207 protein-coding genes and 3 pseudogenes (2 of these 210 only partly in view) are annotated in these 229306 nt (G+C 65.4%); 100 read left to right on the top strand and 110 right to left on the bottom strand.

Annotated elements, in window-relative coordinates; translation table 11 throughout:
- The 12 genes and pseudogenes from KVG96_RS19265 to KVG96_RS19320 form a co-directional block, all read right to left on the bottom strand.
- Window positions 1–832, bottom strand: the 5' portion of a protein-coding gene (locus KVG96_RS19265) for a flavohemoglobin expression-modulating QEGLA motif protein (RefSeq protein ID WP_217893489.1). The gene continues 446 nt to the left of window position 1, outside the view; only the first 832 of its 1278 coding nucleotides appear in the window; the start codon lies at window positions 830–832; the stop codon falls past the left edge of the window.
- 123 nt (window positions 833–955) lie between these two features.
- On the bottom strand, window positions 956–1660 hold the full coding sequence (locus KVG96_RS19270) for a TetR/AcrR family transcriptional regulator (RefSeq protein ID WP_085581304.1): 705 nt from the start codon (window positions 1658–1660) through the stop codon (window positions 956–958).
- Between the two features lie 118 nt (window positions 1661–1778).
- A complete protein-coding gene (lysS, locus tag KVG96_RS19275; protein ID WP_085581302.1) occupies window positions 1779–3281 on the bottom strand; it encodes a lysine--tRNA ligase in 1503 nt (500 codons plus the stop codon).
- Window positions 3282–3398: 117 nt separating this feature from the next.
- A protein-coding gene (gene prfB, locus KVG96_RS19280) for a peptide chain release factor 2 (protein WP_139831342.1) occupies window positions 3399–4494 on the bottom strand; the annotation gives its coding sequence in 2 pieces (ribosomal slippage) (window positions 3399–4421 and window positions 4423–4494; 1095 coding nt in all).
- Entirely contained in the window at window positions 4420–4641 is a 222-nt protein-coding gene (locus tag KVG96_RS19285; RefSeq protein WP_217894277.1) for a hypothetical protein, read from the bottom strand. Before KVG96_RS19285 ends, prfB begins: the two co-directional genes overlap by 75 nt.
- Window positions 4642–4731: 90 nt before the next feature.
- Window positions 4732–5761 (bottom strand): annotated as a pseudogene (locus tag KVG96_RS19290) (diguanylate cyclase domain-containing protein); the annotation flags it as partial.
- Window positions 5762–5809: 48 nt separating this feature from the next.
- Window positions 5810–6820, bottom strand: coding sequence for a chemotaxis response regulator protein-glutamate methylesterase (locus tag KVG96_RS19295; RefSeq protein WP_217893491.1), 1011 nt, complete (start codon window positions 6818–6820; stop codon window positions 5810–5812).
- Window positions 6817–9123 (bottom strand): hybrid sensor histidine kinase/response regulator, encoded by a 2307-nt coding sequence (locus KVG96_RS19300; protein ID WP_217893492.1) that lies wholly within the window; start codon window positions 9121–9123, stop codon window positions 6817–6819. Before KVG96_RS19300 ends, KVG96_RS19295 begins: the two co-directional genes overlap by 4 nt.
- Window positions 9120–9803, bottom strand: coding sequence for a chemotaxis protein CheW (locus KVG96_RS19305; protein ID WP_217893493.1), 684 nt, complete (start codon window positions 9801–9803; stop codon window positions 9120–9122). Before KVG96_RS19305 ends, KVG96_RS19300 begins: the two co-directional genes overlap by 4 nt.
- Window positions 9800–11083, bottom strand: a complete 1284-nt coding sequence (locus tag KVG96_RS19310) for a CheR family methyltransferase (protein WP_217893494.1) — start codon at window positions 11081–11083, stop codon at window positions 9800–9802. The genes KVG96_RS19305 and KVG96_RS19310 overlap by 4 nt, the downstream gene beginning before the upstream one ends.
- A complete protein-coding gene (locus tag KVG96_RS19315) occupies window positions 11080–11616 on the bottom strand; it encodes a chemotaxis protein CheW (RefSeq protein ID WP_217893495.1) in 537 nt (178 codons plus the stop codon). The genes KVG96_RS19310 and KVG96_RS19315 overlap by 4 nt, the downstream gene beginning before the upstream one ends.
- Window positions 11616–13238, bottom strand: coding sequence for a methyl-accepting chemotaxis protein (locus tag KVG96_RS19320; protein WP_217893496.1), 1623 nt, complete (start codon window positions 13236–13238; stop codon window positions 11616–11618). The genes KVG96_RS19315 and KVG96_RS19320 overlap by 1 nt, the downstream gene beginning before the upstream one ends.
- A 525-nt stretch (window positions 13239–13763) precedes the next feature.
- On the opposite strand from KVG96_RS19320, the gene KVG96_RS19325 reads away from it, so the two are divergent.
- The 6 genes from KVG96_RS19325 (at window position 13764) to KVG96_RS19350 (ending at window position 20682) form a co-directional block, all read left to right on the top strand.
- Window positions 13764–14279, top strand: coding sequence for an Hcp family type VI secretion system effector (locus KVG96_RS19325; protein WP_217893497.1), 516 nt, complete (start codon window positions 13764–13766; stop codon window positions 14277–14279).
- A 143-nt stretch (window positions 14280–14422) separates the two neighbouring features.
- Window positions 14423–16918, top strand: coding sequence for a type VI secretion system Vgr family protein (locus KVG96_RS19330; protein WP_217893498.1), 2496 nt, complete (start codon window positions 14423–14425; stop codon window positions 16916–16918).
- A gap of 79 nt (window positions 16919–16997) precedes the next feature.
- Window positions 16998–18704 carry an esterase/lipase family protein gene (locus tag KVG96_RS19335; protein WP_217893499.1) on the top strand — a complete coding sequence of 569 codons (1707 nt, stop codon included), beginning with the start codon at window positions 16998–17000 and terminating at the stop codon, window positions 18702–18704.
- Between the two features lie 107 nt (window positions 18705–18811).
- Window positions 18812–19975 (top strand): T6SS immunity protein Tli4 family protein, encoded by a 1164-nt coding sequence (locus KVG96_RS19340; protein ID WP_217893500.1) that lies wholly within the window; start codon window positions 18812–18814, stop codon window positions 19973–19975.
- 58 nt (window positions 19976–20033) lie between these two features.
- Window positions 20034–20357, top strand: coding sequence for a hypothetical protein (locus KVG96_RS19345; RefSeq protein ID WP_217893501.1), 324 nt, complete (start codon window positions 20034–20036; stop codon window positions 20355–20357).
- 64 nt (window positions 20358–20421) lie between these two features.
- Window positions 20422–20682: a PAAR domain-containing protein gene (locus KVG96_RS19350; protein ID WP_217893502.1), complete on the top strand. Its 261-nt coding sequence runs from the start codon at window positions 20422–20424 to the stop codon at window positions 20680–20682.
- Window positions 20683–20740: 58 nt separating this feature from the next.
- On the opposite strand, the gene KVG96_RS19355 is transcribed toward KVG96_RS19350, so the two are convergent.
- Window positions 20741–21418 (bottom strand): tellurite resistance TerB family protein, encoded by a 678-nt coding sequence (locus KVG96_RS19355; RefSeq protein ID WP_217893503.1) that lies wholly within the window; start codon window positions 21416–21418, stop codon window positions 20741–20743.
- A gap of 176 nt (window positions 21419–21594) precedes the next feature.
- Here KVG96_RS19355 and KVG96_RS19360 point away from each other — a divergent pair, with 176 nt between their 5' ends.
- The 8 genes from KVG96_RS19360 to KVG96_RS19395 all read left to right on the top strand — a co-directional run bounded on the left by KVG96_RS19360 (window position 21595) and on the right by KVG96_RS19395 (window position 31651).
- Window positions 21595–22509, top strand: a complete 915-nt coding sequence (locus KVG96_RS19360) for a LysR family transcriptional regulator (protein WP_217893504.1) — start codon at window positions 21595–21597, stop codon at window positions 22507–22509.
- A 100-nt stretch (window positions 22510–22609) separates the two neighbouring features.
- Window positions 22610–24097, top strand: a complete 1488-nt coding sequence (locus KVG96_RS19365) for a gamma-aminobutyraldehyde dehydrogenase (RefSeq protein WP_217893505.1) — start codon at window positions 22610–22612, stop codon at window positions 24095–24097.
- A 196-nt stretch (window positions 24098–24293) separates the two neighbouring features.
- Window positions 24294–25445 carry a putative ABC transporter substrate-binding protein YdcS gene (ydcS, locus tag KVG96_RS19370; RefSeq protein WP_217893506.1) on the top strand — a complete coding sequence of 384 codons (1152 nt, stop codon included), beginning with the start codon at window positions 24294–24296 and terminating at the stop codon, window positions 25443–25445.
- 214 nt (window positions 25446–25659) lie between these two features.
- A complete protein-coding gene (locus KVG96_RS19375; RefSeq protein WP_217893507.1) occupies window positions 25660–26697 on the top strand; it encodes an ABC transporter ATP-binding protein in 1038 nt (345 codons plus the stop codon).
- 1 nt (window position 26698) lies between these two features.
- Window positions 26699–27634 carry an ABC transporter permease gene (locus KVG96_RS19380; RefSeq protein ID WP_217893508.1) on the top strand — a complete coding sequence of 312 codons (936 nt, stop codon included), beginning with the start codon at window positions 26699–26701 and terminating at the stop codon, window positions 27632–27634.
- Window positions 27624–28433: an ABC transporter permease gene (locus KVG96_RS19385; protein WP_085581276.1), complete on the top strand. Its 810-nt coding sequence runs from the start codon at window positions 27624–27626 to the stop codon at window positions 28431–28433. Before KVG96_RS19380 ends, KVG96_RS19385 begins: the two co-directional genes overlap by 11 nt.
- 80 nt (window positions 28434–28513) lie before the next feature.
- The gene (locus KVG96_RS19390; RefSeq protein WP_217893509.1) at window positions 28514–29938 is read left to right on the top strand and encodes a gamma-aminobutyraldehyde dehydrogenase; all 1425 of its coding nucleotides are present in this window, start codon (window positions 28514–28516) and stop codon (window positions 29936–29938) included.
- Between the two features lie 228 nt (window positions 29939–30166).
- Window positions 30167–31651 (top strand): APC family permease, encoded by a 1485-nt coding sequence (locus tag KVG96_RS19395; protein ID WP_217893510.1) that lies wholly within the window; start codon window positions 30167–30169, stop codon window positions 31649–31651.
- Between the two features lie 313 nt (window positions 31652–31964).
- Here the strand turns inward: KVG96_RS19395 and KVG96_RS19400 are convergent, their stop codons facing one another.
- Entirely contained in the window at window positions 31965–32147 is a 183-nt protein-coding gene (locus KVG96_RS19400) for a hypothetical protein (protein WP_085581272.1), read from the bottom strand.
- Between the two features lie 407 nt (window positions 32148–32554).
- Here KVG96_RS19400 and KVG96_RS19405 point away from each other — a divergent pair, with 407 nt between their 5' ends.
- Window positions 32555–34186: a glucan biosynthesis protein D gene (locus KVG96_RS19405; protein ID WP_217893511.1), complete on the top strand. Its 1632-nt coding sequence runs from the start codon at window positions 32555–32557 to the stop codon at window positions 34184–34186.
- Between the two features lie 152 nt (window positions 34187–34338).
- Here the strand turns inward: KVG96_RS19405 and KVG96_RS19410 are convergent, their stop codons facing one another.
- From KVG96_RS19410 to KVG96_RS19425, 4 genes are all read right to left on the bottom strand, one after another.
- On the bottom strand, window positions 34339–34872 hold the full coding sequence (locus KVG96_RS19410) for a GNAT family N-acetyltransferase (RefSeq protein WP_217893512.1): 534 nt from the start codon (window positions 34870–34872) through the stop codon (window positions 34339–34341).
- A gap of 93 nt (window positions 34873–34965) precedes the next feature.
- Window positions 34966–36072: an NADH:flavin oxidoreductase/NADH oxidase gene (locus KVG96_RS19415; protein ID WP_217893513.1), complete on the bottom strand. Its 1107-nt coding sequence runs from the start codon at window positions 36070–36072 to the stop codon at window positions 34966–34968.
- Window positions 36073–36379: 307 nt separating this feature from the next.
- Window positions 36380–38089 (bottom strand): single-stranded-DNA-specific exonuclease RecJ, encoded by a 1710-nt coding sequence (gene recJ / locus KVG96_RS19420; protein ID WP_217893514.1) that lies wholly within the window; start codon window positions 38087–38089, stop codon window positions 36380–36382.
- 52 nt (window positions 38090–38141) lie between these two features.
- A complete protein-coding gene (locus tag KVG96_RS19425; protein ID WP_085581262.1) occupies window positions 38142–38684 on the bottom strand; it encodes a YaeQ family protein in 543 nt (180 codons plus the stop codon).
- 146 nt (window positions 38685–38830) lie between these two features.
- Between KVG96_RS19425 and KVG96_RS19430 the strand changes: the two genes are divergently transcribed.
- Together KVG96_RS19430 and KVG96_RS19435 are read left to right on the top strand one after the other, a co-directional pair.
- Entirely contained in the window at window positions 38831–40030 is a 1200-nt protein-coding gene (locus KVG96_RS19430; RefSeq protein WP_217893515.1) for a CaiB/BaiF CoA transferase family protein, read from the top strand.
- A 13-nt stretch (window positions 40031–40043) separates the two neighbouring features.
- The gene (locus KVG96_RS19435; RefSeq protein ID WP_217893516.1) at window positions 40044–40937 is read left to right on the top strand and encodes a TIGR02285 family protein; all 894 of its coding nucleotides are present in this window, start codon (window positions 40044–40046) and stop codon (window positions 40935–40937) included.
- A 173-nt stretch (window positions 40938–41110) separates the two neighbouring features.
- Here KVG96_RS19435 and KVG96_RS19440 read toward each other — a convergent pair whose 3' ends face one another.
- The 7 genes from KVG96_RS19440 to xerD form a co-directional block, all read right to left on the bottom strand.
- Window positions 41111–41392 (bottom strand): DUF3509 domain-containing protein, encoded by a 282-nt coding sequence (locus KVG96_RS19440; RefSeq protein ID WP_217893517.1) that lies wholly within the window; start codon window positions 41390–41392, stop codon window positions 41111–41113.
- A gap of 163 nt (window positions 41393–41555) precedes the next feature.
- Window positions 41556–41963 (bottom strand): response regulator, encoded by a 408-nt coding sequence (locus KVG96_RS19445; RefSeq protein ID WP_217893518.1) that lies wholly within the window; start codon window positions 41961–41963, stop codon window positions 41556–41558.
- 112 nt (window positions 41964–42075) lie between these two features.
- On the bottom strand, window positions 42076–43452 hold the full coding sequence (locus KVG96_RS19450) for a transporter substrate-binding domain-containing protein (RefSeq protein ID WP_217893519.1): 1377 nt from the start codon (window positions 43450–43452) through the stop codon (window positions 42076–42078).
- Between the two features lie 122 nt (window positions 43453–43574).
- Window positions 43575–44984 carry a threonine synthase gene (thrC, locus tag KVG96_RS19455; protein ID WP_217893520.1) on the bottom strand — a complete coding sequence of 470 codons (1410 nt, stop codon included), beginning with the start codon at window positions 44982–44984 and terminating at the stop codon, window positions 43575–43577.
- Between the two features lie 105 nt (window positions 44985–45089).
- The gene (locus KVG96_RS19460; protein ID WP_085581247.1) at window positions 45090–46394 is read right to left on the bottom strand and encodes a homoserine dehydrogenase; all 1305 of its coding nucleotides are present in this window, start codon (window positions 46392–46394) and stop codon (window positions 45090–45092) included.
- A gap of 132 nt (window positions 46395–46526) precedes the next feature.
- Window positions 46527–47258, bottom strand: coding sequence for a bifunctional protein-disulfide isomerase/oxidoreductase DsbC (dsbC, locus tag KVG96_RS19465; RefSeq protein WP_085581245.1), 732 nt, complete (start codon window positions 47256–47258; stop codon window positions 46527–46529).
- A 289-nt stretch (window positions 47259–47547) separates the two neighbouring features.
- Window positions 47548–48444, bottom strand: coding sequence for a site-specific tyrosine recombinase XerD (xerD, locus tag KVG96_RS19470; protein WP_217893521.1), 897 nt, complete (start codon window positions 48442–48444; stop codon window positions 47548–47550).
- Window positions 48445–48524: 80 nt separating this feature from the next.
- Here xerD and KVG96_RS19475 point away from each other — a divergent pair, with 80 nt between their 5' ends.
- Window positions 48525–50333, top strand: coding sequence for a cation:proton antiporter (locus tag KVG96_RS19475; protein WP_217893522.1), 1809 nt, complete (start codon window positions 48525–48527; stop codon window positions 50331–50333).
- A gap of 126 nt (window positions 50334–50459) precedes the next feature.
- On the opposite strand, the gene rplS is transcribed toward KVG96_RS19475, so the two are convergent.
- The 5 genes from rplS to ffh form a co-directional block, all read right to left on the bottom strand.
- Window positions 50460–50810, bottom strand: coding sequence for a 50S ribosomal protein L19 (gene rplS, locus KVG96_RS19480; RefSeq protein WP_063322826.1), 351 nt, complete (start codon window positions 50808–50810; stop codon window positions 50460–50462).
- 45 nt (window positions 50811–50855) lie between these two features.
- Window positions 50856–51608, bottom strand: a complete 753-nt coding sequence (trmD, locus tag KVG96_RS19485; protein ID WP_217893523.1) for a tRNA (guanosine(37)-N1)-methyltransferase TrmD — start codon at window positions 51606–51608, stop codon at window positions 50856–50858.
- Between the two features lie 3 nt (window positions 51609–51611).
- Entirely contained in the window at window positions 51612–52148 is a 537-nt protein-coding gene (gene rimM / locus KVG96_RS19490; protein WP_085581237.1) for a ribosome maturation factor RimM, read from the bottom strand.
- A 5-nt stretch (window positions 52149–52153) separates the two neighbouring features.
- Window positions 52154–52405, bottom strand: coding sequence for a 30S ribosomal protein S16 (gene rpsP, locus KVG96_RS19495; protein WP_085581235.1), 252 nt, complete (start codon window positions 52403–52405; stop codon window positions 52154–52156).
- Between the two features lie 250 nt (window positions 52406–52655).
- The gene (ffh, locus tag KVG96_RS19500) at window positions 52656–54032 is read right to left on the bottom strand and encodes a signal recognition particle protein (protein ID WP_217893524.1); all 1377 of its coding nucleotides are present in this window, start codon (window positions 54030–54032) and stop codon (window positions 52656–52658) included.
- A 211-nt stretch (window positions 54033–54243) separates the two neighbouring features.
- On the opposite strand from ffh, the gene KVG96_RS19505 reads away from it, so the two are divergent.
- From KVG96_RS19505 to KVG96_RS19515, 3 genes are all read left to right on the top strand, one after another.
- Window positions 54244–55056: a cytochrome C assembly family protein gene (locus KVG96_RS19505; protein WP_217893525.1), complete on the top strand. Its 813-nt coding sequence runs from the start codon at window positions 54244–54246 to the stop codon at window positions 55054–55056.
- 12 nt (window positions 55057–55068) lie between these two features.
- Complete coding sequence (locus KVG96_RS19510; protein ID WP_217893526.1) at window positions 55069–56301, top strand: transporter associated domain-containing protein; 1233 nt, start codon at window positions 55069–55071, stop codon at window positions 56299–56301.
- Between the two features lie 247 nt (window positions 56302–56548).
- The gene (locus KVG96_RS19515) at window positions 56549–57865 is read left to right on the top strand and encodes an MFS transporter (protein ID WP_217893527.1); all 1317 of its coding nucleotides are present in this window, start codon (window positions 56549–56551) and stop codon (window positions 57863–57865) included.
- A gap of 118 nt (window positions 57866–57983) precedes the next feature.
- Here the strand turns inward: KVG96_RS19515 and purT are convergent, their stop codons facing one another.
- The 5 genes from purT to KVG96_RS19540 all read right to left on the bottom strand — a co-directional run bounded on the left by purT (window position 57984) and on the right by KVG96_RS19540 (window position 61229).
- Window positions 57984–59165, bottom strand: coding sequence for a formate-dependent phosphoribosylglycinamide formyltransferase (purT, locus tag KVG96_RS19520; protein WP_217893528.1), 1182 nt, complete (start codon window positions 59163–59165; stop codon window positions 57984–57986).
- Between the two features lie 100 nt (window positions 59166–59265).
- Window positions 59266–59733 (bottom strand): VUT family protein, encoded by a 468-nt coding sequence (locus tag KVG96_RS19525; RefSeq protein WP_217893529.1) that lies wholly within the window; start codon window positions 59731–59733, stop codon window positions 59266–59268.
- Between the two features lie 119 nt (window positions 59734–59852).
- Window positions 59853–60062 carry a DUF1289 domain-containing protein gene (locus KVG96_RS19530; RefSeq protein WP_217893530.1) on the bottom strand — a complete coding sequence of 70 codons (210 nt, stop codon included), beginning with the start codon at window positions 60060–60062 and terminating at the stop codon, window positions 59853–59855.
- Window positions 60059–60583, bottom strand: coding sequence for a gamma carbonic anhydrase family protein (locus KVG96_RS19535; RefSeq protein ID WP_217893531.1), 525 nt, complete (start codon window positions 60581–60583; stop codon window positions 60059–60061). Before KVG96_RS19535 ends, KVG96_RS19530 begins: the two co-directional genes overlap by 4 nt.
- Before the next feature lie 46 nt (window positions 60584–60629).
- Window positions 60630–61229: a CoA pyrophosphatase gene (locus tag KVG96_RS19540; protein WP_085581219.1), complete on the bottom strand. Its 600-nt coding sequence runs from the start codon at window positions 61227–61229 to the stop codon at window positions 60630–60632.
- 147 nt (window positions 61230–61376) lie between these two features.
- On the opposite strand from KVG96_RS19540, the gene KVG96_RS19545 reads away from it, so the two are divergent.
- The 9 genes from KVG96_RS19545 (at window position 61377) to nagE (ending at window position 74626) form a co-directional block, all read left to right on the top strand.
- Entirely contained in the window at window positions 61377–61928 is a 552-nt protein-coding gene (locus KVG96_RS19545) for an NUDIX hydrolase (RefSeq protein ID WP_217893532.1), read from the top strand.
- 103 nt (window positions 61929–62031) lie between these two features.
- Window positions 62032–62547: a L,D-transpeptidase family protein gene (locus KVG96_RS19550; RefSeq protein ID WP_217893533.1), complete on the top strand. Its 516-nt coding sequence runs from the start codon at window positions 62032–62034 to the stop codon at window positions 62545–62547.
- Between the two features lie 209 nt (window positions 62548–62756).
- The gene (locus KVG96_RS19555) at window positions 62757–66236 is read left to right on the top strand and encodes an Ig-like domain-containing protein (RefSeq protein WP_217893534.1); all 3480 of its coding nucleotides are present in this window, start codon (window positions 62757–62759) and stop codon (window positions 66234–66236) included.
- Window positions 66237–66670: 434 nt separating this feature from the next.
- Entirely contained in the window at window positions 66671–67042 is a 372-nt protein-coding gene (locus tag KVG96_RS19560) for a DUF6124 family protein (protein ID WP_217893535.1), read from the top strand.
- A gap of 396 nt (window positions 67043–67438) precedes the next feature.
- Entirely contained in the window at window positions 67439–68170 is a 732-nt protein-coding gene (locus tag KVG96_RS19565) for a GntR family transcriptional regulator (protein WP_217893536.1), read from the top strand.
- Window positions 68171–68225: 55 nt separating this feature from the next.
- Window positions 68226–69332, top strand: coding sequence for an N-acetylglucosamine-6-phosphate deacetylase (gene nagA, locus KVG96_RS19570; RefSeq protein WP_217893537.1), 1107 nt, complete (start codon window positions 68226–68228; stop codon window positions 69330–69332).
- Window positions 69313–70335 (top strand): SIS domain-containing protein, encoded by a 1023-nt coding sequence (locus KVG96_RS19575; RefSeq protein WP_217893538.1) that lies wholly within the window; start codon window positions 69313–69315, stop codon window positions 70333–70335. The genes nagA and KVG96_RS19575 overlap by 20 nt, the downstream gene beginning before the upstream one ends.
- Before the next feature lie 35 nt (window positions 70336–70370).
- On the top strand, window positions 70371–72887 hold the full coding sequence (gene ptsP / locus KVG96_RS19580) for a phosphoenolpyruvate--protein phosphotransferase (protein ID WP_217893539.1): 2517 nt from the start codon (window positions 70371–70373) through the stop codon (window positions 72885–72887).
- A gap of 23 nt (window positions 72888–72910) precedes the next feature.
- A complete protein-coding gene (nagE, locus tag KVG96_RS19585) occupies window positions 72911–74626 on the top strand; it encodes an N-acetylglucosamine-specific PTS transporter subunit IIBC (protein ID WP_217893540.1) in 1716 nt (571 codons plus the stop codon).
- A 119-nt stretch (window positions 74627–74745) separates the two neighbouring features.
- Here nagE and KVG96_RS19590 read toward each other — a convergent pair whose 3' ends face one another.
- Window positions 74746–75057: a YqfO family protein gene (locus tag KVG96_RS19590; RefSeq protein ID WP_217893541.1), complete on the bottom strand. Its 312-nt coding sequence runs from the start codon at window positions 75055–75057 to the stop codon at window positions 74746–74748.
- Window positions 75058–75061: 4 nt separating this feature from the next.
- The gene (purL, locus tag KVG96_RS19595) at window positions 75062–78958 is read right to left on the bottom strand and encodes a phosphoribosylformylglycinamidine synthase (RefSeq protein ID WP_217893542.1); all 3897 of its coding nucleotides are present in this window, start codon (window positions 78956–78958) and stop codon (window positions 75062–75064) included.
- A gap of 286 nt (window positions 78959–79244) precedes the next feature.
- On the opposite strand from purL, the gene mltF reads away from it, so the two are divergent.
- The gene (mltF, locus tag KVG96_RS19600; protein WP_085578858.1) at window positions 79245–80705 is read left to right on the top strand and encodes a membrane-bound lytic murein transglycosylase MltF; all 1461 of its coding nucleotides are present in this window, start codon (window positions 79245–79247) and stop codon (window positions 80703–80705) included.
- 83 nt (window positions 80706–80788) lie between these two features.
- Here the strand turns inward: mltF and pdxJ are convergent, their stop codons facing one another.
- From pdxJ to lptF, 8 genes are all read right to left on the bottom strand, one after another.
- Complete coding sequence (gene pdxJ, locus KVG96_RS19605; RefSeq protein ID WP_217893543.1) at window positions 80789–81532, bottom strand: pyridoxine 5'-phosphate synthase; 744 nt, start codon at window positions 81530–81532, stop codon at window positions 80789–80791.
- Between the two features lie 47 nt (window positions 81533–81579).
- On the bottom strand, window positions 81580–82269 hold the full coding sequence (recO, locus tag KVG96_RS19610) for a DNA repair protein RecO (protein WP_217893544.1): 690 nt from the start codon (window positions 82267–82269) through the stop codon (window positions 81580–81582).
- Window positions 82270–82436: 167 nt separating this feature from the next.
- Window positions 82437–83339: a GTPase Era gene (gene era / locus KVG96_RS19615; RefSeq protein ID WP_085578852.1), complete on the bottom strand. Its 903-nt coding sequence runs from the start codon at window positions 83337–83339 to the stop codon at window positions 82437–82439.
- Window positions 83332–84021 carry a ribonuclease III gene (gene rnc / locus KVG96_RS19620; RefSeq protein ID WP_085578849.1) on the bottom strand — a complete coding sequence of 230 codons (690 nt, stop codon included), beginning with the start codon at window positions 84019–84021 and terminating at the stop codon, window positions 83332–83334. Before rnc ends, era begins: the two co-directional genes overlap by 8 nt.
- Window positions 84022–84203: 182 nt before the next feature.
- On the bottom strand, window positions 84204–85058 hold the full coding sequence (gene lepB, locus KVG96_RS19625) for a signal peptidase I (protein ID WP_085578847.1): 855 nt from the start codon (window positions 85056–85058) through the stop codon (window positions 84204–84206).
- A 9-nt stretch (window positions 85059–85067) separates the two neighbouring features.
- Window positions 85068–86864: a translation elongation factor 4 gene (gene lepA, locus KVG96_RS19630; protein WP_085578845.1), complete on the bottom strand. Its 1797-nt coding sequence runs from the start codon at window positions 86862–86864 to the stop codon at window positions 85068–85070.
- 172 nt (window positions 86865–87036) lie between these two features.
- Window positions 87037–88098: an LPS export ABC transporter permease LptG gene (gene lptG / locus KVG96_RS19635; RefSeq protein WP_217893545.1), complete on the bottom strand. Its 1062-nt coding sequence runs from the start codon at window positions 88096–88098 to the stop codon at window positions 87037–87039.
- Window positions 88091–89212, bottom strand: a complete 1122-nt coding sequence (gene lptF / locus KVG96_RS19640) for an LPS export ABC transporter permease LptF (RefSeq protein WP_217893546.1) — start codon at window positions 89210–89212, stop codon at window positions 88091–88093. Before lptF ends, lptG begins: the two co-directional genes overlap by 8 nt.
- A gap of 310 nt (window positions 89213–89522) precedes the next feature.
- Between lptF and KVG96_RS19645 the strand changes: the two genes are divergently transcribed.
- The 5 genes from KVG96_RS19645 to rlmF all read left to right on the top strand — a co-directional run bounded on the left by KVG96_RS19645 (window position 89523) and on the right by rlmF (window position 96187).
- The gene (locus KVG96_RS19645) at window positions 89523–91013 is read left to right on the top strand and encodes a leucyl aminopeptidase (RefSeq protein WP_217893547.1); all 1491 of its coding nucleotides are present in this window, start codon (window positions 89523–89525) and stop codon (window positions 91011–91013) included.
- A 61-nt stretch (window positions 91014–91074) separates the two neighbouring features.
- Window positions 91075–91503: a DNA polymerase III subunit chi gene (locus KVG96_RS19650; RefSeq protein ID WP_217893548.1), complete on the top strand. Its 429-nt coding sequence runs from the start codon at window positions 91075–91077 to the stop codon at window positions 91501–91503.
- An 8-nt stretch (window positions 91504–91511) separates the two neighbouring features.
- On the top strand, window positions 91512–91925 hold the full coding sequence (locus KVG96_RS19655) for a DNA polymerase III subunit chi (protein WP_217893549.1): 414 nt from the start codon (window positions 91512–91514) through the stop codon (window positions 91923–91925).
- 151 nt (window positions 91926–92076) lie between these two features.
- Window positions 92077–94923 (top strand): valine--tRNA ligase, encoded by a 2847-nt coding sequence (locus KVG96_RS19660; protein WP_217893550.1) that lies wholly within the window; start codon window positions 92077–92079, stop codon window positions 94921–94923.
- A 244-nt stretch (window positions 94924–95167) separates the two neighbouring features.
- Window positions 95168–96187, top strand: coding sequence for a 23S rRNA (adenine(1618)-N(6))-methyltransferase RlmF (gene rlmF / locus KVG96_RS19665; RefSeq protein ID WP_217893551.1), 1020 nt, complete (start codon window positions 95168–95170; stop codon window positions 96185–96187).
- 70 nt (window positions 96188–96257) lie between these two features.
- On the opposite strand, the gene KVG96_RS19670 is transcribed toward rlmF, so the two are convergent.
- Window positions 96258–96539: an HU family DNA-binding protein gene (locus KVG96_RS19670; protein WP_003221909.1), complete on the bottom strand. Its 282-nt coding sequence runs from the start codon at window positions 96537–96539 to the stop codon at window positions 96258–96260.
- Between the two features lie 396 nt (window positions 96540–96935).
- On the opposite strand from KVG96_RS19670, the gene yejK reads away from it, so the two are divergent.
- Both yejK and KVG96_RS19680 read left to right on the top strand, forming a co-directional pair.
- On the top strand, window positions 96936–97940 hold the full coding sequence (gene yejK, locus KVG96_RS19675; RefSeq protein ID WP_085578829.1) for a nucleoid-associated protein YejK: 1005 nt from the start codon (window positions 96936–96938) through the stop codon (window positions 97938–97940).
- Window positions 97940–98290: a glutaredoxin family protein gene (locus KVG96_RS19680; protein ID WP_217893552.1), complete on the top strand. Its 351-nt coding sequence runs from the start codon at window positions 97940–97942 to the stop codon at window positions 98288–98290. Before yejK ends, KVG96_RS19680 begins: the two co-directional genes overlap by 1 nt.
- A 59-nt stretch (window positions 98291–98349) precedes the next feature.
- Here KVG96_RS19680 and KVG96_RS19685 read toward each other — a convergent pair whose 3' ends face one another.
- The 9 genes from KVG96_RS19685 to KVG96_RS19725 form a co-directional block, all read right to left on the bottom strand.
- On the bottom strand, window positions 98350–99285 hold the full coding sequence (locus KVG96_RS19685) for a glutathione S-transferase family protein (RefSeq protein ID WP_217893553.1): 936 nt from the start codon (window positions 99283–99285) through the stop codon (window positions 98350–98352).
- Between the two features lie 84 nt (window positions 99286–99369).
- Entirely contained in the window at window positions 99370–99672 is a 303-nt protein-coding gene (locus tag KVG96_RS19690; RefSeq protein WP_085631621.1) for a GIY-YIG nuclease family protein, read from the bottom strand.
- Window positions 99673–99713: 41 nt separating this feature from the next.
- Complete coding sequence (locus tag KVG96_RS19695; protein ID WP_085578820.1) at window positions 99714–100184, bottom strand: nuclear transport factor 2 family protein; 471 nt, start codon at window positions 100182–100184, stop codon at window positions 99714–99716.
- A 154-nt stretch (window positions 100185–100338) separates the two neighbouring features.
- Window positions 100339–101643, bottom strand: a complete 1305-nt coding sequence (locus tag KVG96_RS19700) for a CynX/NimT family MFS transporter (protein WP_217893554.1) — start codon at window positions 101641–101643, stop codon at window positions 100339–100341.
- The gene (locus KVG96_RS19705; protein ID WP_085631623.1) at window positions 101633–102292 is read right to left on the bottom strand and encodes a FadR/GntR family transcriptional regulator; all 660 of its coding nucleotides are present in this window, start codon (window positions 102290–102292) and stop codon (window positions 101633–101635) included. The genes KVG96_RS19700 and KVG96_RS19705 overlap by 11 nt, the downstream gene beginning before the upstream one ends.
- Before the next feature lie 349 nt (window positions 102293–102641).
- Window positions 102642–103406, bottom strand: coding sequence for an amino acid ABC transporter ATP-binding protein (locus KVG96_RS19710; protein ID WP_085578814.1), 765 nt, complete (start codon window positions 103404–103406; stop codon window positions 102642–102644).
- 13 nt (window positions 103407–103419) lie between these two features.
- Complete coding sequence (locus KVG96_RS19715; protein ID WP_217893555.1) at window positions 103420–104517, bottom strand: amino acid ABC transporter permease; 1098 nt, start codon at window positions 104515–104517, stop codon at window positions 103420–103422.
- A 10-nt stretch (window positions 104518–104527) separates the two neighbouring features.
- Window positions 104528–105709 carry an amino acid ABC transporter permease gene (locus tag KVG96_RS19720; RefSeq protein ID WP_217893556.1) on the bottom strand — a complete coding sequence of 394 codons (1182 nt, stop codon included), beginning with the start codon at window positions 105707–105709 and terminating at the stop codon, window positions 104528–104530.
- Window positions 105710–105775: 66 nt separating this feature from the next.
- On the bottom strand, window positions 105776–106807 hold the full coding sequence (locus tag KVG96_RS19725) for an amino acid ABC transporter substrate-binding protein (protein WP_217893557.1): 1032 nt from the start codon (window positions 106805–106807) through the stop codon (window positions 105776–105778).
- Between the two features lie 468 nt (window positions 106808–107275).
- Between KVG96_RS19725 and KVG96_RS19730 the strand changes: the two genes are divergently transcribed.
- From KVG96_RS19730 to KVG96_RS19750, 5 genes are all read left to right on the top strand, one after another.
- Complete coding sequence (locus tag KVG96_RS19730; RefSeq protein WP_217893558.1) at window positions 107276–107932, top strand: alpha/beta hydrolase; 657 nt, start codon at window positions 107276–107278, stop codon at window positions 107930–107932.
- A 136-nt stretch (window positions 107933–108068) separates the two neighbouring features.
- Window positions 108069–109520: an ATP-dependent RNA helicase RhlB gene (gene rhlB, locus KVG96_RS19735; protein WP_217894253.1), complete on the top strand. Its 1452-nt coding sequence runs from the start codon at window positions 108069–108071 to the stop codon at window positions 109518–109520.
- Between the two features lie 125 nt (window positions 109521–109645).
- The gene (locus KVG96_RS19740) at window positions 109646–110590 is read left to right on the top strand and encodes an ornithine cyclodeaminase family protein (protein ID WP_217893559.1); all 945 of its coding nucleotides are present in this window, start codon (window positions 109646–109648) and stop codon (window positions 110588–110590) included.
- Window positions 110591–110709: 119 nt separating this feature from the next.
- Window positions 110710–111837, top strand: coding sequence for an NAD(P)/FAD-dependent oxidoreductase (locus KVG96_RS19745; RefSeq protein WP_217893560.1), 1128 nt, complete (start codon window positions 110710–110712; stop codon window positions 111835–111837).
- Between the two features lie 93 nt (window positions 111838–111930).
- A complete protein-coding gene (locus tag KVG96_RS19750; RefSeq protein WP_217893561.1) occupies window positions 111931–112572 on the top strand; it encodes a helix-turn-helix transcriptional regulator in 642 nt (213 codons plus the stop codon).
- Between the two features lie 427 nt (window positions 112573–112999).
- Here the strand turns inward: KVG96_RS19750 and KVG96_RS19755 are convergent, their stop codons facing one another.
- From KVG96_RS19755 to KVG96_RS19780, 6 genes are all read right to left on the bottom strand, one after another.
- Entirely contained in the window at window positions 113000–113776 is a 777-nt protein-coding gene (locus KVG96_RS19755) for an ABC transporter substrate-binding protein (RefSeq protein ID WP_217893562.1), read from the bottom strand.
- A gap of 403 nt (window positions 113777–114179) precedes the next feature.
- Window positions 114180–114632: a molybdopterin synthase catalytic subunit MoaE gene (gene moaE / locus KVG96_RS19760; RefSeq protein ID WP_217893563.1), complete on the bottom strand. Its 453-nt coding sequence runs from the start codon at window positions 114630–114632 to the stop codon at window positions 114180–114182.
- Window positions 114633–114635: 3 nt separating this feature from the next.
- A complete protein-coding gene (locus tag KVG96_RS19765; RefSeq protein ID WP_217893564.1) occupies window positions 114636–114878 on the bottom strand; it encodes a MoaD/ThiS family protein in 243 nt (80 codons plus the stop codon).
- The gene (gene moaC / locus KVG96_RS19770) at window positions 114875–115348 is read right to left on the bottom strand and encodes a cyclic pyranopterin monophosphate synthase MoaC (RefSeq protein ID WP_217893565.1); all 474 of its coding nucleotides are present in this window, start codon (window positions 115346–115348) and stop codon (window positions 114875–114877) included. The genes KVG96_RS19765 and moaC overlap by 4 nt, the downstream gene beginning before the upstream one ends.
- A 172-nt stretch (window positions 115349–115520) precedes the next feature.
- Window positions 115521–116915: a PhoH family protein gene (locus KVG96_RS19775; RefSeq protein ID WP_217893566.1), complete on the bottom strand. Its 1395-nt coding sequence runs from the start codon at window positions 116913–116915 to the stop codon at window positions 115521–115523.
- Between the two features lie 348 nt (window positions 116916–117263).
- Window positions 117264–118388: a polysaccharide deacetylase family protein gene (locus KVG96_RS19780; RefSeq protein ID WP_217893567.1), complete on the bottom strand. Its 1125-nt coding sequence runs from the start codon at window positions 118386–118388 to the stop codon at window positions 117264–117266.
- Between the two features lie 165 nt (window positions 118389–118553).
- Here KVG96_RS19780 and yaaA point away from each other — a divergent pair, with 165 nt between their 5' ends.
- The 15 genes from yaaA (at window position 118554) to KVG96_RS19855 (ending at window position 138150) form a co-directional block, all read left to right on the top strand.
- Window positions 118554–119333 (top strand): peroxide stress protein YaaA, encoded by a 780-nt coding sequence (gene yaaA, locus KVG96_RS19785; protein WP_217893568.1) that lies wholly within the window; start codon window positions 118554–118556, stop codon window positions 119331–119333.
- Between the two features lie 808 nt (window positions 119334–120141).
- A complete protein-coding gene (locus KVG96_RS19790) occupies window positions 120142–121458 on the top strand; it encodes a nucleotide sugar dehydrogenase (RefSeq protein ID WP_217893569.1) in 1317 nt (438 codons plus the stop codon).
- Window positions 121459–121552: 94 nt separating this feature from the next.
- Window positions 121553–123034 (top strand): mannuronan synthase, encoded by a 1482-nt coding sequence (gene alg8, locus KVG96_RS19795; RefSeq protein WP_217893570.1) that lies wholly within the window; start codon window positions 121553–121555, stop codon window positions 123032–123034.
- A gap of 35 nt (window positions 123035–123069) precedes the next feature.
- Complete coding sequence (locus KVG96_RS19800) at window positions 123070–124239, top strand: alginate biosynthesis protein Alg44 (RefSeq protein ID WP_217893571.1); 1170 nt, start codon at window positions 123070–123072, stop codon at window positions 124237–124239.
- Between the two features lie 15 nt (window positions 124240–124254).
- Complete coding sequence (gene algK / locus KVG96_RS19805; RefSeq protein WP_217893572.1) at window positions 124255–125760, top strand: alginate biosynthesis TPR repeat lipoprotein AlgK; 1506 nt, start codon at window positions 124255–124257, stop codon at window positions 125758–125760.
- A complete protein-coding gene (locus tag KVG96_RS19810; RefSeq protein ID WP_217893573.1) occupies window positions 125757–127238 on the top strand; it encodes an alginate export family protein in 1482 nt (493 codons plus the stop codon). Before algK ends, KVG96_RS19810 begins: the two co-directional genes overlap by 4 nt.
- Before the next feature lie 26 nt (window positions 127239–127264).
- Window positions 127265–128836 (top strand): mannuronan 5-epimerase AlgG, encoded by a 1572-nt coding sequence (algG, locus tag KVG96_RS19815; protein ID WP_217893574.1) that lies wholly within the window; start codon window positions 127265–127267, stop codon window positions 128834–128836.
- A gap of 9 nt (window positions 128837–128845) precedes the next feature.
- A complete protein-coding gene (locus tag KVG96_RS19820) occupies window positions 128846–130294 on the top strand; it encodes an alginate O-acetyltransferase (protein WP_217893575.1) in 1449 nt (482 codons plus the stop codon).
- A gap of 8 nt (window positions 130295–130302) precedes the next feature.
- Window positions 130303–131427, top strand: coding sequence for a mannuronate-specific alginate lyase (locus KVG96_RS19825; RefSeq protein ID WP_217893576.1), 1125 nt, complete (start codon window positions 130303–130305; stop codon window positions 131425–131427).
- A gap of 230 nt (window positions 131428–131657) precedes the next feature.
- Complete coding sequence (locus tag KVG96_RS19830) at window positions 131658–133223, top strand: MBOAT family O-acyltransferase (protein WP_217893577.1); 1566 nt, start codon at window positions 131658–131660, stop codon at window positions 133221–133223.
- A gap of 10 nt (window positions 133224–133233) precedes the next feature.
- Entirely contained in the window at window positions 133234–134409 is a 1176-nt protein-coding gene (locus KVG96_RS19835) for an alginate O-acetyltransferase (RefSeq protein ID WP_217893578.1), read from the top strand.
- 14 nt (window positions 134410–134423) lie between these two features.
- On the top strand, window positions 134424–135080 hold the full coding sequence (locus tag KVG96_RS19840; protein ID WP_217893579.1) for an alginate O-acetyltransferase AlgF: 657 nt from the start codon (window positions 134424–134426) through the stop codon (window positions 135078–135080).
- 115 nt (window positions 135081–135195) lie between these two features.
- Window positions 135196–136647, top strand: a complete 1452-nt coding sequence (locus KVG96_RS19845; protein ID WP_217893580.1) for a mannose-1-phosphate guanylyltransferase/mannose-6-phosphate isomerase — start codon at window positions 135196–135198, stop codon at window positions 136645–136647.
- A 183-nt stretch (window positions 136648–136830) separates the two neighbouring features.
- Complete coding sequence (locus KVG96_RS19850; RefSeq protein ID WP_217893581.1) at window positions 136831–137295, top strand: multidrug transporter; 465 nt, start codon at window positions 136831–136833, stop codon at window positions 137293–137295.
- A gap of 30 nt (window positions 137296–137325) precedes the next feature.
- Complete coding sequence (locus KVG96_RS19855) at window positions 137326–138150, top strand: SDR family oxidoreductase (RefSeq protein ID WP_217893582.1); 825 nt, start codon at window positions 137326–137328, stop codon at window positions 138148–138150.
- Between the two features lie 104 nt (window positions 138151–138254).
- Here the strand turns inward: KVG96_RS19855 and KVG96_RS19860 are convergent, their stop codons facing one another.
- The 4 genes from KVG96_RS19860 to KVG96_RS19875 form a co-directional block, all read right to left on the bottom strand.
- A complete protein-coding gene (locus tag KVG96_RS19860) occupies window positions 138255–139118 on the bottom strand; it encodes an efflux RND transporter periplasmic adaptor subunit (protein ID WP_217893583.1) in 864 nt (287 codons plus the stop codon).
- A gap of 25 nt (window positions 139119–139143) precedes the next feature.
- Window positions 139144–139344, bottom strand: coding sequence for a DUF1656 domain-containing protein (locus tag KVG96_RS19865; RefSeq protein ID WP_003221811.1), 201 nt, complete (start codon window positions 139342–139344; stop codon window positions 139144–139146).
- A complete protein-coding gene (locus KVG96_RS19870) occupies window positions 139334–141526 on the bottom strand; it encodes an FUSC family protein (protein WP_217893584.1) in 2193 nt (730 codons plus the stop codon). The genes KVG96_RS19865 and KVG96_RS19870 overlap by 11 nt, the downstream gene beginning before the upstream one ends.
- A 138-nt stretch (window positions 141527–141664) precedes the next feature.
- Entirely contained in the window at window positions 141665–143164 is a 1500-nt protein-coding gene (locus KVG96_RS19875) for an efflux transporter outer membrane subunit (protein ID WP_217893585.1), read from the bottom strand.
- Between the two features lie 284 nt (window positions 143165–143448).
- Here KVG96_RS19875 and KVG96_RS19880 point away from each other — a divergent pair, with 284 nt between their 5' ends.
- The 3 genes from KVG96_RS19880 (at window position 143449) to KVG96_RS19890 (ending at window position 146916) form a co-directional block, all read left to right on the top strand.
- Window positions 143449–144417 (top strand): LysR family transcriptional regulator, encoded by a 969-nt coding sequence (locus KVG96_RS19880; protein ID WP_085578749.1) that lies wholly within the window; start codon window positions 143449–143451, stop codon window positions 144415–144417.
- A gap of 297 nt (window positions 144418–144714) precedes the next feature.
- The gene (locus KVG96_RS19885) at window positions 144715–145077 is read left to right on the top strand and encodes a DUF6124 family protein (RefSeq protein WP_217893586.1); all 363 of its coding nucleotides are present in this window, start codon (window positions 144715–144717) and stop codon (window positions 145075–145077) included.
- 864 nt (window positions 145078–145941) lie between these two features.
- Entirely contained in the window at window positions 145942–146916 is a 975-nt protein-coding gene (locus KVG96_RS19890; RefSeq protein ID WP_217893587.1) for a 2-hydroxyacid dehydrogenase, read from the top strand.
- A gap of 68 nt (window positions 146917–146984) precedes the next feature.
- Here KVG96_RS19890 and KVG96_RS19895 read toward each other — a convergent pair whose 3' ends face one another.
- Entirely contained in the window at window positions 146985–147887 is a 903-nt protein-coding gene (locus tag KVG96_RS19895) for a DMT family transporter (protein WP_217893588.1), read from the bottom strand.
- Between the two features lie 175 nt (window positions 147888–148062).
- Between KVG96_RS19895 and KVG96_RS19900 the strand changes: the two genes are divergently transcribed.
- Window positions 148063–148938 (top strand): AraC family transcriptional regulator, encoded by an 876-nt coding sequence (locus tag KVG96_RS19900; protein WP_217893589.1) that lies wholly within the window; start codon window positions 148063–148065, stop codon window positions 148936–148938.
- Between the two features lie 172 nt (window positions 148939–149110).
- On the opposite strand, the gene KVG96_RS19905 is transcribed toward KVG96_RS19900, so the two are convergent.
- From KVG96_RS19905 to KVG96_RS19930, 6 genes are all read right to left on the bottom strand, one after another.
- Window positions 149111–151540 carry a TonB-dependent siderophore receptor gene (locus KVG96_RS19905; RefSeq protein ID WP_217893590.1) on the bottom strand — a complete coding sequence of 810 codons (2430 nt, stop codon included), beginning with the start codon at window positions 151538–151540 and terminating at the stop codon, window positions 149111–149113.
- Window positions 151541–151909: 369 nt separating this feature from the next.
- Window positions 151910–152899, bottom strand: coding sequence for a FecR family protein (locus KVG96_RS19910; RefSeq protein ID WP_217893591.1), 990 nt, complete (start codon window positions 152897–152899; stop codon window positions 151910–151912).
- Complete coding sequence (locus tag KVG96_RS19915; protein WP_217893592.1) at window positions 152896–153456, bottom strand: RNA polymerase sigma factor; 561 nt, start codon at window positions 153454–153456, stop codon at window positions 152896–152898. Before KVG96_RS19915 ends, KVG96_RS19910 begins: the two co-directional genes overlap by 4 nt.
- A gap of 1 nt (window position 153457) precedes the next feature.
- Complete coding sequence (locus KVG96_RS19920; RefSeq protein WP_217893593.1) at window positions 153458–153784, bottom strand: DUF3325 domain-containing protein; 327 nt, start codon at window positions 153782–153784, stop codon at window positions 153458–153460.
- Window positions 153785–155374 (bottom strand): PepSY-associated TM helix domain-containing protein, encoded by a 1590-nt coding sequence (locus KVG96_RS19925; protein WP_217893594.1) that lies wholly within the window; start codon window positions 155372–155374, stop codon window positions 153785–153787.
- A complete protein-coding gene (locus KVG96_RS19930) occupies window positions 155371–155676 on the bottom strand; it encodes a DUF3649 domain-containing protein (protein ID WP_217893595.1) in 306 nt (101 codons plus the stop codon). The genes KVG96_RS19925 and KVG96_RS19930 overlap by 4 nt, the downstream gene beginning before the upstream one ends.
- Before the next feature lie 169 nt (window positions 155677–155845).
- On the opposite strand from KVG96_RS19930, the gene KVG96_RS19935 reads away from it, so the two are divergent.
- From KVG96_RS19935 to fecA, 3 genes and pseudogenes are all read left to right on the top strand, one after another.
- Window positions 155846–156340, top strand: coding sequence for a sigma-70 family RNA polymerase sigma factor (locus KVG96_RS19935; RefSeq protein ID WP_437180508.1), 495 nt, complete (start codon window positions 155846–155848; stop codon window positions 156338–156340).
- Window positions 156337–157275, top strand: a complete 939-nt coding sequence (locus tag KVG96_RS19940; protein ID WP_217893596.1) for a FecR domain-containing protein — start codon at window positions 156337–156339, stop codon at window positions 157273–157275. The genes KVG96_RS19935 and KVG96_RS19940 overlap by 4 nt, the downstream gene beginning before the upstream one ends.
- A 112-nt stretch (window positions 157276–157387) precedes the next feature.
- Window positions 157388–159720, top strand: a pseudogene (gene fecA, locus KVG96_RS19945) (TonB-dependent Fe(3+) dicitrate receptor FecA).
- 76 nt (window positions 159721–159796) lie between these two features.
- Here the strand turns inward: fecA and KVG96_RS19950 are convergent.
- Together KVG96_RS19950 and KVG96_RS19955 are read right to left on the bottom strand one after the other, a co-directional pair.
- A complete protein-coding gene (locus tag KVG96_RS19950) occupies window positions 159797–160204 on the bottom strand; it encodes an HPF/RaiA family ribosome-associated protein (RefSeq protein ID WP_085578725.1) in 408 nt (135 codons plus the stop codon).
- Between the two features lie 201 nt (window positions 160205–160405).
- Complete coding sequence (locus KVG96_RS19955; RefSeq protein WP_217893597.1) at window positions 160406–161353, bottom strand: LysR substrate-binding domain-containing protein; 948 nt, start codon at window positions 161351–161353, stop codon at window positions 160406–160408.
- 135 nt (window positions 161354–161488) lie between these two features.
- Between KVG96_RS19955 and KVG96_RS19960 the strand changes: the two genes are divergently transcribed.
- The 3 genes from KVG96_RS19960 to KVG96_RS19970 all read left to right on the top strand — a co-directional run bounded on the left by KVG96_RS19960 (window position 161489) and on the right by KVG96_RS19970 (window position 164784).
- Complete coding sequence (locus KVG96_RS19960; RefSeq protein WP_217893598.1) at window positions 161489–162865, top strand: L-serine ammonia-lyase; 1377 nt, start codon at window positions 161489–161491, stop codon at window positions 162863–162865.
- Window positions 162866–162951: 86 nt separating this feature from the next.
- The gene (locus KVG96_RS19965) at window positions 162952–164253 is read left to right on the top strand and encodes a serine/threonine transporter (protein WP_217893599.1); all 1302 of its coding nucleotides are present in this window, start codon (window positions 162952–162954) and stop codon (window positions 164251–164253) included.
- A gap of 216 nt (window positions 164254–164469) precedes the next feature.
- A complete protein-coding gene (locus KVG96_RS19970; RefSeq protein ID WP_217893600.1) occupies window positions 164470–164784 on the top strand; it encodes a DUF3509 domain-containing protein in 315 nt (104 codons plus the stop codon).
- Here the strand turns inward: KVG96_RS19970 and KVG96_RS19975 are convergent.
- Both KVG96_RS19975 and KVG96_RS19980 read right to left on the bottom strand, forming a co-directional pair.
- Window positions 164781–165281 carry a phosphate-starvation-inducible protein PsiE gene (locus KVG96_RS19975; protein ID WP_085578714.1) on the bottom strand — a complete coding sequence of 167 codons (501 nt, stop codon included), beginning with the start codon at window positions 165279–165281 and terminating at the stop codon, window positions 164781–164783. The genes KVG96_RS19970 and KVG96_RS19975 overlap by 4 nt on opposite strands.
- A 476-nt stretch (window positions 165282–165757) precedes the next feature.
- On the bottom strand, window positions 165758–166441 hold the full coding sequence (locus KVG96_RS19980) for an autoinducer binding domain-containing protein (RefSeq protein ID WP_225927432.1): 684 nt from the start codon (window positions 166439–166441) through the stop codon (window positions 165758–165760).
- A 190-nt stretch (window positions 166442–166631) separates the two neighbouring features.
- On the opposite strand from KVG96_RS19980, the gene KVG96_RS19985 reads away from it, so the two are divergent.
- The 5 genes and pseudogenes from KVG96_RS19985 to KVG96_RS20005 all read left to right on the top strand — a co-directional run.
- Window positions 166632–167186, top strand: a complete 555-nt coding sequence (locus tag KVG96_RS19985; RefSeq protein WP_217893602.1) for an acyl-homoserine-lactone synthase — start codon at window positions 166632–166634, stop codon at window positions 167184–167186.
- Between the two features lie 126 nt (window positions 167187–167312).
- The gene (locus tag KVG96_RS19990) at window positions 167313–168551 is read left to right on the top strand and encodes an AfsA-related hotdog domain-containing protein (RefSeq protein WP_217893603.1); all 1239 of its coding nucleotides are present in this window, start codon (window positions 167313–167315) and stop codon (window positions 168549–168551) included.
- Window positions 168548–169696 carry an oxidoreductase gene (locus KVG96_RS19995; RefSeq protein WP_217893604.1) on the top strand — a complete coding sequence of 383 codons (1149 nt, stop codon included), beginning with the start codon at window positions 168548–168550 and terminating at the stop codon, window positions 169694–169696. The genes KVG96_RS19990 and KVG96_RS19995 overlap by 4 nt, the downstream gene beginning before the upstream one ends.
- Before the next feature lie 10 nt (window positions 169697–169706).
- Entirely contained in the window at window positions 169707–170477 is a 771-nt protein-coding gene (locus tag KVG96_RS20000) for an SDR family NAD(P)-dependent oxidoreductase (protein WP_085578706.1), read from the top strand.
- Window positions 170478–170652: 175 nt separating this feature from the next.
- Window positions 170653–170910, top strand: a pseudogene (locus tag KVG96_RS20005) (YebG family protein); the annotation flags it as partial.
- Between the two features lie 168 nt (window positions 170911–171078).
- On the opposite strand, the gene KVG96_RS20010 reads toward KVG96_RS20005, so the two are convergent.
- Complete coding sequence (locus KVG96_RS20010; RefSeq protein WP_217893606.1) at window positions 171079–172098, bottom strand: Glu/Leu/Phe/Val dehydrogenase family protein; 1020 nt, start codon at window positions 172096–172098, stop codon at window positions 171079–171081.
- 184 nt (window positions 172099–172282) lie between these two features.
- Between KVG96_RS20010 and KVG96_RS20015 the strand changes: the two genes are divergently transcribed.
- Window positions 172283–173086, top strand: coding sequence for a SirB1 family protein (locus tag KVG96_RS20015; protein WP_217893607.1), 804 nt, complete (start codon window positions 172283–172285; stop codon window positions 173084–173086).
- Between the two features lie 198 nt (window positions 173087–173284).
- Here KVG96_RS20015 and KVG96_RS20020 read toward each other — a convergent pair whose 3' ends face one another.
- The 4 genes from KVG96_RS20020 to hmgA all read right to left on the bottom strand — a co-directional run bounded on the left by KVG96_RS20020 (window position 173285) and on the right by hmgA (window position 178070).
- Window positions 173285–174655, bottom strand: a complete 1371-nt coding sequence (locus tag KVG96_RS20020; protein ID WP_217893608.1) for an MFS transporter — start codon at window positions 174653–174655, stop codon at window positions 173285–173287.
- A 163-nt stretch (window positions 174656–174818) separates the two neighbouring features.
- Window positions 174819–175454 carry a maleylacetoacetate isomerase gene (gene maiA / locus KVG96_RS20025; RefSeq protein ID WP_217893609.1) on the bottom strand — a complete coding sequence of 212 codons (636 nt, stop codon included), beginning with the start codon at window positions 175452–175454 and terminating at the stop codon, window positions 174819–174821.
- Window positions 175455–175466: 12 nt separating this feature from the next.
- Window positions 175467–176771: a fumarylacetoacetase gene (gene fahA / locus KVG96_RS20030; RefSeq protein WP_217893610.1), complete on the bottom strand. Its 1305-nt coding sequence runs from the start codon at window positions 176769–176771 to the stop codon at window positions 175467–175469.
- 3 nt (window positions 176772–176774) lie between these two features.
- Window positions 176775–178070 carry a homogentisate 1,2-dioxygenase gene (gene hmgA, locus KVG96_RS20035; protein ID WP_217893611.1) on the bottom strand — a complete coding sequence of 432 codons (1296 nt, stop codon included), beginning with the start codon at window positions 178068–178070 and terminating at the stop codon, window positions 176775–176777.
- A gap of 163 nt (window positions 178071–178233) precedes the next feature.
- Here hmgA and KVG96_RS20040 point away from each other — a divergent pair, with 163 nt between their 5' ends.
- Window positions 178234–179028, top strand: a complete 795-nt coding sequence (locus tag KVG96_RS20040) for an IclR family transcriptional regulator (RefSeq protein WP_217893612.1) — start codon at window positions 178234–178236, stop codon at window positions 179026–179028.
- Window positions 179029–179051: 23 nt separating this feature from the next.
- Here KVG96_RS20040 and KVG96_RS20045 read toward each other — a convergent pair whose 3' ends face one another.
- The 9 genes from KVG96_RS20045 to KVG96_RS20085 all read right to left on the bottom strand — a co-directional run bounded on the left by KVG96_RS20045 (window position 179052) and on the right by KVG96_RS20085 (window position 192250).
- The gene (locus KVG96_RS20045) at window positions 179052–181508 is read right to left on the bottom strand and encodes a dermonecrotic toxin domain-containing protein (RefSeq protein ID WP_217893613.1); all 2457 of its coding nucleotides are present in this window, start codon (window positions 181506–181508) and stop codon (window positions 179052–179054) included.
- A 180-nt stretch (window positions 181509–181688) separates the two neighbouring features.
- Window positions 181689–184244 (bottom strand): helix-turn-helix transcriptional regulator, encoded by a 2556-nt coding sequence (locus KVG96_RS20050; RefSeq protein ID WP_217893614.1) that lies wholly within the window; start codon window positions 184242–184244, stop codon window positions 181689–181691.
- 139 nt (window positions 184245–184383) lie between these two features.
- A complete protein-coding gene (locus KVG96_RS20055; RefSeq protein ID WP_217893615.1) occupies window positions 184384–185751 on the bottom strand; it encodes a DUF1329 domain-containing protein in 1368 nt (455 codons plus the stop codon).
- Between the two features lie 24 nt (window positions 185752–185775).
- Complete coding sequence (locus KVG96_RS20060; protein ID WP_217893616.1) at window positions 185776–187569, bottom strand: DUF1302 domain-containing protein; 1794 nt, start codon at window positions 187567–187569, stop codon at window positions 185776–185778.
- A gap of 741 nt (window positions 187570–188310) precedes the next feature.
- Complete coding sequence (locus KVG96_RS20065) at window positions 188311–189222, bottom strand: SDR family oxidoreductase (RefSeq protein ID WP_217893617.1); 912 nt, start codon at window positions 189220–189222, stop codon at window positions 188311–188313.
- Window positions 189223–189383: 161 nt separating this feature from the next.
- Window positions 189384–190286 carry an alpha/beta fold hydrolase gene (locus tag KVG96_RS20070; RefSeq protein ID WP_217893618.1) on the bottom strand — a complete coding sequence of 301 codons (903 nt, stop codon included), beginning with the start codon at window positions 190284–190286 and terminating at the stop codon, window positions 189384–189386.
- A complete protein-coding gene (locus KVG96_RS20075) occupies window positions 190286–191068 on the bottom strand; it encodes a class II aldolase/adducin family protein (protein WP_217893619.1) in 783 nt (260 codons plus the stop codon). The genes KVG96_RS20070 and KVG96_RS20075 overlap by 1 nt, the downstream gene beginning before the upstream one ends.
- A 131-nt stretch (window positions 191069–191199) precedes the next feature.
- Window positions 191200–191886 carry an LrgB family protein gene (locus KVG96_RS20080; RefSeq protein WP_217893620.1) on the bottom strand — a complete coding sequence of 229 codons (687 nt, stop codon included), beginning with the start codon at window positions 191884–191886 and terminating at the stop codon, window positions 191200–191202.
- Window positions 191876–192250, bottom strand: a complete 375-nt coding sequence (locus KVG96_RS20085; RefSeq protein WP_217893621.1) for a CidA/LrgA family protein — start codon at window positions 192248–192250, stop codon at window positions 191876–191878. The genes KVG96_RS20080 and KVG96_RS20085 overlap by 11 nt, the downstream gene beginning before the upstream one ends.
- A gap of 95 nt (window positions 192251–192345) precedes the next feature.
- Between KVG96_RS20085 and KVG96_RS20090 the strand changes: the two genes are divergently transcribed.
- Window positions 192346–193233 (top strand): LysR family transcriptional regulator, encoded by an 888-nt coding sequence (locus tag KVG96_RS20090; RefSeq protein WP_217893622.1) that lies wholly within the window; start codon window positions 192346–192348, stop codon window positions 193231–193233.
- On the opposite strand, the gene KVG96_RS20095 is transcribed toward KVG96_RS20090, so the two are convergent.
- Window positions 193223–193678, bottom strand: a complete 456-nt coding sequence (locus KVG96_RS20095; RefSeq protein WP_217893623.1) for a flavodoxin — start codon at window positions 193676–193678, stop codon at window positions 193223–193225. The genes KVG96_RS20090 and KVG96_RS20095 overlap by 11 nt on opposite strands.
- Before the next feature lie 152 nt (window positions 193679–193830).
- On the opposite strand from KVG96_RS20095, the gene KVG96_RS20100 reads away from it, so the two are divergent.
- Both KVG96_RS20100 and KVG96_RS20105 read left to right on the top strand, forming a co-directional pair.
- Window positions 193831–194307 carry a PAS domain-containing protein gene (locus KVG96_RS20100; protein ID WP_217893624.1) on the top strand — a complete coding sequence of 159 codons (477 nt, stop codon included), beginning with the start codon at window positions 193831–193833 and terminating at the stop codon, window positions 194305–194307.
- 54 nt (window positions 194308–194361) lie between these two features.
- The gene (locus KVG96_RS20105) at window positions 194362–194967 is read left to right on the top strand and encodes a hypothetical protein (RefSeq protein WP_085578666.1); all 606 of its coding nucleotides are present in this window, start codon (window positions 194362–194364) and stop codon (window positions 194965–194967) included.
- Between the two features lie 3 nt (window positions 194968–194970).
- Here the strand turns inward: KVG96_RS20105 and KVG96_RS20110 are convergent, their stop codons facing one another.
- Window positions 194971–195930 carry a MerR family transcriptional regulator gene (locus tag KVG96_RS20110; RefSeq protein ID WP_217894255.1) on the bottom strand — a complete coding sequence of 320 codons (960 nt, stop codon included), beginning with the start codon at window positions 195928–195930 and terminating at the stop codon, window positions 194971–194973.
- A 223-nt stretch (window positions 195931–196153) separates the two neighbouring features.
- Here KVG96_RS20110 and KVG96_RS20115 point away from each other — a divergent pair, with 223 nt between their 5' ends.
- The 6 genes from KVG96_RS20115 to KVG96_RS20140 all read left to right on the top strand — a co-directional run bounded on the left by KVG96_RS20115 (window position 196154) and on the right by KVG96_RS20140 (window position 199217).
- A complete protein-coding gene (locus tag KVG96_RS20115; protein ID WP_217893625.1) occupies window positions 196154–196723 on the top strand; it encodes an antibiotic biosynthesis monooxygenase in 570 nt (189 codons plus the stop codon).
- Between the two features lie 103 nt (window positions 196724–196826).
- Window positions 196827–197537, top strand: a complete 711-nt coding sequence (folM, locus tag KVG96_RS20120) for a dihydromonapterin reductase (protein WP_217893626.1) — start codon at window positions 196827–196829, stop codon at window positions 197535–197537.
- 18 nt (window positions 197538–197555) lie between these two features.
- Window positions 197556–198116 carry a GTP cyclohydrolase I FolE gene (gene folE, locus KVG96_RS20125; RefSeq protein ID WP_217893627.1) on the top strand — a complete coding sequence of 187 codons (561 nt, stop codon included), beginning with the start codon at window positions 197556–197558 and terminating at the stop codon, window positions 198114–198116.
- Window positions 198117–198488, top strand: a complete 372-nt coding sequence (gene folX, locus KVG96_RS20130) for a dihydroneopterin triphosphate 2'-epimerase (RefSeq protein ID WP_085578656.1) — start codon at window positions 198117–198119, stop codon at window positions 198486–198488.
- A 101-nt stretch (window positions 198489–198589) separates the two neighbouring features.
- The gene (locus KVG96_RS20135; protein WP_085578654.1) at window positions 198590–198886 is read left to right on the top strand and encodes a DUF1244 domain-containing protein; all 297 of its coding nucleotides are present in this window, start codon (window positions 198590–198592) and stop codon (window positions 198884–198886) included.
- Complete coding sequence (locus tag KVG96_RS20140; RefSeq protein ID WP_217893628.1) at window positions 198879–199217, top strand: HopJ type III effector protein; 339 nt, start codon at window positions 198879–198881, stop codon at window positions 199215–199217. Before KVG96_RS20135 ends, KVG96_RS20140 begins: the two co-directional genes overlap by 8 nt.
- A 97-nt stretch (window positions 199218–199314) precedes the next feature.
- Here KVG96_RS20140 and trxB read toward each other — a convergent pair whose 3' ends face one another.
- Window positions 199315–200277, bottom strand: coding sequence for a thioredoxin-disulfide reductase (gene trxB, locus KVG96_RS20145; RefSeq protein ID WP_217893629.1), 963 nt, complete (start codon window positions 200275–200277; stop codon window positions 199315–199317).
- A 311-nt stretch (window positions 200278–200588) separates the two neighbouring features.
- On the opposite strand from trxB, the gene cysZ reads away from it, so the two are divergent.
- On the top strand, window positions 200589–201341 hold the full coding sequence (gene cysZ / locus KVG96_RS20150; protein WP_217893630.1) for a sulfate transporter CysZ: 753 nt from the start codon (window positions 200589–200591) through the stop codon (window positions 201339–201341).
- A 50-nt stretch (window positions 201342–201391) separates the two neighbouring features.
- Window positions 201392–202591 (top strand): glycosyltransferase family 4 protein, encoded by a 1200-nt coding sequence (locus KVG96_RS20155; RefSeq protein WP_217893631.1) that lies wholly within the window; start codon window positions 201392–201394, stop codon window positions 202589–202591.
- 124 nt (window positions 202592–202715) lie between these two features.
- On the opposite strand, the gene KVG96_RS20160 is transcribed toward KVG96_RS20155, so the two are convergent.
- The 3 genes from KVG96_RS20160 to KVG96_RS20170 form a co-directional block, all read right to left on the bottom strand.
- Window positions 202716–203819, bottom strand: a complete 1104-nt coding sequence (locus tag KVG96_RS20160; RefSeq protein WP_217893632.1) for an NADH:flavin oxidoreductase — start codon at window positions 203817–203819, stop codon at window positions 202716–202718.
- 157 nt (window positions 203820–203976) lie between these two features.
- Window positions 203977–204459 (bottom strand): glutathione peroxidase, encoded by a 483-nt coding sequence (locus KVG96_RS20165; protein WP_217893633.1) that lies wholly within the window; start codon window positions 204457–204459, stop codon window positions 203977–203979.
- Between the two features lie 122 nt (window positions 204460–204581).
- Window positions 204582–205067, bottom strand: coding sequence for an FKBP-type peptidyl-prolyl cis-trans isomerase (locus tag KVG96_RS20170; RefSeq protein WP_217893634.1), 486 nt, complete (start codon window positions 205065–205067; stop codon window positions 204582–204584).
- Between KVG96_RS20170 and KVG96_RS20175 the strand changes: the two genes are divergently transcribed.
- The 3 genes from KVG96_RS20175 to yihG are packed head-to-tail and all read left to right on the top strand — an operon-like array spanning window position 205066 to window position 208444.
- Complete coding sequence (locus KVG96_RS20175; protein WP_085631680.1) at window positions 205066–205374, top strand: DUF3565 domain-containing protein; 309 nt, start codon at window positions 205066–205068, stop codon at window positions 205372–205374. The two genes, KVG96_RS20170 and KVG96_RS20175, sit on opposite strands and share 2 nt — an antisense overlap.
- 60 nt (window positions 205375–205434) lie before the next feature.
- Window positions 205435–207534: a phosphate acetyltransferase gene (gene pta / locus KVG96_RS20180; protein WP_217893635.1), complete on the top strand. Its 2100-nt coding sequence runs from the start codon at window positions 205435–205437 to the stop codon at window positions 207532–207534.
- Window positions 207535–207538: 4 nt separating this feature from the next.
- Window positions 207539–208444, top strand: a complete 906-nt coding sequence (yihG, locus tag KVG96_RS20185) for a 1-acylglycerol-3-phosphate O-acyltransferase, YihG family (RefSeq protein WP_217893636.1) — start codon at window positions 207539–207541, stop codon at window positions 208442–208444.
- A gap of 235 nt (window positions 208445–208679) precedes the next feature.
- Here the strand turns inward: yihG and cysN are convergent, their stop codons facing one another.
- From cysN to KVG96_RS20200, 3 genes are all read right to left on the bottom strand, one after another.
- Window positions 208680–210578 (bottom strand): sulfate adenylyltransferase subunit CysN, encoded by a 1899-nt coding sequence (gene cysN / locus KVG96_RS20190; RefSeq protein WP_217893637.1) that lies wholly within the window; start codon window positions 210576–210578, stop codon window positions 208680–208682.
- Window positions 210579–210591: 13 nt separating this feature from the next.
- On the bottom strand, window positions 210592–211509 hold the full coding sequence (gene cysD / locus KVG96_RS20195; protein WP_085578633.1) for a sulfate adenylyltransferase subunit CysD: 918 nt from the start codon (window positions 211507–211509) through the stop codon (window positions 210592–210594).
- A gap of 180 nt (window positions 211510–211689) precedes the next feature.
- On the bottom strand, window positions 211690–212448 hold the full coding sequence (locus tag KVG96_RS20200; RefSeq protein ID WP_217893638.1) for a Nif3-like dinuclear metal center hexameric protein: 759 nt from the start codon (window positions 212446–212448) through the stop codon (window positions 211690–211692).
- A 103-nt stretch (window positions 212449–212551) separates the two neighbouring features.
- Between KVG96_RS20200 and algW the strand changes: the two genes are divergently transcribed.
- Complete coding sequence (gene algW, locus KVG96_RS20205) at window positions 212552–213712, top strand: Do family serine endopeptidase AlgW (protein WP_217893639.1); 1161 nt, start codon at window positions 212552–212554, stop codon at window positions 213710–213712.
- Between the two features lie 100 nt (window positions 213713–213812).
- On the opposite strand, the gene hisC is transcribed toward algW, so the two are convergent.
- From hisC to KVG96_RS20255, 10 genes are all read right to left on the bottom strand, one after another.
- On the bottom strand, window positions 213813–214865 hold the full coding sequence (gene hisC / locus KVG96_RS20210) for a histidinol-phosphate transaminase (protein ID WP_217893640.1): 1053 nt from the start codon (window positions 214863–214865) through the stop codon (window positions 213813–213815).
- Window positions 214866–214868: 3 nt separating this feature from the next.
- The gene (hisD, locus tag KVG96_RS20215) at window positions 214869–216194 is read right to left on the bottom strand and encodes a histidinol dehydrogenase (protein ID WP_217893641.1); all 1326 of its coding nucleotides are present in this window, start codon (window positions 216192–216194) and stop codon (window positions 214869–214871) included.
- 124 nt (window positions 216195–216318) lie between these two features.
- The gene (gene hisG / locus KVG96_RS20220; protein ID WP_085578623.1) at window positions 216319–216954 is read right to left on the bottom strand and encodes an ATP phosphoribosyltransferase; all 636 of its coding nucleotides are present in this window, start codon (window positions 216952–216954) and stop codon (window positions 216319–216321) included.
- A 141-nt stretch (window positions 216955–217095) separates the two neighbouring features.
- Window positions 217096–218361 carry a UDP-N-acetylglucosamine 1-carboxyvinyltransferase gene (gene murA, locus KVG96_RS20225; RefSeq protein ID WP_085578621.1) on the bottom strand — a complete coding sequence of 422 codons (1266 nt, stop codon included), beginning with the start codon at window positions 218359–218361 and terminating at the stop codon, window positions 217096–217098.
- 22 nt (window positions 218362–218383) lie between these two features.
- On the bottom strand, window positions 218384–218623 hold the full coding sequence (locus tag KVG96_RS20230; protein ID WP_007953556.1) for a BolA family protein: 240 nt from the start codon (window positions 218621–218623) through the stop codon (window positions 218384–218386).
- A 115-nt stretch (window positions 218624–218738) separates the two neighbouring features.
- Complete coding sequence (locus tag KVG96_RS20235; protein ID WP_217893642.1) at window positions 218739–219044, bottom strand: STAS domain-containing protein; 306 nt, start codon at window positions 219042–219044, stop codon at window positions 218739–218741.
- Window positions 219041–219691, bottom strand: a complete 651-nt coding sequence (locus KVG96_RS20240) for an MlaC/ttg2D family ABC transporter substrate-binding protein (RefSeq protein WP_217893643.1) — start codon at window positions 219689–219691, stop codon at window positions 219041–219043. The genes KVG96_RS20235 and KVG96_RS20240 overlap by 4 nt, the downstream gene beginning before the upstream one ends.
- A gap of 11 nt (window positions 219692–219702) precedes the next feature.
- Window positions 219703–220170, bottom strand: coding sequence for an outer membrane lipid asymmetry maintenance protein MlaD (mlaD, locus tag KVG96_RS20245; RefSeq protein WP_085578615.1), 468 nt, complete (start codon window positions 220168–220170; stop codon window positions 219703–219705).
- Window positions 220170–220967 (bottom strand): lipid asymmetry maintenance ABC transporter permease subunit MlaE, encoded by a 798-nt coding sequence (mlaE, locus tag KVG96_RS20250; protein ID WP_085578613.1) that lies wholly within the window; start codon window positions 220965–220967, stop codon window positions 220170–220172. The genes mlaD and mlaE overlap by 1 nt, the downstream gene beginning before the upstream one ends.
- Window positions 220967–221779: an ATP-binding cassette domain-containing protein gene (locus KVG96_RS20255; RefSeq protein WP_064593401.1), complete on the bottom strand. Its 813-nt coding sequence runs from the start codon at window positions 221777–221779 to the stop codon at window positions 220967–220969. Before KVG96_RS20255 ends, mlaE begins: the two co-directional genes overlap by 1 nt.
- Before the next feature lie 277 nt (window positions 221780–222056).
- On the opposite strand from KVG96_RS20255, the gene KVG96_RS20260 reads away from it, so the two are divergent.
- The 10 genes from KVG96_RS20260 (at window position 222057) to KVG96_RS20305 (ending at window position 229088) form a co-directional block, all read left to right on the top strand.
- Complete coding sequence (locus tag KVG96_RS20260) at window positions 222057–223031, top strand: KpsF/GutQ family sugar-phosphate isomerase (RefSeq protein ID WP_217893644.1); 975 nt, start codon at window positions 222057–222059, stop codon at window positions 223029–223031.
- Window positions 223032–223556 carry a KdsC family phosphatase gene (locus KVG96_RS20265; RefSeq protein ID WP_217893645.1) on the top strand — a complete coding sequence of 175 codons (525 nt, stop codon included), beginning with the start codon at window positions 223032–223034 and terminating at the stop codon, window positions 223554–223556.
- An 8-nt stretch (window positions 223557–223564) separates the two neighbouring features.
- Window positions 223565–224137 (top strand): LPS export ABC transporter periplasmic protein LptC, encoded by a 573-nt coding sequence (gene lptC, locus KVG96_RS20270; RefSeq protein ID WP_085578605.1) that lies wholly within the window; start codon window positions 223565–223567, stop codon window positions 224135–224137.
- Window positions 224124–224672: a lipopolysaccharide transport periplasmic protein LptA gene (gene lptA, locus KVG96_RS20275; RefSeq protein ID WP_217893646.1), complete on the top strand. Its 549-nt coding sequence runs from the start codon at window positions 224124–224126 to the stop codon at window positions 224670–224672. The genes lptC and lptA overlap by 14 nt, the downstream gene beginning before the upstream one ends.
- The gene (lptB, locus tag KVG96_RS20280) at window positions 224672–225397 is read left to right on the top strand and encodes an LPS export ABC transporter ATP-binding protein (protein ID WP_085578601.1); all 726 of its coding nucleotides are present in this window, start codon (window positions 224672–224674) and stop codon (window positions 225395–225397) included. Before lptA ends, lptB begins: the two co-directional genes overlap by 1 nt.
- 188 nt (window positions 225398–225585) lie before the next feature.
- Window positions 225586–227079 (top strand): RNA polymerase factor sigma-54, encoded by a 1494-nt coding sequence (locus KVG96_RS20285; RefSeq protein ID WP_217893647.1) that lies wholly within the window; start codon window positions 225586–225588, stop codon window positions 227077–227079.
- Window positions 227080–227152: 73 nt separating this feature from the next.
- Window positions 227153–227461, top strand: a complete 309-nt coding sequence (hpf, locus tag KVG96_RS20290) for a ribosome hibernation-promoting factor, HPF/YfiA family (protein WP_085578597.1) — start codon at window positions 227153–227155, stop codon at window positions 227459–227461.
- Between the two features lie 11 nt (window positions 227462–227472).
- Window positions 227473–227937, top strand: a complete 465-nt coding sequence (ptsN, locus tag KVG96_RS20295; protein WP_217893648.1) for a PTS IIA-like nitrogen regulatory protein PtsN — start codon at window positions 227473–227475, stop codon at window positions 227935–227937.
- A gap of 2 nt (window positions 227938–227939) precedes the next feature.
- A complete protein-coding gene (rapZ, locus tag KVG96_RS20300) occupies window positions 227940–228797 on the top strand; it encodes an RNase adapter RapZ (RefSeq protein ID WP_085578593.1) in 858 nt (285 codons plus the stop codon).
- 15 nt (window positions 228798–228812) lie between these two features.
- A complete protein-coding gene (locus tag KVG96_RS20305; RefSeq protein WP_217893649.1) occupies window positions 228813–229088 on the top strand; it encodes an HPr family phosphocarrier protein in 276 nt (91 codons plus the stop codon).
- Window positions 229089–229130: 42 nt separating this feature from the next.
- Here KVG96_RS20305 and KVG96_RS20310 read toward each other — a convergent pair whose 3' ends face one another.
- Window positions 229131–229306, bottom strand: partial view of a ZIP family metal transporter gene (locus KVG96_RS20310; RefSeq protein ID WP_217893650.1) — the 3' portion only. It continues 718 nt past the right edge of the window; the window shows 176 of its 894 coding nt (coding positions 719–894); its start codon lies off the right edge, out of view; the stop codon is at window positions 229131–229133.

The raw sequence follows: 229306 nt of genomic DNA on the forward strand, positions 1-229306 counted from the left end.
GCTTGCGCAGGCGGCTGGGGTAGGAGGCGAAGGTGATGATCTCCATCAGGATCGCCAGGCCTTCCTGGGTCACCGTCGAGGAGGGCGGCCCCTTGGCCAGGAAGGTGCAGATCGGCTGGTTCAGGCCGTTGAGCGTGGTGCCCACGTGCACCAGGCCTTCATGCACTTCCAGGGCCCGGACGTCGCGGCCGTTGAACATCGCGTCGGTGCGGATCTTGATGTAGTCGGCCCCCGCCGCCGCGTCGGCGACGATGCCGTCGGACTCGAACACCCGGATGGTCTCCTCGGCCTCGCCGAACACCTTGTTCAGGCGCGTCTGCAGCAGGTGCACGGCGTCCTTGGCGGTGAGGGTCTTGGGTTCGTCCTTCAGGTCGCCGCGGCCGTCGATATTGTTCAGGTAGTCGGACATCATCAGGCCGAGGTCGGCCAGGGTCGGGTCGCCGGCGTGGAACGCATCGGAGGCGGCGCCGTACAGTTCCTGGGAAATCAGGCCGAAGTCCTCGGTGCCGCGCGCTTCGAGCATGCGCACCACCATGCGGTACTCCTTGCACATGCGGCGCATGATCTGCCCCACCGGGCTGAACTGGCCGAGCTGGCGGGTGATGTCGCGCTCGATGTTCTGGAACTCGAGCTTGACCTTGCTCGAATCGAAGGTCAGCGGCCGGTTGAGGTAGTAGTCCCGGTCCACCGCCGGCATTTCCTTGCCCTTGGCCTTGAGGAAGCCCTTGCGCACGTTCTCGTCCCACTTGACCGCGTCGAGGACGCGGATCGGTGTCTGCGCCAGCACAATGCGATCGGACAGCGTGCGTATCGTCTGCTGGTAATCGTCCACCCGAAACTCCTGTAGAAAACGTCTGCGGGAGCGGGCTTGCCCGCGAATGCGCCGTTACATTCAACATCACTGCTGCCTGTACACCGTCATCGCGAGCAGGCTCGCTCCTGCAAAGGGATTGCGTTACACCGACGCCAGCACCAGATGCATGTACCGCGTCAGGATGCCGAGCATGTCCTCTTCGGCCAAAGGCTCGACACCGTTGAGCAGGCCCTGATATTCCATCCGTCCGATAATCGCCGTCAACACTTTGGCATCCTGCTGCGGCTCCCGGGAGCCCAGCACCTGGAACAGCTGGCAGGTGCCCTGCAGCAGGATCTGCTGGTGGGAGCGCACCAATTCCGCCAGGCGCGGGTTGAGCAGCGCCTCCTGGCGGAACGCCTGCTCGGCCATCAGGTGTTCGCGGCGGTTGACCAGTTGGCGGTGCACGTAGTCGGCCATCAGCCGGGCGATGTCGTCGGCCAGTTGCGAGCGCGACTCGGGGCTGCCGTCGCCGCTGACCACCATCTCGCGCAGCAGGCCTTCGTTGTTGATCCACAGCTTGGCCATGTAGGCGGCGCTGCGCTCGACGTATTGGGCGAAGGTATCGGTGAGCAGGTCATCGATGTCCTTGAAGTAATACGTGGTGGCCGACAGCGGCACGCCGGCCTCGGCCGCCACCGCCCGGTGGCGCACGGCGCGCACGCCGTCACGCACGACGATGCGCATCGCCGCGTCGAGAATGTCCTGCCGCCGCTGCTCGCTGCCCTGTCGGCTGGCCTTGCGACCCTGGTACTGAACACTTTCAGCGACCGCAACGGCGATTCCCGCTGCACCCTCTTGAGCCATTGCACCGATCACGGCAGGTATTCCTCTGTTGTTCTTTTCAAAAGTAACCATTTGATACGTTTGTACCAGACAGGCAATAAAAAACCGCCTGTTCGAGGCGGTTTTTTAAGTGAAACGTTTACGCTTGCGGCCGCATGTGCGGGAACAGGATCACGTCGCGGATCGACGGCGAGTTGGTCAGCAGCATCACCAGGCGGTCGATGCCGATGCCTTCACCGGCCGTCGGCGGCATGCCGTACTCCAGCGCGCGGACGAAGTCGGCGTCGTAGTGCATGGCTTCGTCGTCGCCGGCGTCCTTGTCGGCCACCTGGGCCATGAAGCGCTCGGCCTGGTCTTCCGCGTCGTTGAGCTCGGAGTAGGCGTTGGCGATCTCACGGCCGCCGATGAACAGCTCGAAGCGGTCGGTGACGTTCGGGTTCTCGTCGTTGCGGCGCGCCAGCGGCGACACTTCGAACGGGTACTGGGTGATGAAGTGCGGCTGCTCCAGCTTGTGCTCGACCAGCTCTTCGAAAATCATCACCTGCAGCTTGCCCAGGCCTTCGAAGCCCAGCACCTTGGCGCCGGCCTTCTTGGCGATGTCGCGGGCCTTGTCGATGTCGTTCAGGTCATCGGCGGTCAGCTCAGGGTTGTACTTGAGGATCGAGTCGAACACCGACAGGCGGGCGAACGGCTCGCCGAAGTGGAACACCTTGTCGCCGTACGGCACGTCGGTGCTGCCCAGGACCAGTTGCGCCAGTTCGCGGAACAGTTCTTCGGTCAGGTCCATGTTGTCTTCGTAGTCGGCGTAGGCCTGGTAGAACTCCAACATGGTGAATTCCGGGTTGTGACGGGTCGAGACGCCTTCGTTGCGGAAGTTGCGGTTGATCTCGAACACCTTCTCGAAACCGCCGACCACCAGGCGCTTGAGGTACAGCTCAGGCGCGATGCGCAGGAACATTTCCATGTCCAGCGCGTTGTGGTGGGTTTCGAACGGCTTGGCCGCGGCGCCGCCCGGGATGGTCTGCAGCATCGGCGTCTCGACTTCGAGGAAGTCGCGCTTCATCAGGAAGCTGCGGATGTGGGCGATGACCTGCGAGCGCACGCGGAAGGTCTGGCGCACGTCTTCGTTGACGATCAGGTCGACGTAGCGCTGACGGTAGCGCTGCTCGGTGTCGGTCAGGCCGTGGTGCTTGTCCGGCAGCGGGCGCAGGGACTTGGTCAGCAGGCGCACATCGGTCATCTCGACGTACAGGTCGCCCTTGCCGGAACGGGCCAGGGTGCCTTCGGCGGCGATGATGTCGCCCATGTCCCAGGTCTTGACCGCGGCCAGGGTGTCTTCCGACAGGGTCTTGCGGTTGACGTAGACCTGGATGCGGCCGGTCATGTCCTGGATCACCATGAACGAGCCACGGTTGAGCATGATGCGACCGGCGACCTTGACCGGGATTGCAGCCTCTGCCAGCTCTTCCTTGGTCTTGTCCGCGTACTGTTTCTGCAAGGCATCGCAGTAGTTCTCGCGGCGGAAGTCGTTCGGGAAGGCGTTGCCCTTGGCGCGCTCGGCGGCAAGCTTTTCCTTGCGCAGGGCGATCAGGGAGTTCTCTTCCTGTTGCAGGGCTTGCGAATCGGGTTGTTGGTCGCTCATGTCTTCAAATTTTCCATCACAGGTTCGTTGCCCCCGGGCCTTGCGGCCCGGGGATCGCCAGCAGGGCTGGCTCCCACAGGGATCGGGCCGGATCAGCCGCCCCCTGTGTTACGTCTCTTACAGCCCGGACTTCAGGCTCGCTTCCAGGTATTCGTCGATGTCGCCGTCGAGCACCTTGTCGCAGTCGCTGCGTTCGATGTTGGTGCGCAGATCCTTGATCCGCGAGGCATCGAGCACGTACGAACGGATCTGGTGACCCCAGCCGATGTCGGACTTGCTGTCTTCCAGGGCCTGGGAAGCGGCGTTGCGCTTCTGCATTTCCTGCTCGTACAGCTTGGCCCGCAGCATTTTCATGGCGGTGTCCTTGTTGGCGTGCTGGGAACGTTCGTTCTGGCAGCTGACCACGGTGTTGGTCGGCACGTGGGTGATCCGCACCGCCGAGTCGGTGGTGTTCACGTGCTGGCCGCCGGCGCCGGAGGAACGGTAGGTGTCGATCCGCAGGTCGGCCGGGTTGATCTCGATCTCGACCTTGTCGTCGATCTCGGGCGAGACGAACACGGCCGAGAACGAGGTGTGGCGACGGTTGCCGGAGTCGAACGGGCTCTTGCGCACCAGACGGTGCACGCCGATCTCGGTGCGCAGCCAGCCGAAGGCGTATTCGCCCTTGATGTGCACGGTGGCGCCCTTGATCCCGGCGACTTCGCCGGCGGACAGTTCCATGATGGTCGCGTCGAAGCCGCGCTTGTCGGCCCAGCGCAGGTACATGCGCAGCAGGATGTTGGCCCAGTCCTGGGCCTCGGTGCCGCCGGAACCGGCCTGGATGTCCAGGTAGGCGTTGTTCATGTCCATTTCGCCGCTGAACATGCGGCGGAATTCCAGCTTGGCCAGGGAGTCTTCGAGGCGGGCCAGTTCGGTGACCACGTCACCTACGGCGCCTTCGTCGTTCTCTTCGACGGCCATGTCCAGCAGGTCGCGGCAATCGGCCAGGCCGCCGGACAGGCCGTCCAGGGTCTCGACGATCTGCGCCAGGGCGGCGCGCTCGCGGCCCAGCTCCTGGGCGTATTCGGGTTTGTTCCAGACGCTCGGATCTTCAAGCTCGCGGTTGACCTCGGTCAGACGCTCATGCTTTTGATCGTAGTCAAAGATACCCCCGAATGGTTTCGGAGCGCTCGGACAGGTCCTTGATAGTGTTCAGGATCGGGTTGATTTCCATGACAGGCAGCACTCGTTGGCGAACTTTTGAAAGCCGGCGAGTATAACGTAATCGGGCTGGCGCGGCAGCCCGCCTGGCTGAAAAGACCGCCCGGGCCACCGTCGGCGGCGTTTCGGCTTGCCCGCCAAAGCAGTGTGCCAGGTTCATGCCGATCCGACGCTTTCACGGGCAAGCCCGCTCCCACAGGGTCTGCGACAGGCACACATGTCCCGCCCGACAATGTTCCGGCGGGCGCCGGCCGGCTGGCGATGCGGGCTGGCGCGGGTTATTCGATGCCCACCTGGTTGCGCCCGTTGTTCTTGGCCTGGTAAAGCCCCCGGTCCGCCGCCGAGATCAGCAGCCGGCAGTCGCTGCCCGCCTCCGGCACCATCGTCGCCAGGCCGATGCTGATGGTCAGGCTCGAGCCTTCGGTCGGTGCGATGTGCGGGATCTTCAGGGCCGCGACGGTCTGGCGCAGCTTTTCCGCCACCAGCCGCGCACCGCCCGGCGAGGTGTTGGGCAGCACCAGGGCGAATTCCTCGCCGCCGTAGCGCGCCGGCAGGTACGACGGCCGCGCGCTGGCCTCGCGGATCGCCGTGGCGACCTTGCGCAGGGCTTCGTCGCCTTCGACGTGACCGAAGGTATCGTTGTAGGACTTGAAGTAATCGACGTCGATCATCAACAGCGACAGCTGGCTCTGGTCACGCAGGCAGCGGCGCCATTCCAGCTCCAGGTATTCGTCGAAGTGCCGGCGGTTGGACAGCCCGGTCAGGCCGTCGGAGTTCATCAGCCGCTGCAGCACCAGGTTGGTGTCGAGCAGCTGCTGCTGGCTGACCCGCAGGGCGCGGTAGGCCGCGTCCCGCTGCAGCAGGGTCATGTAGGAGCGCGAATGGTAGCGGATGCGCGCCACCAGCTCGATGTTGTCCGGCAGCTTCACCAGATAGTCGTTGGCCCCGGCCGAGAACGCCGCGCTCTTGATCAGCGGGTCTTCCTTGGTCGACAGGACGATGATCGGGATGTCCTTGGTCGCCGGGTGGTTGCGGTACTCGCGCACCAGGGTCAGGCCGTCGAGGCCGGGCATCACCAGGTCCTGGAGGATCACCGTCGGCTTGATCCGCACCGCATGGGCCACCGCCAGGTGCGGGTCGGAGCAGAAGTGGAAGTCGATGTTCTCTTCGTTCGACAGCCCGCGGCGCACGGCTTCGCCGATCATCGCCTGATCGTCCACCAACAACACCATGGCGGCGTTCTCGTCGGTCTTGATGTCATCGATCTGTAAGTCATTCATGGGCGGTCACCTGAATACTGCGGGAGCCGGGATTGCTGAAACATGGATTCATTTGGGGAAAACCTCCAGCAACCGTGGCGCTATCTTTTCCAGCGGACGGATTTCCACGGCCGCGTCGATCGCCGCCGCGGCCTTGGGCATCCCGTACACCGCACTGCTTTGCTGATCCTGGGCGATGGTCAAATAACCCTGCTGACGCATGAGCTTAAGCCCTTGGGCCCCGTCGCGTCCCATTCCGGTCAATAAAACCCCGACGGCGTCACCGTTCCAGAAGTTGGCCACGCTCTCGAAGAACACGTCGATCGAGGGCCGGTAGATCTCGTTGACCGGCTCTGCGGTGTAGGCCAGGGTGCCGTTCTTCAGCAGGCGGATATGGTGATTGGTGCCCGCCAGCAGCACCGCGCCGGCCTGCGGCGGCTCGCCCTCGCGGGCCAGGCGCACGTCCAGGCCGCTGGCGCTGGCCAGCCATTCGGCCATGCCGGCGGCGAACACCTGGTCGACATGCTGCACCAGCACGATGGCGGCGGAAAAGGTGCGCGGCAGGCCCTTGAGCAAGACTTCCAGCGCCGCCGGCCCGCCCGCGGACGAGCCGATGGCCACCAGCCGGTTGCGCGACGCCGAACTGCGCTGGGGCGTCTGCGCCGGGCGCGAGCGGGCCGTGCGCTCACCGATCAGCCAGCCGATGTTGAGGATCTTGCGCAGCAGCGGCGCCGCCGCTTCCTGGGCGTTGCCGGCGCCCAGGGCCGGGGTGTCGACCACATCCAGCGCGCCGTGGCCCATGGCCTCGAACACCCGGTGCACGTTCTGCTGGCGGTCGACCGTGACGATGACGATGGCGCACGGGGTTTCGGCCATGATCCGCCGGGTGGCCTCGACGCCGTCCATCACCGGCATGATCAGGTCCATCAGGATCAGGTCCGGGGTGTTCTCCGCGCACAGCCGCACCGCCTCGGCGCCGTTGCCGGCGACCCACAGCACCTGGTGCGCCGGCTCGAACGCCAGCGCCCGGCGCAGGGCCTCCACCGCCAGGGGCATGTCATTGACGATTGCGATCCTCATGCCCGTGCCCCTCCGATGAGTTCGACCACTGCATCGAGCAGGGCGTCGTCATGAAAACTGGCCTTGGCCAGATAATAGTCGGCCCCGGCGTCCAGCCCGCGGCGACGGTCCTCTTCGCGATCCTTGTAGGACACCACCATCACCGGCAGCGATTGCAGACGGTTGTCGCGCCGCAGCAGGGTGACCAGTTCGATGCCGTCCATGCGCGGCATGTCGATGTCGGTGATCAGCAGATCGAAGTCTTCGGAGCGCAGGGCGTTCCAGCCGTCCATGCCGTCGACCGCCACCGCCACGTCGTAGCCGCGGTTGAGCAGCAGCTTGCGCTGCAGTTCGCGCACCGTCAGCGAGTCGTCGACCACCAGGATGCGCTTGCGCGCCGCTTCCGCCGCCTGGCCGCCGTGGCGGGCGATGCGCTCCAGGCGCCCGGTGTTGAGCAGCTTGTCCACCGACCGCAGCATGTCCTCGACATCGACGATCAGCACCACCGAACCGTCGTCGAGCAAGGCCCCGGACGAGATGTCCTGCACCTTGCCCAGACGTTCGTCCAGCGGCAGCACCACCAGCGTGCGCTCGCCGATGAAGCGTTCCACCGCCACGCCGTAGATGGTGTCGCGCTCGCGGATCACCACGACCTTGAGGGTGTCGCCGCTGTTCTGGCTGGCCGGACGCTGCAGCAGCTGGCTGGCGGCGACCAGGCCGACATGGCGGCCTTCGTGCCAGAAGTGCTGGCGCCCTTCGACCTGCACGATGTCTTCCGGCGCCAGATCGCACATGCGCTCGATGTGCGCCAGCGGAAAGGCATAGGCCTCGTCGCCGACTTCCACCACCAGGCTGCGCACCACCGACAGGGTCAGCGGCACCTCCAGATGGAAGCGGCTGCCCTCGCCCGCCACCTGCTCCAGCACCACGGCGCCGCGCAACTGGCGCACCATGTGCTGCACCGCGTCGAGGCCGACGCCGCGGCCGGAGACCTCGGTGACCTTGTCCCGCAGGCTGAACCCCGGCAGGAACAGGAACGTCAGCAGCTCCTCTTCGCTCAACTGGGCGGCGGTCTCGGCCGGCGACAGCTGGCGTTCGACGATGCTGCGGCGCACCTTGTCCAGGTCCACGCCGTTGCCGTCGTCGCTCAGTTCCAGCACCAGCAGCCCGGCCTGGTGCGAGGCGCGCAGACGGATCAGGCCTTCTTCCGGCTTGCCCGCCAACAGGCGCTGCGCCGGGGTTTCGATGCCGTGGTCGACGGCGTTGCGCAGCAGGTGGGTCAGCGGCGCTTCGAGCTTTTCCAGCACGTCGCGGTCGACCTGGGTCTTCTCGCCCTCGACCTCCAGCCGCACCTGCTTGCCGAGGCTGCGGCCCAGGTCACGCACCATCCGCACCTGACCGGACAGCACATCGGCGAACGGCCGCATGCGGCAGGCCAGTGCCGTGTCGTACAAGACCTGGGCGCGCTGGCTGGCCTGCCAGGCGAACTCGTCAAGCTCGGCGTTTTTCTCCGCCAGCAACTGCTGGGACTCGGCCAGCAGGCGCCGCGCATCTTCCAGCGCTTCCTGGGCCTCCAGGCTCAGCGCATGTTCCTTGAGGTGCGCGTTGAGGCTTTCCAACGCCCGCAAACCGTTGTTCTGCATGCGTTTGAGGCGCTGCATGGTGGCCAGGTGCGGTTTCAGGCGCTGGGTCTCCACCAGGGACTTGCTCGACAGGTCCAGCAGGCTGTTCAGGCGTTCGGCGGTGACCCGCAGCACTCGCTCGCCGCCCTCGGCCGTGCGCTTGCCCTTGCGCGGGGCCGGGATCGGGGCCGACTCGGGCTCCACCGGTTCGGGCTGGGGCTGCGGAACCGGTGCAGATATCGCCGGCGCCACGGGCGGCGGCTCAAGCAGCCGTTCGGCCATGGGCGGCGGGGCTGAAACCACCGGCGCGCCGGCGGGGTCGATCAGGCGCCCCATCAAGGCCACATAGGCGTCGATGTCGGCGGGTTGCGGGGCGTTGGCCGGGTGGGCGATGCGCATCAGCAGGTCGGTGCCCTGCAGCAGCGCATCGATGTGTTCCGGGCGCAGGAACAGCCGCCCTTCCTGGGCGCTGACCAGGCAATCCTCCATCACATGGGCGACGCTGACGCCGCTGTCGATGCCGACGATCCGCGCCGCGCCCTTGAGCGAGTGGGCCGCGCGCATGCACGACTCCAACTGGTCGGCCTGGGTCGGATTGCGCTCCAGCGCCAGCAGCCCGGCGCTGAGCACCTGGGTCTGGGCCTCGGCTTCGAGGCTGAACAGCTCCAGCAGGGAGGCGTCGCGCATTTGCTCGGGGGTCATGTGAGGCTCCGGGTCACGGCGGACAGCAACTGTTCTTCATCCAGCCAACGCAGGCTGCGGCCCTTGAAGGGCAACACGCCCCGGGTGTACTTGGCGCCGGCCTGGGCGCCGGAGCGGGACGCGGCCTCGAGCAGGCGTTCGTCGATGGCATGGATCCCGTCCACTTCGTCCACCGGCACCACCACAGGTCCCCCCTGGGCGGCGATGATCAGCATGCGCGGCATGACCCGTGCGCCGGTGGCCGGGGCGGTGCCGGCCTCGAGGTCGAGCAGCTCCACCAGCGACAGGCATGCCACCAGCGCCCCGCGCACGTTGGCCACCCCGAGCAAGGCCCGGGAGCGCTGGTGCGGCAGGGAGTGGATCGCCTGCAGCGGCGCCACCTCCACCAGGCTGCGGGTGGCCAGGCCCAGCCATTCTTCGCCGAGGCGGAACATCAGCAGCGAACGGGTCTTGAGTTCGGATTCGACGGCGGTCGCCACCGGGTCGCGCTCGTCCTGCTGCAACGCGTAGCGGTCGAGCAGGCGCGTGGCGGCGTCGGAATACACCGTGCAGTTGCGGCAATGGATGTGTTCGTCCAGCAGCGGGCAGGACTTGTCGCCATGGATGCCGATGCGGTTCCAGCAATCGTCGATGGCCCGGGCGTCTTCATGGGTGACGTTCAAGGTGTCGGACGGGATCATCGTTTACGCTCACTGTCGGCGGAGCCGGCGCTGCGGGCCGCGCGCTCCTGCAATCGTCTGGCGCCTGCGCCGTCGCCCTGGGCCTGCAACAGGGCGGCCAGGTGCATCAGGGCTTCGGGGTGCTGCGGTTCGAGGTACAGCGCCTTGCGGTAATGGCCCTGGGCTTCGAGGGCGTTGCCGGCGACATCGCTGAGCAGGCCGAGCCAGTAGAACACCTGGGCCACGGGCTCATGGGTGCGCAAGTAGCGCTCGCACGCGGCGCGGGCCTCGGCGCTCTTGCCTTCGTTGGCCAGGCCGGCGATGTCCGCCAGCAAGGCCGATGCATCGGACGTGGTGTGTTTGCCGGCCACCGGCAACGGCGTCACCGGGGCGAACGGCCGCGGGCGCGCCGGCGCGGCAGGCGCGCTGCGGGCCGGCTGGCGCACCGGCGTCGGCGCCGGCAACGGGTGGATCCAGGTGGCCGGCAACGGTTCGGGCTGCGGGTCGTCCTGACGGCTGAAGGCGAACGACTGCGGGATGCCGATCGAGCGCATGCCCAACCGCCCCAGCAGGCTGCCCTCGGCCGGGCCGATGAACAGCACGCCGTCGACATGGGTCAGGCGCTTGAGCACTTCGAACACCAGCCGCTGGGTCGGTTGATCGAAGTAGATCAGCAGGTTGCGGCAGAACACGAAATCGAACGGCGGCTCGCCGGCCAGCAACGCCGGGTCGAGCACGTTGCCCGTCTGCCAGCGCACCTGTTCGCGCACCAGGTCATTGACCCGGTAACCCTCATGCTCCGGGCTGAAATGGCGGTCGCGGAACGCCAGGTCCTGGCCACGGAAGGAATTCTTGCCGTACAGCGCCCGCCGGGCCTTGTCCACCGACATCGGGCTGACGTCCATGCCGTCGACCTTGAACTGATGGGGCTTGAGCCCCGCGTCGAGCAAGGCCATGGCGATCGAATAGGGTTCCTCCCCCGTCGAACAGGGCAGGCTGAGGATGCGCAGCGCACGCATGCCGTTGAGGTCGGCCAGGCGCTTGCGCGCCAGCTTGCCCAGGGTGGCGAAGGATTCCGGGTAACGGAAGAACCACGTCTCGGGCACGATCACCGCTTCGATCAGCGCCTGCTGCTCGTCCCGCGAGCCTTGCAGGGTCTGCCAGTACTCCTCGGCGGTCGCCGACTGCGACAGGGTGATGCGCTGGCGCACGGCCCGCTCGATGATGGCCGGGCCCACCGACGCCACGTCCAGGCCGATGCGTTCCTTGAGGAAACCGAAGAACCGTTGATCGCCGCTCATGGGGCCTCCTCTAACCGCGCCGGATCCAGCGGCGGCGTCGGAAACAGCAACGCACGGACGCTGTCGTCCAGCAGGTCGGCCACCCGCACCCATTGCACCAGGCCCCGGGCATCCTCACGCACCGGGCCCAGGTAGGGCGCCTGGCGGTTGTCGAGGCCGTACGGCTGGAACTCGTCCGCGTTGCAGCGCAGGGTGTCGGTGGCCTGTTCCAGGATCAGCCCGAGCTTGCGCGCCGGCTGGGCCTCGTCCGGGCGGTAATGCACCAGCACCAGCCGCGTGCTGGTGCGGGCCTCGGCGGTGCGGCCGAACGTGAGGGCGCTGAGGTCGATCACCGGCACCACAACGCCGCGGTAGGCGAAAACCCCGGCCACCCAGTGCGGCGCACGGGCAATCGGCTTCAGCGGCAGGCGCGGCAGCACCTCCGCCACTTCGGTGGCGCGCAGGGCATAGCGCTCCTCGCCGATGCGGAACAGCAGGAACAGCGCCTGCCTCGTCACCGGCGCGACGCTGCGTTTGGCGGTGACTTCGCTCATCAGACTTTGAATCGCGACACGCCGCCGCGCAGGCCCACGGCCACCTGGCTCAGTTCGTCGATGGCGAAACTGGCCTGACGCAACGACTCGACGGTCTGGCTGCTGGCGTCGCCCAACTGCACCAGCGCGTGGTTGATCTGTTCGGCGCCGGTGGCCTGGGCCTGCATGCCTTCGTTGACCATCAGCACCCGAGGCGCCAGCGCCTGCACCTGATGGATGATCTGCGACAGCTGCTCGCCGACCTGCTGCACCTCGGCCATGCCCCGGCGCACTTCCTCAGAGAACTTGTCCATGCCCATCACCCCGGCGGACACCGCCGACTGGATCTCGCGCACCATCTGTTCGATGTCGTAGGTGGCGACGGCGGTCTGGTCGGCCAGGCGCCGCACTTCGGTGGCGACCACCGAGAAGCCGCGGCCGTATTCGCCGGCCTTCTCGGCCTCGATGGCCGCGTTGAGGGACAGCAGATTGGTCTGGTCGGCGACCTTGACGATGGTCACCACCACCTGGTTGATGTTGCCGGCCTTCTCGTTGAGGATCGCCAGCTTGGCGTTGACCAGGTCCGCGGCGCCCATCACCGAGTGCATGGTGTCTTCCATGCGCGCCAGGCCCTGCTGGCCGGAGCCGGCCAGCACCGAGGCCTGGTCGGCGGCGGTGGAGACCTCGGTCATGGTGCGCACCAGGTCACGCGAGGTGGCGGCGATCTCCCGCGAGGTCGCGCCGATCTCGGTGGTGGTGGCGGCGGTTTCGGTGGCGGTGGCCTGCTGCTGCTTGGAGGTGGCCGCGATCTCGGTCACCGAGGTGGTGACCTGCACCGACGAACGCTGGGCCTGGGACACCAGCGCGGTGAGCTCGGTCATCATGTCGTTGAAGCCGGTCTCCACCGCGCCGAACTCGTCCTTGCGGTCCAGGTTCAGACGGGTGCTGAGGTCACCGGTGCGCATGATCTCGAGGATGTCCACGATGCGGTTCATCGGCGCCATGATCGCGCGCATCAGCAACAGGCCGCAAAGGCCGGCGGCCAGCACCGCCACCAGCAGCGAGACGAACATGCTGACCTTGGCCGCCGCCACCGCGTCGTCGATGTTGTTCATGGCCTGGTCGGCGACTTTCTTGTTCTCGCTGATGATGTCGTTGAGCTTCATGCGCCCGCCGACCCACGCCGGGGTCAGCTTCTCGTTGAACAGCTTGATCGCCTCGGCCTCGAGGTTGCGCTTGTGCAGGTCCAGCACGGCATCCTGGATCTTCATGTAGTTGTCGTGATCCTTCTCGAAGGCGGTGAACTCGATCCGGTCTTCGTCGGTGGTCACGGTATTGCGGTAGTTGGCCATCTGCTCCTGCAGGCGGGCCTCGAACGACTTGTAGTCCGCCGCGTCTTCGGCGCTGACGCCCTCGCCCTCTTTCAGGCCCAGCAGTTCCTGGGTCTGCAGGTAACTGTCGACCCAGGCGCCGCGAATCATCGAGCTGTAGTAGACGCCGGGAATCGCGTCGTCGCGCACGCTGTTTTCGCTGGCCTCGATCTTCAGCAGACGTGAGTACGAGACGACCACCATGAGCAGCATGATGGCGATAATCACCGCAAAGCTCGCCAAAATGCGTTGGCGCAACGTCCAGTTCTTCACAGTGATTCCTCGTGCCTAGGTCGAAATGCGGGGGAGTATAGCTGAGGGCGGTGTCTCATTTATAAGACGCTTTGCCGCGCTCAGGCCTGCCGGTGCTGAATCGGTACAGGCATCGGGAGGGACTTTCCGGCAAGCGGGGGAAGACGCACCAGTGGCGGAGTGGCAAAAAGGGGCGATGGATCGGCCATTTCCGTCATGCATGGCTCACCCGATGATGGCTAACGGCCTTGCTGCGCAACTTTTTGCGCAGTCAAACCGGGAAATTGCCTGCCGACGTCGCCGCAGCCCCCGCCCACCGCACGCTACGGCCAAGTGCGCAACTTCTTGCGCACCACTGCGCAACTATTTGCGCACTTTGCGCAAGAACCGGCAGGCGCAACGACGCAAGGATCCTGCTTGTATTACATAAGGTTTTGATTACCGGCGGTTTTATATCGGCTGGCATGGAAGTTGATGCCTGCACCGACGCGCCGTCCGGCAATCACGCCGTCCGGTTTTGCCTTTTCAAGCAAGGAGAGCTACCCCATGGCAACCCCCGCGTACATGTCCATCACCGGCGAAAAGCAAGGCCTGATCACCGCTGGCGCATTCACCTCCGACTCCGTGGGCAACACCTTCCAGGAAGGCCACGAAGACGAAGTGATGGTGCAGGCGTTCCACCACGACGTGATCATCCCGCGCGACCCGCAGTCCGGCCAGCCGACCGGCCAGCGCGTTCACAAGCCGGTGAAAATCACCAAGGTGTTCGACAAGGCCTCGCCCCTGCTGCAAGCGGCCCTGACGTCCGGCGAGCGCCTGAGCAAAGTCGAAATCAAATGGTTCCGCACCTCGGCCCAAGGCACTCAGGAGCACTACTACACCACCGTTCTGGAAGACGCGATCCTCGTGTCCGCCAAGGACTACATGCACAACTGCCAGGATCCGGCCACCGCGTGCTTCACCCACCTGGAAGACATCGAGATGACCTACCGCAAGATCACCTGGACCCACGAAGTGTCCGGCACTTCCGGCTCCGATGACTGGCGCGCTCCGGTCGTCTGAGGACGGCTGACCGTCAATGCGCCCCTGCCTTGGGGCCGGGGCGTGCCAGACTGAAGGGATTTCGCAGGGATCGGCCCGACCGGCGCATGGATCTGCATCGTCGAACGCGGGCGCCGCCACGTTTTCAATCAGGGAGCAGTCGAATGCGTCAAAGGGATTTGCGGTTCACCTTCTCGGTGCTGTCCGGCCAACTGGAGTTCGAGGTTGTCGAGTTCACGCTGGAGGAGGCCCTCTGCGAACCCTTCTGTCTGACGGTGGAACTCGCCAGCTACAACAGCGCCATCGACTTCGGCCAGGTGCTCGATCACCCGGCGTTGCTCACGATCTGGCAAGGCGCCACGCCGGTGCGTTACGTACATGGCCTGGTCTCGAGCTTCACCCAGGGCAAGACCGGTTTTCGCCGCACCCGCTACCGGGCGGTCATCGAACCGCAACTGGCCCGCCTGGCGCTGAACTCCGACTGGCGGATCTACCAGCAAAAGACCGTGCCAGAGATCCTCAAGTCCGTGCTGACCGAGCACGGGATCATGAACCATGAGCAAAACATCAACGTAGAGCACTTGCCCCGCGAATACTGCGTTCAGGCCGGCGACACGGATCTCTACTTCTTCGACCGGCTCTCGGCCGAGGAAGGCCTCTTCTACTACTTCAAGTTCGACGAAAGCACACACACCCTCACCCACGCCGACAAGCTGTATGTCCAGGAGCGCATCCCGGGCGGGCCGGTGCGCTACTCGCCGCAGCCGGTCGCGGACGCCGAACACCCGGGCATCTACACCTTCACCTATACCGAAAGCGTCCGCACGACCGAACAGACCCAACGGGACTACACCTTCAAACGTCCGGTGTACGACCAGGAGCACAATCTCGTCGGCGACGGGCTGCAGCGCACGGATCAAGGCTATGAGCGCTACGACTATCCGGGGCGCTACAAGGTCAGCTCCGTCGGCAAGGCCTTTACCGAAACCCGCCTTCGCGGCCATCGCCGCGACGCCCACCTCGCCGTCGTGGAAGGCGACGACCCGCGTCTGCTGCCAGGCTTTTCCTTCGAACTCGCCGAACATCCCGGCGCACAGTTCAACCGCTGGTGGCGGACGGTCAGGGTCACCCACAAAGGCGTGCAGCACGCCAGCCAGCAGGAAGAGTCGGCCGATGCGCCAATGGGCGTCAGCTATGACTACACCGCCGAGATCGTCCGGGAAGAAACGGAGTGGCGACCCGAGCCGATGCCCAAACCCCGGATCGACGGCCCGCAGGTCGCGAACGTGGTCGGCCCTGAGGGAGAGGAAATCCATTGCGACGAATGGGGACGGGTGAAAGTCCAGTTCCCCTGGGACCGGGAAGGCGAGAACGATGAGTTCAGCACCTGCTGGATCAGGGTCTCGCAGAACTGGGCCGGCGCCGATTGGGGCCACATGGCGATTCCGCGCATCGGACAGGAAGTGATCGTCGACTACCTCGACGGTGACTGCGATCAACCGATCGTGACCGGGCGAACCTACCGTGCGACCAACGCGCCGCCCTACCGGCTGCCCGACCACAAGATCCTCAGCACCATCAAGAGCAAGGAATACAAGGGCAACCGCGCGAACGAACTGCGGATCGACGACACCACCAAGCAGATCAGCGCCGCCTTGATGAGCGATCACGGCAGCACCGCGTTGCACCTGGGCTACCTGACCCATCCGCGTCCGAACGGCGGAGAGCCCCGCGGGGAAGGCTTCGAACTGCGCACCGACGAGCACGGTGCCCTGCGCGCCGCCAAGGGCTTGCTGCTGAGCACCGAAGAGCAGCTGAACGCCAACGGCGGGCACCTGCACCGGGCGACGGCCGTCCAGGTGCTGGAGGCGGCGCTGCAACTGGCGAAGGAACTGGGCGACTACGCCCAGGAGCATCAAGGGGTGAACCATGACACCGGGCAGCAGAAGACCCTCAGCGAAGCGGTGCGCGACCTGGGGCACGGCGCCAACGACGAGTCGGGCAAGGCCAACGGCGGCAACCCGGCGCTCGCCCTGAGCGGTCAGGCGGGCATCGCGGCCGCCTCCCCCGCCAACCTGACCCTGGCCGCCGGCGGGCACATCGATGCGGTCGCGCAACAGAACCAGCAGTTCACCTCAGGGCAGAAGTTCGTGATCAACGCCGGGGCGGACCTGGGGCTGTTCGCGCAAAGCGGCGAAATGCGCCACATCACCCATCAAGGGCCGATGCTGCTGCAGGCCCAGCAGGACACCATCCGCGTGGAGGCCGACCAGAGCGTCGAGATCAGCGCCAGCAACCAGCATGTGGTCGTCAGCGCCAAAGAGCACATCACGCTGACCTGCGCCGGCGCCTACCTCACGCTCAAGGGCGGCAACATCGAGCTGGGCATGCCCGGCAACTTCACCGTCAAGGCCGCCAAGCACAGCCTGGTCGGCCCGGCCCATGCCTCCACCACCTTCAACACCTGGGAGCAGACGCCGTTCAATGAACGGGTGCGCGTCGTGCGCAACGGCAACCCGTTGCCCAACTACCGCTACGCGATGACGCGGGCGGACGGCGCCAGGATCGAAGGGGTGACGGACGGCGACGGCTGGGCCGCCCTGCAGCAGGGGCTGACGACCGAGGGCTATGAGTTCCATCTGCTCGGGCCTGCCGAATGATCAGGCGCGAGCGTTCCCTTCACCCGGTGACGGTGCCCCTTACCGCAAACGAACAGATGCCTAGGCAGGGAGAGCCTGAATGAGCGAACCGACAAGGCCGGTGCCCACCCAGATCGGGCCCGACGGCAACGTGACCGCCCGCGTGACCATGAGCCCCAGCGCCAACACCGTGCGCGCGGAACTCAACGCACCGCCCGACCATGCGATTCCCGTCATCTTCGTGCCCGGGATCATGGGCAGCCCGCTGATGTCGACGGGCCCCGCCGCCACGCTTCTGGGCGAAGACAACCGTTGGGCCTGGTTTCCCGACGATCCGAAGGGCTGGATCGCCGGACTCACCCGATGGAAGAGCTACAACAGCCTGACGCCGCTCGAGCGCAAACAGTTGCTCGATCCCCAGCAGACCCGGGCGTTTTCGGCCCCGGAGGACGCCGACCGGGAAACGCTGGCCAAATTCGTCAATACCCTGCCCGTCCAGGAAGCCAGGAACCGCGGGTGGGGTTCAGTGTCCCTCGACTCCTACGGGCCGATCCTGAACTTCCTGGAAGCCCAGCTGCGCTTCATCCAGACGCCGGAAGGCAAGCCCTACCCCGGCGTGATGGCCGCCGTACCGCACTCCGCATCGATCTGGGGCGACCTCAAAGGCTACAGTCCCCTGAAACCCGAAGCCCTGAAGGCAGCGGCGGAATTCCGCTATCCCGTGTACGCGGTGGGCTACAACTGGCTCAACTCCAACGCTCAGGCGGCGGATTACCTGGCCGGCAAGATCCGGGCGACCCTTGAGCGCTGCCGCAAGGAACTGAACGTCAAATGCGAGCACGGCGTGATCCTGGTCACCCATTCGATGGGCGGACTCGTCGCACGCATGTGCGCCAAGCGCAATCCCGAGCTGATCCAGGGGGTGGTGCACGGCGTCCAGCCCGCCATCGGTGCGGCGACCGCCTACCGGCGCGTGCGCGCCGGATGGGAGGACTTCAAAGGCGCCGTCGGACTCGGCGGAACGGGCAAGAAAATCATGCCCATTTTCGCCAACGCCGCCGGGCCGTTGGAACTGCTGCCGAACCAGCGCTACGGAGAAGGCTGGCTGAGGGCGACGTGCGACGGCAAAGAGCTGTTCCGGATGCCCAACGGCACGGATCCGTACACCCAGATCTACCTGAAGCAGAATGCCTGGTGGCGGCTGATGAACGCCGCCTGGATCAACCCCACCGGCAACACGACCCAGGCCACCCTCGTCAGCGCCTGGAGCAACTACGAACGGATGCTGGGACACGCCAAGGCCTTTCACGCCTCGCTGGGCGATTACTACCATCCGAACAGTTTTGTCCACTACGGCTCCGACCCCGGCCACCAGGCGTTCCACCGTGTCACCTGGGCGGTGACGCCCGGCTTCATCCCGTCCGGACGCCCAGGCGTACCGCCCACCCTGCTGCCGGCCCCTTCCCGCGAACAGGCAATCGCCCTGCGCCTGACCGGAGACACCCATGAGGGCCGCGCATGGATGGTCAACGACGTCGGGGAAAAGTCCTGGATCAACCGGCAAGGCAGCGCAGTCATCCATGACAGCCGGGGCGACGGCTACCGTGCCGACATCCAGGATCAGGACCAGGCCGGCGACGGCACCGTCCCTGCGCACGCGGCTGAAGACGCCGCGGAAAAAGCCGTGTTCGCGGCGCGCATGACCGGCTACGACCACCAGGGTTCCTACAAGAACCGCAACGTGCAGAACCTCACGCTGTACTCGGTTCTGCGCATAGGCGCCACCGCCAGGAAGCTGCCGGCATGACCGCCCGCCGCCACCTGGCGAACACCATCCTTTTCGTTTCAATACTGGGGGGCGCTTCCTTTGGCTGGAGCCATTGGCGCCCGTCCCAGACAGACCGGAGCCCTGTGATGACCGAGTTGACCCGGAACGTGCAGACCCACTGCGTCGGCCGCCTGCTGATCGACCTGCCGGAGGGAACGACCTGGAACGCCACCGCCAGCAGCGCCCGGCTGGGCGACCTGACGCTTGTCGTGGAAACGGACGTCAGCCAGGCCCGCTACGACGAACTGATCGAGCAGCGCTGGCAAGCGGTGCAGGCCGTCAAGGCCGACGACAACGGCAGGCCCTGGCAGCAGGCACCCGAACGGCTTTCGACAGCCGAGGGAGGCACCCTCTTCGTCTACGGGTTCGAGCGCGTGGAGGGCTTGGCCGAGGACGACGAGACCGTCGTGCAGAAACTCTTCCACCAGGCGGAAGGCTACCTGTGGCGCGACGGCACGCTGTTCAAGGTCGCACCGGCGCTCAATGCAAAGAACGCCATCGCCCGGCTGTTTCCGAGGCTGCATGCCCGGGCCGGGGACGACGTGCCGACCCGTCCCGGCCTCTGCTTGAGCAATGCCTTTGTGGACGGCTATTTCGATCCGGCCAGAGGGGAGCAGGAAGAGGTGAGCTGGGGCTTTGCCCTGCCCCGCAACCTGGGGCTGGTGGTGAGGCACGCCACCGTGTGGGAACCGGGGCCGTCCATGCTCCAACGGCGCCGCGAGGCGGACAAGGAAAGCGCAGGCCTGATCGCCCGGATCCTGGCCGAGCCCGGCGTCGTCGCCGGGCGCAAGGAATACCGGGCCGAAGAGCGCAGGGTCGGTGAGCTGACAGGCGAGGAATACGTCATGGGCGGCACAGAAGGAGTCGAACCCCAGGTCTTCAAAACCAACATCGGCGGCGAATGGGACTTCGGCGGGCACGCAGCGCCGTCGCCGCTGCCCGGCATCAATCTGGGCATGGGCACAAGCTTTCGGACAACACGGCAGCCACCGGCACTGGGGGATTTTCCCGAACGGGCCGACGCCCCGGACGGCCCGACCGAAACCGAGTTCTTCGAAGTCTGGGACGCCATCGTCGAGAGCGTGCGCCTACGCCCGTCGGCCCTTACCCCACCGCCGCCGGGCGGAGCGCCTGTCGCTCCGGATCCGGTCGTCTCCACGGTTGTCAGCAAGCCAGGCGGCGGCGATTATGTGCTCGAGGAGTTTCTTACCGGCGTGCCGCCGACCCAGGACTGGATGGACAAGCTTTAGGGGCTGTCGGGAATCCGGGCCGGCCGCACACTCAGACACGGACATGGACGGACATCCGATGCCACAACACGCTGCACTCCCTGAACAGAACGGGCGATCCGGCCTCCTGGTCACCTCGTTTCTCATCGTTTTCTTCGGCCTGCTGCTCATGCTGCTGCGCATCGCCCAGCAGGAGTACGTCATGGCCATCGGCGCCGTCTGGGTGGCCAACGCGCTGACGATGGCGGTGCATGCGCTGTACTGGAAACGCCACGGACTGCGCGGGGCCTTGAAGATCGGCGTCGCGGCCCAATTCGCCGTCACCGTCGCACCGCTGCTGTTCGGCAAGACAGGGCTGGCATTGGTCTTGCTGATGCTGGGCGCAGAGATCCACTACTGGTAGGGCGCCCGCTCAGAGAAGCCGCCAATCCGCGCATCCATTCACGCAAACCAACCAGGCAACCGATATGGACATCATTCGACTCGGCGACTCCACAAGCCATGGCGGCACAGTGATCGAAGCCTTCGGCCATACCGACCTGAACGGCAAACCCATGGCCGGCGTGGGGCACAAAGTCGATTGCCCCAAGTGCAAAGGCAAGTTCCCGATCACCGAGGGAAGCGCCACGCTGGATGTCGACGGCGTGCCTGTGGCCCTGCACGGCATGAAGACCGAATGCGGCGCCAGCCTGATCGCCAGCGGCCCCAACGGGGACGCAGACAAATAGCCGCCTCGCGCATCGGGCGACCGCGCCCATTCGCCTGTCGCCCGTCGCCTTCGGCCCCTTACGCCGCCCCGACCTGCCTCTCAAGCTCCAGCTTCAACCCCGGCTCAAGCCCCAACTGCCGTGCGAGCTCGTCCAGGTACGCCTTCTCCATGAAGTTCTCCTCATCCACCATCATCACGCTGGCGATGTACATCTGCGCCGCCATCTCCGGCGTGCCGGCGGCGCGGGCGACGTCGGCGGGGTCGAGGGGTTTGTTGAGTTCGGCGTGCAGCCAGTGGCGCAGGGTCTGGTCGTTGTCGAGCCTGGCGAATTCGCCCTCGATCAGTTGACGTTCGCGCTCATCGACATGGCCGTCGGCCTTGGCGGCGGCGACCAGCGCCTTGAGGATGGCCTGGCTGTGCTGTTCGGCCTGGGCCGGCGGCAGGCGGTCGAGGGTCTGCGGTTCGGTTTCCGGCGCCCGGCCCTGCTGGGCGTTCCAGTTGCCGTAGGCCTTGTAGGCGATCACGCCGAGCGCGGCGAGGCCACCGTAGAGCGCGACCTTGCCGCCGACCTTGCGCGCCTTTTTGCTCCCCAGCAAAAGGCCCATCGCCCCGGCGGCCAGCGCGCCGCCGCCCGCGCCGGACAGCAAGCCGCCGAGTCCGCCGGCCGCCGCTTTGCCCTGCCCTGCGCCGGCTTTGTCCTGCAGCAGCGCCTGGCCGGACTTGAGCAGTTGATCGAGCAATCCACGGGTGTTCATGTTCCGCCTCCAAAACAGGGACTTTCCAGATCGGTAAGGCCTTGAGCCTAGTTCGAAAGTGCCCGGCGCCGGCCCCCGAGAGTGCTTCCGGATGTTGCGCGCCGGGCAGCCTCCCTTCGCGAAAACCGATATACACTCGGGGCAATCGATAAAAACAGCCCACCGGGTAGGCCTTCATGATGACCCTGCGTCAGATCCGCCATTTCATCGCCGTGGCCGAGACCGGCTCGATCTCCGCCGCCGCGCAGACCGCATTCATTTCCCAGTCGACCCTGACCCTGGCCATCCAGCAACTGGAGGAAGAAATCGGCGTCAGCCTGTTCAACCGCCACGCCAAGGGCATGACGCTCACTCACCAGGGCCACCAGTTCCTGCGCCAGGCGCACCTGATCCTGGCGACGGTGGACAACGCCAAGCGCAGCCTGCAGCAGAGCACCGACCAGGTGGCCGGGCAACTGACCGTCGGCGTGACCAGCCTGGTGGCCGGCTACTACCTGGCGGACCTGCTCACCCGCTTCCAGCGCGCCTGCCCCAATGTCGAGATCCGGGTGATGGAGGACGAGCGGCCGTACATCGAGCACTTGCTGGTCAGCGGCGAAATCGATGTGGGCGTGCTGATCCTGTCCAACCTGGAAGACCGCCACGCCTTGCAGACCGAAGTGCTGACCCACTCGCCCCACCGCCTCTGGCTGCCGGCCCAGCACCCTTTGCTGGAGCACGACAGCATCAACCTGGCCGACGTGGCCCGCGAGCCGCTGATCCAGCTGAACGTCGACGAGATGGACCGCAACGCCCAGCGCCTGTGGCGGGGCGCCGGGCTGCAACCCAAAGTCACCCTCAGGACCGCCTCGACCGAGGCGGTGCGCAGCCTGGTGGCGGCAGGGCTCGGCGTGTCGATCCAGCCGGACATGACCTACCGCCCGTGGTCGCTGGAGGGCGACATCATCGAAGCGCGGCCCGTCGCCGACCTCAGCCAGACCCTCGACGTCGGCCTGGCCTGGCGGCGCGGCACCGCCCGCCCGGCGTTGGTCGATCCGTTCCTGACCGTGGCCCGCGAGCAACCCCACGGCGGCCGCAAGCCATCTATTTAATCGAATGCCACCTTCAGTATTTAGAATTTGTCGACCCCGGAGCCGCGCACTAGTCTTGCCGCATCCATAAGACGTTCGGCTCCCGGTCACAGGGAGTGCCATGAACCCACAAAAAAAGAGATCACGGAAAATGGCTGGCGCGCAGACCCCGATGTGTACCGCGTTGCTGATCGACGGCGAACTGGTCGCAGGCCAGGGTTTCGTCGAACCGATCCTCAACCCGGCCACCGGTGAAGTCCTGACCCGGATCGCCGAGGCCAGCACCGAGCAGGTCGAAGCCGCCATCCTCGCCGCCCACCGCGCCTTCGGCGAATGGTCGCGCACCACCCCGCAGCAACGTTCCGGCCTGCTGCTGGCCATCGCCGACGCCGTCGAAAGGCACGCCGACCACCTCGCCCGCCTCGAAGCCCTGAACTGCGGCAAGCCGCTGCACCTGGCCCGCCAGGACGACTTGAGCGCCACCGTCGATGTGTTCCGCTTCTTCGCCGGCGCGGTGCGCTGCCAGACCGGCCAGCTCAGCGGCGAGTACATGCCCGGCTACACCAGCATGGTGCGCCGCGACCCGCTCGGCGTGGTGGCATCGATTGCGCCGTGGAACTACCCGATCATGATGGCCGCGTGGAAGATCGCCCCGGCCCTGGCCGCCGGCAACACGCTGGTGTTCAAGCCGTCCGAGCACACGCCGCTGTCGATCCTGGCCCTGGCGCCGGCGTTGGCCGAGATCCTGCCGCGCGGGGTGATCAACATCATCTGCGGCGGCGGCGAAGGGGTCGGCAGCCATCTGGTCGGCCACCCGAAGGTGCGCATGGTGTCGCTGACCGGCGACATCGTCACCGGGCAGAAAATCCTTCAGGCCGCCGCCAAGACCCTCAAGCGCACGCATCTTGAATTGGGCGGCAAGGCCCCGGTGATCGTCTGCGACGACGCCGACCTCAAGGCCGTGGTCGAAGGCGTGCGCACCTACGGCTACTACAACGCCGGCCAGGACTGCACCGCCGCCTGCCGGATCTACGCCCAGGCCGGCATCCACGACAGGCTGGTGGCCGAACTCGGCGCCGCCGTCGGCAGCCTGCGCTTCGCCGGCAAGCGCGACGCCGACAACGAGATCGGCCCGCTGATCAGCACCCGCCAGCGCGACCGGGTGGCCAGCTTCGTCGAACGCGCCCTCGGCCAGCCGCACATCGAGCGGGTGACCGGCGCGGCGGTGCATTCCGGGCCCGGCTTCTTCTATCAGCCGACCTTGCTGGCCGGCTGCCGGCAGAGCGACGAGATCGTCCAGCGCGAAGTGTTCGGCCCGGTGGTGACCGTCACCCGCTTCGACGAACTGGCGCAGGCGGTGGACTGGGCCAACGACTCCGAATACGGCCTGGCCTCGTCGGTGTGGACGCAGAACCTGGACAAGGCCATGCAGGTCGCTGCACGGCTGCAATACGGCTGCACCTGGATCAACAGCCATTTCATGCTGGTCAGCGAAATGCCCCACGGCGGCCTCAAGCGCTCCGGTTACGGCAAAGACCTGTCCAGCGACTCGCTGCAGGACTACAGCGTGGTGCGGCACATTATGGCCCGGCATGGCCGGGAGCTTTAAGCGGTGAGCGATAAGCGACAAGCCGCAAGCGATAAGCGATAAGCGATAAGCGGCAAGCGGCAAGCGGCAAGCGGCAAGCGACAAGCGGTGAGCCACAAGCCGCAAGCCCGAAGCGGATCGCTGTCACTTGCCGCTTGCAGCTCCAGGCTTGCAGCTACTCTCAACCCATACCAACAAACATAAAGAGAGGTTTTCCATGTTCGTGCACAAGACCGCACTGCTCAGTGCAATCACCACGGCCCTGCTGGCCAGCGCCGGTGTGCAGGCCGCCGAACCGCTGAAGGCCGTCGGCGCCGGCGAAGGCCAGCTCGACATCGTCGCCTGGCCGGGCTACATCGAGCGCGGCGAAAGCGACAAGGCCTACGACTGGGTGACCGGCTTCGAGAAGGAAACCGGCTGCAAGGTCAACGTGAAGACCGCCGCCACCTCCGACGAGATGGTCAGCCTGATGGCCAAGGGCGGCTACGACCTGGTGACCGCGTCCGGCGACGCCTCCCTGCGGCTGATCGTCGGCAAGCGTGTGCAGCCGATCAACACCGCGCTGATCCCGAACTGGAAGAACCTCGACCCGCGCCTCAAGGACGCCCCTTGGTACGTGGTCAACAAACAGACCTTCGGCACCCCGTACCAGTGGGGCCCGAACGTGCTGATGTACAACACCAACGTGTTCAAGACCGCGCCGACCAGCTGGAACGTGGTGTTCGCCGAACAGGACCTGCCCGACGGCAAGCCGAACAAGGGCCGCGTGCAGGCCTACGACGGCCCGATCTACATCGCCGACGCGGCGCTGTACCTCAAGACCGCCAAGCCCGAACTGGGCATCAAGGATCCGTACCAGCTCACCGAAGACCAGTACAAGGCCGTGCTTGAGTTGCTGCGCGCCCAGCAGAAGCTGATCCACCGCTACTGGCACGACGCGACCGTGCAGATGAGCGACTTCAAGAACGAAGGCGTGGCGGCGTCCAGTTCCTGGCCGTACCAGGTCAACGGGCTGACGACCGACAAGCAGCCGATCGCCTCGACCATTCCGAAGGAAGGCGCCACCGGCTGGGCCGACACCACCATGCTGCACAGCGAGGCCAAGCACCCCAACTGCGCCTATAAGTGGATGGACTGGTCGCTGCAACCGAAGGTCCAGGGCGACGTGGCCGCCTGGTTCGGCTCGTTGCCGGCGGTGCCGGCGGCGTGCAAGGAAAGCGAACTGCTCGGCGCCGAAGGCTGCAAGACCAACGGCTTCGACCAGTTCGACAAGATCGCCTTCTGGAAGACCCCGCAGGCCGAGGGCGGCAAGTTCGTGCCGTACAGCCGCTGGACCCAGGACTACATCGCGATCATGGGCGGCCGCTGAGCCCCGTCTCCCTGGCGGGCGCCCGGCCCGCCAGGGAACCTCGTGGCGAGGGGGCCCGCTCCCGTCCGGCGGCGCGGCCGTCGTGAATCCCGTTTCCCCGGCGGGAGCAAGCGCCCTCGCCGCCGATGCCGTTGCCTGATCGCAAACCGTGCAGATTTTCAGAAGTCCAGGCCGGGCCGCTGTGACGGCCCTCGCCTTCCCGGAGTACCGCACCATGACGCTTGCAGTCCAGTTCACCAACGTTTCCCGCACCTTCGGCGACGTGAAGGCCGTTGACCGGGTCTCCATCGATATCCAGGACGGCGAGTTCTTTTCCATGCTCGGCCCTTCCGGCTCAGGCAAGACCACCTGCCTGCGCCTGATCGCCGGGTTCGAGCAGCCGAGCGCCGGTTCGATCCGCATCCACGGCGCCGAAGCCGCCGGGCTGCCGCCGTACCAGCGCGACGTCAACACCGTGTTCCAGGATTACGCGCTGTTTCCGCACATGAACGTGCGGGACAACGTCGCCTACGGCCTGAAGGTCAAGGGCGTGGGCAAGACCGAACGCCACCAGCGCGCCGAAGAGGCCCTGGAGATGGTCGCCCTCGGCGGCTACGGCGAGCGCAAGCCGGTGCAGCTGTCCGGCGGCCAGCGCCAGCGCGTCGCCCTCGCCCGCGCCCTGGTCAACCGTCCCCGGGTGCTGCTGCTCGACGAGCCCTTGGGCGCCCTCGACCTCAAGCTGCGCGAGCAGATGCAGAGCGAGCTGAAAAAGCTGCAGCGCCAGCTCGGCATCACCTTCATCTTCGTCACCCACGACCAGACCGAAGCGCTGTCGATGTCCGACCGCGTGGCCGTGTTCAACAAGGGCCGGATCGAACAGGTCGACACCCCGCGCAACCTGTACATGAAACCGACCACCACCTTCGTCGCCGAATTCGTCGGCACCTCCAACGTGATCCGCGGCGACCTGGCCCGCCAGCTCAGCGGCCATCCGCAGCCGTTCTCGATCCGCCCGGAGCACGTACGCTTCGCCGAAGGACCGCTGGCCGGCCACGAGATCGAAGTCAGCGGCCTGCTCCACGACATCCAGTACCAGGGCAGCGCCACCCGCTATGAACTGAAACTGGACAACGGCCAGACCCTGAGCGTCAGCCAGGCCAACAGCCAGTGGACCGACCTGGGCACGCAGCACCGCACCGGCCAGCGCATCAGCGCACGCTGGGCGCGGGAGGCGATGATCCCGCTGCACGACACCGTCGCGGGCGGGGTGTGAGATGAACACCATGGTTCTGCCCCGGACGGCGCCGCTGCGCAGGGTGTCCGACCTGCTGTACCGCAAGCCCAACCTGTACCTGTCGCTGCTGCTGGTGCCGCCGCTGCTGTGGTTCGGCGCGATCTACCTGGGCTCGCTGCTGATGCTGCTGTGGCAGGGTTTCTACACCTTCGACGACTTCACCATGGCGGTCACCCCCGACCTGACCCTGGCCAACTTCGCGGCGCTGTTCCAGCCGTCGAACTTCGACATCATCCTGCGCACCCTGAGCATGGCGATCGCCGTGTCGGTGGCCAGCGCGGTCGTGGCGTTCCCGATCGCCTACTACATGGCGCGCTACACCACCGGCAAGACCAAGGCGTTCTTCTACATCGCGGTGATGATGCCGATGTGGGCCAGCTACATCGTCAAGGCCTACGCCTGGACGCTGCTGCTGGCCAAGGGCGGCGTGGCGCAGTGGTTCGTCCAGCACCTGGGCCTGGAACCGCTGCTGCAGGTGATCCTCGGGATTCCCGGCGTGGGCGGCAGCACGTTGTCCACCTCGCACCTGGGCCGGTTCATGGTGTTCGTCTACATCTGGCTGCCGTTCATGATCCTGCCGATCCAGGCCTCGCTGGAGCGCCTGCCGCCGTCGCTGCTGCAGGCCTCCGCCGACCTCGGCGCCAAGCCGCGCCAGACCTTCATGCAGGTGATCCTGCCGCTGTCGGTGCCGGGCATCGCCGCCGGCTCGATCTTCACGTTTTCCCTGACCCTGGGCGACTTCATCGTGCCGCAGCTGGTGGGCCCGCCGGGCTATTTCGTCGGCAGCATGGTCTACGCCCAGCAAGGCGCCATCGGCAACATGCCCATGGCCGCGGCGTTCACCCTGGTGCCGATCGTGCTGATCGCGGTCTACCTGTCCATCGTCAAACGCCTGGGGGCCTTCGATGCACTCTGAAAAAGCGTCCCTGGGTTTGCGCGCAGCCGCCTGGGGCGGGTTGGCGTTCCTGCACTTCCCGATCCTGATCATCTTCCTCTACGCCTTCAACACCGAAGACGCAGCGTTCAGCTTTCCGCCCAAGGGCTTCACCCTGCACTGGTTCAGCGTGGCCTTCGGGCGGCCCGACGTGCTGGAGGCGATCAAGCTGTCGCTGCAGATCGCGGCCATTGCCACGCTGATCGCGCTGGTGCTCGGCACCCTGGCGTCGGCGGCGCTGTACCGCCGGGACTTCTTCGGCAAGCAGGGCATTTCGCTGATGCTGATCCTGCCGATCGCACTGCCGGGGATCATCACCGGGATCGCGCTGCTGGCGACCTTCAAGACGCTGGGGATCGAGCCGGGGATGTTCACCATCGTCACCGGCCACGCGACCTTCTGCGTGGTGATCGTCTACAACAACGTCATCGCCCGCCTGCGCCGCACGTCCCACAGCCTGATCGAGGCGTCGATGGACCTGGGCGCCGACGGCTGGCAGACCTTCCGCTACATCATCCTGCCCAACCTGGGCTCGGCGCTGCTCGCCGGCGGCATGCTGGCGTTCGCCCTGTCGTTCGACGAAATCATCGTCACCACCTTCACCGCAGGCCACGAACGCACCCTGCCCCTGTGGCTGCTCAACCAGCTCAGCCGCCCGCGGGACGTGCCGGTGACCAACGTCGTGGCGATGCTGGTGATGCTGGTGACCATGCTGCCGATCCTGGGCGCCTACTACCTGACCCGGGGCGGCGAGAGCGTGGCGGGCAGCGGCGGCAAATGAACACCCGACAGACGCGCCCCAATCCACAAGGGATCACTGGGATTGAGCAGAACAACAAAAGTGCTAGAGAGGACATGACCATGCAAACGCAACTCCTGATCAACGGCCAGCTCGTCACCGGCGAAGGCCCGGCGCAACCGGTGCTCAACCCCGCCGTAGGCGACGTGCTGGCGCAGATCAACGAAGCCACCGAGGCCCAGGTCGATGCCGCCGTGCGCGCCGCCGATGCCGCCTTCGCCGCGTGGTCGCAGACCACCCCGAAAGACCGTTCGCTGCTGCTGCTCAAACTCGCCGACGCCATCGAAGCCCACGGCGAGGAACTGGCGAAGCTGGAATCGGACAACTGCGGCAAGCCCTACAGCGCCGCCCTGAACGACGAGATCCCGGCGATCGCCGACGTGTTCCGCTTCTTCGCCGGCGCCAGCCGTTGCCTGAGCGGCTCGGCCGGCGGCGAATACCTGCCCGGCCACACCTCGATGATCCGCCGCGACCCGGTGGGCGTGATCGCCTCCATCGCGCCATGGAACTACCCGCTGATGATGGTCGCCTGGAAGATCGCCCCGGCCCTCGCCGCCGGCAACACCGTGGTGCTCAAGCCGTCGGAGCAGACCCCGCTGACCGCGCTGCGCCTGGCCCAGCTGGCGTCGGACATCTTCCCGGCCGGCGTGCTCAACCTGGTGTTCGGCCGCGGGCCGAGCGTCGGCCAGCCGCTGGTCACTCACCCGAAAGTGCGCATGGTGTCGCTGACCGGCTCCATCGCCACCGGCGCCCACATCATCAGCGACACCGCCGAGAGCGTTAAACGCATGCACATGGAGCTGGGCGGCAAGGCCCCGGTGATCATCTTCGACGACGCCGACATCGACGCCGCCGTCGAAGGCATCCGCACCTTCGGCTTCTACAACGCCGGCCAGGACTGCACCGCCGCGTGCCGCATCTACGCGCAGCAAGGCATCTACGACAAGTTCGTCGAGAAGCTCGGCGCCGCGGTCAGCACCATCAAGCATGGCTTGCAGAGCGATCCTTCCACCGAACTGGGCCCGCTGATCACCGCCCAGCACCGCGACCGCGTGGCCGGGTTCGTCGAGCGTGCGGTGGCGCAGCCGCACATCCGGCTGGTCACCGGCGGCAAGAAGGTCGAGGGCAACGGCTTCTTCTTCGAGCCGACGGTGCTGGCCGACGTGCAGCAGGACGACGAAATCGTGCGCCGCGAGGTGTTCGGCCCGGTGGTGTCGGTGACCAGGTTCACCGACGAGGCCCAGGCGCTGGAATGGGCCAACGATTCGGACTACGGCCTGGCGTCCTCTGTATGGACGGCGGATGTAGGACGCGCCCATCGCCTGTCCGCCCGTTTGCAGTACGGCTGCACCTGGGTGAATACCCACTTCATGCTCGTCAGCGAAATGCCCCACGGCGGTCAGAAACTGTCCGGCTACGGCAAGGACATGTCCATGTACGGGCTGGAGGACTACACCACGGTTCGGCATGTGATGTTCAAGCACTAAAAGCATCGCTGGCAAGCCAGCTCCCACAAGGTTCAGTGCAGCTCTTGTGGGAGCTGCGGTGCGACGATTCGACTTGCCAGCGATGGAGTCACCTCGGTTTCAGGAAGGAAACCGGCATTACGCACCACCAGGCATTCAAAACAATAACTACCGATCCGGGCGGCGCTCACCAAGCCCCGCCACGGTTTCGGCCATCCGGAATCTGCCGGTTTCACGGAGCAAACACACATGAGCGCGTCACCCGATCTCTCAGCCGCCGTCGCCGACAGCGATGCCGAACAGCTGCGTCAGTTGGGCTACACCTCCAACTTCAAACGCAGCATGAGCCTGTGGGAAAACTTCGCCCTGGGCTTCACCTACCTGTCGCCGGTCGTCGGCGTGTACACCCTGTTCGGCCTGTGCCTGGCGGCCGGCGGGCCGCCGATGTTCTGGGCCTACCTGCTGGTGGGCTGCGGCCAGTTGCTGGTGTGTCTGATCTTCGGCGAAGTGGTCTCGCAGTTCCCGATCTCCGGCGGCGTCTACCCGTGGGCCCGGCGCCTGGTGGGCAAGAAATGGGCATGGATGGTCGGCTGGATCTACTCCATCGCCCTGTGCGTGACCATCGCGGCGGTGGCGGTGGGCGCCGGCCCTTACCTGGCGGCCATGATGGGCTTCGAGCCGAGCAACAACACCAACATCGTCATCGCCCTGGCGCTCACGCTGTTCGCCACGCTGGTCAACCTCAGCGGCACCAAGACCCTGGCGCGCATCGCCATGTTCGGCTTCCTCTGCGAACTGGTCGGCGCGGTGATCGTCGGCGTGTACCTGCTGATCTTCGAACGCCACCAGTCGCTCGGCGTGCTGTTCGACACGTTCGACATCCGCGTCGACGGCTCCTACCTGCCGGCCTTCCTCACCGCCTCGCTGGCGGGGATGTTCCTCTACTACGGCTTCGAGGCCTGCGGCGACGTCGCCGAAGAGACCCCGAACCCGAGCAAGCGGATCCCGGTGGCCATGCGCATGACCATCTACATCGGCGGCATCGCGGCGATGTTCGCCTGCCTTGCGCTGATCCTCGCCGTGCCGGACATGCAGGCGGTGATCAACGGCACCGACAAAGACCCTGTCACCACCATCCTCAACAACGCCTTCGGCCCGGTGGGCTCGAAAGTGGTGATGGGCGTGGTGATGATTTCCTTCATCTCCTGCGTCATCAGCCTGCAAGCGGCGGCGAGCCGTCTGCTGTACTCCTACGCCCGTGACGAGATGGTGATCGGCAGCCGACTGCTGAAACGGATTTCTCCCACGACCCAGGTTCCGGTGGCGGCGCTGTTCGTGTCCGGCGTCCTGCCCGGCCTGATCATCGCCTTGGGCTTCTTCCTGCAAGACGCCGTGGCCACCATCGTCAGCTTCGCCGCCATCGGCATCTACCTGGCGTTCCAGATGATCGTGCTGGCGGCGCTGTACGCACGGAGCAAAGGCTGGAGGCCTGGCGGCAAGTTCACCCTCGGCGCCTGGGGCTGGCCGGTGAACATCGGCGCGCTGGTCTACGGCGTCGGGGCCATCGTCAACATGGCCTGGCCGCGCACGCCGGACGCGGCGTGGTACATCAACTACGCGATGGTGCTCAGCACCGCGGTCGTGGTGGGGCTGGGGCTGCTGTACATGTGGATCGGCAAGCCGTACGACCACGGCAAGGCGCCGGCCGGGGATGCGTGGAAGGTGGGACGCTGAAGTCAATCGCCCCGCAGCGGTGGAGGCTGCGGGGCGGTCTTTCGGGACGACTCATTTTTCGCAACACAATCAGGCGCGCTGAGACGGCAACGGCCGCTACAGTTTCGTCAGCCGTCGCACGCTCCCCGGTTGACGCTGGCACCACTCCGTCATGCCTGATATCCGCGAACGGGTGGTGAGCCGGTATCCCTTCGTAGCGCCTTACCGGTTGGTGCAAGGCCAGGTACAGGTGCTGCGCATTCTGCACCAACGCACAGAACGCCCACAGGATTGGTGAACCCGCCGCGCCGGGCGCGGCGGGTTGCCTTGCAGCTCAGAATCGCGAAACGCTGCGCATCGCGTCCACCAGGTAACGCATCGCGATCCGGTCGCTTTCCGACAGCTCGCGGTAGCGCTCCACCAGTTTCAGTTCCTCGGAGCTGAGCCTGCGTCTTCGCCGGCTGCCCAGGCAGGGAAAGATGCCCAACATTTCGGTGATGCCTTGTGCTTTTGCCATGGACGATGTCCTTCTCCAATACGTCAAAGAATTTCCTGAAAACCGCATCGCCCTGCTCCCTTCAGGAGCGATCTGAGCCCCCGCCGGCCCGACGGACCGTGGCCGGCCATGCCCCTAGGATAGAAATTTAATCGGCGCTGGAAAGCGGTTTTTAGAGTAATTAATCGAAAAAAGCAGAAATGCCCTCTAAATCAGAAAACCCTGTCGGACAAATTAACCGTAACGTCTTGTTTCATTGAGACGCTAGCGCCGTGCTATCAACGAATTTTGCAATTCAAGCGAACGGTTTAAGCTAGCGCGCATCTGTTTATAGTCCGCAGCGTTTGGCCGAAGGCTTGTCCGAACCCTCATCTCTGATCCAGCACGTGCCAGGAAAGGCGCGGGATTGCCCACGACAGGTTGTACTTATGCACCGCAGGAATTTGCTCAAAGCGTCCATGGCCATTGCGGCCTACACCGGCCTTTCCGCCAGCGGCCTGCTGGCTGCCCGCGCCTGGGCCGCCAACGGCAGCGGCGCCGCCGACGGCGAAGCCCAGGCCTTCGATTTCGAGACGCTCAAGCGTCAGGCCAAGCAACTGGCCAGCAGCGGCTACCAGGACACCAAGCAAGTGCTGCCGCCGACCCTGGCGACCATGACCCCGCAGAACTTCAACGCCATCCGCTACGACGGCGAGCATTCGTTGTGGAAGGACAACAAGGGCCAGCTCGACGTGCAGTTCTTCCACGTCGGCATGGGCTTTCGCCAGCCGGTGCGCATGTACAGCGTCGATGCCAAGACCCGCATGGCCCGCGAGGTGCACTTCCGGCCGTCGCTGTTCAACTACGAAAACACCTCGGTCGACACCCAGCAGCTCAAGGGCGACCTGGGCTTCGCCGGCTTCAAGCTGTTCAAGGCGCCGGAGCTGGATCGCCACGACGTGGTGTCGTTCCTCGGCGCCAGCTACTTCCGCGCGGTGGACGCCACCGGCCAATACGGCCTGTCGGCCCGGGGCCTGGCCATCGACACCTACGCCAAGAAGCGCGAAGAATTCCCTGACTTCACCAAGTTCTGGTTCGAGACCCCTGAGCAGAACGCCACCCGCTTCGTGGTCTACGCCCTGCTCGACTCGCCGAGCGCCACCGGCGCCTACCGCTTCGACATCGATTGCCAGGCCGAGCGCGTGGTGATGGAGGTCGACGCCCACGTCAACGCCCGCACCGCCATCGACCAGCTGGGCATCGCGCCGATGACCAGCATGTTCAGCTGCGGCACCCACGAACGGCGCATGTGCGACACCATCCACCCGCAGATCCACGACTCGGACCGCCTGGCCATGTGGCGCGGCAACGGCGAGTGGATCTGCCGTCCGCTGAACAACCCGGCGACCCTGCAGTTCAACGCGTTTTCCGACAAGGATCCGAAAGGCTTCGGCCTGGTGCAGACCGACCACGAGTTCGCCAACTACCAGGACACCGTGGACTGGTACAGCCGTCGCCCGAGCCTGTGGGTCGAGCCGACGACCCCTTGGGGCGAAGGTTCGGTCGACCTGCTGGAGATCCCGACCACCGGCGAGACCATGGACAACATCGTGGCCTTCTGGACGCCGAAGAAACCGGTGGCCGCCGGCGACTCGCTGAACTACGGCTACAAGCTCTACTGGAGCGCCCTGCCGCCGGTCGGCACGCCGCTGGCACGGGTGCATGCAACCCGCTCCGGCATGGGCGGCTTCACCGAGGGCTGGGCGCCGGGCGAGCACTACCCTGAGGTCTGGGCCCGCCGCTTTGCCGTGGACTTCACCGGCGGCGGCCTGGAGCGCCTGCCCCAGGGCACCGGAATCGAACCGGTGGTGACCTGCTCCAACGGCAAGGTGCAGGACTTCAGCGTGCTGGCGCTGGACGACATCAAGGGCTACCGGATCCTGTTCGACTGGTACCCGACCAACGACAGCGTGGATCCGGTGGAACTGCGCCTGTTCATCCGCACCAACGACCGCACGCTGAGCGAGACCTGGCTGTACCAGTACTTCCCGCCGGCGCCGGACAAGCGCAAGTACACCTGAGGCTTTGCGGCGCCCTGACCGGCGCCATCGCCAGCAGGCTGGCGCCCACAGGGTTTGCGGTGACCGCAGACTCCGCATTCACCCCGGTTCCTTGTGGGAGCCAGCCTGCCGGCGAAGGGGCCCTGCGTCCGACATCGTCGCCGGCAGCCGGCTCAGTCCAGCGGGCAATACAGGTGAATGTCCAGCGGCTCAAGCTCGAACAGTTCGGGATCAGGCCGCTCCACCAACCGGCACCCCTGGCGCAGATAGAACTCCACGGTATTGCGCGACTCGGTGGCCGACACGTACAGCGCCTGCGCCCCCGTTTCCCGTCCCTGCCCGCAGGCCAGGGCAAACAGCCGCGAGCCCAGCCCGCGCCCCCGCCAGCCATGGCTGATGTGCAAGAACTTCAACTGGCGCATGCGCAGGTTCCCGTTGCGCAGGACCCGGTTATCCACAACCGCCGCCGCCACCAGCGCCTCCCCGTCGAACACCCCGTGGAACCAGCCGCCGCGCCGCAAGCACTCCGCCAGCGTCAGCGCATCGCGCCGGGCCTCGCCTTCCGGCCATCCGCGCATGTCGTAGTGCACCGGGTACAGCACCAGTTCACCGTTCTCCAGGCGATAGCACTGTTCGATCAGTTCGGTGCGGTCGATCAGCGCCAACAGCGGCAGATCACCTTCGGTCAGGGCGCGTTCGGTCAGCATGCGGGGCTCATTCCTTTGCGTTCACGTTTCGGCGGGCCAGAAAAAACCCGCCGTACCTGCGGCGGGTCTTTATAGGCCGCAGCGGGCCTGCGATCAATCCCGCAGGTCAGACTCGTGGATCGGCTGGTCGCGGTGGGTTGCGCGCTGGTACTGCGCCGGCCAGGTCGCCTTGCGCCCGCCCAGGTCGTCGTCGGCGTGCAGCGGCCAGTAAGGGTCGCGCAGCAGTTCGCGGGCAAGGAAGATGATGTCGGCCTGACAGGTGCGCAGGATGTGCTCGGCCTGGGCCGGCTCGGTGATCATGCCCACGGTGCCGGTGGAAATCCCCGACTCCTTGCGCACCCGCTCGGCGAACCGGGTCTGGTAGCCGGGCCCCACGGGGATCTCGGCGTTCGCGGCGGTGCCGCCCGACGACACATCGACCAGATCGGCGCCCAGGGCCTTCAGGCGCCGCGCCAGCTCCACGGTTTCGTCCGGGTTCCAGCCGTCCTCCACCCAGTCGGTGGCCGACACCCGGACGAACACCGGCAACTCCTGCGGCCACACCGCCCGCACCGCCTCGGTGACTTGCAGCACCAGGCGGATGCGGTTCTCGAACGAGCCGCCGTACTGGTCCCGGCGCTGGTTGCTCAACGGCGACAGGAACTGATGCAGCAGATAGCCATGGGCGGCATGCACCTCGGCCACCTTGAACCCCGCCGCCAGCGCTCGCCTGGCTGCCGCGACGAAGGCCTGGACGACCTCGGCGATCTGCCCTTCATCAAGCTGCCGGGGCTGGGTGTGCTGCGGGTCGAAGGCGATCGGCGACGGCCCCACCGGCGTCCAGCCGCCGTCCGCCGGCTTGACGCTGCCGTGCTTGCCCAGCCACGGGCGGAAGGTGCTGGCCTTGCGCCCGGCATGGGCCAGCTGAATGCCGGCCACGGCGCCCTGGGCGGTGATGAACCGGGTGATGCGTTGCAGGGGTTCGATCTGCTCGTCGTTCCACAGGCCGAGGTCCTGCGCGGTGATCCGGCCGTCAGCGGTGACGGCCGTGGCTTCGGTGAACACCAGGCCGGCGCCGCCCACCGCGCGGCTGCCGAGGTGCACCAGATGCCAGTCGTTGGCCAGGCCGTCGACGCTGGAGTACTGGCACATCGGTGACACGGCGATGCGGTTGGGCAGGGTCAGTTGGCGAAGGGTAAAGGGCTCAAGCAGCAGACTCATGGGGCACCTCTCAATTCAGTGGGCAGGCTCCAGGGTTCTGTTTGAAAAGTCGACGAGTGACAGGAAAGGATGCAGCGCCCGCCCCCGCGGGCAAAAAACTCGACAAGACGTCACAAGGCCAATCAAGCAGTGTTTAGAGCCTAGACGACATCCGGGGAGGATGGCGGCGTCCCGCAAGCTTTCGCTGCCCTGTGGAGAGGGAGCGTGTTCCCGCCGGGCGGCGAAGCCGCCCCAATCCGCGGGCAACAGTTGACGACGGCGGCGCCGCCGGGCGGGAGCAAGCGCCCTCGCCACAAAGCCCTTGGCGCTAGCGCGGCTCGATGTGGGCGATCATCAGTTGCACGGTCTCATTGCCCCGGAACTCGTTGAGGTCGAGCTTGTAGGCCAGTTCCACCCACTTGATGGTCGGGTTCGGCCAGATGTCGCGGTCGATGCCGAACGCGATGCCGTCCAGCTTCACCGAACCGCATTCGCTCTTGAGCACCACTTTGAGGTGCCGCTCGCCGACCACCCGCTGCTCGACCAACTGGAACACGCCATGGAACAGCGGCTCCGGGAAATGCTGCCCCCAGGGACCGGCATGGCGCAAGGCACGGGCCAGTTCCAGGTGGAACTCCTCGACCGCCAGCGTACCGTCCGACAGCAGGCGCCCGGTGAGGTCCTCCTCACGGAGCTGACGACGCACTTCCGCGTCGAACGCCTCGGCGAACAGCGGAAAATGCTCCTGCGCCAAGGTCAGGCCCGCCGCCATCGCGTGGCCGCCGTACTTGGTGATCAGGTGCGGATGCTGTGCCGCCACCACGCTCAGGGCATCACGGATGTGGAAGCCCTGCACCGAACGGCCCGAGCCCTTGAGCAAGCCGTCGCCGGCATCGGCGAAGGCGATGGTCGGGCGGTGATAGCGCTCCTTCATCCGCGAGGCGAGGATGCCGATCACCCCTTGGTGCCATTCCGGGTCGAACAGGCACAGGCCGAACGGCATCGACTCCACCGGCAGGTCCTTGAGCTGGGCCATGGCCTCACGCTGCATGCCTTGCTCGATGGACTTGCGGTCCTGGTTCATGCCATCCAGCTGCGCGGCCATTTCCCGGGCCAGTGCGGCATCCTGGGTCAACAGACACTCGATGCCCAGGCTCATGTCGTCCAGCCGGCCGGCCGCGTTGAGGCGCGGGCCGACGATGAAGCCAAGATCGGTGGAGGTGATGCGCGACGCGTCGCGCTTGGCCACCTCCAGGATCGCCTTGATCCCCGGGCGAGCGCGCCCGGCGCGGATCCGCTCCAGCCCCTGATGCACCAGGATCCGGTTGTTGGCGTCCAGCGGCACCACGTCGGCGACGCTGCCCAGGGCCACCAGGTCCAGCAGTTCGCCGATGTTCGGCTGCGGCTGGCTGTCGTAGCGGCCGAGGCTGCGCAGGCGCGCGCGCAAGGCCATCAGCACATAGAAAATCACCCCGACCCCGGCCAGCGCCTTGCTCGGGAATTCGCAGCCGGGCTGGTTCGGGTTGACCAGCGCGTCGGCCTGCGGCAGCTCGTCGCCGGGCAAGTGGTGATCGGTGATCAGCACCTTGAACCCGGCCTGCTTCGCCGCCGCCACGCCGTCGACGCTGGAGATGCCGTTGTCCACCGTGATCAGCAGGTGCGGCTCGCGGGTCTTGGCCACCTCGACGATTTCCGGGGTCAGGCCGTAGCCGTAGTCGAAACGGTTCGGCACCAGGTAATCCACATGGGCCGCCCCCAACAGACGCAGGCCCAGCACGCCCACGGTGCTGGCGGTCGCGCCGTCGGCGTCGAAGTCGCCGACGATCAGGATCCGCTGCCGAAGGTCCAGCGCCGTCACCAGCAGATCCACCGCCGCTTCGATGCCCTTGAGCTGCTGGAACGGAATCAGCCGCGCCAGGCTCTTGTCCAGTTCCGCCTCGGACTGCACGCCCCGCGCCGCGTACAGGCGGGTCAGCAGCGGCGGCAAATCGCCGAGGAAAGGCAGGGTTTCAGGCAACGGGCGAGGTTCGATACGCATGGGACGACAGGCAATTCTCTTGAATGAGTGGGAATCCGTGAGCGGTACGGCCTCAGCCGCGGTCGCCCAGCAGCCAGGTCAGCTGGACTTCATGCTGACCGCGGTCGTCGGTCACGAACACCGTGCCCTCGCTGATCATCACGTCCCACTTGATCGCGCGCGGCATGTCGGTGGCCAGCGCTTCCAGCGCCTCCTGCGGCACGGCGGCGATGTTGACGTTCTTCAGCGTCTTGACCGCCGGCACCACCTTGCCTTCCCACACGCGCAGGCTGCCGTAGGCCAGCAGGCTGGTGCGTTCGGTGCGGCGCGAGCACCAGGTCAGGCGCTCGGCGTCCGGCTGGCCGACTTCGATCCAGTGCAGGATGCGGTCGTCCAGGCTCTTTTCCCACAGCGCGGCTTCATCCACGTCCGACAGACCACGGCCGAACGACAGGTTCTCGTTGTACCAGAGGGCGTAGGCCAGCAGCCGAACGGCCATGCGTTCCTCGGTTTCCGAAGGGTGACGGGCGATGGTCTGCTTCACGCTCTCGTAGACGTTGCGGTCGAGGTCGGTGAGGTTCAGTTCGAATTTGTAGGTGGTGGACGGCTGGGCCATGGACGGGCTTCTTGAGACGTGGAAAGTCGGCCAGTCTAACCGATGCCGCAGGCAATCCACGAATTGATGGCGATCAACCTTGCGCGTCTGACGGCCGGCTATGTTAAAACGCTGTATCCGCCACGCCTTGTCCTACAGGATTCAGCATGCCGTTCTCCAGCAAACCGCTCAGCGGTCTGAAAGTCATCGAGTTGGGTACATTGATTGCCGGCCCCTTTGCCTCGCGCATCTGCGGCGAGTTCGGCGCCGACGTGATCAAGGTCGAATCGCCGGACGGCGGCGATCCGCTGCGCAAGTGGCGCAAGCTGTATGAAGGCACGTCGCTGTGGTGGTTCGTCCAGGCCCGCAACAAGAAGTCCCTGACCCTGAACCTCAAGCACCCGGACGGCCTGGCGATCCTCAAGCAGCTGCTGGGCGAGGCCGACATCCTGATCGAGAACTTCCGCCCGGGCGTCCTGGAGAAACTCGGCCTGGGCTGGGACACCCTGCACGCGCTCAACCCCAAACTGGTGATGGTGCGCCTGTCCGGCTTCGGCCAGACCGGTCCCATGAAGGACCAGCCGGGGTTCGGCGCGGTGGGCGAGTCCATGGGCGGCCTGCGCTACATCACAGGCTTCGAGGACCGGCCGCCGGTGCGCACCGGCATCTCCATCGGTGACTCGATCGCGGCGTTGTGGGGGGTGATCGGCGCCCTGATGGCCCTGCGTCACCGCGAGGTCAACGGCGGCCTCGGCCAGGTGGTCGATGTGGCGCTGTACGAGGCGATCTTCGCCATGATGGAAAGCATGGTGCCGGAGTTCGACGTGTTCGGTTTCATCCGCGAGCGCACCGGCAACATCATGCCCGGCATCACCCCGTCGTCGATCCACACCAGCGCCGACGGCAAGCACGTGCAGATCGGCGCCAACGGCGATGCGATCTTCAAGCGTTTCATGCAAACCATCGGCCGCGACGACCTGGCCGACGACCCGACGCTGGCCGGCAACGACGGGCGCGACGGCCGCCGTGACGAGCTGTACGGAGTCATCGACCGCTGGGTCAATTCACTGCCGCTGGCCCAGGTGCTGGAGAAGCTGAACGAGGCCGACGTCCCCGCCAGCCGCATCTTCAGCGCCGAAGACATGTTCAGCGATCCGCAGTACCTGGCCCGGGAAATGTTCCTGCAGGCCCGCCTGCCGGACGGCAAGCCTTTCAAGATGCCGGGCATCGTGCCGAAACTCTCTGAAACGCCCGGCACCGCCGAATGGGTCGGGCCGCAGTTGGGTGAACACAACGCACAGGTGCTCAAGGGTCTTGGCTACGACGACGAACGGATCGCCCGGCTGCGCGAAGACGGAGCCATTTAAGCTGAAGCCCCGGATGAACCGAACGCACAACCGCGCCCGTCACTGGTGGACGTGGCGGTTGTTCGGCCTGCTTTTCCTGCTGGCGCTCCCGGCCTGGGCCCAGGCCAAGCCCACGCTGATCTGGCTGTTGCGCGACCTGCCGCCGCTGACCATCTTCGAAGGCCCGAAAAAGGGCCAGGGCGTGATCGATCAACTCATGCCGATGCTGATCGCCGGCATGCCGCAGTACGAACACACGCTGATGCGGGTCAACCGCGCCCGCGGCCTGCAAATGCTCCATGAGCACCCCTTCGCTTGCGACCCCTCGATGCTCTGGAACAAGGAGCGGGCACAGTGGATCGCCTTTTCCATACCGGCCGTCCGGGCGGTCAGCAACGGCCTGGTGGTTCGGCGCCGGGACCGCGAAGTGCTGACGCCGTTCCTGGCCGACGGCGCCGTCGACCTGACGGCGCTGCTGGCCAGCGGCGAGAGAAAGGTCGGCGTGGTGGCCGAACGCAGCTACGGCGATTACCTCGACACCCTGCTGCGCCAGGCTCCGGCCAATGCCCTGACCCCGCACTACGGCAACGATGCCGTGAGCAGCCTGCTGTCCATGCAGCGCCTGGGTCGGTTGCAGGTGGTGCTGGGCTACTGGCCGGAGATCCGCTACCAGGCCCGCCAGGCCGACATCGACGAAGAGGAACTGCTGTTCTTTCCGATCCTCGGCGCGGACAAGTACCTGTCGAGCCACGTCGGCTGCACCGACACCACCCAGGGCCGGCAGGCGATCACCGAGATCGACCAATTGCTGCGCACCCTCCCCCATGAGCACCTGAACCGGCTGTACGCCGACTGGCTGGATCCCGACATGCGCGAAGACTACCTCGAGCAGGCACGGCTGTTCTTCCGGCAGCAGTCGGCGCCCTGAACGGCGGGCAAAAAGAAACCCCGAGAAGTGGGGAGCCATCTCGGGGTCAAACGTGGCCTTCAACAAAGCCTCGTGACAGCAGGCGACAAACACCGGAGCACAATGCTTGATCCTGCTGACATGGGTCTGACTGACAGGAACGCAGGAAGGTTCCCACAAAATTGCCTTCGCGCTCAGAGCGCCGGAGGACGAACCCCGCCGGCGTTGCGCAAGGCTGCGATGACGCAGGGCTCCAGCCGCCCTTCGGCGATCAGCAGGTCGCGGTGCAGGCCGTCGACGACATCCGTGAGCTGGCGCCTGTCGCCCAACTGGGCCCGGTTGAATCCGCGCTTCAGCACGACGATGCCCTCGGGGTTCTTCAGCGTCACCTGACAATCGCCGTTATGACCGCTCGGCGTCACCGTTACCTGATAGGGGCTCAGCGCCTCGCCCAGCAAAAGACTGATACTTTCCATCTGGATCTCCACTCGTTCGTCCGGCAGCGAAGTGCCTTGGGCGTGTATACCGTGAATGACCTGCGATCCGGGAAGAAAGTTCTGCCGGCAGAACCTCCGGACCTGCGCATCGCCAATGCATCAGAGCATGCGCGGCGAAGATGACAGGAACATAACCGCCCGCTCAGGCGCTCGCCGATTGCCTGGCGGTCTGGAGGTAACGATCCAGCAGCCCCCGCATCAGCACCGCCGACACCGGCGACTGCAACCGCCCCAACAGGACGAGTTCATGGGCCTGGCACAGCGCGTCGAGATCCGCCGACAGGCTCGGCGCGACATTGCCCAGCTGAATCAGCCCCCGCGCCCGCTTCTCGAGCGCCAAGTGGCGGATCAGCGCCAGGCCGTCGCCGCCCTTGAGCTGGGGATCGCAGATGGCGATGTCGACCGTGCCCCGGCACTTGAGCGAACGGAGCGCCGAAGCGAGCGACGGCGCCGTCAGCACATCGTAGATGCCGACGGCGTTGAGCATCTGGTGCAGCGCCATCAGCCGGAAAGGGTTGTGTTCAAGTATCAGGATCTTGAGCGCGCGCATGGACGGCCTCCGGGACGACAATCGCGGACTCTCACCGCATGTGCCGTCCACTCTAGGGCAGCCCCCCTTCAGACGCCCATCAGAAAAGTGGTCGCGCTTTATAGGACGTTTCCTAGTTTTTTCGCGGGCATTCCGCCCCGCCCTCTGCCTTGCGCTGGTTGATGTCTGTCCAGCCGCCCACCAGGCCACGCAACTGGCCATCGACGCCGTAGAAGGGCACGGTCCACTGATAGATATCCTTCAGCCCGCCCTTGAACAGCAGCCGGCGTTTGCTGAAGCGGGTCTTGCGCGATCCCATCTGCGCCATGAACTCGTCGTGCAGCATCCGCGCGGTCGATTCCGGCAGGGTGTCCACGTCGATCAACCGACGCCCCTGCACCCGGTCGAACCGGGTCGACAGGCTCTCCTCGTAGCTTTTGTTGCACATGACCAGGCGCCCTTCCGGATCCCGCACGAACACCGGATCGGGCATGGCATCGATCAAGGCCCGCTGAAAGGCGAGTTGGTCGCCCAGATGCCGTTCGACGTCCAGGCGCTGCCGGATCACGGCGCTCAGCCGGCGGTTCCAGAGCATCGAAAGCACGCCGAACACGCCCACGAAGAACATGAGCCAGCATCCCCACCAACTGAGCGGGTAGCAGAAGCCGGACTTGGGCGGCGGCGCGATGCCGCCCAGCCACCTCAGGCGGATGGCCCGCAGCTCCTCGGCGGGAAAGGCCTCCAGGGCCTTGTTGAGAATCCCCAGCAGCTCGGGCTGGCCTTTGCGCAATGCCAGGTGATCCGCCTCCCAGCGGCCCTCGACGACGCCGCCCACCTTGAGCAGCCCCGACGGGTACAGTTGGGCGCCGATCTCGTTCTCGATGGTGGCGTGCGCCTCCCCGCTCTCCACCAGCGCCCGGGCTTCGGCATAGGTCTTGACCGAGCGCACCCGGATGGCCGGGTACTCGCGGCGGATCGCTTCCTCCAGGGCATGCCGGGCGGGCAACACCAGCACCCGGCCGGCCAACTGCTCCAGCGACGTGAGCAGCGGCGCGCCGGCCCTTCCGACGAACACCCAGCCCGCCCCGCCGAATGCGTGGCTGAAATCCAGGAACGCCTTGCGCTCGTCGTTCATCGCCAGTGTCGTGCTGATGTCCGCCGCGCCGCTTTCCAGCCGCTCAAGCATCTGCTCGGTGGAGAACGATTCGCGATGGACAAACGCCAGTCCGGTCATCGCGCCGATGCGCTGGAGCACGTCGTTGTTCAACCCGCTCCAGTGACCGTGCTCGTCCTGGAACAGGTACAGCGGGTACTGCACCGATGCGACCGCCACCTCGGGATGGTCGCGGATCCACTGGCGCTCGGCGGCGTCCAGCTCAAGGGCGGCGGGCGGCGGTGCGCCCCCTTCGTGCGTGGCCAGCTGCGCCGCCTTCCCTTCCGGGGCCCCCGCCAGCAACGCCGCCAGGCACAGGCCGCCGAGCGCCGACTTCATTTTTCTGTAGAACAGCATTGCCACTTCCTTCGTGATCGACTCACCCGTCCTTTGCTGGGGCGAAAACCCGGGCAGTGTGGCACGCAGGAATGAAAAAGCCCGTCATCGGACGGGCTTCAAAATGTGACAGCTTTTCGGGCTTACAGCGGCTTGCCGCGGTTGCCATGCTGGCTGACAAAGGCCTGCACGGATTTCAGCTCGTTCGGCAGGACGGTGCAGCGTTCTTCTCTTTCAAACAAATCAGAAAGATGTGCAGGCAGTTCGAGAGTTTTTCCTACACCGGCTTTTTCCACCGCATCCGGGAACTTGACCGGGTGCGCCGTGCCCAGGATCACCATCGGAATGTCCAGGCTGCGGCGGCATTCCCGCGCGGCCTTGACGCCGATGGCGGTGTGCGGATCCAGCACTTCGCCGGTCTGCTCGAACACTTGCGCGATGGTCTCGCAGGTCTGCGCATCGTCCACCGCCAGCGAATCGAACAGTTTGCGCGCCTCGGTCCAGCGCTCCTGCTCGACGCTGAAGCCGCCGCCCTGCTTGAACGTGTCCATCAGGCCGGCGATCGCGGCGCCGTTGCGCCCGTGCAGGTCGAACAGCAGGCGTTCGAAGTTCGACGACACCATGATGTCCATCGACGGCGACAGCGTGGCGTGCAGGGTTTCCTTGACGTACTGGTTGCCGCTCATGAAGCGGTGCAGGATGTCGTTGCGGTTGGTGGCGACGATCAGCTGGTTGATCGGCAGGCCCATGTTGCGCGCCAGGTAGCCGGCGAAGATGTCGCCGAAGTTGCCGGTCGGCACCGAGAACGACACCGAACGCGCTGGCCCGCCCAACTGCAGGGCCGCGTGGAAGTAGTAGACGATCTGGGCCATGATCCGCGCCCAGTTGATCGAGTTCACCGCCACCAGGCGCGTGCCCTTGAGGAAGCCCTGGTCGGCGAAGCTGGCCTTGACCATTTCCTGGCAGTCGTCGAAGTTGCCTTCGATGGCGATGTTGTGGATGTTGTCGCCCAGGATCGTGGTCATCTGCCGGCGCTGCACCTCGGACACGCGGTTGTGCGGGTGCAGGATGAAGATGTCGACGTTCTCGCAGCGCTTGCAGCCTTCGATGGCGGCCGAGCCGGTGTCGCCGGAGGTGGCGCCGACGATCACCACGCGCTCGCCGCGCTTTTGCAGCACGTGATCGAGCAGGCGGCCGAGCAGTTGCAGGGCGAAGTCCTTGAAGGCCAGGGTCGGGCCGTGGAACAGCTCCATCACCCATTCGTTGCCGTTCAGCTGACGCAGCGGCGCGACGGCGCTGTGGGCGAAGGCACCGTAGGTTTCCTCGAGGATCTTCTTGAAATCAGCGTCGGCGATGCTGCCGGTGACGAACGGGCGCATCACGCGCAAAGCCAGTTCGTGGTACGGCAGGCCGGCCCAGGAAGCGATTTCCTCCTGGGTGAAGCGTGGCAGGTTTTCCGGGACGTACAGGCCGCCGTCGGTGGCGAGGCCGGCCAGCAGGACGTCTTCGAAATTCAGGGCCGGTGCCTGGCCGCGGGTACTTATATAACGCATGTTTTCAAACCTTCGGTTTGCGCCGCAAGTTTCAAGCTGCAGGCAGCAAGGAAAAGCCGGACTGCTTTTGTCTTGCCGCTTGCCGCTTGCCGCTTGCCGCTGCTGTTAATTCAGGGATTCGACGCGGATCCGCACGACCGGGCCGACCACGCCCGCCAGGGCTTCGAGGGCGGCGATCGCGTCGTTGATGCGCTGCTCCAGCACGCGGTGGGTCAGCAGGATCATCGGCACCAGGCCGTCGTGTTCCTCGGCTTCCTTCTGCATGATCGATTCGATGTTGATGCCGCGCTCCGACAGGATGCTCGCCACCTGGGCCAGCACGCCCGGATGGTCCTTGGCCTGGATGCGCAGGTAGTACGCGCTTTCGCAGGCTTCGATCGGCAGGATCGGATGGGCCGACAGCGAGTCCGGCTGGAAGGCCAGGTGCGGCACGCGGTTTTCCGGGTCGGAGGTCATGGCGCGAACCACGTCCACGAGGTCGGCGATCACCGACGAGGCGGTCGGCTCCATGCCGGCGCCGGCGCCGTAGAACAGGGTCGAGCCGGCGGCGTCGCCGTTGACCATCACCGCGTTCATCACGCCGTTGACGTTGGCGATCAGGCGGTCGGCCGGAATCAGCGTCGGGTGGACGCGCAATTCGATGCCGGCCGCGGTGCTGCGCGCCACGCCCAGGTGCTTGATGCGGTAGCCCAGCGCTTCGGCGTAGTTCACGTCGGCGGTGGTCAGCTTGGTGATGCCTTCGGTGTAGGCCTTGTCGAACTGCAGCGGAACACCGAACGCGATGGACGCCAGGATCGTCAGCTTGTGCGCTGCGTCGATGCCTTCGACATCGAACGTCGGATCGGCTTCGGCATAACCCAGCGCCTGCGCCTCGGCCAGCACGTCTTCGAAGGTGCGACCCTTCTCACGCATTTCGGTGAGGATGAAGTTGCCGGTGCCGTTGATGATCCCGGCGACCCAGTTGATGCGGTTGGCGGACAGGCCTTCACGGATCGCCTTGATCACCGGAATGCCACCGGCCACCGCCGCTTCGAATGCCACGATCACGCCTTTCTCGCGGGCCTTGGCGAAAATTTCATTACCGTGAACGGCAATCAGAGCCTTGTTCGCGGTGACCACATGCTTGCCATTCTCGATGGCCTTGAGTACCAGCTCGCGGGCAACGGTATAGCCGCCCATCAGCTCTATGACGATGTCGATCTCAGGGTTCGTGGCCACTTCGAAGACATCGTTGGTAATCGCAATACCGGTCGTCTGGAACTGAGGCTTTGGCGTGCGCATGGCAATTTGTGCCACTTCGATCCCACGCCCGGCACGACGAGCGATTTCCTCGGCGTTGCGCTGAAGTACGTTGAAGGTTCCGCCACCGACGGTCCCTAACCCACAGATGCCTACTTTGACCGGTTTCACTGTGAACTCCCCATGAAACGGCCGACGCGAGGCCGGCCGTGAAAACAACCGCGCAATCGCGGCTCTCTGTTGACGGCCCGGCCATGTCGCCGCCGGGCCACGCTCGTCACGGCGGACCGTGACGATGCGGACTTATTTCGCGCCCAGCGCCAGTTTGGCGACTTGCGGCGCAGGCTGGTAGCCCGGAATGACCTGTCCGTCGGCCAATACGATGGCCGGTGTGCCGTTCACGCCGATCGACTGGCCGAGGGCGAACTGCTTGGAGACCGGGTTATCGCACTTGGCGGCCTTGATCTCCTTGCCGTCGACCATCTTGTCCATGGCCGACTTCTTGTCCTTGGAGCACCACACCGCCTGCAGTTGCTCATCGCCCGGCGAGCCCAGGCCCTGGCGCGGGAACGCCACGTAGCGCACTTCGATGCCGCGCTTGTTCAGCTCAGGCACTTCGGCGTGCAGCTTGTGGCAATACGGGCAGGTGGTGTCGGTGAACACGGTGATGTGCGACTTGGTCTCGCCCACGGCCGGGTAGACCACGGTTTCGGCCACCGGGATCGCGTTGATCAGCTTGGAGATGCCCAGGCGCTCGGTCTTCTCGGTCAGGTTGACCGGCTTGCCGTCCTTGAGCTGGAACATGTAGCCCTGGACGATGTACTGGCCGTCGGCGCTGGCGTACAGCACACGGCTGCCCTTGAGCTTGACCTCGTAAAGGCCTGGCAGCGGGCTGGCGCTGATGGTGTCGACCGGCACGTCGAGCTGGAGGTTTTCCAGGCTTTGGCGAATGGCTTTCTCCGCCGCATCGTCGGCGACGGCAAAGGTGCTGGCCAACGCGAGGGCGGCGGCCGCGAAAATCTGGGTCAGACGCATGGGAACTCCTGAAGGCGGACAGATGGAACGGCCAGAACGCCCGTGCCGCGGCACCGGGTCATAACCGTTCATCGTACAAACCGCCAAAGCCTAACACATAAGGCCCCCGTGGCCGAATGCGCCTGTCGCAAGACGTGGCCCGCCCCGAAACCGGTGGCAGCGGTGGCTCGGACAGCGACGGTGGCGAATGCACCGACGCCTTCGCGGGCAAGCCCGCTCCCACAGTGTCTTGCGGTGTGCACACCATGGGAGCCAGCCTGCTGGCGATGGCGGCCGCAGAAGGGTGCGGTCAGCCCCGCGGGTGGTGCCTGGCGTGCAGGTCCTGCAGCCGCGCGCGCGCGACGTGGGTGTAGATCTGGGTGGTCGAGAGGTCGCTGTGGCCGAGCAGCATCTGCACCACCCGCAGGTCCGCGCCGTGGTTGAGCAGATGGGTGGCGAAGGCATGGCGCAGGGTGTGCGGCGACAGCGACTTGCCGATCCCGGCGACCTGGGCCTGGTGCTTGATCCGGTGCCAGAAGGTCTGGCGCGTCATCTGTTCGCCGCGCAGGCTGGGGAACAGCACGTCGCTGGGGCGCCCGCCGAGCAGTTCGTTGCGGCCGTCGCGCAGGTAACGCTCGACCCAGACGATGGCCTCCTCGCCCATCGGCACCAGGCGCTCCTTGCTGCCCTTGCCCATTACCCGCAGCACGCCCTGGCGCAGGTTGACCTGCTCCAGCGTCAGGCTGACCAGTTCGGTCACCCGCAAGCCGCAGGCGTACAGCACCTCCAGCATGGCGCGGTCGCGCTGGCCGATGGGCTCGCTCAGGTCCGGGGCGGCCAGCAGCGCCTCCACGTCAGCCTCCGACAGCGATTTGGGCAACGGCCTGCCCAATTGCGGCATGTCGACCCGCAGGGTCGGATCCACCGCGATCAGTTTCTCTCGCAGCAGGTAGCGGTAGAACCCCCGCACGCCGGAGAGAAAACGGGCGGTGGAGCGAGGCTTGTAGTTCTGCTCCAGACGCCAGGCCAGGTGATCGAGGATCAGTTCGCGACCGGCGTTGATCAGCTCCAGGTGCTGCTCCTGCAACCAACCGTTGAACAGCGCCAGATCGCTGCGGTACGCATCGCGGGTGTTGTCGGACAGGCCTTTTTCCAGCCACAGGGCGTCGAGGAATTGGTCAATCAGCGGATGGTCGATGGCTGGCATGGTGCGCGCAAATAAAGAGTGAACGTTGAAAATGGCCGCTAGTCTTTCATAGCCCGCCCTTTCAAGGAACCGTCGCACTCATGAACGAGCAGCAGATTCTGTTGACCTTCGGCGGCATCGGCGCCGCCGCCCTGGGCTGCCAATGGCTGGCGTGGCGCCTCAAGCTGCCGGCGATCCTCTTCTTGCTGTTGACCGGAATCCTGGCGGGTCCGCTGCTGGGCTGGCTCGATCCGCAGGAGATGTTCGGCCCGCTGCTGATGCCGCTGGTGTCGCTGGCGGTGGCCCTGATCCTGTTCGAGGGCAGCCTGACCCTGCACCTGTCGGAGTGGCGCGAGATCGGCAGCGTCGTCCGCCGCCTGGTGACCCTCGGCGCCCTCGCGACCTGGATCGTCATCACCCTGGCGACCCATTGGCTGCTGGGGTTCGACTGGTTGCTCGCGACCCTGTTCGGCAGCCTGACCCTGGTCACCGGACCGACCGTGATCGTGCCGATGCTGCGGGTGGTGCGCCCCAAGGCCTCGATCGCCAACATCCTGCGTTGGGAAGGCATCGTCATCGACCCCATCGGCGCGCTGCTTGCGGTGGTGGTCTACAGCTTCATCATCGCCAGCGCCGAAGGCCAGGGCCTGCGGCAAAGCCTGCTGACCTTCGGCGGCGTGATCCTGTGCGGCAGCGCGTTCGGCATCGCCGGCGGCTGGCTGCTGGGCACGGTCATCCGGCGTCAATGGCTGCCGGAGTACCTGCACAACCTCGCGTCGCTGGCGGCGGTGCTGGGGATCTTCATCGCGGCGAACCAGGTGACGCACGAATCGGGCCTGCTGGCGGTGACGCTGATGGGCATGTGGCTGGCCAACATGAAAGGCGTGGATGTGCGGCACATCCTGCACTTCAAGGAAAACCTCAGCGTGCTGCTGATTTCCGGGCTGTTCATCCTGCTGGCGGCGCGGCTGGACCTCGACGCCCTGATCGGGCTCGGGCCGTTGGTGCTGATCTTGCTGCTGGTGATCCAACTGATCGCCCGACCGCTGAACGTGCTGCTGAGCACGGCCGGCTCCAGCCTGAGCTGGCGCGAACGGACACTGCTGTGCTGGATCGCTCCCAGGGGGATCGTCGCTGCCGCCGTGTCGGCGATCTTCGCCATCCGCCTGGACGAGGCCGGGCACGAAGGCGCCTTGTTGCTGGTGCCGCTGACCTTTGCCGTGATCATCGGCACCGTGGTTCTGCAGAGCGCGACGGCCCGACCGCTGGCACGGTTGCTGAAGGTCGCGGAGCCCGCGCCCAGCGGTTTCCTGATCGTCGGCGCCAACGGCCCGGCACGCCTGCTGGGCAAGGCGCTGCAGCAGTTGGGCAGCCGCGTGCTGTTGACCGACTCGAGCTGGGAGAACATCCGCGCCGCCCGCATGGAAAGCCTGCCGACCTACTTCGGCAACCCCGCCTCGCAGCACGCCGATGCCCATCTGGATCTGGTGGGGCTGGGGCACTTGCTGGCGCTGTCGCCCTCGGGCGAGCTCAATACGCTGGCGGCCATGCGCTTTCGGCATGACTTCGGCCATCAGCGCCTGTTCGGTCTGGCCAGCGGCCAGGAAAGCCGTCGCAGCGCCAAGCACCGGGCCAGCCTTGAACACCGGGGAAATCAGCTGGGCAGCGAGCCGCTGACCTACGCCAAGCTGGCCAGCCTGCTCAGCCAAGGGGCCGAGCTCTACAGCACGACGCTGACCGACGGCTTCGGCTGGGAAGATTACCGGGCGCTGCACGGCAACCGGGCGACCCTGCTGTTCATGCGTGACGACAGCGGCTGGGTTTATGCAGTGACGCCCGAGGCCGCGCTGAAGCCGGGGCCGGGGTGGACGTTGTTGGCGTTGATCCAGCCGGAAACCGGTGGAGCCTGATCTGACGCCTTCGCGCCCCCCCTGTGGGAACCAGCCTGCCGGCGATGGCGACAAAGCCGTTGTGGATAAACGACGGGCAACAAAAAAGCAGCCCGTAGGCTGCTTTTTTCTGCATCGGAGACTGGATTAAGCCAGTTTTTCCTTGATGCGGGCTGCTTTACCCGACAGGTCGCGCAGGTAGTACAGCTTGGCTTTACGTACGTCACCGCGACGCTTGACAGCCATGCTGTCGATCTGCGGGGAGTAGGTCTGGAAAGTACGCTCTACGCCAACACCGTTGGAGATTTTGCGAACGGTGAACGCACTGTTCACGCCGCGGTTACGCTTGGCGATGACAACGCCTTCGAACGCCTGCAGACGGGAACGGTCGCCTTCCTTCACTTTAACCTGAACGACAACGGTGTCGCCCGGTGCAAAGGTAGGGATCTCTTTGGTCATCTGCTCTGCTTCGAGTGCAAGGATGATTTTGTTGGTCATGCTGTGCTCCTAAGGTAAATCGTCGGATCTACCATCGATACGTTGTTAACTATCGTCCCGCTCGCGGATGTATTCCTCGAGCAGCTTCTTCTCTTCTCCAGAAAGCGAGCGGCTTTCCAGAAGATCGGCGCGTCGTTCATAGGTCCGACCAAGGGACTGCTGCAAACGCCAACGCCGGATGTGCGCGTGATTGCCACTCAGCAACACGTCGGGAACACGCTGATCCGCATACACCTCCGGTCGGGTGTAGTGCGGGCAATCCAGCAGACCATCCGCAAAGGAATCCTCCTCGGCGGAATCCGCATGCCCTAAAGCTCCGGGCAGCAGTCGTGTAACCGCGTCGATCAGCACCATGGCCGGCAGCTCGCCGCCAGACAGTACATAGTCACCGATCGACCACTCTTCATCGACATGAGCTTCAATGAAACGCTCGTCGATGCCTTCGTAACGGCCGGCAATCAGGATCAATGCATCCTCTTTCGCCAGCTCGCGAACCGCCGGCTGAGTCAGCTGACGGCCTTGCGGGGACAGGTAAATCACCTTCGCCGCGTCCCCTGCCGCTGCCTTGGCCTGAACCAGGGCGTCTTCCAGGGGCTTGATCTTCATCACCATGCCCGGACCACCGCCAAACGGGCGATCGTCCACAGTGTGATGCCGATCCGTCGTGTAATCCCGCGGATTCCAGCAGGTCAGCTGCAACAGCTCCTGCTTGACCGCACGACTGGTGATGCCGTACTCACTGATGGCCGAGAACATCTCGGGGAACAACGTGATGACTTCTACGCGCAGGCTCGCCATTGCTTAGAAATCCGCGTCCCATTCCACCCTCATCACGCCTGCCTCAAGGTCGATGGCCAGCACGCATTGCTCCGTGTAGGGCAACAACCGCTCGCGATCATCCAGGCTGCCTGCGCAGGGCTTGACCACCATTACATCGTTCGCGCCGGTCTCCAACAGGTGATCAACCTTGCCGAACAGCTGTTCGTCCTGGTTGATGACCTTCAGACCCACCAACTGGTACCAGTAGTACTCGTCGGCAGTCAGGTCGGGCAAAAGGCTTCGCGGGATGCAAATCTCGTAACCGCTCAGAAGACGGGCTTCATCACGATCGTCGAGGCCTTTGAGCTTGGCGACCAGATCCTTTTGAGTGGAACGGCCACTGACCAGCTCGACCTGTTTGACCACGCCTTCGCGCCGAAGCGTCCAGTTGCGGTAACCCAACAGGTTTTCAATCGGATCGGTAAAGGAAAAGACCTTCACCTCGCCGCGAACGCCGTGAACCGAAAAAATCTTGCCGACGACGATCAGGTCGTCCGCTTTTTCTGGCGTCGCGTTCATATCGCTCAGGCTGCAGCCTTGGCTTTTTCCTTCAGCAACTGAGCAACGCGCTCAGATGGCTGTGCGCCAACGCTCAGCCAGTAGTTCAGGCGTTCTTCGTTTACGGACAGACGAACTTCCTGACCACGGGCAACAGGGTTGAAGAAACCAACCTGCTCTTTGTGGGAACCGTCGCGCGGGTTGCGGCTGTCGGTTACGGTCAGGTGGTAAAACGGGCGCTTTTTGGAGCCGCCAAGGGCAAGACGGATTGTTAGCATGTGAACATCGTTCCTGTAGTCGGTGCTGCAAATCTAAATGCACAGCGGGCATGGGTGCCCGAAAGGCCGCATATTCTAAGGAATATCCGGACTTTTGCAAATGACTTTTTCCGGCGCCTGTGGCATGCCGTGCAGATTTGCGGTAGAGCCGTCGTTGAAAACGGCCGGTCAGCTCCCGCCGTGTGCGGGTTTGCCGTGGATCCCGCATCCTTGCGGGCTCTGCGCCGGTGCGACGACCGGCGCGGATTCTTCAGAGCTTGGGCATGCCGCCGCCGGGCATCATGCCGCCCAGGCCGCGCATCATCTTCGCCATTCCGCCCTTGGCGGAGAACTTCTTCATCATCTTCTGCATCTGCTTGTGCTGCTTGATCAAGCGGCCGATGTCCTGCACCTGGGTGCCGGAACCCAAGGCGATCCGGCGCTTGCGCGAGCCGCTGATCAGCTCGGGGTCGCGGCGTTCGGCCGGGGTCATGGAGTTGATGATGGCCTCCATCTGCTTGAACTGCTTCTCCGCCGCGTTCTGGGCGTTGCCCATCTGCGACAGGTTCACGCCGCCGATGTTCGGCAGCTTGTCCATGAGCCCGCCGAGGCCGCCCATGTTCTTCATCTGTTGCAACTGATCGCGGAAGTCTTCGAGGTCGAAGCCCTTGCCCTTCTTCAGCTTCTTGGCCAGCTTGTCGGCCTTTTCCTTGTCGAGGGTCTGCTCGGCCTGCTCGATCAGGCTGAGCACGTCGCCCATGCCGAGGATCCGCGAGGCGATCCGCTCAGGATGGAACGGCTCGAGCGCTTCGCTCTTCTCGCCCATGCCGATGAACTTGATCGGCTTGCCGGTGATCGAGCGCACGGACAGCGCGGCGCCGCCACGGGCATCGCCGTCGACCTTGGTCAGGATCACGCCGGTCAGCGGCAGCGCATCGCCGAAGGCCTTGGCCGTGTTGGCGGCGTCCTGGCCGGTCATGGCATCGACCACGAACAGGGTTTCCACCGGATTGACCGAGGCGTGCAGCGCCTTGATCTCGACCATCATCTCTTCGTCGATGTGCAGGCGGCCGGCGGTGTCGACGATGACCACGTCGATGTACTTGAGCTTCGCTTCCTTAATAGCCGCCTGGGCGATGTCGACCGGCTTCTGGCTCAGGTCGGACGGGAAGAAGGTCACGCCGATGTCGTTGGCCAGGGTTTCCAGCTGCTTGATCGCCGCCGGACGGTAGACGTCCGCCGACACGACCATCACCGACTTCTTCTTGCGTTCCTTGAGGAAGCGCGCCAGTTTGCCGGCGGTGGTGGTCTTGCCGGCGCCCTGCAGGCCGGCCATCAGCACCACGGCCGGCGGCACGGCACTCAGGTTCAGGTCTTCGTTGGCCGCACCCATCAGGCTTTCGAGCTCGGCCTGGACGATCTTCACGAACGCCTGGCCCGGCGTCAGGCTGCGCGACACCTCGGTGCCGACGGCGCGCTCCTTGACCGAATTGACGAAGTCCTTGACCACCGGCAAGGCGACGTCGGCTTCGAGCAACGCCATGCGCACTTCGCGCAGGGTGTCTTTGATGTTGTCCTCGGTCAGCTTCGCCTTGCCGGTGACATGGCGCAGCGTCTGCGAGAGACGGTCGGTTAGGTTTTCAAACATTGCGCGATCCTTTCAGGCCCTGTGTAGACCGGGATAATGGCGGCCCGAACCGGAATCAAACAGGTGGCCGGCGAGCCTGCGGCGTGGGCAGGCGGCGGATTATAGCGAAGACTGCGGCCGGCGGACACCTCGCCGTCGGGTCATGCGGTCTTTCGTGCCGTGGCCGTTCTATGCCACACTCAGCGCCTTTCGGGCTTGCCTAACAGGACTTATGCTCCCCTTGTCACCCAGTTTGCTGACCACCCTCGCCGCCGCCCTTCTGTACGCCGCTGCGACCCTTTATCAGGGCACCCGCCTGGCCACCGGCGCCAAGGCCGACAAGCGCCGGCTGGTCACGCTCGGCGTGCTGGCGGTGCTGGCCCACGGCGCCAGCCTGCTCGCCCATCTGCTGACCCCGGTCGGCCTGGCCCTGGACTTCTTCAGCGCCTCGAGCCTGATCGCCGCCGCCGTCATCGCCCTGACCTTGCTGGCCTGCTCGCGGATCCCCGTGGAGAACCTGCTGGTGCTGCTGTTCCCCCTCGGCGCCGTCACGGTGCTGCTGGCCCAGTTCGCCCCCACCGGCACGGTGCAGGTGATCGACGAAGAGCCGGGCATCCTGGCCCACATCCTGCTGTCGATCCTCGCCTATGGCATGTTCACTATCGCGGTGTTCCAGGCCTTGCTGCTGCTGGTGCAGGACCACCAGCTCAAGCACAAGCACCCCTCCGGGCTGATCCGCAACTTCCCGCCGCTGCAGACCATGGAAAGCCTGCTGTTCGGCTTCCTGTGGGCCGGCTGGACGCTGCTGTCGCTGTCGCTGATCTCCGGCTGGCTGTTCGTCGAAAACCTGTTCGCCCAGCACCTGGTGCACAAGACCCTGCTCGCCTGCCTGGCCTGGGTCGTGTTCAGCGTGCTGCTGTGGGGCCGCAACCGCCTGGGCTGGCGCGGCCACAAGGCGATCCGCTGGACCCTCGCCGGTTTCTGCCTGCTGATGCTTGCGTACTTCGGCAGCAAACTGGTCCGCGAATACATCCTGCACATCTGACGGGCGACATAAATGGACGGTTTGCCCATAGGGCCGATGATCGCGGCGTTCATCCTGCTGATTCTGTGGTCGGGCTTGTTCACCGCCGTCGAAACCGCACAGCAGCACCTGCTGGCGCAGCGCACCGCGTCCCGGGCCAGCGACAAGCCGCTGGCCAGACTCGCCTTTGCGCTCGACAGCCTGATCTTCTGCAACACCCTGTGCCGAACCCTGGCCGTGGTGCTGGCGACGCTGCTGGCGATCTTTCTCTGCGCAGAGCACGGCCCCTGGGCCGCGAGCCTCGGCGCCGTCGCGGCGCTGCTGATCTTCGCCGACCACTTCCCGCGCACCCTCGCCCGCCGCTACCCCGACGCCGTGCTGTCGTTCGGCAACGCGCTGCTGCCGGTGCCAATGAAGATCGTCTTCCCGGTCGCCTGGCTGTTCGCCGCCGCCAGCCGATTGCTGATGCGCCCGCTCGAACGCAAGGCCCAGGTCGTGCAGCAGAGCGAGGACGACACTCCGGCGGACCGCGAGGCCGCAGACCACCCCGCCGGCCGGCCCCACCCGGTCGCGGGCATCCACGCGCTGGACAACATCACCGTCAATGACATCCTGGTGCCTCGCAGCGACGTCGACGGCATCAACCTCGACGACTCGATCGAAGAGATCACCGAACAACTGCGCCGCAACAAGCGCACCCGCCTGCCGGTGTTCCACAGCGACATCAACCAGGTGGAAGCGGTGCTCAACACCCGGCAGATCCGCCACTTGCTGGACAACGGCCAACTGACCCGCGAAGCCCTGCTGGCCGCCAGCTACGAGCCGTACTTCGTGCCCGAAAGCACCCCGCTGCAGTTGCAGCTGCTGAATTTCCACAAGCAGCAGCGGCGCCTGGGCATGGTGGTGGACGAGTACGGCGAGGTGCTCGGCATCGTCACCCTGGAAGACATCCTGGAAGAGATCGTCGGCGAATTCGAAAGCGAGCACAGCCTCGACAACCCGCACATCCACCCCCAGGCCGACGGCCGCATGGTGATCGACGGCGCCGCCTCGATCCGCGAACTGAACAAGTGCCTGGGCTGGCACCTGCCGAGCGACGGGCCGCGCACCCTCAACGGCCTGGTGACCGAAGCCCTGGAAAGCATCCCGGAAAGCGCGGTGTGCCTGAAGATCGGCCGCTACCGGCTGGAGATCCTCGAAACCGAGGAAAACCGCGTGAGCAAGGTGCTGATCTGGCACACCAGCCCGATGCCTGCCAAGGCCTGACCTGCGCGGGGCCTTCTCCTCTTGTTTGATCGTTAGCCGGCTTCCTATAATCGGGGCGCTTACCCAGCCCTGCCGAACCGCGCGCCTACCCGGCAAGCGACAGGTTCCGGCCTGACCACCGGCAATGTCCGCACCACACCGACGACTGTTCCTACCTGAAACAGCGCTCGCGCCTCATCCCACATCCCTGGGTGTTCGACCATAATAATTCGCTCCAATGGAGCTCATGACTGTCAGGGATCACCGCATGACGACCCATACCGCTTACCGCGAAACCGACGCCGCCCAGCCGACCAACTCCACCGCCCGCGTGGCCACGGCGAGCTTCATCGGCACCGCCATCGAGTTCTACGACTTCTACGTCTACGCCACCGCCGCCGCGCTGGTGATCGGGCCGGTGTTCTTTCCGCAGACCTCCGGCACGGCGCAGATGCTCTCGGCCTTCCTCACCTTCGGCATCGCGTTCCTCGCCCGCCCCTTGGGCTCGGCGCTGTTCGGCCATTTCGGCGACCGCATCGGGCGCAAGTCGACGCTGGTGGCTTCGCTGCTGCTGATGGGCGTCTGCACCACCCTGATCGGCGTGCTGCCGGGCTACGACAGCATCGGGGCCTGGGCGCCGGTCCTGCTCTGCGTGCTGCGCTTCGGCCAGGGGTTGGGGCTGGGCGGCGAATGGGGCGGCGCGGCGCTGCTGGCCACCGAAAACGCGCCGAAGGGCAAACGGGCGTGGTTCGGCATGTTTCCGCAGCTTGGCCCTTCCATCGGCTTTCTGGTGGCCAACGGCCTGTTCCTGGCATTGGCCATGGGCCTGAGCGACGAACAGTTCCGCAGCTGGGGCTGGCGGATCCCGTTCCTGCTCAGCGCGGCGCTGGTGATGGTCGGCCTCTACGTGCGCCTCAAGCTCCATGAAACCCCGGTGTTCGCCAACGCCATCGCCCGCCAGGAGCGGGTCAAGGTGCCGCTGGTCGAGCTGTTCAGCCAATACTGGGCCCCGACCCTGCTGGGGGCGGCGGCCATGGTGGTGTGCTACGCGCTGTTCTACATCTCGACGGTGTTTTCCCTGAGCTACGGGGTGTCCACCCTCGGCTACAGCCGCGAAACCTTCCTCGGGCTGCTGTGCTTCGCGGTGCTGTTCATGGCGGCGGCGACGCCGTTGTCGGCCTGGGCCAGCGACCGCTACGGGCGCAAGCCGGTGCTGATCGGCGGCGGGGTGCTGGCGATCCTGTCCGGCTTCCTGATGGAGCCGCTGCTGACCCAGGGCTCGACGGCGGGCGTGGCGCTGTTCCTGTGCATCGAGCTGTTTCTGATGGGCGTGACGTTCGCCCCGATGGGCGCTTTGCTGCCGGAGCTGTTTCCGACCCATGTGCGCTACACCGGCGCATCAGCGGCCTACAACCTGGGCGGCATCGTCGGAGCCTCGGCGGCGCCGTTCTTTGCCCAGAAGCTGGTGGCGATGGGGGGATTGGGTTACGTCGGCGGGTATGTGTCGGGGGCGGCGGTGCTGAGCTTGATCGCGGTGCTCTGCCTGAAGGAAACGCGCCACAACGATCTGAATCAGGTTGCCTGACAGAAGACCAAAAGCATCGCGGGCAAGCCCGCTCCCACAGTGCCGGTGTCGCACACAGAACCTGTGAACACCGCTTAACGTGTGGGAGCGGGCTTGCCCGCGATAGGCGCGCCTCGGTTTACAGCTCGACCACGACAGCCTTGGACGCGCGGGTCGCCTTGGCACGGGCCGCTTCGATCGATTCGTCACGGGCCAATGCCACGCCCATGCGGCGCTGGCCGTTGACTTCCGGCTTGCCGAACAGGCGCAGCGCGGTGTCCGGCTCGCTCAGGGCGGCGCCGAGGTTGGCGAAGGCGGTCTGGGTCGACTGGCCTTCCACCAGGATCACCGCCGACGCCGACGGGCCGAACTGCCGGATCAACGGCACCGGCAGGCCGAGGATCGCCCGGGCGTGCAGGGCGAACTGGGACAGGTCCTGGGAAATCAGCGTCACCAAACCGGTGTCGTGCGGGCGAGGCGACACTTCGCTGAACCACACCTGGTCACCCTTGATGAACAGCTCGACGCCGAACAGGCCGCGGCCGCCCAGGGCCTCGGTCACCGCCTTGGCAACGCGCTCGGACTCCGCCAGCGCCACCGGGCTCATGGCCTGCGGCTGCCACGACTCCTGGTAGTCGCCCTTCTCCTGACGGTGGCCGACCGGCGCGCAGAACGTGGTGCCGCCGATGTGACGCACGGTCAGCAGGGTGATTTCGTAGTCGAAGTCGATGAAACCTTCGATGATCACGCGGCCCTTGCCGGCACGGCCGCCCTCCTGGGCGTAATCCCAGGCCTTCTGCACGTCATCGGCGCTGCGCAGCAGGCTCTGGCCCTTGCCGGAAGAGCTCATCACCGGTTTGACGACGCACGGGAAGCCCAGGTCCCGGACCGCCTTGCTGTAGTCCTCGAAGGTATCGGCGAAGTGGTACGGCGAGGTCGGCAGGTCCAGCTCTTCGGCGGCCAGACGACGGATGCCTTCGCGGTTCATGGTCAGCTGCGCGGCGCGGGCGGTCGGGATCACGGTGAAGCCTTCGGCTTCCAGCTCCACCAGGGTGGCGGTGGCGATGGCTTCGATTTCCGGCACGATGAAATGCGGCTTCTCGGCTTCGATCACGGCGCGCAGGGCGGCGCCGTCGAGCATGTTGATCACGTGGCTGCGATGGGCGACCTGCATGGCCGGCGCATTGGCGTAGCGGTCAACGGCAATCACCTCGACACCCAGGCGTTGCAGCTCGATCACCACCTCCTTGCCCAACTCACCACAGCCACACAGCAATACGCGGGTCGCGGTCGGCGACAATGGCGTTCCGATACGGGTCATCTCAGGTCCTCAAAGCAGCGGATCGTCGAGGGTCGCGGCCAAAGGCGCACTTCCCATGGGGAGAAAGCGCGGCATTTTACATGAACCGCAGGCTTTGGCTTCAGCCGGCGACAGCCTGTTTGCGTTCGCGCCAGGCCATGATCAGCCAGACCGCCGTGACGCCGGCGAACTTGGAGGCCAGCGCGGTGATGATCACAGGCGGGGTCAGCGCGTCGATCATGCCGAAGAAGATGAACGTATCGAGGGGAATGCTCAGGGCCGAACTGAGCCACAGGCGGTCGCGCAGCGGACGCTTGGTGACACTGAACACCAGCCAGTCGATGCACTCCGACACCGCGAACGCCGTGGCGCTGGCCAGCGCGATGGACGGATCGGACGTGACATAGGACAGCACCAGCGCCGCCAGCATCGCCACGATCGCGCCGTGGCCGTAGCGGGTCTGCACCATGTCCCGCAGCACGAACACCAGCCCGCCCCAGGCCGACCAGATGATGTCCAGGTGCGGCGCGCAGGAGAACGCGAAGTTGATGAGCACGACGCTGCTGATGTAGGCGATGAGAAAAAGCATGGGGGCGACCTGTCGGATTGGCGCACAGGGTACTTCAGGCGAGGATTCCGGCCAAGTCGGCCGACGAATTGTATACACCCCTGTGGCGAGGGAGCTTGCTCCCTCGCCACAGGGATCGGTCAGCGTTTGACGGGCATCATGAAGATCAGTCCGCTGGCCTTCGCCCGCTCATGGCACAACCCGAGCACAACCCGCCGCTCGTCGTTGCTCATGCGGCTCCAGCGGGTGATTTCCTCCACCGTGCGCTGGCAGCCGGTGCAGATGTCGTCATCGTCCAGCGCGCAGATGCTCACGCAGGGCGACGCCACCGGGCGTTCGGGGGTGGTCATTCTTCCTGCTCGGCCAGATCGCGCGCGTAACGCTGCGAGTTGTGCACATAGTGCGCGGCGCTGGCTTCGAGCATCCGCTTCTGCGGCTCGGTCAACTCCCGCACGACCTTGCCCGGCGAGCCCATCACCAGCGAGCCGTCCGGGATCTCCTTGCCTTCGCCGATCAGCGAATTGGCGCCGATGATGCAGTGCTTGCCGATCTTCGCGCCGTTGAGGATCACCGCGTTGATGCCGATCAGGCTGTAGTCGCCGACGGTGCAGCCGTGGAGCATGGCGTTGTGGCCGATGGTCACGCCGGTGCCGACGGTCAGCGGGTAGCCCATGTCGGTGTGCATCACCGTGCCGTCCTGGACGTTGCTGTTCTTGCCGATCAGGATCAGTTCGTTGTCGCCGCGCAGCACGGCGTTGAACCAGACGTTGGCGCCCTCTTCCAGCTTGACCTTACCCACCAGCACGGCATTGGGGGCGACCCAGCTCTGCGGATGGGTGTCGACGCGGGCGTCGCCCAGGCGGTATTTCATCGTGTTTTCCTCGGGACTCACGGTGTCGGCCATTCGAACGATGGCTTCAGGTGTTGATGAAGCTTTTGGGCGGTCGGTGCAGGCTGATCTTGGCGTCATACAGCAGATTGATCAACTCGACGATCATGATCGCCGTCAGCCCCCAGATCTTGAACCCGCCGTAGCGGTAGCTCGGCACGTACCAGCTGCGGCCCTGGTAATCGATGCGGTGGGTGTGCTCACGCGGGTCTTCGCGAAAGAACGCCAGCGGCACGCTGAACACTGCGGCGATCTCGGCGTCGTTGGCCTGGTACTCGACGAAGTCGGGAATCACCCCGACGTACGGCGTGACCTTGATGCCGTGCAGGGAGATCAACGGGCTGAGCGGTCCGATCACTTCGACCAGCCCGGGCGCCAGGCCGATTTCCTCTTCGGCTTCGCGCAGCGCCGTGAACACCAGGTCCGGATCCTCCGGGTCACGCCGGCCGCCGGGGAAGGCGACCTCGCCGCCATGGGTCGAAAGCCCGCTGGCGCGCAGGGTGAGGACAAGTTCCGGTTCGTCGTTGCGCGTGATCGGCACCAGGACGGCGGCCTCGGGGAAACGCTTGTCGGTCTCCAGCGTGCGCGGCGTGTGATTGCTGACCCGGTGCAGCAGCTCATCCAGCATAAGTGTTCTCGATCTGTGCCTTACGCTGCATCATGCACCAATCGCCGCAGCCGCCCAACCCCCGAACCGGCGCCATGTCGCGAAACGGCAACTTGCCGTCTGCCACCGCCGCACGCCAAGATAGGCGCAGCCTTCAGGAACCCCAGCATGAAATTTTGCAGCCAGTGCGGCAACCCGGTGACCCAACGCATTCCCGAAGGCGATTCGCGCCTGCGGTTCGTCTGCGACAACTGTCAGACCATTCACTACCAGAACCCCAACATCGTCGCCGGCTGCGTGCCGACCTGGGGCACCAAAGTGCTGCTGTGCCGCCGCGCCATCGAGCCGCGCCTGGGCTACTGGACGCTGCCGGCCGGCTTCATGGAAAACGGCGAGACCCTCGAGCAGGCCGCCATGCGCGAAACCGCCGAGGAAGCCTGCGCCCGGGTGCGCAACCTGAGCATCTACACCTTGATCGACGTACCGCACATCAGCCAGGTGCACGTATTCTTCCGCGCCGAACTGGCGGATCTGGACTTCGCCGCCGGCCCCGAGAGCCTGGAGGTGCAACTGTTCGACGAAGCGGACATTCCATGGGACGAGCTGGCTTTCCGCACCGTGGGCCGTACCTTAGAATGCTTCTTCGCCGACCGGCGCACCGAGGTCTACCCGGTACGCTCCGAGTCGATCCCGCCGCTCGTTCAGCCGGCCATCACTTGATTTGCGCGCCAGCCGGCCGATAACCCGTGTGCGCAGCCCGCGACGGCGGCTGCACGGCATCTATAAATTAAAGTATCTGCTTCATTTTTGGGGAATCGTTTCAATGCGTTGGTTGCTTGCCCTGCTCTGCCTGTCGTTCGTCACCGTCTCCCAGGCGTCATTCGTGACCACCGTGACACCGTCCAACACGCCTCTGATCGAAAAGGTGCTGGTGCTCAAATCGGCCCACCAGCTGCAGCTGATCGCCGACGGCAAGCCGCTCAAGACCTACCGCATCTCCTTGGGCAAAGGCGCGAAAAAGGGCCCGAAGCTGATTGAAGGCGACAAACGCACGCCAGAAGGCTTCTATTGGATCGACTGGCGCAAGACCAGCGACAAATTCAACCTGTCGATGCACATCTCCTACCCCAACATCAGCGATTCGGCCCGGGCCCGCCGCGAAGGCGTCGAGCCCGGCGGGATGATCATGATCCACGGCACGCCGGACTCCGCCGAGAACCCGGAAAACCTGTTCCACACCCTCGACTGGACCGACGGCTGCATCGCCATGCGCAACGTCGACATGCGTGAAGTGTGGAACCTGGTGCCGGACGGCACGATGATCGAAATCCGCCCCTGACCTGTGGTGAGCCCTGTGATGAGCTCCCTCATCACAGAGGTTTCCTACACCCCGCAAAGTTCCCTACAGCCCAAAGAGGCGCCCACAGCCTGAGAGACTGCGCCGCCATTCGTCGCAAACCCGCCCGCCCCTGTCAGATCTGACAGTAGCCAGCCTGCCCCTTCCGGTTTCCAATGACCCCGTCGCCCACCCGCACCGGAGTCACCGCCATGCTCATCCAGCCCCTGCGTACCGTCGCCCCCCTGGCCCTGCGCGAGCCCGAGATCCCCGGCCGCACCGAACCGCCATTGCCTGACGGCTCATGGGGCATCAACCGCGCCGCCGCGCTGGACAACTTCCCCGGCAAGGGCCTGAAGGTGCACATCCCGGAGTGGGCCAACATGAGCCGCGGCGACAAGGTCGATCTGCTGTTCGACAACGGCAAGGTCGACCAGCACACCCTCACCCAGGACAGCGAGGTCAACGAGCGCGTGACCCTGTGGGTGGCGCCGGGGCGCATCACCAGCGGCGCGCACACCCTGAGCTACACCGTCACCCGCCTGAGCCAGGCGCCCGAGCCCTTCGCCCCGCCGGTCCAGCTCTACGTCAAGCTGGAGCTGCCCGGCGGCCAGGACCTGGATCCGGAGGACGGCGCCCATTCCGAACTCTTCCAGTACATCGACCCGGCGCTGGTCGCCGACGGCATCGACAAGGACACCGCCGCCCTGGGCGTCGACATCGTGATCAAGGCCAAGCCCGGCCGCCCGGCCAAGCCCGTCTACCCCAACATCGCCGTGGGCGACGTGGCGACCCTGAGCTGGGGCGGCGTGCTGGTGAGGTCGGCGCCGGTGACCCAGGCGCAGATCGACGCCCCGGACGCCAACCCCCTCACCGTCCACGTCAGCCAGGCGGCGATCCTCGAGGCCGGCGACTCGGGCCCCGAAGGCCTGGCCGTGACCTTCACCCTGCACGACCGGGTCAACAACGCCGCCGAGGACTGGTGCCGGGAGACCCGGATCGTGGTGGACACCGGCAATTCGCGGCTGGGGGCGCCGATCGTCAAGGAGGCGGTCAACAACACGCTGGATCTGGACACCCTGGGCGACGCCGACGCGACCGTGCAGATCGTCGCCCTGGCTCCCGACTTCAAGTTGGGCGACGTGATCATCGCCGTGCTCAAGGGCACCACGCTGGAGGGCGAAGCGGTGGCCGTCGAGGTGCGCGGCCAGCCGCTGACCAACCTGCCGAGCATCGTCGAGCTGAAGATGCCCAACCTCAAGGTGCGCGACCTGGCCAAGACCCAAGCGATCTTCAGCTACCGCGTGGAGCGCGGCGGCTCGCCCGACCTGATCTCCAAGGGCCGCTTCGTCAACATCGTCGGCGAACCCAAGCGCCTGGCCGCGCCCGTCGCCGAGGACGCCCAGGACGGCGCCCTCGACCCGGACCTGCCGGCCGTGCGCGTGCGCATCCCCTACGACCCGCTCATCCAGGAAGGCATGGCCATCGAACTCAAGTGGCTGGGCACCCGGCCCGACACCACCACCTACGACCCGGTGCTGGAGTGGTACTTCCCCAGCAAGGCCGAGGCCGACGACCCGGCCGGCTTCGTGGTGACGGTCGAGGGCCGGCACCTCAAGACGCTGGAGGGCGGCACGCTGGACCTGTCCTACAACCTGCTTCAGGACGACGGCAGCGGCAACATCGTCAGCCGCAGTTCCCTGCACGCCGCGCTGCTCAACGTCGGCGAGCCGCAACTGGAGCTGGTCAAGCCCACCGTCCTCGGCGAGAAGGACGGCGCCCTCGAACCCAAGGACCTGGCCGGCGGCACCAGCAAGGTCACCTGCCCCAACCCGGTCGCCAACCCGACGAAACCCCAGGACGTGATCACCTGGCAGCTGCGCGACGCCGCCGGCAGCGTGATCTACGAGGACAGCAAGACCCTCAACGCCCTCAGCGCCGGCAAGAACGTCGACTTCGCCCTCAGCGCCGCGTTCGTGCAGCAGCACTTCGAGGCCCGGCGCGGGGAGACGCTGACGGCGAGCTACAACATCAAGCGGGCGGAGACGGGCAAGGTGAGCTATTCCAATCCGCTTGAGTTCGTGATCGGCGTGGCGCTGCAGTTGCAGCCGCCGCGCATCCAGCAGGCCGAGGCAGACGGCCAGACCCTGCAGCCGGTGAAGGCCAAGGACACGCTGACCGCCGTCATCCCCGCCGAAGGCCTGCAGCCCGCCGACCTGCTCAGCGTCACCTGGCAGGGCGCGCCGGGCAGCCACGCCGAGGGCACCCACACCACCGAGGCCAAACCGATCAGCCAGAGCGGCTACAGCATCGCCCTGCCGCCCACGGTGCTGGCCTTCAACCTGGGCAAGACGGTCAGCGTGACCTACACCATCAAGCGCGGCGACAAGGTGTTCGTCTCGCCGCCGCTGAGCCTGAAGGTCGGCACCCTGCCGGCGACGGCGCTGAACTCGCCAATCATCACCGACGCCGACGCGAGCAACGTGCTGGATCTGGCGGCACTGGGCAGCAAGGATGTGATGATCCGCGCACAGGACTGGGCGCTGATCGCCGAAGGGCAGCAGGTGTGGATGAGCCTGCACGGACGCAAGTCCGACGGCACGGCGCATGACCGGGTGGTGTGGAGCGGCGGCGCCTCCTATGTCAATGCCACGTGGTTCCAGCAGAAGTACTGGAACCGCAGCTTGGCCAACAGCTACTTCAAGGACCTGGCCGACGGCAGTCAACTGACGCTGAAGTTCAAGGCGGCGCTGGACAAGAGCAACGTGGCGGCCAATGCGGTGGTGTTTGCGGAACGGGTGTATACGGTGAAGGCGGTGCCGTTGGTGGTGCCGGAGATCACATCGGTGAAGGATCCGAAGGACATCGAGATCCCCGACGGCGGCGTCACGTTCGAAAGCAGTGTGACACTCACAGGTACGGCCGCGAAGGGGCAGAAGGTCGAGGTGTTCGACGGCAACATCTCCAAGGGCCAGGCCACAGCGGATCCGACCTCGGGCGTTTGGACGCTGACGGTGTCAGACCTGAGCCTGGCGACGCACCGTTTTACCGCCAAGGCATTGTATGGAGTCGGGAATCAATCGAACGAATGGTTCATTCTGGTGAAGTCGGAGCTGTCGATCGACATCAGCGATATGTACTTGAATGGCAAAAACTATATTCCCACCGGATTGAACTGGGTTCGGAAAGCCGACTTTCCGAACACGACCGCCCAACGCGTTGCATCCAACGGCACTCCGCCTTACCGGTATTCTTCCTCTGCGCCTCAAATAGCAAGCGTAGACAGCACGAGCGGAAAGGTCTCGAGCCAATCCAATGGCACTGCCACCATCACCGTTTCTGACTCGTCATCACAGTCCAAGTCATACTTAGTTCATGTTTCGAATGTCTATCTTGTTCTGGTCAACCGTGCCGCTCTTACAGCCGAGGAGGCAAATACGTGGCGAATATCCGTGGGAGGTTTGTTTCTGGAGGATAACGACCATAACTTTTTGAGCACAGCCTTCGTGCCATCACCCACTTCTCCCGAATACATCAAGTACCACACGGGTCGTAGAAACAATGACTACCCCCAATTTCCGAATCATCCCCTCATATTTATCGAGCAAATTAGCTTCGGAAACTTTAATCAAGGCGTCGAACCTTTTGTTCAAAACCCAAGACTCCCTGCAGTCTGCAGAAAGCTGACATGACTCCTAAGGCAAAAAATGGGGACGGACTTATTTATCCGTCCCGTTTTCATTAGCTGCTCTCACAATTGTTTTCTATTCAGAAAATACCGTTTAAACACGTTTAGAAAAATCTCCACACACCCACCCCACCTTGCGCCATTGCCTACAGCTACGCCAGAATCCGCCGGCTTGTGCGCCTTGGGGGCGGGTTCTATCGTTTGGCGGTCGCTGACGAATCAGTGATCGGGTTTAGCGATCCGACTCCCCACAGACGCAACAATGCCCTGTCTCATTTGCAGTCAACTACCTGCATTTGCGTAATGGTGGCTGTGCGCGGGAGACCTTCGGGTCTACCCGGGGTTTCTGTGACCCGGATCGCTAACCTGCGTACAGCCGCCACCTTTACTTGTTTAGCGATGGGTTGTGGCGGCTCAATCAATCACGGAGCACTTGCCATGTTCAAACCCACCCCCAACCCACCCGAATCCGACCCCACCTCCCCCTACGAATCACCCGACTCGCGCAAGCTCAACGAAGCCGCCGAGCGCGCCCTCGACCATTACCTCAACCCGACTTTCGTCCCGGAGCCTGCGCTCAAAATCAGCAAGCTCTACGCCATTGCCCCCGCCGCCGACAACGAAGAACTGCTGGCCGACGCCTGCGAGACCCTGACCTCGGCCAAGGTCATGGCCAACAACTTTGCGGGATTGCTGGACGGCCAACACCGACACACGGCGCAAGGCATCGCGCAGCTGATCATGCTCGGCGAGCTGGCGGTGAACCGGGTGCTGGACAGCCTGGAGCTGAAGGCCGACGCCACCCTTTAACCCAACGCAAAATCCTGTAGGAGCCAGCCTGCTGGCGATAGCGGTGGGTCAGTCACATGTGATGCCGGCTGACACGCCGCCATCGCCAGCAGGCTGGCTCCTACAGAGAACCGGTCTTGCCACCGCTGGTCGTCTTCAAAAAAAATTTTGACCGATCGCCTTTCACGACATTGCCTGCCGGGCTGATACCACTCGCCACCCCAAGCACGGCCGCAGACGGCGATTTTTTACGCGGGCAAGCCCACCGCTAATACCACTTGAAACCACCCCGCCTAAACACCCCGAATCCACTGGCTTCATGGCCGAGCCGGTGCGTTGACATGGTATTCAAGTGGTATTAGTTTTCGCCCCACAAGCGCACCACAACAACCCTAACCCGCGCCGGAAACCACCGCCATGAACGACCTCCACGCCCTGCGCCCCGACGAGGCCCAGCCGACGCCGCTGTACCTGCAACTGGCGCGCAACCTGGAAGCGGCGATCCATGCCGGCCAGTGGAAAGCCGAGCAGGCGATGCCGTCGGAGCGCAACCTCAGCGAGTCCTTGGGGATTTCCCGGGTGACCGCGCGCAAGGCCCTGGAAGTCCTGCTCGACCAAGGGCTGATCCGCCGGCTGCAAGGCTCCGGCACCTTCATCACCCCACGCCTCGAACAACCCCTGTCGCGCCTGTCGGGCTTCAGCGAGATGCTGCGGCTCAAGGGTTTCGTGCCCAGCTCGCACTGGCTGGAACGGGACATCACCCTGCCGACCCACGAGGAGCTGATCCGCCTGGGCCTGTCGCCCAACGACAAGGTGGCGCGGCTCAAGCGCCTGCGCAAAGCCGACGACACGGTGATGGCCATCGAGATGAGCACCCTGCCCGCCTCGATCATGCCCAAGCCCCAGGCCGTGGGCGATTCGCTCTACGAATACCTCGACGGCATCGGCAAGCCGATTGTCCGCGCGTTGCAGCACATCCAGGCGATCAACGCCTCGGACGAATTCGCCGCGCTGGTGGGCATCGCCCCCGGCACCGCCATGCTGCTGATGACCCGGGTCGGCTACCTCGAAGACAACACGCCCATCGAAGTCACCGACACCTATTGCCGCAACGACTACTACGACTTTGTTGCAGAGCTTCGTAGATAGAGCGCTCAGACGATAAAAAGCTGCGCCGTCAGGCAGCCGAACGAGAGACCCGAACATGTCCGAAGACAACATCCTCACCGCCCACGGCTGGATCCGCGGCCGGCTGATCCACGCACACGGCAAGGTCGTGTCCATCGAGGGCGTGCCCTGCGATCCGGCCGACAACGACCTGCCCTACCTGCTGCCGGGCTTCATCGACCTGCATGTCCACGGCGGCGGCGGCAAGGACATCATGGAAGGCGCCGTGGCCTTCGAGACCATCACCAAGACCCACGTGCGCTTCGGCACCACGTCGCTGCTGGCCACCACGATGACCGCACCGAGCGCCGAGATCGCCAGCGTCCTCAAGGCACTCGGCACGTTCTGCGAGCAGCGTCCCCAAGGCGCCGCCCGGGTGCTCGGCGTGCACCTGGAAGGCCCGTACATCAATCCCGGCAAACTCGGCGCCCAGCCGAACTTCGCGCACACCGCGCTGATGGCCGAGGTCGAGCAATACCTGGCGCTGGCGCCGATCCGGGTGATCACCATCGCCCCGGAAATCGCCGGGCACGATGCGCTGATCCGCGCCTTGAGCGCCCGGGGCGTGCGCCTGCAGATCGGCCATACCCTGGGCAGCTACGAGGAAGGCGTGGCGGCGCTGGAGGCCGGCGCCACCAGTTTCACCCACCTGTACAACGCCATGAGCCCGCTGCATCACCGCGAACCGGGCATCGTCGGCGCGGCGCTGGCCCATGCGAAGTTCGCCGAACTGATCCCGGATCTGCTGCACGTGCACCCCGGCGCGATCCGCGTGGCCTTGCGTTCGATCCCGTGCCTGTACTGCGTCACCGATTCCACCGCCGCCGCCGGCATGCCCGACGGCGAGTACAAGCTGGGCAGCCACACCGTGACCAAATGCCTGGGCGGCGTGCGCCTGCCGGACGGCACTCTGGCCGGCAGCACCTTGACCATGGATCAGGCCCTGCGCAACCTGGTGAAGATCGGCCTGCCGATCGCCGAGGCCTCGCAGCGCCTGTCGCAATTTCCCGCCGACTACCTCGGCATCACCGAACGCGGGCGCCTGCAACCGGGGGCCTGGGCCGACTGCGTGCGGCTGGACCGCTCGCTCACACTGACCGCCGTCATGGTCGAAGGAGAAGACATTGACTTCAAAAATGCTTGAAGAGGCGCTGTCCTCGCATGAAGCCGTGCAGGCGCAACTCGATCAACTCGACGCAGCGATGTCCGAGATCGCCGGGCGCCTGCGCCGTCAGCCGCCGCAGGTGGCGATGACCGTGGCCCGCGGCAGTTCCGACCATGCGGCCAGCTACTTCGCCTACCTGACCATGCAGCAGTTGGGCATTCCGGTGGCCTCGCTGCCGATGTCGGTGGTGACCATGCAGCAGGCGCCGCTCAAGGTCAGCGGCCAGGTGGCGTTCGCCTTCTCGCAGTCGGGCCAGAGCCCGGACCTGGTCAACAGCCTGCGCCTGCTGCGCAAGCGCGGCGCCCTGAGCATCGCCATGGTCAACGCCGAAGCCTCGCCCCTGGAGGCTGCGTGCGAATTCAGCCTGCCATTGCTGGCGGGCACCGAAAGCAGCGTCGCCGCCACCAAGAGCTTCATCGCCACCCTCAGCGCCAGCGCCCGGCTGATCGGCCACTGGAAAGAGGATCCGGAACTGCTGGACGCCCACAACGCGCTGCCCGACGGCCTGCGCGAGGCGGCGAAACAAGATTGGAGCGTGGCGGTCGACGCCCTGCGCGACTGCGAGCGCCTGATGGTGATCGGCCGTGGCGCCGGCTTCGCCATCGCCCAGGAAGCTGCGCTGAAGTTCAAGGAAACCTCGGCGATCCAGGCCGAAGCCTTCAGCAGCGCCGAAGTGCGCCACGGCCCGATGGCCCTGATCGACGAGAACTACCCGCTGCTGGTGTTCGCCCCGCGCGGCGCCGAGCAGGCCGGCCTGCTGAGCCTGGCCGCCGACATGCGCCAGCGCGGCGCCCGCGTGCTGCTGGCCGCACCGGACGACGTGCTCGAACGCGACCTGACCCTGACCCGCGCCGAACACCCGGCCCTGGACCCGATCCTGGCCATCCAGAGCTTCTACGTGATGGCCGCCGGCCTGGCCGTGGCCCGGGGCATGGATCCGGACCAGCCGCGTCACCTGAGCAAAGTCACGCGCACTCACTGAGCCCGAACCGAACGTTTTCCTGATGAGACCGAGCCATGCACAACAACAATAAAGAGCTGACCTTAAGCGCCCCGCTCAGCGGCCCGGTGCTCACGCTCGCCAGAGTCCCGGACGCGGTGTTCGCCGGCGGCGCGATGGGCGACGGCATCGCCATCGACCCGTTGAACGACACCTTGCATTCACCCTGCGCAGGCGTGGTGATCCATGTTGCCCGCACCGGTCACGCGCTCACCGTGCGCGCCGACAACGGCGCCGAACTGCTGCTGCACCTGGGCCTGGACACGGTCGAGCTGCAAGGCGACGGTTTTTCGGTATTGGTCAAGGAAGGCGCCCGGGTCAGCAACGGCCAGCCGCTGCTGCGCTATGACGTGGACAAGGTCGGGCGCCGCTGCAAGAGCCTGGTGAGCCTGTTGATCCTGACCAACGGCGAGGATTTCCAGGCCCGGCCGATCACCCTGAAGAACGTCAAGGTGGGCGAACCGCTGCTGCACATCATCGCCCGCACGCCTCAGGCGGCGAACACCGAGGAGCGGGCAGGCCCCGAGGTGCGTGCGCAGGTGCGGGTCGCCCATCGCGGCGGCCTGCATGCGCGCCCGGCGGCGCTGGTGCGCCAGACCGCGCAAGGGTTCCAGAGCCGCTCGCAGCTGCACTTCGCCGGCAAGTCAGCGCCGTGCAACAGCCTCATCGGCCTGATGGGCCTGGCCGTCGGCGAACAGGATGACGTGCAGGTGAGCTGTCAGGGACCGGACGCCGACGCGGCGCTGCAAGCCTTGATCGCCGCGCTGGCCACCGCCTTGCCGCAAGACCGACACGCCGCCGTGGCGCCGGCGAGCCACCCCGTGCCCAAGCGCCCGGCCGAAGCCGGCGTGCTGCAAGGCGTGTGCGCCGCACCGGGGCTGGTCGACGGGCCGCTGTTCAAACTCAATGCCATCAGCCTGCCGCCCGACGCCGGCGGCCATGATCCCGCCGGCCAACGGCAAGCCTTCGATGCAGCGCTGAACGAGGTGCGCCGGGAAATCGACGGCACCCTCGCCCAGGCGAAAAGGCTCGGGAACACCGACGAGGAAGCGATCTTCGCCGCCCACCTGGCGCTGCTGGAGGATCCGGCCCTGCTCGACGCCGCCGCGCAGGCCATCGACGGGGGCAACGCCGCGACCCACGCGTGGAGCCAGTCCATCGACGCCCAATGCCAGGTGCTGCAACAGACCGGCAGCGCGCTGCTGGCCGAACGCGCCAACGACCTGCGCGACCTCCGGCAACGGGTGCTGCGCGCCCTGCTCGGCGAAACGTGGCACTACGATGTGCCCGCCGGCGCCATCGTCGCCGCCCATGAACTGACCCCCTCCGATCTGCTGCAACTGAGCGGCCAAGGCGTGGCCGGGCTGTGCATGGCCGAAGGCGGCGCCACTTCCCACGTGGCGATCCTTGCCCGGGGCAAAGGCCTGCCCTGCCTCGTCGCCCTGGGCGCTGCGCTGCTGGATCAGGAGCAAGGCCAAGCGGTGGTGCTGGATGCCGACGGCGGCCGTCTGGAACTGATGCCGGGCGCCGAGCGTCTGGCGCAAGTCGGGCAGATCCGCCAGGAGCGCCAAGAGCGCCGTGCCGCCCAACAGCTGCGCGCCCACCAACCCGCCGCGACCCTCGACGGCGTGTCCATCGACGTGGCGGCCAATGTCGCCTCCAGCGCCGAAGCGGCGGACGCCCTGGCCAACGGCGCCGACGGCGTCGGCCTGCTGCGCACCGAGTTCCTGTTCGTCGACCGCCACACCGCGCCGACCGAAGAAGAACAGCGCGCCGCCTGTCAAGCCGTGCTCGACGCCATGGGCGACAAGCCGGTGATCATCCGCACCATCGACGTCGGCGGCGACAAGCAACTCGATTACCTGCCGCTGCCGCCTGAAGCCAACCCGGTGCTCGGCCTGCGCGGCATCCGCCTGTCCCAGGCACGGCCGGAAATCCTCGACCAGCAATTGCGCGCCCTGCTGCAGACCCGCCCGCTGGAGCGCTGCCGGATCCTGTTGCCGATGGTCACCGAGGTCGACGAGTTGCTGCACATCCGCCGGCGCGTCGATGCCCTGTGCGGCGAACTGGGCATCGAACGGCGCCCGGAGATCGGCGTGATGATCGAAGTCCCCGCCGCCGCGCTGCAAGCGGAACAACTGGCCGAGCACGCGGATTTCCTCTCCATCGGCACCAACGACCTGTCGCAGTACACCCTGGCCATGGACCGCGACCACGCGGGCCTGGCCGCACGGGTCGATGCGCTGCACCCGGCGCTGCTGCGGCTGATCGCCATGACCTGCGCAGGCGCGGCGGTGCACGAGCGCTGGGTCGGGGTCTGCGGCGCGCTGGCGTCGGATCCGCTGGCGACGCCGGTGCTGGTCGGGCTGGGCGTGCGCGAGCTGTCGGTGAGCCCGGTGCAGATCGGCGAGATCAAGGACCGCGTGCGCCAGGTGCACGAAACCGAATGCCGACGCCTCGCGCATGGCCTGCTCAAGCTGAGCAGCGCCGCCGCGGTGCGCCATGCCTGTCATCAACATTGGCCGCTGCGCTGACAACAACAAAAAGGACAAACGCCATGTACCAACTCTTCATCGAAGGCCTGCAACGCCTGGGCCGCGCCCTGATGCTGCCGATCGCGATCCTGCCGATCGCCGGCCTGCTGCTGCGCCTGGGCGACACTGACCTGCTGAACATCGCGATCATCCACGACGCCGGCCAGGTGATCTTCGCCAACCTGGCGATGATCTTCGCCATCGGCATCGCCGTCGGCTTCGCCCGCGACAACAACGGCACGGCGGGGCTGGCCGGGGTCATCGGCTACCTGGTGATGGTCTCGACCCTCAAGGTGCTCGACCCGAGCATCAACATGGGCATGCTCGCCGGGATCGTCAGCGGTCTGATGGCCGGCGCGCTGTACAACCGCTTCAAGGACATCAAGCTGCCGGAGTACCTGGCGTTCTTCGGCGGGCGGCGCTTCGTGCCGATCGTCACCGGGTTCGCGGCGGTGGGCCTGGGCGTGCTGTTCGGCTACATCTGGCCGCCGATCCAGCACGGCATCAACGCCTTCGGCAGCCTGATGATGGAAAGCGGCAGCTTCGGCGCGTTCGTGTTCGGCGTGTTCAACCGCCTGCTGATCGTCACCGGCCTGCACCACATCCTCAACAACATGGCGTGGTTCGTGTTCGGCAACTTCACCGACCCGGCCACTGGGGCGCTGGTCACGGGCGACCTGTCGCGCTACTTCGCCGGCGACCCGAAGGGCGGCCAGTTCATGACCGGCATGTTCCCGATGATGATCTTCGGCCTGCCCGCCGCGTGCCTGGCGATGTACCGCAACGCCCTGCCGGAGCGGCGCAAGGTGATGGGCGGGATTTTCCTGTCGATGGCCCTGACCTCGTTCCTGACCGGCGTCACCGAACCCATCGAATTCGCCTTCATGTTCCTCGCCCCGCTGCTGTACCTGCTGCATGCGCTGCTGACCGGGCTGTCGATGGCGATCACCAACGCGCTGAACATCCACCTGGGCTTCACCTTCTCCGGCGGCTTCATCGACATGGTGCTGGGCTGGGGCAAGTCCACCAACGGCTGGCTCGTGGTGCCGGTGGGGCTGGCCTATGCCGTGGTGTACTACGCCGTGTTCGACTTCTGCATCCGCCGCTTCAACCTGAAGACGCCGGGGCGCGAGGACACCGCCGCTGCGGAAAAGGCAGCGGTGGGCGAACACGAACGGGCCGGGGCCTACATCAAGGCGCTCGGCGGCGCCGGCAACCTGCTGACCGTCGGCGCCTGCACCACCCGCCTGCGCCTGGAAATGGTCGATCGCGACAAGGCCTCGGACGCCGACCTGAAGGCACTGGGCGCCATGGCCGTGGTGCGTCCGGGCAAGGGCGGCAGCCTGCAAGTGGTGGTCGGGCCGATGGCCGACAGCATCGCCGATGAGATCCGCCTGGCGATGCCGGCGCTGGGACGGGCCCCGTCGGCCTCCCCGGCGGCCGTCGCCGACGCGGCGCCGATGCCGACCGTGGCGGCGGCCGAAGCCCAGCAATGGCTGAGCGCCGTGGGCGGCGGTGAGAATGTGCTGCAACTGGACTGCATCGCCTTGACCCGGATCCGCCTGCGCCTGGCCGACGGCAAGGCCTTGTCCGAAGCCCGGCTCAAAGCGCTGGGGTGCCAGGGCGTCAGTGCGCTGGAGGACGGCGTCTGGCATCTGCTGGTGGGGGAAAAGGCGCCGGGCTTGAGCGGCGCGCTGCAGACGCTGGTCAACCGCAGCGAGGTCAGCGCGAGGGTTTGACGCTCTGGCGGATGCCTTCGCGGGCAGACCCTCGCCCTGGAAAACCCGCCCGGCATCCCGGCAACAAAAAACCCGCTGAACGAACGTTCAGCGGGTTTTTCGTTTCGACCGCCAGAGGATCAGAAGTCCTCCAGCCGCCACACTTCATAAGCCGGTGTCTCGTAGGGATGGCTGCCCTTGAGCGCCGCGACGGCCGCGTGGATCAGTTCATCCGCCACCACCAGCTCGACCTTCCATTCCTCGACCGTTTCGACCTGGCCCACCTGCCCGATGAACGGCTGACTGCCGTCCAACGCACGGAACTGGCCCTGGCCCAGCACTTGCCAGGCGCAGCTGTCGTACTGGCCGATGCGCCCGCCGCCGGCTGCGAAAACGGCGGACTTCACCGTTTCCACATGGCTGTCGGGCACAAAGAAGGCGAGCTTGTGCACGGCCTCAGTTCACCCAGACGCGGGCGTTGCGGAACATGCGCATCCATGGCGCGTCTTCGTTCCAGTCGTCCGAACGCCACGAGTTCTGCACGGCACGGAACACACGCTCCGGGTGCGGCATCATGATCGTCACGCGGCCGTCGCGGCTGGTCAGGCCGGTGATCCCGCGCGGCGAGCCGTTCGGGTTGGCCGGGTAGGCTTCGGTGACCTTGCCGTGGTTGTCGACGAAACGCATCGCCACGCAACCGGACAGGTCGGCTTCGAGCAACGCCTCTTCGCTTTCGAATTCGGCATGGCCTTCGCCGTGGGCGATGGCGATCGGCATGCGCGAACCGGCCATGCCCTGCAGGAAGATCGAGTTCGACTCCTGGACCTGGACCATGGCCACCCGCGCCTCGAACTGCTCGGAGCGGTTGCGCACGAAGTGCGGCCAGAACTCGCTGCCCGGAATCAGCTCGTGCAGGTTGGACATCATCTGGCAACCGTTGCACACGCCGAGGGTGAAGCTGTCGTTGCGCTCGAAGAAGCCCTGGAACGCGTCGCGGGCGCGGCTGTTGAACAGCGCCGACTTGGCCCAGCCTTCGCCGGCGCCCAGCACGTCACCGTAGGAGAAGCCGCCGCAGGCCACCAGGCCCTTGAACTCGTTCAGGTCGACGCGGCCGGCCAGGATGTCGCTCATGTGCACGTCGATCGCGCTGAAGCCGGCGCGGTCGAACGCCGCCGCCATCTCCACCTGACCGTTGACGCCCTGCTCGCGCAGCACGGCGACTTGCGGGCGGATGCCTTTCTTGATGTAAGGCGCGGCGATGTCCTGGTTGACGTCGAAGCTCAGCTTGACGCTCAGGCCCGGGTTGTCCTCTTCCAGCAGCGCGTCGAATTCCTGGTCGGCGCAGTCGGCGTTGTCGCGCAGGCGCTGGATCCGGTGGCTGGTCTCGGCCCACTGGCGTTGCAGCAGACGGCGCTGGCCTTCGAACACGGTCTGGCCGTTGAACACGATGTTGACCTGGCCGTTGTTGATCGGCTGGCCGATCACCGACACGCAGTCACCCAGGCCGGCGGCGCTGAACTGGGCGAGGATGTCGGCGGTGGCGTCCTGGCGCACCTGGATCACGGCGCCCAGCTCTTCGTTGAACAGGATCGCCGGGATTTCCGCCGCGGATTCGGCGACGCTGTCCAGGTTCAGGTTGAGGCCGCAGTGGCCGGCGAAGGCCATTTCCATCACGGTGGTCAGCAGGCCGCCGTCGGAACGGTCGTGGTAGGCCAGCAGGTGACCGTCGGCGTTGAGGCCCTGGATCACCGCGAAGAAGGCCTTGAGGTCTTCGGCGTCGTCGACGTCCGGCGCCTGCTTGCCGAGCTTGGCGTGCACCTGGGCGAGGATCGAGGCGCCCATGCGGTTCTGGCCGCGGCCCAGGTCGATCAGGATCAGGTCAGTGGTGCCCTTGTCCATGCGCAGCACCGGGGTCAGGGTCTGGCGGACGTCGAGCACCGGGGCGAAACCGGTCACGATCAGCGACATCGGCGAGGTGACGGTCTTGTCTTCGCCGTTGTCCTTCCAGCGGGTGGCCATGGACATCGAGTCCTTGCCCACCGGGATGGTGATGCCCAGCTCAGGGCACAGCTCCATGCCGACCGCTTTCACGGTGTCGTACAGGCGGGCGTCTTCGCCCGGATGGCCGGCGGCGGACATCCAGTTCGCCGACAGCTTGATGTCGGACAGCTTGCCGATGCGCGAGGCGGCGAGGTTGGTCAGGGTTTCGCCGATGGCCATGCGGCCCGACGCCGGAGCGTCCAGCAGGGCCAGCGGGGTGCGCTCGCCCATCGCCATGGCTTCGCCGGTGTAGACGTCGAAGCTGGTGGCGGTGACGGCCACGTCGGCCACCGGCACCTGCCATGGGCCGACCATCTGGTCGCGGGCCACGAGGCCGGTGATGGTGCGGTCGCCGATGGTGATCAGGAAGCTCTTGCTGGCCACGGCCGGGTGATGCAGGACACGCTCGATGGACTCGGCCACGTCGAGGGTCGACGGATCGAAGTCATCGCCCAGTTCGGCTTCGCGGGCCACCGAACGGTGCATGCGCGGCGGCTTGCCCAGCAGCACTTCCAGCGGCATGTCCACCGGGCTGTTGCCGAAGTGGCTGTCGGTGACGGTCAGTTGCGGCTCGGCGGTGGCTTCGCCGACCACGGCGAACGGGCAGCGCTCGCGCTCGCAGATCGCCTGGAAGCGCTCGAAGTCGGCAGGGCCGACGGCCAGCACGTAACGTTCCTGGGACTCGTTGCTCCAGATTTCGTGCGGGGCCATGCCCGGCTCGTCGTTCGGGATGTTGCGCAGTTCGAAGCGGCCGCCGCGGCCGCCGTCGTTGACCAGCTCCGGGAAGGCGTTGGACAGGCCGCCCGCGCCGACGTCGTGGATGAAGCTGATCGGGTTCTTGTCGCCCAGCTGCCAGCAGCGGTCGATGACCTCTTGGCAACGGCGTTCCATTTCCGGGTTTTCCCGCTGCACGGAAGCGAAGTCCAGGTCCGCCGAGCTGGTGCCGGTGGCCATCGAGGACGCCGCGCCGCCGCCCAGGCCGATCAGCATCGCCGGGCCGCCGAGCACGATCAGCTTGGAGCCGACCACGATCTCGCCCTTCTGCACGTGCTGCTCGCGGATGTTGCCCATGCCGCCGGCCAGCATGATCGGCTTGTGGTAGCCGCGCACTTCGTCGCCGTGGGGGGTGGCGATCGACTGTTCGAAGGTACGGAAGTAGCCGGTCAGGGCCGGACGGCCGAACTCGTTGTTGAACGCGGCACCGCCCAGCGGGCCTTCGATCATGATGTCCAGGGCGTTGACGATGCGCTCAGGCTTGCCGTACGGCACTTCCCACGGCTGTTCGAAGCCCGGGATCTGCAGGTTGGACACGGTGAAGCCAGTCAGGCCCGCCTTCGGCTTGGCGCCGCGGCCGGTGGCGCCTTCGTCGCGGATCTCGCCGCCGGAGCCGGTGGACGCGCCCGGGAACGGAGCGATCGCGGTCGGGTGGTTGTGGGTCTCGACCTTCATCAGGATGTGCACCGGCTCCTGCACCGCGCCGTAGCGGCGGGTCTCAGGATCGGGGAAGAAGCGGCCGGCCACGCTGCCGACGATCACCGAAGCGTTGTCCTTGTAGGCCGACAGGACGCCTTCGCTGTGCATCTGGTAGGTGTTCTTGATCATGCCGAACAGGCTTTTTTCCTGGCTCTGGCCGTCGATGTCCCAACTGGCGTTGAAGATCTTGTGACGGCAGTGCTCGGAGTTGGCCTGGGCGAACATCATCAGTTCGATGTCGTGCGGGTTGCGCTTGAGGCCGACGAAGGCGTTGACCAGGTAGTCGATCTCGTCTTCGGCCAGGGCCAGGCCCAGCTCGGTGTTGGCCTTCTCCAGCGCGGCGCGGCCGCCGCCGAGGATGTCGACGGCGCTCAGCGGCTTGGGCTCGGCGTGGCTGAACAGGCCGGCGGCCTGCTCCAGGTTGCCCAGGACGATCTGGGTCATGCGGTCGTGCAGGGCGTCCGAGATCAGCTGCGCCTCGGCGTCGTTGAACTGGCCGGCCACGTAGAACGCGATGCCGCGCTCCAGGCGCTGGACCTTGCCCAGGCCGCAGTTGCGGGCGATGTCGCTGGCCTTGCTCGACCAGGGCGAGATGGTGCCGAAACGCGGCAGCACCAGGAACAGGCGGCCGGTCGGCTCTTGTACCGGAACGCTTGGGCCGTACTTCAGAAGGCGCGCAAGCACCTGCTGTTCGTCGCCGGTCAGGACGCCGGTGACTTCGGCGAAGTGAGCGAATTCAGCATACAGGCCACTGACAGCCGGAACCTTCTGGCTCAGTTGCTCAAGGAGTTTGCTGTGGCGAAAGGCAGAAAGGGCAGGAGCGCCGCGCAGGATCAACATCTTCGGGACAGCCTCGGGAAGGGGTGTGCTTTGAGGCCGTGCATTCTAGCCTAAAACCGCCTCCGACATCACCCGAAACGCTACGCACGGTAGCACCCGCGAAAAGCCCGCCGTTCCTGCCTTCGAGGTCAAATTCCGGCAGGGCGGCACAGGCCCCCGCCCATGCTGTAACAAATTGCCGCAAGAGCCCGTTCCCGTGGGGCCGCGGGCGGTTTTCGGGGCTCTATCAGACAACCCTTCGACTGTCGAGATATGGCGCTCACGGTCCTTTGCGTATACTGCGCACATGTTTTTCCCAACGGCTTTGCGTCCGCGATACGCCAAATGGCTGATCGCAACCGGACTCTTCCTGATGCTCAGTGGCTGTGTTGACAAACCCAACACCCTGGAGCGCGTAAAGGAGGACGGCGTGCTGCGGGTCATCACCCGTAACAGCCCCGCCACCTACTTTCAGGATCGCAGCGGTGAAACCGGCTTCGAATACGAGCTGGTGAAGCGATTCGCCGACGATTTGGGGGTCGAGCTGAAGATCGAGACCGCCGACAACCTCGACGACCTGTTCGACCAGGTCGGCAAGCCCAACGGCCCGGTGCTGGCCGCCGCCGGCCTGGTCAGCAGCGAACAGCGCACCAAACAGGTGCGGTTCTCCCACCCCTACCTCGAAGTCACCCCGCAGGTCATCTACCGCAACGGCCAGTCGCGCCCCACCGAACCGGGCGACCTGGTCGGCAGGAAGATCATGGTGCTCAAGGGCAGCACCCACGCCGAGCAGTTGGCCGAGCTGAAGCGCAAGTACCCCGGCATCGAATACGAAGAGTCGGACGCCGTCGAGGTGGTCGACCTGCTGCGCATGGTCGACGAAGGCCAGATCGACCTGACCCTGGTCGACTCCAATGAAGTGGCGATGAACCAGGTGTACTTCACCAACGTGCGCGTGGCCTTCGACCTGGGCGACGCCCGCAGCCAGAGCTGGGCGGTGGCGGCCGGCGAAGACAACAGCCTGCTCAACGAGATCAACGCCTACCTCGACAAGGCCCAGAAGAACGGCACCCTGCAACGCCTCAAGGACCGCTACTACGGCCACGTCGACGTCCTCGGCTACATGGGCGCCACCACCTTCGCCCAGCACCTGCAGCAGCGCCTGCCCAAGTACGAACAGCACTTCAAGACCTACGCCAAGAAAGAGAAGGTCGACTGGCGCCTGCTGGCCGCCATCGGCTACCAGGAATCGCTGTGGCAACCGGCGGTCACTTCCAAGACCGGCGTGCGCGGCCTGATGATGCTGACCCAGAACACGGCCCAGGCCATGGGCGTGTCCAACCGCCTGGATCCCAAGCAGAGCATCATGGGCGGCGCCAAGTACCTGGCCTACATGAAGGACCAGCTCGACGAGTCGATCCAGGAGCCTGACCGCACCTGGTTCGCCCTGGCGGCCTACAACGTCGGCATCGGCCACCTCGACGACGCGCGCAAGCTGGCCTCCCGCGAGGGCCTGAGCCCGGACAAGTGGCTGGACGTGAAGAAGATGCTGCCGCGCCTGTCGCAGAAGCAGTGGTACAGCAAGACCCGCTACGGCTACGCCCGGGGCGGCGAGCCGGTGCACTTCGTGGCGAACATCCGCCGCTACTACGACATCCTCACCTGGGTGACCCAGCCGCAGCTTGAAGGCACGCAAGTGGCCGAGGGCAACCTGCATGTGCCGGGCATCGACAAGTCCAAGCCGGCGCAGGAGCCTGCGCCGCTCTGACCGCGATCCGGGGCGCCGGCGGCGCCTCGACTGACGCTATCGCCAGCAGGTTGGCTCCCACAAGGATACCGGCGCGGCGGCCATCAGGCCTTGGCGGCAGCCAGGATCAGCGCCTTCATTTCGGATACCGCCGACTTGAAGCCGACGAACAGCGCATGGGCCACCAGCGCATGGCCGATGTTCAACTCATTGATGCCCTTGATCGCCGCGACCGCCTCGACGTTGTGGTAGTGCAGGCCATGGCCGGCGTTGACGATCAGCCCCTGGGCCAGACCGAACGCCACACCGTCGGCCACGCGCTTGAGTTCCTCGGCCACCTCCGCCGGGGTTTCGGCGTCGGCATAGCGCCCGGTGTGCAGTTCGATGGCCGGTGCGCCCACGCGCTTGGAGGCGGCGATCTGCCGCTCGTCGGCGTCGATGAACAGCGACACCTCACTGCCGATCTTCGACAGGCGCTCCACCGCCGCCTTGATCCGCGCCTCTTGTCCGGCCACATCGAGGCCGCCTTCGGTGGTCAGTTCCTGGCGGGTTTCCGGCACCAGGCAGATGTGCGCCGGACGGATGCGCTCGGCGAACGCCATCATTTCTTCGGTGACGCCCATTTCGAAGTTCATGCGGGTCTGCAGCACGTCCTTGAGCAGCAGCACGTCGCGCTCCTGGATGTGCCGGCGGTCTTCGCGCAGGTGCACGGTGATCCCGTCGGCGCCCGCCTCTTCCGCGTCCAGCGCCGCCTTGACCGGATCCGGGTAACGCGTGCCGCGGGCCTGGCGCAGGGTGGCGACGTGGTCGATGTTCACGCCGAGGAGAATGCGATTGCTGGTGGTCACGGATGCGCTCCTGAATTGAGGGATTCGGCGCACAGCATACGGGCTGATCAGGACTTGCGAAACAGCTCGCGGCTGACCAGGGGGCGACCGCCCAGGTGAACGGCCAGGGCCTGGCGCATCAGGCGCTTGGCGGCCGACAGCGCACCGGGAGCCGACCAGTCGGCGTCGGCCATCGCCAGCAGTTCGGTGCCGTTGAACAGCCCCGGCTGCAGCAGGTGCACCCGTTCGAGTCCGGCGTCCACCTGCAGGCGGTAGAGCCCGTCCGGGGCGATGGGCTCGCCGTGGATGTCAGTGTTCAGCGCGAAGCCGTAGCCCAGGTCATCGAGCAGGCGCCACTCGAAGGAGCGCAACAGCGGCTCCAGCGGCCGGCCTTCGGCCAGGGCCAGCAGCGTGGCGGCGTAGTGGTCGAACACCGACGGGTGCGGGTCTTCGGCGGGCAGCAGGCGGATCAGCAGTTCGTTGAGGTAGAGGCCGCTGAACAGCGCCTCGCCGTTGAGCCAGACGGCGGTGCCGGCGCTCTCCATGCGTCCGACGTTCTTCAGCTCACCGCGTCCGCGCAACTCGACCTCCAGCGGCACGAACGGCCGCGCCAGCGTGCCGGCCTTGCCCCGCGCCCCGCGCAGCACCGCCCGCAGCCGGCCTTGCGGCGTGAGGAAGTCCACCAGCGCGCTGGTTTCGCGGTAGGCGCGCGAATGCAGGACGTAGGCGGGCTGGGCGGGAGGCGGAGTGTGCGACATGGGGACCTTATGCGAAAACGCGGTTGTTCACACGGCCAAAATCACTGTGGGAGCGAACTTGCCCGCAAATGCAGCGTATCAGTCGACCGACGCTCTGACTGATCCGTCGCATTCGCGGGCAAGCCCGCTCCCACAGAAGAGGTTCCGGCGCAGCGCAAGCCCAGGGCTTACAGGTCGCCGTAGCCCAGCGAACGCAGTGCGCGCTCGTCGTCGGACCAGCCGCCCTTCACCTTGACCCACAGGTTGAGCATGACCTTGGAGTCGAACAGCAGCTCCATGTCCTTGCGCGCCTCGGTGCCGATGCGTTTGATGCGCTCGCCCTTGTCGCCGATGATGATTTTCTTCTGGCCGTCGCGCTCGACGAGGATCAGGCCGTGGATGTGCAGGGTCTTGCCCTGCTGCTTGAACTCTTCGATCTCCACGGTGATCTGGTACGGCAGCTCGGCGCCCAGCTGACGCATGATCTTCTCGCGGATCAGCTCGGCGGCGAGGAAACGGCTGCTGCGGTCGGTGATCTGGTCTTCCGGGAAGAAGTGATCGTTTTCCGGCAGATGGTCTGCGATGACCTTTTCCAGCGCGTCGAGGTTGTGCCCGTGCTGCGCCGAGATCGGGATGATCTGCGCATTCGGCAGCTGTTCCTGCAGCCAGGACAGGTGCGGCATCAGCTCGGCCTTGTCCTCGATGCGGTCGGTCTTGTTCAGCGCGACGATCAGGGGGCCGGTCACGAACTGCACGCGCTCGAGTACCATCTGGTCCTCTTCGGTCCACTTGGTGCGGTCGACCACGAAGATCACCACGTCGACGTCTTTGAGCGCCGCCGAAGCGGTCTTGTTCATGTAGCGGTTCAGGGCCTTTTCGCCGCCCTTGTGCATGCCGGGGGTGTCGACGTAGATCGCCTGCACGTCACCCTCGGTCTTGATGCCGAGCATGTTGTGGCGGGTGGTCTGCGGCTTGCGCGAGGTGATCGCCAGCTTCTGGCCGAGGATGTGGTTGAGCAGCGTGGACTTGCCCACGTTGGGGCGGCCGACGATGGCGACATAGCCACAGCGTGTTGCGGTTGATTCAGTCATTGCCATTCTCCACGCCCAGGGCGATCAGTGCGGCGGCGGCGGCCACCTGTTCGGCGATCCGGCGGCTGACGCCTTGCCCGCGGCTCTTTTCGTTCAACAGGACAACTTCGCACTCGACGAAGAAGGTTCGGCAGTGCGGCTCGCCCTGGATGTCCACCACCTCGTAGCGCGGCAGTTCGCAGCTGCGCGACTGCAGGAACTCCTGCAGACGGGTCTTGGGATCCTTGTTGGTGTCCACCAGCGTCAGGCCTTCGAACTCGCCGGCCAGCCAGGCCAGCACCCGCTCGCGGGCCGTTTCCATGCCGGCGTCGAGGTAGATCGCGCCGATCAGGGCTTCGAGGGCGTCGGCCAGGATCGATTCGCGGCGGAACCCGCCGCTCTTCAGCTCGCCGGAGCCCAGGCGCAGGTAGTCGCCCAGGTCGAAGCCGCGGGCCAGCACGGCCAGGGTCTCGCCCTTCACCAGCCGGGCGCGCAGACGCGACAGTTGCCCTTCACGGGCCAGCGGGAAGCGTTCGAACAGCGCCTCGCCGGCGACGAAGTTGAGGATCGCATCGCCGAGGAACTCCAGACGCTCGTTGTTGCGTCCGGCAAAGCTGCGGTGCGTGAGGGCCAGGACCATCAGTTCCTGGTCCTTGAAGGTGTATCCGAGCTTGCGCTCCAGACGGCTCAAAGAAACGCTCACGGTTTACCCACGCTGAGTTCGTGGCTGGACTCCACCGCCATCGCCGGATTGCGGCGCAGGCCTGGAACAATTAACGCTGTGTTCAAATATAACGTCCTGACTATCGTTGGCTTCATGCCCCGGGCCGATTGTGCCGGCGCCAGAAATGCATTCGGCGCTGTGGTCAACAGCGCCGTGTGTGATTACTTGATCAGGCCGACCCGCGAGAAGTTCGGCAGGTGGCTGAGTTTCGGTTCCGGCCAGCTCATCCAGACCGCGAAAGCCTTGCCGACGATGTTGCGGTCGGGGACCATGCCCAGGAGATCCTTCGGAATGCTCGGATCGTCCCAGTAGCGGCTGTCGTTGGAGTTGTCGCGGTTGTCGCCCATCATGAAGTAGTGCCCGGCCGGCACGGTCCAGGAACGGTCCGGCGTGGCGCGGTAACGGCTCATTTCCTTGCGGATCAGGTGCTCGGCGGCACCGAGCTTTTCCTTGTACAGCTCGGCGCTGCCCAGGGTGCCCGGCTCGGAACCGACCAGTTGCTCGGCCACCGACTCGCCGTTGACGAACAAGCGCTTGTCGGCGGTGTAGCGCACCGTGTCGCCCGGCAGGCCGACCACACGCTTGATGTAGTTGACGTTCGGGTCGCTCGGGTAGCGGAACACCATCACATCGCCGCGCTGCGGGTCACCGACCTCGATGACCTTCTTGTCGATCACCGGCAGGCGGATGCCGTAGGAGAACTTGTTCACCAGGATGAAATCGCCGACGTCCAGGGTCGGTTTCATCGAGCCGGACGGGATCTGGAACGGTTCCACCAGGAACGAACGCAGCACCAGCACGATGAACAGCACCGGGAAGAACGACTTGCCGTACTCGACCAGCAGCGGCTCCTTGTTCAGCTTCTCCAGCACCACACCGTCAGGCTGGCTGACGCTGCCCTGGTAGGAAGCGATGGCAGCACGCCGACGCGGTGCCAGGATCAACAGATCGAGCAACGCCAACAGGCCGCAGACGAACACGGCGATGACCAGCAACAGCGGGAAATTTAGTGACATAGGACCTGATTATTCCAACCTGAGCACGGCGAGGAAGGCATCCTGCGGAATCTCCACGTTGCCGACCTGTTTCATGCGTTTCTTACCGGCCTTCTGCTTCTCCAGCAGCTTCTTCTTACGGCTCACGTCACCGCCGTAGCATTTGGCCAATACGTTCTTCCTGAGTGCCTTGACGGTTGTCCGGGCAACGATCTGACCGCCGATGGCGGCCTGGATGGCCACGTCGAACATCTGCCGAGGAATCAGCTCTTTCATCTTCTCGGTCAACTGGCGACCTTTGAAGTGGGAATTGTCACGGTGCACGATCAGCGCCAGGGCGTCGACCTTGTCGCCGTTGATCAGCACGTCCAGCTTCACCAGATTAGCCGATTGGTAACGATCGAAATGGTAGTCCAGCGAAGCATAGCCGCGGCTGGTGGATTTCAGGCGGTCGAAGAAGTCGAGCACCACTTCGTTCATCGGCAGGTCGTAGGTGACCTGCACCTGGTTGCCGAGGAACAGCATGTCGACCTGCACGCCGCGTTTTTCGATGCACAGGGTGATGACGTTGCCCAGGTGCTCCTGCGGCACCAGGATGTTGGCCCGCACGATCGGCTCGCGCATGTCTTCGATGGCCGAGACGTCCGGCAGCTTCGACGGGTTGTCGACGTAGATCGTTTCGCCGGTCTTGAGCACCAGCTCGAAGATCACCGTCGGCGCCGTGGTGATCAGGTCCAGGTCGTATTCGCGCTCCAGGCGCTCCTGGATGATCTCCATGTGCAGCATGCCGAGGAAACCGCAACGGAAGCCGAAGCCCAAGGCGTCGGAGCTTTCCGGGGTGTACTGCAGCGACGAGTCGTTGAGGGTCAGCTTCTGCAGCGCTTCGCGAAAGTCCTCGAAGTCGTCGGAACTGACCGGAAACAGGCCGGCGTAGACCTGCGGCTGGATGCGCTTGAAGCCCGGCAGCACTTCGACGTCCGGGGTCGAGCTGAGGGTCAGGGTGTCGCCGACCGGCGCACCGTGGATGTCCTTGATGCTGGCGATGATGAAGCCCACTTCGCCGGCCTTGAGGTCCGCGGTGGCGGTGTGTTTCGGGTTGAACACGCCGACGCTGTCGACCAGGTGCACCTTGCCGGTGGATTTCACCAGGATCTTGTCGCCCTTCTTCACGCGGCCGTGACGCACGCGCACCAGGGAGACGACGCCCAGGTAGTTGTCGAACCAGGAGTCGATGATCAGCGCCTGCAGCGGCGCGTCGATCTCGCCGGTCGGCGCAGGGATGGTGTTCACCAGGCGCTCGAGCACGTCGTCGACGCCCAGGCCGGTCTTGGCGCTGCAGGTGACGGCATCGGTGGCGTCGATGCCGATGATCTTCTCGATCTCGTCCTTGACGCGCTCAGGCTCGGCCTGCGGCAGGTCGATCTTGTTCAGGACCGGCATGACTTCCAGGCCCTGCTCGATGGCGGTGTAGCAGTTGGCCACGGACTGGGCCTCGACGCCCTGGCCGGCGTCGACCACCAGCAGCGCGCCTTCGCAGGCCGCCAGGGAACGGCTGACTTCGTAGGTGAAGTCGACGTGGCCCGGGGTGTCGATGAAGTTCAGCTGATAGGTGACGCCGTCTTTGGCCTTGTAGTACAGGGTGACGCTGTGGGCCTTGATGGTGATCCCGCGCTCACGCTCCAGGTCCATGGAATCCAGCACCTGGGCTTCCATTTCGCGGTCGGCCAGGCCGCCGCACATCTGGATGAAGCGATCGGCCAGCGTCGACTTGCCATGGTCAATGTGGGCGATGATGGAGAAATTGCGGATATGACTCAAATCACTCACGGATCAACACTCAAAAAGGCTGCAGGCTTGGCCCGCCGAAAAATAGCCGGGAATTGTACCTGATACACGGCGCAAGCGTCACGTTCGCCTGTCACCCCGATTGCATGCAAAAACGCCCCGGTCTGTCGACCGGGGCGTCCTCTTGGCTAAAGCGCGGATGAAACCTTGTTCATCAACCGGCCCGACGCAGCAGCCAGACGCCCGCCAGGGCGCAGACGCCCGCCGGCACCAGCACCGCGAACAGCGGCGAGAAGCCGAACACCAGGCTCGACGGGCCCAGCAGGTCCTGGACGATGCGGAAGGTGAAGCCCACCAGCACGCCGGTGAACACCCGCTGACCGAGGGTCACCGAACGCAGCGGGCCGAAAATGAACGAGATCGCCATCAGCACCAGCGCGGCGGTGACCAGCGGCTGCAGGACCTTGACCCAGAACGCCAGCCAGTAACGGCCGTTGCTCAGCCCCTGCTCGGCCAGGTAGTGGATATAGCCCCACAGGCCGGAGATCGACAGCGCTTCCGGCGCCATGACCACGGTGCTCAGCAATTGCGGGCTCAGGGACACGTCCCAGCGCTCGGTCGGCGTGTTGACGACTTCGGTGCTGCGCTCGTGGAACAGCGTGGTGGTCACGTCGGTGAGCTGCCAGTGGTCGCCGTCGAAATCCGCCCGCTTGGCGAAGCTGGAGCTGAGCAGGTGGCGCTCCTTGTCGAAGTGGTAGCGCGTCACGCCGTACAGCAGGCCGTTCGGCTGGACGGCGTTGATGTGGATGAACTCATCCCCCTGGCGGTGCCACATGCCGTGCTTGGCGCTCTGCGCGTCGCCGCTGCCCTGGGCCAGGGAACGGTTGGCCTGGGCCATGCTTTCGGTGGCCGGCGCGACGTACTCGCCGATCAGCACGCCGGCCAGCATCAGCACCAGCATCGGCTTCATGACCGCCCAGACGATGCGCCCGATGGACACGCCCGCCGCACGCATCACGGTCAGCTCGCTGCTGCTGGCCAGGCTGCCCAGGCCGATCAGGCAGCCGATCAGCGCCGCCATCGGCAGCATGTCGTAGAGCCGGCGCGGCGCGGTCAGCAGCACGAAGCCGAGCACGTCGACCAGGGTGTAGGTGTCGGTGACGTCGCTCATTTCATCGATGAACGCGAACAGGGTGGCCAGGCCGAGGATGATCGCCAGCACCGCGATGATCGCGATGAACACGCTGCTGCCGATGTAGCGGTCGAGCTTAACCACGGGCCACCTCCAGCGCAGCGGCGCGGCGGCTGGCCAGCTTCAGGCGCAGCGGCTCCCAGTACAGCAGGCCGAGGCCGATGATCAGGAAGATGGCATGCACCCACCACAGGCCGAGGGCCGGCGGGATCTTGCCTTTTTCGAGGGCGCCGCGGGCGGCGATCAGGATGGTCAGGTAAGCCATATAAAGAAGGATCGCCGGCAGCAGCTTGAGGAAACGCCCTTGACGCGGGTTGACCCGCGACAGCGGCACCGCCATCAGGGTGACGATGAACACCAGCAGCGGCAGCGACAGGCGCCATTGCAGTTCGGTGCGCGAACGAATGTCGTCGCTGCCCAGCAGGCTCGAGGTCGGCATCGCGTCGCGGTCGGTGACCTCTTCGCTGACGTCGGGCTTGGGCAGCAGCACGCCGTAGGTTTCGTAGTGGATGGCGCGGTAGTCGGCCTGGCCCGGGCTGCCGTCGTAGCGGTAGCCGTTGTCGAGGATCAGGTAGCGGTTGCCGTCCGGGCGGATTTCCTGGCGGCCCTTTTCGGCCACCAGTACGGAAATCCCGCGCTCCTTCTGGTTGGCGCCGAGGTTCTTCTGCGAGATGAACACGCTGCCGAGGTTGACCCGGTCGTCGCTCAAGGTTTCGGTGTAGGTCACCCGGGTGCCGTCGCGCAGCGCCTGGAAGCGGCCCGGCTCAAGGGTGTCGAACTCGGTCAGGGCGTCCTGCTTGTTCAGCAGCAGCTGGAACTGGTTGGCGCCCTGGGGGGCCAGGCTCAGGCTCAGCCACGCCACCACCAGCGCCACCAGCGCCGCCGGGAACAGGGTCATGCGCAGCAGGCGCTGCTGGCTCATGCCGGTGGCCGACAGCACGGTCATTTCGCTTTCCAGGTACAGCCGGCCGTAGGCCAGCAGGATCCCGAGGAACAGGCCCAGCGGCAGGATCAGCTGCAAGAAGCCCGGCAGGCGGAAGCCCATGATCAGGAACAGCGATCCCGGATCGAGCTGGCCGGCGGCGGCCTGGGCAAGGTATTTGATGAAGCGCCCGCTCATGATGATGACCAGCAGCACGGCACTCACCGCACTCAGGGTCAACAGGACTTCGCGGGACAGATAACGGAAGACGATCAAACCAGACACTCCAGGGTTGTCAGGCTAAGGCGGCCGAACAAGCGAACGTATCGGGCGGCCCGCCAGGCAGAGCCGCCGAAAAAAGATGCGGCATTATCCTGTGATTGGGCGCGCCTGTCACTGCGCGCACTCACGCAAGCGCGCAATCGGTTGAAGATTGCGTCCGCCGAGGGTTGTCAGGCGAAGGGAGCGAGGTTCAAACTGCCGCCTTCGCCGCAGGCACAGGCCTGCGCCCTTTCTATCCGAAAGGCAGGCGGCTGCGGACATTGCCGGACGCCTGCATGTTGACCATTCATTCAGGGATCCAGACATGGAACTGGTTGTAAAAAGCGTTAGCCCGGAAACGTTGAAAACCGCCACCCTGGTGGTTGCCGTCGGCGAAGGCCGCAAACTCGGCGTCGCGGCCAGACAGGTCGACGAACTGAGCGGCGGCGCCATCAGCGCCGTCCTCAAGCGCGGCGACCTGGCCGGCAAGGTCGGCCAGAGCCTGCTGCTGCACAGCCTGCCGAACCTGAAGGCCGAGCGCGTGCTGCTGGTGGGCGTGGGCAAGGACGAAGAACTGGGCGACCGGCCGTTCCGCAAGACCGTCGCCGGCATCCTCAACACCCTCAAGGGCCTGGGCGGCGGCGACGCCGCGCTGGCGCTGGACGAAATCATCGTCAAGGGCCGCGACAGCTACGGCAAGACCCGCCTGCTGGCCGAGACCCTGATCGACGGCGGCTACACCTTCGACCAGTTCAAGAGCCAGAAGGCCGAGCCGCGCGCCCTGAAGAAGATCACCCTGCTGACCATCAAGGCCGCCCAGGCCGAAGTGCAGCGCGCCGTGACCCACGCCACCGCCATCGCCAACGGCATGGCGTTCACCCGCACCCTGGGCAACCTGCCGCCGAACGTCTGCCACCCGGTGTACATGGGCGAGCAGGCCAAGAGCCTGGGCAAGGAGTTCAAGGACCTGAAGGTCGAAGTCCTCGACGAGAAGAAGATCAAGGCGCTGGGCATGGGCTCGTTCTACGCCGTCGGCCAGGGCAGCGCCCAGCCGCCGCGCCTGATCGTCATGCAGTACAACGGCGGCAAGAAATCCGAGAAGCCGTATGCGCTGGTGGGCAAGGGCATCACCTTCGACACCGGCGGCATCAGCCTGAAGCCGGGCGCCGGCATGGACGAGATGAAATTCGACATGGGCGGCGCCGCCAGCGTGTTCGGCACCCTGCGCGCCGTGCTTGAGCTCAAGCTGCCGATCAACCTGGTGTGCATCCTGGCCTGCGCCGAAAACATGCCGAGCGGCACCGCCTCGCGTCCGGGCGACATCGTCACCACCATGAGCGGCCAGACCGTGGAGATCCTCAACACCGACGCCGAAGGCCGCCTGGTGCTGTGCGACGCCCTCACCTACGCCGAGCGCTTCAAGCCGCAGGCGGTGATCGACATCGCCACCCTGACCGGCGCCTGCGTGGTCGCCCTCGGCGCCCACACCTCGGGCCTCCTGGGCAACAACGACGAGCTGATCGGGCAACTGCTGAGCGCCGGTCAGGCCGCCGACGACCGCGCCTGGCAACTGCCGCTGTTCGACGAGTACCAGGAGCAGCTGGACAGCCCGTTCGCCGACATCGCCAACATCGGCGGGCCGAAGGCCGGCACCATCACCGCCGCGTGCTTCCTGTCGCGCTTCACCAAGAACCTGAACTGGGCGCACCTGGACATCGCCGGCACCGCCTGGACCAGCGGCGGCAAGGACAAAGGCGCCACCGGCCGTCCGGTGCCACTGCTGACCCAGTACCTGCTGGACCGCGCCAAGGCCTGAAACCGATGACGCAAGGCGGCGCCCCTGCTCCGGGGGCGCCGCCTTGCGCTCAGGAACCGCAATGACCAAAGTCGACTTCTACATCCTGCCCAGCGCCGATCCCTCGGCCCGCCTGGACTTCGCCTGCAAGCTCAGCGAAAAGGCCTGGCGCATGGGTCACCGCATTTACCTGCATTGCAGCGATGCCGCCCAGCGCGATGACCTCGACGCGCGCCTGTGGGCGTTCAAGGGCGAAGCCTTCGTGCCCCACGGCCCCGCCGACAGCGAGCCGGACGGTGCGATCGTGCTGGGGCTGGGCGACGACTGCGGCCAGCACCAGGACTTGCTCGTCAACCTCGACCTGAAAGTCCCGCCCTTCGCCGGCCGGTTCGCCCGGGTGGCGGAAGTGGTGGTGGAGGATCCGGCGATCCGTCAGGCCGCGCGGGAGAGTTTCCGCTTCTACCGCGAACAGGGCTATCCTCTGCAAGACCACCGTTTACAGCGACTCTGAGTACGCCGATGGACACTCCAAAACCGCTGCAAAAGCCTGCGCACCTGCTGGACGACCTGGAGTCGATCCGTCAATTGCTCGGCGACGACAACCTGCAGCCGCCGCTGCTGACCGAGACGGTCACCGAAGGCGCACAGGAACAGATTCCGATGCTGTTCGAGGCCGTGGGCCCTGGCCCTGAAGCCATCGAGCCGCACGCCGCCCCAACGCCGGCTCCAGCCCCGGCGCCTGCCGCACCCGCACCGGCCGCCAAGGGCCCGGACGCCCTGCTGCACCTGGACAGCGAACTGCGCGCCGCCGCGCAGCTGATCATGCAAGACGTGATCGACGACTTCGCCCCGCACATCGAAACCGAGATCAAGCGCCGCCTCGAGGCGCGGATGGAACGGCTGGTCGCCGCAGCGTCGAGCGGCAAGCTCTAAGCAGCGAGCCAAAGCCGGATACCTTCTGAACCCACAGTTGCGCGAAGTCCACAGACATTAGCTTGCGGCTCGCAGCTTGTAGCTTGCCGCTGCCCCCCCCGCTATACTTCCCGGCTTTTCCTGAATAAATGCCAATAGGGTCCCGCCGCGCATGGATAAGACCTACCAGCCGCACGCCATTGAAACTTCCTGGTACAACACCTGGGAGTCCGAGAACTACTTCGCCCCGCAAGGCGCGGGCGACTCCTACACCATCATGATCCCGCCGCCGAACGTCACCGGCAGCCTGCACATGGGCCATGGCTTCAACAACGCGATCATGGACGCCCTGATCCGTTTCCGCCGCATGCAGGGCCGCAACACCCTGTGGCAGCCGGGCACCGACCACGCCGGCATCGCCACCCAGATGCTGGTGGAGCGCCAGCTCGAGGCCACCGGCCAGAACCGCCACGACCTGGGCCGCGAGAAATTCCTGGAGAAGGTCTGGGAATGGAAGGAACAGTCCGGCGGCAACATCAGCCGGCAGATCCGCCGCCTGGGCTCGTCCGTGGACTGGAGCCGCGAGCGCTTCACCATGGACGACGGTCTCTCCGAAGCGGTCAAGGAAGCGTTCGTGCGCCTGCACGAAGACGGCCTGATCTACCGCGGCAAGCGCCTGGTCAACTGGGACACCAAGCTGCACACGGCGATCTCCGACCTCGAAGTGGAGAACCACGACGAGAAAGGCTTCCTGTGGAACCTGAAGTACCCGCTGGCCGACGGCGCGAAGACCGCTGAAGGCAACGGTTTCCTGATCGTCGCCACCACCCGTCCGGAAACCATGCTCGGCGACTCCGCCGTGGCCGTGAACCCGAACGACGAGCGCTACAAGGCCCTGATCGGCAAGTTCGTCGAGCTGCCGCTGGTCGGCCGCCGCATCCCGATCATCGCCGACGACTACTGCGACCCCGAGTTCGGCACCGGCTGCGTGAAGATCACCCCGGCCCACGACTTCAACGACTACGAAGTCGGCAAGCGCCACAACCTGCCGCTGCTCAACATCTTCGACAAGAACGCCCACGTGCTGCCGGCAGCCCAGGCGTTCAACCTCGACGGCACCCTGAACGAGACCATCGACGGCAAGATCCCGGCCGAATACGCGGGCCTGGAGCGCTTCGAGGCGCGCAAGCAGATCGTCGCCGCGTTCGACGCCGCCGGCCTGCTGGTCAGCGTCGACGACCACAACCTGAAAGTGCCGAAGGGCGACCGCTCCGGCACCGTCATCGAGCCGTGGCTGACCGACCAGTGGTACGTCTCCACCAAGCCTCTGGCCGAGCCTGCGATCGCCGCCGTGGAAGACGGCCGCATCCAGTTCGTGCCCAAGCAGTACGAAAACATGTACTTCTCGTGGATGCGCGACATCCAGGACTGGTGCATCAGCCGTCAGCTGTGGTGGGGCCACCGGATCCCGGCCTGGTACGACGAGTCGGGCAAGGTCTACGTGGGCCGCGACGAAGCCGAGATCCGCGCCAAGCACAACCTGGGCGCCGACGTCGCGCTGCAGCAGGACAACGACGTGCTGGACACCTGGTTCAGCTCGGGCCTGTGGACGTTCTCCACCCTGGGCTGGCCGGAGAAGACCGAGTTCCTGAAGAAATTCCACTCCACCGACGTGCTGGTCACCGGCTTCGACATCATTTTTTTCTGGGTCGCCCGGATGATCATGCTGACGATGCACCTGATCAAGAACGAGGACGGCACGCCGCAGGTTCCGTTCAAGACCGTGTACGTGCACGGCCTGGTGCGTGACGGCCAGGGCCAGAAGATGTCCAAGTCCAAGGGCAACGTCCTGGATCCTTTGGACATCATCGACGGCATCGAGCTCGAAGCCCTGGTGCAGAAGCGCACCTCCGGCATGATGCAGCCCAAGCTGGCCAAGAAGATCGAGAAGCAGACCCGCGACGAGTTCGCCGACGGCATCGCCAGCTACGGCACCGACGCCCTGCGCTTCACCTTCTGCTCGCTGGCCTCCACCGGCCGCGACATCAAGTTCGACATGGGCCGCGTCGAAGGCTACCGCAACTTCTGCAACAAGATCTGGAACGCGGCGCGCTACGTCCTGGACAAGGGCGAAGACTGCGGCCAGAACGGCGAAGCCTACGAGCTGTCGCTGGCCGACCGCTGGATCATCTCGCAGCTGCAGCGCACCGAAGCCGAAGTGACCCGCCAGCTGGACCAGTTCCGTTTCGACCTCGCGGCGCAAGCGCTGTACGAGTTCATCTGGAACCAGTACTGCGACTGGTACCTGGAGCTGTCCAAGCCTGTACTGTGGGACGAGAACGCGCCGGTCGAGCGCCAGCGCGGCACCCGCCGCACATTGGTGCGCGTGCTGGAAGTGGCCCTGCGCCTGGCCCACCCGTTCATGCCGTTCATCACCGAAGAGATCTGGCAGCGCATCGCGCCGCTGGCGGGCATCCAGGGCAAGACCATCATGCTGCAGGCCTGGCCGGTGGCCAACGAAGCGCGCATCGATGCGGCGGCCGAAGACGACATCGAATGGCTCAAGGGCCTGATGCTCGGCACCCGCAATATCCGCGGCGAAATGAACATCGGCCCGGGCAAGCCGCTGCCGATCTACCTGAAGAACGTCAGCGCCGAAGACCAGCGCCGCCTGATCGAGAACGAAGCGCTGCTCAAGAAGCTGGCGCGCCTGGAATCGATCACCGTGCTGGCCGAAGGCGAAGAGGCGCCGCTGTCCGCCACCGCCCTGGTCGGCGAGATGGAAGTGCTGGTGCCGATGGCCGGCCTGATCGACAAGGACGCTGAACTGGCGCGCCTGGACAAGGAAATCCTGCGCCTGCAAGGCGAAGTCCAGCGCGTGGGCGGCAAGCTGTCCAACGCCGGTTTCGTCGACAAGGCCCCGGCCGAAGTCATCGAGAAGGAACGCGCCAAACTGGCCGAGGCCGAACAGGCCCTGGGCAAGCTGGCCGAGCAGCACGCGCGGATCGCCAGCCTGTAACGGCGCACCGCACCGAACGAGGGAGGCCCGCAACGGCCTCCCTTTTTCATGCCTGCGCATTTTGCGGGTGCCCCCGCCCTGCGCCGCCCGCATTGACGCCATCGCCAGCAGGCTGGCTTGCGCATGGGTTCTGCGGTGCATCCCAAACGGCGGGAGCCGGCCTGCCGGCGATGGCGTCAGTCAAAGCAACGCAGATATGGGACAATGCCTGCCACTTTCAGCCCTGCCCGAATCGATCACGCTCATGACCGCCCCACGAACGCCCAAGCCTGCGCGCAAGAAACCCCAGCCCACCCCCGCCGCGCCCAAGGAAAAGGCCAGCCTGCACCCGCGCAACCGCCATCAGGGCCGATACGACTTCCCGGCGCTGATCAAAAGCACGCCGGAGCTGGCGAAGTTCGTGATCATCAACCCGTACGGCAAGGAAAGCATCGACTTCGCCAGCCCCGACGCGGTGCGGGTGTTCAACCGGGCGTTGCTCAAGGCGTTCTACGGCATCGCCCATTGGGACATTCCCGCCGACTTCCTCTGCCCGCCGGTGCCGGGGCGCGCCGACTACGTGCATTTCCTCGCCGACCTGCTGGCCGAGGGCAATGACGGCACGATCCCCCGCGGCGCATCGGTCAAGGTGCTGGACGTGGGCGTGGGCGCCAACTGCATCTATCCGCTGATCGGCCACAGCGACTATCGCTGGCACTTCACCGGCTCGGACATCAACGCCACCGCCCTCGGCGCCGCCAGGGCGATCATCCAGGCCAACGGCCTGACCAAGGCGATCCAGGTCCGCCCGCAGGCCAACCCAAAGCACATCCTGACGGGCCTGCTGGCGGCCGACGAGCGCTTCGAGCTGACGATGTGCAACCCGCCCTTCCACGCGTCCATCGAGGAGGCCACCCGCGGCAGCTCGCGCAAATGGCGGGCGCTGGGCAAGGCCGATCCGAAGCGCAAACTGCCGGTGCTGAACTTCGGCGGCCAGGCGGCGGAACTGTGGTGCGAGGGCGGCGAGGCACGCTTCGTCACCCAACTGGTCAGCGAGAGCGCCCAGGTGGCGCAGCAGGTCTTGTGGTTCAGCACGCTGGTGTCGAAGGCGTCGAACCTGCCGGCGGTCCAGGCGGCGCTGAACAAGGCCGGCGCCCTGCAAAGCCGGGTGGTGGAGATGGGCCAGGGCCAGAAGCAGAGCCGCTTCGTCGCCTGGACGTTCCTGACCCAGGAGCAGCACCAGGCCTGGCGCCGGGCGCGCTGGAGCCAGGCCCCGGCGCACTAGCGCTTTTGGGCCGCCCACAAAAAAACCGTGCCCGGATCGCTCCGGCGCACGGTTTTTTTATCGCTGCGTCTTACTTGTTCACAGCGTCGGTCAGGCCTTTGGCCACAACCAGCTTGATCACTTTCTTGGCAGGGATTTCGATGGCTGCGCCAGTCGACGGGTTACGGCCGGTACGGGCAGGACGCTCGGTCACTTTCAGCTTGCCGATGCCTGGCAAGGTGATTTCGCCGCCGTTTTCCAGCTGATCGGCAACGATTTGGCCCAGTTGGTCCAGAGCGTTACGCGCGGTGGTTTTCGGCGCGTCGATAGCTTCGGCGATGTCGGCGATCAGTTGGTCTTTAGTAAGAGCCATTTGGTGTTCCTTCCCTATCAAATTCATATGGATTGCAGAGTGCAGTGTCAGCCATCGAGCCCGATCTTCTGGATCCGGCACCCTCGGCGATAACCACGACGAGTCGGGGTTATAGATGCCGAAATCAAGGTTTGGTTCGACCTGACAAAAGCTGAATGCATGCTTGTCGCGGTGACTTCGCGAAAGACCGGGCAAAACTAGCACAGAGACAAGGAAATATCCGCCTCTAGCTAGCCAAATGGTCAGGTTTATTGCGCTAAATCGGTAAAAAAATGCATAAGGGCCGTCCGATGGCCCGGTTTTGCCCTGCACCCCGCGCCAAAAGCGGCGGTTGGGGTACACTGGGCGCTTTTTCGGGGGTGCCCGCCCGCCTCCCCTCCAACAGCCGAGAAGCCCATGCCGATCCGTCACTGCATCGTCCACCTGATCGACAAAAAACCCGACGGCACCCCCGCGGTCCTGCATGCCCGCGACTCCGAACTGGCGGAGTCGGCGGCCATCGAGAACATGCTCGCCGACCTCAACGAAAGCTACAACGCCAAGCAAGGCAAGGCCTGGGGTCTGTTCCATCCGGAGTCCGGCGCATTTCCGTTCAGCGGCTGGCTGAAGGAGTACCTCGACGGCGGCCAGGACTTCACCGCGTTCAGCCGGGTGGCGGTGGAGCACCTGCAGAAGCTGATGGAAGAGTCCAACCTGTCGGTGGGCGGCCACGTGCTGTTCGCCCACTACCAGCAAGGCATGACCGACTACCTGGCCATCGCCCTGCTGCACCACAGCGAAGGCGTGGCGGTGACCGACGAGCTGGACGTGACCCCGTCGCGCCACCTCGACCTGGGCCAGTTGCACCTGGCGGCGCGGATCAACGTCTCCGAGTGGCAGAACAACAAGCAGTCCAAGCAGTACATCTCGTTCATCAAGGGCAAGAACGGCAAGAAGGTGTCGGAGTACTTCCGCGACTTCATCGGCTGCCAGGAAGGCGTCGACGGCCCGGGCGAGACCCGCACCCTGCTCAAGGCTTTCAGCGACTTCGTCGAAAGCGAGGACCTGCCCGAAGACTCCGCCCGCGAGAAGACCAAGGCCCTGGTGGACTACGCCAGCAGCCAGGCCAAGCTCGGCGAGCCGGTGGGCCTTGAAGAGCTGTCGGAGCTGATCGACGAAGACCGCCCGAAAGCGTTCTACGACCACATCCGCAACAAGGACTACGGCCTGTCGCCGGAGATTCCGGCGGACAAGCGCACCCTCAACCAGTTCCGTCGCTTCACCGGCCGCGCCGAAGGCCTGTCGATCAGCTTCGAGGCGCACCTGCTGGGCTCCAAGATCGAGTACGACGAAGAAGCGGGCACCCTGGTGATCAAGGGCCTGCCGACCTCGCTCACCGATCAGCTGAAGCGGCGCAACTGATGCTCGGCAACGTGCTGAAGAAGGTTCTGCTGGTGCTGCTGGTGGTCGTGGCCTACCAGCACTGGGGCAAGATCGAGCGGGTGTTCAACCCGTCGCAGATGCTCCCGGAGCAGGTTCGCGCCAACGCCCGGGTCGTGCTCTATTCCACCGACTGGTGCGGCTACTGCAAGCAGACCAAGCGCTTTCTCGACGGCAAGGGCATTGCGTTCACGGAATTCGACATCGAGAAGGACGCCGAAGCGCGCCAGGCCTATGAAGCCCTGGGCGGGCGCGGGATTCCGCTGATCGACGTCAACGGCACGCTGATCCGCGGCTTCGACCCGGACGAAATCCTCGCCGCCCTGAAATAGCGCTGCCCTTGCGGCTTTGCCCTTGTGGCGAGGGTGCTTGGTCCCTCGCCACACGTTGATCAGCGGGCCTCGATGCGGAACCCCAGCCGTGGGAAGTGCACATGCACCACCCCGGCCCGTGCGTCTTCGCGGCGCAGGATCAGCTCCTCAAGGCCGGCGAACACCAGCTCCCCTTCCACCGGATCCACACCGTAGTCCGTCGCCGCCACCACCACCCGCTGCCCTGCGCCGAACCCGTTCGGATCGGCAAACCCCTCGTCCGGCAACGCGGCCGGCGTCGCATGGCGCGCGACCTCCAGGGCCTCGTCGGCGCTCATCTCGCTCGCCGCGCCATGGCCGAAGCCCAGCACCCGCCCCAGCCAAGCGGCCACCGCCGGATAAGCATCCACCAGCGGCGCCGTCACATGCGTAGCCTTGAGGAACCACAGCGGATGCGCCAGGGCGAAGTCCGCCACCGACGGCTCGCCGAACAGGAAGTCACCCTGCTCGCGCTGCAATTGCTGCTCCAGGCGCGCCATGAGGGTCGGCCACTGATGCTTGGCCTGTTCGGCAGGCAGCCTCGTCGCGCTGCCGCCGCTGAACAGCCCGGCCCGGTCGGCCATAAACGCCTTGATCGCCTCCGGCGGCAACTTGCCGAAGCGCGCCGCCACCGACTCCGGCTGGAACACCAGGCTGACCGCGTGCGCAAACACCACCGAGTCGGCCCACGCGGCGAACCCGGCGACGACCATTTCCTGCCCCTCGGGAAAAAACGCCGGCAAGGCCTTTTCCTGCTCCAGGCGCCGGGCGATCAGGGCGGTGTCGCAATAGACGTCCGCACCGACCTGCAGCACCGGCGTCTTGCGGTAGCCGCCGGTGAGGGCGGTCAGGTCCGGTTTGGGCATCACTGGCGAGATGTGCACCGAACGCCAGGACAATCCCTTGAAACCCAAGAGCAGCCGGGCCTTTTCGGCGAATGGAGAAGCGGGGTAATGGTGAAGGATCAGCTCGGACATGCTCGGCTCCGCCGCACAGTAGGTGAATCCGCAGCTTAGCCTGCATTCGGATGGCAGCCTACGGATGCGGGCGACGGGAACCGATCAGTCAGATTGATAAGACGCCACCAGACACTCCTTGGCGCTTTTCCTGAGTTTCTTGATCAGCCGCTCCTGGCGCAGCGCATCGCCCTTGTCCCGGCAGCGCTCGGTGTAGACCAGCGCCATCGCCGGGCTGGACAGGAAGAACCGCGCGCCCTTGCCGCTCTGGTGCTTGGCGAAGCGGCGCACGGGATCGTCGCTGATCCCGCAGTACAGCGAACCGTTGGCCGCGCGGACGAGGTAGACGAACCAGGCCTTGGCCGCAGGCGCATCGGTGTCGACAGGGTTTTCGCTCAAGGTGGTCACGGGGGTGGTCGCAGGCCTGTGGGAAACAGGCCGCGATCTTATCAGCGGCCGGCCTGGAATGCCTTCAGCCCTTTGAGCGCCTGCGCGCGCACGGCGTTGGCCACTAGCGGCGTCCAGCCCAGCAGCAGGCCTTTGAAGCCCAGCGCCTGGCGCGACCAACGCCACAGGTCGAAACGGTCGTGATGCTCGCAGATCTTGCCGTCGCGGAACACGAACCGCGCCTGGATGTCATTGACCACCGTGTTGCCGGTCTGGCTGAACAGGTAGGTCGCCACCCAGTGGGCGCCGCCGCTGCGCTCGTCGGCGCGGACGTTGTCGAAGGTCAGGGAGAAGTCCTTGGCGCGGGTGGTGAGCATGCGCCACATGTCGCCGGCGTCGCGCCCGCGCAACTCACCGAAGGCCGGATCGCTGAACACCACGTCGTCGGTGTAGCAGGCGGCCATGGCCTCGGCGTCGAGGCGCTGGAAGGCCTGGTAGAAACGGGTGATCACGGCGCTGTTGGCTTCACTCACGGGCAAACTCCATGCTTAGGGACACAATGCCAGCACGATAATCTGCAAACGGGCGAAACACTATCGGCATTCGCACGCCGAATGCCTGAAACAAAACCTGTGGGAGCGGGCCTGCTGGCGGTGGCGTCCGTAACGACGCCACCAGGCCAACGGCTCAAAGCCTCTCGCTCTGCACCTGCACATACAGCGCCCGGCCGGCGCCGAGGCCGGCGAGGATCGCGCCCGCGCCGACGATGCCGAAGATCCAGCCCACCGCGTTCCAGCCACCGGTCCAGTCGTGCACCACGCCGACCGCGAACGGCCCCATCGACGCCAGGGTGTAGCCGAAGCCCTGGGACATGCTCGACAGGTTGGCCGCCACGTGGGAATCCCGCGAGCGCAGCACGATCAGCGTCAGCGCCAGGCTGAACGTGCCGCCCTGCCCCAGGCCCAGCAGGATCGCCCAGCCCCACAGGCCTTCGATCGGCGCATAGAGGCAGCCGAACAGGCCGCCGAGGGTCAGCGCCATCACCACCACGATCGCCAGGCGCTGATCCTTGCCGCGGGTGGCCAGCCACGGCGCGGCCAGGGAGCTGGCGAGCTGGATGATCACCGAACCGGACAGCACCAGGCCGGCCTGGGTCGGTGTCAGGCCGCGGCCGATCAGGATCGACGGCAGCCAGCCGAACACGATGTAGGCCAGCGACGATTGCAGGCCCATGTACAGGGTCACTTGCCAGGCCAGCGGATCGCGCAGCAGGCCGCGCACCCGGTAGGCGACGTGGTGCGCCCCCTGCTTCTGCCCCACCTGCGGCAGCCAGAACAGCGCCGCCGCCAGCGCCGGCACCACCCAGACGCCCAGCCCCAGGGCCCAGCTGTCGCCGAAGTGCTGGCTCAGCGGCACGGTCGAGCCCGCCGCCATCGCCGCCCCCAGGCACAACGCCATGGTGTACACGCCGGTCATGGTGCCGGCGTGGCGGGCGAAGTCGCGCTTGACGATGCCCGGCAGCAGCACGCCGATGATGCCGATGCTGGCGCCGCCCAGCACGCTGCCGGTGAACAGGCCGATCGAACCGAAGTTGCTCCGCAGGATGATGCCGCAGGCCAGGGTCAGCAGGATCCCCAGCACCACCCGCTCGGCGCCGAACCGTCGGGCCAGCACCGGCGCCAACGGGGCGAACAGCCCCAGGCAAAGCACCGGCAAGGTGGTCAGCAGCCCGGCCTGGGCCGCCGACAGGCCGAGGCTTTTCGACACCTCACCCAGCAGTGGCGCCATGCTCGACAGCGCCGGGCGCAGGTTCAGCGCCACCAGGATCAGCCCCAGCAGCAACAGCCACGGACGGCGCACCGCCGGGTGGCTCTGCTGCACCTGCGCGTCGTCGGCTTCGGCGTCGATCAACAGCTCTTCGAGCTCGGCCGTGCGTTTGGAGGGTGTGGACAACTCGCTGCGCGACATGGACTTCTCGGTTTCAAGGTTCATTGATCAACTGCCTCGACAAGGCTTTGGCCCGTTCCGGGTCGCGCTGTTCGACGGCATCGAGCAAGGCGATGTGCAGGTCGAACACTTCCTGGCGGCGCGGGACGATGTTCAGGGTCTGGCGCAGCTGCGCGCCGACGATGCTGGAGAAATAGCGGTACAGCTCGCTGAGGGTGGGGTTGTGCGCGGCGTCCACCAGGCGGCGGTGGAACACCAGGTCGCAGGCGATGTAGGTGTCCAGGTCGCCGTGGTAGTGGCAGCCGCTGACGCCGAGCGCCTCGCGCAATGCCGCCAGGTCTTCGTCGGTGCGGCGCAGCGCCGCCAGGCCGATGGCCTCGACTTCCAGGATGTGCCGGGTTTCCCGGGCCTGGTCCAGGGAGCAGCGCGACAGCGCCTTGAGCGCGTCCAGCGGATCGACCGCCGCCCGCAGGTAGCTGCCGTCGCCCTGACGGATCTCGATCAGCCCGGAGAACGCCAGCACGCGCATGGCTTCGCGCACCGTGTTGCGGCTGATGCCCAGCTCGGCGCACAGCTCGGGTTCGGTCGGCAGGCGCTGGCCTACCGTCCACACGCCGTCGTTGATGCGCTGGCGCAGCTGATCCACGGCCTGGTCGACCAGGGAGCGTTTGATCAAAGGAGAGGTGTCTGACATGGAATTCGCCCTGTCATCCAATCATGGGATGAATTTTCCGGACATGGTAATCAGCTGTTTCCCGGAGGACAACCCTCAATCGACGGGATGCCGAAACCGGTGTTCCGCTCCCCCTGCGGCGCCTCGGGTGACGCCATCGCCGGCGAGCCGGCTCCCACAGGACTCAAGGTGCATGAAGCTCCCGGGCACACCAAACAAACCTGTGGGAGCGGGCTTGCCCGCGATGAGGCCGGCCTATCCGACACCCCGGCGCCTGCCCCACCGCCATCGCCAGCAGGCTGGCTCCCACAAACACCGGGCAAAAATAAACCCGGAACACGTCCGGGTTCATTTCACCGCCAGCCGTCGATCAGTGCAGGATCTGGCTGAGGAACAGCTTGGTGCGGTCGTTCTGCGGGTTGTCGAAGAAGTCGTTCGGCGCGGCCTGTTCGACGATTTCGCCCTTGTCCATGAAGATCACGCGGTTGGCCACGGTGCGGGCGAAGCCCATTTCGTGGGTCACGCAGAGCATGGTCATGCCGTCTTCGGCCAGGCCGATCATGGTGTCGAGCACTTCCTTGACCATTTCCGGGTCGAGGGCCGAGGTCGGCTCGTCGAACAGCATGATCTTGGGTTTCATGCACAGCGCGCGGGCGATCGCCACACGCTGCTGCTGGCCGCCGGACAGCTGCCCCGGGTACTTGTTCGCCTGCTCCGGAATGCGCACGCGCTCCAGGTAGTGCATGGCGATTTCCTCGGCCTTGCGCTTGGGCATCTTGCGCACCCACATCGGCGCCAGCGTGCAGTTCTGCAGGATGGTCAGGTGCGGGAACAGGTTGAAGTGCTGGAACACCATGCCGACTTCGCGGCGGATCGCTTCGATCTGCTTGAGGTCGTTGGTCAGTTCCGTGCCGTCGACCACGATGCGGCCCTGCTGGTGCTCCTCCAGACGGTTGAGGCAGCGGATGGTGGTGGACTTGCCCGAACCGGACGGGCCGCACAGCACGATGCGCTCGCCCTGCCGCACGTTGAGGTTGATGTCCTTGAGCACGTGGAACTGGCCGTACCACTTGTTCACGCCCTGCATCTGGATGATGCCTTCGGCGCCCGCAGGCTTCTTGATTGCTTCGCTCATTTACACAGAACTCCTAACGCTTGTGGCCGGTGTCGAGCTTGCGTTCCAAATGCATGGAATAGCGCGACATGCCAAAACAGAAAATCCAGAACACCAGGGCGGCGAACACGTAGCCTTCGGTGGCCATGCCCAGCCATTTCGGATCGGCGGCGGCCTGCTTGACGCTGTTGAGCAGGTCGAAGAGGCCGATGATGATCACAAGGCTGGTGTCCTTGAACAAAGCGATGAAGGTGTTGACGATGCCGGGGATCACCAGCTTCAGGGCCTGCGGCAGGATCACCAGGCCCATCGCGCGCCAGTAGCCCAGGCCCATCGCGGCCGCGGCTTCGTACTGGCCCTTGGGGATCGCCTGCAGGCCGCCCCGCACCACCTCGGCCACGTAGGCCGACTGGAACAGGATCACGCCGATCAGCGCCCGCAGCAGCTTGTCGAAGTTCATGCCTTCGGGCAGGAATAGCGGCAGCATCACCGAGGACATGAACAGCACCGTGATCAGCGGCACGCCGCGCCAGAACTCGATGAAGGTCACGCAGACCACGCGGATCGCCGGCAGGTTGGAGCGCCGGCCCAGCGCCAGGAGGATCCCCAGCGGCAGCGCGCCGGCGATGCCGACGGTGGCGATCACCAGGGTCAGCATCAGGCCGCCCCACTGGCTGGTGGCGACGGTGGTCAGGCCGAACACGCCGCCGTGCAGCAGGCACCAGGCGATGATCGGATAGACGACCAGGAAGCTCAGGCCGTAGATCGCCTTGCGCGGGAAGCGCGAGACGAACAGCGGCGCCACGCCGATGACCGCCAGCCACACGGTCAGGTCCACGCGCCAGCGCAGCTCGGCCGGGTAGTAGCCGTACATGAACTGGCCGAAGCGCTGCTGGATGAACACCCAGCAGGCGCCTTCCTTGGTGCAGTCGGCGCGGGTGGTGCCGACCCAGTTGGCGTCCAGGATCGCCCAGTTGATCAGCGGCGGCACCACGAGGTAGATCAGGTAGAACGCGAACAGGGTCAGCAGGGTGTTGAGCCAGCTGGAGAACATGTTGGCGCGCATCCACGCCACCACGCCGATGCTGCTGCTCGGCGGGGGCATGTCGGGTTTGAAGGTATGAGTGCTCATGCGCTTTTCCTTACCGCTCGATCAGCGCAATGCGCTTGTTGTACCAGTTCATCAGCAGGGAAATGCTGATGCTGATCGCCAGGTACACGCTCATGGTGATGGCGATCACCTCGATGGCCTGGCCGGTCTGGTTGAGGACGGTGCCGGCGAACAGCGAAACCATTTCCGGGTAGCCGATGCCGGCCGCCAGGGACGAGTTCTTCGCCAGGTTCAGGTATTGGCTGGTCAGCGGCGGGATGATCACCCGCAGCGCCTGGGGAATGATCACCTTGCGCAGGGTCGGGCCGTTGCGCAGGCCCAGCGAACGGGCCGCTTCGGTCTGGCCGTGGCTGACCGACTTGATCCCCGAGCGCACGATCTCGGCGATGAACGCCGCGGTGTACACGGTCAGGGCCAGGGTCAGCGCCAGCAGTTCAGGGATGAGCACCCAGCCGCCGACGAAGTTGAAGCCCTTGAGCTGCGGCATCTCCCAGTGCAGCGGCGAGCCGAAGACCAGCGCGCACACGGCCGGGATCACCAGGAACAGGGCCAGGCCGACCCAGAACTTGTGGAACGGCTCGCCGGTTTCCTCGAAGCGCTTGGTGGCCCAGCGGCTCATGAACACGATGGCGACGATGGCCACCACGATGCTGACCGCGAACGGCCAGAAGCCGTCGGCGATCTGCGCCGCCGGCATGTTCAGGCCCCGGCTGCTGATGAAGAAGGTGTCGCCGAAGTTGTGGCTGTTGCGCGGCCCCGGCATGGTCAGGAACACCGCGAAGTACCAGAACAGGATCTGCAGCAGCGGCGGGATGTTGCGGAAGGTTTCCACATACACGGTCGCCAGTTTGCTGATGATCCAGTTCGGCGACAGCCGCGCCACACCGATGATGAAGCCCAGCAGGGTCGCCAGGATCACGCCGATGAAGGTCACCAGCAGGGTGTTGAGCAGGCCGATCACGAACACCCGTGCGTAACTGTCCGCTTCGGTATAGGAGATCAGGTGCTGAGCGATGCCGAACCCGGCGCTGCGCTCGAGGAAGTCGAAACCGGACGTGATGCCCCGGTGCTGAAGGTTGGTCTGGGTGTTGTCGAACAGGTACCAGCCCATCGAGACCACCGCCACGACGGTGATGATCTGAAACAGCCACGCACGCACTCGTGGATCGCTGAGGCTGAGCCTCTGCTTTGGTGCGCCGATTGAATTTTGCATGAAGTGCCCCGGAAAAAACTGGAACAGAACGTCACCCGGCGGTTGGCCCGCCGGGTGACAGAACCATTAGCGCACCGGTGGTGCGTACTGAATGCCGCCGGCGTTCCACAGCGCATTCAGGCCACGGTCGATTTCCAGCGGGGTGCTCTTGCCGAGGTTTTTCTCGAAGATCTCACCGTAGTTGCCGACCTGGGAAACGATCTTGACGACCCAATCCTTAGGCAGCTTCAGGTCCTTGCCGTACTCGCCGTCGGCACCCAGCAGGCGGGCGACGTCCGGGTTCTTGGTGGACTTGGCTTCTTCCAGCACGTTTTTCGAAGTGATGCCGGCCTCTTCGGTGTTGAGCAGCGCGTAGCCGACCCAACGCACGATCGCCAGCCACTCGTCGTCGCCGTTGCGCACGACCGGGCCCAGAGGCTCCTTGGAGATGGTTTCCGGCAGCACCACGTAGTCCTTCGGCGAAGCCAGCTTGCTGCGCTGGGCGAACAGCTGGGACTTGTCGGAGGTCAGCACGTCGCAACGGCCGGACTCCAGCGACTTGGCGCTTTCGTCGGAGGTGTCGAAGGTGATCGGGGTGTACTTCAGGCCGTTGGCGCGGAAGTAGTCGGACACGTTCAGTTCAGTGGTGGTGCCCGCCTGGATGCAGATGGTGGCGCCGTCCAGTTCCTTGGCGCTCTTGACGCCCAGTTTGTTGTTGGCCAGGAAGCCCACGCCGTCGTAGTAGGTGATGAAGCCCGGGAATTTCAGGCCCATGCCCGCGTCACGGGAACTGGTCATGGTGGTGTTGCGCGACAGGATGTCGATTTCGCCCGACTGCAGCGCAGTGAAGCGTTCCTTGGCGTTCAACTGGCTGAACTTGACCTTGTTCGCATCGCCGAACACGGCCGCGGCCACCGCGCGGCAGACGTCGGCGTCGATGCCGATGATCTTGCCGGTGGAGTCCGGTACGGAGAAGCCCGGCAGGCCGTCGCTCACGCCGCACTGCACGAAGCCTTTCTTCTGCACCGCATCCAGGGTTGCACCCGCCTGAGCGAACCCGCTGACGCCGAGGACTGCCGCAGCAGTCACGACCGCCAGAGTGGTTTTCAACATCTTCATTCAAACCTCCAGTTTTGCTCTTGTTGTGTCGGAGCTTGAGTCTTGTCGCACCCTTTTGAGGCGTTGTTGACCCGTGTTGGCTTTTTGTGGGGTCAACCGACGTAGGACCTTAGCCATGAGTCTAGTAGGAGAAAATCCACATAATGGACAACCTCACTTCTCACCAGTCGGCCGAACGGGCTGTAGCCCTTTCACGTTCGCTAAGCCCGTAGCGGCCTCTGGCGAACATCCATCACCGGATTCTTTACTGTCCCGCCCCCGTGCGTTCACTGATAGTGTTACCGCCGGGCCCGAGATCGATTGCACGTCTAGCTCATAGCAAAGCCCGTACCACACCGCCCCTTGAGGCGATGGAGCGACAGGTCAATAGCAAAACTTGTAACCTTGCGACATCTTCTTAACGGATAACCCTGGCGCGCACACGGATCACGCACCCGATGAGCGCGCCCGCACCCAATTGGAGCAGCCATGACCGAGCCCTTGATTCTTCAGCCCGAAAAGACCGCGGACGCCTGCGTGATCTGGCTGCACGGCCTGGGCGCCGACCGTTACGACTTTCTGCCGGTGGCCGAGGCCCTGCAGGAAACCCTGCTGACCACCCGTTTCGTCCTGCCCCAGGCGCCGACCCGCGCCGTGACGATCAATGGCGGATATGCCATGCCCAGCTGGTACGACATCAAGGCGATGACCCCGGCCCGGGCCATCGACCGCGACCAACTGGAAGCGTCCGCCGACCGTGTCATCGAACTGATCGAATCGCAGAAAGCCTCCGGAATAGACGCTTCGCGGATCTTCCTCGCCGGGTTTTCCCAAGGGGGCGCGGTGGTCTACCACACCGCCTTCCTGAAATGGCAGGGGCCGCTGGGCGGCGTGCTGGCGCTTTCGACGTACGCCCCGACCTTCAGCGACGAACTGGAGCTGTCCGCCAGCCAGCAGCGCGTTCCCGTGCTGGCGCTGCACGGCCAGTTCGACAACGTGGTGCAGAACTCGATGGGACGCACGGCGTACGAGTACCTGAAGGCCCATGGTGTCACCGTGACATGGCAGGAATACCCAATGGAGCACGAAGTGTTACCCGAGGAAATCCGCGACATCGGCACCTGGCTGGGCGAACGCCTGCGCTGATCGATTCCGCGACTTCGGCCGCACGCCGCGGCCCTTTGATCAGCCCACTACGCCGCGCCCGATTCTTGCATTACACTGGCCGGCGTACATTCCTTAACCAATTGATGAGACGACCGTGCTCAAAGCACTCAAGAAAATGTTCGGCAAAAGCGAGGCTGAGCAGCTCGCGCCTGCCGCCGGCGCACCGTCGCCCGCCTCCGCCCCCCGCAGCGACATCCGTCCGGCCGACCGCCCCGCTCCCGCAGCGGCCGCCAAACCCGAACCGAAACCGGCGACCCCGGCAGCCAAGGCCGGCGAACCGGCCCCAAGCCCCGAGCCGAAACCGGCCAGGCCGCGCCGCGAACCCAAGCCCAAGGCACCGGTGATCCCCTGGAAACTCGAGGACTTCGTCGTCGAACCCCAGGAAGGCAAGACCCGCTTCCACGACTTCAGGCTCGCCCCGGAACTGATGCACGCCATCCAGGACCTGGGCTTCCCTTATTGCACGCCGATCCAGGCCCAGGTGCTGGGTTACACCCTCGCCGGCAAGGACGCCATCGGCCGCGCCCAGACCGGCACCGGCAAGACCGCCGCGTTCCTGATCTCGACCATCACCCAGTTGCTGCAGACCCCGCCGCCGAAAGAGCGCTACATGGGCGAGCCCCGGGCGCTGATCATCGCCCCGACCCGCGAGCTGGTGGTGCAGATCGCCAAGGACGCCCAGGACCTGACCAAGTACACCGGCCTGAACGTGATGAGCTTCGTCGGCGGCATGGACTTCGACAAGCAGCTCAAGCAGCTCGAGGCCCGCCACTGCGACATCCTGGTCGCCACGCCGGGCCGCCTGCTGGACTTCAACCAGCGCGGCGACGTGCACCTGGACATGGTCGAGGTGCTGGTGCTGGACGAAGCCGACCGCATGCTCGACATGGGCTTCATCCCGCAGGTGCGCCAGATCATCCGCCAGACCCCGCCCAAGAGCGAGCGCCAGACCCTGCTGTTCTCCGCCACCTTCACCGACGACGTGATGAACCTGGCCAAGCAGTGGACCACCGACCCGGCCATCGTCGAGATCGAAGCCGAGAACGTGGCCAACGCCAACGTCGAACAGCACATCTATGCGGTCGCCAGCGCCGACAAGTACAAGCTGCTGTACAACCTGGTCAACGACAACGGCTGGGAACGGGTGATGGTGTTCGCCAACCGCAAGGACGAAGTGCGGCGCATCGAGGAACGCCTGGTGCGTGACGGCGTCAACGCCGCGCAGCTGTCCGGCGACGTGCCGCAGCACAAGCGCATCAAGACCCTGGAAGGCTTTCGCGAAGGCAAGATCCGCGTGCTGGTGGCCACCGACGTGGCCGGCCGCGGCATCCACATCGACGGCATCAGCCACGTGATCAACTTCACCCTGCCGGAAGTGCCGGACGACTACGTGCACCGCATCGGCCGCACCGGCCGGGCCGGCGCCGACGGCGTGTCGATCAGCTTCGCCGGCGAGGACGACTCCTACCAGCTGCCGTCCATCGAGGCGCTGCTGGGCCGCAAGATCAGCTGCGAAATGCCGCCGACCCACTTGCTGCGGGCGGTCGAGCGCAAGCGGCCGCACTGAGCGACCCCATGAGAAAGGCGCAGCCGGCGACGGACTGCGCCTTTTTTTTTCGCCCGGAGATTGCCGACAAGATATAAAAGTCCATAATGGACAAATTAGTTTAATAACAATCCCCGGAGCCCGACATGACCTGCACGCCCCAAGTGATCGACCAAACCCAGGCCCGCGCGCTGCTGGCCCGGCTCGACGTGCCGCAGATCATGCGCAAGCTGTTCCGCGACCTCGCCGCCGGGCAGGCGGTGCAACCGGCCCAGCAACTGGTGGAGTTTCCCCAGGGCGCCGGGGATTTCATCAACTACCTGGGCGTACTGGCCGAGGACGGCGTGTACGGGGTCAAGACCTCGCCGTACATCGTCCGCGAACAAGGCCCGCTGGTGACCGCCTGGACGCTGCTGATGTCGATGCAGACCGGCCAGCCGCTGCTGCTGTGCGATGCCGGTGAGCTGACCACCGCCCGCACCGCCGCCACCACCGCCGTGGCGGTCGACGCCCTGGCCCCGGCGGACGCCCGGCGCCTGGCGATCATCGGCAGCGGCAAGGTGGCCCAGGCCCACCTGCAATACGTCCAGGCGCTGCGCGATTGGCAGCACGTCAGCCTGTACGCGCCCAGCCTCGCCGGGGAACCGGACACCGTCGCCCGCTTCAAGGCCCTCGCCCCGCGCCTGACCGTGGCCGACAGCCGCGAAGCCGCGGTCGCCGGGGCGGACGTGATCCTGCTCTGCACCTCGTCGGCGGGACCTGTGATCGACCCGGCCAGCCTGAACAAGCCGGCGCTGATCACCTCGATCAGCACCAACGCGCCCCGCGCCCACGAGGTGCCGCCGCACAGCCTCAACGATATGCAGGTGTTCTGCGACTATCGCCAGACCACACCGGGCTCGGCGGGCGAAATGCTGATCGCCGCCGAACGGCACGGTTGGGATCGCACCCAGATCGTCGGCGACCTGGCCGACCTGCTCAGCGGCAAGGTGCAGCGTCCCGGCTACGGGCGCCACGTGTTCTTCCGCTCCATCGGCCTGGGGCTGGAGGACATCGCCGTGGCCAATGCGCTCCACCGCCTGCAACCCTGACACCGCAGTCCCTGTGCGCATCCGGCCCCGATGCGGCGGTTGCGCCGCCATCGCCAGCAGGCCGGCCCCCACAGGGGAACCGCTGACTTACCGATATTGCGCCTTACCGGAGATTTTTCATGAGCCAGGCAGACTTCATCATCATCGGCGGCGGCATCGCCGGCGCGTCCACCGGTTTCTGGCTGTCGCCCCACGCCAAGGTGGTCGTGCTGGAGCGTGAGTCGCACCCGGCCTATCACTCCACCGGCCGTTCCGCCGCCCTGTTCACCGCCGCCTACGGCACCCCGCAGGTACGGGCGCTGACCCTGGCCAGCCGCGACTTCTTCGACACGCCGCCGGGCGGCTTCTGCGAGCATCCGCTGCTGACCCCGCGCGGCGAAATGACCGTGGACTTCACCGGCGACCCCGCCGAACTGAACAACCAATACCTCAGCGCCAAGGCCACGGTGCCGCAGATGCAACTGCTCAGCGCCGACGAGGCCTGCACGCGGCTGCCGATCCTGCGCCGGGAGAAAGTCCACGGCGCGCTCTACGACCCCACCGCCAGCGACATCGACACCGACGCCCTGCACCAGGGCTACCTGCGCGGCATCCGCCGCAACAACGGCCAGGTGCACACCGACTGCGAAGTGCTGGGCCTGACCCGCGGCGCCGACGGCCTGTGGCAGGTGCAGACCAACGGCCAGACCTTCAGCGCCCCCGTGGTGATCAACGCCGCCGGGGCCTGGGCCGACAAGATCGGCGCGCTGGCCGGCGCCGCGCCGCTGGGCCTGCAGCCCAAACGCCGGGCCGCGTTCATCTTCGCCGGCCCCGAAGGCGTGGACATCCATCACTGGCCGATGCTGGTCAGCCTCGACGAATCGTTCTACATGAAGCCCGACGCCGGCATGTTCCTCGGCTCGCCGGCCAACGCCGACCCCGTCGAACCCCACGACGTGCAGCCCGAAGAGCTGGACATCGCCATGGGCATCTACCAGATCGAGGAAGCCACCACCCTGACCATCCGCCGCCCGACCCGCACCTGGGCCGGCCTGCGCAGCTTCGTGGCCGACGGCGACCTGCTGGCCGGTTTCGACCCGCAGGTACCGGGGCTGTTCTGGGTCGCGGCCCAGGGCGGCTACGGCATCCAGACCTCGCCGGCCATGGGCCAGGCCAGCGCCGCGCTGGTGCGCGGCCTGCCGCTGCCTGAACAACTGGGCCGGTTCGGCCTGACCGCCGCCATGCTGTCCCCCGCCCGCCTCGCCTGACCGGCCGTGCGGATGACGCGCCCGACGGATTGCGGCACACTCGCAGCGCCCCCTGCCCACGGGGGCGTTGACGTTGCCTGGAGCTCCACTGACATGACCGCCCCTGAACCCTCACTTGCACCGAACGACGCCGCGATGGACAACTACCGCGCCATCGCCGACGCCATCGCCACGCTGTTTTTCCCCCACGCCGAAGTGGTGCTGCACGACCTGCGCACGCAGAAGGTCGACTACATCGCCAACAACCTGTCGAAACGGGACATCGGCGACGACTCGGCGCTGGAGGACATGCTCGGCGACGACACCGGCGAGCGGAACATCGGCCCGTACGAGAAGCTCAACTGGGACGGCCAGAAGATCCGCAGCCTGAGCACGGTGCTGCGGGACGGCCAGGGGCAGCCGCTGGCGGTGCTGTGCATCAACCTGAACATTTCCCTGTTCGAGAACGCCAAGGCGGCGCTGGACCTGTTCCTGTCGCCGAGCAAGCTGATCCCGCAGCCGGACTCGCTGTTCCGCGACGACTGGCAGGAGCGGATCAACACCTTCCTGCACAGCTGGCTGCGCGAACGGCAACTGAGCCTGAACGTGCTGACCCGCGACCACAAGCGCGAGCTGGTGCTGGCCCTGCACGCCGAGGGCGCGTTCAAAGGCAAGAGCGCCTCGAACTACGTGGCCAATGTGCTGAACATGGGGCGGGCGACGGTGTACAAGCACCTGAAGGAACTGAAGGGCTGAAGACCTGCGCCGTTTGTTCCGGCCGCATCGCTGGCAAGCCAGCTCCCACAGCCCCGCGCCGCACACAAAACATGTGATCACCGCCGAACCTGTGGGAGCGGGCTTGCCCGCGAAGGCGGACGGCCTCATCCCTGGCAGGCCAGCTCCCACAGCCCCGCGCCGCACACAAAACATGTGATCACCGCCGAACCTGTGGGAGCGGGCTTGCCCGCGATGGCGGACGGTCTCATCCCTGGCAAGCCAGCTCCCACAGGTCTCGCGCCGCACATAAAACATGTGATCACCGCCGAACCTGTGGGAGCGGGCTTGCCCGCGATGGCGGGCGGCCTCATCCCTGGCAGGCCAGCTCCCACAGCCCCGCGCCGTACACAAAACATGTGATCACCGCCGAACCTGTGGGAGCGGGCTTGCCCGCGATGGCGGACGGTCAGTCGCCGTAGATGTCGGACTTGAAGTACTTCTCGGAAATCTTCTGGTACTCGCCGCTGGCGCGGATGCCGTCGATGGCGCTGTTCAGCTGGCTGACCAGCTCGGCGTTGCCCTTGCGCACCGCGATCCCCGCGCCCTCGCCCACGTATTTCGGATCCTTGAGCTCCGGCCCGACGAACGCATAGCCCTTGCCGCGCGGCATCGACAGGAAGTCGGTCAGCGGGATGGTGTCGGCGAAGATCGCGTCGAGGCGCCCGGCCGCCAGGTCCATGTAGATCTCTTCGTTGTTGCCGTAGCGCTTGACGGTGATGCCCTTGGGCTCGAACACCTCGGTGGCGTAGCGGTCGGTGGTGGTCGCGCGCTGCACGCCGACGGTCTTGCCCTTGAGGCTGGCGTACTGGTCATCGACGACCGCGCCTTCCTTCATCACCAACCGCGAGGAGGTGAAGTAGTACTTGTGGGTGAAGTCCACCGACTTCTTACGGTCTTCGTTGATGGTCATGGACGACAGCGCCATGTCGATCTTCTTCACTTTCAGCGAAGGGATCAGGCCGTCGAATTCGCCCTCGACCCACACGCACTTGACCTGCATCTGCGCGCACAGGGCATTGCCGATGTCGTAGTCGAAACCGACGATCTCGCCCTTGTCGGTCTTGGAGGCGAACGGCGGGTAGGCCGCCTCGATGCCGATGCGCAAGGTCTTCTCGGCGGCGAACGCGCTGCTGCACGCCAACAGGCTCAGCGCCAGACCGGTGATGAGGGGGAGTTTCTTCATGTTCGTTCTCTCGCGGTTGTTGTTGGTTTGGCAAGACAGGAGAAAGAGATGAAACGGGGGGAACGCCTTTTTTGTACTTGTGAATCCATACTGGACTTTTATGTACATAGCGTCAATCGCGCAGAAGGGGTCGCATCCGGCCGGCGGTCGGGTGATGAATCAGGGTTGATCGCGGTGCTGCAGAGGGCGCCATCGCCAGCAGGCTGGCTCCCCAGAGGATTCCGGTTGTCCGCAGCATCCCTGCACACCACAAAACCTTGTGGGAGCTTGCCTGCAAGCGATGAGGCCGGCACTGCCGACATCTCTGTTGCCTGACCTACCGCCATCGCTGGCAAGCCAGCTCCCACAGGGGAACGCATTCCAGAGCCTACTTGCGATGGCGGACGAAAGAACGATGCCGGATCTACTTTTTCCAGCGCTCGGCCGCCGCATGGTCGCTGGCGCGACCTTCGACCCAGCGCGGGCCTTCGGCGGTGTTTTCCTTCTTCCAGAACGGGGCGCGGGTCTTGAGGTAGTCCATGACGAAGGCGCAGGCGTCGAACGCCGCCTGGCGATGGGCGCTGGCGGCGCCGACGAACACGATCGGCTCGCCCGGCTCCAACGCGCCGATGCGGTGCAGCACCTCCAGCTTCAGCAGCGGCCAGCGCTGCGCGGCCTCGTCGGCGATCTTGGCCAGGGCCTTTTCGGTCATGCCCGGATAGTGCTCCAGGAACATCCCGGCCACGTCGAGCCCGTCGTTGAAGTCACGCACATAGCCGACGAAGCTCACCACCGCGCCGACACCGACGTTGGCCGCGTGCATCGCATTGACTTCGGCGCCCGGCTCGAACGGTTCGGGCTGCACACGGATGCCCATGGCTCAGCCTCCGGTCACGGTGGGGAAGAACGCCACTTCATCGCCCTCGGCCACCGGCTCGTCGAGCTGGCAGAGGTCTTCGTTGCGTGCGCACATCAGGTTCTGTTCGCCCAGCACCTCGAAGCCGTCGCGCTGGGCCAGCAGTGCGCGCACGTCATCGACGGTGCCGAAGTTGCCCTCGACCCTGATCGAGTCCTCGCCGACCGCTTCGCGGTAGCGGGCAAAAAACTTTACGGTCAGGTTCATGGCTGCTCCGCCTGGTAGTGCCCGCTCTTGCCGCCGAGCTTTTCCAGCAGGCGCACGCTTTCGATGGTCATGCCGCGGTCCACGGCCTTGCACATGTCATAGATGGTCAGGGCAGCGACGCTGGCGGCGGTCAGCGCCTCCATCTCGACGCCGGTCTGGCCCGACAGCTTGCAGCGGGCTTCGATGCGCACGGTGTCGTCACCTTCGGCACTGAGCTCGACCTTCACGCCGGTCAGCATCAGCGGGTGGCACAGCGGGATCAGATCGCTGGTCTTCTTCGCCGCCTGAATGCCGGCGATGCGCGCCACGGCGAACACGTCGCCCTTGGGATGGCCGCCGCTGACGATCATCCGCAGCGTGTCGGGCAGCATGCGCACCAGCGCTTGGGCCGTCGCCTCGCGGAACGTCACGGCCTTGTCGGTGACGTCGACCATGTTGGCGCGGCCTTGGGAATCGAGATGGGTCAGCACTAGGCCTCCTTGAGGCAGCTACAAGCGACAAGCTACGAGCGGCAAGTGAAAAGCGCTGTAGGCTGTAGATATGGAAGCCAGCATTTAAGCAGCCGAAAGCCGCAAGCTTCAAGCGGCAAGTGATAAACACCCGTACCACTTGCCGCTTGCGGCTTGAAGCTTGTGCTGCTCCTTAGAGATGCGATTCGGCGTATTCGGCCAGAATCGAGCGAGGCACCCCTTGCAGGGTGATGTGCACGCCGTTGGGGAAGTCCTTGAAGCGTTCGGTCAGGTAGGTCAGCCCGGAGCTGGTCGCGGACAGGTAAGGGGTGTCGATCTGCGCCAGGTTGCCCAGGCACACCACTTTGGAACCGGCGCCGGCCCGGGTGATGATGGTCTTCATCTGGTGCGGCGTGAGGTTCTGGCATTCGTCGATCAGGATCAGGCTCTGCTGGAAGCTGCGCCCGCGGATGTAGTTGAGCGACTTGAACTGCAGCGGCACCTTGCTGAGGATGTAGTCGACGCTGCCGTGGGTGCTTTCGTCATCCATGTGCAAGGCTTCGAGGTTGTCGGTGATGGCGCCGAGCCAAGGCTCCATCTTTTCCGCTTCGGTGCCCGGCAGGAAGCCGATCTCCTGGTCCAGCCCCTGCACGCTGCGGGTGGCGATGATGCGCCGGTAGCGCTTGCTGACCATGGTCTGCTCGATGGCGGCCGCCAGCGCCAGGATGGTCTTGCCGGAACCGGCGGCGCCGGACAGGTTGACCAGGTGGATGTCCGGGTCGAGCAAGGCGTACAGCGCCAGGCTCTGGTAGATGTCCCGTGGCTTGAGGCCCCAGGCTTCCTGGTGCAGCAGCGGTTCCTGGTGCAGGTCGAGGATCAGCAGCCGGTCCTCGTCGATCTCCTTGATCCAGCCGACGAACCCCTGCTCGTCGATGATGAACTCGTTGACGTGCACCGCCGGCAGGTTGTCGATCAGTTGCACCTGATGCCAGGTGCGGCCGTGGTCCTGGCGGGTCTCGACCTTGCTCACGCGGTCCCAGAAGGAGCCGGTCATGTTGTGGTAGCCGTTGGGCAGCAGCGACACGTCGTCGACCAGCTGGTCGGTGCTGTAGTCTTCGGCCGCGATCCCGCAGGCCCGCGCCTTGAGGCGCATGTTGATGTCCTTGGTGACCAGCACGACCGGTTTCTTCGGGTCGCGGGTGTGCAGGTCGATCAACTGGTTGATGATTTTGTTGTCGTTCAGGTGCTCCGGCAGAATCAGGTTCGGCTCGGCATGTTTGCTCATCAGAATCGACAGCAAGCCCTTGGGTCCGCTCTTGCCGCGCTGGATCGGCACTCCCTGTTCAACGTCCTCCGGTGAAGCGTCCCCCAGGGTCTTGTCGATCAGCCGGATGGCCTGACGGCATTCGGCGGCCACGCTGTGATGCCCGCTCTTGAGCTTGTCCAGCTCTTCAAGCACGGTCATCGGGATCGCGACGTGGTGTTCTTCGAAATTCAGGAGGGCGTTTGGATCGTGAATCAATACGTTGGTATCGAGTACATAAAGGATTGGCTGGTTGGAAGAAGGGCTACGTCCGTGATCATCCATACTCGGTCACCTTTGTGGGAGCCATTCGACGCAATACCTGGACGGTGCTGCGCCTCGAAGTGACTGCCGAACCCGTCCGCGCCCCTTGATCGGGAGGCCGGACGAACTGCACACAAATGGGTCTTGGGAGACGCCACCTGTGTCGCAGGTTTCGGCGGTCTGAGTTCGTAATACTCCAAAACCTGTGACAGAAAAAAGCACTTTGACGAATTTTTGAAGTTTATTTTGCAAAGTGACGAAAAGCCCTTGGCGGACCGCCCTGCCCCCGTTAGAGTCGGAAGTCCGCCTGCTTCAAATTCCTCTGAAAATTTACCCCGCACCCAATGTTTACGGGGCCTTCGTGCCTTGTCAGCGAAACGCGTCCTGACAGTCTTCCCAGCCGATGCCGCTTTGCGCGGTCTGGGTGATGAGCCACGGCAACGCGGTCTTCACCGCATCCTGCTTCATGTTGAAATTGATCACCCCGTGCCGCCACAGCAGCATCAGGGTCAGCACCCGCTGCGCGCTCTGGCTGCCCTTGAGCTTGCCGGCGCCGTCCTGGGCGTCGATGTCCCACAGCGCCACTTGCAGGCCCTGGGCGTTGAAGAACGCCTGCGCGTCGCTGCGCCGCTGACCGTCCGGCGGGCGGAACAGCGGCACGTAGTTTTCCGGCAGCTTGCCTTTGACCAGGTCGGCGCTGCGGCGCACCGAGTCCTGCCAGTCCTGCCAATGGCTGTGGGAGCGGAACTCCCAGCCCTGCACGCCCACGCACTGCTGCGAGAACGTCGCTTGCAGGCTGGCGACCGAATGCTCCGCCAGCCGCGCCTGGACATCCTTGCCCAGCACGAAGAACGTGCCGCTCAGGTTCGACTTGCGCAGGTACTCGGCCAGCCAGTCGGTGTTGTCCGGCTGCAGGTTGGCGGCGCTGTCGAAGCTCAGCAGGAACAAGCGGTCGTTCATCTCGTCGCCGTTGCGTTCGTAGTCGCCGAAACGGTCGATCTCGCTGCCGGTCTGCGGAAACAGCGCGGCCTTGCGCAGCAGCTCGTCCAGGTACTGGGCATGGAAGGTGCGGCTCGGTTCGGCCCACTTGATGTAGTAGCTCTCCTCGCCGAGCTGGAACTTGCCGGCCTGCTCGCGCAGGGTCGGCACGTCTTCGACCAGGAAGCAGAACGAAGCGTCCTGGTCGCAGCTCTGCTGGGCGTGGTCGTAGCCGTTGAACAACCGTTGCCAGAGCCGCCCGCGCAGGCGGTTGACGGCGTCCATGTTGACCGTGCGCAGCCCCAGGCGCTGGGCCAGCGCGGCCTCGTCCAGCGCTTCGCTGGCCAGCAGCCCCCGGGCGAAGGTGAGGATCTCCGCCCGCGAGGCCACGTCGAAGAGGGTCGGATTCTTCAGTTGCTCCGGCCAGGTGCCGCGGTCCAGCGTCGCCGGATCGCCGGGCGCCGCCAGGGCCCCGACACTCAACAACCACGCCCAAAGGAATAGAACGATACGCAAAGGGATGTCTCCATAACAAAACCCGCGCGGCACTATAGCCGATAAGGCGTCGGCGGCGGTTCCCCGCGGGATTGCGGACAACCATCGATCACCTATCGGACTCATAGCTGGAGTCAACCCGGCCAACCCCCTAGAATCGCCGCCACGATCAAAGGAGACGACTGCATGCTGATGGTGATTTCCCCCGCCAAGACCCTCGACTACGAAACGCCGCCGGCGACCTCGCGCTTCACCCAGCCGCAATACCTCGACCATTCCCAGGAGCTGATCCAGCAACTGCGCGAACTCAGTCCGGCGCAGATCAGCGAGCTGATGCACGTCTCCGACAAGATCGGCGGCCTCAACGCCGCGCGCTTCGGCAGCTGGACGCCGGCCTTCACCCCGGACAACGCCAAGCAGGCGCTGCTGGCGTTCAAGGGTGACGTCTACACCGGGCTCGACGCCCAGACCTTCAGCGAAGCCGATTTCGACCACGCGCAGCGGCACCTGCGCATGCTGTCCGGCCTCTACGGCCTGCTGCGCCCCCTTGACCTGATGCAGCCGTACCGGCTGGAGATGGGCACCAAGCTGGCCAACGCCCGGGGCAAGGACCTTTACGCGTTCTGGGGCACGCGCATCAGCGAGTGGCTCAACGAAGCGCTGGCCGACCAGGGCGACGACGTGCTGCTCAACCTGGCGTCCAACGAGTACTTCTCGGCGGTCAAGCGCTCCGCCCTGAATGCGCGGATCATCAACACCGAGTTCAAGGACCTGAAGAACGGCCAGTACAAGATCATCAGCTTCTACGCCAAGAAGGCCCGGGGCCTGATGAGCCGTTTCGTCATTCAGGAACGCATCAACGATCCCGCCGCATTGAAGCAGTTCGATGTCCAGGGTTACCGCTACAGCGCCGAACAGTCGAAACCGGACAATCTGGTGTTCCTGCGCGACCACGCCCCCGAATGAAGCATGCGCGGTGCACGACTCTTTATTGAAGGAGTCGTGCACCGCGCACGACGTCAAAAATCCCCCGCCCCTTTTCGCCATTTCGTTGGCGCCATAAAAACATCGCCCCTCTTCCTAACGTTTGTTTCACTCGACAGGTGTCATTTTTTTCAGTAGTGGCACGCACTTTTTTTCAAAGTAATGGCATAAAACCATCCCCCGCGATTATCCGCCTATATATAAAGGGCGAAATCGAAAGTGCTATCAATATGAAAGCAGTGCCATCTTTTTCAATATTTCAAGAAATTTCAGATTTCAGGATGAACGGGCCGGAACTATGTCCTGCTGCGTAGCTCATACCACCGGTAACGATTCTCGCCGAATCTGTACGAGATAACTTACGCAGATGAACGTTCGCTGTAACCAAGTTGCCACAACAACTTTCACAGCGACTTCACTTGTTTAGGCAAAGACCAAAGACGGGAAATACGCACCCTGAACATTCCCTGCAAGGCCAAGGCTGCGCCCCTGCAAGCGCGCTCGCCAGAGCGCTGAACCGCCCGGACTGCGGGTGTTTCGCCTGACACCGGGCAGGCATGTCGACTGAGCGGCCCGCCTTCGGACGAAGGTTTTGCCGCCTGTCGGGGCAAGTCACAACAATAAGGCCTAGTTGCGCACAACTTGAGTGCACTTATTTAGCCACTCGAAACTTACATTGCCGAAACACGGCACTGTCGTGCCTGCAAGACGCACTTTCGAGTGCACCATGACCGCTGGAACCATTAACTCCGGCCATCTAATGGCTTGATAAAACACAGAGGTAATTGCGATGCGCATCAGCATTTTTGGTTTGGGTTACGTTGGCGCGGTATGTGCCGGTTGCCTGTCTGCACGGGGCCACGACGTGGTCGGCGTCGATGTCGCCAAAGACAAGATCGACATGATCAACGCCGGCAAATCCCCCATCGTCGAACCGGGCCTGGGCGAACTGCTGGCGCAGGGCATCCAGACCGGCCGCCTGCGCGGCACCACCGACTTCGCCGAGGCGATCCGCGCCACCGACCTGTCGATGATCTGCGTCGGCACGCCGAGCAAGAAGAACGGTGACCTGGAACTGAACTACATCGAGGCGGTGTGCCGCGAGATCGGTTTCGTGCTGCGCGAGAAGTCCACCCGCCACACCATCGTGGTGCGCAGCACCGTGCTGCCGGGCACCGTCGCCAACGTGGTGATCCCGATCCTCGAAGACTGCTCCGGCAAGAAGGCCGGCGTCGACTTCGGCGTGGCGGTCAACCCTGAGTTCCTGCGCGAAAGCACCGCGATCAAGGACTACGACTTCCCGCCGATGACCGTCATCGGCGAGTTCGACGCCGCTTCGGGCGACGTCCTGCAATCGCTGTACGAAGAGCTCGACGCGCCGATCATCCGCAAGGACATCGCCGTCGCCGAGATGATCAAGTACACCTGCAACGTCTGGCACGCCACCAAGGTGACCTTCGCCAACGAGATCGGCAACATCGCCAAGGCCGTCGGCGTCGACGGCCGTGAGGTGATGGACGTGGTCTGCCAGGACAAGACCCTCAACCTGTCCCAGTACTACATGCGTCCGGGCTTCGCCTTCGGCGGCTCGTGCCTGCCCAAGGACGTGCGCGCCCTGACCTACCGCGCCGGTTCCCTGGACGTGGAGGCGCCGCTGCTCAACTCGCTGATGCGCAGCAACGAATCCCAGGTGCAGAACGCCTTCGACATCGTCGAAAGCCACGACAAGCGCAAGGTCGCCCTGCTCGGCCTGAGCTTCAAGGCCGGCACCGACGACCTGCGCGAAAGCCCGCTGGTGGAACTGGCCGAGATGCTGATCGGCAAGGGCTACGACCTGAGCATCTACGACAGCAACGTCGAATACGCCCGCGTCCACGGCGCGAACAAGGACTACATCGAGTCGAAGATCCCCCATGTGTCGTCCCTGCTCAATGCGGACTTCGACTCGGTCATCGACAACTCCGACGTGATCATCCTGGGCAACCGCGACGAGAAGTTCCGCTCCCTGGCCCAACAGGTGCCGGACGGCAAGCAGGTCATCGACCTGGTGGGCTTCATGGCCCGGGCCACCCACGCCGGCAGCCGCACCGAAGGGATTTGCTGGTAAGGCGGCAGCAAGCTTCAAGCTACAAGCCGTAAGCAAAAGCACCTCGCTTGAAGCTTGCGGCTTGGAGCTTGCAACTGACTCCAGGACGTTCCTCATGCCCAGACTCAAACATTTTTTTCTGCAAGCGGCCGGCTGGCTTTTGTTTCTGAGCCTGCTGATGGGCCTGGCCCTGATGCTGCCCGTGTCCACGTTCGACGCCGAGTCGAAGGACTTCATTTTCCTGATCGGCGCCGTGGGCATCTGGCGCTACTCGATGGGCGCCACCCACTTCGTGCGCGGCATGACTTTCCTGTACATCGTCTACCCGCACCTGCGGCGCAAGGTGCGCAAGCTGGGCGAAGCGGCCGATCCGTCCCACGTGTTCCTGATGGTCACCAGTTTCCGCATCGACGCGCTGACCACCGCCCAGGTCTACGGCTCGGTGATCCGCGAGGCCATCGACTGCGGCCTGCCGACCACCGTGGTCTGCTCCATCGTCGAGATGTCCGATGAACTGCTGGTCAAGAGCCTGTGGGCGCGGATGAACCCGCCGGAGCGGGTCACGCTGGACTTCGTGCGCATTCCCGGCACCGGCAAGCGCGACGGCCTGGCCTACGGCTTCCGTGCGATCTCCCGGCACCTGCCCGACGACCGCGCCGTGGTGGCCGTGATCGACGGCGACACCGTGCTGGGCGAAGGCGTGGTGCGCAAGACCGTGCCGTGGTTCCAGCTGTTCGGCAACGTCGGCGGCCTGACCACCAACGAATTCTGCGAAGTGCGCGGCGGCTACGTCATGAGCGAATGGCACAAGCTGCGCTTCGCCCAGCGCCACATCAACATGTGCTCGATGGCCCTGTCCAAGCGCGTGCTGACCATGACCGGTCGCATGTCGGTGTTCCGCGCCACCGTGGTCACCAACCCGGAGTTCATCGCCGACGTCGAGAGCGACTCGCTGCAGCACTGGCGCCTGGGCCGCTTCAAGTTCCTCACCGGCGACGACAAGTCGAGCTGGTTCAGCCTGATGCGCCTGGGCTACGACACCTTCTACGTGCCGGACGCGGCGATCAACACCGTCGAGCACCCGCCGGAGAAGAGCTTCATCAAGGCCAGCCGCAAGCTGATGTTCCGCTGGTACGGCAACAACCTGCGGCAGAACTCCCGCGCCCTCGGCCTGGGCATCCGCCGCCTCGGGCTCTTCACCTCGGTGGTGCTGTTCGACCAGCGCGTGTCGATGTGGACGTCCCTGCTGGGCCTGACCGTGGCGGTCATCGCCAGCTTCAAGTACGGCACCGCGTTCATCCTCGTGTACCTGCTGTGGATCGGCATCACCCGCCTGATCCTGACCCTGCTGCTGTCGTGCTCCGGACACCGGATCGGCCCGGCCTACCCGGCGATCCTCTATTACAACCAGATCGTCGGCGCGCTGGTGAAGATCTACGTGTTCTTCCGCCTCGACCAACAGTCCTGGACCCGCCAACCCACCTCGCTGTCCCGTGACCTCGCCAGCTTTCAACGTTGGTTCAACACCTGGTCGTCTCGGACCATGACCTTCTCCGCCGGCAGCATTTTCGTCGCCGTGCTGCTGATGATGGTCTGACCCGCCTCTCTTGGATTAACAAGGAAACCGCTCCCATGAATACCGCCGTCAACGTCAACGTAGTCCATGAATCCGAAGCCCAGCGCCAGCATGCACGGGTGAAGATCCCGGCCAAGCTGCGCTTCTTCGGCCCCGACCGCACGCCGGTCGAGGCGCGGGTCATCGACCTGTCGGCCGGCGGCCTGGCGTTCAACGCCGGTCAGTTGCCGCTCAAGGTCGGCGACGTGCACAAGGCGCGCCTGCAGTTCGTCATCGACAACCTCGGCCTGGCGATGGACGTCGAGATGCAGGTGCGCTCCCACGACCGCCAGACCGGCCGCACCGGCTGCCAGTTCCAGAACCTGGAGCCGCGGGACATCGCCACCTTGCGCCACCTGATCACCTCGCACCTGGCCGGCGACATCGTCAGCATCGGCGAAGTGCTGGCGACCCTGCAGCGCGACAACTTCACCAAGGCGCGCAAGACCAAGGACGGCGGCCACGGCATGACCCCGTTCGGGCGCCTGAAGGCGGTGACCTTCAGCCTCGGCGTGTTCGTCGTCGGCCTGGCCGCGTTCGGCTTCATCGCCAAATCGGTGTACGGCATGTACTTCGTCAGCCACGCCCAGGCCGGCCTGGTCAGCGTGCCGGCCATGAACATCACCATGCCCCGCGACGGCACCGTGCAGAGCCTGGTGAAGTCCGACGGCGTCGCCGCCAAGGGCGCGCCGCTGGCGACCTTCAGCACCAGCATGCTCGACGTGCTCAAGGGCCACCTGGACGAAGACCAGTTGCAGCCGGCCAAGGTCGAAGAGCTGTTCGGCAAGCAGATGACCGGCACCCTCACCTCGCCGTGCGACTGCACCGTGGCCCGTCAGCTGGTGGCCGACGGTCAGTACGCCAGCAAGGGCGACGTGATCTTCGAACTGGTGCCGCGCAACACCCAGGCCACCGTCGATGCGCGCTTCTCCTACCGCCAGTTCGGCGACGTGCGTCCGGGCACCCCGGTGAGCTTCCAGATCGCCGGCGACGACAAGGTCCGCAGCGGCAAGATCGTGCGCAGCGCCAGCCTCAAGAGCGAAGACCTGTCCTCGGACATCCGCGTGCAGATCCAGCCGGACGAGCCGCTGGACAGCACCTTCGCCGGCCGCCCGGTGGAAGTGAACAGCGACCGCGGCCCGAACCTGAACTGGCTGATCGACAAAGCCATGGCCCACGGCCTTTAAGTCGAGGACACGCCTGTGACCACTCCAACTCTCCCAAACACGCCGCAGTCCTTGTGGGAGCTGGCTTGCCAGCGATTGCATCAACGCGGTCTGCCTGATGCACCGAGCCGTGCGCATCGCCAGCAGGCCGGCTCCCACACCGGTTATGCGTTGTGTGCAATTGCACTGGCAGTGAGTCTGGCCGGTTGCGCCGGCCTGCCCGACGAGCGCCTGGCCAACGAAGCCCTCAAGCGCGGCGACACCGCGACCGCCGCGCAGAACTACCGGGCGCTGGCGGACCTGGGCTACAGCGAGGCGCAAGTGGGCCTCGCCGACATCCAGGTCGACAGCCGCGACCCCGAGCAAATGAAACAGGCCGAAGCCACCTACCGGGCCGCGGCCAGCGTCTCGCCACGCGCCCAGGCGCGCCTCGGCCGCCTGCTGGTGGCCAAGCCCGGCGCCACCGAAGCCGAGCACCAGGAGGCCGAAAGCCTGCTGAAGAAAGCCGCCGCCCAGAGCGAAGGCAATACGTTGATCCCGCTGGCGATGCTGTATCTGCAATACCCGCACAGCTTCCCGAACATCGACGCCCAGCAGCAGATCGATCAGTGGCGCCAGTCCGGCTATCCGGAGGCCGGCCTGGCCCAGGTGCTGCTGTACCGCACCCAAGGCACCTACGACCAGCACCTGGATGACGTGGAGAAGATCTGCAAGGCCGCGCTCAACACCACCGACATCTGCTACGTCGAACTGGCCACGGTCTATCAGAAACGTGCGCAGCCGGAGCAACAGGCCGAACTGATCAAACAGCTGCAGGCCGGTCATGGCCGCGGCACCGTCAGCGCGCAACGGGTCGATTCGGTGGCCCGGGTGCTGGCCGATCCGACCTTGGGCAAGACCGACGAGAAGACCGCGCAAGCGCTGCTCGAACCCATCGCGCCGGGCTATCCGGCGTCGTGGGTCACCTTGGCGCAGCTGCTCTACGACTTCCCGGAACTGGGCGACACCGACCAGATGATGAAGTACCTGGACAACGGCCGCGCCGCCGACCAGCCCCGCGCCGAACTGCTGCTGGGCAAGCTCTACTACGAAGGCAAACTGGTGCCGGCCGACGCCAGGGTCGCCGAGCGGCACTTCGAGAAGGCCGTCGGCCGCGAAGTGGCCGCCGACTACTACCTCGGCCAAATCTACCGCCGCGGCTACCTGGGCAAGGTCTATCCGCAGAAGGCCCTCGACCACCTGCTGACCGCTGCGCGCAACGGCCAGAACAGCGCCGACTTCGCCATCGCCCAACTGTTCTCCCAGGGCAAGGGCACCCGGCCCGACCCGGTCAACGCCTACGTGTTCAGTCAGTTGGCCAAGGCCCAGAACACCCCGCAGGCCGATGAGCTGGCGACCACCCTCGCCGCGCAACTGCCCCCCGAACGCCTGGCCCAGGCCCAACGCCTGCTGCAACAGGAACAGGCCAGCCGCGGCGCCCTGAACCGCAATGCGCTGCCGCTGCATGCCCTGCCAGAAGAAGAAGGCGAGGAATCCCTATGAAGCTCAATCCATTCGTGAAGGCCGGCATCGGCCTGTCCTTCGCCCTGATCTGGTCCTGCCCGACGCTGGCCGCGATCACCGAAACCAAGAACTTCGGCCTGGAGGTGAAAATCACCGGCCAGTCCGAGGACGACCGCGACCTGGGCACCGCCCGCGGCGGCGACGTCAACGGCGTGGGCCTCGACCTGCGTCCGTGGGTCTACGGCGAGAGCGGCGCGTGGAGCGCCTATGCCATGGGCCAGGCCGTGACCTCCACCGACATCATCGAGACCGACACCCTGCAGCAGTCCGACGGCGCCCAGGCCACCGACAGCGGCGACCGCCAGACCAAGAAGAACTACCTGGCCATGCGCGAGTTCTGGGTCGGCTACAGCGGCTTCACGCCCTACCCCGGCGAGATCCTCAAGTTCGGCCGCCAGCGCCTGCGCAACGACGACGGCCAATGGCGCGACACCAACATCGAGGCACTGAACTGGACGTTCGACACCACCCTGCTGCGGGCCAACGCCGGCGTCGCCGAACGCTTCAGCGAATACCGCACCGACCTCAAGGAACTGGCGCCCAAGGACAAGGACCGCCTGCACGCCTACGCCGACGCCGCCTACCAGTGGACGCCGGGCCAGTGGGTCGGCCTCCGCGGGCACCACACCCACGACAACGGCAAGCTCGACTACGCCGAACCGGGCGTGCCCCGCGACACCCTCGACAAGACCGAGAACGGCGACATCAGCTGGCTCGGCCTGACCGCCGACAGCGACGCCTACAACTGGCGCAACACCAACACGGTCAATTACTGGGGCAGCATCACCGGCATGAGCGGCGACCGCGACAAGGTCAACCCGCTCAACGCCGACGGCAGCCGCCCGACCGAGGCCAAGCGCAGCGACAGCGTCAACGGCTGGGCCACGGACCTGGGCGTGCGCCTGCGCCTCGACCCGCAGTGGCAGGTCGGCGCCGCCTACGCCCGCGCCAGCGCCGACTACGAACAGAACGGCCTGGAATCCAACCGCTCGAACTACACCGGCACCCGCTCGCGGGTGCACCGCTTCGGCGAAGCGTTCCGCGGCGAGATGAACAACCTGCAGACCGCCACCCTGTTCGGTTCCTGGATGCTCAACGACCAGTACGACGCCAGCCTGATCTACCACAAGTTCTGGCGCGTGGACGGCAACAAGCCGGTGGGCAGCAACGGCATCAACGCCGTCGAGAACAACACCGACGACGTGACCGGCGCGATCCTGTCCAGCACCTCCCTGCCGCTGGACGACGGCAAGAAGGACATGGGCCAGGAGATGGATCTGGTGGTCACCAAGTACTTCAAGCAAGGCCTGCTGCCGGCGGCGCTGAGCCAGTCCATCGACGAGCCGTCGGCGCTGGTGCGCTTTCGCGGCGGCGTGTTCAAGCCCGGCGACGCCTACGGCAGCCAGGTCGACTCGTACATGCACCGCGCGTTCATCGACGTGATCTGGCGCTTCTGATGCAGACCGCCAAGGGAGTGCCCGACATGAACAACCCAAGGAAAGGCCCGCTCGGCCTGTTGGCCGGCGCCCTGCTGCTGGCCAGCGCCGGCGCCTTCGCCACGGTCGAGCCGGCGAAGCCGGTGACCCTGGCCAAAGGGCTGCAGCAGGCCAAGACCTACACCGTCAGCAGCGCCCCGACCGAGGCGCTGGAGCTGGCCGAGCCGAAGCTGCCCGACCTCTCCGGCTACACCGCCGGGGCCGCCGCCGCGAAGATCGTGCGCAGCAAGCCGGGCAAGGTCAGCGTACGCCGGATGATGCAGGAAGACGCCCTGAAGGACTTCATCGGCGGCGACAACAAGATGGCCGAATGGGTGGTGCGCCAGCACGGCATCCCCCAGGCGATCTTCGTCGACGACGGCTACATGAACCTCAAGGAACTGGCGCAGAAGCTGCCCAAGCAATACCTCAGCGAAACCGCGCCGGGCGTGTACCTGGCCAGGCTGCCGATCGTCGTCGGCCGCAAAGGCATCCTCGAGATCGACGGCCAGACCCAGGAACTGCGCCTGTCCCAGGAAGCCGGCTCGTTCCTCGTCAACGACGGCCAGCTGTTCGTGCGCGACACCCGGGTCACCGGCTGGCGCGAGAAGGACAACGGTCCGGCGACGTTCCGCTCGCCCAAGGAATTCCGTCCGTTCCTGCTCGCCTGGGGCGGCACCGAGACCTACATCGTCAACAGCAAGATGGCCAGCTTCGGCTACGCCAACAGCAAGTCCTACGGCGTGAGCATTTCCCAGTACACGCCGAACATGGCCAAGGTGCTCAAGCGTCCCGAGCCGACCGGCTGGATCGTCGGCTCCGAGTTCTCGGACATGTGGTACGGCTTCTACTGCTACGAGACCCGCGACTTCGTGGTCAAGGGCAACACCTACAAGGACAACATCGTCTACGGCATCGACCCCCACGACCGCTCCCACGGCCTGGTCATCGCCGAAAACACCGTCCACGGCACGAAGAAGAAGCACGGGATCATCATCTCCCGCGAGGTGAACGACAGCTTCATCTTCAACAACAAGAGCTTCGACAACCACCTCTCGGGGCTGGTGATCGACCGCAACAGCGTGAACAACGTGATCGCCCACAACGAGATCTACCGCAACCACACCGACGGCATCACCCTCTACGAGTCCGCCGACAACCTGCTGTGGGGCAACAAGGTCATCAGCAACAAGCGCCACGGCATCCGCATCCGCAACAGCGTGAACATCCGCCTGTACGAGAACGTCGCCATGGCCAACGGCCTGACCGGCGTCTACGGCCACATCAAGGACCTGACCGACACCGACCGCGACATCAAGCTCGACCCGTTCGACGCCCAGGTCTCGCTGATCGTGGTCGGCGGCGAACTGGCGGCCAACGGCAGCGGCCCGATGGCCATCGACTCGCCGCTGAGCGTGGAGCTGTACCGCGTCTCGATGCTGGCGCCGACCAAATCCAGCGGCATCAGCTTCAACGGCGTCCTGGGCGAGCGCCAGGACGAAATTCTCGACCTGCTGGTGCGCCAGCAGAAAGCCGTGCTGATCGACCCCGTCGAACGCCAGACCGAACTGCGGGACTGAGGACTTTTTATGCACCCACACCTGATCAAACTGCTCAGCCTGTCGGCCCTGACCGTGGGCATCCTGGCGGCCAGCGACGGCGCCGGCGCAGACGAGGCAAAAGCCCCTTCGTTCACCGCCGAGCCGTGCTGCAGCCTGTGCCCCGCCGCCCACGACCCGAAGAACTACACCACCCGCTACCAGCAGAACTTCACCACCTTGGTGCAGGCGCAGGGCGACTGGCTGTTCCGCACCCGGGAAGACCTGCGCACCGAATTCGACACCACCCCCGCCGGCTACCGCCGCCTGCAGCAGCTGCACGATGCGTTCAAGAGCAAGGGCGTGGAACTGGTGATCGTCTACCAGCCGACCCGTGGCCTGGTGAACCGCAACAAGCTCAACCCGCAGGACAAGGCCGCCTTCGACTACGAGAAGGCGCTGGGCAACTACAAGACCATGCTCGGCCGCTTCGCCAAGATGGGCTACGTGGTGCCGGACCTGTCGCCGCTCACCGACGAATCGCTGCCCGAGACCCTGCCCGCCCACGATTTCTATTTCCGCGGCGACCAGCACTGGACGCCCTACGGCGCCCAGCGCACGGCGAAGATCGTCGCCGAGCAGGTCAAGCGGATCCCGGCCTTCGCCGACATCCCCAAGCGCGAGTTCGAGACCAAGCGCTCCGGGCGCATGGGCAAGACCGGCACCCTGCACAACATGGCCGGGCAACTGTGCGGCACCAGCTACGCGATCCAGTACATGGACCAGTTCACCACCGAGCCCAAGGGCGAGGCCGGCGACGGCGACCTGTTCGGCGACAGCGGCAACCCGCAGATCACCCTGGTGGGCACCTCCCACAGCGGCAAGAACTACAACTTCGCCGGTTTCCTCGAAGAGGCCATCGGCGCCGACATCCTCAACGTCGCGTTCCCCGGCGGCGGCCTGGAAGGCTCGATGCTGCAGTACCTGGGCAGCGACGAGTTCCAGAAGTCGCCGCCCAAGATCCTCATCTGGGAGTTCTCGCCGCTGTACCGCCTCGACCAGGAAACCATCTACCGCCAGATGATGGCGCTGCTGGACAACGGCTGCGAGGGCAAGGACGCGCAGATGAGCGCCAGCGCGACGCTCAAGCCGGGCAAGAACGAACTGCTGGTCAACAGCAAGAACCTGAACCTGCAGAACAACGGCCATCAGGTCGACATCCGCTTCGCCGACACCTCGGTGAAGACCCTGCACGCCACCCTCTGGTACATGAACGGCCGCCACGAGGACATCAAGATCGAGAAGCCGGAAACCTCCGACACCGACGGGCGTTTCGCCTTCGAATTGCGCACGGACGAGGACTGGGCCACGCAGAACCTGCTGGCCGTGGAAGTCCAGGGCCCGGACGCGGGCGCCGAGCCGCAGAAGGTCGAAGCGAAAATCTGCAAACGCAACGTATTCCCGGGCGCCGGGTCGCAAACCGCCCAGCTCGGGCAATGAGGTCTGCCATGCGAAACCGAACGATCAAACACCTGCTTGCGCCGTCCCTGCTGACCCTGGCGATGTTCGCCGGGGCCACCCAGGCCGCCGCGCCGCTGCGTCCGCCCCAGGGCTACTTCGCGCCTGTGGACAAGTTCAAGACCGGCGACAAGAGCGAAGGCTGCGACGCCATGCCGGCGCCCTACACCGGCCCGCTGCAGTTTCGCAGCAAGTACGAAGGCTCGGACAAGGCCCGCGCCACCCTCAACGTGCAGTCGGAGAAAGCCTTCCGCGACAGCACCGCCGACATCACCAAGCTTGAGCGCGGCACCGCCAAGCGGGTGATGCAGTTCATGCGCGACGGCCGCCCGGAGCAGCTCGACTGCACGCTCGACTGGCTGACCGCCTGGGCCCGGGCCGATGCGCTGATGTCCAGGGACTTCAACCACACCGGCAAGTCGATGCGCAAATGGGCGCTGGGCAGCATGGCGTCCTCGTACATCCGCCTGAAGTTCTCCGACTCGCACCCGCTGGCCCAGCATCAGCAGGAAGCCCGGGAGATCGAGGCCTGGTTCAGCAAACTGGCGGACCAGGTGGTGAGCGACTGGGACAACCTGCCGCTGGCGCAGACCAACAACCACTCCTACTGGGCCGCGTGGTCGGTGATGGCGACGGCCATCGCCACCGACCGCCGCGACCTGTTCGACTGGGCGGTGAAGGAATACAAGGTCGGCGCCGGCCAGATCGACGCCGACGGCTACCTGCCCAACGAACTCAAGCGCCAGCAGCGCGCCCTGGCCTACCACAACTACGCCCTGCCGCCGCTGGCGATGATCGCCAGCTTCGCCCAGGTCAACGGCGTGGACCTGCGCCAGGAGAACAACGGCGCCCTCAAGCGCCTGGGCGACCGGGTGCTGGCCGGCGTGAAGGATCCCGACGCCTTCGAAGCCAAGAACGGCAAGCAGCAGGACATGACCGACCTGAAGCAAGACATGAAATTCGCCTGGCTCGAACCGTTCTGCAGCCTCTACGCCTGTGCGCCGGATGTGCTGGAGAAGAAGCACGGCATGCAGCCGTTCAAGACCTTCCGCCTGGGCGGCGACCTGACCAAGGTCTACGACCCGTCGCACGAGAAGGGCAACAAGGGTTCGTGAAGTTCGGCACAACACCCTGTGGGAGCTGGCTTGCCGGCGATTGCAATCTGACATTCAGCATCGATGTCGACTGACACGCCGCCATCGCTGCGGTGCGGCGACCCGACAAGCCAGCTCCCACAGGGGACGGTGTCAGGTTTGAGATTTGTGAGTTGACCCTCCGGTTTCACGTGGGGGGGTTTGGGGGGGCCTTGGCCCTTGACTGTGGCTTCAAACATGGAGAAACCGGGATGGTCTTTTCATCCAACGTGTTCCTGTTCCTGTTCTTGCCGATCTTCCTCGGCCTGTACTACCTGAGCGGGCAACGCTACCGCAACCTGCTGCTGCTGATCGCCAGCTACGTGTTCTACGCCTGGTGGCGGGTGGACTTCCTGGCGCTGTTCGCCGGCGTCACCCTGTGGAACTACTGGATCGGCCTGAAGGTCGGCGCCGCCGGCGTGAAGAGCAAGCCGGCCCAGCGCTGGCTGCTGCTCGGCGTGGCGGTGGACCTGTGCATCCTGGGCTACTTCAAGTACGCCAACTTCGGCGTCGACAGCCTCAACGCGATCATGACGTCGTTCGGCCTGGAGCCGTTCATCCTCACCCACGTGCTGTTGCCGATCGGCATCTCGTTCTACATCTTCGAGTCCATCAGCTACATCATCGACGTGTACCGCGGCGACACCCCGGCCACCCGCAACCTGATCGACTTTGCGGCGTTCGTGGCGATCTTCCCGCACCTGATCGCAGGTCCCGTGCTGCGTTTCCGCGACCTCGCCGACCAGTTCAACCACCGCACCCACACCCTCGACAAGTTCTCCGAAGGCTGCACACGGTTCATGCAGGGTTTCATCAAGAAGGTGTTCATTGCCGACACCCTGGCGGTGGTGGCCGACCATTGCTTCGCCCTGCAACACCCGACCACGGGCGACGCCTGGCTCGGCGCGCTGGCGTACACCGCGCAGCTGTATTTCGACTTCTCCGGTTACAGCGACATGGCCATCGGTCTGGGCCTGATGATGGGTTTCCGTTTCATGGAAAACTTCAAGCAGCCGTACATCAGCCAGTCGATCACCGAGTTCTGGCGCCGCTGGCACATCAGCCTGTCGACCTGGCTGCGCGACTACCTCTACATCACCCTGGGCGGCAACCGCAAAGGCACGCTGATGACCTATCGCAACCTGTTCCTGACCATGTTGCTGGGTGGTCTGTGGCACGGCGCGAACATCACCTACATCGTCTGGGGTGCGTGGCACGGCATGTGGTTGGCGATTGAAAAAATGCTCGGCATCAACACCTCGCCGCGCAGCCTCAACCCGATCCGCTGGGCCCTGACCTTCCTGCTCGTGGTCATGGGCTGGGTGATCTTCCGTGCCGAGAACCTGCACGTCGCCGGGCGCATGTACGGTGCGATGTTCAGCTTCGGCGACTGGTCGCTGTCGGAACTCAACCGCGCCAGCCTCACCGGCCTGCAAGTCGCAACACTGGTGTTGGCTTATCTGACCCTGGCGTTCTTCGGCCTGCGTGATCTGTACACCGGCAAGGCACCGGTCAAGAGCAAGCCTGAAGTGAACGTGGAAAGCGACGGCCCTGCCGGCGCCCAACCGGGCCTGATCAAGGCCGCACCCGGCGAAAACCCGCAAAGCATCCATGAACCCGGCTACACCGTCGGCGTCGATGCCCAGGTGCAACCGGCTTACTGGACAGCCGACTGGCCGCGCTACGCGATGCGCGCCCTGGTGCTGCTGCTGTTCATCGCCTCGATTCTCAAACTCTCGGCGCAGAGCTTCTCGCCGTTCCTTTACTTCCAGTTCTGAGGGATCTGCCATGACCCGCTCATTACGCATGTTCTACATCGCCCTGTTTCTGCTGACCTTGCTGGTGCTCGGCCTGTGGTCGATGCGCAGCTTCTTCGGCTTCAGCACCCACGCCGACGCCACGGTGCTCAACGGCCGCTGGACCAAGGCCGTGGAAACCCATTACGACGACGCGTTTCCGATCAAGCGCCTGGGCACCAACCTGTGGGCCGCGCTGGACTTCAAGCTGTTCAACGAAGGCCGTCCGGGCGTGGTCCTCGGCCGTGACCAGTGGCTGTACAGCGACGAGGAGTTCAACCCGATCGTCAACGAAGAGCTGAACCTGCAAGGCAACTACGCGCTGGTCGAAGGCGTGCGCCAGACCCTGAAAGCGAAAGGCGTGAAACTGGTGATGGCCATCGTGCCGGCCAAAGTACGCCTGTACCCGGAACACCTCGGCGAAGTGAAGCCCGCGAGCATCCATGCCAACCTCTACCAGGACTTCCACGCCCGTGTCGCGGCGGACAAGATCCTCGCCCCGGACCTGCTCGGCCCGCTGCAAAAGGCCAAGCAGAACGGTCAGCAAGTGTTCCTGCGCACCGACACCCACTGGACACCGGAAGGTGCCGAGATCGCCGCCGACACCCTGGCCAAGACCATCGCCGACAAGTTCCCCTTGAGCGGCGAGCCGCAGCGCTTCGTCACCACGCCGGCCGAGAAGGTCACGCACAAGGGCGACCTGCGCCTGTTCCTGCCGCTGGATCCGCTGTTCGAGAACCTGATGCCGGCCAAGGAACCGTTGCAGAAGCGCAACACCGTGGCCGCTGACGAACAGCCGGCCGGCGACGACGCCCTGTTCGCCAGCCGCGAAGTGCCGGTGGCGCTGATCGGCACCAGCTACAGCGCCAACCCCAACTGGAACTTCCTCGGCGCGCTCAAGCAGGCGCTCAACAGCGACGTGGTCAGTTACGCCGAAGACGGCCACGGCCCGATCCTGCCGATGCTCAGCTACCTCAAAAGCGACGACTTCAAGAACAGCCCGCCCCAGGTGCTGATCTGGGAGTTCCCTGAACGATATCTGCCTGTGAACAACGAAATCGGCGACGCCGACCCGCAGTGGGTCGCAGAGCTCAAACAAGCCGGCGCGCGCCAACAGAACGTAGCTGTGAACACTTCATCCGAGACGCCCGACCGGGCGCAAAACTGAAAGAGAGGTACACCATGACTTTCACTCCAACTCCGCGTCGTCTCGCCCAACGCCTTGCCCTCGTCGCCGGCCTGAGCGTGCTGTCGGTCCAGGCGTTCGCCGGCGGCGACGCCGCGCTCTACGGCCCGACCGCGCCCAAAGGTTCGACCTTCGTGCGCGTCTACAACGCCAGCAACGCCGAAGTCAGCGCCACCGTCGGCAGCACCAGCCTGAGCGACATCGCCCCGCTGGCCAGCAGCGACTTCAGCTTCATGCCCGGCGGCGACTACAGCGCCAAGGTCGGCAGCCAGACCCTGCCGGTGAAACTGGCCGGCGACCACTACTACACCCTGGTCAACAACGCTTCCGGCGCGCCGCAACTGATCGAGGAGCCGCCGTTCAAGAACAAGCAGAAATCCCTGGTGCGCGTGCAGAACCTCAGCGACAAGCCGCTGACCCTCAAGACCGCCGACGGCAAGACCGAAGTGGTGCCGAACGTGGCCGCCAAGGGCCGCGGCGAACGGGAGATCAACCCGGTGAAGGTCAGCCTGGCGCTGTACGAAGGCGACAAGAAAGTCGGCGACGTCAAACCGGTCGCCCTGGAACGCGGTGAAGCCGCCGTGCTGTACGTCACCGGAACTGGCAGCAGCCTCTCGCCGGTGTGGGTGAAACGCCCGGTATCGACGCGCTGACGCGCGAGCTATCAGCTTCAAGCCACAAGCCACAAGCTGCAAGCTGCAAGTGAAGGGCTTTTGACTGGCCGCTTGCGGCTTGTGGCTCCCAACTGAATTTTATGGAGTAAACAATATGATTCCGGTGATCTTGTCAGGTGGTAGCGGTTCACGTCTCTGGCCGCTGTCGCGTAAGCAATTCCCTAAGCAATTCCTCGCCCTGACCGGCGAACACACCCTGTTCCAGCAAACCCTCGAACGCCTGGTGTTCGAAGGCATGGACACACCTATCGTGGTCTGCAACAAGGAGCACCGTTTCATCGTCAACGAGCAGTTGGCCGCACGCAATCTGGAAAGCCAGCGCATCCTGATGGAGCCGTTCGGTCGCAACACTGCGCCGGCTGTCGCGTTGACCGCGATGATGCTGGTCAATGAAGGTCGCGACGAGCTGATGCTGGTGCTGCCCGCCGACCATGTGCTGGAAGATCAGAAAGCCCTGCAACGTGCCCTGGCACTGGCTACCGTCGCCGCCGAGAACGGCGAGATGGTGCTGTTCGGCGTGCCGGCCACCAAACCGGAGACCGGCTACGGCTACATCAAGTCGGTCAGCGATGCGCTGCTGCCCGAAGGCGTCAGCCGCGTCTCGCACTTCGTGGAGAAGCCCGACGTCAAGCGCGCCACCGAATACGTCGAGTCCGGCGGCTACTACTGGAACAGCGGCATGTTCCTGTTCCGCGCCAGCCGCTTCCTCGAAGAGTTGAAAAAGCACGACCCGGACATCTACGACACCTGCCTGCTGACCCTGGAGCGCAGCGTCCAGGACCCCGACACCATCACCTTCGACGAAGCCACCTTCGCCTGCTGCCCGGACAACTCCATCGACTACTCGGTGATGGAAAAGACCCAACGCGCCTGCGTGGTGCCGCTGACCGCCGGCTGGAGCGACGTGGGCTGCTGGTCGTCGCTGTGGGAGGTCAACGAGAAAGACGCCAACGGCAACGTCAGCAAGGGCGACGTGGTGATCCAGGACAGCAAGAACTGCATGATCCACGGCAACGGCAAACTGGTGTCGGTGATCGGCCTGGAAAACATCGTCGTGGTGGAAACCAAGGACGCCATGATGATCGCCCACAAGGACAAGGTCCAGGGCGTCAAGCAGATGGTCAACACCCTCAATGAACAGGGCCGCAGCGAAACCCAGAACCACTGCGAGGTCTACCGTCCGTGGGGCTCCTACGACTCGGTGGACATGGGCGGCCGGTTCCAGGTCAAGCACATCTCGGTCAAGCCGGGCGCGTGCCTGTCGCTGCAGATGCACCACCACCGCGCCGAACACTGGATCGTGGTCAGCGGCACCGCCGAAGTCACCTGCGACGAGAACGTGTTCCTGCTCACCGAGAACCAGTCCACCTACATCCCGATCGCCTCGGTGCACCGCCTGCGCAACCCGGGCAAGATCCCGCTGGAGATCATCGAAGTGCAATCGGGCTCGTACCTGGGCGAGGACGACATCGAGCGCTTCGAAGACATCTACGGCCGCTCCACCCCGGTCGAGCGCGGCGTGTCGGTGAAAACCATCGCGCAGTGATCGGCCTGCCGTGACAAAAGCCCCCGCCCGCCCCGCTGCGTCCCCTATCCGCAGCGGGGCGGGCGGGGGCTTTTTTCTGAGGCTTTCGTAGCCTGGTCCGGCGTCATCGCAAACCACTTGCCATTCGCCAACCTCACCTACGCTTAGGTAGGATGCCCTTCTCTCTCTGCGAGGTTTCGCGACATGTTCATCGGCGTCCTGCTGGTCATCACCTGGCTGATCCTGCTGCTGCGCTATCCCGCCAAGGCCTTGCCGGTCTCGGCGGCGGCGGCCGTCGGGCTGGGGCTGGTGGCGATGTGGGTGGTGTGGCTGGACAACCGCGAGGTCAAGCAACTGGCGCGCCTTGAGCTGCGCATCGCTTATGCCCCCGAGCACTGTCCCGCCGACCGTCCGTTGCTGCTCAAGATGAACAACGGCAACGACGTGCCGCTGACCGAACTGCGCTGGCGCATCGCTGCGTATGCGCCGGGCGACACGGTCAACCTGGCCGACAACCAGTACACCGCCCCGCGCTACCGCGGCCCCGGCGAACTGCAGCCCGGCGGCAACTGGGAAGACTGCCTGCCGCTGCCGCCGCTGCGCCCCGGTTACCGCCCGCAGACCCTGGAGTTTCGCGCCGAGCGGTTGCAGGGTAGTTTCTCCGACTGATCCCCCTCACTTCCGCATAAGGAATGCGCCATGCCCGTTGCACTGATCACCGGTTGTTCCAGCGGCATCGGCCGCGCCCTCGCCGACGCCTTCAAGGCCGCCGGCTATGACGTCTGGGCCAGTGCGCGCAAGGCCGAAGACGTCGCCGCGCTGAGTGCCGCCGGCTTCACCGCCGTGCAGCTGGACGTCAACGACGGCGCGGCGCTGGAGCAATTGGGCGAACGGCTGAACCACGAGCGCGGCGGCCTCGACGTGCTGATCAACAACGCCGGCTACGGCGCCATGGGCCCGCTGCTCGACGGCGGCGTGGCGGCCATGCAGCGCCAGTTCGAGACCAACGTGTTCTCGATTGTCGGTGTGACCCGCGCGCTGTTCCCGGTGCTGCGCCGGGCCAGGGGGCTGGTGGTGAACATCGGCAGCGTGTCGGGCGTGCTGGTCACGCCGTTCGCCGGCGCCTACTGCGCCTCGAAGGCGGCGGTGCACGCCTTGAGCGACGCGTTGCGCATGGAGCTGGCGCCGTTCGGCATCCGGGTGACGGAAGTCCAGCCCGGCGCCATCGAATCCAGCTTCGCCAAGAACGCCGGGCATGAGGCCGAGCAACTGATCACCGAGCAGTCGCCGTGGTTTGCGCTGCGCGAAGGGATCCGCGCGCGGGCCAAGGCGTCCCAGGACAAGCCGACCCCGGCCCGGGAGTTTGCCGCCGAACTGCTCAAGGCCGTGCAGCAGGCCAAACCGCCAAGGCTGGTCCGCATCGGCAACGGCAGCCGGGCGCTGCCGTTGCTGGCGACCTGGCTGCCCAAAGGCCTGCTGGAATCGACGCTGATGAAGCGGTTCGGGCTGCGCGCAAGCCTCTGACGGCGACCGGCGAAATGGCCGAACCGGCCGATCCACGCGTCAACACAACCGACTGACCCCCGTGGCGAGGGAGCTCGCTCCCTCGCCACACAATGTCAGCCGGATCATTGGCCGTCGGTCTGCTTCACCACCACCGTGCAGGTGATCCCCGCCGCCAGCAGCACCCCCTCCGGCACCTCGTCGATGTGAATGCGCACCGGCACCCGCTGGGCCAGGCGCACCCAGTTGAACGTCGGGTTGACGTCGGCGATCAGCTCGCGGCTTTCCGGGTTGTCGCGGTCGTAGATGCCGCGGGAAATGCTCTCCACATGGCCCTTGAGGACTTCGCCGCTCATCAGCTGCATGTCGGCCCGGTCGCCCACGCGCACGTGGGGCAGCTTGGTCTCTTCGAAGAAGCCGTAGACCCAGAACGAGTTCATGTCGACCACGGCCATCTTCGCCTCGCCGATGCGCGCGTAGTCGCCGCGGTGGACGTTGAGGTTGGTCACGTAGCCGTCCACCGCCGCCCGCACTTCGGTGCGCTTGAGGTTGAGTTCGGCGGCCTCCAGCTGCGCCTGGGCGTGCTGGTAGTCGGCCAGGGCCGAGTCGGCGATGTTGCTGGCGTCGTCGCGGTTTTCCTTGGAGATCACCAGGTTGTCCAGGTCGGCGCGGCGGTGGGCGTTGACCTTGCGCATCTCCCACGTCGCCTTGCGCGAGGCCACCAGGGCCTGCGCCTGCTTGACCGCCAACCGGTAGTGCTCAGGGTCGATCTGCATCAGCAGGTCGCCCTTCTTCACCAACTGGTTGTCGCGCACCGGCACATCGACCACCTCGCCGGTGACGTCGGCGGCGACGTTGATGATGTCCGCCCGCACCCGGCCGTCGCGGGTCCACGGGGTGTTCATGTAGTGCTCCCACAGGGTGCGCCCGGTCCACAGCGCCAGGGCCAGCACCAGCAGGGTCGCGAGCAGGCTGAAAAACTTTTTCATCAAGACCTTCTTCAGAGTTGGAGAGTCAACGGTAAACGGTCAGCGCCATCGCGCCGAACAGACAAGTGAACAGGCTCAGGCGCAGCAGCGCCGGGTGCCAGAAGAAGCGGTACAGGTCGAACCCCGACAGGAAGCGGTCCAGCGCCCAGGCCAGCGCCGCGGCGACGAAGAACATCAGGGTCATGGTCGGCATGTACACGCCGTGGAAGGCGATTTCACGGGGCATGGGCAAGTCCTTCGGGCTTGGCGGCCGCGTAGGCGGCGAGCGGTGATTGCGGGTCGAGCAACGAAGTGCGGATGAAGTGCAGGTAGCTTTTCACCCGGCGCAGCGCCGAGGTGTCGAAGTGCGGCGCGAACGGCTCGTCGGTGGCGGCGACGCGGCCGATCGCGTGATCCACCGCCACCAGCGCCCGCTCCAGGTTGCTGGCGTTGGGTTGCAGGAACAGCCGCACCAGCGCCCGCCCCATCACCCGGATCGCCTGGCGCCACGGCTGGGATTCGGCGTACGCCGGGTGCACCGGCAAGATCGCCTGCTCCTTGCGCAGCTCGATGATCGCGTGGCCCACCTCCAGCACCACGAACATCCAGCGCAGCAGCTTTTTCTGCACCAGCGGCTGGCCGGTCGCCAGGCCGTAGGCCTGGTGCATCAGGTCGCGGGTGCGGCTTTCGAACCCTGAGGCCAGGCCCTTGAGCTTGCCGCTGATCGCATACACCACCTGGCCGCGCAGGTCCTGCTCCAGCCGTTTCCACAGCCAGCGGCTGTTGGGCGGCAGGATGATCGCCCCGGCGGCGGCGCACACCAGCATGCCCATGACCATGGCGATGTAGTCGTTGATGAAGGTGTACGGGTTGTAGATGGTCAGGTTGTCCGGCACCGAGCCGGTGCTGAAAAAGATCAGCAGCCCGAGGCCGACCCCGGCGTACTGCGGGCGCGACGCCAGGAACGAGCCGAGCACGATCACCGGCGCCAGCATCACGCACAGCAGCGCGAAGCCGTCGATCCACGGGAAGATGAAGAACATCTCGACGAAGCCGATCAGTGCGCCGAGGAACGTGCCGCACGCCATCTGGAACGCCATGCGCTTGGGGTTCGGCGTGGCGGCGGACAGGCCCACGGTGGCGGCGGCGATCAGGGTCATGGTCGCGCCGCTCGGCCACGCGGTGGCCACCCAGTAGCTGCCCAGCACGATCAGGATGAACGAGGCGCGGATCCCCGAAGCGGCCGCCGCCCACCAACTGGTCTGCGGGGTGAACGGCTCGTCCCAGCGCTCGCGCTCGTGGGTGTGGTCGGCCAGCGACGCGTGGGTCTGTGCATAACCGTGCAGGTCATCGACGAAGCGGTAGAGCAACTCGTACGCAGTGTGGAAATCCAGCAGCTCGGCCTCGCTCGGGCCGGTCTCCTGGAACGCCGCCCGCAGGCTGCGCACCCGAGCCGGCAGGCCTTCCTTGTAGGCCGCGAGCGCCGTCACCAGGCGCGCCGCATCGGGGCTGGTCAGGGCCCGGCCGCTGAAACCGTCGAGCACTTCGGCCAGGTCCTGCAGACCCGGTTTGATGGCCGCCACGACGTGTTCCTCACCGTTGCCGCGCAAGCGTTCGAGCAACTGATGCAGGGCGTTGAAACGGGTGGTGATGCCCATGAACTCGCTGTTCAGGCGGCTCAACCGGCCGTTGCGCCGACGCATGTGCGGGTCTTCGAACACCGTCACGCTGCGCAGGCCTTCCAGGCCCACGGCCTCGGCGATGAAGCGCACGTTGCTGGCCTCGAACGACTCAGGCTTGCTGCGCCCGCGCAGGCCGTCGGTGACGAACAACGCGAACACGCCGAAACGCTGGTACAGGGCGTTGCGCATGGCGGCGCTGGCGGTCTGCGGCAGGATCGCGGCGCTGACCAGGGTGGAGCAGAGAATCCCCAGGGAGATCTCCAGCACCCGCCACACCGCCGCCATGAACGCGCCGTCCGGGTGCGCCAGCGCCGGCAGGCCGACCATCGCCGCCGTGTACCCGGCCAGCACGAAACCGTAGGCGCGGAAGTTGCGGCAACGGGCGGCGCCGGCCGAGCAGATGCCGACCCAGATCGCCAGCGAGCCCAGGAACAGTTCGGTGTTCTGGGCGAACAGCGCGATCAGCGTGACCATCATCGCCGAACCGGCCAATGTGCCGAGGAACCGGTAGAAACTCTTGGCGAACACCTGGCCGCTCTGCGGCTGCATGACGATGAACACGGTGATCATCGCCGTGCGCGGCTGCGGCAGCTCCAGGCGCATCGCCAACCACAGGGTGAGGAACGCGGCGATCAGCACCTTGAAGATGTAGACCCAGGTCACGCCGTCGCTGCGTGCCCAGTCGAAGAAACCCCGGCGCCATTCCAGGGAGTGCAGCCAGCGCAGGGGGGCGGGCATGGGAGTCATTCGAATATGCTCAAGAAATCAGTCTGGACTCAGAACTTGTGGGAGCTGGCTGGCTAGCGAAGGCGGCGTCACATTCAACCGTGAGGTCGCCTGACCCAGCGCATTCGCGGGCAAGCCCGCTCCCACACCGGGGGGTGTTCACCGCAGCAGCGCCGGGGTTTTCGGGGCCTGGGTCTGCTCAGCCGTCGGCACATCGTTGCCCGCACCGAGCCCGCCGCCCAACGCCGTCACCAATTGCGCATGGGCGCTCAACCGCGCCGCCTGCACCTGCTGCTGCACCTGTTGCTGCTTGAACAGCAGGGTCTGGGCGTTGAGCACGTTGAGGTAATCGGTGAGCCCGCGCCGATAGGCGACCATCGCGATGTCGTAGGTCTTCTGCGCGGCGGCCACGGACTCGGCCGCGAACGTCTGCTGCTTGTCCATCGACTCGCGGCGGATCAACTGGTCGGAGAGGTTCTTCAGCGCGTTGACCAGGGTCTGGTTGTAGTGCGCCACTGCGATGTCGTAGCCGGCGGCCGCTTCACCCAACTCAGCGCGCAAGCGCCCGCCGTCGAAAATCGGCAGCGAGATCGCCGGCCCCACGGTGTAGTTGAGCTTCTTGCCGGTCAGGAACTCCAGCGCTCCGCCGCCGGTGGCCATGTAGCCGAGGCTGCCGACCAGATCGACGTTGGGGTAGAACCCGGCATGCGCCACGTCGATGCCACGGGCCTGCGCCGCCACCTGCCAGCGGCTGGCGACCACGTCCGGGCGCTGGCCGAGCAGTTCGGCGGGCAGCGCCGACGGCAGCTTCAGCGCCGTGCCCAGGGACAGGGTCGGCCGCTGCAACTGCGCGCCCTCCCCCGGCCCCTTGCCGGCCAGCGCGGCGATCTGGTTGCGGCTCAGGGCGATGGCTTCGTCCAGCGCATCCAGTTGCCGGTGGGTTTCCGGCAATGGCGTTTCGGCCTGGCTGACTTCGAAATGGGTGCCGATCCCGCCGTTCAGGCGTTTTTGCGCCAGGTCCAGAATCTGCTGTTGCTGCGCCAGCGTCGCGGCGACGATGTCGCGCTGGGCGTAATGCAGCGACAGCTCGATGTAGGCCAGCACCAGGTTGTTCTGCAGTTCGAGCCGGGCCTGCTGCGCCTCGGCCGCCGTCATGTGCGCCAGGTCCACCGCCCGTTCGGTGCTGTTGCGGTCCCGGCCCCAGAGGTCCAGGTCGTAACTGAAGCCCAACGCGGCGTTGTTGTCCCAGGTGGTGGTGTTGGCCAGCTCGCCCGGGCCGTAGAACTGATCGGTCGGCCAGTTGTGGCGCTTGAGCGTGGACTGCCCGTTGACCTGCAGCGACTCGGCGGCTTCGGCCGCACCGGCCATCGCCCTGGCCTGGCGCACCCGCGCGGCGGCCATGGCCAGGCTCGGGCTGCCTTGCACGGCCTGGTCGATCCAGCGGTTCAGCTGCGGGTCGCCAAAGGCTTGCCACCATTGCGTGGCGGGCCAGTTTGCGTCACGGGCGGCGTGGGCGATGGCGTCGTCGGTGGCCAGTGCGTTGGCCTCCAGCGCCTTGCCCTGCGGGGCGATCCCGCCGGTTCCGATGCAGCCGCCAAGACCCAGGGTAAAAGCCAGAACACTGAGCGGCAAAAGCGCTCTGTTGATGCGACGCGGCACTGCTGCGACTTCCTGAAAGAGGGGAAAAGCGGGGAACCTGTGGGAGCGGCGACGGAGCGGTTGCCTGCCGGCGCGGTAGCACACCCGACCGCCGGATCCGTTGACCTGGCGCATGCGCAAGCACACCCCATTCCCACTTCGGCGCAATTCTATGAGGGCGCCCGGACCGCGATAAGCTGGGATTCCTGTGAATCTTTGTTACCGTTAACGAGATAATCCCTAAGTCGGGGGTCTCGCCTTTGAAACTTCATGTCACAATTTGCCATCTCCCTTGAGAGCACCCCATGGACACATTGCAAAACATGCGTGCCTTCAGTTGCGTGGCCGAGGCCGGCAGTTTCACCGCCGCCGCCGTGCAGCTCGACACCACCACGGCCAACGTCTCGCGCGCGGTCTCCAACCTTGAGGCCCACCTGCAAACCCGCCTGCTCAACCGCACCACCCGGCGCATCGCCCTGACCGAGGCCGGCAAGCGCTACCTGCTGCGCTGCGAGCAGATCCTGGCCTACGTGGAAGAGGCCGAAGCCGAGGCCAGCGACGCCCACTCGCGCCCGGCCGGGCAGCTCAAGGTCCACACCATGACCGGCATCGGCCAGCACTTCGTCATCGACGCCATCGCCCGCTACCGCAAGACCCACCCGGACGTGACCTTCGACCTGACCCTGGCCAACCGCGTGCCGGACCTGCTCGACGAGGGCTACGACGTGTCCCTGGTGCTGGCCAGCGAACTGCCGGACTCCGGCTTCGTCTCCCAGCGCCTGGGCATCACCTACAGCATCGTCTGCGCCTCGCCCGCCTACGTGAAGGCCAACGGCTGCCCGCAGAAGCCCAGCGACCTGCTCAACCATGCCTGCCTGCGCCTGGTGAGCCCGGTCATCCCGTTGGAGAAATGGGCCTTCGACGGCCCGGAAGGCCAGGAGATGGTGACCATCAACAGCTCGCCGTTCCTGGTGAACTCGGCCGACGCGATGAAAACCGCGATCATCAGCGGCATGGGCATCGGCGTGCTGCCGGTGTACGCCGCCATCGAAGCGCTGCGCAACGGCTCGCTGGTGCGGGTGATGCCCAACTACCGCTCCCAGGAGCTGAACCTGTACGCCATCTACCCGTCGCGCCAGTACCTGGACGCGAAGATCAAGACCTGGGTGGAGTACCTGCGCGGCTCGCTGCCGGAGATCCTCTCGGCGCACCAGGCGGAACTGGCGGCCTACGAAATGAGCGGCAGCCTGGGCGGCGTGCGGCTGGCGAACTGAGTTCGGCGTCCTACAGACGGGGTGGTTTGCGCGGATGTTTCCGACAGGTTTTGACGGTTGTCGGTCGGAAATGCGCTGGATAGGCTTTGGGGGTCGCTGACAGATTCAGTGACCGGGCTTGGTCGTCCGGGTTTAGAATGGCGCGCTTTTCAGCCTGCTTAATGGCGAACTGTGCGTGGGAGGGCTAACGGCCCTGCCGGGTTTCCATTCCCTGGTCGACCAACCCGCGTACGGTTCGCCACCCCACTGCTTGGTCGCGGTGCGTGGCGGACTCCACATCCCGAATGGAGCTTCACCATGTTCAAACCGACACCGAACCCACCCGCCGCCGACAGCACCTCCCCTTACGAATCCACCGATTCGCGAAAGCTCCACGACGCCGCCGAACGTGCGCTCGACCACTACCTCAACCCCACCCAGCCTTCCGCCCGCCGCCCTGGCCGGATGTTCATGGTCGACCCGGCCATGGACGACGAAAGCCTGCTGGTGCACGCCAGCGCCTCCCTGGCCTCGGCGGGCACCCTGACCAGCCAACTGGCCGAGCAAGTGGGCACGACGCAGCGCGACACGATCCTGGCGATCCAGCAAGTGATCATGCTGGCGGGGCTGTCGGTGAACCGGGTGCTGGACAATGTGAAGGTGCAGCCGGGGCACAGTTGATTCACCTTCGTGGGAGCGGGCTGTGGACATCCGTCAGGGATTGGTTGGCTGGCAGGTCGTCATCGCCAGCAGGCTGGCTCCTACAGTGGGACCGGGGGCGGTCAGGTGGGGATTGGTCGGCTGGCAGGCCGTCTTCGCTGGCAAGCCAGCTCCCACAAGGTCGGAGGTGGTCTGGTAGGAATTGGCTGGCTGGCCGTCATCGCCAGCAGGCTGGCTCCTACAGGGATTGATGTGGTCTGGTGGGGATTGGTCGGCTGTCAGGCCGTCATCGCTGGCAAGTCGAGTCGTCGCACCGCAGCTCCCACAGGGTTTGATGTGATCTGGTAGGAATTGAATTGGCTGACAGGCCGCTATCGCCAGCAGGCTGGCTCCTACAGTGGATTGGGGCAGTCAGGTAGAGGTTGGTCGGCTGTCAGGCCGCCGTGGCGCGCTTCCCAAAAGGCCGAGTGTCAGCTCGCCTCGCTTTTGATCTTGATCTGCCGGCCCCTTCGGAAGGCTGAGTGGAGGGGTTCATCCGGGGACGGGCGCGCAGCGCCGTTTGGCGCAGCCAAACACATCGGAAGGAGGTGCAGCGAAGCAAACCGTAGCCGATGCCCCCGGATGAATCCCGGAGCGAAGGAACCCCGAGCCTCAGCGAGGGGCCGGACGCTGGGGCCCAGACCTTTGGTTACTTTGGGCTGGGCCGGCATTCCGGCGTTTGCCAAAAGTGACCCGCCGTAAGGGCGGAACCGCCAGCCGCCACACCCGCAGAAACGGATATACACACAGAACACCCCACAGCCTGGTCGGCTCGGAGGCCGCCAAGACAACCCAAAACAGAAATGTTAGCGTGCTCAGCAATCCCGCCCCGCCGAGCCCAAAGCAATGAAAAAAACCGTCCTGGCCTTCAGCCGCATCACCCCGCCCATGATCGAACGCCTGCGACAGGACTTCGACGTCATCGTGCCCAACCCGAAGAACGGCGACATCGGCGCCCAGTTCAACGAAGCCCTGCCCCACGCCCACGGCCTGATCGGCGTCGGCCGCAAGCTCGGCAAGGCCCAACTGGAAAACGCGGCGAAACTGGAAGTGGTCTCCAGCGTGTCGGTCGGCTACGACAACTACGACCTGGCCTACTTCAACGAACGCGGGATCATGCTCACCAACACCCCGGACGTGCTCACCGAAAGCACCGCCGACCTGGCCTTCGCGCTGATCATGGCCAGCGCCCGCCGCGTCGCCGAACTGGACGCCTGGACAAAGGCCGGCCAGTGGCAGGCCAGCGTCGGCGCCCCGCTGTTCGGCTGCGACGTGCACGGCAAGACCCTGGGGATCGTCGGCATGGGCAACATCGGCGCCGCCGTGGCCCGGCGCGGGCGGCTGGGCTTCAACATGCCGATCCTCTACAGCGGCAACAGCCGCAAGCCCGCGCTGGAGCAAGAACTGGGCGCGCAGTTCCGCAGCCTGGATCAGTTGCTCGCCGAAGCGGACTTCGTGTGCCTGGTGGTGCCGCTCAGCGACCAGACCCGCCACCTGATCAGCCACCGCGAACTGGCGCTGATGAAACCGGGCGCGATTCTGGTCAACATTTCCCGAGGCCCGGTGGTGGACGAACCGGCGCTGATCGAAGCGCTGCAGAACAACCGCATCCGCGGCGCAGGGCTGGACGTCTATGAAAAGGAGCCGCTGGCCGAGTCCCCGCTGTTCCAGCTGAAAAACGCCGTGACACTGCCGCACATCGGCTCGGCCACCCACGAAACCCGCGAAGCGATGGCCAACCGCGCGCTGGCCAACCTGCGCAGCGCGCTGTTGGGCGAACGGCCGCAGGATCTGGTGAATCCGCAGGTCTGGAAAGGCTGACGGCCGCCGCCAGGGCCTGCACGCAACCGTCAGGCCCTGGCATCACCGGTTCATTTGAACCGGCATGCTCAATGCGCAGGCTTGGCGAACGCGACGCTCGCAGGCCTGGGTTTGCGGAACACCAGCACGTTGCCCAGCATCACCAGCACCAGCCCGGCCAGCGCCGGCGCCGTCCACTGGTAGCCCTCGGCAAACGCCGAGACGTTCAGCGCCACCACCGGGAACAGCACCGTGCAATAGGCGGCGCGCTCCGGGCCCATTCGGCCGACCAGCGTCAGGTAGGCGGTGAAGCCGATCACCGAGCCCGGCACCACCAGGTACAGCAGCGCACCGATGTAGCGCGGCGTCCATTCCATGTCGAACGGGATGCCCTTGACCAGGCACCACAGCAACAGCATCGCCGCGCCGTAGGCCATGCCCCAGGCGTTGGTGGTCAGCGGCTTGAGGCCGGCCTTTTGCTGCAGGCTCGACAGCATGTTGCCCGCCGAGAAGCACAAGGTGCCGCACAAGGCCAGACCCAGGCCGAGCAAGGTCTGCGGGCTGGCGTGGTGGCCGGCCAGCTCCGGCCAGAACAGCAGCCCCAGCCCGAGCAGGCCGAGCCCGCCGCCCATCAGCACGTTGCGGGCGATCCGCTGGCCGAAGAACACCCGGGCGTTGAGGGCGTTCCACAGGGTCGCGGTGGAGAACACCACGGCGACCAGGCCGCTGGGGATCCATTGGCTGGCCGTCAAAAAGCACATGAAATTGACGCAGAACAGGCACAGGCCCTGCGCCACGCAGATCAGGTGCCCGCGCCGGTTCATCGGTTGCAGACGGCGGCTGAGCAGCAACAGGGCGAACAGCACCAGCGCCGCCAGACCGAAGCGATAGACGATCGACACCGGGATCGCCACCACGCCCAATTGCCATTTCAAGGCGATCCAGGTGGTGCCCCAGATCAGCACGGTGAGCAGGTACAGCGAAAGGTTCATGGCGACACTCCAGTGGTGGTGGCAAGCTCGCTCGCCACAGGGTCTGCGCAACGCAGGAGGTCAGCGTGCGGCATCCGTTGCGGGGCCGCTTGCATAAACTTGCGCTTTTGTCCGGTGACGGGCTGGCAGCGCCGGTGCCACGGAGTAGGATGCAAGGCGTTGGAGAGAACCGAACATGGCCGCACTCGATACCCTGCAAGTCTTCAAAGCCCTCAGCCGCTCGCCGAACGCTCGCCTGGAGCACAGCGCCGAGCTCGGCGACGGCTTGTCCGCCGCGCTGTGGAGCAATCACCACGACGCCCAGGAATACGAAGCGCCGAGCCATCACACCCTGTCCTGCTACATCGCCGGCGGCACCGGCACTTTCCGCCGCGGCCAACCGGGCAACAAGGGCGCACCGGACAAGCTGTGCATCCTGCCGGCCGACCACGAGTCCGGCTGGGTGATCAACGGCGACATCCGCCTGGCCCACCTGTATTTCAGCGCCGAGCAGTTCGCGCTGGGCTGCGTCACCCTGCTCGACCGCGAACCCCGGGAGATGCAACTGCGCGAGCGAACCTTCCTGGACGATCCGCAACAGGCCTTGCGCTTTCGGCAATTGCTCACCCTCGACTGGGACGAGCCCGGCGAGCGCCTGCTGACCAGCAGCCTGGCCCACGAACTGATCAGCCACACCTTGCTCAGCCAGGTCGGCGCCCGCTCGGGGCTGCGGCTCAAGGGCGGGTTGGCGCCGCATCAGCGGCGGCTGCTGGTGGGCTTCATCGACAGCCACCTGGGCGACCCCGTCAGCCTCGGGCAACTGGCGGGGCTGTGCGCCTTGTCCGAATACCACTTTGCGCGGATGTTCCGCACCAGCTTCGGCCTGCCGCCGCACCAGTACCTGCTGGCGCGGCGCCTGGGCCGGGCGCGGGAGCTGCTGCGGGGGACAGGCTTGCCGCTGGGCGAGATCGCGCTGGCGTGCGGTTTCGCCAGCGCCAGCCACTTCACCAACCGGTTCCGCCAGGTGATCGGCGCAACGCCCGGTGAGTACCGCCAGGCGTTCCTGCGTTAGGCCGTGGATAGCCGTTGCCTGAGCGGGCCTCATCGCGAGCAGGCTCGCTCCCACATTGGACCGCGGCGATCCCCAGCCAGTCTCCTGTGAGAGCCATGATCAACGGTATTCCTGCCCAGCCGCTCCCTGTAGGAGCGAGCCTGCTCACGATGAACGATGACGCGCTCGCGGATCAGAACTCCAGGGTGCTCGACAGCGAGATCTGCCGCGAATCCCCCATCGACACAAAGAACCGGCTGGCCGCCGAGGTGTAGTAGGTGCGGTCGAACAGGTTCTTCACGTTGAGCTGGAACTTGACCTTCTGCCCGTCCAGTTGCGTGTCGTAGGTGGCGAACGCGTCGGCCACGGTGTAGCTCGGCAGTTCGAAGTCGTTCACCGCGTTGCCCGCCCGCTCCCCGACGTACCGCGCCCCGGCGCCGACCCGCAGCTGATCGCCGCCGATCACGCTGCCGAAGTCGTACACCGCCGACAGCGAGCCCGTGTTCTTCGCCACGTTCTGCAGGCGGTTGCCCTGGTAGTCCGGGTCCTTGGTGACCTCGGCGTCGGTGTAGGCGTAGCTGCCGATCAGGCTCCAGCGGTCGTTCAGCTGGCCGGTCAGGTCCACTTCCAGCCCCCGTGAGCGCACTTCGCCGGCGGCGCTGTAGACCGTGGTCGGGCCTTCGGCGTTGGCCACCAGCACGTTGCGTTTCTTGATGTCGAACAAGGCGACGTTGCCGGTGATGCGGCCCGGCATGTCGAGGCGCGCCCCCAGCTCCCAGGACTTGGCCTCTTCCGGCGCGATGCTGCCGTCGAGCACGGTGCTGCTGCCGCTCAGCGGGGCGATGGTGGAGTTGGGCTTGAACGATTCGGTGTAGCTGCCGTAGAACGACAGCGCGTCGGTGTAGCGGTACACCAGTCCGGCGCGCGGCACCCATTTCTGGCCGTTGCTGTCGGTGTTGGCCTTGAACGGCACGCCTTTGCCGGCGTACTGGTCGTAGGTCTGGAAGCGCCCGCCGGCCACCAGGATCCACTGGTCGTCGAGGTGGATCGAGTCCTGCACGAACGCCGAATCGCTGCGCAGCAGGTCGGTCTGGGCCGAGTCCGCCGGGCTGACGGTGGTGCCCGCGACCTCGCGGCCGTACACCGGGTTGACGTAGCTGAAGGTGCTCAGGCTTTTCTGGCGGATCAGGTCTTCGCGGTAGATCTTGCGGTACTCGTCGTCGACGCCGAACACCAGGTCGTGCCGCATGCCCAGCACGTTGACCTTGCCTTCGAGGCTGGCGGTGGTGAAGCGGTCGGTGCTGATCGCGTTCTGGGTGCCGTCCATGCTGCGGGTCAGCGTGCCCTTCTTGGTGTCGATGGCGGTCACACGCACCTGGCTGGCGTCGTAGGTCTCGCGGTTCCAGCTGTAGCCGAAGTGGGCTTTCCAGTCGTCGTTGAGTTCGTGGTCGGCCTCGAAGTGGTAGAGGTCGGAGCGGCCTTCCATGTTGTTGAACGGCTCGTCCAGACGCTCGTTGCGCGAGATGTCCAGCGGGTGGTTGGTGCGCGGGTCGATCAGCGTGCCGCGGTCGAACGGGGTGAGGAATTCCCGGTGCTCATAGGCGAACAGCAGTTGGGTGCGCTCGCCGAACCAGGCCAGCGACGGCGCGACCAGGGTTTCGCGGTGGGTGCCGAAGTTGCGCCAGTAGTCTTCGTCCTCATGGTCCAGCACCATGCGGTAGGCCAGCCCCGACTCGCCCAGCGCGCCGGTGCTGTCGAAGCCGCCGCCGCTGCCGTTCTTGCCGTCGCCGTAGGTGGAGCCGCGCAGGGTCAGGGCGTTGTACGGGGTCAGTTCCGGTTTCTTGCTGACCAGGTTGACCACCCCGCCCGGATCCTGGATTCCGTACAGCAGCGAGGCCGGCCCCTTGAGCACTTCGACCCGGTCTACCGTGGCGTTCATCCCACGGCCCTGCACCAGCGGCATGCCGTCGCGCATGATCGAGCCGTTGCGGTTGTCGCCGAAGCCGCGGGTCATCACCGAATCCTGGGTGCTCCCCAGGGTGTTGCCCTGGGTGATGCCGCTGACGTTGGCCAGCGCATCGTCGAGGTTGCGCGGCGCCTGGTCGCGGATGACCTGGGCCGGGATCACGTTGACGGTCTGGGGGATCTCCTGCAGCGACGCGGACGAGCGCATCACCGAGCTGGCGGCCGGCGGCTGGTAGCTCATCGGTTGGGCCGCCATCGAGGTGATAGTGGTGGCGCCGAGGTTCAGCGCGCCTTCGGTGGGCGCAGGCTCCAGCGCCAGGGTGTGGCTGTCGGTGCGGCGGAAGGTCATGCCGGAGCCGCTGAGCAGGCGTTGCAGGGCCTGTTCGGCGCTCATCCGGCCGTTGACCGCCGGCGCGGTGAGGCCGTAGGGCGCTTCATCGGTGTAGACCACGCTCTGCCCGGTGAGACGGCTGAAGTCGCTCAAGGCCTGGGGCAGCGGCTTGGCCGCCAGGTTGAAACTGAACGGCGGCTGCGCCTGGCTGCCGACGGCCTCGGCAGCCAGCGCCACGCCCGCAGGCAGCAAGGCCAATGCCGAAAAACTCAATGCAGACGCGCTGAACCACTGTTTGACCGAACCCGACTTTGCCCTGGACTTCATTGCTCATGACCTGTGTAGAACCGCAACGGATGCGAATGACTCGCAGTTTCTGTCACTACACGGTTGCTGCCCGGAATTACCTCACCGGTTTTCTGAAAATATTTTCTGAGAGGGTGTTGGCCGTGCTGCCGCCATCGCCAGCAGGCTGGCTCCCACCGTTTTTGGTGGTGTGCATAGATCTTGTGAACACCCGAGATACCTGTGGGAGCTGGCTTGCCAGCGATGGCGGTGGATCAGGCAACAGAGATGCGGGCAATACCGGCCTCATCGCTGGCAAGCCAGCTCCCACAGGTTTTCCCGGCGCCCGCAGAATCCAGGTACACCGCTGAACCTGTAGGAGCTTGCCTGCAAGCGATAAGGCCGGTGGCTTCAGCGCAGGATGATCAATTGCCCCAGGATCCGGTGCTGCTCGAACCCCAACACCCCTTGCAGGGAATCAAGCACCGCCTGCGGATCCTTGCCGGGAAAGCTGCCGCTGACCTTGCGCGCCGCCAGTCCGTCGTTGAGCAACAGGATCCGCCCGGGGTAGTAGCGCCGCAGGTCCTGCACCACCTCGCCCAGGCTCGCCTTGTAGTAATTGAGCCAGCCCTGGCGCCAGGCCAGTTGCGCTTCGCTGTCCACCGCCCGCAGGGACTGGGCGGTGCCGTTGGCGTAGGCCGTTTGCTGGCCGGCGGTGAGGATCTGCTGCGGCGCCTCCCGGCCCGCCGTCACGCCGACCCGCCCGGACAGCACCGTGACCTGCGCGCCCTGCGGTTGCAGGCGCACTTCGAACTGGGTGCCGAGCACCCGCGCCTGCCCTTTTTCGGCGTCGACCACGAACGGCTCGCCGGTGTGGGTCACGCTGAAGAACCCGGCGCCCCGGCGCAGTTGCACATGCCGTTCGCCCTGGCTGAAGTCCACGGCGATGGCGCTGTCGGCGTCCAGGGTCACTTGCGATTGGTCGGCCAGCGTCACCGTGCGGATCTCACCGGGGGCCGAGACATAATCCGCGCCCAGGTCATCGACCCAGCGCTGCGGCTGCCAGCCGCTGCCCAGGCCGACCATCAGCACCAGGCACGCGGCCAGCGCCAGCGCGGGGGCCCAACGCCGCAACGGCGCACGGCGCGGGCGGTCCATGGCGTCGAGATAGCCCTGCAACGCCAGCGCCTCTTCATCGGCCATCGTTCGCGCCGGCCCTTCGCTCATTTCCCAGACCACCTGCGCCCGGGCATAAGCCTCGGCGTGGGCGGGGTCGGCGCGCAGCCACTGGCTGAACGTGAGCGGGTCGCCGGTGCTGGGGCGGTCGTGCAACAGGCTCAGCCAGGCAAGGGCCGTCTGTTCCTGCTCAGGCGTCGGCGTGACGCGGTCGGTGGGGTTCACGGTGCATTCCCTGGCGTGCGTGGCGCGGGTTCGCGCAGGCTGGCCTTGCAGGCCTCGAGGGCGCGCATCATATGTTTTTCCACGGCGCTTTGGGACAGGCCCATGGCTTTGGCGATCTCGGCGTACTTGCGTCCGTGGATGCGGTTGAGCAAAAAGATCTGCCGGGTGCGCTCGGGCAAGGCCCGCAACGCTGCCTCGACATGGCGCAGGTCGTTGCCCGCCTCCAGCGCCGCCTGGGGCTCGCTGCCGGTCGCCTCTTCCGGCTGCCAGCCTTCGCTGTGCCGCAGCCGCGCGCCTTCGCTGCGCAGATGGTCGATGGCGATGTTGCCGGCGCAACGCAGCAGGTAGGTGCTCAGCTCTTCGACCTGCACCAGCGGCCGGCGCCAGAAACGCAGGAACAGATCCTGCACCAGGTCAGCCGCCGTGGCCCGACAGCCGACGCGCCGGTTCACCAGCGCTTCCATCTGCGAGCGCTGGGACAGGAACACCTGAAGAAAATGCGCACGCGCCCCGCGCGGCTCATCGTCGCGGGAGTCCGGCGGCAGGCTGACCAGCATCTCAGTTCAAGCCCCAGACGGCGGCCGGGCTGGCGAGCAGGCCCATGGCGGCCAGCGCCAATGCCAGGCGCGGGCGGTACGGCAGAAGGAACACCAGCGCCAACGCACTGGCCATCAGCACGGCGCACCAGTCCACCAGGCCCGCCCCCCAGCCCTTGCCGGCCACCGCCGACCAGAGCGACAGGCCCAGCAGCCCCCAGCCGGCCAGCTTCAGGCCCCGGCGGCGGCGCAAGGACGGTTTGCGGCCGAGCAGGTCGTCATGGTGACGCGCCATCGACAGGCACAGGGCAGTGAAGCCGCCGTAGCTCAGCAGGAACATCGCCAGCATTCAGTTCGTCCCCTGTTCGAGGACGGCCGGGCGCACCGTCTCGCGACGGGGCCTGCCGGCCTTCACCGCGAGCCCGGCGCGTCGCGTCTTCCTGGCCGCCCAAGCGAGGAACAGGCCGGCGATCAGGCAGGTGAGGTCGAAACCGGCCAGCGTCCAGTCCCCCTGCTCCAGCGCGGCCAACTGGTATCGGCCGGCGGTGCCCCAGTCGAGCAGCGGCAGCGCGGCGAACAGCACGGCGGCCGCGCTCAATTGCTCGACCCAGGCCTGGCGTCCGCCACGCAGCGCCGCATGCGCCACGCTCAGCCCCCACGCGATGAAGAAGGCATTCACTTCCCAGCCGGCCCTGGCGGGCAGATCCAGCGGCAACGCCCGGTTGGCCCAGAAGAACACCGCCACCGCCGTCACCAGGCCGGCCATGCCGGCGATGTTCAGCACCTCAACCAGCCTCAGCCCGAACGGCGCCGCGCCTTTCTTGGCGTGCTGGAGCTGGCGCTTGCCGAACCAGATCATCAGCCCGGTGCCGATCATCGCCGTACCCGCCAGCCCGCAGAAAAAGTACAGCCAGCGCAGCGGCGCCCCGGCGAACCGGCCCATGTGCAGGCCGTAGAAGCCGCCGGCGACCGCCATCGGCAGCGACTTCTCCGGCGTCTGGCCGAGCAGTTGCCCGGTGACGCCGTTGAAGCTCAGGTCGCGCCCGTAGTCGTACACCACGCGGTCGCCGCTGGCCCGCGTCATCACCACGGCGGCGTTCGCATCGCCCGGATTGTCCACCGTCACCCGCGCCACCTGCCCGCCCGGCCAGTGCTCACCGGCCCGAACCAGCAGCGGCGCCAGCGCAGACAGCGCGGCCGGCTGGCCGGCGCGTTCGGGGAGCGGCACCTCCGGCAGCACCTCTTGGTAAAACGCCCTGACGTCGTTGCCGTAAGTGGCCAGGATGCTGGCCGGCATCACCATCGACATGAAGATCACCAGGCTGCTGTAGGTGATCATCAGATGGAACGGCAGCACCAGCACGCCCACCGCGTTGTGGCCGTCGAGCCAGGAGCGCTGGCCCTTGCGCGGGCGGAAGGTGAAGAAGTCCTTGAAGATTTTCTTGTGGGTGACGATGCCGGTGATCAGGGCAACGAACATCACCATGGCTGCGGCGGTCGCCAGCCAGCGGCCCCAGGGATAGGGCATCTGCAGCTGAAAGTGGAAACGGTAGAAGAACTCGCCGCCCGCGCTCTCGCGGGGCTGCACGGCGACGCCGGTCCGCGCGTCCAGGGTCGCCCGGTTGAAACGGCCGCGCTCGCCGGGAGCGGCCGGCGCCTGTTGCCAGCGCACGGTCAGGGCGGGATCCCGGGCGTCGGGCAGATCGATCACCCAGCGCGAAGCGTCGGCGGCGTGGCGTTGCAGGTGGTGCTGGGCCAGGGTCAGGCTCGCCTCGGCGTTGAGCGCACGCACGGGGATTTCCGGCTGCATCCAGTGGCTGGTCTCGTCCTTGAAGTAGGCCAGGGTGCCCGTCAGGAAAATCGCGAACAGCAGCCAGCCGAACACCAGGCCGCTCCAGGTGTGCAGCCAGGCCATCGATTGCCGGAAGCCCTCCTTCATACGTAGCCCAGGCCCCGGGCGACGCCGGTGACGGTCGCCAGGATCACGCTCGGCGCCAGCAGCCCCACCCACGCCGACCACGCCGTGCGGCAGGCGAAGCACCAGAGCGCGGCCACCAGGTACACGAGGAACGAAACGGTCATGCCGGTCACCACGGCTTCGCCGCGCTCCAGCGGCAACCACAGCGTCAGCGTGACGCTGGCCAGCGCCGCGACCAGATAGCCGCCAAACACCGCCGCCAGCACCCTGGAGGTGACGGCCAGACGATAGGACATGGGAAGTGCGGCGAGTTTGCCTTTCATGTTTCGACCCTGAAACGAAAACGTCCGACCGAAAGGCCGGATCAATGGCGAGCAATATTAATGATAAATATTCTCATGTGCAAAAGAGGTTGATTGCCGTATGCCGCTCCACCCTCATACAATGCGAACCATTCTTGTTTCCTGATACGTGCACAGTGCGTCCGGAGTCATGCCGTTGTCGTCCGCCCATCCCGTCGAATCGCTCTACCAGGCCCACCACGGCTGGCTCACCGGCTGGCTGCGACGTCGGCTCGGCTGCCCGGACAGCGCCGCCGACCTGGCCCAGGACACGTTCATCCGGGTGCTGTCCGCCCGCGAACAGCCGGTGATCGTCGAGCCACGGGCGTTCCTCACCACGCTGGCCAAACGCGTGCTGTTCAATCACTACCGCCGCCAGGACATCGAGCGCGCCTACCGCGAAGCCCTCGCGCAGATGCCGCAGGTCCTTGCGCCTTCGGAAGAAGAGAAAGCCGTCATCCTGCAGACCCTGGAGGAACTGGACCGCTTGCTCGACGGCCTGCCGCGCCCGGTCAAGCGCGCCTTTCTGCTGGCCCAGGTCGATGGCCTGACCTACCCGCAGATCGCCGCCGAACTCGGGATTTCCGTGGCGACGGTCAAGCGCCACCTGAACAAGGCGGCCCTGCGCTGCTATTTCGCCCTATGAACCCGCCGACGGATTTCTCTGCGCAGGTCGCCGAACAGGCCGTGCACTGGCTGCTGGAAATGCAGCAAGGCCCGCTCGATCCGCGCCGGCAACAGGCCTGGCAGCATTGGCTTGAGGCCCACAGCGAACACCGCCGCGCCTGGGAACACATCCAGCGGGTCAACGCCCGCCTGCGCGGGCTGTCCTCGCCGCTGGCCCACGCTGCGCTGAACGCACCGCGCTCCGCCGGGCGGCGCCAGGCGCTCAAGTTGCTGCTGTTGCTGGGGGCGGGCTCTGCCCTCACCTGGGGCGTGCGCGAACACAATCCCTTGCCGTCGCTGCTGGCCGACTACCGCACCCCGGTCGGTGCACGGCGCCGGTTCGCGCTGCCGTCCGGCGGCCAGTTGCAGCTCAACACCGCCAGCGCCGCCGATGTCCGGGCCGATGGCCCGCAACCGCGCATCCGCCTGCTGGAAGGCGAAATCCTGCTGACCGCCGCCCGCGCCATTGAGGTACAGACCGCCCACGGCCTGCTGACGGCCCGGGGCGCGCGGCTCAACGTGCGCCAGTTCGCCGACCGCACCCAGGTGGCGCTGTTCGAAGGCCAAGTCGAACTGGCCGCCGGCGAAGGGGCACCGGTGCCGCTGCCGGTGGCCCGGCAACTGAGCTTCAGCCACACCTCGGTCGGCGCGGCGCAACCGCTGGACGCCAACAGCGGCGCCTGGGCCGACGGCATGCTGGTGGCGGCGCACATGCGCCTGGGCGATTTCCTCGATGAGCTGGGCCGCTACCGGCGCGGCCAACTGCATTGCGACAGCAAGGCCGCCGACCTGCTGATCTCCGGCACCTATCCGCTGGACGACAGCGAACGGATCCTCGACCTGCTGGAAATCAGCCTGCCGGTGAAGGTGAGGCGCTTCACCCGCTATTGGGTCAGCGTCGAAGCCAAGGCCTGAACGCCCTCGCCACACAGGCAGAAAAAAATCGAAATGACATGAGCCGTTTTTCGGATCTGGCGTGACAGAGAAGGAAAGCCCCCTCGATTCACCCTTCTCAGGACCGTCATCCATGCACCCCACCCGCCTCACGCCCCTGGCCCGATCCCTGCGCAACTTCGTTCTGGGCACCAGCCTGAGCCTCGGCGCCCTGCCCCTCGCGCAGGCCGCCGACGCCAAGGCCTACCAAATCGCGCCGTCGTCGCTGGAGAACGCCCTCAATCAGTTCGGCCGTGAGGCCGGGGTGCTGATTTCGTTCGGTTCGCAAGTCACCGGCGGCCTCCGGAGCCGAGGCCTGGAAGGCGACTACACGCCCGAGCAAGGCCTGAACGCGCTGCTCGAAGGCACCGGTCTGCAAGCCCGCGCCGAAGGCGGCAACGCCTTCAGCCTGCAACCGTCGAGTGACACGACGCTGGAGCTGGAGACCTCCAAGGTGGTCGGCGACTGGCTGGGCGACGCGGCGCAGGTCAACGTGTTCGAGCACCCCGGCGCCCGTGACGTGATCCGCCGCGAAACGTTCGAACGCCAGGGCGCGACCCAGGCCCGCGACGTGCTCAATCGCATCCCCGGCGTCAACGCGCCGGAGAACAACGGCACCGGCAGCCACGACATGGCGCTGAACTTCGGCATCCGCGGCCTCAACCCGCGCCTGGCGGCGCGCTCGACGGTGCTGATGGACGGGATCCCGGTGCCGTTCGCCCCCTACGGCCAGCCGCAGCTGTCGTTCGCCCCGGTGAGCATGGGCAACATGGACGCCGTGGACGTGGTGCGCGGCGGCGGCGCGGTGCGCTACGGCCCGCAGAACGTCGGCGGCGTGGTCAACTTCGTGACCCGGGCGATTCCGGACGAACCGACGGTCAAGGGCGGTTTCCAGACCGAGACCAGCCCGTCGTCCAGCCACGACGGCTTCAAGACCAGCGCCAACCTGCTGGCCGGCGGCACGAATGAAAACGGCCTCGGCGGCGCGCTGCTGTACTCCGGCACCCGCGGCGGCGACTGGCGCGAACACAGCGACACCGAGATCGACGACCTGATCCTCAAGGGCAAGTACCAGCTCGACGAGGCCAACAGTTTCAACGCCATGGCCCAGTATTACGAAGGCAAGGCCGACATGCCCGGCGGCCTCAACGTCGCCGACTACGACGCCGACCCTTATCAGTCGACGCGGCAAAAGGACCGGTTCTGGGGCCGACGCACGATGTTCAACGTCGGTTACCGCTATCAGGAAGACCGCCGCGAGTTCACCGCCAACACCTTCTTCACCAAGACCCTGCGCAGCGGCTACCTGGATCAGGGCACGTTCCTCTCCCTGTCGCCGCGCGAGTACTGGGTGCGGGGCCTGGAGACCCGTTTCGCCCAGGGCTTCGACCTGGGGCCGACCAGCCATGAGGTCGGCGTCGGCTACCGCTACATCAACGAAGCCGGCCACGAACTGCGCTACCGCACGCCGATCGCCAGCAACCAGTACCCGACCACCGACAGCCGCAACGACCGCGACACCCGCGGCGGCACCGAAGCCCATGCGTTCTTCGTCGACGACCGCATCGACATCGGCAAATGGACGATCACGCCGGGCGTGCGCTACGAGATGATCGACTCGCAGCAGACCAACAACTTGACCGACGTCAAATACAAGGGCGACTACAACACCGCGCTGCCGGCGCTGAACGTGCTGTATCACCTGACCGACACCTGGAACCTGTACGCCAACACCGAAGGCTCGTTCGGCAGCGTGCAGTACAGCCAGATGCCCAACCGCGTGAGCAGCGGCGAAGTGAAACCGGAGAAGGCCCGCACCTGGGAACTCGGCACCCGCTACGACAACGGCGCCCTGCGGGCGGAATCGGTGCCTTCCTGATCAACTTCGACAACCAGTACGAAAGCAACCAGACCAACGATTCGGTGATCGCCCGGGGCGAGACCCGCCATCAGGGCATCGAGACCAGCGTCAACTACGCCCTCGACGGCCTGAGCCCGGCGCTGGCCGGTTTCGACGTCTACGCCACCTACGCCTTCGTCGACGCGACCATCCGCGAGGACGGGCCGAACAAGGGCAACCGCGTGCCGTTCTCGTCCCGGCACAAGGGCACCCTCGGCATCGGCTACACCGACGGGCCGTGGAAGCTCAACCTCGACAGCAGCTTCCAGAGCGACCAGTTCGCCGACAACGCCAACACCTCGAAGGAAAGCGCCGACGGCAGCACCGGCAAAATCCCCGGCTACATGCTGTTCAGCAGCCGCGCCGGCTACGACTTCGGCCCGCAGCTGTCGGACCTCAACGTGGCGGTGGGCGTGAAGAACCTCTTCAACACCCAGTACTTCACCCGCTCGTTCGACGACAACAACAAGGGCAAGTACGTAGGCGAACCGCGCACGGTGTACGTGCAGACCTCGGTGGCGTTCTGAAGCGCCTTCGCCGCAAAACGAAACGGGACTGCAATCGCAGGCCCGTTTTCATTGGGTGGATAGGTGAATCAGCGGATCAGCCGTTGATCGCTGCCTGTTCGTTCTCCAGGAATTCTTCCTCCAGCAGCCGGTCGGCATGGGTGCCGCGTTCGAGCCTCACCACATTGGCGCGTTTGGCCCGCAGCTTGCCGTACAGGTGCTCCAGTGCATGTTCCAGTTTGGTGCTGGCCCCTTCGATCGCCTGTTCCAGCGTATCGGCTTTGTGGGTCACGGAAATCGGTTGATGGCCTTTTGGCCGCGCTTCCAGCTGGCAGCGCATGTCATGGGGACCTGGCTTGTCGCCGTTCTCGTCGCCCAGGTGGACTTCCACGCGGGTCAGGTCTTCCTCATAACGTTCGAGCGTGCTCTCAATGGTTGTACGTACCCACTCCTCCAGTCGCTTGCTGCTTTGAACATGGTTGTCGCTGTTGACTTGGATTTGCATAGTTCATCCCTTATTTCAGCTTGCTCTCAAGAGGCCCGGAACAGGATTTTCGTGACCTCTTGATGACAACAATCGGCCCGTGCGCCGAACATTTCAACCCCCTGAAAAAGATAAATATCCGTACGCAAAAAAAGCCGGACAACGGGCAAAAGCACTGGTATGGTCGGGAATTGCCTCGGCCCGCCTTGCTGAAAAATCCGGTCACAAACTCCCGTCGTTCAACGGGTGCAGGCCCCGGAAAATGCCCGCCTCCTCCACCAGCCAGTCATGCACCGCGCGCACGCCCGGATGGCTCAGCGCCCCCGGCGCGTACAGCAGCACATAGCGCTTGTGGTTGGGCACCGACTGGCCGAACGGCACGATCAGCGTGCCCCGCTCCAGTTCGTCGTTGAGCAAGGTGCGCCGGGCGATGGCCACGCCCATCCCGGCGATGGCCGCCTCGATGGTCAGGTGGTTGCGGTTGAACGTATGCCCGCGCCGCACGTCGGCGCCTTCGAAGCCGATGGCATCGAGGTAGAACTCCCATTCCGCGTATTCGTAGCTGCCGCGCCAGGCGGTGATGTCGTGCAGCAGCGGAAAATGCACCAGGTCCGCCGGGCCGTGCAGCGGCGGCCGCCCGCGCAGCAGGCCCGGTGCGCACACCGGAAAGATCTGCTCGTCGAGCAGCGCTGTGGACAACAGCCCCGGATAGCTGCCGTCGTTCAGGTCGATGGCCAGGTCGAAGTCTCCCTCGTGCAGCGGCACGCTGCTGTCCTCCGCCACCAGCCGCAGCTGGATGTCCGGGTAGCGCTGCTGCAGGCGCGGCAGGCGCGGCGTCAGCCATTTGCTGAGGAACGAGGGAATCGAGCGCACCCGCAGGATCCCGCTGATCATGCCCGCATCGAGCCGGCGCAGCTCCGCGTCGATGCTGCCGTAGGCCTCGTTGACCGTCATCGCCAGCCGCTGGCCCTCGGCGCTGAGCTCCACGCCCCGGGCCCGGCGATGGAACAGGCGCAGCCCCAGACGTTCCTCCAGTTGGCGGATCTGCTGGCTCACCGCCCCTGGGGTGATGTGCAACTCCTCGGCGCAACGGGTGAACGACAGGTGCCGGGCGGCACAGGAAAACACCTGCAGCCAGACGTAAGTCTGGGCATGCAATTGACGACTCATGGTTTAGTCCTGCTAAAGGCTTTCTTAGGAAGTTTCGTTGGTCACGTCGAACCGAGGCAGGCAGTATCGCCGACATTGCGCTTGTCCTACAAAAAATGGCAGCGATTCCTACTCCATTGCTTGTAAGGGTTTAGCATGGCTATCAGTGTTTTCGATCTGTTCAAAGTCGGCATCGGTCCGTCCAGTTCCCATACCGTCGGCCCCATGCGCGCCGCCGCGACCTTCGTCCAGGCCCTGACCGACCGTCGTCTGCTCAACGATGTCGAGCGGGTGGAAGTGCGCCTGTACGGCTCGCTGTCCGCCACCGGCGTCGGCCACGCCACCGACCGCGCCAGCGTCATGGGCCTGATGGGCGAATGGCCGGACAGCATCGACCCGACCACCATCGAGCCGCGCATTCAGCGGCTGCGCGAGACCGGCCAACTGTCCCTCGCCGGCCAACGGTCGATCGCCTTCAACTGGCAACACGATCTCCTGCTGCTGGACGAGAGCCTGCCCTACCACCCCAACGCCATGTCGCTGACAGCCTTTGCCGCGACGGGCGAGCTGTTCAGCCAAACGTACTACTCGGTGGGCGGCGGTTTCATCGTCGAGGCGGCCGAGGCCGAATCCGGCACGGCAGCGGCCGGCGAAGTGAGCTTGCCCTACGACTTCTCCAGCGCCGTCGAACTGCTGGCCCTGTGCAAGCAGCACAACCTGCGGGTGTCCGAACTGATGATGGCCAACGAACGGGCCTGGCGCAGCGACGCCGAGATCCGCCAGGGCCTGCTGCGCATCTGGTCGGTGATGCGTGAATGCGTCGAGCAGGGCCTGCGCCATGAAGGCGTGCTGCCCGGCGGCCTGAACATTCCCCGCCGTGCGGCGAAACTGCACCGCAGCCTGCTGGAGATCGGCAAACCCAATGTGATCAGCTCGACGCTGTCGGCGATGGAATGGGTCAACCTGTTCGCCCTCGCCGTCAACGAAGAGAACGCCGCCGGCGGGCGCATGGTCACCGCGCCGACCAACGGCGCCGCGGGGATCATCCCCGCGGTCCTGCACTACTTCATGAAATTCAATCCGCAGGCGTCGGACGACGACGTGGTGGCGTTCTTCCTGGGGGCCGCCGCCGTCGGCATCCTGTGCAAGAAAAACGCCTCGATCTCCGGCGCCGAAGTCGGCTGCCAGGGCGAAGTCGGTTCGGCCTGCGCCATGGCGGCGGCGGGCCTGGCCGAAGTGCTCGGCGCCACCCCGGAGCAACTGGAGAACGCCGCCGAAATCGGCCTGGAGCACAACCTCGGCCTGACCTGCGACCCGGTCGGCGGCCTGGTGCAGGTGCCGTGCATCGAACGCAACGCCATCGCCGCCGTGAAGGCGATCAACGCCACGCAGATGGCCCTGCGCGGCGACGGCAAACACTTCATTTCTCTCGACCGGGTGATCCGCACCATGCGCGATACCGGCGCCGACATGCATGACAAATACAAAGAGACTTCACGGGGCGGCCTGGCCGTGAGCTGGGTGGAGTGCTGACGCGCCTGCCCTGACCGCCCCGGCCGGCCGCTTCGCGCGGCCGGCCAACCGTGAGCCCGAGCAAGAATAATAACGAGGCAAAAACGATGACCGATGTACGTACACCCGCTGCCGAAAACCCCGCTGCAGACCTCACACGTCACTGCGAAGCCGCCCGCCAAGGCTGGAGCAAAGCCGACACGACCTGGATGCTGGGCCTGTACGGCACGGCGATCGGCGCCGGCACGCTGTTCCTGCCGATCAACGCCGGCGTCGGCGGCTTCTGGCCGATGCTGATCCTGGCGCTGCTGGCCTTCCCGATGACCTTCTTCGCCCACCGCGGCCTGACCCGCTTCGTGCTGTCCGGACGCTCCGGCGACATCACCGAAGTGGTGGAAGAACATTTCGGCACCGGGGCCGGCAAACTGATCACCCTTTTGTACTTCTTCGCGATCTTCCCGATCCTGCTGGTGTACAGCGTGGCGCTGACCAACACCCTGAGCAGCTTCCTCGAACACCAGCTGCACATCGCCCCGCCACCGCGGGCGGTGCTGTCGCTAGCGCTGATCCTGGGCCTGATGGCCATCGTACGCTGCGGCCAGGGCGTGATCGTCAAGGCCATGAGCGTGCTGGTCTATCCGTTCGTCGCAGCGTTGCTGCTGCTGGGCCTGAGCCTGATCCCGAACTGGAACGGCGCGTTCTTCGCCAGCGCCCGGGACGCCATGCCGATGTCGGTGTTCCTCAAGACCCTGTGGCTGGCGATCCCGGTGATGGTGTTCTCGTTCAACCACTCGCCGATCATTTCCGCCTTCGCCCTCGACCAGAAGCAGCGCTACGGCGCCCGGGCCGAACGCAAGAGCAGCGGCATCCTGGCCATGGCCCACGGCATGATGGTGGTGACGGTGATGTTCTTCTGCTTCAGCTGCGTGCTGGCGCTGTCGCCGGCGGACCTGGCGGCGGCCAAGGCGCAGAACATCTCGATCCTGTCGTACCTGGCCAACCACTTCCAGACCCCGGTCATCGCCTACGCCGCGCCGCTGATTGCGCTGGTGGCGATCACCAAGTCCTTCCTGGGCCATTACATCGGCGCCAGCGAAGGCTTCCAGGGCATGATCGTCAAGAGCCTGCGCGGACGTGGCCGGGCGGTGTCCGCCGGTTGGCTGAACCGCGCGACAGCGCTGTTCATGATCCTCAGCTGCTGGGCCGTGGCGACGTTCAACCCGAGCATCCTGGGGATGATCGAAACCCTCGGGGGGCCGGTGATCGCCTGCCTGCTGTTCCTGATGCCGATGTACGCCATCCGCCGCGTGCCGGCCTTGCGCCCGCACTCGGGCCAGGCCTCGAACGTGTTCGTGGTGCTGGTCGGCCTGATTGCACTGTCGGCGATCATCTTTTCGTTCCTGCCCTGAAACGGGCCACCCAAAAAGAAGGCGAGCCCCGGGCTCGCCTTCTTTTTGCCCGCGAACCTTGTCCGGCACACGTTCCGGCATGTCCCTTGCTACCGCCCTTGCGCTGCAAACGGACTTTGCAAACGCAAGCGAGCGACAGGCCGACGGTCTGGCCGGGCGAACCAACCCGACCCCGGCCGGTCAACAACTGCACGTTCAATCAGGCGGTGACGCATCATGGACAATCCTTTTCAGATCATTACCGATGCCTTCGCGCCGGACTATCAGATCAACCTGAGCATTCAGGGCCTGGACGGCAGCATCATGCTGACCCTCTCCAAAAACGGCCGGGTCGCGGCCAAGCGCATGATCAGCGCCGAACAGCGCAACGACCCCAAACGCCTCACGCGTCTGGTGCAGAGCATTCAGTTCGGCATCGCCATCGAGCAGGGCCACAGCGCCCTGGCCATCCTCGAAGCGATGACCCACGGCGACGCCTTGCCTGTGCCGCCCCGCAGCAATGGCCCGGTGCGGCCGGCGAGCCGGCTTTAGAGCTCGCCCTTCTCGACCTCAGGATGTTCGCCGGAGCCCGCGCCGGTCTTGCGGTGCGGGTGCTCGATCTTCACCGACGGGAACTGCGAGGATGCGTAGCGCACCACCAGGATCGAGAACGCCAGCAGCAGGATCCCGCCGCACAGGTAGATGATGCCCATGTCCGGCGGGTTGTGGTGCGAGACGTTGGAAATCAGCAACCGGGTCAGCGCGGTGATCGCCACATAGATCAGGAAACGCACCGGCATGTGGTTGGTCTTGAAGTAAATCCCGACCATCGCCCCCAGTTCCAGGTAGATGAACAGCAGCAGGATGTCGTCGATCTTGATGTGGCCCTCTTCGACCATCGTGAGAAACTCCATCACCGCCGCCCAGGCGGTCACCGCGCCGATGGCGAACAGCGCCAGGTAGTGGAACGTCTCGACGAACAGGTTGCCCAGGGACTCGGCCAGTTGGTGCACGTTCTGCCGCAGTTTTTCGGCCCAGTTGATTTTCACGGTGAGGTTTCCTTAGCCCGGTACGAGCGGATGATGCGGGGTCGACATGACGGTTTTTCTGCACTCGGCCCCAGCCATGCAGAAACAGGGCCACGCATCATGGCGAGCGGCGGGCAAACCTGCGCCGTGGCGTTTGGTCGCACCGGGCCTGGCCGATGCGAAAGCCGTCGCAGGAAAGGGGATGGCCGAACATTGCGCCGCGCACTGCAAACAGGTGCAGCGAACTTGAACCGCGTTCGGCGCAACACCGGTTCTCATTACAAATATTTACAGGGAAACGGATCTGATTAATTGTGAAGCGGTAACTTCATCCGGCTTACGGTTACATGACATCCGACAGCCAATACGTTTGCGGAATAAGTTTATTCAATAAAGAACGGATCAAGCGCCCAATGTTTAGTTTCGGCATGCACCGATTTGACGCAGAGGGAAGATCACATTATCGACGCCGCCATAAAACTGTGCGGCACTTAACATTAATTCCATAACAATCCCATGAGCGAGGCCTTGACCGCCGCCGCGATCTTGTTCTGGCAGCCCAGCTTCTTGAGGCAGTGGTTGATGTGGAAATTGACCGTCCGCTTGGAGATGCCGAGGATGATGGACACGTCGTCCGACGACTTGCCGTCGGCGGTCCACTGCAGGATTTCCTTCTCCCGCTGCGACAGTTCGATGGGCACCGGCTGCACCGATTCGGCGCCCATGAGCTGCAGCCGGGTGAGGCCCAGGTGGGTGATCTGCGCCAGCCAGGACAGCTCGGCCTGCTTGGTCTGAAGCTCTAGCGCGGTGATCGGCTGGCTGCCCCGGGCGAACGTCACCAGCCCCTGGGCTTCGCTGTTGAGCAGCGTTTGCCCCCACCCTTCCGAGAGCCCGTGACTGTGCGCCTCCTGCCAGAAATCCGGGGCCCGGGCCTTGAGTTCGGCGTCCCACAGCACCGGCTTCACGCTCCTGAGCGCACGGATGACGTACGGGTCGATCTCCAGGTAACGATTGTCCGAATAGGCAGCCTGCCAGGCGGGCGAATAGTTGTTGACGAGAAAAAGACGGGGTTTGGTGATCGGGAAAAGTCTTCTCGAACCATACGCCAGATAATCGAATTCCAACTGTCGGGCCACGCTGGTTAGATTGTCGAACAATACTTCGACATCCGTGGCGGACATAGCCTTTTCCAACAGTTCAGCCTGCCAGTGCGACATAGAGATTCCTTTCTCATACTTATTGCAAGCGGCTTCGTGCCGGCGCCCATAACATATTTCAAAATATTGCGATAGCTGTCAAGGGTGACAGGTAGTTCGTGAACTCGCTGTGCCCTCTAATTAACTCCAGCCCAATCACTAAAAGGAAACTGTGATGGATTACTTGTCCGGACGTTACGACCAATTGACGCCCGCCGGGCGTCAGCGCCTGGCGCACTATCGGTATCAGGTGTTTGTGGAACGGCTCGGCTGGGACTTGTCGACGCCCGCCGACTTCGAGTTCGACCAGTTCGACCACAGCGGCACCCACTACATCGTCGCCGAAGAGGATGACGGCAACATCAAGGGCTGCGCCCGCCTGTTGCCCACCACCCAGCCGTACCTGTTGAGCGAGGTGTTCACCGCGTTGCTCGACGATGTGCCCGCACCGAGCCGAGACGACATCTGGGAGCTGTCGCGCTTCACCTCCCTGGACCTGGACACCCAGACCGGCCGGGACGAACAGATGATGTCCGACGAGAACACCGTGGGCCTGTTCATGGCCACCCTGGACTACGCCCGCACCTGCGGCGTTTCCCAACTGGTGTCGGTGTCCCCGCTCGCCGTCGGCCGCCTGCTGCGGCGCGGCGGCATCGACTTCAAATGGCTGGCGCCGCCCCGGGCGGTCGACAACCGGATCCTGGGCGCTTGCTGCATCACGGTGCAGTGAAGCCCTGAGTCAACAAGAAACCCAGCAAGCCGCTGTAACGAGCCCAACGGTTCCTGTCGGTGTGGATCGATCTTGCGACATGGAAAGCAACTGCCGAAAACCTACGTTCAACACTGAGGGATGATCATGATCGACATGGAAAGGAAAGTCGCAAAGGACATCGTGCACAAGGGCCACGATGACGACGTGCTGATATACGACGCCCGCCACCTGCTGCCGGCCTGGCTGGACGCCGGGGTCGTCGCGCGGGCGAACCTGGGGCCGGCGCAGAGCGAGGCCGTGGACCTGGCGTACCGCGCCGACAGCGACCGGCTGGTGCTGCGTTCGCTGCCGACGGTGATCGGCCTGGACGAGCTCGAGCAGGCCGGCCTGTCGGAGGCACTGCCGGAGCTGCTGCTCCATTACGAGAAAGCCACCGACCACCTGATCCTGACGGGCGTCTGGATACCGGAAAGCACCGAAGCCAAGCTGGCGCAGTTGCCGGGCTGCGAGGCGCCGCTGGACGTCGGCCAACGGCGGCGGGTGCACGAGGTGCTCAAGCAGCTGGACGGCTGTCCGCAGCAAGGCTTGCAGTGCTTCACCCTGTTCAACGACACCGCCAACTACTTCTTCTACCGCAAGCACCACGAGCACGTGCCCGGCCTGATGCTGATCGAAGTCGCCCGGCAGGCCATGTACGCGCACTTCTACGAGCACAGCGGCTACGCCCGGGGCGAGGTGTCGATCTCCATCGTCGACCTGATGTCCAGTTTCCCCCGCTACACCGAATCGTCCTTCCAGGTCGACGTGCTGGTGGGCGACTACGACGGGCTCGCGCCGGCCCGGGCGCGCAAGGTGGACAAGCGTGCGCGGTTCTACCAGCGCGGCGAACTGGTGGCCGACATCCGGCTCCACGGCGAAGTCATCAAGATGCCCGTGTTCAAGCGCATGCGGAACATCCAGATCGACCCGTCCCTGTGGTTCCGGCCGCTCAAGGGCATCCGCCAGGAAGTGCTGGTGCGCCTGGAGTCCGGCCGTCACCTGACCGGGCGCCTTGAGCTGCTGTCGATGGGCGGCCTGCAAGTGCGCAGCGACAGCCCGATCGACGCCCCCGCACAGGGCCACGCGTACCTGTATCTGGAAAACGAGGGCATGGTCTGCCTGCCGGTGCAGACGGTCAGGGCCCATGCGGCCTCGACGGACGGCCTGCTGCGGCTGCAACTGGCGGAGCTGGACTCCCAGCTGCGGTTCAAATGGCGGGAGGTGCTCAAGCAGTTCACCTACTTCTCCCATGAGGAAACCGTGGCGGCCGCCGAGTTCGGGCAACCGCTGTGGATGAACCTGAACCCGACGTCGGCGATGTCCGAGCAGAGGACAGAGCCATGAGCGCCCACTACCCCAACGTGCTCGAACCGCTGCACCTGAAGGGCGGGCTGACGCTGCGCAACCGGCTGTTCTTCGCCTCGATGGGCGTGGACCTGGCCGACCGCAGCGGCTGCGTGACGCCCGCCATGGTCGAGTTCTACCAAGGCATCATGGAGGGCGGCTGCTCGATGGCGTTCCTGTGCAACGCCACGGTGTCGCCCCAGTCCCGCCTGCAAAGCACCGGCCTGGCCCTGTTCGAGCCGCACCAGGGCGAATCGCTCAAGGCCATGTTCGAGATGGCCGAACGCGTCGGCACCCCGGTGGGCGTCCAGCTCCAGCACTACGGCGGCCAGGGCACCACGACGAACACCGGGGTGCCCGTGCTGACGCCCAGCGGCGTGCCTTGCCCGCGGGTGTCCAAGCTCGATCCGGAGTACCGGGTGCGGGTCATGGACGAAGCGGACATCGCCCAGGTGATCGAGCAGTTCGCCCACTCGGCCTGGCTGGCCTGGGTCAACGGTGCGCAACTGGTGCAGTTGCAGGCGTCCAACGGCTACCTGTTGAGCAGCTTCCTGTCGCCCCATACCAACAAGCGCACGGACCGCTACGGCGGCAGCCAGGAGAACCGCGCGCGCCTGCTGCTCGAGGTGGTTCGCGCCATCCGCGAGCGCACCCAGGGCAAGCTGATCGTCACCATCCGGCTGGGCATCGACGATCAACTGGGCGACGAGGGGCTGCAGTACCCGGACATCAAGGAAACCGTCCAGGCCCTCTGCCAGGCCGGCGTGGCGGCGCTGGAATGCTCGATGTGCATCGGCGCCACCTTCGGCCAGCTGATCCATCACTCCTCGGCCATGGACGACTACCTGCAGGCCGGGGTCAAGGCGATCAGGGCCGTGTCCACGGTGCCGGTGGGCTACGCCGGGTTCACCGACGGCCTGGACAAGGCCGAACGCCTGTTGGGCGAAGGTGTGTGCGACTGGGTGGGGATGTCCCGCGCGCTGTTCGCCGACAACGACCTGATCAACAAGACACTGCAGGGCCGTTCGGCCGAGATCCACAAATGCCGCTGGGACAGCCAGTGCTTCAGCGACAAGAGCAATCCGCGCCTGGACCGGGTGTATTGCTGCGTGAACCCCAAATACTTGAGGCCTTCGGTGGCATAAGGACGTGACCATGTACGACTTCACAGCAAAAGTGTGCCTGGTGACAGGCGGAACCAGCGGCATCGGCGAAGCCGTCAGCGAACGCCTGATCAAGGCCGGCGCCGAAGTGATCGTGTTCGGCCGGGACGAGGAAAAGGGGGCGCAGGTGGCGGACCGGCTGGGCGAGCGCTGCCGCTTCATCCCGTGCGACGTCGCCGACCCGGCGCAGGTCGAACAGGCCTTCGGGCGCATCCGCACCCTCTACGGCCGGCTCGACTGCGCCTTCAACAACGCCGGCGTGACGGCCCGCTACGGCGCCGTAGCGGAGTCGTGCCCGGACGACTGGGCGAAGGTGATGAGCATCAACGTCAACGGCACCTACCACAGCCTGCGCCACGAACTGCGGCTGATGCTCGACCAGGGCCGGGGCTCGATCGTCAACACCTCATCCTGCGCCGGCGTGGTGCCGATCGGCGGCCAGGTGGCCTATGTCGCCAGCAAACAGGCGATCAACGGCATGACCCAGGTGGCGTCCATCGAGAACGCCCGGCTGGCGGACGGCGGATGCATCCGCGTCAACGCGGTGGCCCCCGGCCCGATCCTCGGCGGCATGAACAGCGAGGCCCGCCTGCAGGCCGCGCCGGAGAACACCCAGCGCAAGATCAACGTCACCTCCATGAAGCGCTTCGGCACCGCCGATGAAGTGGCGAACGCGGTGCTCTGGCTGCTCAGCGACCAGTCGTCCTACGTCACCGGCGTGATCATGCCCATCGACGGAGGGTACGCCAGCGGGAAGTTCTGACCCGGCCCCTTCCTGCCCGACGACCCGCCCACGGCGGGTCGTTGCGTTTGCGCCCGGGAAAAGCGCAGGATCCGGTCTACATTGAAAAGCCACTACCCAAAGCGAAGGGATTCGCCTATCCTTTTCGCTGTATATAGATACAGTACAACCAACGTGAAGGCATGTGAGGTGGTGAATGGCCGTCGAAGTGGTATACCGCAGCAGCCGAGACCTGGAGCGCTTGTTCATGGATAAAGCCGAAGCTGACCGTCATGACAAGATGCTCGAACTGGCGGAACTGCTGTCCGAAGTGTTGCAGAAGGCCGTTCCGTCGTTGAACGAGCAGCAAGTGGAAGAAGTCGGGATCTACATGGCGAAGAACCGCGACGTGTTCGCCAAGGCGTTCAAGAGCCAGCCCGATGCGTTGTCGGAACTGATCAACGCGCCGGCGGCGCCCGCCGGGAAAGCCCCGGAGGCCGAACCGGGCGAAGCGGCCGAACCGGTGGAGGCGCCGGCCAAGCCGGTCAAGGCAGCGAAGGCCGCCAAGTAAGCGCAGCCCGAATTGAACAAGGCCCCGGACCGAACGGTCCGGGGCCTTTTCATGTCCGGGCAAACCCGGGCCTCAACGGTAGAGCACCCTTTCCGCCAGTTCGTCGGCCACCCGCGCCGGGGAACGCTTTTCCGCCTGGGCATGGGCGAACACTTCGGTCAGCCGCGAGCTGATCTTCGACAGGTGCGCGGTGATGGTGGGCAAATCCTCGCCCCGGTGCTTGAGCGACACGTAGATCAGCCCGCCGGCGTTGATCACGTAGTCGGGCGCGTACAGGATGCCCCGCCGCTCGAGCTGGTCGGCCATGTCCAGGTGCGACAACTGGTTGTTCGCCGAGCCCGCCACCGCCGAACAGCGCAGCTGCGGCACGGTGTGGCTGTTGAGCACGCCGCCCAGGCCGCACGGCGCGAGGATGTCGCACGGGGTGCTGAGCAGCGCGTCGTTGGCGATCGGATGGGCGTTGAGCTGCTCCATCGCCAGTTGCACCTTGCCGTGGTCGATGTCGCTGACCAGCAGCTCCGCGCCGGCGGCGTGCAGTTGCTCGGCCAGGGCGAAGCCGACATTGCCCAGCCCCTGGATCGCCACGCGCAGGCCTTCGAGGTTGTCGCTGCCCAGCCGCGCCATGGCCGTGGCGCGGATGCCGGTGAACACGCCCATCGCGGCATGGGGCGCCGGATCGCCGGCGGAAGTGGTGCTGGTGACGTGCTGGGTGTGCTGGGCGATGCAGTCCATGTCCGCCACCGACGTGCCGCTGTCGATGGCGGTGATGTAGCGGCCGTCCAACTGATCGATGCAGCGGCCGAAGGCCTCGAACAGCGCGGCGCGGTTTTCCACATGGGCCGGCCGCACGATGACGGCCACGCCCCCGCCCTGGGCCAGGCCGGCCAAGGCGGCCTTGTAGCTCATGCCCCGGGCCAGGCGGACGGCGTCCTCGACCGCGGACTCGTCGCTGGGGTAGGCCAGATAACGGCACCCGCCCAGGGCAGGCCCCAGACGGCTGTTGTGGATGGCAATCACCGCCTTCAACCCCGATTGCGGGTCGACGCTGAGGTGCAGCGACTCCAGGCGAGTGCTTTGCATGAGAGCGAACATCGACGGGCTCCCGAATCACTTGCGGTAGTCGCCAGTATAGGCTTGCGCCTGAAAATTGCTGAAGCGCGCCGGAATAAGCGCAGGCGTCGGACAACGCTTCGCGGCATAACCCGGCGCCAGAGCGGCGGCGCACTGGACGAATGGCAAGGACGGGGCTACAACGAGGCATTCGACGGAGATTGTGATGAGCCCGCGCCAACGTTTCTTCGACTGCCTGCACCGTTCGCCGCCCGCGCTGTTCGAAGCTGCGCTGTGGATCGCGGCCGAACATGACGACGGCGTCGAGCCCCAGGCGCTGCTGCGGGACTTCAAGGAGCTGCAGCAAACGGTCGGCACCGGCCTGCCGATGCTGCCGGCCGGCGAACTGGCGCAGCCGCTGCTGCGGCGGATGAACGACCTGGGGTTCGCCCAGGACGACTTCTCGCCGCTGCGCCCCCAGGCCGCATTGCTGCACAAGGTGCTGCAGACCCGTCGCGGCCAGCCGCTGGCCCTGGCGCTGATCGCCCTGGAACTGGCCCGCGGGCTGGGCATCCCGCTGGCCGGCGTCAACTTTCCGGGGCATTTCCTGCTGCGGGTGCCTGGCGCCGACCACTTGCTCGATCCCTGCGGCGGACGTCGGCTCTACCCCAACGACTGCCGCGACCTGCTGCACCGCCAGTACGGGCCGGACATGAAACTGAACGCCGAGCACCTGCAGACCGCCGAACCGCTGCAGATGCTGCAGCGCCTGTCACGCAACCTGCGCCAGCTGCACCTGACCCACGACGACTTCATCGCCGCCCTGATCGACGCCGAACGCGTGCTCGAACTGGGCAACGCCAACGCCGCCGACTACCTGGCCCGCGCCAGCCTGTACCAGCGCCTCGATTGCCCGAACGCCGAACGCTTCGACCTGGAGCGCGCGCTGCTGCTCAGCGACGATCCGATCCAGCGGCTGCGCCTGACCGAACGCCTGGAACACCTGCCGCCCAACGCCATCGTTCACTGACCCCTTTAGGCGCGAGCCTTTGTGGAAGCCAGCCTGCTGGCGACTCCAGGCGCTGCGGACTGTCAGTCAAACCGCGTTATCGTTCATCGCCAGCAGGCTGGCTCCCACAGAAAAGCGGCTGTGCCTGCCGAACCCTTGTGCCTGCCGAACCTTGTGGGAGCCAGCCTGCTGGCGATTCCAGGCGCTGCGGACTGTCCGTCAAACCGCGTTATCGTTCTTCGCCAGCCGGTTGGCTCCCACCTCGGATCGGGTGGCTTCGGCGGGCGAACGCACCTGGATGATCAGCGATGCGGCGATCACCGCCGGCACCGCGCAGAAGAAGAAAATCTGCTGCACCGGAATGTGCATCGCCAACAGCAGGCTGCCGAACAGCGGCCCGAGGATCGAACCGAAACGCCCCACCCCTAGCGCCCAACCGGTGCCGGTGGCGCGCACGTGCGCCGGGTAGAAGTTGCTGGCGAAGGCGTTGAGCGTCAGTTGCCCGCCGATGATGCAGAACCCCGCCGCAAAGACGAACGCCACCAGATACCGGGGGTTGTCGTGGTTGAGCCCCAGCAGCACCGTGCACAGCGCCGCCCCGGCCAGCACGCCGGACAGCAGGCGCACCTTGCGCTTGAGGCGGTCGGCGAACCAGGCCATGCAGATCGCCCCCACGGTGCCGGCGAACAGGAACATCGACGTCACCAGGTTCGCTTCCTTGAGCGCCAGCCCGCTTTCCAGCAGCAGCGACGGCAGCCAGCTGATCATGAAATACAGCAGGATCAGGCTGACGAAAAAGGTCGACCAGATCAGCAGCGTCGGCCGTGCATAGCCGTTGCGGAACAACTCGACCACCGTCAGCTTGCTGCCCTGCTCGCGCTCGTTCTGCTCAACGGACGCCACCGGCGGCTGCCAGTCCGGCAGCATCCGCGCGGTGACCTTGCGCAGGCGTGCATAGGGCGGCGCATCGCGCAGCAGCCGCGGCAGGGATTCGGGCAGCAGCCACCACAGGAACGGGAACAGCAGCAACGGCGTCACGCCCCCGGCGAGGAACACCGCCTGCCAGCCGAAGCGGTCGATGAAGCCGGCGGCGACGAACCCGCCTGCCGCGCCGCCGAACGAAAAACCGCAGGCGGCCAGCGTCACCATCAAGGTGCGCAGGCGCGGCGGCGAATATTCGGACATCAGGGCCATGGCGCTGGGCATCGCCCCGCCCATGCCGATCCCGCAGATGAAGCGCGCGACCATCAGGGTGTCCAGCGAATCGGCGAACACCATCAGCACGGTCAGGCTGGCGTAGATCAACACGCAGGCCAGCAGGATCCGCCGCACGCCGAAGCGGTCGGCCAAAGGCGTCACGGCCAGCGAGCCCAGGGTGAGGCCAAGCAGGTTGGCGCTGAACACCGGGCCGAACGCGGCTTTCTCAAGCCCCCAGTCCTGGGCGAGCGCCGGCACCACGTAACCGAGCACCTGGGCGTCGTAGCCGTCGGTGACCAGCAGCAAGGCGAGCAGGATCAGAAGCGACCACTGAAAGCGGGACACAGGACGGGCGTCGAGCGCCGCCCGGAAGCTGGCAATCTGGTTGTGCATCGCAAGGTACCTGTTTTGTTCTTATGGTTGTTTGCTGCGACAGAACCGGTGTTTCCTGTAGGAGCCCGCCTGCCGGCGATGGCGGCATGTCAGTCATCCTGGAGGAATCTGACAGATCGCGATCGCCAGCAGACGGGTGCCTGCCTTTAAGCGGCGCGAGGCCTCAAGGCGTGTCCGGCTGGTTCGCCGGATGGGCCTTGACGAACGCCGGATGCGCAGCGGCCAACGCCGCCACCCGACGGATCCGCGGGTAGGCGTCGAGCGAAACGTTGAAGCGCTCGGCCGCATACAGCTGCGGGATCAGGTAGACGTCGGCCAGGCACGGCCATTCGCCGAAGCAGAAGCCTTCGTCGCCGATCAGTTGCTCCACCGTCGCCAGCCCTTGGCCGATCCAGTGGCCGATCCATTCCGTCACCTGGGTTTCGTCGTGACCCGACTGACGCAGGCGGTTGAGCACGCTGACGTTGTGCAGCGGATGCACGTCGCAGCCGATCACCGACGCCACGCCGCGCACGTGGGCGCGGGCGGCGAGGTTTTCCGGCAGCAGCGGCACCTGTGGATAACGTTCTTCCAGGTACTCGATGATCGCCGGCGACTGGATCAGCAGCTCGCCGTCATCGGTGCGCAAGGCCGGCACCCGGCCCTGCGGATTGATCGCCAGGTACGCCGGTTGCCGGTGCTCGCCCCCCGGCGGCGCGATCAGGTTGACCGGCAGCGCCCGGTAGTCGAGCCCCTTGAGCGCCAGGGCGATGCGCACCCGGAACGACGAAGTGGAGCGGTAGTAGGTGTAGAGATCCATGAGCCGCTCCTGTCAGCGTGCCGCCAGCACTTTGCCCCGGCACTCGCCGAAGCCGATGGAGGCATGACCGTCACGGGCGCAGCGGGCGCGCAGGATGATTTCGTCACCGTCCTCGAGGAACTTGCGCACTTCGCCGGTGGCCAGCTCGACCGGCTTCTTGCCGCCCTCGGTGATCTCCAGCAGGCTGCCGAACTGGCCGCTTTGCGGCCCCGACAAGGTGCCCGAACCGAACAGGTCACCGGCCTGCAGCTGGCAGCCGTTGACGCTGTGGTGGGCGACCATCTGCGCCACGGTCCAGTACATGTACTTCGTGTTGCTCAGGGTCAGGCGGTGGGCCGGCAGGTTCTGCTCGCGCATGGCTTCGGTGAGCAGCAGCACTTCCAGTTCGATGTCGAACGCGCCGCCGGCCTGGTCGCGGTTGTCCAGCAGGTACGGCAGGGGCTGCGGATCGCCTTGCGGGCGCGCCGGCTGCGCGGTGCGGAACGGCGCCAGCGCTTCGGCGGTCACCACCCACGGCGAGACGCTGGTGATGAAGCTCTTGGACAGGAACGGCCCCAGCGGCTGGTATTCCCAGGCCTGGATGTCACGGGCCGACCAGTCGTTGAGCAGGCAGAAACCGGCGATGTGCTCGGCGGCGTCGCCGATGGCGATCGGCTCGCCCATCTCGTTGCCCTGGCCGATCCAGATGCCCAGCTCCAGTTCGTAGTCCAGGCGCGCGCAGGGGCCGAAGGTCGGCTCGCTGGCGCCGGCCGGCAGGGTCTGCCCCTTGGGGCGGCGCACATCGGTGCCGGAGGCGCGGACGGTGGACGCCCGGCCGTGGTAGCCGATCGGCACGTGCTTGTAGTTGGGCAGCAGCGGGTTGTCCGGGCGGAACAGCTTGCCGACGTTCTGCGCGTGCTCGATGCCGACATAGAAATCGGTGTAGTCGCTGATCCGCGCCGGCAGGTGCATTTGGCAGTCGGTGGCCAGCGGCAGCAGCTTAGCGGCCGCAGCTTCGATCTTCGCCTGCAGGGCGCTGCCTTCGCTGAACAGCTCCAGCAGGCGTGCGCGCAGGGCGACCCGCGCCTCGCGGCCCAGGGCGAAGAACGCGTTCAACTGACCGCCGCGGGTGGCTTCGGCCGCCGCACGGGCGGCGCCTTCGAACAGGCCGGCGTCCAGCGCCGCCTCCAGGTCGAAAATGCGGTCGCCGATGGCCACGCCGCTGCGCGGGGCCGAACCGTCGGCGCTGAACACGCCCAGCGGCAGGTTCTGCAGCGGGAAGTCCGCGTGGCCGTTGGCCGAGGCGACCCAGCTGCGGGCGATGGAAGTCTGAGTCATGGGTTATCTCCGGGTCGGGTCGAACGTGACAGGCAGCGTAGCCCAGCAGGCGTCGTAATTGGATTGCAGTTGCGGACAGTCGAGGGCGAAACGGCTCGGTCGCAGCACCTGGCTGGTCTCGAACATGAACGCCATGGTGTTGTCGATTTTCGCGGGCTTGAGGTCAGCGTTGATGGCCTTGGTGCAGGTCTCGCCGTCCGGGCCGTGGGCGCTCATGCAGCTGTGCAGGGACGCGCCGCCGGGCACGAAGCCTTCGGCCTTGGCGTCGTACTCGCCCTGGATCAGGCCCATGAACTCGTTCATCAGGTTGCGGTGGAACCACGGCGGACGGAAGGTCTTCTCGGCCACCATCCAGCGCGGCGGGAAGATCACAAAGTCGAGGTTGGCCAGGCCGTGCACGCTGGTCGGCGAGGTCAGCACGGTGAAGATCGACGGATCCGGGTGATCGAAACTGACCGTGCCGATGGTGTTGAACCGGCGCAGGTCGTATTTGTACGGCACGTTGTTGCCGTGCCAGGCGACCACATCCAGCGGCGAGTGACCGAGCTCGGCGCCCCACAGCTGGCCGAGGAACTTCTGCACCAGGGTGGTCGGCTGCCGAAGGTGCTCGTAGGCGGCGACCGGGGTCAGGAAGTCACGGGGGTTGGCCAGGCCGTTGCTGCCGATCGGCCCCAGGTCCGGCAGGCGCAGCGGTGCGCCGTGGTTCTCGGCGACGTAGCCGCGGGCCTGGGCGTCCAGCAGTTCGACGCGGAACTTCAGGCCCCGCGGCAGCACGGCGATCTCCAGCGGCTCGACCTCCAGCACGCCCAGTTCGGTGGCGATGCGCAGGCGTCCCAGTTGCGGCACCAGCAGCAGCTCGCCGTCGGCATTGAAGAACACCCGCTCCATCGAACGGTTGGCGGCGTAGCTGTAGAGGCTGATCCCGGCCGGTTTTTCGGCGCCGGCGTTGGCGGCCATGCTCACCAGGCCGTCGATGAAATCGGTGGGGGCGGAGGGAATGTCCAGCGGGTTCCAGCGCAGGCGGTTGGGGGTGACCTCACCCAACGGGCCGCCGACCAGTTGCCGGTCCAGCTTGACGAACGCCGGGTGATTGGCCGACGGGTTGATCCGGTACATCCAGGTGCGCCGCGCTTCGCTGCGGGCCATGGTGAAGGCGGTGCCGGAAAACAGTTCGGCGTAGAGGCCGTAGGGGGCTTTCTGCGGGGAGTTCTGGCCGACAGGCAGTGCGCCGGGCAACGCTTCGCTGCTGAATTCGTTGCCGAAACCCGACTGGTACGCCAGGGCTGAATCGAGGTTCATGGAGCCTCCTGAACAGGGAGTCGGCATGGCCCGTGGCTCTGGATCAGAGGTGTTGGCACGCCGGGGTTGTTATTGTCGTAATTCGATTACGCATAACGTAATTTGCTCGCTATCCAGCGTCAAGCTATAAAGACGCCCATTCGATCCGGGACACGGCGGCACCATGGAAAAAACCAGCGACAGCAACGGCAAACAGAAAGTGCGCTCCGCCGAGGTCGGCACCGACATCCTCAAGGCGCTGGCCGAACTGTCGCCCGCCACGTCGCTGTCGCGCCTGGCCGAACACGTGCAGATGCCGGCGAGCAAGGTGCACCGCTACCTGCAGGCGTTGATCGCCACAGGGTTCGCCGAGCAGGACGCCGCCACCAACCACTACGGCCTGGGCCGCGAGGCGCTGCGCGTGGGCCTGGCCGCGCTCAACAGCATGGACGTGCTGAAGGTCGCCGCCCTGCCGCTGTCGGAACTGCGCGACGAACTCAACGAAACCTGCTTTCTGGCGGTCTGGGGCAACCAGGGCGCGACGGTGGTGCACATCGAGCCGGCGGTGCGGGCGGTGACGGTGGTGACGCAACTGGGCTCGGTGCTGCCGTTGCTCAGTTCCTCCACCGGCCTGGTGTTCAGCGCCTACCTGCCGCACCGCGAAACCGACGAACTGCGCGAGCGGGAAACCGCCGTCGATGAACATCCGCTGGCGGACGAGAAGGCCTATGCGGATCTTTGCGGTCAGATCCGCGCACGGGGCCTGCACCACGTGCACGGTTTGTTGATGCCGGGGGTGGACGCGTTGTCGGCGCCGGTGTTCAACGCGGTCGGCCAGATCGCCGCCGTGCTGACCATCGTCGGCCCGACCTCGCTGTTCCACGCCGACGAGAACGGCCCGGCGGCGCAGCGGCTGCTGGCGGCGGCCCGGGCCGTGAGTTGGCGGATGGGGTATCAGCCCGAAGGTCCGGTCACCTGAGAGGCCCCGTCCGCCCACAGCGCTCAGATGAGCGTGGTTCGGCTGGCGCTGTTTTCCGTGTCATCCAGAACGTCCTGGATCGCCTCCAGCACCCGCTCGTGCAGACGCGGCAGGCCGGCGGTCTCCGCCACCAGTTTTTCGATCTCTTTCACATCCCCAATCAGGTCGATGAAGTCCTTCTTGAGTGCGCTGAGCGCCGGCTTGCCGACCCCGGCCTTGCCCAGCGAGGCCAGTTCGATCAAAGCCGTCTTCAAGTGTTCCAGCGCCTTGGCCCGGTTGCCCTCCGAGTAAGCCTCGACACCTTGGACCAGGCTCTTGGTGAACAGGAACGCGCCCAATGCGATGCCGATGGGCGCACTGACGACACCGACGGCCCCGACGGCCGTCACCACGGCATCGAAGGCCAGCCTGCCGATGATCTCGTTCAGGCTTTCGGTCTTGTCATCGACGTCGGAAATGACCTGGCGGACCAGCTCCTCATGGCTGCGCCCCAAATCGCTCATGCGGCTGTCGGGCTCAAGGACCGGCGCCTCGGTGAAGTTGCTCAGTTGCTCCAGGTCCGAGAGGTAGGCGCCGACCTGCGCCTGATGCCGGGTCGCCACGCGACGGCAGAAATAATCGCCCAGGCCGCCGCTCTTCACCGACGCAACGAATTCGCCGAACGGCCGCAGCTCGCGGCCGTCCGGTGCGTCGGGGGTGAACAGGTACGGCTCGGCCTTCCCGTCCACGACCAACCGGAAGACATAGACGCCCACCACCAGGCGTCCTTTCAGATGGAGCCGGAACAGCGCGCTGACCCGCACCTTTTCCGGCAATTCACCGTTGAGGGTGACGGTCTGCGACGGCTTGGGCAGCGGCTGCCGCAACGCCTCGATGACATTGTTCATCTCCTCGACGTGCGTTCGCGGCATGGGACTGGAGAACCGGGCGTTGAGCGCGGCCGACTCCATCTGCCGCAGCAGGATGCCCACATGCACGGCGCGCTTGAGCGCCCCATCGGGATGCGAAGGCTCCAGATCCACCGTGCGCAGCCGGTCGATGTACTTCTCGCCCGGCCGCAACGTCCTCGACCACCCGGCGATGTGACGGATATCAAGCCCCGTGAACGGGGCATGCCTGCCGGACAGCGTGAACCTCGGGTACAGCGGCTGGCCCGCCCCGTCGGCATAGAAATGCGTTTCGCTGACAATCAATTCGGTGAGCGTCATCCTCTGCTGTTCGCTGATCTGCACATAAATCAGATCGGGATCGATCGAGATCCGCTGACCTTGCGACAACAGCAACGCTTCGACTTCCTGCTTGATCAGGTCGCGGCAGAAGCGTTCGTAACCGAGCAGCCCGGCACCGCGCACCTTGACCACGTGCAGCGCCTTCAACTCGCTGCCCAAACGCGTGAACCGCTGCCGAAGCGCCTGGGGTGCTGTGCGGTAGCCATAAGGGGCCTGGCTTTCCTGCTGCGCGATCAGCCAGGCACGTTCGTTGTGCACAAGCCCGTCGAGCACCTCGTCGCCGCCGTAGGGAGAAGGCGCCAGCGTCACGCCGGCCCAGTTGGCGGGCTTGAGGGGAACGGCCTTCAGATACCCCGCCAGGGAGGCACGATCCATGGCGTGGGATTGCTGGCTGAGGTAACTGCACCCCGCTTCATTGGCCTGGGGCATTCGCGGCTCGCCGGGTTCCGGCTCGTCAGCGGCCAGCCAGCCGCTGATGCCCAGGTTCAGCGCCCGAAACGAACGCCAGCCGTACCAGTCCTGTTGCCCGGGCGAACCGGGGGCGTACAGCAGCCAGTCGTCGGTGTCGCCGGTTCGGTCGCCGATCACCACGAGATCCTTGAGGGGACGGGTATTGGGCAGCAGACGCAACGACGCGACGGTCAGCGCCGCATCCCCCGCCACCGCACGCTCGATCCGCGCCAGGTTGGCATCGCTGAGATGGTCTTGCAGCCGCGCCGCCAGCGCACTCAGCAAGAGCCGGTTGCGCAGGACGTCTTTCATGGCGGCCAACACGTCGCTGCGCTCATAGACATCCCGCAAGGATGCCGCGAACTCCGCCCGTGCGTCCTGGCTCAGGAGCTCCATCAGCCAGGCCGGGTTCACCTCCGGATCCATGCCCGGCAAGCGGAGGGAGAGTTGCGTCTCATGCATCGGATCGTGCAGGCCCCGCAACAGCATGTCGGCGATCGCCAGCGTGTCTTCCTGAACGATTGTCCGCCCGGCCACGTTGAACCCGTATCGGCTATGCACCGTGCATCGCTCAAGTTCGGGTACATGCCCAACGTTACTGTTCAACGCCTCGCCGACCACCTGCCGCGCATAGGCCGGCAGGCTGGCGAACGCTCCCAGCCGAGCGCCGAGCTCCGCCCGGCTGGCGTTCAGGCTGCCCTCCAGGCTTGCGTAGCGCAATCGGTCAGCCTCCCCGGCGGCCTTCAGCCACTGCGGCCCAGGCAAGTCGACGGGATGGAGTGCCGTGTTCATCATGTTCATGTCTGCCCCCTGAATTAATGTGCGAAGCCACTTCTGACTGGCTCCCGAAAAACAGTAATTCAGCGAAAACGGGCAGGACATGGCGAAGACAATTCAGAATGCGCACAAGTCATACCGGATATGAATCCGCACAGCACTTGCAAAGATTCATGGCCCCCTGGTCACCTGAACCGTGGTTGCTCAGCGCCACAATCCCATTGACTTCGCCCTGGCCACCGCTTGAGTCCTGCGTTCGACGCCCAGCTTGGCGTGAATGCGCCGGGTGTGGGTTTTTACAGTGTGCAATGAAATGAACAACGCATCGGCAATCTGCTGATTGGAATGCCCTTGCGCGATCAGTTCCAGCACCTGGCGTTCACGCTGGCTCAGTGCGCCGGCTTCGGGTAGCGGGCCGGACTCCCCGTCCGCAAGGCCGGCCTCGTGCGCCAGCAGCAGGGACGCGGCACGCTGACGCAGCTCGCCCAGCACTTGCCGGGCCTGATGCTTCTCCACCCCGGCCATCGCTGTGCGCAGGGTCTCCAGGGCCTGCCCACGGCAGCCGCCCAGCCACAGGGCCTCCGCCTTGGCCAGGTGCAGCTCTGTGCACAGGGCCGCCATGCCCCGCGCCTGTGCCTGGCCCATCCAGAGGTCCAGTTGCTCCACCGCATCGGCGGGCCCCGAGCCGAGCCGGAGCCTGGCGAGCATCAGCAGATACTCGATCCGCGCAATCAGCGCCAGCGTCGCCGGCGGGGCCTGCAATGCCTGCGGGCCGCGATAGTGCTTGAGCACCCGGCTCAGCGCTTCGCATGCCAGCTCCACCCGTCCCTGCTGCAGCCAGAAATGGCTGCTGACCTGCAGCAGCGCGCCGCGGTAGACCGTGTCCGGAATCTGCCGCTGCTGCATCAGCCGTTCGGCATCGCGCAGGCGCACGAAGGCCTGGGCGTAGTCCCCACGGTTGGCCGCCAGTTGCGCCAGCCCGAGAAAGCCGTACAGCACGCGTTTGTCGTGACTGCGCAGGCAGTCGTCCAGCCCGCTACGGAAGAACCCGGCCGCCCGGGACTGCTGCCCCATGCCCAGGGCCAGCCGGCCGCGCCGCAGCGCGATGCGGCCCAGCAACGGCGCCGGACGTTCGCCCCGCGCACTCAGCAGTTGCTGCATGTCCGCCAGCAGGCCGTCGGCACGGTCCGGCGTACCGCGCTGTTCCAGCCATTGGGCGTGATCGAGCTCCAGCAGGCCTTCGAACAGCAATGACCCTCGAGCCCGCGCCAGACGAAGGGCCTCACGGTTGATCGCCTGCGCCCGGTTCATGTCCGCGGACAGCAGGGCCTGTTGCGTCTGCCCCGACAGGCACAGCAGACGCGCCGGCCAGGCGTCATCCCCCAGGGCCGCCAACGCCTCCTGAAAATGTTCACCGGCGGCGTCCATGCGCCCCTGCAAATGCAGCAGCCAGCCCTTCTGCGCCTGCCAGCGGGCGATCAACTGTCGCTGAAGCGACGCCGACGGCTGAGGAAGGAATCGCCCAAGGTGCTCGATCCAGGCCGTCGCCTGCCCGAAGCGTCCGGCAAACAGCAAGGCGGCGGTCATCAGGCCGATCAGTTGCGGCGAGCCGAGCATCAGCGCCTCGCCCTGGCGCTCATGCAGGCTCAGCAACAGCGCCACGGTCCGGTCCTCGAACAGGTGCTCGAAGGTGAAATGCTGCAGCAGGCTGACCGCCACTTCGTACTCTTCGGCCAGCAGCGCCTGTTCGAAGGCCGATTTCCAGTCCTGTTCGGCGGTGAACCACTGACAGGCCCGGCGATGCCAGGAACGCCCCTGCGGCCAGTGTTCGTCCATGATCAACCGGGACAGCGCCGGGAAGACCTGCAGCCACTCGGCCGAGTCCTGCCACGGCTCGATGAAGCAGCCGAGCGCCTGCAGCGTGCTCAGGTACTGCGTGCCCTCCCCGACGCCGAACAGGTGATCGCAGAACCCGGCGCTGAAGCGCGGAAAATGCGCCAGCACCCGCCAGGCTTCGGCCAGCTCGGGCGTGAGGCCGCTGAACAATTCGCGCTGCAGATAATCCAGCAGGGTGTCGGCACGCTGTTGCGGCAGCTCCCTTTGCGACCAGTCGCACTTTTGCAGCAGCGCCATGCGCACGCCGGCGCACCAGCCGCCCGTGTGCAGGACGATGCGCTGCGCCACAGCCTCGGCCTGCTCCGGCGGCAAGTGACGCAGCACCGGCGCGAGCTCCTTGGGCGTCAGCGCCAACGCGTGCGCCTCGCACTCGTACAGCGCGTCATCGAGCAGCAGCCGGGGCCAGTTGCACGACGGGCGCCGTCGCGATCCGATCCACCAGACCAGCGCCGGACTGCCGGCCGCCAGCAAACGGTCGAGCAAGGCGTCCAGCAGCGGATCCGGCTGGCGGCAATAGTCATCGATCATCAGCCAGGCCGGCGACCGCCAGCGGGCCAGTTCCTCGGTGAGCGCGGCCTCGTCCGCGCCTTGCATGCCCAGCGCCTGGGCCAGCCGCCGGCAGAACCCGTCAACGGACAACGCCGCGCCCGCCAGCGGCAGCCAATGCACCGTGCAGCCCGCCGGGGCCTGCAACAGGCATTCGGTCATCAGCGCCGTCTTGCCGCTGCCGGGCGGCGCGCAAAGCAAACGGATGCGTGCCGTGGTCTCGAGCAGCGGCCTGCTCAGGCGGCTGCGCAACTGGTGGTGGGGAGACAGCCTGGGCAGAAAACCGGGCGGTTGCGGACACGGCGTCATGGCGGTCATCGTGCGAGCCTTCTTATCGTTGTGCCGTCACCCTAGCCCTGTCCCGCGCGCTTGTTGATAAGTATTCAAGAGGCTGATCGGCCCCCATAAAAAAGGCGACCGCCCGGTCGCCTTTTGTACGCCTTGTGTATCGCGACCGTTACCGGACGCCCTCCGAACGCAGGGCCGACGGCGTGTAGTCGGCGGCCTTGGCGTCGAAGCCGAACTCGAAGCTGTGCTTCTCTTCGTTCTTCATGCCCAAGGCGAGGTAGCGGCCGGCGATGATGTCGTACAGGGCTTCGAGGGTGTACGCCTGGGCCTGGTGATCGTAATAGTACTGGGCATGTCCCTCGGCCACCCGCCACAGTTGACCGCGGCCGTCGTAGTGGTCGGCCAGCGCCACCTGCCAGCTGTCCTCGTCCAGGTACATGTGGCGCTTGGCGTAGATGTGCCGCTCGCTCGGCTTGACCGTGCCGACCACCTCCCACACCCGGTGCAGCTCATAGCGGGTCAGGTCCTGGTTGATGTGCCCGGCCTTGATGATGTCGTCGTACTTGAGGCTCGGCGAATCGAGCTTGTAGCTGTTGTAGGGGATGTACATTTCCTTCTTGCCGATCAGTTTCCAGTCGTAGCGGTCCGGCGCCCCGGAGAACATGTCGAAGTTGTCCGAGGTGCGCAGGCCGTCGGCCGCGGTGCCCGGCCCGTCGTAGGCCACCTGAGGGGCGCGGCGCACCCGGCGCTGGCCGGCGTTGTAGATCCACGCCAGGCGCGGCTCCTTCACCTGGTCGAGGGTCTCGTGCACCAGCAGCACGTTGCCCGCCAGCCGCGCCGGGGCGGTCACCGACTGCTTGAAGAAGGTCAGCACGTTGGCGGCCTTCTCCGGATCCAGGTCCTTCATCAACTGCGGCACCGCAATCTCTTCCTCGAAGCGGATCGGCGTGTAGCTGCCGTTGGTCTGCGGCGTCACCTGGGTGATGATCCGCCGCAGGTTGCCGCCGTGGTAACGGGTGATGTGGTTCCACAGCACCTCGACGCCGTTCTTGGGGATCGGGAAGGCGTAGTAGCGGTTGCCGGTGAAGTTGGCCAGACCGTTGCCGTCGTTGATGGCGGTGACGTTCAGCGCGCTGCGTTTGGCCGACTCGTAGATCTGCGGCGGCACGGCGACGGTGCGGTGGGTCGGGTAGACCGGGATCCTGTAAGTCTCGGGGTAGCGCTTGAACATCGCCACTTGGCCGTCGGACAGTTTGCTTTTGTACTGCTCGACGTTGGCGGCGGTGATGGTGAACAGCGGCTTCTCACCGGCGAACGGATCGGCCAGGAAGCCCTTGCTGTCCACCGCCCCGGCGTTCTTCGGGATGCCGCCGGTCCAGGCCGGAATCGAGCCGTCGGCGTTGCCGGCCCTCTCGGCCCCCAGCGGCGTCAGGCTGGTGCCGAGCTTGTTCGCCTCTTCCGGCGACACCGCCGCGATCACGTTGGCCGCCAGGAGGCTCAAGGCCAGGGCGCCGCATTGCAGAATCATCTTGCGCATCGGATTCATCCTTATTCGGGCAGGTCAGAAGTTCACGCCGAAGCTCAGGGCCACGAAGTCACGGTCTTCGAGGACGTTGTAGTCGCCGCCGAAAAAGTCGGTGTAGCTCAGGCTCGCGGTGTAGGTGTTGCGGTAGTCGGCATCGATCCCGACGCTGACCGCTTTGGCCCCTTCGTTGAACAGCCCGTTGGGACCGTACCCGGAAACGTCGTGGGACCAGGACAGGTTGGGCTTGAGGTTGATGCCGCCGATCACGTTGGCGTAGTCGAGGATCGCCCGGGCCCGGTAGCCCCAGGAGGTGGACGTGACGAAGCCGCCGGTGTCGCCGCCGAAACCGTACTGGCCGTACACCGAGTCGCGGCCGTAACGCAGCTTGCTGCGCGGCTCCAGCCCGCCGACCCGCACCACCGCCGCCTCGCCGACCACCGTCAGGCGTTCGGCGCCCAGCACCTGGTCGAAGAAGTGGGTCAGGGTGCTCTGCACCTGGGTCACTTCCTTGCGCCGGTAGCCCTTGTTGTCGGCGCCGGGGCGGGTGGCCAGCGGCGACGCCGCGCCGCCGGCGATGGGGTTGAGCATCGCCAGGGTCAGGTCGTTGGTGTTGACCTGCACCGGAGCGTTGGGCCGGTAGCTGATCTCGCCGGTCCAAGCGGTGCCGGTGGGCAGCGTGGTGGAAAAGCTCGCGCCGTACAGGCGGATGTCTTCGGGGTATTCGAGGTAGTACTGGCCGCGGCCGAGCATCACGCTCTGGGCCAGGCCGGAGCCGGCGCCGGGCGCGATGCCGTTGGCGATCCCGACCATCCCCGGCAACGCCGCCAGGGTCGAGAGCCCGGCGGTGGTGGTGCCGACGGTCGGGGTACGGCTGTGGTAGTTCATGAAGTACAGGCCGTACTCGGTGTCTTCGCCGAGCCAGCGCAGCGCCGTGCCCCACTGCCCCGAGTCCCGCGCGTCGCGGTCGCCGCCCCGGGGGATCACCACGCCTTCGCGGGTCACCTGGATCGGCTGCCCGAACGCCGCCGCCAACGGCGCCAGCGGCGCGATCGCCGGGTTGCCCACGGTGTAGCCGGTGGTGCAGCCGTCCGCCGCCACGTCCACGCCGAAGAAGGTGCCGCAGTTGTCCAGCACCGTCTGGTCCCACTCCAGCTGGTAGAAGCCTTCGACCGTGAGCTTGTCGGTCAGGCCCTGGGAGGCGAACAGCATGTTCACCGGGATCAGGCCTTCCTTGATCTCCGCGCCGGGACGGCGGAACGCCGACACGTCGATGGGGTTGATGCTGTTGATCGAGTTGCCGATGAAGGTGCTTTCGCCCCAGCTGACCACCTGCTTGCCGGCGCGCACGGTGCCCGGCAGGTCGGCGATGGAATAGTTGTGGTAGACGAACGCGTCGAGGATCTCGGCGCCCGAGGACTTGGCGCCCTCCTTGCGGCCCTTGTCGCTGATCGGCTTGAACTCGCGGTCCTCGTCCTTGAGCTCGAAGTCGTACCAGTACTTGCCGCGCACGAACACACCGGTGTCGCCGTACTTGAGCTCAAGGTCGTGGATGCCCTTGAAGATCTTGGAGAAGGTCTCGCCCTTCTTGAAGTTCAGGCGCCCGTCATCCCCGGTGGAGGACTGCCCCGTCCCGCCGTTGACCGTCCCCACCAGCGACTTGTCGGCATCGCGCAGGCCCCAGCTCGCGCCGACCGACAGCGACGAGTCGAACGTGCCCTCGATTTCCCCGATGTTGAACGAAACCGCCTGCGCCTGGGCGCAGCATCCCATGGCCACCGCAACGGCCAGCGCCTGCGGTGTGAAGATGGCGCGCATTGTTGTTTTTGTCATGCGTCTTCCCCGGTGAGTGACAGGAGGCTCCACCCTACTGCCCGGCGGCCGCGCCCGATAAGCGCACCAAGGAGGTATTCACGCTGTCGCCCGAAAGGATGAATGCCCTTGCCGGGCAGGCGTTTTCGCCGATCATGAACGGGCTGGATGGTCTACGATCAATGCCGGGCATGATGCCCGTCGCGGTGCGCCGGACTGTTGCATGCCCCGTAACAGTGCATGTCCGGAATCGGTATTTTTCCCACAGGCCCGTGCCCTTATTCTGAACGGGCTTTCAAGGCAGACGGCCTTGACGCAAGAAGTCCGTGGCCTGAGGGCCATCGGCAACCGTTTTCAGACGGTGCGCAACGCTTGCGCTCCCTCGACCCGCTGTTCACTGACGTTGATTTGTAGCTCCTTGATCCAACGTCTTACCTTGGCCGCTGCTGATGCAGCGGCCTTTTTTTTGTCTGCGGATTAGTCCTCCCGCACCGGACACGTTCGGTCCCGGTACCCGTCAACAGGAATCGGTGTTGTATTCGGGGAGGGGCCCGCCCTGGCGTCGCCGGACAGAATGTCCGGACGCCAACGGCATGAGCTCAATGCAAGCGGGGAACGGCTGAAAACCTACGCGATGCCTTTTGAGAAGGGTGCACAGGCCAGCGGGAGGGGCAGAACCGGATAACGCCAACATTCATGTTGAACGACCAGTACGCGCAACAGAAAACGGCCACCAGGGATCACCCGGGTGGCCGGCTTGGGTCACAACGAATACTTCTGCAGATTCCCCATCATCTCCTTCAGCGCCTCGATGTTGTCCTTCGGATGCGCCGCCCCTTCGAAGTCGCAGATCTGCTGCCAGTGCGCCGCGACATCTTCGGGCGAGAAGCCTGCATCAGGATCGAACCCGGCGCCCAGGCTGCGCTCCCAGCGCACCTTGCCCATCCAGCCGCCGCCGACTTCGAACAGGCCTGCGGTCTCCTGGCAGTTCTCGCTGGCCAGGTACACCACCAGCGGGCTGACCAGTTCGGGCTTGAGCTGGTCGAACACCTGCGGCGGGATCAGGCCTTCGGTCATGCGGGTGCCGCCGGTGGGGGCGATGGCGTTGACCAGGATGTTGTTCTTGCGGCCCTCGATGGCCAGGGTGCGGGTCAGGCCGTACAGGCCGAGCTTGGCCATGCCGTAGTTGGACTGGCCGAAGTTGCCGTAGATGCCGGAGGTGGACGCGGTGAAGATCACCCGGCCGTAGTTCTGCTCGCGCAGGTGCGGCCAAGCGGCACGGGTGACCTTGTAGGCGCCTTCGACGTGGACACGGTAGACCAGGTCCCAATCGGCGTCCTCCATCTTGTGGAAGGACTTGTCGCGCAGGATCCCGGCGTTGTTGACCACCACATCGACGCGGCCGAACGCATCCAGAGCGTTCTGCACGAGCTTGTCGCCGTCGGTGACCGAGTCGTGGTTGGCCTCGGCGATGCCGCCGGCCGCGCGGATTTGCGCAACCACACGGTCGGCCGCCGACGCGTTGGCGCCCTCGCCCTGGGTCGAGCCGCCGAGGTCGTTGACCAGCACCCTGGCGCCCTGCCTGGCGAACAGCAACGCGTGGGCCCGCCCCAGACCGCCGCCGGCTCCGGTGACGATCACGACTTTGTCTTCGAAACGCACAGCTTCATTCATGGCAGGGACTCCAGCAGGCCTGAGGGACAGAGAGCCCGAGTGTCAGGCACCGGCGCTGCGGTCACAACGAACACGGCTGGCGCTGAATGGCGGCTGATAAGGCGCAAGGATGATCAGGTGGCGGCGCAGCGAGCGCAAGCACGCGCGCCGCTGCGCGGCGTTCAGGAACACGCGGCCTTGAGGGGCGGCAGCGCGAGGTGGTCGCGAAACGCCAGGTAGTGCTTGAGCACCAGCGCCGGCGCTTCGGTCTGGGGGTAATGGCCGATGCCCGGCAACAGCACCGCGTCCGCATCCGGAATGAGCTGGCGGTAACGCTCGACCATGTGCCCGCCGGAAATCGGATCGACCTCGCCGTCGATCACCCGCAACGCAACGTCGCCGCGCTGCATGGCCGCGACCCAACGGTCGCGCTGCACCCGGCGCTCGGGGATGTAGCCGATCAGCTTGTGCATGATCCGGGGCCCCCGGTTGCACTCGATCAGGCTCCAGAAGTCATCCAGCTCGCTTTCGCTGGGACGGGTCTGCGGGCCGAAGATCTGCCGGAAGCTTTTCGCCAGGCCTTCGCGGCTGAAGGCGCGGCCGATCATCCAGCCCAGCGGGCTGAGCAGCAGTTTTTGCATCAGCACCGGCCGGTGGGTCTCCGGGAACAGGCCGCCATTGAGGAACACGCAACTGGCCACCTCGATCAGGCTTTCGCCGTGCCGGGCGAGCAGTTCCTGGGCGACGCTGTCGCCGTAGTCGTGCGCCAGAACGTGGACCGGCTGTTCGACGTTCAGGTGCGCGAGCAGCGCCTGTTGCAGGTCGGCCTGCTCCAGCAGGCTGTAGGTGTGGTTCAGGGGCTTGGCCGAATCGCCGAAACCGAGCATGTCGCAGGCGATCACCCGGTAGCGCTGGGCCAGCGGCTGCCAGAGGTAGTGCCAGTCCCAGCTGGCGGTCGGGAAGCCATGGATCAGCAGCAGGGGTTCGCCCTGCCCGCACGTCCAGTAACGGATCGGCTGGCCACGGAAGACAAACGTGCGGCTGCGCTTGCGCCAGACGCTCAGCGGAATTTCGGTCAGAGGCATCAGAGTCGGTATCCCGCGTCGTGTTTGTCGAGTTTGCGCAGCAGCGCCGGCCAGGCCAGCGCGCCGCCCATGCCCTGGGCGCTCTTGGTGACGCCGGCGACCATCGCCCGCGCACCGGCCAGGATCTGCGGCTCGATGGGGATCAGCTCGGCGCCGCCGGCCTGGGCCATCACCTGAATGTCGCAGGCACGCTGGAAGGTGAACATCATCAGAAAGGTGTCGGCGATGGTGCCGCCGCAGGTCAGCAGACCGTGGTTGTGCAGCATCAGGAAACCGCTGTCGCCGAGGTCGGCCTGCAGCCGGGCCTTTTCCTCGTGGTTCAGCGCCACGCCCTCGTAGGCGTGATACCCCAGGCTCGACAGCACGAACAGCGACTGCTGGCTGATCGGCAGCACCCCTTGGCGCTGCGCCGACACCGCCACGCCGGACGCGGTGTGGGTGTGCAGCACGCAGGCCACGTCGTGCCGCACTTCGTGCACGGCGCTGTGGATGGTATAGCCGGCGGGGTTGATGTCGTAGGGGCTGTCCATGAGCTTGCGCCCGGCCAGGTCGACCTTCACCAGGCTCGACGCGGTGATCTCATGGAACATCAGGCCGAACGGGTTGATCAGGAAATCTTCGGTGCCGGGCACCTTGGCGGAAATGTGGGTGAAGATCAGGTCATCCCAGCCATGCAGGGCGACCAGGCGGTAACAGGCGGCCAGGTCGACCCGGGTCTGCCACTCCGCGGCGCTGACCAGGTCTTTGACATTCAGGGACGACGGGACGGGGGCTACGCTCACTGTATGCACCTCTGCGTTCTTATTGTTCTGCACGTGTCAGCAGTCTAGTCAGCCGCCGAAGATCGTGTAGTTGCATTGGTAGCCAGCTTGATGACTGAGCGGGTCAGAAAGCCAGGGGCCTTGGATCCATGTCAAAGCACCGACGCCAGCAAAGGGGCGGCGAACAGATTGAGCAACCCGGTCAGCACCATCACCAGCCCGGCCACGGAGCCCTCTTCACCGCCCACTTCCCGGGCCCGGCTGACGCCTGCGCCATGGGCGCCGACCCCAAACAGCGCACCGCGCGCCAGGGCGCTGCGCAACGGCAGCCACTTGAGCAGCACGCCGCCCAGCATGGCGCCGAACACCCCGGTGAACATCACGAACACCGCCGTCAGCTCCGGCACGCCGCCCAGGTCCTGCGCCAACGGCATGGCGAACGGCGTGGTGATCGAGCGCGGCGCCAGCGACAGCGTCACCGAGCTGTCCAGCGCCAGCGCCCGGGCCAGCCCGAACGAGGTCGCGACCGATGCCGCGCTGCCGGCCAACATGCCCAGCAACAGGGCCGGCCAATGCCGCACCAGCAGGCGCCGCTGCTGCCAGATCGGCACCGCGAACGCGACGGTGACCGGCCCCAGCACCTGCATCAGCCAACGGGTGTCGCGGGAATATTCGGCATAGGCGGTGTGCAGCGGCACCGCGAGGGCCAGCAGCAGCGCCGGCACCAGGATCAGCGGCGACAGCACATAACGCCCGGTGCGCCGGTACAGCCAACGGCTGAACAGGTACGCGAGCAGCGTGAAGGCCAGCCAGAACATCGGCATCGGTTCATACGTCATGGGAACGCCTCAGGCGCACGGCCAGCTCCACGGTGAACGCCGTCACCAGCATCACCATCAATGTGCTGGCGCCGATCACCAGTGCGATCCGCCAGCCGTCGTCGCGCAGCAAGGCGCCGTGATCCAGCAGGCTCATCAGCGCGGGAATGAAGAACAGCAGCATCTCGGCCATCAGCAGCCCGGCGCCCAGCTGCAACGCCGCCGGCTTGACCCGGCCGGACGCGAACGCCAGCAGCAACAGCGTCATGCCGATCACCCCGCCGGGAATCGGCCAGGCCAGCCACGCGGCCAGCCGGCAGCCGAGCAGATAAAGGCCCAGCAGCACGGCCAGCTCGGTCAATAGACGGGAAAGACGCTTGATCATGGTTTCGCTCCTCTCAGGCGCCCATTTTACGAAGCAGCCTGCCATCTCCGAAGCGAATTGTTAGACTCGCAGCCATTCCAATCCGGAATCAGGCCATGGAATTCAAACAGCTGCGCAGTTTCGTCGAAGTGATGCATCAGGGCGGATTCACCCAGGCCGCCAAGACGTTGCACATCAGCCAGTCCGCGGTGAGCAAGCAGGTCGCCCAACTGGAACTGAGCCTGGGCACGCCGCTGCTGGAACGGCTCGGCTCGCAGTTGCGCCTGACGGCCGCGGGCAGCGTGGTGCTGCAACGGGCCGAAGGCATGCTGCGCCTGCGCAACGAGTTGCTCAGCGAACTGGACGACCTCAGCCAACTGGCCCGCGGCGAGTTGCGCCTGGGCCTGCCCCTGCTGGGCAGCGACGCGTTGTTCGCCGGGCTGTTCGCCGAGTACCGGCGGCGCTATCCGAACATCGCCATTCACTTGCTGGAGGGCGGCAGCCGCCATGTCGAGCAGGCGGTGCTCAGCGGCGAACTGGAGCTGGGGGGCAGCCTGCTGCCGAACGATCCTCAGTTCGACTTCCAGCCGTTCTGCGACGAGCCGCTGGACGCCTTGCTGCCGGTGGACCATCCGTTGGCCGGCAAGGGAGACATCGGCCTGGAGGAACTGGCGGACACGCCGTTCCTGTTGTATCAGCGCAGTTTCGTGCTCAACGACCGCCTGCTTCAGGCCTGCCAGCAACTGGGCTTCACCCCGAAGGAAGGCGGACGCAGCGGCCAGGCGGACTTCCTCGCCGCCCTGGTCGCCGCCGGCCAGGGCGTGGTGCTGCTGCCCAGCGTGGTGGCCCGCGCCCTGGAGCGGCCGGGCGTGGTGCGCCTGACCCTGAGGGCACCGGACACCCTGCGCTGGGACATCGCGTTCATCTGGCGCAGCGGCGCCTATCTGTCGAAAGCGGCGCAGGCCTGGCTGGCGCTGCTGCGCGAGCGGACGGTCAGCCCTTGAGCGCGGCGATCAGCCCGGCAAGCCAAGGCTCGGCATCGGTTTCCGGGGTGACGCTTTCGCTGGCGTCCAGACGCAGCATCTCCTGCACCTCCCGCAGGCCCAGCTCGGCGAACAGTTCGCGCATCTGCTCGCCGCCGCCGCAGAAGGTCTCGCCGTAGCTGGCGTCGCCCAGAGCGATCACCGCGCCGGGCAGACCGCGCCAGGCCGCCGGCAGTTGATCGCGCAGCGTCGAGTGCAGGGGTTGCAGGTTGTCCGGCAGCTCGCCCATGCCGGTGGTCGAGGTCACCGCCAGGAACGCCTGCGGGCCGAACGCCTGAAGGTCGGCCAGGTTCGCGCGCGGGTTGTAGAAGGTTTCAAGCCCCGCCGCGTTCATGAGGCTCTGGGCATGGCGGGCGACTTCTTCGGCGGTGCCGTAGACCGAACCGGAGAGAATGGCGACTTTCATCAATCTGATCCCGAAACTGAAAAATGAGCGGCGATAGTAACAGCCGGACGCACAACGCTGCGATTGGTTCTCAACAAGCGCTGATGGCCAGTAGACAGCGCCCGGCGATCTTCTAGAATGCGAGCGGTCGACAACCCTGAAAGGATTCAACCATGATCAATGCCAACCTGCTGCAAATGGTGATCAACGCGTCGAACGACGGTATCGTGGTGGCCGAACGCGAAGGCGAACAGGACAACATCCTGATCTACGTGAACCCGGCCTTCGAACGCCTGACCGGTTACACCAGCGAAGAGATCCTTTACCAGGACTGCCGCTTCCTGCAGTCCGGCGACCGTGACCAGGACAACCTGGCGCTGATCCGCAACGCGCTCAGGGACGGCGGCTCGTGCCGCGAGATCCTGCGCAACTACCGCAAGGACGGCACGCCGTTCTACAACGAGCTGTCCCTGTCGACCGTCAAAGGCGCCGAAGACGGGCAGACGTATTTCGTCGGCGTGCAGAAGGATGTGACCGTTCAGGTCAAGGCGCAGCAGCGGGTGATCCAGCTGGAGGCCCAGGTGGCCGCACTGGAGGCCGAACTCGCCGCGCTGAAAGCGACGAACGGTTCAAACAAAGCGGCGAACTAATGGTCATTAACTACAATCACCAATGACTTTGTAATTATTTATTTCGAGTTAGCCATGCAACGCGACGCCCTCCTGACCCAGGATGAGCTGGATTTCATCCAGACCATGCAACACAACCCGCAACTGAACGTGCGGGATGCGACGTCGAGTCTCATGGTCAACGGCGGTTCGCAGATCCGCGACCTGCTCACGCGCCTGGCGGCCCATGAGCAGGTGACCATCCAGGCCAACTTCGAAAACCAGCAGATGACCTTCCCTTTGCATCTGGTCGAGGATGAGTTCCACGCCCTGCACCTGCGCCTGGGCGTGCCGAGCATCTACGAGGACGGCCCGATGGTGCGTCCGTGGCGCCTGGCCCTGGAAGAGCCGGTGGCGTTGGAGAACGCCAAGGGGCAGCCGGGCATGCTCTGGGTGCACGAAGTCTCGCACAAGGGCGTCCTGCTCGAAGTGCGCAACAAGACCAAGCCGCCGAAGCACTTCGCCCTGTGGTTCAGCCCCTCCGGCTACGAGCGGATCTCACTGCGCGGCACCTTCGAGCGGGAAACCGAGCAAGGCTTCTACGCTTACGCGCTGAACCAGAGCGACGCCGACGAGACCGAACGCCTGCGCCAGTTCATCCTGCAGCAGCATCGTCTGTCGCACCCCGCCCTGCACACCTGAGGTTCAGGTATCCAGGTTCCCCGCCAGGAACCGCACCATCCGCTGACGCATGGTCGCGCCCTCGTTGCCCAGGCAACCGATGGACGACCCCGCCAGGCTGTCCTGCGCCAGGTCCGCCGCGTCGCCGGCCAGCATCAATTGGCAATCCAGGCTCAAGGCCAGTCGGTTCAGGCGCCGCGGCAGCTCCGGCGACGGCGCGTGGTTGGAGAACAGCACCAGCGCCTGAGGCCTGATCTTTTCGCAGACCAGGGTCAACTCATCGAAGGGCTGCCCCGTGGTCAGCACCCGCACTCCCGCATCGCTGTCGCTGAGGAACAGCGCCGCCACCAGCAGCTCGAGCTCGCGGCACTGCCCGGCCAATGCGCTGACGATCACCTTGCGCGGCTGCGAACCGCGCAGCATGACGACACGCTGCAGCACCCGGGCCCGCAGGAAACCATCGAGGAACAGCCATTCGCTGGTCTGCCCGAACGCGTCCTGACGCTGCAGCATCTGCAGCCACAGCGGCATCAGGATCTCCTGGAACACCACGGGCAGCGCATAGGAAGAGAAGATCTGGCCGTAGACGCGGTCCAGCTCCTGATCGTCAAACGAGCTGACCGCCCGGCGCACCTGTTCTTGCCACTGCAGGTAATCGGTCTGCACCAGTTCGTCGGAGATGATGTGGGCCAACGCCTTTCTCGGCTCGGTCCTGGCCAGGATCTTGCCGACCTTGCTCACCGCCACGCCGCGGTCGATCCAGTCGACGATGCTGCGCACGCGCTCGATATCGGTCATGGAGTACAGGCGGTGCCCGCTTTCGGTGCGCGTCGGCTGGATCAGGCCGTAGCGTCGCTCCCACGCCCGCAGCGTGACCGGGTTGACGCCAGTCAGTCGAGCCACTTCTCGTATGGGGAACAGCTCTTCGCGCTCGAGCGCGTCAGAGGCCTGCGATGCAAGGCGAAGCTCGTTGATGACAGGCATTGGCGGGCGCACGTCCTTGTTGGCGTTGGCGGCAGAGTTGGATCCCATTCTACCTCTGATGCCCGGTGCCGGTTCAAGCCGTGAACGGCGACGAATGTGGCTGGTTTTATCGGGGAAATCCGGAATAATCCTTGCTTGTCGAAAAACGCGGCCCATCACCCCGGCGCCGCGTTCAGGCGTCGCCCCTATCCGGAGCGACGCATTTGCAATACGGAGATACAAAATGTCTGCTTCCCCCGTCACGCTGATGGTCGCCCGCCGCGTCGCCGAAGGCCGTTATCAGGACTTGATGGCCTGGCTGCGCGAAGGCGAACAACTGGCCACCGACTTTCCCGGCTACTTGGGTTCCGGCGTGCTCGCCCCGCCGCCCGACGACAACGAATTCCAGATCATCTTCCGCTTCGTCGACGAACAGACGCTGCACGCCTGGGAGCACTCCGCGTCGCGCACCGCCTGGCTGGCCCGCGGCAGCGACCTGTTCGCCCATCCGAAGGAACACCGGGTCAGCGGCATCGAAGGCTGGTTCGGCGCCGCCGGACAACGGCCGCCGCGCTGGAAGCAAGCGGTGGCGATCTGGCTGGCGTTCTTTCCGGTGTCGCTGCTGTTCAATTTCGTGCTGGGCCCGTTGCTCGCCGACATGAGCCTGCTGCCGCGGGTGTTCGTCAGCACGCTGTGCCTGACGCCTTTGATGGTCTACTTCTTCATTCCGCTGTCGACAAGGCTGCTGGCCAACTGGCTGAACGGCACGCCAGCGCGCCGTGTGCCCGCCGCCCCCTCCACCCAGAACCCTTGACGCACGGCGCAGGGGCGGACCGGCCCGCCCCTGCCGATCCATGCGTAGGTCTGCGCCCGCGCCGCTGTTATAGTTTTTGCTCTCCTCCCGACGCGAGCCGTTCATGACCTCCACCTCCGCCCCGATCCTCATCACCGGCGCCGGCCAGCGTGTCGGGCTGCATTGCGCGCAGCGCCTGCTCGAAGACGGCCACCGCGTCCTGTTCACCTACCGCACCGAACGCCCCGGCGTGCAGGCGCTGCGTGACCTGGGCGCCATCGGCCTGCAGGCGGACTTCTGCGACGAAGCCTCCATCCTGAGCTTCATCGCCGACCTCAAGACCCGCACCGACAGCCTGCGGGCCATCGTGCACAACGCCTCCGAATGGCTGGAGGAAAGCGACGCCCGCCAGGGCCAGGACTTCGCGCGGATGTTCGGCGTGCACATGCTCGCGCCGTACCTGATCAACCTGCACTGCGAGGAACTGCTGCGCAGGTCCAGCCCGGCCGACATCGTCCATGTCAGCGACGACGTGACCCGCCGGGGCAGCAGCAAGCACATCGGCTACTGCGCCACCAAGGCCGGCCTCGACAGCCTGACCCTGTCCTTCGCCGCCCGTTACGCGCCGGCCATCAAGGTCAACGGCATCGCGCCGGCCCTGCTATTGTTCAACCCGGACGACGACGCGGCGTACCGCGCCAAGGCACTGGCCAAATCCGCGCTGGGCATCGAGCCCGGCTGCGAGGTGGTCTACCAGAGCCTGCGCTATCTGCTCGACAACCCCTACGTCACCGGCACCACCCTGACCGTCAACGGCGGGCGGCACGTCAAATAAGCGCCCGCGAGGATCACCATGACGCCTTCCCTGTCCGGCCATTACCGCGAAATCCTCAAAGGCCTCGGCGAAGACCCCGACCGCGAGGGCCTGCTCGACACGCCCGAGCGTGCGGCCAAGGCCATGCAGTACCTGTGTCACGGTTACGGGCAAAGCGTCGAGGACGTCGTCGACGGTGCGCTGGCCGCCTCCGACACCGACGAGATGGTCATCGTGCCCGGCATCGAGCTGTACTCGCTGTGCGAACATCACCTGCTGCCCTTCATCGGCAAGGCCCATGTGGCTTATATTCCGACAGGCAGGGTGCTGGAGCCGTCGAAGGTCGCACGGCTGGTGGACATGTTCGCCCGCCGCCTGCAGATCCAGGAGAACCTCACCCGGCAGATCGCCGACGCCATCGAACAGGTCACCGCTGCCGCAGGGGTCGCGGTGGTCATCGAGGCCCGACACATGTGCATGATGATGCGCGGTGTCGAAAAACAGAATTCGACCATGAACACCTCGGTCATGCTCGGCGCCTTCCGCGAGTCGAGCAACACCCGCCAGGAGTTCCTGCAATTGATTGGACGGAGCACGTAAATGCCACAACTTCAGCCGGGAACGGCGCGCATCCGGGTCAAGGATCTGCGCCTGCGCACTTTCATCGGAATCAACGAGGACGAGATCCTCAACAAACAGGACGTGCTGATCAACCTGACCATCCTGTACGCCGCCCAGGAAGCGGTGCGCGACAACGACATCGACCATGCGCTCAACTACCGCACCATCACCAAGGCCATCATCGCCCACGTGGAAGGCAACCGCTTCGCCCTGCTGGAGCGCCTGACCCAGGAGCTGCTTGACCTGGTGATGGCCAACACGGCGGTGCAGTACGCCGAGGTCGAGGTCGACAAGCCCCATGCGCTGCGGTTCGCCGAATCGGTGTCGATCACGCTCGCGGCAAGCCGTTAAGCTTCAAGCTTCAAGCTTCAAGCGGTAAGCTAAGGGCCCCCTACCATTCAGAATCCTGCAGCTTGGAGCTTGCCGCTCTCAGCTGTCTCGCAGAGACGCCCATGACCGAGCAACAACGCCTCGAACTCGAAGCCGCCGCCTTCCGCCGGCTGGTCGCCCACCTGGACAGCCGCAAGGACGTGCAGAACATCGACCTGATGAACCTCGCCGGGTTCTGCCGCAACTGCCTGTCCAAGTGGTACAAGGCCGCCGCCGACGAGCGCCAGATCGAGGTGAGCCTCGACGACGCCCGCGAAGTGGTTTACGGCATGCCGTACGCCGACTGGAAAGCTCACTATCAGCAAGAAGCCAGCGCCGAACAACAGGCGGCGTTCGCCAAAGGAAAACCCAATGAGTGACCTGAACACCCTGCGCGCCAGCCTCAAGAGCGGCGAACACATCTTCGCCGACACCCTGGCGTTCATCGCCGCCGGCTACGATTACCGCCAGCAGGCCTTCAACAACGGCGGCGTGGAAAACGCAGCCGGGCAGAACGAAGGCTCGTGCAAGACCCTCGGCCTGGCGCTGCTGGAAGGCTTGAGCGACGAAGAGGCGCTGCTGGCGTTCGGCGAGCACTACCGTTCGGTGCTGGCCACCCCCGAAGGCAGCGACCACGCCAACATCCGCGCGCTGATCAAGCACGGCCTGGCCGGCGTGAAGTTCGAAGCCCAGCCCCTGACTCGCCGCTGAGCCCCGAAAAAACGCTGTCCCACAGAGAACAGTGTTTGCCGCAAAGTAGCGGGCACAAAAAAAACCGGCCAAAGCCGGTTTTTTCGTTTCTGCGGTTTTAGTGCGCAGCGTTCTGCAAGCCGTCCAGGTAACGCTCGGTGTCCAGGGCCGCCATGCAGCCGGCGCCGGCCGAGGTGATGGCCTGGCGGTACACGTGGTCGGCCACGTCGCCGGCGGCGAAGACGCCTTCGACGCTGGTCGCGGTGGCGTTGCCGTCACGGCCGCCCTGCACCACCAGGTAACCGTCCTTCAGTTCCAGCTGGCCTTCGAACAGCGAGGTGTTCGGGGTGTGGCCGATGGCGATGAACACGCCGTCGACCTTCACTTCGTCGAAGCTGTCGTCGTTGTTCTTCAGGCGGGCGCCGGTCACGCCCATGTTGTCGCCCAGCACTTCGTCCAGGGTCGCGTTCAGCTTCAGCTCGATCTTGCCTTCGGCGACACGGGCGTGCAGCTTGTCGATCAGGATCTTCTCGGCGCGGAAGGTCTCGCGGCGGTGGATCAGGGTGACCTTGCTGGCGATGTTGGCCAGGTACAGCGCCTCTTCGACGGCGGTGTTGCCGCCGCCGACCACGGCCACCGGCTTGTTGCGGTAGAAGAAGCCGTCGCAGGTCGCGCAGGCGGAAACGCCCTTGCCCATGAAGGTCTCTTCCGACGGCAGGCCCAGGTAGCGGGCGCTGGCGCCGGTGGCGATGATCAGCGCGTCGCAGGTGTAGGTGCCGCTGTCGCCGGTCAGGCTGTAGGGCTTGGAGGCGAAGTCCACGGCGTTGATGTGGTCGAACACGATCTCGGTCTCGAAGCGTTCGGCGTGTTCGCGCATGCGCTCCATCAGCACGGGACCGGTCAGGCCGTGGACGTCGCCCGGCCAGTTGTCCACCTCGGTGGTGGTGGTCAGCTGACCGCCGGCCTGCATGCCGGTGATCAGCAGCGGCTTGAGGTTGGCGCGGGCCGCGTACACCGCAGCGCTGTAACCGGCAGGGCCGGAACCGAGGATGATCACTCGCGAATGACGGACTTCAGACATGGACCTGCTCCTGTAGACCGGCCAAAACCTCTGGCGCGGACGCCGGATTGCCGGCGGGAATAAAAAAGGACTGTGGATAACCTTGGGGAAGGCATTGGCTCGACAGTCCTGCAAAAAGTTGGGTGCAGCGTATCGAGGGGGGCAAGATTAAGGAAATACGGTTTAACAATCCAGCTCATAGGTGGCCTCTATGCCGACGCACTGACGAGCCGGCCGTCTTTGTTACAGTGAATGTCGATCCCGCCGCCGCGCTTTCGCCCACCGGGCAAAGCCGGTAAGGTCGGCGCGTTTTCCCTTGCTCGGAGCCCGATATGCCCGCCCCTGTCCTGTCCGGACCGCAATACCTGCGCGAAGGCCTGAAACTGGTCCTCAGCCCCGGCCTGCGCCTGTTCGTGCTGTTGCCGCTGGCGATCAACCTGGTGCTGTTCGTCGGATTGATCTACCTGGCCGGCCATCAGTTCAGCCTGTGGGTCGACTCCCTGATGCCGTCGCTGCCCGACTGGCTGGGCTTTCTCAGCTATATCCTGTGGCCCCTGTTCGTGGTGCTGGTGGCCCTGATGGTGTTCTTCACCTTCACGATGCTGGCCAACGTCATCGCGGCGCCGTTCAACGGCTTCCTGGCGGAAAAGGTCGAAGTGGTGGTGCGCGGCACCGACGACTTCCCGGCCTTCAGCTGGGGCGAACTGATCGCCATGGTGCCGCGCACCCTGGCCCGGGAGATGCGCAAGCTCGGCTACTTCCTGCCCCGGGCGGCGGGGCTGTTCATCCTTTCGTTCATCCCGGTGGTGAACATCGTCGCAGCGCCGCTGTGGCTGCTGTTCGGGGTGTGGATGATGGCGATCCAGTACATCGACTACCCGGCGGACAACCACAAGCTGGGCTGGAACGAAATGCTCGCCTGGCTGCGGCAGAAGCGTTGGCAGAGCATGAGCTTCGGCGGGGTCGTCTACCTGGCGCTGATGATTCCTTTGGTGAACATCCTGATGATGCCGGCGGCCGTGGCCGGCGCGACGCTGTTCTGGGTGCGCGAGCGCGGTGCCGAGCGTCTGGCCACCCCTGCCTGAGCCGGGCCCGGCCGGTCACAAATCCATCATCCGGGTGTCACAACCGCGACATGGCCCCAGCCGACACTGGGGCCATGACGACAGCTCTGCACATCACCCTGATCAGCGAAACCTACCCTCCCGAAATCAACGGGGTGGCCAATACCCTGGGTCGCCTGTGCGAAGGCCTGCGCGCGCGCGGGCACCGGGTGGAACTGGTGCGCCCGCGCCAGGGCGACGATCCCCAGCACAGCGCTGACGACGGGGTGCTGCTGTGCCGGGGCTGGCCGTTGCCGGGTTATCCCGGGCTGCAATGGGGACAGTCGTCGATGCACAAGCTGCTGCGCCGCTGGAAACGCCAACGCCCGGACGTGCTGTACATCGCCACCGAAGGCCCGCTCGGGCTGTCGGCGCTGCGTGCGGCACGGCGCCTGGGGATCGCGGTGGTGAGCGGCTTCCACACCAATTTCCAGCAGTACACCCACCAGTACGGGTTCAGCCTGCTGACGCGGCTGCTGACCCATTACCTGCGATGGTTCCACAACCGCTCGGCGCTGACGCTGGTGCCCAGCGTCAGCCAGCGCCTGGAGCTGGAGCGCCGCCATTTCGACCGGCTGGCGCTGCTGTCGCGAGGGGTGGACAGCCAGTTGTTCCACCCGGCCAAACGCCTGGATGCCTTGCGTGCGCAGTGGGGCCTGGGCGAGCAGGACATCGCGGTGATTTACGTCGGAAGACTGGCCGCCGAGAAAAACCTCGGCCTGCTGGGACGCAGCTTCGAACGGCTGCGCAGCACTTATCCGCAACGCCGAGCGAAGCTGATCGTGGTCGGCGACGGCCCGCTGCGCAACGCACTGGAAAAGCAACTGCCCGAGGCCATCTTCTGCGGCTCGCAACGCGGCGAAGCGCTGGCGGCGCACTATGCGTCGGGGGACATCTTTCTGTTCCCCAGCCTCACCGAAACCTTCGGCAACGTGGTGCTCGAAGCCTTGGCCTCAGGCCTGGGCGTGGTGGCTTACGATCAGGCTGCGGCGGCGCAGCACATCCGCCATGGCTACAACGGCGTGCTGGCGATGCCGGGCGACGAGGAGGCGTTCTGCGAGGCGGCGGCCTGGTTGCTGGAAGAGCGGGAAACCCTGCGTTCCGTGCGCCTGAATGCGCGTCAGCATGCCAGCCGTCAGGGCTGGGCGACCATCGTCGAGCAGTTCGAAGGGCATCTGCGCGGGGCGTGCGCCGCAGAGCATGCGGTGCCGAACGCGCAGACATTGCCCTGATCCGGGCAGACCTCTTCGTCGGATCGCCGCCCGGCGCAAGCCCGCTCCCACAGGTCTCTCGGGTGCCCGGTGGCCACCGAGCCCGTTGCGGGAGCCCGCCTGCCGGCGCCAGTGAAGGCGCCGCTTACACCAGCGTCATCAACGCCTCGCGGCTGAACGGCAGAATCTCCTGTTCGCGGCCTTCGCGGACTTTCTGCGCCCAGTCCGGATCCACCAGCAACGCACGTCCCACCGCCACCAGATCGAACTCGTCGTTGTTCAGGCGCTCCAGCAGTTTTTCCAGGCTGGCGGGCTGGGCGACCTTGTCGGTGTTGACCATGAACTGCAGGAACTCGCCGTCCAGCCCGACGCTGCCGACGGTGATGGTCGGCTTGCCGGTCAGTTGGCGGGTCCAGCCGGCCAGGTTCAGGTCGGAGCCTTCGAACTCAGGCTCCCAGAAACGGCGGGTCGAGCAATGGAAGATGTCCACGCCGGCGTCGGCCAGCGGCTTGAGGAATTCACCCAGCGCCTCGGGGGTCTGCACCAGACGCGCGGTGTAGTCCTGCTGCTTCCACTGGGAGAAACGGAAGATGATCGGGAAGCCTTCGCCGACCGCCGCACGCACGGCGCGGATCAGCTCGATGGCGAACCGCGAACGGTTGGCCAGGTCGCCGCCGTACTCATCGGTGCGCTGGTTGCTGCCTTCCCAGAAGAACTGGTCGATCAGGTAGCCGTGGGCGCCGTGGATCTCCACGCCGTCCATGCCGATGCTTTGCGCATCCTTGGCGGCCTGGGCGAAGGCGGCGATCACCTCCTGAATGTCTTGCTTGCTCATGCCGTGCACCACGACCTGGCCGTCCTTGAGCTTCTGCGACGGGCCGTAGCCCGGCACACTGGCGTCCGGCTCGGTGCCCAGGCGCCGCACGTTGCCCACGTGCCACAGCTGCGGAACGATCTTGCCGCCTTCGGCGTGCACCGCGTCCACGACTTTCTTCCAGCCGGCCAACGCCGCCTCGCCATAGAAGTGCGGCACGTTCGGATAGCCGTTGGAGGCCTGGTGGCCCACGGTGGTGCCTTCGGTGATGATCAGGCCGACCCCGGCCGCCGCACGGCGACGGTAGTACTCGATGACCTTGCTGTTCGGCACGCCGCCCGGCGAGAACGAGCGGGTCATGGGGGCCATGACCACGCGGGTCGGCAGTTCGAGGGCACCTAACTGGAACGGTTTGAACAGGGCTTGGACGGGCATCGGAAAGCTCCACGAAAACGTTGGCGACAGGCTCAAAGCCATATGACGGCGATAATATGCGTGACGCTGCCCGTGTGAAAGCATTATTGATCTGAGTGATTTGGACTCAAAAGGCAGGCAAAAAAAATCGCAGTCCGATGGCTGCGATTTTTGCGTATCAGGACAGCGCCTTTTCGATCGCGGCGATCACCGCCGGATCATCCGGCGCCGTACGCGGCGAGAACCGCGCCAGCACCCGGCCGTCCTTGCCGAGCAGGAACTTCTCGAAGTTCCAGGTGATGTCGCCGGGAAACTCGGCGCCCTCGCCCGCCAGCAAGCGGTAGAGCTGGTGCCGTTCGTGGCCGTTGACCTCAAGCTTGCTCGACAACGGGAAACTGACCCCGTAGTTCACGCTGCAGAACTCCTGGATCTCCTTTTCGGAGCCAGGCTCCTGGCCGGCGAACTGGTTGCACGGCAGGCCCAGCACGCTGAAGCCCTTGCCTTTGTACTGCTGATAAAGGTTTTCCAATGCCGCGTACTGTGGCGTCAACCCGCATTTGGAGGCGACGTTGACCACCAGCACGACTTGGCCCTTGAAGGGCGCCAGCGGTAGCTCCTGGCCATTCAGGGCTGTCAACTTAAGGTCGTGAAAAGCACTCATGACGGACTCCAGATTCCCGTGTTCCACTCGAAACAGCCCCCCGGCGAAAGCGCCGGGAACAGCCGCAGACCAAAAAGGCGCCCTCGGGCGCCTCTCCAGTCATCTGAGCTTAGCGCAGAAAATCAGTGGTGATGGCCACCTTCGCCATGGACGTGGCCATGGGCGATCTCTTCCTGGCTGGCGTCACGGATGGCGACGACCTTGACCTTGAAGTTCAGGCGCTGGCCGGCCAGCGGGTGGTTGCCGTCGACGGTGACGTCGTCGCCGTCCAGATCACGGATGGTGACGATCTGCATCTGGCCGTCCGGCGCCGAAGCGTGGAACTGCATGCCGACTTCCAGCTCGTCGACGCCTTCGAACATGCTGCGGCTCAGGGTGCTGACCAGTTCGGCCGAGTACTCGCCGTAGGCGTCTTCCGGCTCGACGGAAACGCTCAGTTCGTCACCGGTGCCTTTGCCTTCCAGGGCTTTTTCCAGGCCCGGGATGATGTTGCCTGCGCCATGCAGGTAAACCAGCGGTGCGCCGCCGGCGGAGCTGTCGATGACCTCACCAGCGTCGTTGGTCAGGGTATAGTCGATGGAGACAGCCTTGTTGGCGGCGATCAGCATGAGGCGGGACCTTTTGCATAAGAATGAAGAACGGACAAGTCTAAACAAGGATTTGCCCGAAAGCGAACACAACCCGGACAGACGGGAACAAACGCCCCCGGCGACGGTCACCGGCTTCCACCAGGACGAGGACGGCCACTGGGTCGCCGAGCTGTCCTGCGGGCATACCCAGCACCTGCGCCACCAGCCGCCCTGGCAGTCGCGGGCGTGGGTGCTGGATCCGGCGCAACGCCTTGAAAAAATAGGCCGGCCCTTCGCGTGCGGTTGGTGCGCGCAGGGCTCGGTTAGCGATAACCTTGGCGACTGAATTCAGGCAGATCGCACCAAGCCGCCGATCGCCATTGCCATGCACCCTTAGAGAATCCGCATGCAGACTTTTTTTATCGCGCCCACCGATTTCGGCGTGGGCCTGACCTCCATCAGCCTCGGGCTGGTGCGGACGCTGGAACGGGCCGGCCTGAAGGTCGGCTTCTTCAAACCGATCGCCCAGCCCCATCCCGGTGACACCGGCCCTGAGCGCTCCACGGAGCTGGTGGCCCGCACCCACGGCCTGAAACCGCCGCAGCCGCTGGGCCTGGCCCATGTCGAGCGGATGCTCGGCGACGGCCAGCTCGACGAACTGCTCGAAGAGATCATCACCCTTTATCAGCAGGCCGCCGTGGGCAAGGACGTACTGGTCGTCGAAGGCATGGTGCCGACCCGCAGCGCCAGCTACGCCGCACGGGTCAACCTGCACCTGGCCAAGAGCCTGGACGCCGAGGTGATCCTGGTCTCGGCGCCGGAAAACGAAGTGCTGACCGAACTGTCCGGCCGAGTGGAGCTGCAGGCGCAGCTGTTCGGCGGGCCGAAGGACCCGAAAGTCCTCGGGGTGATCCTCAACAAGGTCAAGACCGACGAGAGCATGGACGCCTTCGCCGCGCGCCTGAAGGAGCATTCGCCGTTGCTGCGCAGCGGCGATTTCCGCCTGCTCGGCTGCATCCCGTTCCAGCCCGAGCTCAACGCCCCGCGCACCCGCGACGTCGCTGACCTGATGGGCGCCCAGGTGCTCAACGCCGGCGACTACGAAACCCGGCGCATGACCAAGACCATCATCTGCGCGCGCACCATGCGCAACACCGTGGACCTGCTCAAGCCCGGCGTGCTGGTGGTGACCCCCGGCGACCGCGACGACATCATCCTGGCCGTCAGCCTCGCGGCCATCAACGGCGTGCCCCTGGCCGGCCTGCTGCTGACCAGCGACACCCTGCCCGACCCGCGCATCATGGAGCTGTGCCGCGGCGCCTTGCAGGCCGGCCTGCCGGTGCTGTCGGTGAGCACCGGCTCCTACGACACCGCCAACCTGCTCAACGGCCTGAACAAGGAAATCCCCGTCGACGACCGCGAGCGCGCCGAGATCATCACCGATTTCGTCGCCAGCCACCTCGACGCCAACTGGCTGCACCAGCGCTGCGGCACCCCGCGGGAGATGCGCCTGTCGCCGGCGGTGTTCCGCTACCAGTTGATCCAGCGGGCCCAGGTGGCCAACAAGCGCATCGTCCTGCCCGAAGGCAGCGAGCCGCTCACCGTGCAGGCCGCCGCGATCTGCCAGGAACGCGGCATCGCCCGTTGCGTGCTGCTGGCCAAGCCCGCCGACGTCGAGGCCGTGGCCCGCGCCCAAGGCATCGAACTGCCGCCGGGCCTGGAAATCCTTGACCCGGACCTGATCCGCGAACGCTACGTCGAACCGATGGTGGCCCTGCGCAAGAGCAAAAGCCTCAATGCGCCGATGGCCGAGCAGCAGCTGGAAGACACCGTGGTCATCGGCACCATGATGCTGGCGCTGGATGAGGTGGACGGCCTGGTGTCGGGCGTCATCAACACCACCGCCAACACCATCCGCCCGGCCCTGCAACTGATCAAGACCGCGCCGGGCTGCACCCTGGTGTCGTCGGTGTTCTTCATGCTGTTCCCCGAAGAGGTGCTGGTGTACGGCGACTGCGTGATGAACCCGCACCCGAGCGCCGCGGAGCTGGCCGAGATCGCCCTGCAGAGCGCCGACTCGGCGGCGGCCTTCGGCATCACGCCGCGGGTGGCGATGATCAGCTACTCCAGCGGCGAATCGGCCAGCGGCGAGGAAGTCGAAAAGGTGCGCGAAGCCACCCTGCTCGCCCACGAGCAGCAACGCACCCTGCTGATCGACGGCCCGTTGCAGTACGACGCCGCCGCCAACGAGACCGTGGCCCGGCAACTGGCGCCGAACAGCCAGGTGGCCGGCCGCGCCTCGGTGTTCGTGTTCCCCGACCTGAACACCGGCAACACCACCCACAAGGCCGTGCAGCGCAGCGCCGACTGCGTCAGCCTGGGCCCGATGCTGCAAGGCCTGCGCAAGCCGGTCAATGACCTGCCGCGCGGCGCCCAGGTCGATGACATCGTCTACACCATTGCCTTGACCGCGATCCAAGCCGCCAACCGACCCCTGGATATCTGACCCGATGCTGGCCTTTCTTCCCGCTCCCTTGCGCGGCGTCATCGCCGCGCTGCTGTTGGCGCTGAACACGATCCTGCTGTGCTCGTTCCTGTTTGTGGTGGCGCTGTTCAAGGTGCTGCCGTTCGCCTTCACCCAACGCCTGACCCGCTGGCTGATGAGCCACACCCATGAAGCCTGGGTCAGCCTCAACAAAGGCTGGATGAACCTGGTCTGCCGCACCCGCTGGCGCGTCAGCGGCCTGCAGGGCCTGGACTACCGGCACTCGTACCTGATCACCAGCAACCACCAGAGCTGGGTCGACATCCTGGCGCTGCAGTACGTGTTCAACCGGCGTATCCAGCCGCTGAAGTTCTTTCTCAAGCAGGAGCTGATCTGGGTGCCGGTGATCGGCCTGGCCTGGTGGACGCTGGGTTTTCCGTTCATGAAGCGCTATTCCAAGGCGTACCTGGAAAAGCACCCGGAGAAGAAAGGCAAGGACCTGGAGACCACCCGCAAGACCTGCGCGAAGTTCCGCGACAACCCGGTGGGCATCTTCAACTTCGTGGAAGGCACGCGCTTCACCGCCGCCAAGCATGCCCAGCAGCAGTCGCCGTTCAGGCACCTGCTCAAGCCCAAGGCCGGCGGCATCGCCTTCGTGCTCGATGCGATGGGGGAACAGCTGGAGTCGATCGTCAACGTGACCCTCCACTATCCGGGCGGACGCCCCGGCTTCGGCGACCTGTTGTGCGGCCGGGTCAAGGAAGTGGTGATGCATGTCGAGGAACTGAAGGTGCCGCCGCAATTCGTCGGCCGCAACTACGACCAGGACGGCGAGTACCGCCTGCAGTTCCAGGGCTGGATCAATCAGATGTGGCTGGACAAGGATGCGTTGCTGGAACAGTTGAGCCGCGAGTTTCCCGGGCGCCGCTGATCGGCGATGCATGGATCCCGTTCCTGCGGCGCCGTGACCGGCGCCATCGCCAGCAGGCTGGCTCCCACAGGGGATTCGGTTGAATGCAGAGCCAGCAGCCAACGCAACCCATGTGGGAGCCAGCCTGCTGGCGATGACGTCAGTCCAAGCCCCGCAGGGCTTGAGATCAGGACAGCCCAAACGAAAAGCCCGCCGATGATCGCTCACCGGCGGGCTTTTCGTTTCAGGCCAAGGCTCAGATCGCGCCGCGGCTGCGCAGCAGATCCAGTACGAGCTTGACGCCCTCCTCCAGCGACACGGACTGGGTATCGACCACCAGGTCGGCATCCAGCGGCACGTCGTACGGGAAGGATTCGCCCGGGATATTGTCGCCGCCCGCCGCGTACAGGCCCTGCGGATCACGCTCGGCGCAGGCGGTCGGCGAGGCCTGGACATAGACCGTCAGCAGACGCTCCTTGCCGATCAGGTCCTTCGCCTGCTCGCGCCCTTCGGCGCTCGGCGCGACGAACGCGGCCAGGGTCAGCAGGCCGGCTTCGTTGAACTGACGCGCCACATGGGCGGCACGGCGCCAATTCTCGGTGCGGCCGGCACGGTCCTGCGGCAAGCCCTTGTTCAGGTCATGGCGCAGGTTCTGACCGTCCAGCACGAACACCGCGCGGCCCATGTCGAACAGCTTGCGCTCGACCGCATAGGCCAAGGTGCTCTTGCCCGCGCCGGACAGGCCGCTGAACAGCACGGTGGCCGGCTGCTGGCCGAAGCGCTGGGCGCGCTCCTCGGTCGCTACATGGGCCAGCTTGCCGTGCTGCGTGGCGGTGCCGTGGCTCACCGGCTGGGCGACGATCATGCCGGCGCCGACGGTGCCGTTGGTCAAGCGGTCGATGACGATGAACGCGCCGGTGGTGCGGTTGCTGTCGTAACCGTCCAGGGCGATCGGCGCATCGAGGGCGATCTTCACCTTGCCGATCTCATTGAGCTGCAACGCGCTCGCCGAACCTTCCTCCAGCGTGTTCACGTCCACCTTGTGGACGATGCTGGCGATCGAGCCCGGCACATAGCTGGTGGCGCGCTTGATGTCGTACTTCTTGCCCGGCAGCATCGGCTCTTCGGCCATCCACACCAGCATCGCCTCGAAGCTGTCGGTGACCGGCGGCACGTTGTCGGCATGCACCAGCAGGTCGCCGCGGGAGATGTCGATCTCGTCTTCCATGGTCAGGGTCACGGCCTGGCCGGGACCTGCATGCTCCAGTTCGCCCTCGAAGGTGACGATGGATTTGACGCGGCTGCTCTTGCCCGACGGCAGCACCACGACTTCGTCGCCCTTGTGCACGATGCCGCTGGCCAGGGTGCCGGCGAAACCGCGGAAGTTCAGGTTCGGACGGTTGACGTACTGCACCGGGAAACGCAGGTCGGTGAAGTTGCGGTCGCCCGCCACTTCCACGGTCTCGAGGATTTCCATCAGCGACTGGCCGGTGTACCACGGCGAACGCTCGGAGCGGTTCACCACGTTGTCGCCCTTGAGCGCGGACATCGGCACGAAGTGCATGCTCGACGGCTTCATCTTCAGGCCTTCGGCGAACTGCAGGTAGTCGGCCTTGATCGACTCGAACACGCCCTGGTCGAAGTCCTTCAGGTCCATCTTGTTGACGGCGACGACGATGTGCTTGATGCCCAACAGGTTCGCGATGAAGCTGTGGCGGCGGGTCTGGGTCTGCACGCCGTAGCGGGCGTCGACCAGGATGATCGCCAGGTCGCAGGTGGACGCGCCGGTGGCCATGTTGCGGGTGTACTGCTCGTGGCCTGGGGTGTCGGCGATGATGAACTTGCGCTTGGCGGTGGAGAAGTAGCGGTAGGCGACATCGATGGTGATGCCCTGCTCGCGCTCGGCCTGCAGGCCGTCGACCAGCAGCGCCAGGTCGATGTCGTCACCGGTGGTGCCGACCTTCTTCGAGTCGCGGGTGATCGCTTCCAGGTGATCTTCGTAGATCATCTTGGAGTCGTGCAGCAGGCGCCCGATCAGGGTGCTCTTGCCGTCATCGACGTTGCCGCAGGTCAGAAAGCGCAGCAGCTCTTTGCGTTCGTGCTGGCCCAGGTAGGCGAGGATGTCCTCGCTGATCAAATCGGATTGGTGCGACATGGTTCGACCCTAATTAGAAATAGCCCTGACGTTTCTTGTCTTCCATCGAGCCTGCGCCATCGTGGTCGATGACTCGGCCCTGACGCTCGGAAGTCCGCGTCAGCAGCATTTCCTGAATGATGTCCGTCAGGCTTTCGGCCTCGGACTCCACCGCGCCCGTCAACGGGTAGCAGCCAAGGGTACGGAAACGCACTTTCTTCTTGACGATGCGAGCCTTCTCCTCGTCGCTCAGGTGTTCGAGGATACGGTCGTCGTCGATCATGATCAGCGTGCCGTTCTTCTCGATCACTTCGCGCTCGGCGGCGAAGTACAGCGGCACGATCGGGATGCCTTCGAGGTAGATGTACTGCCAGATGTCCAGCTCGGTCCAGTTCGACAGCGGGAACACGCGGATCGACTCGCCCTTGTTGACCTTGCCGTTGTAGACGTTCCACAACTCCGGACGCTGGTTCTTCGGGTCCCAGCGGTGCTTGCTGTCGCGGAACGAGTACACGCGCTCCTTGGCGCGGGATTTCTCTTCATCGCGGCGGGCGCCGCCGAAGGCCGCGTCGAAGCCGTGCTTGTCCAGCGCCTGCTTGAGGCCCTGGGTCTTCATGATATCGGTGTGCTTGGCGCTGCCGTGGGTGAACGGGTTGATGCCCTGCGCCACGCCTTCGGGGTTGACGTGGGTGATCAGGTCCAGGCCCATTTCCTCGACCATGCGGTCGCGGAACCTGTACATCTCCTGGAACTTCCATTGGGTGTCGACGTGCATCACCGGAAACGGCAGCTTGCCCGGGAAGAACGCCTTGCGTGCCAGGTGCAGCATCACGGCGGAATCTTTGCCGATGGAGTACAGCATCACCGGATTGTCGAACTCGGCGGCCACCTCGCGGATGATGTGGATGCTTTCCGCCTCCAGCTGTTTCAGATGCGTCAGTTTGTCGACCATGGCTACTCACGAAAGCTTTCTTATGAACGGCCAGCGGGCCGTGTTCGAGGGCCGAATCCTAGCACAGCGCCCTGCTTCTAATCAGGGCGCCAACTAGATCGAAAGGGCATATGAATATGCCCGTCGGTTCGGCCTGTCCGGCGCCTTCAGCGACGCTGTCGCCAGCAAGCTCCCCGGGTTTCAGATGGGGTTCGGGCAATCGATGAAAATGTGCTCCAGGGCGAACCGCCTGGCCAGGTACTCGCCCAGCGCCTGCACGCCGTAGCGTTCAGTGGCGTGGTGGCCGGCGGCGATGAAGCTGATGCCGTTCTCCCGGGCGCTGTGGAAGGTCTGTTCCGAGGCTTCGCCGCTGAGGAACAGGTCGACCCCGGCGGCGATGGCCTGGTCGATGTAGCCCTGGCCGCCGCCGGTGCACCAGCCGACCCGCCGGATCATCGCGCTGCCTTCGACCAAAAGCGGCTCGCGGCCCATGGCCTCTTGCACCCGCCGGGCGAAATCCCGCGGCGTCGCCGGCTCGCTGAGCGAGCCGACCAGGCCGACGACCTTCAGGTTGTCCGGATCCAGCGGCCCTTCGACGGTGATGTCCAGCTGGCGGGCCAACTGCACGTTGTTGCCGACGTCCGGATGCAGGTCCAGCGGCAGGTGGTAGGCCAACAGGCTGATGTCGTGCTTGAGCAAGGTCTTGAGGCGACGCTGCTTCATGCCGGTGACGCAGGGGTTCTCGCCCTTCCAGAAGTAGCCGTGGTGCACCAGCACCAGGTCCGCCCCGGCTTCGACGGCGGCGTCGAGCAGCGCCTGGCTGGCGGTGACGCCGCTGACGATGCGCATCACCTGCGGCCGGCCCTCGACCTGCAGGCCGTTGGGGCAGTAATCGGCGATTTTCGGACTGGCGAGGTAACGGTCGGCTTCCTCGACCAGGGTGCTCAGGGCGACGGCCATGAAAGACTCCTAAATATCCCGTTCAGAGGCGCGCGCGGCCTCGTATAATGCGCGACATTATGGGCGGTCCGACCCCGCCTGCAACTTTTCCAGGACGTGCTTAATGCTCAAGGCGCTGCGTTTTTTCGGCTGGCCGCTGTTGGCCGGCGTGCTTATCGCTCTGTTGATCATCCAGCGTTACCCGCAGTGGGTCGGGCTCCCGAGCCTCGACGTCAACCTGCAGCAAGCCCCGCAGACCACCAGCATCCAGCAGGGGCCGGTGACCTACGCCGACGCCGTGACCATCGCCGCGCCGTCGGTGGTCAACCTGTACACCACCAAAGTCATCGCCAAACCGGCCCATCCGCTGTTCGAAGACCCACAGTTCCGCCGCTTCTTCGGCGACAACTCGCCCAAGCAGAAGCGCATGGAGTCGAGCCTGGGCTCCGGCGTGATCATGAGCCCGGAAGGCTTCATCCTGACCAACAACCACGTCACCAGCGGCGCCGACCAGATCGTCGTGGCCCTCAAGGACGGCCGCGAGACCCTGGCCCGGGTCATCGGCAGCGACCCCGAGACTGACCTGGCGGTGCTCAAGATCGACCTGAAGAACCTGCCGGCGATCACCGTGGGCCGCTCCGACAACATCCGCATCGGCGACGTCGCCCTGGCCATCGGCAACCCGTTCGGCGTCGGCCAGACCGTGACCATGGGCATCATCAGCGCCACCGGGCGCAATCAGCTGGGCCTGAACAACTACGAAGACTTCATCCAGACCGACGCGGCCATCAACCCCGGCAACTCCGGCGGCGCCCTGGTGGACGCCAACGGCAACCTCACCGGCATCAACACCGCGATCTTCTCCAAGTCCGGCGGCTCCCAGGGCATCGGCTTCGCGATTCCGGTGAAGCTGGCGATGGAGGTCATGAAGTCGATCATCGAGCACGGCCAGGTCATCCGTGGCTGGCTGGGCATCGAAGTGCAGCCGCTGACCCAGGAACTGGCCGAGTCGTTCGGCCTGTCCGGGCGTCCAGGGATCGTGGTGGCGGGGATCTTCCGCGACGGCCCGGCGCAGAAGGCCGGCCTGCAACTGGGCGACGTGATCCTGAGCATCGACGGCGAACCGGCCGGCGATGGCCGCAAGTCGATGAACCAGGTGGCGCGGATCAAACCGACCGACAAGGTCACGATCCAGGTGATGCGCAACGGCAAGGAACTGAAGCTGACCGCCGAAATCGGCCTGCGCCCGCCGCCGGCGCCGGTCAAGGAACAGGAAGAGAACTGACCGACCGGGCACCATCGCCAGCCGAAGCACCGCAAGGCAGGATGAAAAAAGGCCGGCACCTTCAACGAGGTGCCGGCCTTTTTTTCGGCTCAGCAGGCCGTCACAGCTCGCCGAGGCCGTCGATCAGCGCCTGGTTCTGCTCCGGCGTGCCGATGGAGATGCGCAGGAACTGGGCGATCCGCTCCTGCTTGAAGTGGCGCACGATCACGCCCTGCTCCCGCAGCCTGGCCGCCAGCCCCGCCGCATCGTGCTGCGGATGACGGGCGAAGATGAAGTTGGCGGCCGACGGCAGCACCTCAAAGCCCTTGGCCTGCAATTGCGCGGTCACCCACTCCCGACTCTCGATCACCAAACGGCAGGTCTTGTCGAAGTACTCGCGGTCCTCGAACGCTGCCGCCGCCCCGACGTTCGCCATCCGGTCCAGCGGATAGGAGTTGAAGCTGTTCTTGATCCGCTCCAGCGCCTCGATCAGGTCCGGATGCCCCACCGCCAGCCCGACCCGCAGGCCGGCCAGCGAGCGCGACTTGGAGAGGGTCTGGGTGACGAGCAGGTTCGGATAACGGTTCACCAGGCTGATCGCCGTCTCGCCGCCGAAGTCGATGTAGGCCTCGTCCACCACGACCACCGAATCCGGGTTGGCCTTGAGGATCCGCTCGACCGCGTCCAGCGCCAGCAGGCAACCGGTCGGGGCGTTCGGGTTAGGGAAAATGATCCCGCCGTTGGGCCTGGCGTAGTCCGCCGGGTCGATCTGGAACTGCGCGTCCAGCGGCACCGCCTCGAAGCCGATGCCGTACAGCCCGGCGTAGACCGGGTAGAAGCTGTAGCTGATGTCCGGGAACAGCAGCGGCTTGTCGTGCTGCAGCAAGCCGTGAAAGACGTGCGCCAGCACTTCGTCCGAGCCGTTGCCGAGGAACACCTGGTTGCTCTGCACGCCGTAATAGTCGGCGACCGCGTTTTTCAGCAGGTCGCTGTTGGGGTCCGGGTACAGGCGCAGGTTGTCGTTGAGTTCGGTCTGCATCGCGGCCAGCGCCTTGGGCGACGGGCCGTACGGGTTTTCGTTGGTGTTGAGCTTGACCAGTTTGGCCAGCTTCGGCTGTTCGCCCGGCACGTAAGGCACCAGATCCTTGACGAACGGGCTCCAGAATTTGCTCATGTCTCAGTTCCCCTGCTGTTCATCGAGGATGCGGTATTCGGCGCTGCGCGCGTGGGCGCTCAGCGATTCGCCACGGGCCAGCACCGACGCGGTCTTGCCCAGCTCGGAGGCGCCGGCCTCGGAGCAGAAGATGATCGACGAGCGCTTCTGGAAGTCGTACACGCCCAAAGGCGAAGAGAACCGCGCCGTGCCGGAGGTCGGCAGAACGTGGTTGGGGCCTGCGCAGTAGTCGCCCAGCGCCTCGGAAGTGTGACGGCCCATGAAGATCGCGCCGGCATGGCGGATCTGCGGCAGCCAGGCCTGGGGATCGGCGACCGACAGCTCAAGGTGTTCCGGTGCGATGCGGTTGGCGACCTCGATGGCCTGGGCCATGTCGCGCACCTGGATCAGCGCGCCGCGGCCGTTGATCGAGGTTTCGATGATGGCGGCGCGGTCCATGGTCGGCAGCAGCTTGTCGATGCTGGCTGCGACTTTGTCGAGGAACTGCGCATCGGGGCTGACCAGGATCGCCTGGGCGTCTTCGTCGTGCTCGGCCTGGGAGAACAGGTCCATGGCGATCCAGTCCGGATCGGTCTGGCCGTCGCACACCACGAGGATTTCCGAAGGGCCGGCGATCATGTCGATGCCGACCTGGCCGAACACGTGCCGCTTGGCGGTGGCCACGTAGATGTTGCCGGGGCCGACCACCTTATCCACCTGCGGCACGCTTTGGGTGCCGTAGGCCAGCGCGGCGACAGCCTGGGCGCCGCCGATGGTGAACACCCGGTCGACCCCGGCGATGCACGCGGCGGCCAGCACCAGTTCGTTGACCTCGCCGCGCGGGGTCGGCACCACCATGACCACTTCGCCCACGCCGGCCACCTTGGCCGGGATCGCGTTCATCAGCACCGACGACGGGTACGACGCCTTGCCGCCCGGCACGTACAGGCCGGCGCGGTCCAGCGGCGTGACCTTCTGGCCGAGCACGGTGCCGTCGGTCTCGGTGTAGCTCCAGGAGTCCTGCTTCTGCCGTTCGTGGTAGCTGCGCACCCGCGCCGCGGCTTTTTCCAGCGCCTCGCGCTGGGCCGGGGTGATGCGGGTCAGGGCCAGTTCCAGGCGCTCGCGCGGCAGGATCAGGTCCGCCATCGAGGCGGCGTCCACGCCGTCGAACTGGCGGGTGAACCCGACCAGCGCCTCGTCGCCGCGCTCGCGCACGGCCTTGATGATGTCCAGCACCCGCTGATTGACCGAGTCGTCGGACACGCTTTCCCAGCTCAGCAGATGATCCAGATGATGCGCGAAATCCGGGTCAGCAGCGTTGAGTCGGCGAATTGCAGTCGGTGCGGTCATAGCGAGAGCCTCATAGGATTGGCGAAAACTCAGGCGCCCTAACTTAGCAGTCGTTCCGCTTGGGCACCTGAGATTCTGGCTATGAGGCGGATAGACGGGCGCAGCCGGAGGCCGCGCGGGTACATCAGCCGCGGTGTCGCGATTCCACTGCCTTGCGCAGGGTATCGATCAACGCCTGGATCCGGGCGTGTTGCATCTTCATCGAAGCCTTGTTGACCACCAGGCGCGAGCTGATCGTGGCGATCAGTTCCTGGGGCTCCAGGCCGTTGGCGCGCAGGGTGTTGCCGGTGTCGACCACGTCGATGATCTTGTCCGCCAGACCGATCAGCGGCGCCAGCTCCATCGAGCCGTACAGCTTGATGATGTCGACCTGACGGCCCTGCTCGGCGTAGTAGCGCTTGGCGACGTTGACGAACTTGGTCGCCACCCGCAGGCGGCCCTTGGGTTCGGCGGCGCCGACCTTGCCGGCGGTCATCAGCTTGCATTGGGCGATCTGCAGGTCCAACGGCTCGTACAGGCCCTGGCCGCTGTATTCCATCAGCACGTCCTTGCCGGCCACACCGAGGTCGGCCGCGCCATGCTCGACATAGGTCGGCACGTCGGTGGCGCGCACGATCAGCAGACGGACGTCTTCCTGGGTCGTGGGAATGATCAGCTTGCGGCTCTTGTCCGGATTCTCGGTCGGCACGATGCCCGCTTCGGCCAGAAGCGGCAGGGTGTCGTCAAGGATGCGGCCCTTGGACAGTGCGATGGTCAACATGGGTAGCGTCAGTCCTTATCAAGGTACTCATGCCCGGACGCGATCGGCGCCGGACACACATCGAGGGCTTGTCCCGAACGGAACGGCAGCCCTCGACCAAAAACGAACTCGGTGGACACCTCCCTGTGTCCGGATGCAGGACTAGCCCGGAACGCGGCGGATCTTGGCGCCCAGCATCTGCAGTTTCTCTTCGATGCACTCGTAGCCACGGTCGATGTGGTAGATGCGGTCGATCAGGGTGTCGCCGTCGGCCACCAGGGCCGAGATCACCAGGCTGGCCGAAGCGCGCAGGTCGGTCGCCATGACCGGTGCGCCCTTGAGGATCTCGGTGCCGGTCACGATGGCGGTGTTGCCTTCGACCTGGATCTTGGCGCCCATGCGGTGCAGTTCGTACACGTGCATGAAACGGTTTTCGAAGATCGTCTCGATCACGGCGCCGGTGCCTTCGGCGATGGCGTTGAGCGAGATGAACTGCGCCTGCATGTCGGTCGGGAACGCCGGGTACGGCGCGGTGCGCACGTTGACCGCCTTCGGCCGCTTGCCGTGCATGTTCAGCTCGATCCAGTCTTCGCCGCTGGTGATCTCGGCGCCGGACTCGCGCAGTTTTTCAAGGACGGCTTCGAGAATGGTCGGATCGGTGTCCTTGACCTTCACGCGCCCGCCGGTGACGGCTGCGGCCACCAGGTAGGTGCCGGTCTCGATGCGGTCGGGCATGACCTTGTAGAAGGTCGGGGCCAGGCGCTCGACGCCGTCGATGGTGATGGTGTCGGTGCCGGCGCCGGAAACCTTGGCGCCCATGGCGTTCAGGAAGTTCGCCAGGTCCACCACTTCAGGTTCGCGGGCGGCGTTCTGCAGCACGCTGCGGCCCTTGGCCAGGGCAGCGGCCATCATGATGTTCTCGGTGCCGGTCACGCTGACGGTGTCGAAGAAGAAGTGCGCGCCGCGCAGGCCGCCTTCAGGCGCCTTGGCCTTGATGTAGCCGCCTTCGACGTCGATGACCGCGCCCATGGCCTCCAGGCCGCGGATGTGCAGGTCGACCGGACGCGAACCGATGGCGCAACCGCCCGGCAGCGCGACTTCGGCTTCGCCGAAACGGGCGACCATCGGGCCCAGCACCAGGATCGACGCACGCATGGTCTTGACCAGCTCGTACGGGGCGATCAGGGTCTTGATGGTGCGCGGGTCGATTTCCACGCTCAGCTTTTCGTCGATCACAGGCTCGATGCCCATGCGGCCGAACAGCTCGATCATGGTGGTGATGTCGTGCAGGTGCGGCAGGTTGCCCACGGTGACCGGGCCGTCGCACAGCAGGGTGGCGGCCAGGATCGGCAGGGCGGAGTTCTTCGCCCCGGAGATCCGGATCTCGCCGTCAAGGCGTGCGCCGCCGGTAATAATCAATTTATCCATAAGAATCTCGACGCCCTAAGGCTCAGGTGCGCTCGGCCCAGGCCGCGCTGCTGAAAAATTTCATAGTGACCGCGTGGATGCTGCCATCGGCGATCCATGGGTTCAAATGGGCATAGATGCTCTGCTGACGCTTGACCGGACTCAATGCCGCCAGTTCATCGCTAATCACGTTCAACTGGAAGTTGCAGCCTTCGCCTTCGACTTCCACCTGCGTTCCTGGCAGCTTTCCTTCAAGGAAGCTCTTCACTTCTACGGCCTGCATGCTCAACCTCAATCGGCGCCCTGTGCGCGCGGGTCGGACATCATACAAAAAAGCCCCGCGCCTGCGAACCCCGCGGCGCAGGACTCTGACGGGGGGCTTTCTCGTCGATGCGGGTTCAGGGTTGCGCCAACAGCTCGGTCAGCTCACTGACCTGGGCGATTTCGCGCATGTCTTCGGGCATCGCCCGGATGCTGACCGCCTTGCCGGCGGCTTTCGCATCGCGGATGAAGCACAGCAGCAACGAAAGGCCGACGCTGCTGGACTTCTCCACTTCGGAGCAATCGATCACCAGCGCCGGCGCCGTGCAGGACTTGATCAGCGCCCGGCCCTGCTCGCGCAGCGCGGGGGCGGTGCGGTAGTCCAGCACGCCGCTGAGCTGCAGCTCACTGGCCTGGTCCAGACGAACGGCCGACTCGGTCATTGCGCTGGCTTCTCTTGCTGTTCGGCGTTCTGCTTGGCCTTGGCCACTTCGCCGGCCCAGCCGTTGATGGTCTTGTCCAGGTCGTTGCCGTTGCGCTGCATCGCGTCGGCGAACTGATCGCGGAACAGCTTGCCGATGTTGATGCCGTTGATGATCACGTTGCGCAGCTTCCACTCGCCGTTGATCTTCTCAAGCGTGTAGGAGACCGGGTAAACAGCACCGTTGCTGCCCTTGACGGTCATGCCGACGCTGGTGCGGTCGCCCGATTCGTCCTTGGCCGGATCGACGGTGATGCCCTGGTTGTTGTACTCCAGCAAGGCGTTGCCGTAGAACTGGAACAGGCCGCGCTTGAAGTTTTCCTCGAAGGTCTTCATCTGCGCCGGCGTGGCCTTGCGCGAGTACTTGACCGTCATGATGCTCTTGGAAATGCCTTCGGCGTCCACGACCGGGCCGACGATGCTGTTGAGCGCGGCGTAGAAGTCGGCCGGATCCTGCTTGTACTTCTCTTTGTTGGCGGCAAGGTCGGCCAGCATCCGGTTGGTGGTGTCCTGAACCAGATCGTGCGCCGAAGGCGCCGCCACGGCGTTGGCCGCCAGAGGCAGCGCTGCGAGCAACACCAACAGGCCACGTCGCAAGGTAGAGATCATTCGAAAGCTCCTCATTTGGCGTCTTTGCTAACGGTATTGAGCAGGAATTTACCGATCAGGTCCTCCAGCACCAGCGACGACTGGGTGTCGTGAATGGTCCCGCCATCCTTGAGCCGGGTGTCTTCCCCGCCCACGCTGATGCCGATGTACTTCTCGCCCAGCAGTCCAGCCGTCAGGATAGATGCTGTGGAGTCGGTCGGCAGGTTGTCGACGCTTTTGTCCACCTGCAGGGTCACCCGGCCGGTGAAGCTGTCGCGGTCCAGGTCGATCGCCGTGACCTTGCCGATGGTCACGCCGGCCATGGTCACTTTCGCCCGGACCGTCAGGCCGGCGATGTTGTCGAAGTAGGCATAAAGCTTGTAGGTATCGGTGGACGAGGTCGGAGACAGGCCGCTGACCCGCAACGCAAGCAGCAGCAAAGCCAGGATCCCTGCCAGCAGGAACAGGCCGACACCGATTTCCAGGGTGCGGTTTTGCATCAGAAATCTCCAAACATCAAAGCGGTCAGAATAAAGTCCAGGCCGAGCACTGCCAGCGAGGCATATACCACGGTCTTGGTGGTGGCACGGCTGATCCCCTCGGAAGTGGGTTCGCAGTCATAGCCTTGAAATACGGCGATCCAGGTCACGACGAAGGCGAAGACCGCGCTCTTGATGATGCCGTTGAGCACGTCGTCGCCGAAGCTGACGCTGTTCTGCATGTTCGACCAGTAGGAACCTTCATAGACCCCCAGCCAGTCGACCGCCACCCACGAGCCGCCCCAGATGCCCACCACGCTGAAGATCATCGCCAGCACCGGCAGGGAAATGAAGCCGGCCCACAGGCGCGGGGCGATGATGTACTTGAGCGGGTCGACGCCGATCATCTCCAGGCTGGAGAGCTGTTCGGTGGACTTCATGTTGCCGATCTCCGCCGTCAGCGCCGAACCGGCGCGCCCGGCGAACAGCAGCGCGGTCACCACCGGCCCCAGCTCGCGCAGCAGCGTCAGGGCCACCATCTGCCCCACCGCCTGCTCCGAACCGTAGCTCGACAGGATGTTGAACCCCTGCAGCGCCAGCACCATGCCGATGAAGATGCCGGAGACCACGATGATCACCAGCGACATCACGCCGACCGAATGCAACTGCTTGACCAGCAGGCCGAAACCGCTGCCGATGCCGCCGCGGCCCAACAGGGCATGAAACAGGAACAGGGTCGAACGGCCGAACACCGCGACGGTGTCGATGCCGGCCTGACCGAAGCGGCGCACGCGCTCCATCAATGTAATTCTGCGCATCAGCGGCGCTTCCCCAGAAGATCGGCGCGGTAATCCGGCGCTGGAAAGTGGTACGGAACCGGGCCGTCGGGTTCGCCGGTCATGAATTGACGGATGCGCGGATCGTCCGAGCCCATCAGTTCGTCCGGCGTGCCCTGCCCCAGCACCTGCCCGTCGCCCACCACATAGATGTAGTCGGCGATGCTCGCGGTCTCGGCCAGGTCGTGGGAAACCACGATGCTGGTGATGCCGAGCGCGTCGTTGAGCAGGCGGATCAGGCGCACCAGCACGCCCATGGCGATCGGGTCCTGGCCGACGAAAGGCTCGTCGTACATCAGGATCTGCGGATCCAGGGCGATTGCGCGCGCCAGGGCGACCCGGCGCTTCATGCCGCCGGACAGCTCGTCAGGCATCAGCTCGATGGCCCCGCGCAGCCCCACCGCCTGCAGCTTGAGCAGCACGATGTCGCGGATCATCTCTTCCGGAAGGTCGGTGTGGACGCGCAGCGGGAAGGCGACGTTCTCGAACACGTCGAGGTCGGTGAACAGCGCGCCGCTCTGAAACAGCACACCCATGTGCTTGCGGGCATCGAACAGATCGCTGCGCGAAAGCTTCGGCAGGTTCTGGCCGTTGACCCACACTTCGCCCTTGGACGGGCGCAGCTGGGCGCCCATCAGGCGCAGCAGCGTGGTCTTGCCGCACCCGGAAGGCCCCATGATGCCGGTGACCTTGCCGCGGGGGATGCGGATATCGACGTTATTGAAAATGCTCCGCGCACCGCGCTTGAAGGAGACTCCCTTCAGCTCGACCGCGTAGGCGTTATCGGCACTCATCTAAACTCCTTGCGATGCAGCCTCTCACTCGGACGCCAGGCTTGGTGAATAAAGCACAAGCGTCCCGGGCAGGCCGAACTGGCGGCGAACTATATCATTGCAAAGGGCAAGCGCCCAAGGTCTCGACCGCCCCGCTTTTTGCCCGCCGAAGGGCTCTGCCCCTCCGTCCGGGCAGGTTTCGGCGGCAACAAAGGGCAACGCGCGACGAACTTGCGTGAGGCTTTTCGACAGAACCGCTATAATCGCCGCCTTTTCATCGGGCTATACGATTTCTGACATGAGCCAATCCAGCGACCTGATCCAATCGGCACAACGCACCGTCCGCCTCGAAGCGCAAGCCGTGCAAGGCCTGATGGCCCACATCGACGCCGATTTCGTGCGCGCCTGCGAGATGATCCTGGCCAGCAAGGGCCGTGTGGTCGTGGTCGGCATGGGCAAGTCCGGACACATCGGCAACAAGATCGCCGCGACCCTCGCCAGCACCGGCACCCCGGCCTTTTTCGTTCACCCGGCCGAAGCCAGCCACGGCGACATGGGCATGATCACCCGCGAAGACGTGATCCTGGCCCTGTCCAACTCCGGCTCGACCAACGAAATCGTCACCCTGCTGCCGTTGATCAAGCGCCTGGGCATCCAGCTGATCAGCGTGACCGGCAACCCTCAATCGCCGCTGGCCAAGGCCGCCGAAGTCAACCTGAACGTGCAGGTGGAGCACGAGGCCTGCCCGCTGAACCTGGCGCCGACCTCCTCGACCACCGCCGCGCTGGTCATGGGCGACGCCCTGGCCGTGGCGCTGCTGGAGGCCCGCGGTTTCACCGCCGAAGACTTCGCGTTCTCCCACCCGGGCGGCGCCCTGGGCCGGCGCCTGCTGCTGAAAGTGGAAAACGTCATGCACGCCGGCGATGAGCTGCCGCAGGTGCAGCGCGGCACCCTGCTCAAGGATGCCCTGCTGGAAATGAGCCGCAAGGGACTGGGCATGACTGCGGTCCTCGAGGCCGACGGCAAGCTGGCCGGGATCTTCACCGACGGCGACCTGCGCCGCACCCTGGACCGCAACATCGACGTGCACAGCGCCGTCATCGACCAGGTGATGACCGTGCACGGCAAGACCGCCCGCGCCGAGATGCTCGCCGCCGAAGCCCTGAAAATCATGGAAGACAACCGAATCAATGCGCTGGTGGTCGTGGACGCGGAGGACCGCCCGGTCGGCGCCTTCAACCTGTCCGACCTGCTGCGCGCAGGAGTCATGTAAATGAGCAACGACCTGCTGCAACGCGGCAAACCGATCAAGCTGGCGGTGTTCGACGTCGACGGCGTCCTCACCGACGGCCGCCTGTACTTCCTCGAAGACGGCAGCGAATTCAAGACCTTCAACACCCTGGACGGCCAAGGCATCAAGATGCTGATGAACGCCGGCGTCCAGACCGCGATCATCAGCGGCCGCAAGACCCCGGTGGTCGAGCGCCGGGCCAGGAACCTGGGCATCCCGCACCTGTTCCAGGGCCGCGAGGACAAACTGGTGGTGCTCGACGGCCTTCTGGAGCAACTGGGCCTAAGCTATGAAGAGGTCGCCTACCTGGGCGACGACCTGCCCGACCTGCCGGTGATCCGCCGCGTCGGGCTCGGCATGGCCGTGGCCAATGCCGCCGCGTTCGTGCGCGAACATGCCCATGGCGTCACCCAGGCCCGCGGCGGCGAAGGCGCCGCGCGGGAATTCTGCGAATTGATCTTGCGCGCCCAGGGCCGCCTCGATGCCGCCAACGCCGCATATCTGTGAGCCAGACCATGTTTAGCAAAAAGTTTCGCAACATCTTGCTGTTCTGCTGCATCGCGGCGATCTTCGGCGCGGTCGGCTACTGGAACATCAGCCCCGAGCGCTTCCTCGACAAGCCGGCGGTCTCGGCCCAGGAAAGCCCGATCGACTGGTACGCGACCAACACCCACACGCTGCAGTACCTGGAAGACGGCAAGGTGCAGTACGAAATGACGTCGCAGAAGGCCGAGCACGTCAAGGCCACCGACATCACCCTGGTCACCAAGCCCGACCTGAACATGTTCCGCGGCACCGAGTACCCGTGGCACGTCACCAGCGAACGCGGCGAAGTGAACCCCGGCGGCACCGAAGTCGAACTGATCGACTCGGTGCGCATCAAGCGCACCGACGAAAAGAACCGCGACACCCTGATCACCACCACCCGCATGACAGTGTTCCCGCAGCAGCAATATGCGCAGACCGAGCAACCCGTTAGAATTGACGGCGCTGGCGGCGTATCGACCGGCAAAGGAATGAAAGCGTACCTGAAAGACAGCAGGATCCACCTGCTATCGAACGTAAGAGGACAGTATGAGGCTCGTTAAAACCCTCCCTATTTTGCTCAGTCTGGGCGCAGCACTGGGAAGCGCGAGCGCCTGGGCCCTGCCGAACGATAGCCAGCAGCCGATCCGCATCCAGGCCGACGACGCCCAGCTCGACGACAAGAACGGCGTGGCGACCTACAAGGGCGATGTGATCATCACCCAGGGCTCCATGATCGTGAAAGGCAACACCGTGACCATGACCCGCGCGCCCAACGGCGACATCGACGTCGTGACCTCGGTGGGCAACCTGGCCTACTTCGAGCAGTTGCAGACCCAGGGCGACACCAAGCCCGTCCAGGGCTACGGCGTGACCATCCAGTACCACGCGCAGCAGAACCGCGTCGTGCTGATCGACCGCGCCAAGGTCATCGACAAGGACGGCAACACCACCCAGGGCGAGAAGATCGTCTACGACACGGTGAAGAAGCTGGCCAGCGCCGGTCGCGCCACCGGCAACAAGGTGACCGAGTCGCGTCCGCGGATCGACATGGTGATCCAGCCGAAACAGAAAACCGACGGACAGAAGGCCCAGTAATGGCAACCCTGAAAGCCCAGCATCTGGCCAAGAGCTACAAGAGCCGCCAGGTCGTGCGCGACGTCAGCCTGTCCATCGACAGCGGTCAGATCGTGGGCCTGCTCGGCCCCAACGGCGCCGGCAAGACCACCTGCTTCTACATGATCGTCGGCCTGGTGCAGGCCGACCAGGGCCGCGTCCTGATCGACGACCTGGACGTCAGCCACCAGCCGATGCACGGCCGCGCCAAGGCCGGCATCGGCTATCTCCCGCAGGAAGCGTCGATCTTCCGCAAACTGTCGGTGGCCGACAACATCATGGCCATCCTCGAGACCCGCAAGGAGCTCGACAAGGCCGGCCGGCGCAAGGAACTCGAAAGCCTGCTGCAGGAATTCCACATCAGCCACATCCGCGACAACCTCGGCATGAGCCTGTCCGGCGGCGAACGCCGTCGCGTGGAAATCGCCCGGGCCCTGGCCACCGCACCGAAATTCATCCTCCTCGACGAACCGTTCGCCGGTGTGGACCCGATCTCGGTGGGCGACATCAAGCAGATCATCCACCACCTCAAGGCGAAGGGCATCGGCGTGCTGATCACCGACCACAACGTGCGCGAGACCCTGGACATCTGCGAAACGGCCTACATCGTCAACGACGGCCAGCTGATCGCCGAAGGCGACTCGGACACCATCCTCGCCAACGACCTGGTGAAGGAAGTGTACCTGGGCCACGAGTTCCGCCTGTAAGCGCTGAGGTGGCCGCCCTGCCGCCCCTGCGCTGCATCGATTCGAGCGCGGTTTTATGCGCTTTAATTGTTACAGCGCTCTAGGCAAACACTTCAGTTTCAGGCATATAATTTGCTTAAGTTTGGCGCCTCGGCGCCCTGTAGTGGATGGCGCATGTGCGCCGGCAAATAAGGTGTTAAGCCCCTGCCATGAAACCATCGCTAGTCTTGAGAATGGGCCAGCAGCTGACGATGACGCCGCAGCTGCAACAGGCCATCCGCCTGCTCCAATTGTCGACCCTGGACCTGCAGCAGGAGATCCAGGAGGTCCTGGAATCCAACCCGATGCTCGAGCGCCAGGAAGACGGCGACGACTTCGACAATTCCGACCCCATGGCCGACAACGCCGAACAGAAGCCCAACACCGAGATCCAGGAACCGGCCTACCAAGAGACGGCGCCGACGGTGGACAGCCTCGAGGACGGCGAATGGAGCGAGCGCATCCCCAACGAACTGCCGGTCGACACCGCCTGGGAAGACGTCTACCAGACCAGCGCCAGCAGCCTGCCCGGCAACGATGACGACGAGTGGGACTTCACCACCCGCACCTCCGCCGGCGAGAGCCTGCAAAGCCACCTGCTGTGGCAACTCAACCTGGCGCCGATGTCGGACACCGACCGCCTGATCGCCGTCACCCTGATCGACTGCATCAACAATCAGGGCTACCTCGACGAATCCCTCGAAGAAATCCTCGACGCGTTCGATCCGGAGCTGGACATCGAGCTCGACGAGATCGAAGCCGTCCTGCACCGCATCCAGCAGTTCGAGCCGGCGGGCATCGGCGCCCGCAACCTCGGCGAATGCCTGCTGCTGCAATTGCGCCAGCTGCCGGCCAAGACCCCGTGGCTGACGGAGGCCAAACGCCTGGTCACCGACTTCATCGACCTGCTCGGCAGCCGCGACTACAGCCAGCTGATGCGGCGCATGAAACTCAAGGAAGACGAACTGCGCCAGGTCATCGAGCTGGTGCAGAGCCTCAACCCGCGCCCGGGCTCGCAGATCGAATCGTCCGAGGCCGAGTACGTGGTGCCGGACGTCATCGTGCGCAAGGACAACGAACGCTGGCTGGTCGAGCTGAACCAGGAATCCGTGCCGCGCCTGCGGGTCAACGCCCAGTACGCCGGGTTCGTGCGCCGCGCCGACACCAGCGCCGACAACACCTTCATGCGCAACCAGCTGCAAGAGGCGCGCTGGTTCATCAAGAGCCTGCAGAGCCGCAACGAGACCCTGATGAAAGTGGCGACCCAGATCGTCGAGCATCAGCGCGGTTTCCTGGAGTACGGCGACGAAGCCATGAAACCCCTGGTGCTGCATGACATCGCCGAAGCGGTGGGCATGCACGAGTCGACGATTTCCCGGGTGACCACGCAAAAGTTCATGCATACCCCCCGGGGCATTTATGAGCTGAAATACTTTTTCTCCAGCCACGTCAGCACCTCCGAAGGCGGCGAATGCTCGTCCACGGCGATCCGCGCGATCATCAAGAAACTGGTTGCCGCGGAAAATCAGAAAAAGCCGTTGAGCGACAGCAAGATCGCTGGTTTACTGGAGGCACAAGGCATTCAGGTGGCTCGCCGCACCGTCGCCAAGTACCGCGAATCCCTCGGGATCGCGCCTTCGAGCGAACGCAAGCGGTTGATGTAAGCCACGTTACAGCGTTCCAGTGGCAGGCTATCCCGCCTGCCGCTTTATGCACTGGCAACGAAGGAGAAGCTGTATGCAAGTCAACATCAGTGGACACCAACTGGAAGTGACCGCCCCTCTGCGCGAGTACGTCGAGTCCAAGCTCAAGAAGATCGAGGGACATTTCGACAAGATCACCAACGTTCAGGTGATCATGACCGTCGAGAAGCTCAAACAGAAAATCGAAGCCACGCTGCATGTGCCGGGTAAGGAAGTGGTGGCCAATGCCGAACATGACGACATGTACGCAGCCATTGACCTCCTGACCGACAAACTGGATCGCCAACTCAAAACGCATAAGGAAAAGACCCAGAAAGTCCTTCAGGGCGCTACCGGTCGATAACCCCCCACTCCATGATCCGACTTGAAAGTATCCTGACCCCCGGCCGTTCCCTCGTGAACGTGCCGGGCGGCAGCAAAAAGAAAGCCCTCGAACAAATTGCCAACCTGATCGCCCGGGAAGTGCCGGATCTGGAGATGCAAGATGTCTTCGAGGCACTGGTCGCCCGTGAGAAGCTCGGCTCCACCGGCTTCGGCAACGGCATCGCCATTCCGCACTGCCGCCTCAAGGGTTGCGAGTCGCCCATCAGTGCGCTGATGCACCTTGAAGCCCCCATCGATTTCGACGCCATCGACGGCGCCCCGGTCGACCTGCTGTTCGTCCTGCTGGTCCCGGAAGCCGCCACCGATGCGCACCTGGAGCTGCTGCGCCAGATCGCCAGCATGCTCGACCGCAAGGAAGTACGCGAAAAACTGCGTCGCGCCGCCAGCAACCAAGACTTGTATCAGGTTGTCCTGGACGAGCAGAACGGGCAGTAAACATGCGTCTGATCATCGTCAGTGGCCGTTCCGGCTCGGGTAAAAGCACCGCACTGGATGTCCTGGAGGACAACGGCTACTACTGCATCGACAACCTGCCGGCCGGCCTGCTGCCGGATCTGGCCGAGCGTGCGCTGATCCACACCGAACTGTCGCAACCGCTGGTGGCCGTCTCGATCGATGCGCGCAACCTGCCGAGCCACCTGTCGCGTTTTCCCGAATTGCTCGAAGAGGTCCGCAGCCGGCATATCCAGTGCGACGTCCTCTACCTGGACGCCGACGAGGAAACCCTGCTCAAGCGCTTCTCGGAAACCCGCCGGCGCCACCCGCTGAGCAGCGCCAACCGTTCGCTGGCCGAAGCCATCGAGGACGAAACGGCCCTGCTCGGCCCCATCGCCGACCTGGCGGACCTGAAGGTCAACACCACCAGCCTGAACCTGTACCAATTGCGTGACACCATCAAGCTGCGCCTGCTGAACCAGCCGGAACCCGGTACGGCGTTCCTGGTGGAGTCGTTCGGTTTCAAACGCGGCATGCCGGTGGATGCCGACCTGGTGTTCGATGTACGCTGCCTGCCCAATCCGTACTGGAAACCTGAACTACGCGCACAGTCCGGCCTGGACGAGCCGGTGGCCGAATACCTCGCGGCGCAGCCGGAGGTCGAGGAGATGTTCCAGGACATCTACGCCTACCTGCTCAAGTGGCTGCCGCGCTTCGCCGCCAGCAACCGCGCCTACGTCACCATTGCCATCGGCTGCACCGGCGGGCACCACCGCTCCGTCTACCTGACCGAGCGCCTGGGCCAGGCGTTGCAGAAAACCCTGAAGAACGTCCAGGTCCGCCACCGCGACCTCACCTAAAGGATCCACACCGCGATGCCTGCTCTGGAAATCGAAATCATCAACAAACTGGGTCTGCATGCCCGGGCATCGGCCAAGTTCGTCGGTGTCGCCGGCCAGTTCCCGGATTGCACGATCAGGGTCGGCCGCACGCCGGAGACCACGGTGGACGGCAAGAGCATCATGGCCATGATGATGCTGGCCGCCGGCAAGGGCACGAAAATCCACCTGAGCACCGAAGGGCATCAAGAGAACGAAGCCATGGATGCGCTGGTGGCGCTGATCAACAACTACTTCGACGAAGGCGGCTGAGACCGTATTCGTCAGGAGGGAGCAAAGGCGCCCTCCTGAGGTTCAGCCCAACGCCGTATCCATCACCATCATCAGACAAAAGCCCACCAGCAGTCCCAGGCTGGCCAGCTTGTCATGGCCGTTGCGCCGCGACTCCGGAATCACTTCGTGGGTCACCACCAGCAGCATCGCCCCCGCCGCCAACGCCAACCCCAACGGCAACAGCACCTGCGCCAGGC

It is taken from the genome of Pseudomonas ekonensis (assembly GCF_019145435.1).
Taxonomy (GTDB): Bacteria; Pseudomonadota; Gammaproteobacteria; order Pseudomonadales; family Pseudomonadaceae; genus Aquipseudomonas; species Aquipseudomonas ekonensis.

Coding starts and splice junctions, on each gene's coding strand:
- KVG96_RS19270 (WP_085581304.1), bottom strand. CDS start 1,660: ATGGCTCAAGAGGGTGCAGCGGGAATCGCCGTTGCGGTCGCTGAAAGT.
- lysS (WP_085581302.1), bottom strand. CDS start 3,281: ATGAGCGACCAACAACCCGATTCGCAAGCCCTGCAACAGGAAGAGAAC.
- KVG96_RS19285 (WP_217894277.1), bottom strand. CDS start 4,641: ATGAACCTGGCACACTGCTTTGGCGGGCAAGCCGAAACGCCGCCGACG.
- KVG96_RS19295 (WP_217893491.1), bottom strand. CDS start 6,820: ATGAGGATCGCAATCGTCAATGACATGCCCCTGGCGGTGGAGGCCCTG.
- KVG96_RS19300 (WP_217893492.1), bottom strand. CDS start 9,123: ATGACCCCCGAGCAAATGCGCGACGCCTCCCTGCTGGAGCTGTTCAGC.
- KVG96_RS19305 (WP_217893493.1), bottom strand. CDS start 9,803: ATGATCCCGTCCGACACCTTGAACGTCACCCATGAAGACGCCCGGGCC.
- KVG96_RS19310 (WP_217893494.1), bottom strand. CDS start 11,083: ATGAGCGGCGATCAACGGTTCTTCGGTTTCCTCAAGGAACGCATCGGC.
- KVG96_RS19315 (WP_217893495.1), bottom strand. CDS start 11,616: ATGAGCGAAGTCACCGCCAAACGCAGCGTCGCGCCGGTGACGAGGCAG.
- KVG96_RS19325 (WP_217893497.1), top strand. CDS start 13,764: ATGGCAACCCCCGCGTACATGTCCATCACCGGCGAAAAGCAAGGCCTG.
- KVG96_RS19330 (WP_217893498.1), top strand. CDS start 14,423: ATGCGTCAAAGGGATTTGCGGTTCACCTTCTCGGTGCTGTCCGGCCAA.
- KVG96_RS19335 (WP_217893499.1), top strand. CDS start 16,998: ATGAGCGAACCGACAAGGCCGGTGCCCACCCAGATCGGGCCCGACGGC.
- KVG96_RS19340 (WP_217893500.1), top strand. CDS start 18,812: ATGACCGAGTTGACCCGGAACGTGCAGACCCACTGCGTCGGCCGCCTG.
- KVG96_RS19345 (WP_217893501.1), top strand. CDS start 20,034: ATGCCACAACACGCTGCACTCCCTGAACAGAACGGGCGATCCGGCCTC.
- KVG96_RS19350 (WP_217893502.1), top strand. CDS start 20,422: ATGGACATCATTCGACTCGGCGACTCCACAAGCCATGGCGGCACAGTG.
- KVG96_RS19355 (WP_217893503.1), bottom strand. CDS start 21,418: ATGAACACCCGTGGATTGCTCGATCAACTGCTCAAGTCCGGCCAGGCG.
- KVG96_RS19360 (WP_217893504.1), top strand. CDS start 21,595: ATGATGACCCTGCGTCAGATCCGCCATTTCATCGCCGTGGCCGAGACC.
- KVG96_RS19365 (WP_217893505.1), top strand. CDS start 22,610: ATGAACCCACAAAAAAAGAGATCACGGAAAATGGCTGGCGCGCAGACC.
- ydcS (WP_217893506.1), top strand. CDS start 24,294: ATGTTCGTGCACAAGACCGCACTGCTCAGTGCAATCACCACGGCCCTG.
- KVG96_RS19375 (WP_217893507.1), top strand. CDS start 25,660: ATGACGCTTGCAGTCCAGTTCACCAACGTTTCCCGCACCTTCGGCGAC.
- KVG96_RS19380 (WP_217893508.1), top strand. CDS start 26,699: ATGAACACCATGGTTCTGCCCCGGACGGCGCCGCTGCGCAGGGTGTCC.
- KVG96_RS19385 (WP_085581276.1), top strand. CDS start 27,624: ATGCACTCTGAAAAAGCGTCCCTGGGTTTGCGCGCAGCCGCCTGGGGC.
- KVG96_RS19390 (WP_217893509.1), top strand. CDS start 28,514: ATGCAAACGCAACTCCTGATCAACGGCCAGCTCGTCACCGGCGAAGGC.
- KVG96_RS19395 (WP_217893510.1), top strand. CDS start 30,167: ATGAGCGCGTCACCCGATCTCTCAGCCGCCGTCGCCGACAGCGATGCC.
- KVG96_RS19400 (WP_085581272.1), bottom strand. CDS start 32,147: ATGGCAAAAGCACAAGGCATCACCGAAATGTTGGGCATCTTTCCCTGC.
- KVG96_RS19405 (WP_217893511.1), top strand. CDS start 32,555: ATGCACCGCAGGAATTTGCTCAAAGCGTCCATGGCCATTGCGGCCTAC.
- KVG96_RS19410 (WP_217893512.1), bottom strand. CDS start 34,872: ATGCTGACCGAACGCGCCCTGACCGAAGGTGATCTGCCGCTGTTGGCG.
- KVG96_RS19415 (WP_217893513.1), bottom strand. CDS start 36,072: ATGAGTCTGCTGCTTGAGCCCTTTACCCTTCGCCAACTGACCCTGCCC.
- recJ (WP_217893514.1), bottom strand. CDS start 38,089: ATGCGTATCGAACCTCGCCCGTTGCCTGAAACCCTGCCTTTCCTCGGC.
- KVG96_RS19425 (WP_085581262.1), bottom strand. CDS start 38,684: ATGGCCCAGCCGTCCACCACCTACAAATTCGAACTGAACCTCACCGAC.
- KVG96_RS19430 (WP_217893515.1), top strand. CDS start 38,831: ATGCCGTTCTCCAGCAAACCGCTCAGCGGTCTGAAAGTCATCGAGTTG.
- KVG96_RS19435 (WP_217893516.1), top strand. CDS start 40,044: ATGAACCGAACGCACAACCGCGCCCGTCACTGGTGGACGTGGCGGTTG.
- KVG96_RS19440 (WP_217893517.1), bottom strand. CDS start 41,392: ATGGAAAGTATCAGTCTTTTGCTGGGCGAGGCGCTGAGCCCCTATCAG.
- KVG96_RS19445 (WP_217893518.1), bottom strand. CDS start 41,963: ATGCGCGCGCTCAAGATCCTGATACTTGAACACAACCCTTTCCGGCTG.
- KVG96_RS19450 (WP_217893519.1), bottom strand. CDS start 43,452: ATGCTGTTCTACAGAAAAATGAAGTCGGCGCTCGGCGGCCTGTGCCTG.
- thrC (WP_217893520.1), bottom strand. CDS start 44,984: ATGCGTTATATAAGTACCCGCGGCCAGGCACCGGCCCTGAATTTCGAA.
- dsbC (WP_085581245.1), bottom strand. CDS start 47,258: ATGCGTCTGACCCAGATTTTCGCGGCCGCCGCCCTCGCGTTGGCCAGC.
- xerD (WP_217893521.1), bottom strand. CDS start 48,444: ATGCCAGCCATCGACCATCCGCTGATTGACCAATTCCTCGACGCCCTG.
- KVG96_RS19475 (WP_217893522.1), top strand. CDS start 48,525: ATGAACGAGCAGCAGATTCTGTTGACCTTCGGCGGCATCGGCGCCGCC.
- rplS (WP_063322826.1), bottom strand. CDS start 50,810: ATGACCAACAAAATCATCCTTGCACTCGAAGCAGAGCAGATGACCAAA.
- trmD (WP_217893523.1), bottom strand. CDS start 51,608: ATGGCGAGCCTGCGCGTAGAAGTCATCACGTTGTTCCCCGAGATGTTC.
- rimM (WP_085581237.1), bottom strand. CDS start 52,148: ATGAACGCGACGCCAGAAAAAGCGGACGACCTGATCGTCGTCGGCAAG.
- rpsP (WP_085581235.1), bottom strand. CDS start 52,405: ATGCTAACAATCCGTCTTGCCCTTGGCGGCTCCAAAAAGCGCCCGTTT.
- ffh (WP_217893524.1), bottom strand. CDS start 54,032: ATGTTTGAAAACCTAACCGACCGTCTCTCGCAGACGCTGCGCCATGTC.
- KVG96_RS19505 (WP_217893525.1), top strand. CDS start 54,244: ATGCTCCCCTTGTCACCCAGTTTGCTGACCACCCTCGCCGCCGCCCTT.
- KVG96_RS19510 (WP_217893526.1), top strand. CDS start 55,069: ATGGACGGTTTGCCCATAGGGCCGATGATCGCGGCGTTCATCCTGCTG.
- KVG96_RS19515 (WP_217893527.1), top strand. CDS start 56,549: ATGACGACCCATACCGCTTACCGCGAAACCGACGCCGCCCAGCCGACC.
- purT (WP_217893528.1), bottom strand. CDS start 59,165: ATGACCCGTATCGGAACGCCATTGTCGCCGACCGCGACCCGCGTATTG.
- KVG96_RS19525 (WP_217893529.1), bottom strand. CDS start 59,733: ATGCTTTTTCTCATCGCCTACATCAGCAGCGTCGTGCTCATCAACTTC.
- KVG96_RS19530 (WP_217893530.1), bottom strand. CDS start 60,062: ATGACCACCCCCGAACGCCCGGTGGCGTCGCCCTGCGTGAGCATCTGC.
- KVG96_RS19535 (WP_217893531.1), bottom strand. CDS start 60,583: ATGAAATACCGCCTGGGCGACGCCCGCGTCGACACCCATCCGCAGAGC.
- KVG96_RS19540 (WP_085581219.1), bottom strand. CDS start 61,229: ATGCTGGATGAGCTGCTGCACCGGGTCAGCAATCACACGCCGCGCACG.
- KVG96_RS19545 (WP_217893532.1), top strand. CDS start 61,377: ATGAAATTTTGCAGCCAGTGCGGCAACCCGGTGACCCAACGCATTCCC.
- KVG96_RS19550 (WP_217893533.1), top strand. CDS start 62,032: ATGCGTTGGTTGCTTGCCCTGCTCTGCCTGTCGTTCGTCACCGTCTCC.
- KVG96_RS19555 (WP_217893534.1), top strand. CDS start 62,757: ATGCTCATCCAGCCCCTGCGTACCGTCGCCCCCCTGGCCCTGCGCGAG.
- KVG96_RS19560 (WP_217893535.1), top strand. CDS start 66,671: ATGTTCAAACCCACCCCCAACCCACCCGAATCCGACCCCACCTCCCCC.
- KVG96_RS19565 (WP_217893536.1), top strand. CDS start 67,439: ATGAACGACCTCCACGCCCTGCGCCCCGACGAGGCCCAGCCGACGCCG.
- nagA (WP_217893537.1), top strand. CDS start 68,226: ATGTCCGAAGACAACATCCTCACCGCCCACGGCTGGATCCGCGGCCGG.
- ptsP (WP_217893539.1), top strand. CDS start 70,371: ATGCACAACAACAATAAAGAGCTGACCTTAAGCGCCCCGCTCAGCGGC.
- nagE (WP_217893540.1), top strand. CDS start 72,911: ATGTACCAACTCTTCATCGAAGGCCTGCAACGCCTGGGCCGCGCCCTG.
- purL (WP_217893542.1), bottom strand. CDS start 78,958: ATGTTGATCCTGCGCGGCGCTCCTGCCCTTTCTGCCTTTCGCCACAGC.
- mltF (WP_085578858.1), top strand. CDS start 79,245: ATGTTTTTCCCAACGGCTTTGCGTCCGCGATACGCCAAATGGCTGATC.
- recO (WP_217893544.1), bottom strand. CDS start 82,269: ATGTCGCACACTCCGCCTCCCGCCCAGCCCGCCTACGTCCTGCATTCG.
- era (WP_085578852.1), bottom strand. CDS start 83,339: ATGACTGAATCAACCGCAACACGCTGTGGCTATGTCGCCATCGTCGGC.
- lepB (WP_085578847.1), bottom strand. CDS start 85,058: ATGTCACTAAATTTCCCGCTGTTGCTGGTCATCGCCGTGTTCGTCTGC.
- KVG96_RS19645 (WP_217893547.1), top strand. CDS start 89,523: ATGGAACTGGTTGTAAAAAGCGTTAGCCCGGAAACGTTGAAAACCGCC.
- KVG96_RS19650 (WP_217893548.1), top strand. CDS start 91,075: ATGACCAAAGTCGACTTCTACATCCTGCCCAGCGCCGATCCCTCGGCC.
- KVG96_RS19655 (WP_217893549.1), top strand. CDS start 91,512: ATGGACACTCCAAAACCGCTGCAAAAGCCTGCGCACCTGCTGGACGAC.
- KVG96_RS19660 (WP_217893550.1), top strand. CDS start 92,077: ATGGATAAGACCTACCAGCCGCACGCCATTGAAACTTCCTGGTACAAC.
- rlmF (WP_217893551.1), top strand. CDS start 95,168: ATGACCGCCCCACGAACGCCCAAGCCTGCGCGCAAGAAACCCCAGCCC.
- KVG96_RS19670 (WP_003221909.1), bottom strand. CDS start 96,539: ATGGCTCTTACTAAAGACCAACTGATCGCCGACATCGCCGAAGCTATC.
- yejK (WP_085578829.1), top strand. CDS start 96,936: ATGCCGATCCGTCACTGCATCGTCCACCTGATCGACAAAAAACCCGAC.
- KVG96_RS19680 (WP_217893552.1), top strand. CDS start 97,940: ATGCTCGGCAACGTGCTGAAGAAGGTTCTGCTGGTGCTGCTGGTGGTC.
- KVG96_RS19685 (WP_217893553.1), bottom strand. CDS start 99,285: ATGTCCGAGCTGATCCTTCACCATTACCCCGCTTCTCCATTCGCCGAA.
- KVG96_RS19700 (WP_217893554.1), bottom strand. CDS start 101,643: ATGAACCTTGAAACCGAGAAGTCCATGTCGCGCAGCGAGTTGTCCACA.
- KVG96_RS19705 (WP_085631623.1), bottom strand. CDS start 102,292: ATGTCAGACACCTCTCCTTTGATCAAACGCTCCCTGGTCGACCAGGCC.
- KVG96_RS19710 (WP_085578814.1), bottom strand. CDS start 103,406: ATGAGCGAAGCAATCAAGAAGCCTGCGGGCGCCGAAGGCATCATCCAG.
- KVG96_RS19715 (WP_217893555.1), bottom strand. CDS start 104,517: ATGAGCACTCATACCTTCAAACCCGACATGCCCCCGCCGAGCAGCAGC.
- KVG96_RS19720 (WP_217893556.1), bottom strand. CDS start 105,709: ATGCAAAATTCAATCGGCGCACCAAAGCAGAGGCTCAGCCTCAGCGAT.
- KVG96_RS19725 (WP_217893557.1), bottom strand. CDS start 106,807: ATGAAGATGTTGAAAACCACTCTGGCGGTCGTGACTGCTGCGGCAGTC.
- KVG96_RS19730 (WP_217893558.1), top strand. CDS start 107,276: ATGACCGAGCCCTTGATTCTTCAGCCCGAAAAGACCGCGGACGCCTGC.
- rhlB (WP_217894253.1), top strand. CDS start 108,069: ATGTTCGGCAAAAGCGAGGCTGAGCAGCTCGCGCCTGCCGCCGGCGCA.
- KVG96_RS19740 (WP_217893559.1), top strand. CDS start 109,646: ATGACCTGCACGCCCCAAGTGATCGACCAAACCCAGGCCCGCGCGCTG.
- KVG96_RS19745 (WP_217893560.1), top strand. CDS start 110,710: ATGAGCCAGGCAGACTTCATCATCATCGGCGGCGGCATCGCCGGCGCG.
- KVG96_RS19750 (WP_217893561.1), top strand. CDS start 111,931: ATGACCGCCCCTGAACCCTCACTTGCACCGAACGACGCCGCGATGGAC.
- KVG96_RS19755 (WP_217893562.1), bottom strand. CDS start 113,776: ATGAAGAAACTCCCCCTCATCACCGGTCTGGCGCTGAGCCTGTTGGCG.
- moaE (WP_217893563.1), bottom strand. CDS start 114,632: ATGGGCATCCGTGTGCAGCCCGAACCGTTCGAGCCGGGCGCCGAAGTC.
- KVG96_RS19765 (WP_217893564.1), bottom strand. CDS start 114,878: ATGAACCTGACCGTAAAGTTTTTTGCCCGCTACCGCGAAGCGGTCGGC.
- KVG96_RS19775 (WP_217893566.1), bottom strand. CDS start 116,915: ATGGATGATCACGGACGTAGCCCTTCTTCCAACCAGCCAATCCTTTAT.
- yaaA (WP_217893568.1), top strand. CDS start 118,554: ATGCTGATGGTGATTTCCCCCGCCAAGACCCTCGACTACGAAACGCCG.
- KVG96_RS19790 (WP_217893569.1), top strand. CDS start 120,142: ATGCGCATCAGCATTTTTGGTTTGGGTTACGTTGGCGCGGTATGTGCC.
- alg8 (WP_217893570.1), top strand. CDS start 121,553: ATGCCCAGACTCAAACATTTTTTTCTGCAAGCGGCCGGCTGGCTTTTG.
- KVG96_RS19800 (WP_217893571.1), top strand. CDS start 123,070: ATGAATACCGCCGTCAACGTCAACGTAGTCCATGAATCCGAAGCCCAG.
- KVG96_RS19810 (WP_217893573.1), top strand. CDS start 125,757: ATGAAGCTCAATCCATTCGTGAAGGCCGGCATCGGCCTGTCCTTCGCC.
- algG (WP_217893574.1), top strand. CDS start 127,265: ATGAACAACCCAAGGAAAGGCCCGCTCGGCCTGTTGGCCGGCGCCCTG.
- KVG96_RS19820 (WP_217893575.1), top strand. CDS start 128,846: ATGCACCCACACCTGATCAAACTGCTCAGCCTGTCGGCCCTGACCGTG.
- KVG96_RS19825 (WP_217893576.1), top strand. CDS start 130,303: ATGCGAAACCGAACGATCAAACACCTGCTTGCGCCGTCCCTGCTGACC.
- KVG96_RS19830 (WP_217893577.1), top strand. CDS start 131,658: ATGGTCTTTTCATCCAACGTGTTCCTGTTCCTGTTCTTGCCGATCTTC.
- KVG96_RS19835 (WP_217893578.1), top strand. CDS start 133,234: ATGACCCGCTCATTACGCATGTTCTACATCGCCCTGTTTCTGCTGACC.
- KVG96_RS19840 (WP_217893579.1), top strand. CDS start 134,424: ATGACTTTCACTCCAACTCCGCGTCGTCTCGCCCAACGCCTTGCCCTC.
- KVG96_RS19845 (WP_217893580.1), top strand. CDS start 135,196: ATGATTCCGGTGATCTTGTCAGGTGGTAGCGGTTCACGTCTCTGGCCG.
- KVG96_RS19850 (WP_217893581.1), top strand. CDS start 136,831: ATGTTCATCGGCGTCCTGCTGGTCATCACCTGGCTGATCCTGCTGCTG.
- KVG96_RS19855 (WP_217893582.1), top strand. CDS start 137,326: ATGCCCGTTGCACTGATCACCGGTTGTTCCAGCGGCATCGGCCGCGCC.
- KVG96_RS19860 (WP_217893583.1), bottom strand. CDS start 139,118: ATGAAAAAGTTTTTCAGCCTGCTCGCGACCCTGCTGGTGCTGGCCCTG.
- KVG96_RS19865 (WP_003221811.1), bottom strand. CDS start 139,344: ATGCCCCGTGAAATCGCCTTCCACGGCGTGTACATGCCGACCATGACC.
- KVG96_RS19870 (WP_217893584.1), bottom strand. CDS start 141,526: ATGACTCCCATGCCCGCCCCCCTGCGCTGGCTGCACTCCCTGGAATGG.
- KVG96_RS19880 (WP_085578749.1), top strand. CDS start 143,449: ATGGACACATTGCAAAACATGCGTGCCTTCAGTTGCGTGGCCGAGGCC.
- KVG96_RS19885 (WP_217893586.1), top strand. CDS start 144,715: ATGTTCAAACCGACACCGAACCCACCCGCCGCCGACAGCACCTCCCCT.
- KVG96_RS19890 (WP_217893587.1), top strand. CDS start 145,942: ATGAAAAAAACCGTCCTGGCCTTCAGCCGCATCACCCCGCCCATGATC.
- KVG96_RS19895 (WP_217893588.1), bottom strand. CDS start 147,887: ATGAACCTTTCGCTGTACCTGCTCACCGTGCTGATCTGGGGCACCACC.
- KVG96_RS19900 (WP_217893589.1), top strand. CDS start 148,063: ATGGCCGCACTCGATACCCTGCAAGTCTTCAAAGCCCTCAGCCGCTCG.
- KVG96_RS19905 (WP_217893590.1), bottom strand. CDS start 151,540: ATGAAGTCCAGGGCAAAGTCGGGTTCGGTCAAACAGTGGTTCAGCGCG.
- KVG96_RS19915 (WP_217893592.1), bottom strand. CDS start 153,456: ATGCTGGTCAGCCTGCCGCCGGACTCCCGCGACGATGAGCCGCGCGGG.
- KVG96_RS19920 (WP_217893593.1), bottom strand. CDS start 153,784: ATGCTGGCGATGTTCCTGCTGAGCTACGGCGGCTTCACTGCCCTGTGC.
- KVG96_RS19925 (WP_217893594.1), bottom strand. CDS start 155,374: ATGAAGGAGGGCTTCCGGCAATCGATGGCCTGGCTGCACACCTGGAGC.
- KVG96_RS19930 (WP_217893595.1), bottom strand. CDS start 155,676: ATGAAAGGCAAACTCGCCGCACTTCCCATGTCCTATCGTCTGGCCGTC.
- KVG96_RS19935 (WP_437180508.1), top strand. CDS start 155,846: ATGCCGTTGTCGTCCGCCCATCCCGTCGAATCGCTCTACCAGGCCCAC.
- KVG96_RS19940 (WP_217893596.1), top strand. CDS start 156,337: ATGAACCCGCCGACGGATTTCTCTGCGCAGGTCGCCGAACAGGCCGTG.
- KVG96_RS19950 (WP_085578725.1), bottom strand. CDS start 160,204: ATGCAAATCCAAGTCAACAGCGACAACCATGTTCAAAGCAGCAAGCGA.
- KVG96_RS19955 (WP_217893597.1), bottom strand. CDS start 161,353: ATGAGTCGTCAATTGCATGCCCAGACTTACGTCTGGCTGCAGGTGTTT.
- KVG96_RS19960 (WP_217893598.1), top strand. CDS start 161,489: ATGGCTATCAGTGTTTTCGATCTGTTCAAAGTCGGCATCGGTCCGTCC.
- KVG96_RS19965 (WP_217893599.1), top strand. CDS start 162,952: ATGACCGATGTACGTACACCCGCTGCCGAAAACCCCGCTGCAGACCTC.
- KVG96_RS19970 (WP_217893600.1), top strand. CDS start 164,470: ATGGACAATCCTTTTCAGATCATTACCGATGCCTTCGCGCCGGACTAT.
- KVG96_RS19980 (WP_225927432.1), bottom strand. CDS start 166,441: ATGTCCGCCACGGATGTCGAAGTATTGTTCGACAATCTAACCAGCGTG.
- KVG96_RS19985 (WP_217893602.1), top strand. CDS start 166,632: ATGGATTACTTGTCCGGACGTTACGACCAATTGACGCCCGCCGGGCGT.
- KVG96_RS19990 (WP_217893603.1), top strand. CDS start 167,313: ATGATCGACATGGAAAGGAAAGTCGCAAAGGACATCGTGCACAAGGGC.
- KVG96_RS19995 (WP_217893604.1), top strand. CDS start 168,548: ATGAGCGCCCACTACCCCAACGTGCTCGAACCGCTGCACCTGAAGGGC.
- KVG96_RS20000 (WP_085578706.1), top strand. CDS start 169,707: ATGTACGACTTCACAGCAAAAGTGTGCCTGGTGACAGGCGGAACCAGC.
- KVG96_RS20010 (WP_217893606.1), bottom strand. CDS start 172,098: ATGTTCGCTCTCATGCAAAGCACTCGCCTGGAGTCGCTGCACCTCAGC.
- KVG96_RS20015 (WP_217893607.1), top strand. CDS start 172,283: ATGAGCCCGCGCCAACGTTTCTTCGACTGCCTGCACCGTTCGCCGCCC.
- KVG96_RS20020 (WP_217893608.1), bottom strand. CDS start 174,655: ATGCACAACCAGATTGCCAGCTTCCGGGCGGCGCTCGACGCCCGTCCT.
- maiA (WP_217893609.1), bottom strand. CDS start 175,454: ATGGATCTCTACACCTACTACCGCTCCACTTCGTCGTTCCGGGTGCGC.
- fahA (WP_217893610.1), bottom strand. CDS start 176,771: ATGACTCAGACTTCCATCGCCCGCAGCTGGGTCGCCTCGGCCAACGGC.
- hmgA (WP_217893611.1), bottom strand. CDS start 178,070: ATGAACCTCGATTCAGCCCTGGCGTACCAGTCGGGTTTCGGCAACGAA.
- KVG96_RS20040 (WP_217893612.1), top strand. CDS start 178,234: ATGGAAAAAACCAGCGACAGCAACGGCAAACAGAAAGTGCGCTCCGCC.
- KVG96_RS20045 (WP_217893613.1), bottom strand. CDS start 181,508: ATGAACATGATGAACACGGCACTCCATCCCGTCGACTTGCCTGGGCCG.
- KVG96_RS20050 (WP_217893614.1), bottom strand. CDS start 184,244: ATGACCGCCATGACGCCGTGTCCGCAACCGCCCGGTTTTCTGCCCAGG.
- KVG96_RS20055 (WP_217893615.1), bottom strand. CDS start 185,751: ATGCGCAAGATGATTCTGCAATGCGGCGCCCTGGCCTTGAGCCTCCTG.
- KVG96_RS20060 (WP_217893616.1), bottom strand. CDS start 187,569: ATGACAAAAACAACAATGCGCGCCATCTTCACACCGCAGGCGCTGGCC.
- KVG96_RS20065 (WP_217893617.1), bottom strand. CDS start 189,222: ATGAATGAAGCTGTGCGTTTCGAAGACAAAGTCGTGATCGTCACCGGA.
- KVG96_RS20070 (WP_217893618.1), bottom strand. CDS start 190,286: ATGCCTCTGACCGAAATTCCGCTGAGCGTCTGGCGCAAGCGCAGCCGC.
- KVG96_RS20080 (WP_217893620.1), bottom strand. CDS start 191,886: ATGACGTATGAACCGATGCCGATGTTCTGGCTGGCCTTCACGCTGCTC.
- KVG96_RS20085 (WP_217893621.1), bottom strand. CDS start 192,250: ATGATCAAGCGTCTTTCCCGTCTATTGACCGAGCTGGCCGTGCTGCTG.
- KVG96_RS20090 (WP_217893622.1), top strand. CDS start 192,346: ATGGAATTCAAACAGCTGCGCAGTTTCGTCGAAGTGATGCATCAGGGC.
- KVG96_RS20095 (WP_217893623.1), bottom strand. CDS start 193,678: ATGAAAGTCGCCATTCTCTCCGGTTCGGTCTACGGCACCGCCGAAGAA.
- KVG96_RS20100 (WP_217893624.1), top strand. CDS start 193,831: ATGATCAATGCCAACCTGCTGCAAATGGTGATCAACGCGTCGAACGAC.
- KVG96_RS20105 (WP_085578666.1), top strand. CDS start 194,362: ATGCAACGCGACGCCCTCCTGACCCAGGATGAGCTGGATTTCATCCAG.
- KVG96_RS20110 (WP_217894255.1), bottom strand. CDS start 195,930: ATGCCTGTCATCAACGAGCTTCGCCTTGCATCGCAGGCCTCTGACGCG.
- KVG96_RS20115 (WP_217893625.1), top strand. CDS start 196,154: ATGTCTGCTTCCCCCGTCACGCTGATGGTCGCCCGCCGCGTCGCCGAA.
- folM (WP_217893626.1), top strand. CDS start 196,827: ATGACCTCCACCTCCGCCCCGATCCTCATCACCGGCGCCGGCCAGCGT.
- folE (WP_217893627.1), top strand. CDS start 197,556: ATGACGCCTTCCCTGTCCGGCCATTACCGCGAAATCCTCAAAGGCCTC.
- folX (WP_085578656.1), top strand. CDS start 198,117: ATGCCACAACTTCAGCCGGGAACGGCGCGCATCCGGGTCAAGGATCTG.
- KVG96_RS20135 (WP_085578654.1), top strand. CDS start 198,590: ATGACCGAGCAACAACGCCTCGAACTCGAAGCCGCCGCCTTCCGCCGG.
- KVG96_RS20140 (WP_217893628.1), top strand. CDS start 198,879: ATGAGTGACCTGAACACCCTGCGCGCCAGCCTCAAGAGCGGCGAACAC.
- trxB (WP_217893629.1), bottom strand. CDS start 200,277: ATGTCTGAAGTCCGTCATTCGCGAGTGATCATCCTCGGTTCCGGCCCT.
- cysZ (WP_217893630.1), top strand. CDS start 200,589: ATGCCCGCCCCTGTCCTGTCCGGACCGCAATACCTGCGCGAAGGCCTG.
- KVG96_RS20155 (WP_217893631.1), top strand. CDS start 201,392: ATGGCCCCAGCCGACACTGGGGCCATGACGACAGCTCTGCACATCACC.
- KVG96_RS20160 (WP_217893632.1), bottom strand. CDS start 203,819: ATGCCCGTCCAAGCCCTGTTCAAACCGTTCCAGTTAGGTGCCCTCGAA.
- KVG96_RS20165 (WP_217893633.1), bottom strand. CDS start 204,459: ATGAGTGCTTTTCACGACCTTAAGTTGACAGCCCTGAATGGCCAGGAG.
- KVG96_RS20175 (WP_085631680.1), top strand. CDS start 205,066: ATGAGGCGGGACCTTTTGCATAAGAATGAAGAACGGACAAGTCTAAAC.
- KVG96_RS20170 (WP_217893634.1), bottom strand. CDS start 205,067: ATGCTGATCGCCGCCAACAAGGCTGTCTCCATCGACTATACCCTGACC.
- pta (WP_217893635.1), top strand. CDS start 205,435: ATGCAGACTTTTTTTATCGCGCCCACCGATTTCGGCGTGGGCCTGACC.
- yihG (WP_217893636.1), top strand. CDS start 207,539: ATGCTGGCCTTTCTTCCCGCTCCCTTGCGCGGCGTCATCGCCGCGCTG.
- cysN (WP_217893637.1), bottom strand. CDS start 210,578: ATGTCGCACCAATCCGATTTGATCAGCGAGGACATCCTCGCCTACCTG.
- cysD (WP_085578633.1), bottom strand. CDS start 211,509: ATGGTCGACAAACTGACGCATCTGAAACAGCTGGAGGCGGAAAGCATC.
- KVG96_RS20200 (WP_217893638.1), bottom strand. CDS start 212,448: ATGGCCGTCGCCCTGAGCACCCTGGTCGAGGAAGCCGACCGTTACCTC.
- algW (WP_217893639.1), top strand. CDS start 212,552: ATGCTCAAGGCGCTGCGTTTTTTCGGCTGGCCGCTGTTGGCCGGCGTG.
- hisC (WP_217893640.1), bottom strand. CDS start 214,865: ATGAGCAAATTCTGGAGCCCGTTCGTCAAGGATCTGGTGCCTTACGTG.
- hisD (WP_217893641.1), bottom strand. CDS start 216,194: ATGACCGCACCGACTGCAATTCGCCGACTCAACGCTGCTGACCCGGAT.
- hisG (WP_085578623.1), bottom strand. CDS start 216,954: ATGTTGACCATCGCACTGTCCAAGGGCCGCATCCTTGACGACACCCTG.
- murA (WP_085578621.1), bottom strand. CDS start 218,361: ATGGATAAATTGATTATTACCGGCGGCGCACGCCTTGACGGCGAGATC.
- KVG96_RS20230 (WP_007953556.1), bottom strand. CDS start 218,623: ATGCAGGCCGTAGAAGTGAAGAGCTTCCTTGAAGGAAAGCTGCCAGGA.
- KVG96_RS20235 (WP_217893642.1), bottom strand. CDS start 219,044: ATGACCGAGTCGGCCGTTCGTCTGGACCAGGCCAGTGAGCTGCAGCTC.
- KVG96_RS20240 (WP_217893643.1), bottom strand. CDS start 219,691: ATGATCTCTACCTTGCGACGTGGCCTGTTGGTGTTGCTCGCAGCGCTG.
- mlaD (WP_085578615.1), bottom strand. CDS start 220,170: ATGCAAAACCGCACCCTGGAAATCGGTGTCGGCCTGTTCCTGCTGGCA.
- mlaE (WP_085578613.1), bottom strand. CDS start 220,967: ATGCGCAGAATTACATTGATGGAGCGCGTGCGCCGCTTCGGTCAGGCC.
- KVG96_RS20255 (WP_064593401.1), bottom strand. CDS start 221,779: ATGAGTGCCGATAACGCCTACGCGGTCGAGCTGAAGGGAGTCTCCTTC.
- KVG96_RS20260 (WP_217893644.1), top strand. CDS start 222,057: ATGAGCCAATCCAGCGACCTGATCCAATCGGCACAACGCACCGTCCGC.
- KVG96_RS20265 (WP_217893645.1), top strand. CDS start 223,032: ATGAGCAACGACCTGCTGCAACGCGGCAAACCGATCAAGCTGGCGGTG.
- lptC (WP_085578605.1), top strand. CDS start 223,565: ATGTTTAGCAAAAAGTTTCGCAACATCTTGCTGTTCTGCTGCATCGCG.
- lptA (WP_217893646.1), top strand. CDS start 224,124: ATGAGGCTCGTTAAAACCCTCCCTATTTTGCTCAGTCTGGGCGCAGCA.
- lptB (WP_085578601.1), top strand. CDS start 224,672: ATGGCAACCCTGAAAGCCCAGCATCTGGCCAAGAGCTACAAGAGCCGC.
- KVG96_RS20285 (WP_217893647.1), top strand. CDS start 225,586: ATGAAACCATCGCTAGTCTTGAGAATGGGCCAGCAGCTGACGATGACG.
- hpf (WP_085578597.1), top strand. CDS start 227,153: ATGCAAGTCAACATCAGTGGACACCAACTGGAAGTGACCGCCCCTCTG.
- ptsN (WP_217893648.1), top strand. CDS start 227,473: ATGATCCGACTTGAAAGTATCCTGACCCCCGGCCGTTCCCTCGTGAAC.
- rapZ (WP_085578593.1), top strand. CDS start 227,940: ATGCGTCTGATCATCGTCAGTGGCCGTTCCGGCTCGGGTAAAAGCACC.
- KVG96_RS20305 (WP_217893649.1), top strand. CDS start 228,813: ATGCCTGCTCTGGAAATCGAAATCATCAACAAACTGGGTCTGCATGCC.